The organism is Leifsonia poae (genome assembly GCF_020009625.1).
Taxonomy (GTDB): domain Bacteria; phylum Actinomycetota; class Actinomycetes; order Actinomycetales; family Microbacteriaceae; genus Leifsonia; species Leifsonia poae_A.
Map to the genome: position 1 here is coordinate 228014 of NZ_JAIHLP010000002.1, position 229165 is coordinate 457178.

Consider the following 229165-nt stretch of genomic DNA (forward strand, 5'->3'; position numbering starts at 1 on the left):
CTCCTATTGGATTATCGAATGGATGCCCCGATGTTCGATCCGGTCCTGCTCCGCACGTTCCTGGCCGTGGCCGAAACCCGGAGCTTCACCAAGGCCGCGTCACGCTTGGGGATCAGCCAACCGACGGTGAGCCAGCATGTCCGGCGGCTGGAGCAAGCGGCCAAACGCCAGCTCATCGCCCGCGACACCCGCGATGTGCGCCTCACCGACAACGGGGATGCGATGGCAGGGTTCGCCCGCAGCATCCTGGCCTCCCACGCGGAGGCCGAGCGCTACTTCAGCGGCTCCGCGATGCGGGGCCGCCTCCGGTTCGGCGCGGCGGACGATCTGGCCATCACGACGCTGCCGCGCATCCTGAGGCATTTCCGACAGCAACACCCGCAGATCAACCTGGAACTGACGGTGGATCAATCCGGTCCGCTGCACCGGCGACTGCAGGCGGGGAACCTCGACCTGATCTTCATCAAGGAGAACCCGGGCACCACCGACGGCACGGTGGTCGCGACGGATGCGCTGGTCTGGGTGGGTCAGGAGAAGACGATCGTCGATCCCGACGAGCCGATCCCGCTGATCGTCTACCAGGGCCCCAGTGTGAGCCGGCAGATCACCATCGACGCATTGGAGGCGGCCGGACGCACCTGGCGAATCACCTGCAACACCCGCGAGGTCAACGGGGTGCTTGCAGCCGTCCGTGCGGGGATCGGGGTCGCCGTGTTCCCACGTTCGCTGATCCCCTCTGACCTGGTGAAGGTCAGCAACCGGTTCGGGTTGCCCGAACTCGGCGGCGTCGACTTCACGCTGCTGTCGAACCCGGCCGCCCCGCGGGAGCCGGTGGAGGCGCTGACGGCGGCGATTCTCGGTCGCGCGCTCACCCGTATCCCGTAGGAACCGTCGGAGCCTCAGCCGACGGTCGGCACGCGGTCCGGGTCGGGCGGACGGATACCGCCGTCGGCCGACCGCTTCCGCAGGGTGAGGGCGATCACAGGGAACAGCAGCACCGACAGCATCCCGGCGCCGACGAGGGCCGTCGCCGTGCCCTTCTGGAGATCGCCGTCGTCGACGCCGATGGCGGTCACGGCGACGATGATCGGCAGACCGGTGGCGCTGAAGAGGGTGAGAGCGCTCCGGTCGCCGAAAGTCGAGCCGCGTGGCGCCGCGAACGAACCCGGGATCCCCCGCACGATCAGGAGCAGCACGACGAAGATCGGCAGAAGCAGCAGGGCGTGCGGGTCGCCCAGCAGAGCCGGGAGGTCGAAGCCGACGCCGGTGTTGATGAAGAAGATCGGAACCAGAACGCCGAACGCCACCGCCTCGAGCTTGCCCTCCACGAGTTCGGCGTCCGGCTTGCTCGCGCCCGAGAGCAGCACACGGCAGATCACTCCGGCGGCGAAGGCGCCGAGCAGCATGTCGAGACTGAGCGCGAGACTCAGGCCGACGAGTGCGGCGATGATGAGCACGACGAACCGGACCGCGAACTGCCCGCTGGTGTGAAGGGTGGCGCGCACCAGGCGGTGGAACCGTTCGTGGCCGCCGCGCGAGGCGAACCAAACCGCGGCGCCGGCGATCACAGCGAAGGCCACGAGCACGAGCGCCGCAGAGAGCGGGCGTCGTCCGCTGAGGAAGAGGGAGATCGCCAGCAGAGGGCCGAACTCGCCGACGGCCCCGACCGCCGTCACGGCGAGCCCGAACGGCGTGCGTAGTTCACCGGCATCCCGGAGCACCGGCATGAGCGTTCCGAGAGCGGTCGATGTCAGTGCGATGCCGATGTAGACACCCGAGATCGCGTCGGGCGCCAACAGGACGCCCACGAGCACACCCACGACGAGCGAGAGGAGCCAGCCGAGGGAGGCGCGCCGAACCGGGCGACCCTTGATCGACGCGAAGTCGATCTCGTTCCCGGCCATGAAGAACAAGAAGGCGAGGCCGAAGTTCGCGAGGAAGTCGAGGGCGTCCGATTTGGGGATCCAGCCGAGGATGCTCGGGCCGAGCAGCAGCCCGAGCAGGATCTCGAACACCACGAGCGGGATCTTCGCGACCCGGCCGATCGCATCCGCGAACAGCGAGGCGACGACGGCCAGCAGGGGGACGAGGACAATGCTGCCGATCGTGGGATCCATGCGGTGATCGTACTAGCGGAGAGCCCGGAGGAGACGTTCACACGTCCGAAACGCGGCGGCGCTAGTGTGTCTTCATGCGTGCTCTCCAGGCCAGAATCATCGACGAACTCCACGTCACCTCCCGCATCGATCCCGCCGCAGAGATCGAGAAGCGGGTCGACTTCCTCGTGCGCTACCTGAAGGAGACGGGGGCGGCGGGCTTTGTGCTCGGGATCAGCGGCGGGCAGGATTCCTCGCTGGCGGGCCGCCTCAGCCAGTTGGCGGTCGAACGTCTCGCCGAGCAGGGAGTCGACGCCGAGTTCATCGCCGTTCGGCTGCCGTACTCAGTGCAGCACGACGAAGACGACGCGCAGCTGGCGCTGTCGTTCATCCGTCCGCAGCGCACCGTGACATTCAACATCCAGCGGGGCGTGGACGGCTTCGAAGACGAGTATCGTGACGCGATCGGCGACGACATGACCGATTTCACGAAAGGCAATGTCAAGGCTCGTGCGAGGATGGTGGCGCAATACGCGATCGCGGGTCAGCGTCGCCTGCTCGTGGTCGGCACGGATCACGCCGCCGAGGCGATCACCGGCTTCTTCACCAAATACGGCGATGGCGGCACCGACGTGCTGCCGCTGACCGGCCTCACCAAACGGCAGGGCCGTGCGCTGCTCGAGCAGTTGGATGCGCCGTCGCGCCTGTACACGAAAGCCCCCACCGCGGATCTGCTCGACCACAATCCCGGTCAGACCGACGAAGACAATCTTGGCCTCAGCTACGCGAACATCGACGCCTACCTCGAAGGGGAGGATGTGGCCGCCGAGGTGGCTTCGGCTCTCGAATCCCGTTACCTCGCGACGGAGCACAAGCGGCGGGTGCCGGCCAGCATGTTCGATAGCTGGTGGCACGTGCGTGGCGACTATTCGGAGTGAGAACCCGTCGCCGGTGATCGCCGGTGGCAGCGGAAGAGCGCCGGCGGAAGATCCGCCGGCGCTCTTTCGTCGGATGAAGCGCCCTGCCTCAAACTAGACGGGCTGGGAGAGTTGCGGGGTGACCGCCGTGTCGGCGGCTGCATCGAGGTCAGACGCGGTCGCGCCCGTGACCGGGCCGGTGTTCGTGGCCGTGGCGCCTGCGAACGGTGTGCCAGTGAACGATGAGTCTGTGGTCGGCGCGGGAGAGAACTGGTCGTGGTGCTGCTGCGCGACCCACTGGTCCTGCTGGGCGAGCAGGACGCGATCGGTGTCGGTGTTCTCGAAACGCCACCGCTCCAGATCGCCCTGGAAGATCTTGCGGGCGCGACGTGGCTTGTTCTGCCACTCGATCAGCCGGTCGCGGAATTCCGCGATCGCCGGGTCGAGCTGGTATCCGAACGTCGCGGAGGCGCGCTTCATCTCGGCGAGCTGGTGTCCGGCCCAGTTCGCGGCGATACCGGATCCCTTGATCGGGAGCAGCCGCACCATGATGTCGGCCTGACCGACGGCACGGTCGGAGAGCACCTGTTCGCCGGGGGTCAGCGAGTTCCAGACGGAGGCCTCGGTCGCCGCATCGACGAGGGCGGCGATGGCCGACGCCTTCTGCTGGCGGTCGGTGCGAGAGAGCAGCCCCTTGATCGCGCCGCGCGCGATCAGAGCTGCGAGCAACCCGGCGACGATCACGGCAACCGCGAGCACCACCGCGTTCAGGATCATCGGACGCGCTGCCGACGATGTGAGCCAATCAACGAAGTCATTCCACCACTGCATGCTGGTGATGTTAACGCCGGGCCGCTCGCGCGGGCGGGAGCCTGGCCGCAGTGTCGCGGACTCGTGATCCGCCCGTTACCTCTCTTCGAGGTGCTCGGTGCCGTGTACGGCGTGCGGCTCGATCGCGGTGAGCTCGTCAGCAGTGAGCGCCGGCGCATCGAGGGCGGCCACGTTCTGCTCCAGCTGCGCGACGCTCGATGCCCCGATGAGGGCGCTCGTCACGGTCGGCTGGCGCAGAACCCAGCTGAGCGCCAATTGCGCCAGCGACTGACCACGGTTCTTGGCGATCTCGTTGAGAGCGCGGGCCCGCTCCAGGTAGATCGGGCTCAACTGCTGGGCGTTGAGGAAGTGGCTTGTCGCCGCACGGGAGCCGTCGGGAACCGAACCGTCGAGGTAGCGGTCGGTGAGCATCCCCTGCGCGAGCGGCGAGAAGACGATACTTCCCGCTCCGAGCTGGTCGAGCACGGGGAACAGACCGTCTTCGATGTGCCGGTCGAACATCGAATAGCGGGGCTGGTGGATGAGCAATGGCACTCTGTGCTCGGCGAGTGCGGCGGCCGCGGCGATCGTCTGCTGAGGGTCGTAGTTGGAGATGCCGACGTAGAGCGCTTTGCCCTGGTTCACGGCCGTGGCGAGGGCTCCCATGGTCTCTGCGATCGGCGTCTCGGGGTCGGGACGGTGGGAGTAGAAGATGTCGACGTAGTCAAGGCCCAGGCGGCCGAGGCTCTGATCGAGCGACGAGAGCATGGTCTTCCGCGAGCCCCACTCGCCGTACGGCCCGGGCCACATTCCATAGCCAGCCTTGCTCGAGACGACGATCTCGTCGCGGTACGGTGCGAGGTCCTCGCGCAGGATGCGGCCGAAATTGGTCTCCGCGGTGCCGGCGGGCGGTCCATAGTTGTTGGCGAGGTCGAAGTGCGTCACTCCGAGGTCGAAGGCGCGGCGCACGATCGCACGCTGGGTCTCGATACCGCGTTCGTCGCCGAAGTTGTGCCAGAGGCCGAGTGAGAGCGCCGGCAGCTTCAGTCCGTTGCGGCCGCTGCGGTTGTAGAGCATCGATTCGTAGCGGTTCTCCGCGGCAACATATGTCATGCCCTCATCGTAAGAGATCGCATTCCCCCGAACGGAGGCTCCTGCCTCCTCCACACCTCAGAAGCTGAGCGAGTTCTCCCCAATCTCAGCCGTTCGCCGCGTGTGAACGGCGGTGCGCCCGAGACTCGAAAGGTGTCGTTCGGTCGAGCGATGCGACAGACACGAGGAGAGAACCATGAACGATTCCCTGTCCACTCGAGGTTTTGTGGCGACGGCACCGAACCACATCGTCACAGCCGAAGGGCTGCCGATCACGACGTTCCGTCTTGCCTCCACCCGCCGCAAATACAACCGCGAAACGCAGACGTGGGAGAACGGGGAGACGAACTGGTTCACCGTCACGGCCTTCCGGCAGCTGGCCATCAACGTAGCCGGATGCATCGTCAAAGGCGATCCGGTGATGGTGTCGGGTCGGCTCAGCGTGCGCGAATGGCAGAACGATGACCGGTCCGGCATCGTGGTCGAGATCGACGCGGATGCGGTGGGTCACGACCTCGGTTGGGGCACCGCCGCATTCAGCCGCACGATCAAGCGGGTATCCGCCGACGGGGTTGCCGACTCGCCGAGGGATCAGCCGGAAGATGCCGGCGGCGAGCGCGGCGAGCGCACCGATGCTGCCAGCGGTGCGGATCAGCCCGAGAAGTGGTCCGCTCCGCCCGTCTCCGACGATTCCCCAGGCCTGGCCGCCTAAGATCGACGGTGTTGTCCACGCCACGTTCCGGAGACGCCATGCCGCAGCTGCCCCCCACATCGTCGGTCCGGCGTGCTCGCGCCCGCTTCGGCGTCACCTCCGCCACGATCGGTATCGCCGTCGCGCTCTCGCTGAGCGGCTGCGTCGGCGGGAGCGGACCGGCTCCGACGGTGACCACGACCGTGACGCCGAGCCCCACCGGAACGGCCCCCGCGATCGTCGAGCTGAAGCCCGACGGAACGGCGCAGGAGAACCTCGCGTTCTTCGACAAGACCAACCGTGCCACGCTCGCGGCGAAGCCGACGGCCCAGGGCCGCGACTTCATCGACGCCCTCGTCGCCGCCGGGTTCAAGAAGCCCGATATGCAGGTCACGGCCGACACGACGACGATCGGTCTGAAGGCCAACTCGATCCAGTTCTCGGTGCGCATGGGAAAGAGCTGTCTCATCGGCCAGAACGGCGCCGACGCCGGGGGTTACAACAGCCAGGTCACTCCCGTGCTCGGAACCGGCAGGTGCCTCATCGGCTCAACGCGCACCATCGATTGGTGACCGTCGGATCGTTCAGTCCCTGAGACCGGAGCGATCCTCGTCCCGCGGTCTATCGGTCTGGGGCTCGGGCCCGGGATCGGGCTTGGGAACCGTCGGCAGGGTCGCGGGCTCGGCGGGGGCTGGCAGGTTTGCCGGCTCGGGAGCGCTACTCGTGTCGTGCGGCGTGCGGCTCGGCCGTTCAGTGGCGAGACTCGCGATCGGTGCATCCGGAAGCTGGGAAAGCCCTACGGCGTCGAGGCTGTTCTTGGCGGCGAGTCTCTCCTGCGTCGCACGGGTCGCCGTGACCGTCGCCTTCCAGGCTCGGCCCCGGGCGTGATCGTGGGCGAGTCGGCGGGATGAGCCCGCCGCTGCCGCTGCCGCCAGGTAAGCGTTGATCACGGCGGCCTGTTGGCGCGAGTATTGTCGGCCAGCGACGGTCACTGGGAACGCTCGCGACCGGCGGTGACCGTCCCGCACTTCTGAGAACGACAGCTCTTGCAGGATCGTGGAGGAGTGGCCACGCGTGATCCAGCTCTGCCAGGGTTCGGTATCGCAGCGTCGCAACTCGTCGAGCGGATACGAGTAGGTGCGGAACCAACTGCGAACCAGCACACGATCGGCCCGGAAGTAGACGCCCACGACAACGGTTCGCGCCGCCAGGAGCGCGAGGCCAACGACGATCGCCCAGAAGACCGGATACAGAAGCTGGTCGCGGAAGGAGTGGCCGGGGCCATGGCGGAGCATCCCGAGCGAGATCACAATGATCAGGATGAGCTGACTCACCAGTCCGTACATCCGGGCTCCGGAACCGGAGCCCCGCACCTTCGAACCCACACCGCCTCCTCCACCCGGCGCCGCCGTCGCGACACGACACGACACGACGACCATGATGGCACGGGTGCAGGCTGTTCGACGGGTGCCGAGTCTGCGCCATGTCGCCGTCGCCGAGCGGTCGCGGTGCGTCATTTCGAGGCCGGAACGCTCGGCGAGAGCGACGATGTGCGACCGCGCGCCGCGCGCCTGTCCCAGGTGCCGGACCGGGGCAACGCGAGGGCGACGCCGCGGCAGGCGAGGTCGTCCCGACGCCCGGGTCGGCCCAATTAGACTGGACCGCATGGCCGAATACATTTACTCGATGGTGCGCGCCCGCAAAGCGGTTGGCGACAAGCTGATTCTCGACGACGTGACCATGTCGTTCCTTCCGGGGGCGAAGATCGGCGTCGTCGGTCCGAACGGTGCCGGAAAGTCGACCATCCTCAAAATCATGGCGGGGCTGGACACGCCCAGCAACGGTGAGGCGAAACTCACCCCGGGGTACACCGTCGGCATCCTGATGCAGGAGCCGGTACTCGACGAGAGCAAGACGGTGCTAGAGAACGTGCAGGAGGGCGTCGGCGAGATCAAGGGCATGGTCGACCGGTTCAACGAGATCTCGGCCGCGCTGGCGGACCCCGATGCCGACTTCGACACGCTGTTGGCCGAGATGGGCACCCTGCAGGAGCAGATCGACGCGGCCGACGCCTGGGATCTGGACTCCCAGCTCGAGCAGGCCATGGATGCGCTGCGCTGCCCGCCGGGGGACTGGCCGGTCGAGAGCCTCTCCGGCGGTGAGAAGCGGCGCGTCGCACTGTGCAAGCTGCTGCTCCAGAAGCCCGATCTGCTGCTGCTCGACGAGCCCACCAACCACTTGGACGCCGAGAGCGTGCTCTGGTTGGAACAGCACCTGGCGCAGTACCACGGTGCCGTTCTCGCCGTGACCCACGACCGGTACTTCCTCGACCACGTCGCCGAATGGATCGCAGAGGTGGACCGCGGCCACCTGTACCCCTACGAGGGCAACTACTCCACGTATCTGGAGAAGAAGCGTGCGCGGTTGGAGGTTCAGGGCAAGAAGGACGCGAAGCTGTCCAAGCGCCTCTCCGACGAGCTCGACTGGGTGCGCAGCAACGCGAAGGGCCGTCAGGCGAAGTCGAAGGCCCGTCTCGCGCGTTATGAGGAGATGGCCGCTGAGGCGGAGCGCACACGGAAGCTCGACTTCGAGGAGATCCAGATTCCGCCGGGACCGCGCCTCGGGCAGATCGTGATCGACGCGAAGAACCTGAAGAAGGGGTTCGGCGACCGCACACTGATCGACGGTCTGACGTTCACGCTTCCGCGCAACGGCATCGTCGGCGTGATCGGACCGAACGGCGTCGGAAAGACGACGCTCTTCAAGACGATCGTCGGGCTGGAGCCGCTCGACAGCGGTGAGCTCAAGATCGGCGAGACGGTCGAGATCTCTTATGTCGACCAGTCGCGCGGGGGCATCGACCCGAACAAGACCCTCTGGGAGGTCGTCTCCGACGGTCTCGACTACATCCAAGTCGGAAAGATGGAGGTTCCGAGTCGGGCCTACGTCTCGACCTTCGGGTTCAAAGGCCCCGACCAGCAGAAGCGCGCCGGGGTGCTCTCCGGCGGTGAGCGCAACCGTCTCAACCTCGCGCTCACGCTCAAGCAGGGCGGCAACCTGCTGCTGCTCGACGAGCCCACCAACGACCTGGACGTCGAGACGCTCTCCAGCTTGGAGAACGCCCTGCTCGAGTTCCCGGGCTGCGCTGTGGTGATCACCCACGACCGGTGGTTCCTCGACCGGATCGCCACGCACATCCTCGCGTACGAGGGCACCGAGGAGAATCCCTCGAATTGGTACTGGTTCGAGGGGAACTTCGAAGCCTACGAAGAGAACAAGATCGAGCGGCTGGGGCCGGATGCGGCGAAGCCGCACCGTTCTGCTTACCGCAAGCTGACGCGCGACTGATCGGTGGCGCGCGGGGTCGGATATCGGCCGCGCGCGCCGCGGCCGGGCTGCGGGAGGAGAGTGGAACGATGAGACTGCATGTGCCGATCCGGCTGCGGTGGAGTGATCTCGACGCCTACGGGCACGTCAACAACGCGGAGATGCTGCGCCTGCTCGAGGAGGCGCGCATCCAGGCATTCTGGGTCGAAGACGGCGCCGAGGAGGCGGTCGGTGCGAGCACGGCGGTGCTCGACGGTCGCCCGGGGGCTGACACCCTCACCCTGATCGCGCGTCAGGAGATCGAGTATCTGTCGGCGATTCCCTATCTGCGTCAGCCGCTCGACGTCCAGCTCTGGCTGGGACGTCTCGGCGGAGCGAGCCTCGAAGTATGTTACGAAGTGTGGTCGCCCTCCGGAGCCGAGCCGGCCGTGCTGTTCTCGCAGGCGGCGACAACGATCGTGCTGGTGGATGCGGCGACTCAGCGGCCGCGACGCATCAATGAGCGTGAGCGCTCCGCCTGGACACCGTACCTCGACGACCCCGTGCAGTTCACGAAACGGGGCTAGGGCGTCGTCGTCGGAAGCGGTGTCGGGCTGAACGAGTTCTGCCAGATCGCCCGCGACCCGGCCTCGCCGATCAGGACGACGTCGACGATCGAGCCGATGGCCAGACCGACGGAGACGACGATGAGGGCGATCAGCACGATTCGGCGCACCACGATGGACGGTCGCCGCGGCGATCCTGCTCTGTCGACGAAGAAGAACCATGCCCATTGGAGGGCGGCGAAGACGAACACCGCGATGGTCCACGGGTAGAGGGTGAGCCCGAGAGCGACATGCTGGGCGATGAGCGGGGTGGCCGGAACCCGCTGCTGCAGCCATTCGCCGGCATCCGTCACGATCGGCACCAAGACCATATTCGCCAGCGCGAGCAGGGGCGTCACGATGCCGAGGCGGCGCCGCGCGGCAGGCCACGCGGCTGTCGCGACCGCGCACAGGGCCGCGACCGGAACCAGCACCACGACGATGTGCACCAGCAGCACGTGGAGCGGAAGACCGTTGACCTCCACGACGCGACCTAGCTCGACACCGTGACGGTGTCACCCTTCACTGCGACGGTCAGCTCGGTGAGCGGCTTCGAGGCGGGCCCCTGGATCACATCCCCCGTGGTCCCGTCGAAGCGGGAGCCGTGGCACGGGCAGTCGAACTCCGCGCCGTTCGGCGCGACGGTGCAACCCTGGTGGGTGCAGACAGCGCTGAAGGCGACGACCTTGCCGGCGGTCGGCTGTGAGACGACGACGGGCGCGGAGCCGATCGTCGCCGACACGGCGCCGCCCACGGGGATGGAGGCGAGGGGCAGCTTCGTCGAGCCGTTTGAGGAGCCGGACCCGCCGCCGGACCCAGACCCCGACCCCGACCCGGCGCCTCCGGGCGTGCAGGCGGTCAGGAGGAGCGCTCCCGTGCCGAGCACGGTGGCGCTTCCGATCGTGACGAGGGTGCGGCGGCTGAGTGGGGTCGATTCGGTCATGCTTGGTCCTCACATGTCGGCGTAGCGTTCGTTGTCTTACCGGTATGCACGAGGCGGCTGTGCATTCGGTTCGGTCCGGAACCGATTCGGGTGAAGCTTCTCGCAGGCTACCTTGTGTGGGTGCTGGAGGGGGAGGCCGGCACGCGCACCATGGACTCCTGGGCGACACTCGCGACGAGGAGCCCGTCCCGGGTGTAGATGCGGCCGAGCGCGAGGCCCCGCCCGCCGCTCGCGCTGGGCGATTCCTGCGCGTAGAGCAGCCATTCGTCGACCCGGGCGAAACGATGCCACCACATGGCGTGGTCGAGGCTCGCCGCCTTGAGACCCGGGGTCGCCCAGGCGATACCGTGGCGACGCATCACCGGTTCCATGATCGTGTAGTCGCTCGCGTAGGCGAGGGCGGCACGGTGCAGCTCGGGGTCGTCGGGCAGTGCGCCCACCGAGCGGAACCAGACGGCCTGATGCGCCACATGAGCGCCCTCAACGGTGAGGTAGATCGGCGAGGGCACATGGCGCATGTCGAACGGGCGTTCGCTGGCCCAGTACTGGGCCACCGGATGCTCCACGTCCTCCAGAGTGGAGGCCGAGTTGGGAAGCGTCTCGGGTTCGGGGAGATCGTCGGGCATTGCGACCTGGTGGTCGAGACCCTCGTCGTCATCCTGGAACGAAGCGATCATCGAAAGGATCGGCAGCCCGCTCTGGTAGGCCTGAGTGCGGCGGGTGGAGAACGAACGGCCGTCATGGATGCGGTCGACCGAGAACGTGATCGGCAGATTCACATCCCCGGGCCGCAGGAAATAGCCGTGCATGGAGTGGACATGACGCTCGTCCGGAACGGTGCGTGTGGCCGCAACGATGGATTGCGCGAGCACCTGACCGCCGAAGACACGCCCGAGCGGCATCCACTGGGACGGCCCCGTGAAGATGTCCTCATTCGTGCGCGCACCGGTGTCTGTCAGATCGAGGGCGGTCAAGAGAGATGCCAGGGGCTCGGTCACAGTGCCTCCATCGTGGTGTCTGTTGGTAGTTTAGACAGCAGATGAGCCAGTCATTTTCTCTCGTGGATTCCCTTGCCGTTTCCGACCTGCAGACGTACCTCTCCAGGGCGGCCCGAGTCGAGGAAGGTTCGGTGCGCCTGATCGGCGGATCGGGTGTGCTCGCCGTGTACACGGCGATTCTGTATCCGCGCGGTCTGCTCGACCAGACGCCGACTGTTCTCGGCCTGCGCACCTTCGCGATCGAGCCGGGTGCCGGGTTCGACGCCGTGGTTCCCATCCGTTCGCTTCTCGACCGCCTGGCGCGCCTCGCCGATGCCGTCGCGGCCGGCGGTGACGCCTCCTCCGGTCCGGTCGAGGTGCGGATGCCGTTGGAGGTCTCCACCGTCACCTGGGCGGGGATCTCGCCTCCGCGCGGTGGTTGGACGACCGTCGGCGAGACGACCGACGGACTGCTCGCGGGTGTCTCTGCGGCCGGTATCGCCGAGGTGGCGGAGGCCGTGCCGAGCGGGACGGGCGAGCAGTTGGTGCAGCGGGTGCGGGCGGAGGTCTGGGGTCGGCCGATCGACGGCCTGGAGTACGTTCCTGCCGGTGCGGCCTTCGCAGCTGAGAGCCTGGGCTTCCTGGGAACGGAGGAACCGGTGACCATCCTGGAGACCGGGCCCTGGACCCGTCTGACGACGAAACGCGGGCACACGCTGGTGCGGCGCCAGGCCTGGTCGCTGCGGGCGTAGCCCGGGCAGCGCATTCGGTCAGACGTTCGCGATCGCGCGTCCGACCTGCCGGCCGGAGAACAGGCAGCCGCCGAGGAACGTCCCCTCCAGCGAGCGGTAGCCGTGCACGCCGCCGCCGCCGAAGCCGCTGGCTTCCCCCGCCGCGTACAGTCCGGGAATCGGGGCGCCGTCGACGCCCAGCACCCGACCGTCGAGGTCGGTCTCGATGCCGCCGAGGCTCTTCCGGGTGAGGATGTGCAGTTTGACCGCGATGAGCGGCCCGGCCTTGGGGTCGAGCAGTTTGTGCGGCGATGCCACCCGGATGAGTTTGTCTCCCCGGTACGCCCGCGCTCCGCGGATCGCGGTGATCTGCAGATCCTTGCCGAATTCGTTGTCGAGTTCGCGGTCCCGTTCGTGGATGTGCTTGGCGACGAGCTCGGTATCCAGTGGCACATCGGCGATGCGCTGCATTCCGCTCAGCAGCTCATCCAGGGTGTCGGCGACGACGAAATCGGCGCCCTTCTCCTTAAAGGCTTCGACCGGTCCGGGCGCACCCGGCCCGATTCGCTTGGACAGCAGGCGGAGGTCTTTGTTGGTGAGGTCAGGGTTCTGCTCACTGCCGGAGAGGGCGAACTCCTTCTCGATGATCTTCTGGGTGAGTACGAACCAGCTGTAGTCGGAGCCGGTCTTCCGCAGATGTTCGAGTGTGCCGAGAGTGTCGAAACCGGGGAACAGTGGAACGGGCAGACGGTCCCCTCCGGCGTCGAGCCACAGCGACGACGGGCCGGGCAGGATTCGGATGCCGTGTTGAGCCCACACCGGGTTCCAGTTCTGGATGCCCTCGGTGTAGTGCCACATCCGATCGCCGTTGATCAGGTGGGCGCCGGCCTGTTCGGAGATTCCGAGCATCCGCCCGTCGACGTGGGCCGGTACGCCGGAGAGCATATGGGCGGGAGGGGTTCCGAGGCGTTCCGGCCACGCGGCGCGCACCAGCTCGTGGTTGCCGCCGATCCCGCCGCTCGTCACGGCGACGGCGCCCGCACGCAACTCGAACTCGCCGACCCGGTCGCGATTGCTCGCCTCCCCGCGCAGGACGGTATCGTCGGCGAGGACGGCGCCGCGCACGCCGACGACCCGGCCGTTCTCGACGATCAGTTCGTCGACCCGGTGCCGGTGGAGCAGCGTCGTCTGGCCGGAGGCGACACCCGCCAGCACGCTCCGGAGGAACGGGGCGAGCACGCCCGGCCCAGTGCCCCAGGTGATGTGGAAGCGCGGAACAGAGTTGCCGTGACCGCCGGCCGTGTATCCGCCGCGTTCGGCCCACCCGACGATGGGAAAGAAGCGCACGCCCTTCTCGTGCAGCCAGGCGCGCTTCTCGCCGGCCGCGAACTGCAGATAGGCCTCCGCCCATTGCCGGGGCCAGCGGTCCTCGTCGCGGTCGAATCCCGCGCTGCCGAACCAATCCTGACGGGCGAGCGCGAGCGAGTCGGTCACACCCATCCGGCGTTGCTCGGGAGAGTCGATGAGGAAGAGTCCGCCGAACGACCACCAGGCCTGCCCGCCGAGCGAGGCGGCGGGCTCCTGTTCGACGATGGTCACCCGTTTGCCGGCCGCCAGAAGCTCGCTCGCGGCGACGAGGCCCGCGAGGCCCGCCCCGACGATGATGGCGTGGGATTCGGTGTGCACAACGGTTGGCGTCATCCGGGTGTCTCCTTCGGCACGGGTCTTCCTTGGCCACAGTAGTGCGTGAGGCTCGTCACAGTAATGCGTGAGGCTCGACACGGTAGTGCGTGAGCTTGTCACAGCTGTGCGTAGGGCACGGCAAGCGGATGCGCGCACCGGGACCGGTTCATGCCATGCTGTGAGGCGCGTCGTGGCGGTGGAGCCCGGCGCGGGAGAGGACAGGGAGACCGTGACGGACGCCCACGATGACGACGCAGGTACGGGCGCGCTGCTGGCGCCGATGCTGCCGGAGTCGGAGCGGGTGATTCGGGGCCTCGCGCTGGCGCTGCTGGTGATCCCGGTGGGGATGGTGCTCTGGGCGCTCCTCTGGAACATCGGCTTCATCGCGTCGATCGTCTCGTACGGTGTGGCTTTCGGCGCCGTCTGGCTCTACCGGATCGGCTCCAAGGCGAGGGTGACGCGGGCGGCTTTCTGGGCGCTGCTCGGCATCATCGTGGTCACCGTGGTGCTCAGTCTGCTCGCCGGTATCTTCACGGATGCGGCCAGGTTCGTCGACATCCCGTTGACCCAGGCGCTCACGGATCCGGAGTTCTGGGGACTGTACTGGCAGAACATCTTCACCAACGCCCAGCTGTGGAGCACCTACCTGCCGCAGATCCTGCTGGCGCTCGCGTTCGGCGCGCTGGGCTGTTACCGCACGATCCGCGCTCTGGCGGTCGAATCGCGCCGGTAGAGGCTCACTCCTCGAAGGTGTTCACCATCGCGAAGGCGGCGCGTTCCAGGTAGGCCCACAGCGTCTCGGCCTGCAGCGGGGGCAGTTCGAGCGCGTCGACCGCGCTGCGCATATGGGTGAGCCAGCGGTCGCGGGCATCGGGGTTGACCTTGAACGGCTGGTGACGCATCCGCAGCCGGGGGTGCCCGCGGTGTTCGCTGTATGTGCCCGGCCCGCCCCAGTACTGCTCCAGGAAGAGCGTGAGCCGTTCGGCGGCGGGGCCGAGGTCGTCTTCCGGATACATCGGCTTCAGCACCGGGTCGGCGGCGACACCGCGATAGAACGTGTCGACGAGGCGACGGAACGTGTCGTGCCCGCCGATCTGGTCGAAGAAGGTCTCCTCGACTCCGGCGCCGTTCTCGCCGTCGCGCAACACGACTCGGCTCGGCGGCACGATGTTCGGGGTCTGCGGGTCGGTGGGGATGCTCACATCACTCCTCGGGTGGCTTGGTGACCGGTGGCTTGGTGACCGGTGGCTTGAGGCTCATCGCCCGCGGATCGGCGGGGGTGGCGGCGCGTTTCGCGGCCGCCCGCGCCTTGCGACCTTTCGGCGGATCCTCGACCACCGGGGTCGGGCGCGTGCGCGGTGGCTTCGCCCCGGCCACACTGGCTGCGCCGTCGAAGCCGCTGAGCACGATGGCGGAGAGCGAGGGGAGCTTGACCCCCATCTCGTCGACAGCGGTCTTGAGACGGGCACGGAGCTCGCGGGAGACGTCGTCTTTCGCCGTCGTCCTGGTTTTGATCACGATTCGCAGCACGATGGCGTCGGCCGAGATCGACTCCAAGCCCCAGATCTCCGGCTTCTCCAGGATGCGTGAGCGCCATTTCGGGCTCGTCGCCAGGGTCGTCGCCGTCTCCAGCATCGTGGCCTCGACGGCCTCGACGTCGGCGTCGTAGGGCACGGCCAGGTCGATGATCACCCGGGACCAGCCTTGGGACATGTTCCCCACCCGCAGGATCTCGCCGTTGCGCACGAACCAGAGGGTGCCGTTCACGTCGCGCACCTGGGTCACGCGGATGCCGACGGCCTCGACGACGCCGGTTGCGGCACCGAGATCCACCACATCCCCGACGCCGAGCTGGTCCTCCATGACCATGAACAGGCCGTTCAGCACATCTTTGACGATGTTCTGTGCACCGAAACCGAGGCCGGCGCCGAGCGCGGCGGTGAGCAGGGCGAACGACGTGAGTGCGCCCGGGGCCATCGTGGTGATCACGAGGATGATCGCCACGATGCCGATCGTCACGTTGACGACGTTCGAGAGAACGGTTCCGAGCGTGCGCGTGCGCTGCACGACGCGCACGGCGGCGAGAGGGGATGCGACGAGTGCCTGCGTGTCCGTCACATTCTGGTTCTTCTTCACCCCGCTGACGATCTGATGCACGATCCGGCGGATCACGATGCGAAGCACCCAGCTGAGAAGCACCGCCCCGATCACGATCAGTGCCGAGGTCAGCAGTTTCCATCCCGCGTCGACAGCCCACAAGCCGAGGCCGCTCCAGAAATCAGTCTTTGCCATCAACATATGCACACGAGCCTAGCGAGCGTCACCTTGGCGGGGGCTGGGCCGGTCGACGAGTCCATGGTCGTAAGCGAAGATCACGGCATGAACGCGGTCTCGCAGCTGCAATTTGGCCAGCACCCGCCCGACGTGGGTCTTCACGGTCGACTCGGTGAGGAAGAACCGCTCGCTGAGCTCGCCGTTGGAGAGGCCTTCTGCGATGGCGAGGAGGATCTCGCGCTCGCGCGGCGTGAGCGCCGCTGTGGGGTCGACGGTGGGCGCGGTGGAGGACGCCATGGCCGGGAGACGGTCGGAGAACATCTCCAGCATCGTGCGGGTCACTCGGCCAGAGACGGCCGCATCCCCAGCGGCGACGGCGCGGATGGCCGAGGTGAGTTCGGCGGGTCGCGCATCCTTCAGTAGGAACCCGCTCGCACCGGCGCGGAGACCTCCGAACGCGTATTCGTCGAGATCGAATGTGGTGAGGATGATGATGCGCGCGCTGGGGTTCGCCGTCACGATGCGTCGGGTCGCCTCGATGCCATCGACCTGCGGCATCCGCACATCCATCAGGATGACGTCGGGGCGCGTCTCGACGGCGAGGCGCACGGCGGCCTCACCGTCGGCCGCTTCGCCGACGACGGTGAGGTCGTTCTCGGCCTCGAGCACCATGCGGAAACCGAGACGCACCAGCGCCTGGTCGTCCACGAGCAGAACACGGATGGGGGTGGGATCGGTCACGGTCGCTCCTGGATCGGCGGGGGAATGGTGCGGGATGCGATGGTTTCGAACACGGCGCGCAGTCGCCAGCCGCCGGTGCTCCGGGGCCCGGCGACGAGCGTGCCGCCGTAGAGGCCGACCCGTTCGCTCAAACCGAGAAGGCCCCGGCCGGAACCCTGGCCGGGTGCTCCGTGCAGGGCGGCGTCGTCGTCGACGGTAATGGTGATCGACTGGGCCGTGAACTGGATGGTCACCTCGACGACGGAGGCGAGTGCGGCGTAGCGGAGGGCGTTGGTGAGCGCTTCCTGCACCACCCGGAAGATCGTGAGCTGCTGGCCGGTGTCGGTGGGCGGCGTGCCGGCCACGGTGATGCGGACCGGCAGGCCGGCGGCCCGGAACCGTTCGACGAGTTCGCCGAGTTCGCCGACACCGGGTTGCGGCTCACGAACTGCGCCGTCCCCTTCGGTCGCCCGGAGGACACCGAGCAGGCGACGCATGTCGTCGAGGGCGGAGCGGCCGGTCTCGGCCACCAGGCGCATCGCATCCGAGGCCCGATCGGGCGAGGATGTCGCGAGGCCGGCAGAACCGTCGGCGAGCGTGATCATGACGGTGAGACTGTGGGAGACGATGTCGTGCATCTCGCGCGCGATGCGACTGCGTTCGGCCACCGCGGCGATCACCGCCTGCTGGTCGCGTTCGCGGGCCAGCTGCTGCGCGCGGTCGATCAGGGCGAGCAGATAGCGCCGCCGGCCTCCGACGTTGTTGCCGATCAGCACCCAGAACAGGGCGACGAGCACGAGGAAGATGATCGAGGGGGTTGGTGTGCTGTCGAGCGGGTCGAACCGTGTGGTCTGAACGAGGATGACGCTCAGGCTGATGACGCCCGCTGTCGCCAAGGAGAAGACGGCGAAGCCGATCCAGGCGGCCCGGGCCGAACGGTAGACGGCGAGCGCGTAGAGGGCGATGAGAGCCGGGATGAAGTCGATGTCGTGTGCGAGGAGCACATCGGCCACGAGGAAGACCATCGCGATGATGAAGACGGTTTGCGGGTGCTGGCGGCGCAGGAAGAGCGACGCGCCGGCGAGTGCCGCGAGCGCGAGGCGAACGCCGGTCGGCCAGCTGGGGTCGAAGACCATGCTGAGCACGCCGGCGATGAGCGTGGGAACCAGGTAGGCGCCGGCGACGAGCGAGTCGACGAACACGGGATGCGCGGTCAGGAACCGCCGGACGACCCCGGGGGTCGCGGCAACAAGAGATCACCCCCGGCCGGAGAAGTCGTCCGGCCGGGGGAGATCGGGTCAGTGCTCATCGGGTGACGCTACGCGTCCCGGCGCTTCAGGAAGATCGCGCCCACGATGAACGACACGGCTGTCCAGGCCACGACGATGAGGACGTTCTGCCAGGGCTCGAGGCCGGCGTTGTTCGATCCGGCGAGCCCCTGACCGGCGTTGCTGATCAGGTACTGCGGAACCTTGCCCATCCACTCGATGTTGGTGAGGCTGTGCACGAGGTTCACGATGATGGGCAGCAGGAACACCACGCCGAGTGCGGCGGCGATCCCACCGGCTGCGGCGCGGAGCACCGTGCCGAGGCCGAGCGCGAACACCGAGGCGAGCCCGAGGTAGAGGCCTGCGCCCAGGATCGACCAGACCGTTCCGGCGGTGATGTCCGAAGTGAAGCCTTTGCTCGAAAGCACGGGGGCGGCGATCGCGTATGCGGCGAGCGTGGTGACCACGCCCACGACGAAGGAGCTGAGGAACAGCACGATCGACTTTGCGACGAAGATCGGCGTGCGCCGCGGAACGGCGGCGAACGACGAGCGGATCATCCCGGTGGAGTACTCGCCGCTGATGGCGAGGACGCCGAGGACGGCCACCGCGAGCTGGCCGAAGTAGATTCCGAACGAGGCTGTGCTCGTCACGAAGGTCGATTTCACGGCGGCCGGCATCTGATCGGCGACGGTGGCAGGGATGCTGAAGGCGACCAGCGAGGTGATTCCGAGTCCGAGGACGAAGACGATCGCGTACGTCCAGAACGTCGAGCGGAGCGACCGGAGCTTGATCCATTCCGAGCGCACGACGCGCGGGAACGTCAGGTGCCCGAGGGAGGCATGGGCGGTGTGCGGGGCGACTGCGGTGCTCATCGGGAGACCTCCGTGCGGTATTCGACCTCGTCCTGCGTGAGGGCGAGATAAGCCTCCTCGAGGGAGGCATTGATGGGGGTGAGCTCGTGGAGCACGATGCCGAACTGGGCGGCGGCCTCGCCGATCTGGGCAGCGGAGAGACCGCTGACCTCGATGAGTTGGCTCTCGACACCGGTCACCGTCACATCGGAGCTGTGGATCGCGCGGACGAGTTCGTCGAGCTGCGGGCTTCGGACCCTCACCGCGTTGCGGGTGGCGCCGTCGAGGATGTCCTGCACGGGGGCGTCGGCGAGGATGCGTCCGCGGCCGAGCACGATGATGTGGTCGGCGGTCTGCGCCATCTCGCTCATCAGGTGCGACGAGAGGAACACCGTGCGTCCTTCGCCGGCCAGGTGACGGGCGAACTGCCGCACCCAGAGCACACCCTCGGGGTCGAGGCCGTTGACCGGCTCGTCGAGGATGAGGGTGGCCGGGTCGCCGAGCATGGCGGCCGCGATGCCGAGGCGCTGGCCCATGCCGAGCGAGAACCCGCCGACACGCTTGCCGGCGACCGCATCCAGGCCGGTCAGGCCGATGACCTCGTGCACCCGCTTCTTCGGGATGCCGTGGGTCGCCGCCATCGCGAGCAGGTGGTTGTATGCCGTGCGGCCGGTGTGAACGGCCTTCGCATCGAGCAACGCGCCGACCTCGGTGAGGGGCGACTTGTGCTCGACATACCGCTTGCCGTTGACGATCGCGGTGCCATGCGTGGGCCGGTCGAGACCCATGATCATGCGCATGGTCGTGGACTTCCCGGCGCCGTTCGGCCCGAGGAAGCCGGTGACCTTGCCCGGCTGGATCGTCGCCGAGATGTCGTTGACGGCGGTCTTGGCGCCGTACGTCTTGGTGAGACGGGTGAGTTGGATCATGGTGTCGACTCTATTGAGGATTCGGAGCGCTGCGCCATCGCCTACAGTGCGCTCTCGCGGCGGCGCGGGTCGTACCGAAGTACGACGTGCGCCTGCGCGGGGTTCTCGACCCGGCGGCGGTGTGGGGCCGGAGCCTGTTTAAGGGGTGTGCCTATCATGGGACGTGGACCATCCGATTGGGGAACCACCGTCTCATGAACACGAACACCCGCACACTCTCCGTGGCTGCGGCAGCCCTCGCTGTCGTGCTCGGCCTGTTCGGGGTGGAGTCGTCGGCATCGGCCGCGGCCATCCCGACCGATTCGCCTTCGGCCACGAGCGCGACCGGCGATGTCCAGCCCAACCCTTCGCTCAGCGAGCAGAACGCCGTCGGCGACCACGCCATGGGCTCCACCATCGCAGCGCAGACGCAGAGCGGGTCGGGAGTCAAGCGGTTCGCGGCGGCTGCCGCGGCGGTTGGCGCTCCATCGGGACTGCCAGGACTGGATGTCTCCGGCTGGCAGACCAACGTCAACTGGGCGCAGGTCGCGGCCAACGGCGCGAAGTTCGCCTATGTGAAGGCGACTGAGAGCACCGACTACACCAGTAGCCAGTTCAGTCAGCAATACGACGGCTCCTACAATGCCGGGCTGATCCGGGGCGCCTACCACTTCGCTCATCCGAACGACAGCTCCGGGGCGGCCCAAGCGACCTATTTCGTTCAGCACGGCGGCGGCTGGAGCAACGACGGACGCACACTCCCTCCGCTGCTGGACATCGAGTACGGCACCGACGGCACCGGCACGTGCTGGGGGATGTCGCAAGGAGCGATGGTGTCCTGGATCTCCAGTTTCACCAGCACGATGCTGAGTCTCACCGGGCGCTACCCGGCGATCTACACCACCACGGACTGGTGGACGACGTGCACGGGGAACAGCGCCGCGTTCACGAACGATCCGCTCTTCATCGCGCGCTACCCCAGCTCGACGACGAACAGTCCGGGAACACTTCCCGCAGGGTGGGCCAACTGGACGATGTGGCAGTGGGCCGATGCCGGAGTCTTCCCGGGCGACCAGGACGTCTTCAACGGAACCCAGGCCGGTCTGCAGGCACTCGCTTCGCCGGTCTCCACGATCTCCGACGCCCCGACGTCTCGCCTGGCCGGCGCCGACGCTTTCGGAACGAGTGCGGCGATCTCTGCCTCGACCTACAGCCCCGGTGTCTCGGCCGTCTACATCGCGACCCGAACCGCCTTCCCCGATGCGTTGTCGGCGGGTGCGGCTGCCGGAAAGGCCCGAGGCCCGGTGCTGCTTGTGACGCCCACCAGCATCCCGTCGCCGACGGCCGTCGAGCTCGCCCGGTTGAAACCGCAGAAGATCATCATCGTGGGCGGGACGACCGCGATCAGTCCAGCCGTGATGAGCGCGCTGGCACGCTACACCACGGGATCGGTCACCCGGCTCGCGGGCGCCGATCGGTTCGAGACCTCCGCGGCGATCTCGGCCAGCACCTTCGCGCCAGGAGTCCCGGTCGCGTACATCGCGACCGGCGGGAACTTCCCTGACGCGCTGAGCGGCGCTGCAGCCGCCGCGGGGTCGGCCAACGGCCCGATGCTCCTGGTGCAGCCCTGGACGATCAGCCCGCAAGTGGCTGCCGAGCTCGTCCGGTTGCGCCCGGCGAAGATCGTGGTGCTGGGTGGGACGACCGCGATCAACCCCGCCGTCGCCTCGCAGCTGACGAAGTACAGCAGTCAGGTCGTCCGTCTCGCGGGCGCCGACCGTTTCGACACGTCGGTGGCGATCGCTCAGGCCACCTATCCCTCGACCGTCTCGACGCTCTACATCGCGACCGGTTTGGACTACCCCGACGCGCTCTCAGGTGCGCCGGCCGCCGGGCTGAACCGGGTGCCGATCCTGCTCGTCACCCCGGCCAGCGTGCCCGCCTCGGTCGTCGCCGCGATCAAGCGGTTCAATCCGGCCAACATCGTGATCCTCGGCGGAACGACGGCCGTCACCGTCGCGGTTCAGGCAGCGCTCTAGCCTCGCTCGCTCTGCGAGAATGAGAACGGCCCACCGCATCCGGAAGGATGCGGTGGGCCGTTCTCACATTGCGCCGAAGATCAGGCGTCGCGTTCTTGGGCGGCGAGGGCGCGTTCGATTCCGGCGAGGTTCTCGATGACGAGGCGGCGCAGTGCGGCGGGCTCTTTGTTGGCATCGAGCCAGGCGCGGGTTGCGTCGCGCAGCTCGGTGTTCGCGAGCGGTGCGGGGTACATGCCCGCGACGAGGTACTCGGCGATCTTGTAGGAGCGGGACTCCCAGACGCCCTGCAAAGCCTCGAAGTACGGCTTGACGAAGGAGGCGAGGACCGTTTTGTCGGCGGCGCGTTGGAAGCCCAGCCCGGTGTAGCGGACGATCGTGTTCGCTGCGGTGTCGGTGGCGAACACCGAGTCCCAGGCGGCCTGCTTCTCGGCCTGTGAGGGCAGGGATGCGGCGGCCTGGGCGGCGAACTGGGCCCCGTTGGCGGTGTTGTCGGCCGACAGTGCAGTGTCGATTTCTGCACGGGTGGCCTTGCCGCCGGCAGCGACGGCGATCAGCAGCTCCCAGGCCAGGTCGGTGTCGACCTCGAGGCCGGGCAGCGTCGTCTCTCCGGAGCGGAGGGCGGCGACGGTGTCGAGTTGCGCATCCGTGGAGGCGAGCGAGGCGAACGCCTTGACGAACTGGAACTGGGCGTCGCTGCCGGCATCGGCCTCGTGGGCGAGGGCCCAGAGGGCGTCGGCGGCCGTCTCGACGGTCGCCTTCTGCTTTGCGGGCGCGACGTACGATCCCGCCGCGAGGCCGAGCTGGGCGAGTGTGGTGCGGATGGTGGTCGACTCCGTCTCAGACGCGATGTTGCCGAGCACCAGGCGCACGTAGTCGGTGGCCGGGGTCTCGGCGTCGCGGGTCGCATCCCAGGCTGCGCCCCAGACGAGGGAGCGGGCGAGGGGGCTCTCGATCTTCGCCAGGTGCTCGATCGCCACGGCGAGGGAGTCGTCGTCGAGGCGGATCTTCGCGTAGGCGAGGTCGTCGTCGTTGAGCAGCACGAGCGCAGGGCGGCGCAGGCCGATCAATTCGGCGACGTCGGTGCGCTCCCCGTCCACGTCGAGCTCGATGCGGTGGTCGCGCACGAGACGGCCGTCCACCAGGTTGTAGAAGCCGATGGCGAGGCGGTGCGGGCGGATGGTGGGGTAGTCCGCCGCCGCGGTCTGCAGCACGGCGAACGACGTGATCGTGCCGTCCGCATCCACCTCGATCTCCGGGCGGAGGGTGTTGACGCCCGCGGTCTCCAGCCACTTCTCCGACCAGTCGGTCAGGTCGCGGCCGCTGGTGGCCTCGAGCTCGACGAGGAGGTCGCGCAGCTCGGTGTTGGAGTGCGCGTGCTTCTTGAAGTACTGGCCGACGCCGGCGAGGAAGTCGTCCTGACCGACCCACGCCACAAGCTGCTTGAGCACGGAGGCGCCCTTGGCGTAGGTGATGCCGTCGAAGTTGACCTGCACGTCTTCGAGGTCGTTGATGGTCGCGACGATCGGGTGGGTCGAGGGCAGCTGATCCTGCTTGTACGCCCAGCTCTTCTCCATCGCGGCGAACGTCGTCCAGGCTTCGTGCCATTCGGTGGCTTCGGCGGTGGCGAGGGTGGAGGCGTACTCGGCGAACGATTCGTTCAGCCAGAGGTCGTTCCACCACTTCATGGTGACCAGGTCGCCGAACCACATGTGCGCGAGCTCGTGCAGGATCGTGACGACGCGACGCTCCTTGATGGCGTCGGTGACCTTCGAGCGGAACACGTAGGTCTCGGTGAAGGTGATCGCTCCGGCGTTCTCCATCGCGCCGGCGTTGAACTCGGGGACGAAGAGCTGGTCGTACTTCTCGAACGGGTACGCGTAGTCGAACTTCTCCTCGTAGAACGCGAAGCCCTGACGGGTCTTCTCGAAGATGTAGTCCGCATCCAGGTACTCGGCCAGCGACGTGCGGGCGTAGACGCCGAGGGGAATGGTGCGGCCGTCGCGGCTGGTGAGCTCGCTGTGCACCGAGGTGTACGGTCCGGCGATGAGCGCGGTGATGTACGAGGAGATGCGCGGGGTCGGGAAGAACGACCAGGTCTTCTTGCCATCGCCCGCATCCGTCGGCTGGGGGGTGGGGGAGTTGCTCACCACCGTCCAGTGCGCCGGAGCCGTGACGGTGAACGTGAACTGGGCCTTCAGATCGGGCTGCTCGAACACGGCGAACATGCGACGGGAGTCCGGCACCTCGAACTGGCTGTACAGGTACACCTCGCCGTCGACCGGGTCGACGAAGCGGTGCAGACCCTCCCCGGTGTTCGTGTAGATCGCTTCCGCGACCACCGTGAGTTCATTCTCAGCCGCGAGGCCATCGAGCTGGATGCGCACGCCGTCACTGACCACGGCCGGGTCGAGCTCGACGCCGTTCAGCTGCACGGAGTACACCTGACGGGTGATCGCGTCGATGAACGTCGACGCCCCCGCCGTGGCGCAGAACCGCACCGTCGTTTCACTCAGAAAGGTTTCCGGACCCGTTGTCAGGTCAAGCTTCACGTCATAGCTGGTGGTGCTGATGAGCGACGCGCGCTCCTGGGCTTCGACGCGGGTGAGGTTTTCTCCGGGCAACGCTGACTCCTTCGGATGTTCTGGCGGATCGTGTCCACTGATCAACCCTAGACGAGCGCACGGCTGAGGCTGCGGCAGAATGGAGATCATGCGCATCCACATCGCCACCGACCACGCCGGTCTGGACTTCAGCACGCACCTTCAACAGCACCTCGCGGCCGCCGGCCACGAGGTCGTCGACCACGGGCCGCAGAGCTACGATCCGATCGACGACTACCCAGCTTTCTGCATCAACGCGGCCAAGGCGGTCGTCGCCGATCAGCAGGCGGGTGTCGAAGCACTCGGTATCGTCTTCGGCGGCTCGGGCAATGGTGAGCAGATCGCGGCGAACAAGGTGCAAGGCGCCCGTGCCGCCCTGGTCTGGAACCTCAGCACCGCTCAGCTCGCGCGCCAGCACAACGACGCGAACCTCATCTCTATCGGTGCACGTCAGCACACCGTCGAAGAGGCGACAGGCTTCATCGACGCATTCATCGCCGAGCCGTTCTCGCTGGAGGAGCGGCATGTGCGACGGATCGCCCAGCTCGCCGAGTTCGAGGCCACCGGCGGCATCGCGGGTAAGAACGTCGACCGCTGATGCCCGAGGGCCACTCCGTCCATCGCATCGCGCGCCAGTTCGCGCAGAATTTCGTGGGGCACCGCGTCGCGGTCTCCTCCCCCAGGGTCGGTTCGCGGCGGATGCGCGGAGGATCGACGGCCGCACGATGATCGACGCGCGCGCCGTCGGCAAACAGATGTTCCTCGAGTTCGACAACGAGCTCTGGTTGCGCGTTCACCTGGGTATGTACGGCGCATGGGACTTCGCCGGTGAGATCACGGTTGACCCCACCATCGCCTCGGCGAATGGCCGTATGGGTCAGACCAACCAGCGCGGAACGGTGCTCGACGACGCGGGGGAGAACTCTCTACACAGCATCGGGGCTCCGCGGAGGAGTCGGCTTCGCATGGCGGAGTCCGAGAAGGTGGGCGAAGAGCTGACGCAGTTTCCACCGGAGCCCGTCGGCCAGGTGCGTGTGCGACTGCTGAGCGACACCGCCGTCGCCGACCTGCGCGGGCCGACCGCGTGCCAGGTGCTCGAGCCGGCCGAGGTCGCCGCCGTGATCGCAAAGCTCGGCCCCGACCCATTGCTGGAGAACGACTCGGCCGTCGAAGACCGGTTCGTTGCGACCGTGCGCAAGAAGCCGACACCGATCGGACTGTTGCTGATGGATCAGAGCGTCGTCAGCGGAATCGGCAACGTCTACCGCGCCGAACTCCTGTTCCGGGCGAAGCTCAACCCGCACACCCCGGGGAAGCTCGTGCCGGAAGATACTGTGCGTGCGCTCTGGCAGGACTGGGCGAAGCTGCTCCGTATCGGCGTGGAGACCGGTCAGATGATGACGATGGACGGGCTGGACGCCGACGGCCAGCGCAGAGCGCTCGCCTCCCGTGCCGACCGGCACTGGGTCTACAAACGGGAGGGTCTGCCCTGCCGGGTCTGCGGAACCCATATCCTGCTCGAAGAGATGGGCGCGCGCAAGCTCTACTGGTGCCCCAGCTGCCAGGCCTGATCGAGGAGCACAGCATGCGTCAGAACCCCAGTTTCACCCTCGCCGACGTCGAGGAGATCAAGCGGCTGATCCGCGAGAACCCGTGGGCGACGATCGTCAGCGCCACCGCGGACGGGCTCGTGGCCTCGCACTACCCGGTTCTCGTCGATGAGTCGCGCGAGGAACTCTCGCTCGTCACGCATGTCGGCCGTCCGGATGAACAGCTGCACGAGCTCGGGCAGCACGAGATCCTCGTCGTGATCCAGGGAGCGCACGGCTACATCTCGCCGGGGTGGTACGACGCCAAGCCGGCCGTGCCGACCTGGAACTTCACGGCGGCCCATCTGAGTGGCGTGCCCGAGATCCTGAGCGACGAGGAGAACTACCGCGTGCTCGGTGCTCTCGTCGACCATTTCGAGAGCAGGCTGCCGAACCCGCGCCAGATGGAGGGCACTCCGGAGAACGCCGAGTACGCGCAGCGCATCTCGGCCGGCACCGTCGGGCTGCGGCTGACTCCCTCGAAGATCGTCGCCAAGAGCAAGCTGAGCCAGAACACGTCGCGGGAGACCGTCGACCGGGTGATCGCCGAGCTGGAGGGCGATGGACCGTACGCGAGTGCGGCTCTCGCCGCCGAGATGCGGCGTGTGCATGAGCGGATGCGCGCCGCTCGATGACTCTGCTGCTCCGCGGTGGCCGCCTCCCGGGCATCGATGGCGCGGTCGATCTTCTCGTCGAGTGCGGGCGGATCGCCCGGATCGCGAGAGCGGGACGGTTGCGTGCCGAGGAGACGGTCGCGGTCGATGGGCGCTGGGTCGTCCCGGGGCTGTGGGACAACCACGTGCACTTCAGCCAGTGGGCGTCGACCTCGCGACGGCTCGACCTCTCCGGCGCGAGGTCGGCGGCGGAGGCCGCGGATCGGGTGCGACGTCGGGTGGAGGAGAGTCCGGGCGACGACCCGATCGTCGGCTTCGGTTTCCATGATGCGCTCTGGCCCGATTCGCCATCGAGGGGCCTTCTCGATCGGGCCGGTGGTGACCGTGTCGTCGTTCTCATCGCCGGCGATCTGCACAGCTGTTGGGTGAATACGGCGGCGGCCCGGCGGTTCGCACCGCTCACTGCCGACGACCCCGAAGCCTCCGTTCTCCGCGAGGAGGCCAGCTTCGCAGTGACGACCGAACTCGGTGCCGCTGATCCGACGACGCTCGACCGGTGGGCGGGCGACGCGGCGCGGGCAGCGGCGGCACGGGGAGTCGTCGGCATCGTCGACCTGGAGTTCGGCTCGAACCTGGAATCGTGGCAGCGCCGGATCTCCGCCGGCCTCGACGCCGTGCGGGTCGAGTACGGGGTCTACCGAGAACAGTTGGACGGCACGATCAGGCTGGGGCTGAGCACTGGCGACCCGATCGAAGGGACCGGCGGCCTTTTGACGGTCGGGCCCTACAAGGTCATCACCGATGGTTCGCTGAACACGCGCACGGCGCTCTGCTTCGAACCGTATCCGAGCGGGGCACCGGCCGGGCACCCGTCCGGGATCAGCAACCTGACGCAGGAGGAGCTCATCGCCTCGATGCGCCTGGCCGCGGAGCACGGGATCGAACCGGCGGTGCACGCGATCGGCGACCGGGCGAACCGCCTCGCGCTCGACGCGTTCGAGGCGGTGAGTTGCCGCGGCCGGATCGAGCATGCGCAACTCGTCGCGCCGGAGGATGTTCCACGTTTCGCGCGACTCGGCGTGACGGCGAGTGTGCAACCCGAGCACGCGATGGACGACCGGGACGTTGCGGATGCGCTGTGGCCCGGCCGCACCCAGCAGGCCTTCCCGCTCGCCTCCCTCCACCGTGCCGGAGCTGCCCTGGCGCTCGGCTCCGATGCCCCGGTCGCACCTCTCGACCCGTGGATCGCCGTCGCTGCCGCAGTCGGACGGTCGCGTGACGGTCGCGAGCCGTGGCATCCCGAACAGTCGATCTCCCGGGTCGTCGCGTTCGAGGCGTCGGCGCGGTCGCGGATCGCGGTCGGCGAACCGGCCGATCTCGTCGTGGTGGAGCGCGACCCGGTCGCCTGCTCGCTGGCGGAGCTGCGCACGATGTCGGTGGCCGCAACTCTCGTGGGCGGTCGTTTCACGCACGACCTGCTGCGCTGAACGGCGGAAGGGCCGCCCGACGGTGTCGGACGGCCCTTCCCGGCGCTGTGCGCCGCGTGCTACTCGCTGATGTGGGCGAAAAGGAACCAGCGGTCTTTGTCGAGCCCGCGCGCGATCTCGATCGCCACATCCTGGCTGGTCTGGTCGAGCTCGTCGAGCTCTTTGACCGCAGCATTCACGCTGGCGAGCGCGGCATCGATCTGGCCGATCACCTCGGCGATCGTCTCATTCGACGGCCGGAAGCCGGCGGTGAGCTCCTTGGTGGTGGTCTTCGAGGCGACGGTGGCGAGGCGCCCATCGACAGGGAGGCCGAGCGCGACGATCCGCTCGGCGGCGAGGTCGGCCCACTCCTGGGCGTGGTCGACGATCGTGTCGAGGAGCTCGTGCACTCCGATGAAGTTGGCGCCGCGCACATGCCAGTGCGCCTGCTTGCCGTTGACAACCAGGGCTGTCAGGTCGATCACGACCGGGCTGAGGAACTGGGCGACTCCGGCAGCGACGTCCGGGTTGGAAACACTCTGCGATACGGCGATGTCCGTCATGGGGCGTCCTTTCGTTTGCTTGATTCCAACGCTACGCGGCCCGGGAATTCCGCAACGAAGCTGAGCCTGTGCTAAGTAAGTCGGCCCTGTCCGGAATCCGGGGGATAACCCCCGACCGGTTCCGGAAGGTTCCCGGATGGGGCGGAGCGGGCGCGCTCGCGAAGCTGGTCTCATGACTTCCGCCGCACCTGTCTCCCCGCCCACCGAAACGTCTGCCACGCTGGGTACCGTGACCGCCACCGCACATGCTCCCTCCCGCGGGTATGGTGCGCTCTGGCGCGGTGTGCCCCGTGAGCTCGGTTTTCTGCTCCTCACGATGCCCATCGCGATAATCGGCCTCAGCGTGCTCCAACCCCTGTTCTGGGCGGGGGTGGGAACGCTGATCATCTACGTCGGCATCTTCCTGCTCATCGGCGCCTTCTATGCGGCGCGGGGTTTCGGAACACTCGAGCTCGTGCGGTTGGACTGGGCGGGCCGGGCACCGATCCAGCGTCCGCGGTGGACGACGGGAGACCGCGGGCAGGGCTTCTGGCGCGGGCTCTTCGGGCCGTTCGTGAACGGCCACTACTGGCTCTACCTGCTGCACACCATGATCATCAACCCGATCGTCAGCATCGTGTCGTGGTCGATCACCGTCGTCTGGACGGCCGGAGCGCTCGGCGGGCTCACCGACTGGTTCTGGGATCGGTTCATCCCGCACGACGGCCAGAGCGTCTTCCTCTCCCGGGTGATCGTCGACTGGATGTTCAATACCCAGTCGACTTTCGACCCCGTCGCGGGGACCGAGTCTTCTCACTCATCGCCGGGATCGTCTTCGCCCTCACTCTGCCGTTCGTCACCCGCGGCCTCACGGTGCTGCACCACGGGATCGCCCAGGGGGTGCTCGGCGCCTGGCGGTCCGATGCACTGGAGCGCGAGGTCGCTGACCTGTCGGCGTCGCGCGGTGCCGCTCTCGTCGCGGAGGACCAGGCTCTGCGCCGCCTCGAACGCGACCTCCACGACGGGCCGCAGCAGCGGCTCATCCGCCTGCAGATGGACATCGCCAGTGCGGAGCGCAAGCTGGAGAGCGACCCGGATGCTGCACGCGCCATTCTCGCTGAGGCCGGGGCGCAGGCCCGCGACACCCTCGAGGAGCTCCGTGCCCTCTCCCGCGGGTTCGCACCGCCGATCCTGCAAGACAGGGGACTGGTCACGGCCATCGAGTCGCTCGTGGCACGCAGCCCCATCCCGATTCAGCTGGAGACCGGTATCGCGCCCGGCACCCGCTTCTCGCCCGAGCTGGAACGCAGCGCGTACTACGTCGCCGCCGAACTCGCGACGAACCTCGCCAAGCATTCCGGCGCGACTTCCGCGCGGCTGTTCCTCGACACCCGTCTCGACGGGTCCGGCCGAAGCTGGCTCGATGTCTGGCTCACCGACAACGGGCACGGGGGCGCGTCGCTCGTCGACGGTCACGGCCTGAGCGGCCTCGGCGAGCGGGTGCGCGGGCTCCGCGGCGAGTTCACCGTGGACAGCCCGGTGGGAGGTCCGACACGAATCGGTGCGCACATCCCGGTGTCTGCCGCCGGATAACGCGTCCTAGGCTGGAGGGGTGCCCCCGAGTGATCCCTCCCGCCTCCGCATCGTCGTCGCCGACGACTCCGTGCTGCTTCGGGAAGGCCTCGTGCGGCTGTTCGACGAGGCCGGCTTCGAGACGGTCGGCGCCTTCGGCGACGCCGACAGTCTGCTCGTCCGCATCGCCGAGCTGCAGCCGGATGTTGCCGTTCTGGACGTTCGGATGCCGCCCACGTTCCGCGATGAGGGTGTTCGCGCCGCAATCCGCATCCGGGCCGACCACCCGTCGGTCGCCGTTCTGCTGCTCAGCCAATACGTCGAAGGCACCTACGCACAGGAGCTGCTCTCGGCAGGGAACGGTGGAACCGGCTATCTGCTCAAAGACCGCATCGCTTCGCTCGAGGAGCTGAAGGATGCGGTCACCCGCGTCGCAGAGGGCGGAACTGTGCTCGACCCGCAGGTGGTGCGGGAACTGCTGGTGCGGCGCACCGATCCACTCGCCGCGCTCACCCCGCGCGAGACCGAGGTGATGCAGCTGATGGCCGAAGGGCGCACGAACGCGGGCATCGCGCAACGGCTCACGATCGGTGTCGGCGCGGTCGAGAAGAACGTCACGGCGATCTTCCAGAAGCTCGGGCTGGAGGATTCGGGCGACGATCATCGTCGGGTCCTCGCCGTGCTCGCCTCGCTCCAGCGTTGACGTTCTGTACCCCCGCCGTTCACCCGCGGCCCTTGCCCGTTCGGCCGCCCGAGGCCAGAATGAGTGCAATCAACTCGCCGACGAGAAAGCAGGTGCTGCACATGGCTGGACTGGACGACATCACCAACAAGGCAAAAGAGTTCCTCGACAACAACGCGGTGAAGGATGCCCTCCACAGCGAACAGGCCGAGGGCATCAGCGACAAACTGCTCGACGGCGTCGCCGACGCGGCCAACAAGGTCACCGGGGGCAAGTTCGAAGAACAGATCGGCGGCGCCCGCGACGCGGTCGACGGCAAGATCGGCAACGAGTAGCCCCGCAGCCGTCGAAGACGCGCGAACGGCCGGTCCCGCACGCGGGGCCGGCCGTTCGTCGTCTCGGCTCACGCCGACCGATGTGGAGGGGATGACGGGAATCGAACCCGCGTAATCAGTTTGGAAGACTGAGGCTCTACCATTGAGCTACATCCCCGTTCCCGCTCGGGAGCAGGCACCAGAACATCGTAGTACAGGTTTTGCGGCGGGCTCGACCGGCGCAGCGGGTCTCGCGCGGGTGCAGTAGACTTGCGCGTGGTCTTTCGCCCTCGATGTGTTCGTTCGCGTCGCGGTTACGGACCGGGCGGGTTGAGGTCGCAAACCCGGGGCGTAGCTCAGCTTGGCTAGAGCGCCCGCTTTGGGAGCGGGAGGTCGCAGGTTCGAATCCTGTCGCCCCGACCAGACCTCATCCTGACGCAGAGACCACCGTTCAACTACAGGAGAACCCAACAACGTGAAGACCACGGTCGAAAAGCTGAGCCCCACTCGTGCCAAGCTCACCATCTCGGTGACGCCGGAGGAGCTGAAGCCGTCCATCGCCCACGCTTACGAGCACATCGCCGAGCAGGTGAACATCCCCGGTTTCCGCAAGGGCAAGGTTCCGCCGGCGATCATCGATCAGCGGGTCGGCAAGGCCGCCGTTCTCGAGCACGCCGTCAACGAGGGCCTCGACGGGTTCTACCGTCAGGCCGTCGAAGAGAACGAGGTGCGTGTTCTCGGCCGTCCGGAGGCCGACATCACCGAGTGGCCGAACGAGAAGGACTTCTCGGGCGACCTGCTGCTCACCATCGAGGTGGATGTGCGTCCCGAGGTGAAGCTCCCCAAGTACGACGCTGTGAAGATCACGGTCGACGCGGCCGAGGTCACCGACGCGGATGTCGACGAAGAGCTCGACACCCTGCGCAGCCGGTTCGGCACGCTGGTGACGGTCGACCGTCCGGCGAAGTCGGGCGACTTCGCCCAGATCGACCTGGTCGCCAAGATCGGCGGCAACGAGGTCGACACCGCCAGCAGCATCTCCTACGAGATCGGCTCCGGCGAGCTCATCGAGGGCATCGACGAGGCGCTCGACACACTGACCGCCGGCGAGACCACCACGTTCGAGGCCCCGCTCATGGGCGGCGACCACGAGGGGAGGCCGCTGAGATCACGGTCACCCTGCTGGCCGTCAAAGAGCGTGAACTTCCGGATGCCGACGACGACTTCGCCCAGATCGCGAGCGAGTTCGACACCATCGGCGAGCTGAAAGAGAGCCTCAAGGGCCAGGTCGAGCGGGCGAAGACGTTCGGTCAGGGCACCAGCGCCCGCGACCAGCTCGTCGACAAGCTGCTCGAGCTCGTCGAGATCCCGGTTCCGCCGAAGGTGGTCGAAGACGAGGTCCACCGTCACCTCGAGCAGGAGAACCGTCTCGAAGACGATGTGCACCGCGCCGAGGTCACCGAATCGAGCGAGAAGACGTTCCGCACGCAGATCCTGCTCGACGAGATCGCCCAGGCCGAGAAGGTCAAGGTCAGCCAGGACGAGCTCACCCAGTACCTCATCCAGGGTGCCGCCCAGTACGGCATGGAGCCGAACGAGTTCGTCAAGATCCTGAGCGAGAACGGTCAGATCCCGTCGATGGTCGGCGAGGTCGCCCGCAACAAGGCGCTCGCGATCGTGCTCGGCAAGGCCGCTGTGACCGACTCGAACGGCAAGAAGGTCGACCTCTCCGAGTTCACGGCGCTGCCAGAAGACGACGAAGACGCAGAGAACGTCTTCGACGAGGTCGTCGAGACGGCCGAGTCCGCCGACGTCGATGCCACCGCGGAGGAGCCGGCCGAGGAGAAGGCCGCGAAGCCGAAGAAGAAGGCCGCCGCCAAGAAGTAGCAAACCGTGTCGAAAGGCCGGGCGCCGCAAGGCTCCCGGCCTTTCGCATACCCGTTGGGCGGGCGAGAGAGAGTGGACGCGGTCCGGACGAGGTAACGTTGGTTCCGACAGTGCCTAGGGTTCCGTCCCCGCTCGGAGGATGCGGGGAGTCTGGTCCGAGCGGCACCACGGCGGAGCACCGCACCGCCGTCATCTGACAGGACAAAAGCCCGGAGGATCCCGTCGTCGTGCCGTCACGACGAACGAAAGGATCCCGTGCCTCCGCTCGCTCTCGGCCTCGTCATCGTCGCCGCTTTCGCCCACGCCGCCTGGAACCTCGCCTCGAAGCGGGCGAGTGCCACCGGGGCGCCGTTCATCCTGCTCGGGGCCGTCGCCTCGACCGTGCTCTGGGCACCCGTCGCGGGGGTCGAAGCCGCATTCGGTGAGGTGGACCTGCGCTGGCTGCTGCTGGGCTCGGGGGTCTCAGCGTTGATCCACGTCGGCTACATGTGGGTGCTGCAACGCGGGTACGCCGCCGGCGACATCTCTGTGGTGTACCCGATGGCGCGGGGGACGGGGCCGCTGCTCTCGGTCGTCTTCGCTATCCTGCTGTTCCATGAGCACCCGTCGGCTCTCGCCCTGGCGGGCGCGGCGGTCGTGATCGCGGGAATCGTCGGGATCGGGCTCTCCACCTCGCTCCCGGCTTCAGCCGGGCGACTGCTGGGCCCCGGGATCGCTTACGGTCTGCTCACCGGGGTGGCGATCGCGGTCTACACCCTGTGGGATGCGTTCACAGTGACCGACCTCGGCGTCTCGCCCGTGTTGTTCATGGTCGGTTGCAGTCTGGGCGAGGTCGTGGTGCTGGCCCCGGTCGCGGTGCAGAGGCGGCCCGAGGTCGCCGCGGTGTGGCGGCGGTACCGCTGGCAGGTGATCGTCGTCGGAGTGCTCTCGCCGCTGTCGTACGTGCTGGTGCTCAGCGCCATCCGGCTCGCGCCGGTGTCGGTCGTCGCGCCGACGAGGGAACTCAGCGTCGTGCTGGTGAGTCTGGCGGGCTGGCTCATCCTCAAAGAGCCGAAGCCAGCACAGCGCATGGCGGGGGCGATCGTGGTGCTGGGCGGCGTCGCGATGCTGGCCCTCTCGTGACGCGTCGCTCTGCCCAGGGCGAACAGGCCGGAATTGCCGGGTCGGCTCCGATAGATTCGATTCCGAAGCGACAAGGAAATGGAGCGACACATGGCCGACATGGGCATGCAACCCAGTGTTTTTGACCGACTGCTGAAAGACCGCATCATCTGGCTCGGTAGCGAGGTTCGGGACGAGAACGCGAACGAGATCGCCGCGAAGCTGCTCCTCCTCGCCGCCGAGGACGCCAAGCGCGACATCTACCTCTACATCAACTCGCCCGGCGGCTCGATCACCGCCGGCATGGCCATCTACGACACGATGCAGTTCGTCCCGAACGACATCGTCACCGTCGGCATCGGAATGGCGGCCTCGATGGGCCAGCTGCTGCTGACCGCGGGCACCAAGGGCAAGCGCTACATCACGCCGAATGCGCGAGTGCTGCTGCACCAGCCGCACGGCGGATTCGGCGGAACCTCCAGCGACATCCAGACGCAGGCCCAGCTCATCCTCGACATGAAGAAGCGCCTGGCCGAGATCACGGCGGCGCAGACCGGCAAGTCGGTCGAGCAGATCAACGCCGACGGCGACCGCGACCGCTGGTTCACCGCACAGCAAGCGCTCGAGTACGGCTTCGTCGACCACATCCGCGAGACGGCCACCGACGTGGTCGGCGGCGGCGGCACCGACGTGGACGCCAAGTAGAAGACCACGGAAGGAACAAGACGACAATGAACATCCCCAACTTCGGTGGTCACGCGTTCAACGGGGTTCAGGCCCCGGGTTCGCGCTACATCCTGCCGAGCTTCGAAGAGCGCACGGCCTACGGCTACAAGCGGCAGGATCCCTACGCGAAGCTCTTCGAAGACCGCATCATCTTCCTCGGTGTGCAGGTCGACGACGCGTCGGCCGACGACATCATGGCCCAGCTGCTCGTGCTCGAGAGCCAGGATCCGGACCGCGACATCGTCATGTACATCAACTCGCCCGGTGGCTCGTTCACCGCGATGACGGCCATCTACGACACGATGCAGTACATCCGCCCGCAGATCCAGACGGTCGTTCTCGGTCAGGCCGCGTCGGCCGCCGCCGTGCTCACCGCCGCCGGCAGCCCCGGCAAGCGGCTCGCCCTCCCGAACGCCCGCATCCTCATCCACCAGCCCGCCGTCGGGGAGGCCGGGCAGGGTCAGGCGTCGGACATCGAGATCCAGGCGAAAGAGATCCTGCGGATGCGCACCTGGCTGGAGGAGACGCTGGCGCGTCACTCCAATCGCTCGCAGGAGCAGGTGAACAAGGACATCGACCGCGACAAGATCCTGTCGGCGGACGACGCCCTCGAGTACGGTCTCATCGACCAGGTGCTCACCAGCCGCAAGACGCTGCCGGCCCTGGTCAAGTAGCGGGTTCCAGCATGGCCGAACGGGGCGATCGTCTTTTCGACGATCGCCCCGTTCGTCGTGTTCGGGCGTATGCGGACGCATCGTGGGATGCGACGGCGTGGCCGGCTTCCATTCCCGCGGTCGCGCAGCTGCTGCGTGACGGCCTGGAGCTCGCTCGCGGTGTCACGTTCCTCGTGGGGGAGAACGGCAGCGGGAAGTCGACGATCATCGAAGGCATCGCCACCGCTTACGGACTTCCTCCGGAAGGCGGGAGCAATCAGGGCTCGCATGCCACGCGGGCCACCGAGTCGCCGCTCGGCGAGTGGCTGCAGGTGGAACGTAGCGCTGGGGCGCCGAAGTGGGGGTTCTTCCTTCGCGCCGAGACCATGCACGGATACTTCAGCTATCTCGAGTCACTTCCGGGCAGCCCTGATACACACCTCCACGCGCTCAGCCACGGCGAATCGTTCAACGACCTGCTGGAGCGCAAGCTGAATCATCCCGACTTCGTCGCCGGGTTCGTGGTGCTCGACGAGCCGGAGGCCGCGCTCTCGTTCGAATCGAGTCTGAAGTGGCTGGCCAACCTCAACGACATGGTGGAGCGCGGCACACAGGTGCTCTGCGCCACGCACTCGCCCATTCTCGCCTCTCTGCCCGGCGCGCGACTGCTGGAGGCCGGAGAGTGGGGCATCCGCGAGAGCAGCTGGGAAGACCTCGAGATCGTGGCGCACTGGCGGTCCTATCTCGACGCGCCCGCTCGCTACCTGCGTCACCTCCTCTGAACGGCGGATCGCTGCGGGCGAACGCCGCGTGACGCAAAAGCGGGCGGCGTGCGCGTCATTGTCGCCCGCACAGGTTAGGCTCGTGAGAGATTCCCGACGAAGGAGGGTGACGGATGGCTCGCATTGGGGAAAGCGCCGATCTGCTCAAGTGTTCCTTCTGTGGCAAAAGCCAGAAGCAGGTGCAGCAGCTCATCGCCGGTCCCGGGGTGTACATCTGCGACGAGTGCGTCGAGCTGTGCAACGAGATCATCGAGGAGCGTCTCGCCGAAGCCGGCGAAGAAGCGACCGGCGAATTCGACCTCCCGAAGCCGAAGGAGATCTTCGGCTTCCTCGAGGAGTACGTGATCGGCCAAGAGGCCGCGAAGCGCGCTCTCGCCGTCGCCGTCTACAACCACTACAAGCGGGTGCGTGCCCGTGCGACCATCACTTCGGCCGACGTCATCGACGACGTCGAGATCGCCAAAAGCAACATCCTGCTGATCGGTCCGACCGGCTGCGGCAAGACGTATCTGGCGCAGACCCTGGCGAAGCGGCTGAATGTGCCGTTCGCGGTGGCAGATGCGACGGCGTTGACCGAGGCCGGCTACGTGGGCGAAGACGTGGAGAACATCCTCCTCAAGCTCATCCAGGCCGCCGACTACGACGTGAAGCGTGCCGAGACCGGCATCATCTACATCGACGAGGTCGACAAGATCGCCCGCAAGGCCGAGAACCCGTCGATCACCCGAGACGTCTCCGGCGAGGGTGTGCAGCAGGCACTGCTCAAGATCCTCGAAGGAACCGTCGCCTCCGTGCCGCCGCAGGGTGGCCGCAAGCATCCGCACCAGGAGTTCATCCAGATCGACACGACGAACGTGCTGTTCATCGTGGCCGGCGCCTTCGCCGGCCTCGAAGACATCATCTCGCAGCGCGCCGGCAAGAAGGGCATCGGCTTCGGAGCACCACTTCACAGCAAGGGCGACGACGTCAACCTGTTCAGTGAGGTCCTGCCGGAAGACCTGCACAAGTTCGGCCTGATTCCCGAGTTCATCGGGCGCCTCCCGGTGGTCACCACGGTGACCCAATTGGATCAGGAAGCGCTCATGCAGATCCTGACCGTTCCGAAGAACGCGCTCGTTCGTCAATATCAGCGCATGTTCGAGCTCGACGGTGTCGAGCTCGACTTCGAGCAGCCGGCACTCGAGGCCATCGCCGATCTGGCGGTGCTCCGCAAGACCGGCGCGCGAGGGCTCCGCGCGATCATGGAAGAAGTGCTCGGCCCGATCATGTTCGAGGTGCCGTCGAGCAGCGAGGTCGCTCGGGTGGTGGTGACCCGCGAGTCGGTGCTCGAGAACGCTGCGCCTACGATCGTGCCGCACCGCGCACCTCGCGAAGAGAAGTCCGCCTAGCCTCGCCCTCTGCGCGAGGCGACACGGGAGTGATCACCGATCACGGTATGAACGAACGCTGCGCCCATCAGCCGATGGCTGGTGCTGCTGCTGCGTTTGCCCGCCTGGGTCGCGGCACGGTTTCGTTCACCCCGATACCGGCCGACGAACCGATGCCGGCCGCCATCGGAAACGTTGCCCAGTTTCTTGGCGCCGATCGCGACCGGCCCGAGACGCTTCAACCAACGTCCCTGGGCGGTACACCTAGCGGCCGGATCAGCATCTCGGGTGCTTTCGTGACCAGGAGCCAGGTCGGCAAGATCACGAGGCACAGCAACGGGAGCACGACGATGCTGCCGGTGGCTGCGACCGCGATGAAGAGCGCGATCCAGCCGTCGCGCGAGACGGCGAGGGTCATGCCGAGGATGCCGGCGCCCACCGCGACGACAGGCGGGATGCCTGGCACCAGCGCCGTGGCGAGCACGCCGACCGCCGCTCCGACGAAGACCGACGGAAAGATTCGTCCACCCCGGAACCCGGAGCCTGCGGAGACCAGGAGCGCCACCAGCTTCACGGCGACGATCAGCAGTACCGCCCCGGCCGAGTAGTCGCCCCGGTGGCTGACGAGTTCGCCCATCTGTTCAAGACCCTTGAACAGCGTGATGCGTCCGCCGAGCGCTCCGAGCAGACCGAGCACCAGGCCGCCGGCGGCGGTGATCAGCAGCGGGTTCCGAAGGGAGTGGAAAGCACGGTGCACGTGGGGGAAGAGGAAGACGCCGGCAAGGCCGACCAGCGCCGCTACGACCCCGATCGCGGCGGCGCTCACCAGGTCGATCCAATGCACCGCTGTGTACGCCGGTAAGGGAAGAGCGAACTGTGGACGGGTCAGCAGCGTGGCGGTGAGGGAGCCGGCGGCCGCAGCGACCAGCGGGAGGAACAGCCTGTCCCAGAGCGCGCCGCCGGTCTTCAGCGCCGCGACGATGCCGGTGAACACGAGGGCGGCGGCGACCGGCGTGCCGAACATCGCGCCGATGGTGCCGGCCGCTGTGACGAGGACGACGAGTTCGGTCGGTACCGACCTCCAGACCCGGGCGACCAGCCAAACGAGGAGACCGGTGTTGATCGCGATGATCGGGTTCTCCGGCCCCAGACTGACGCCGCCGGCCAGGGCGAGCAGGGTGACCAGGGCGAGCGAGGGAAGGACGAGCGGTCGGGGCGGTGCAGCGACGAGCTCGGTCGTCGCGGAATCTTGCCCTCCGTGGCCTGGGACCAGCCAGATCACGAGGCCGACGGCGATGCCCGTGGCGGTAAGCACCGCGATGGTCCACCATCCGGAGTCCGGGTCGATGCCGAGCGCTCGGGGGAGTCGCTCCCAGAGTCCGGACTGCACGAGCGTGGCCGCGCCGTCGAGGGCAGTGAGGGTGAGCGCTGAGACGATCCCGATGATCAGGGAAGGGAGGCTGAGCGCGAGGAGTCGCTTGACCGTCTGAGCGCCCGTGTCAGTCGTGGTGGAACTCATCCGACCCTCCCCGCGTCGGGTTCAGAGTAGTGCGCGACGCGGGGAGAGGCTAGTGGCAATTCAGCCGGAGAGCCCCCGTCGCCTCAGCAGCGGTTCGATCACGGCATCGCGGCCGCGGAAGTCACGATAGGCCTCGAGCGGGTCCTTCGACCCGCCCACGCCGAGGAGACGCTCGCGGAAGCGGTCCCCGTTGGCGCGGTCGAGTCCGCCGTTCTCCCGGAACCAGTCGACCGTGTCGGCGTCGAGCACCTCGCTCCAGATGTACGAGTAGTACCCGGCGTCGTAACCTCCGGAGAAGGTGTGTGCGAAGTAGGTGCTGGCGTAGCGTGTGGGCACGGCCGGGTTGTCGAGACCGGCCGCCGCAAGTGCTTTCGCTTCGAAGTCCGCCACATCTGTGACGGTGTCATCGGCCGTGATGCTGTGCCAGGCCTGATCGAGCAGGGCCGCGGCAAGATACTCACTCGTCTTGAAACCCTCGTTGAAGGCCTCGGATGCATGCAGCCTGTCGACGAGTTCGCGCGGCATCGGCTCGCCGGTCTCATAGTGAACGCCATAGTTCTCCAGGATTTCTGGCCACAGCATCCACATCTCGTTCACCTGGCTCGGAAACTCGACGAAGTCGCGGAAGACGTTGGTGCCGGCGAACTTGGGGTAGGTGACGCGGGCGAAAAGGCCGTGCAGTGCATGCCCGAACTCATGGAACAGGGTGTTCGTCTCGTCGTAGCTCAGCAGGGTCGGCTCGCCGGAGCAGGTTTCGGAACATTGAGATTGTTGACCACGACGGTGGGGGTGTCCAGCAGGGTGGACTGCGAGACGAGGGGGTTCATCCATGCGCCGCCGCGCTTCGAATCCCGGGTGTACAGGTCGAGGATGTAGAGGCCGAGAGGCGTTCCGTCTTCGTTGCGCACCTCGAACACCCGCGCCTCCGGGTGGTAGGCGACGAGGTCGGTGCGTTCGGTGAAGGTGATGCCGTAGAGCTGGTTGGCGGCGAAGAAGACGCCGTCGCGCAGCACCCGCTCCGCTTCGAAGTATGGTCGCATGGTGGCGACGTCCACCTCGTACTTCGCCTGTCGGACCTTCTCTGTGAAGTAGGCCCAATCCCACGCGGCGATCTCGAACTCGCCCGCCGTCTGCTCGTGCAGATCGGCCTGCTTTTGCAGATCGGTCTGCTCCACTTGTGCGTTGCGGGCTGCTGCGGGCGCGAGACGGGTGAGCATCTCGGCGACGGCCCGGGGAGTCTTGGCGGTCTGTCCGGCGGTCACGGCGGCGGCGTGCGTGTCGAATCCCAGCAGCCGGGCCCGCTCCGCGCGGAGCCGGGCGATCTCGATCACCAGCTCGCGGTTGTCGTGTTCGCCTCCATTGATGCCGCGGGCGCGGGAGGCGGTCATGATCCTCTCTCGCACCGATCGATCGTTGATGCCGGCCAGATACGGGTGCCCGGTCGGGAGAACGAGGGAGACGACGTACTTGCCGTCGAGCCCGCGCTCTTTGGCGGCTTCGGCGGTGGCCGAGATCTCGCCGTCGCCGAGCCCGCCGAGCTGGGCGACGTCGTCGAACACGACGGCGAGATCGTTGGTGTCGGCGAGGAGGTTCTTCTCGAAGCGGGTGGTGAGGGTGGAGAGCTGCTTGTTGAGGTCGCGCAGCGCCTGTTTGTCGTCGTCGTCGAGGGCGGCGCCGGCGAGGGTGAACTCCGTGTAGTACCGTTCCACCAGATAGCGGGACTCGTCGTCGAGTTCCTGTTGGTCCAGTGCCTCGTGCACGGTCTTGATCCGCCAATAGAGCTGCGGGTCGAGACGGATGGCGTCTTCGTGCGCGGCGAGCAGCGGGGCGATCTCTTCTTCGAGCGCATTCGTGAAGTCGCTCGAATCCGACGAGCTCTTGTTGTAGAAGACCTCAGCCACTCGGAGGAGCGTCTGCCCGGATCTTTCGAGCGGAAGGAACGTGTTCTCGAAAGTCGGCATGTCGCGCTTCACTGTGATCGCGCGGATCTCGGCCAGCTGCTCCTGGAATCCGCGTTCGAACGCGGGCCGGTAGTGCTCGTCGCGGATTTCGGCGAACAGCGGGAGCTGGTAAGGGAGTGTGCTCGGTTCGAAGAAGGGGTTCACGGTTTCTGCCATCTTCCCAGCCTAGAACCGGCCGTGCACGGGAGGGAACGTTTCGCAAAGAATTGATTGCAAAGAGAACATTGCAAAGAGATCCTTGCAAAGAGCCCTTTGCATTGCTAGCCTTGCCTCATGACGACCGAAGACAAGCCGGAGACGCCGCTCCCGTACAGCGAGGCGCTGAGCCTCGAGGCGCTGCGTGCACTCGCGCATCCGCTGCGCGTGCGCATCATGAACGAGCTCTCGGACTTCGGTTCGATGACCGCGAGCGGGCTCGCCGAACGTCTGGGGGAATCGAGCGGCGCCACGAGCTACCATCTTCGCCAGCTCGCGAAGCACGGCATCATCGTCGAGCTCGAAGGCAAGGGGTCGGCTCGGGAACGCTGGTGGAACATGGCGCCCGGTGGAATCACGATCGGCTCGGTCGAGACGCTGAAGACGCCAGCCGGCCGTGAGGCGACAGAACTGATCTCGCGCGAGTGGCAGCAGAACAATGAGCGCAGGCTGACGGCCTTTCTGCGCTACGGCCTCGACGTCCTCGGCCCGGAATGGTCGGAGGCGTCGACCCTCTCCACCACTCATCTACAGCTGACCATGGAGCAACTCGCTGAGATCGGTCAGGAGTACTACTCGATGGTGACCCAGCTCAAGGCCAAATGGCAGGCGGCCGGCTACGTCGTCTCGTCTGACGACATCGTCGACGAGAACGACGATCGTCGCCGCGTCCAGGTGCAGTTCAACGCATTCCCGCTGGTCGAAGGGGCTGCCTGATGAGCACCACGGAGACGACGGTCGTTCGCCGCACCGCTCTGAGCGGCGGGTTCAACCGACTCTGGGTCGCAGCGATCACCAGCAATCTCGCTGACGGGATCGGCCGAACGGCGGTTCCGCTCATCGCGACGACGCTGACTCGCGATCCCGCTCTGATAGCCGGGCTGACCGCGGTGACGTTCCTGCCGTGGCTGCTCTTCGGAATTCCTTCGGGCATGCTGCTCGATCGCGTGGATCGCCGGGTGGCGATGGCGGCGGCGAACAGTCTTCGGTTCGCCGTGGCTGCCCTCCTTGCGGTGTTCATCACCACGGGCAGCCTCACGATCTGGTTGCTGTACGCCTGCGTGCTGCTCTTCGGGCTCGGAGAGACCATCTTCGACAACGCGACGACAACCGTCGTGCCGAGCCTGGTCACGCGCGATCAGCTCGATCGCGCCAACGGCCGCATGCAGTCGGCCGAGATCGTCGTTCAGAACTTCATCGCAACGCCCATCGCCGGCTTTCTGTTCGCGGCGGCCATCGTGCTTCCCATCTGGCTCACCGGCGCGGGGTTCCTTATCGCGGGGATGCTCGCGCTTACCATCCCGGCGGCCGCCGCACGTGGGTACCGCGCCGGCGAAGCGGCGGACGCAGCGACCCCACGACCGCGATTCCGTTCCGTGGTCACCTTCCTCTGGCAGCACCGCTTTCTGCGGGCGATGATCGTCCTCACGTCGCTCACCGCCTCGGCGCTGGCTTTCGCCCAGGGCAGTGTCGTGCTGCTGCTCATTCAGACGTTCTCCGTTCCGACGGCGCTCATCGGCGTCGTCACCGCCGGCATCGGCGTCGGCGCACTCATCGGTGCGCTCGTCGCCAGTCGGCTGGTCGAGCGGTTCGGACGTGGCCGGATCATGTTCTGGGCGATGTTCGTGAGCGGTATCGGCATCCTCGGTGTCGGTGTGACCGGAAATGTCGTCGTCGCGATCTCGGCCTACGCCGTCGGCGCACTGGGTGTCGCCGTGTGGAATGTGCCCTGGGGCGCGCTGCGTCAGGCGATCGTCCCATCGGACATGCTCGGGCGGGCGATGGGCATCGTGCGCACCATCGGCTGGGGACTCACACCGATCGCGACCGTCCTGGGCGGTTTCGTCGCCCGGATCGACCTGCGGCTCCCGTTCGTGATCGGCGGCGTGATCGTGCTGCTGCTGACCATCGCGGCCATTCGCCTCATCCACTCGGCAGGGTCTCAGACCCCGGGTGCGGAAATCACTTCGGAAGGTACCGGATCATGACTGCTCTGCCTCTCAGCACCCGCACCGGCTGGTTCGACCGTGCTGTTCTGCGCATCGGCCGCGCACTCACCGACTGGGCGACCGAACACTCCGCCCTGCACACCGCTCCGGATTATGCCGAGCAGGTGCGCCGAATCGAACACTCACGGGATGCGGCGGCCGGCGAGGCCCTGCGGCTGACCCGCTAGGACTCCTCGTCGAACTCGTCGGGTTCGTGCTCGATGGGCTGGGTGATGGTGGCGGAATCTTCGTCGGGGTTGTACCGGATGACGGTGCCGTCGTCGAGTTCGATCACCGGCTTTCCCTCCAGCCAGGTGAGGGTCCAGCGCCAGCCCGTGGTCTCGACGTCGGTCGCGATCAGTTCCTCTTCGACGGTGCTCACGGCGATGCCGACGACTTCCGGCAGCGATGCCGGCGCCGCGGAACCGACCGCCCAGCGCGTGCCCAGCTGCATCAGGACTCCGATCTCGGCAGGTCGATCTCGTACGTCACCCAGGAGGTGCGGTTCGCGAGCGAATCGTAGAGCTGCTGTGCCGTCTGGTTGTCGTGCGCTGTGATCCACTGGACGACACCGAGTCCGCGCTCGTCTGCGCGAGCGCGGACGGTATCGACGAGGCGCCGGCCGATGCCTTTGCCTCTGGCGTCTTCGATCACGTAGAGGTCGTCGAGGAAGAGGCCACGGTCGCCCTCGAGCGGCCGGGCGAACTCGCGGATGTGCGCGAGACCGACGAGGCGGTCGCCGTCCACCGCGACGAGTCCGTCTTCTTCGTGGTCGGGCGCAGTCAGCCACGACCAAAGCAGCAGCGCTTTCTGATCGGTCAACGTCGTCTCGTAGAAAGCCGCGTATTCCTCGTAAAGACCGAGCCAGGCGAAGAAATCGCCATCTGCGACCGGTCGAACCTCAATCGACATGGGTGCCTCCGTTCGCCATTCCCCGCAAGGCTGGATGTGGTGCTGGATCGACCTTATCGCGCGCATCCGCGACGGTCGATGCGTCGGGGGGATACCGATGCGCGCTTGGGGGTCACGGTACGAGGTCGTACGTGACCCATTTGGTCTTCTCGGCGACACGATCGTAGACGCGCCGAGCGGTCTCGTTGTCTTTGGCGGTGATCCACCGCACGACGGAGAAACCTTCTTCGCGGGCGCGATCGCGCAGCGCCTCGAGCAGAGCCGTGCCTGTGCCGGCGCCACGGGCATCGGGCGAGACGAAGAGGTCGTCGAGGTAGAGTCCGCGGCTGCCGTTGAGCGGTCGTGAGAACTCCCGCACGTGGGCGAGACCGATTGGCTTGTCGTCGCCGTTCACAGCGAAATAGGCTTCGAGTTCGTGGCCGGCATCGGTGATCCAGCTCCACACCAGAAGGGCCTTCTCGTCGGTGAGGGGTTGGTCGTAGAACTCCCGTAGCCGGCGTACAGATCGAGCCAGCTGAAGAATTCGTTGTCGTTCACCCGTCGGACCGTCGCGGTCATCGTTCCTCCTCGGTCGGGGCCTGGGCAAGCAGGATATCCGTCACCGAGAGCTCCTCGGCGGATTCGAACCGCAGTTCGCCGATTCTGCCGACCGACTTGAGGTCGCGTGCGGCGAGCTCGACGGCGGTCACGACCGCAGGTGGTCCGGCGATGACGGCGTATTCGACCGCGGCCTTCTGCGAGGCTTTCGCGGTGGTCTTCGCACCGCGGATACTGGTGAGGGCTTTGCCGACCAGACCGAGCACATCCGCATGCTCGGACCAGTCGCCGGCGACGGTCGCCGTCTCCGGCCACGCGGCGACGTGCACGGAGCCGGTGTTGAACCACGACCATGCCTCCTCGGTCGCGAACGGCACGACGGGCGCGAACAGGCGAAGCAGGGTGGAGAGTGCCACACGCAGCGCGACGACGGCGGAGGTCTGTTCGGTCGAGGCCTCGCCGTAGGCCCGCTCCTTGACGAGTTCGAGATAGTCGTCGCAGAAGGTCCAGAAGAAGGTCTCGCTCACCTCCAGGGCGCGGGCGTGGTCGTAGCCATCGAGCGCGGCGGTCGCCTCGGCGACCACGGTCGACAGATTGTGCAGCATGCTCCGGTCGAGTGCGTTCGTGACCAGGGCGAGCTCGTCGGTCGGGGGTGCCTCGAAGCCAAGGATGAACTTCGCGGCGTTCAGGATCTTGATCGCCAGGCGGCGACCGATCTTGATCTGTGTCGGGTTCTGCGGGTCGAACGCGGCATCGGTTCCGAGGCGCGAGGATGCGGCCCAGTAGCGCACCGCATCCGAGCCGTGCTTCTCGAGGATGTCGGCGGGAGTGACGACGTTGCCCTTGGACTTGGACATCTTCTTACGGTCGGGGTCGACGATGAAGCCCGACAGCGCTGCGTGCGCCCAGGGGGCGACGCCGTTCTCCAGCTGGGAGCGCAGCATCGTCGAGAACAGCCAGGTGCGGATGATGTCCTGCCCTTGGGGGCGCAGGTCGAACGGGTACACGGCGGCGAACAGGTCATCATCACGATTCCAGCCGCCGGCGAGCTGCGGGGTGAGGGAGGAGGTCATCCAGGTGTCCATCACATCGTGCTCGCCGATGAAGCCGTTCGGCTGGTTGCGTTGCGCCTCCTCAAAGCCGGGCGCCGCATCCGACGAGGGGTCGACGGGCAGGGCGTCTCGGGACGGCAGGATGGGCTTGTCGAACCGCGGGTTGCCGTCGCCGTCGAGCGGATACCAGATGGGGATGGGCACGCCGAAGAAGCGCTGACGCGAGATCAGCCAGTCGCCGGTGAGTCCGCCGACCCAGTTCTCGTATCGCACGCGCATGAAGTCGGGGTGCCAGTCGAGCTCCTGGCCGAGCTGGATGAGGCGGGCACGCAGTTCTTCGTCGCGCGCGCCGTTCTTGACGTACCACTGGCGGGTCGACACGATCTCGAGCGGCTTGTCGCCCTTCTCGAAGAACTTGACGGGGTGCTGGATGGGTTTGGGGTCGCCGATCAGATCGCCCGCGGCCCGGAGCAGCTCCACCACGGCCTGCTTGGCCGAGAAGACCGTCTTGCCGGCGAGCTCGGCGTAGGCCGCCTTGCCCTCGGCGGAGGTGATGGCTTCGGGGGCGTCGCTCACCAGCCGGCCGTCGAAGCCGAGGATCGCCCGGTTGGGCAGATCGAGCTCCCGCCACCAGGTGACGTCGGTGATGTCGCCGAAGGTGCAGATCATCGCGATTCCGCTGCCCTTGTCGGGCTGCGCGAGGTGGTGCGCGAGCACAGGGACCTCGACTCCGAAGACCGGCGTGGTGACCGTCGTGCCGAAGAGCGGTTTGTAGCGCTCGTCATCCGGATGCGCGACCAGCGCGACACAGGCCGGCAGCAGCTCCGGACGGGTCGTCTCGATGAAGATCGGTCCGCTCTCGCCGTGGAAGGCGACGCGGTGGTACGCGCCGGGCTGTTCGCGGTCTTCCAGCTCGGCCTGGGCGACAGCGGTACGGAAGGTGACATCCCACAGGGTGGGCGCCATGGCCTGATACGCCTCGCCGCGCTCGATGTTGTTGAGGAAAGCCAATTGCGAGGTGTGGAGCGACTCGGTGCCGATCGTGCGGTAGGTCTGGCTCCAGTCGACGGAGAGGCCGAGCGAGCGCCACAGCGCCTCGAACTGCTTCTCGTCTTCGACGGTGAGCCGCTCGCACAGTTCGATGAAGTTGCGGCGTGAGATCGGCTTCTGATCGGCCGCCTTGCTGCTCTTGTTGTCTCCGCCTTCGAAGGGCGGGGCGAAGTCGGGGTCGTACGGCAGAGTCGGGTCGCAGCGCACACCGTAGTAGTTCTGCACACGGCGCTCGGTGGGGAGGCCGTTGTCGTCCCAGCCCATCGGGTAGAAGACGTGCTGGCCGCGCATACGGTGGTAGCGGGCGACCACATCGGTGTGCGTGTAGCTGAACACGTGCCCGATGTGCAGGGAGCCGCTTGCGGTGGGGGGCGGCGTGTCGATGGAGAACACACATCGGCGCTCGGCGGTCAGGGCGGCGGCGCGATCGAAGAGATAGGTGCCATCGGCCTGCCAGCTGTCTCCCCACTTGGTCTCCAGCCCCTCGAGGGCGGGCTTGTCGGGCAGGGGGCTGACGGCGCTCATGATTCTCCGAATCGATATGTGCGGCACCGTGTCGATGAAGAGGTGCCTGAGTGTGCGATTCCTCCAGGGTACCCGAGCGCCGGGCCCGCGGCGTCAGGTGGCCGGCACCGCCTGAGCCGGGAGCGGGGCGAGCTCATCGATGATCGGCTTGCGTCGGGCGGCGATCACAGCTGTGGCGAGCGTGATGACGCTCATCAGGCCGAGGACGATGCCCGGGTACCACCAGGCATTGCCCGTCGCGTGGCCGAGCAGGGCGGTGAGGATCGGGACGAACGCGGTGAGCAGCGCGGCGATGCTGTAGGCAACCGAGAGCCCGCTGTAACGGACTTCGCTCGGGAACAGATCAGACATGAGACCGCCGAGTCCCGCCCAGGAGAGTGTGGGGAGGATCCCGCCGATGATCATGCTGGCGACCAGGATGGGGAAGGTGGCGAACTGCAGTAGGAAGTACATCGGAAAGGCGATGATGAGCGTTCCGACGGCACCGATGGCGACCACCCGGGCGGAGCCGATCCGGGTGGCCCAGACCCCGAAGAGGGGGATCGTGACGAGCTGAAGCAGGCCGCCGATGGTGGTCGCGATGAGCAGATCGTTGTAGCTGAATCCGAGCGTCGCGGTTCCGTACTGCACCATGTAGGTGTTCATCAGCGAGTACGACCCGATGCCGAGGATGGCAGCGCCGATGGCGATGAAGAACGCCGACGGCGCCTTGCGGAAGACATCGAGCACGGGGAAGCGGTCTCGCCTGCCTGTCGCCAGCAGTTCTTTGAACACCGGCGTCTCGTCGATCGACCAGCGCAGGTAGAGGGAGACGAGCAGGAGTGGGATCGCCGTGAGGAACGGGATGCGCCAGCCCCACGCGGCGATGTCGGCGGATGACATCCCGAACGAGAGGGCGATGAAGACCACGGCGCTCAGGATGCTGCCGACAGGCGAGCCGAGCTGGGGGAGCGCGGCGTAGAAGCCGCGACGTTTCGGGTTCACGTACTCCGTCGCCAGGAGGATCGAGCCACCCCATTCCCCGCCGAGCGAGAAGCCCTGCACGAGGCGCAGCAGCACGAGGAGGATGGCTCCGAACCAGCCGGCCTGCGCGAAGGTGGGGAGCACGCCGACCAGGCCGGTGCCGATCCCCATCATCAGGATGGTGATGAGCAGGGTCGGCCGCCGTCCGATCCGGTCGCCGAGGTGCCCGAACACGATCGCGCCGACGGGGCGGATGACGAATCCGGCGGCGATGGTGAGGAATGCGGCGAGCACGCCGCCGAAGACGCCGAGCGGCTCGAAGAAGAGCGGGCCGACGAAGAACGCGCTGAAGTAGGCGAACAGATAGAAGTCGTACGACTCCAGCGAGGTGCCGACGAAGGAGGCGATGGTCACCCGCCGAGCCGTTCCGGGGGTGATGCCGGGGCGATCGGTGGTGCTGAACGTGATGGTGTCTGGGGAACTCACGACGGTCCTTGTCAGGGTTTGCTCGGCGGAACAGGGATAATTGGATCGAGTCCAATAATAGGCAGAGAGGAGGAACGCATGAGCGGCGCCGCGCATTCCGCATCCGGTCGTCCCCGCGTGTCGTCGCGTGAGACGCTGGCCGAAGCCGCTGCCGAACTGTTCCTCGAGCAGACCTACGCCGGCACGACGATCGACGAGATCTCCCAGCGCGCAGGGGTGAGCCGAGCGACGTTCTTCAACTATTTCGGCTCGAAGAGCGACCTGCTCTGGCTGGAGGTCGATGAGAGTCTCAGCGAATTCGACGGAGTGCTCGAGAACATCTCGTCCGACCACCCGGTGATGACGGCGGTTTTGGAGGCCGTGCTCGCACTGGCCGGGAATTTCGGACCGGCACGGCTACCGCTGGCTGTGACGCAATATGAGCTCATGGGAACCAACGCTGAACTCGAGTCGTCGGCGTTGTCTCGCTTCCTGACCCTGGTCCGCGTTCTCAGCCGTTCGATCGCGCGGCGCATCGGGGAGCCGGCCGATGCCCTCGTGCCGCGCAGTATCGCGACCGCGGTGATCGGTGCCGCCGTGGCGGCCGCCTCGGTGTGGGCGCGATCGGGCGTGAGCCGGGGGCCGTTGGCACCGGTTGTCGCTCGCGCGATCGAGCCGGTGTGTCGTGGCTACCAGGCCGCCCTCGATGATCGTGCCGTGACCGGGTAGACTGGACGAACCGACATCGACCCGGCCATCACCGGTGAGTCTTCGGAAGAACGGTCGTCCTCGTGACGGCCCAGTAGAACCGAACGGGGCTGGCCCGTCACAGCCAAGGAAAGAGCGGTCGCCCTCACCGAGAGCGTGGAGGCGGCAAGCGGGGTGGTACCGCGGCAAGCGCTTCTGGCGCCTGGCGTCCTCGTGCAGATGACCGACCTGCCAGGAGTGAGATGCCGTATCCCCAGTCCCCGGACGATCAGACGCCCGCCGGCGTCACGCCGAGCCCCAGCTTCCCGCAGCTCGAGACGGAGATCCTCGCCTTCTGGAAAGAAGACGGCACCTTCCGCGCATCGATCGAGAACCGCGCGGATGCACCCGAGTGGGTCTTCTACGACGGCCCGCCCTTCGCCAACGGTCTGCCGCACTACGGTCACCTGCTCACCGGATACGCGAAGGATCTCTTCCCCCGTTTCCAGACGATGCGGGGCAAGAGGGTGGAGCGCCGATTCGGCTGGGACACTCACGGTCTTCCCGCCGAGCTGGAAGCCGAGCGGCAGTTGGGCATCACCGACAAGAGCCAGATCGAAGAGATGGGCATCGCGGCCTTCAACCAGGCCGCCCGCGACTCGGTGTTGCACTACACCCGCGAGTGGCAGGAGTACGTCACGCGCCAGGCCCGCTGGGTCGACTTCGACAACGACTACAAGACGCTCGACGTCACCTTCATGGAGTCCGTGATCTGGGCGTTCAAGCAGCTGCATGAGAAGGGTCTCGCCTACGAGGGTTACCGCGTTCTGCCGTATTGCTGGCGAGACCAGACCCCGCTGTCGAACCACGAACTGCGCATGGACGACGACGTCTACAAGATGCGACAGGACCAGACCGTCACGGTGACGTTCCCCCTCACCGGTGCCAAGGCGGAGGCGCTCGGCCTCACCGCGGTCCGCGCCCTCGCCTGGACGACGACTCCGTGGACGCTCCCGACGAACCTGGCTCTCGTCGTCGGACCGGAGATCGAATACGCGGTCGTCCCGGCTGGACCGAACGGGGCGGCCGACAGTGTCGGCGCTGGTGTGCATGATGATTTCGGTGCGGAGTACCTGCTGGCGAGCGAGCTCGTCGGAGGCTACGCGAAGGATCTCGGCTACGAGACGGCGGCCGATGCCCTCGCGGCGGTGTCGCGACACATCCGGGGTTCGGAGCTCGAGAACGTCACATACGACCGGTTGTGGGACTACTACGCGGACGCGGAGGAGTACGGCACCCAGAATGCGTGGCGCATCCTCGTCGACGGCTACGTCACCACCGAAGACGGCACGGGCATCGTGCATCAGGCGCCCGCTTACGGCGAGGACGACCAGCGCGTCTGCGAAGCCGCGGGTATCCCGGTGATCATCTCGGTCGACGACGGGGCCCGGTTCCTGCCGTCGGTCGAGGAGGTTGCGGGACTGCAGGTGTTCGAGGCGAACAAGCCGCTCACCAAACTGCTGCGGGAGAACGGACGTCTTCTGCGGCAGGCGAGCTACGAGCACTCGTACCCGCACTGCTGGCGTTGCCGCAATCCGCTGATCTACAAGGCCGTCTCGAGCTGGTTCGTGCGGGTCACCGAGTTTCGCGACCGCATGGTCGAGTTGAACCAGCGGATCGACTGGGTTCCCGAGAACGTCAAAGACGGCCAGTTCGGCAAATGGTTGAGCAACGCCCGCGATTGGTCGATCTCGCGCAACCGCTACTTCGGCTCCCCGATCCCGGTCTGGAAGAGCGATGACCCGGCCTACCCCCGCATCGATGTGTACGGCTCACTGGCCGAACTCGAAGCCGACTTCGGCCGGCTCCCGCTGAACGGCGACGGACAGCCCGACCTGCATCGGCCGTACATCGACGAGCTCACCCGACCGAATCCGGACGATCCCACCGGTCGCTCCACGATGCGGCGCATCACAGATGTGCTCGACGTGTGGTTCGATTCCGGCTCGATGCCGTTCGCCCAGGTGCACTACCCGTTCGAGAACCGCGATTGGTTCGAGGCGCACAACCCGGCTGACTTCATCGTCGAGTACATCGGGCAGACGCGCGGCTGGTTCTACATGATGCATGTGCTCGCCACGGCGCTGTTCGATCGGCCGGCATTCAAGAATGTCATCAGTCACGGCATCGTGCTGGGCAGCGACGGTCAGAAGATGTCGAAGTCTCTGCGCAACTATCCGGATGTCAACGAGGTCTTCGACCGCGACGGCTCGGATGCGATGCGCTGGTTCCTGATGTCGAGCCCGGTGCTGCGCGGCGGCAACCTGGTTGTGACCGAGGAAGGCATCCGCGAGGGGGTTCGCCAGGTGCTGCTCCCGCTCTGGAGCACCTGGTACTTCTTCTCCCTCTACGCCAACGCCGCCGGATACGAGGCACGTCGGCGCACCGATTCGAACGATGTGCTCGATCGCTATCTGCTCGCCAAGACCCGGGATCTGGTGAGCGAGGTGACCGCCGACCTCGAGGCGCTCGACAGCACGCTCGCCGCCTCGAAACTGCGCGACTTCGCGGATGTGCTCACCAATTGGTACGTGCGACGCTCCCGTGACCGGTTCTGGGAGGGCGTGGGGGACGACGGCCGCAACGCGGAGGCCTTCGACACATTGTTCACCGTGCTCGAGACGGTCACGCGGGTGGCAGCGCCCCTGCTTCCGCTCGTGAGCGAAAGCATCTGGCGCGGTCTGACCGGCGGTCGCAGTGTGCACCTGACCGACTGGCCGGAGGCGGGGGAGTTCCCGGCTGATGTTGCGCTCGTAGAGGCGATGGACCGCATCCGGGCGATCAGTTCGACCGTGCTCTCCCTGCGCAAGCAAGCGGGCCTGCGGGTGCGACTGCCGTTGGCCGGCCTCACGATCGTGGCCGAGAACTCGACCGCCCTTGCGGCGTTCGAGTCGATCCTGCGCGACGAACTGAACGTCAAGGCGGTCGAGTTCGTCGAGCTTCACGATGACAGCGCCGAGAGCTACGGCATCACGAGCAGACTGACCGTCAATGCGCGCGCCGCCGGACCACGGCTCGGCAAGGACGTGCAGCGCGTGATCATGGCCGCGCGGGAGGGCGACTGGTCGGAGCTGAACGGTGTGGTCACGGCCGGCGGGATCGACCTTGCTGACGGAGAGTACGAGCTCGTTCTCGAGACCGCGCAAGCCGATGGCGACTCGACAGTGGCGCTTGCGCTGTTGCCGGACGGCGGCTTCGTTCTGCTCGACACGGCCACCACGCCGGAGCTGGAAGCGGAAGGGCTCGCGCGCGACGTGATCCGAGCCGTGCAGGACACTCGCAAGGCGGCTGGACTCGATGTGAGCGACCGCATCCGGCTGAACCTGGCGTTTGCGAGCGCGGAGGACGCGCGGGCGATCGAGCTCGCGCGCGGCGTCGACATCGCCGCCGAGACGCTCGCCCTCGACGTCGAATTCGGGGCCGCGGAGGCGGCGTACGAGAAGACGTTCGAGGCCGGGTTGTTCGCGAATGCGGGCGCGTTCGCGGTCGGCGTGACACGTGTGGAGGAGGACGCCCGATGAGAGACGACATCCCGATGGATGAGGACGAGGCGCGCGAGGCGGCCGAAGCCGTCTACCAGGCGCTCCTGGCGAGGGTGGGCGAGGGGAGTCCGGAACACCGGCTCACCGCGACGCGACGGGCGGTGGAGCTTCTCGGCGACCCCCAGCGCGCGTACCCGATCATCCACATCACCGGCACGAATGGCAAGACGAGCACCAGCCGTATCGCCGAGAGCATCCTGCGGGCGTACGGGCTGCGCACCGGTCTGCTCACGAGTCCGCATCTTGTGCGCTTCAACGAACGCATCGTGATCGACGGTGTGCCGATCAGCGATGAGGACCTCGCCCGAAACTGGGAGGATGTTCGCCCGTACCTCGAGATCGTCGACGGCGAGCTCGTGGCCGAGGGAGAGGCCCCGCTCACCTTCTTCGAGGCTCTCACGGCGCTGGCGTTCGCGAGCTTCGCCGACGCTCCGGTGGATGTGGCCGTGATCGAGGTCGGCATGGGTGGGGAGTGGGATTCCACAAACGTGGGCGACGGTCAGGTCGCCGTGTTCACGCCGATCTCGCTCGACCACACGAAGGCCCTCGGCGACACAGTGGGCGCGATCGCCCGCACGAAGTCCGGAATCGTCAAGCCCTCGGCGGATGTGGTCAGCGCGATTCAGCCGCCGGAAGCGCTCGTCGAGCTGGTGCACGCCGCCGAACTCACCGAGTCGACGTTCGCCGCACAGCCGGCGGAGTTCGACGTGACCACGACATCGGTCGCGGTGGGCGGTCAGCTGGTGAGCATCCGTGGGCGCGCGGCCACCTACAACGAACTCTTCCTGCCGCTCTATGGCGACCACCAGGCGCAGAACGCCGCAGTGGCCGTCGCCGCGGTGGAGACCTTCCTCGGCCGGGGGAGCCAGCCCCTGAACGCCGATCTTCTCGAAGAGGGGTTCGCCACGGCGACCTCGCCCGGCCGGTTGCAGCTGGTCGGGATCGAACCGAGCGTCCTCGTCGACGCTGCGCACAATCCGGCAGGGGCGGAGACCCTCGCCGCCGCCCTGCGCACCTACTTCGACTTCGACGAGATCACGGTCGTCTTCGGGGTGCTGGCCGACAAGGATGCGCGGGGGATCGTGCGGGCGCTGGCGACGGTGGCCGAGCAGTTCTACCTCACACCCGTCCGGTCGGAGCGGTCTCTCGGCATCGACGAACTCGGCGAACTCGTGCTCGAACAGACGCACGAGGATGCCACCTACGTCTACGGCGATGTCGAGGAGGCGCTGGTCGCCGCCCGCGACTGGGCGGCAGAACGCCCGAAGCGGGCCGTCGTCGTGACCGGCTCGATCGTGCTCATCGGCGACGCCATGGCGATCGCCGAGGCCGGTGGCTGGAAGGAGACCTCATGAGCGACGGGCCCGCGACGGAGGTCGAGCCGGACGACCAGCACCCCGCTCGGCCGGGCCGACCCGCCCGCCCCCGACGCACTCGGAGCGTCCGCGAGAGCCTCGGCTCCATCGTCCTCGCCTTCGAGTTCGTCATCGTCTTCCTCGGTGCGCTGGTGCTCTTCGGACTGAAGACACTGTCCGCTCCGCTCGCCCTGGGCGGCGGCGCGCTGATCCTCGTGCTGATGATCGTCGCCATCGGACTACTCCGTGGCCCGGTCGGCATCGTGTTGGGCTGGCTGATCCAGCTCATCGTCGTCGCGACCGGTTTCCTGGTGCCGGCGTTCTTCGTCGTCGGGGCGATCTTCACCGCCCTATGGACGTATTGCATGATCGCCGGCGCCAGAATCGACCGCAACAATCAGGCCGCGAACGCGGCCGCCCGTCAGAAGGAGAATCCATGACCACCGTCGTCGAAGAAACCCTCGTGCTCGTGAAGCCGGACGGTGTGGCGCGCAGCCTCACCGGCGAGATCCTGCGCCGCATCGAGGCGAAGGGCTACTCGGTCGTCGACCTCAAGATGCTGCAGGCCGACCGCGACCTGCTGGCCCAGCACTACGCGGAGCACGAGGGCAAGCCCTTCTATGAGCCGCTCGTCGAGTTCATGGAGAGCGGCCCGATCGTCGCCATCCGCGTCGCCGGCAACCGGGTGATCGAGGGATTCCGTTCGCTCGCCGGTACGACGGATCCGACGACGGCGGCGCCGGGAACGATTCGAGGCGATCTCGCCCGCGATTGGGGTCTCAAGGTGCAGCAGAACCTCGTGCACGGCTCGGACTCTCCCGAGTCGGCTGCGCGCGAGCTCGCTCTCTGGTTCGACTGACGGCAAACGAACACGGGCGCCGACTGTACACCCAGTCGGCGCCCTTTTTGTCGTCCGCGGTCAGACGAAGACGTTGTGGATCCAGTCGAGCCGGATCTGCGCGAGAACGGCGACGATGACGTAGCTGACGATCGTGATCAGCGGTACCCAGCCGTACACCTTGCCGAAGAACCGGCGAGCGGATGCCGGAACAGGAATGTTCCCCTCTTTGAGGTTGTAGAGCGTCACGGCCCAGAATGTCGGGATGGTGACCGCCCACGTGACCATGCAGTAGGGGCAGAGAACGTTCAGCACCGTGATCGACTGCGTGATCAGGTAGATGACCAGCACGAGCGCGCCGATGACGCCGAGGTTGAAGAGCATCCAGTACCACTTGGCGAACCGCGCACCGGCCAGGATGCCGACACCGACGGCGATCACCGCCGTCCAACAGGCGAGGCCGATCAGGGGGTTCGGGAACCCGAAGATCGAGCCCTGCGGCGAGTTGAGGTTCTTCGAGCACCCGACCAGCAAGCTGAAGTTGCAACCGAGCTGCGCGTTGGGATGCGCCAGCACCGTGAGCTTGTCCAATGTGAGTTGGAAAGCGGCCCAGAAGCCGATGGCCCCGGCGACGATGAGGAAGATGGCAAGGGCTGTCGGACGTTTGTTCGGCGAAGTCAGTGACACCGTCGGATTATGGCATAGCGACTCGCGTGTCGGCAGGGAAGAACGTCGATCCCGGCGCGGGCATGCGATAATCATCGAGAAGTCTTTTCGGCCGTGTGCCGAGAGGGCGCCAAAGAAGGCTTGAGGGCGTGCAACGCCCAGTACGTGCCGGCCGAGGAGGCCGGTGAAGACATCGAGAAAGTGCGATCAGAGCCACGAGCCGGTCGTGCATATGGAGAATTGCTGAACGGGCGCGGAAGCGCCGGTTCCGCTTACGGAGAGTCCCGGTGTGCGGGGAACCGCGCTCCGGTCGAGGAGTGCACCAGCGATGGTGGAAAACGAAAATACTGAGAACAGCCAGAACAACGGAACGGATGCGGGCACGGAAGCGGGGGTGAAGAAGCGTTCGCGCCTCTTCGGCTCGCGGAAGAGCGCCAAGAAGGCACCGGCGAGTGCACCGGAGACGGTGGCGACCCCGGTCGAGCCCGTCGTGCCGAGCACCGTCGCCGCCGAGGCGCCGGCGGAGATCGCCGACCCCGTCGCCGACGATCCGGCGGGCACCGCGCCTGCGCCGAGCGAGGAGTCCGTCATCGACGAGCCGACGATCGGGGTCTCCACGACTCCGTCCACCCCGACCGGCCTGCCGGGCCTGCCGCCGACGACCCTGCTCTTCCAAGCGCCCGACATCCAGCCGTTGCCGCCCCTGCCGGGCGACGACCTGGATGACGACGGCCCGACCGTGCGCCGGCGATCCCGCCGCCGGGCAGGCGAAGAGAACCGGTCCGGCTCAAATGACCCGGCCAACACCGTCGTGAAGGTTCGTGCCCCGCGCGAACCGGAGCTGATCACCGAACCGCAGAAGGTCAAGGGCTCGACCCGCCTCGAGGCGAAGAAGCAGCGGCGACGCGACGGTCGCGACGCCGGGCGTCGACGGCCCGTGATCACCGAAGCGGAGTTCCTGGCCCGGCGTGAGTCGGTCGACCGGCAGATGATCGTCCGCGAGAAGAGCGGGCGTATCCAGATCGGCGTGCTGGAGGACAAGGTCCTCGTCGAGCACTATGTGGCGAAGTCCCAGGAGGCGTCGCTGATCGGCAATGTCTATCTGGGTCGCGTGCAGAACGTGCTTCCGAGCATGGAAGCGGCCTTCGTCGACATCGGTCGCGGCCGCAATGCCGTGCTGTACTCCGGTGAGGTCGACTGGGAAGCGGCCGAGACGGGCAACCAGCCACGTCGGATCGAGCTGGCGCTCAAGCCGGGCGACCGGGTGCTCGTGCAAGTCACGAAAGACCCGGTCGGCCACAAGGGCGCCCGTCTCACCAGCCAGGTCTCGCTGCCCGGCCGCTACCTCGTCTACGTGCCGAACGGCTCGATGAACGGGATCAGCCGCAAGCTTCCCGACACCGAGCGCGCCCGCCTGAAGAAGATCCTCAAGGAGGTCCTTCCGGAGAACGTCGGCGTGATCGTACGCACGGCGGCCGAGGGCGCCACCGAGGAGCAGCTGACGCTCGATGTCACCCGCCTGACGGCGCAGTGGGCCGACATCAGCAAGCAGGTGGAGAACGTCCAGGCCCCGGCACTGCTGCACAGCGAGCCGGATCTGCTGATCAAGATCGTGCGGGATGTCTTCAACGAAGACTTCCAGAAGCTGATCATCGCCGGTTCGGACCCCCAGGCGACCATCGAGATGTATCTGCGCCAGGTCGCGCCCGATCTGCTCGACCGTGTCGAGACGTACACCGGTGAGCGCGACGCCTTCGACGAGTTCAGAATCACGGAGCAGATCGAGAAGGCACTCGACCGCAAGGTCTGGCTGCCGTCGGGTGGATCGCTCGTGATCGACCGCACCGAGGCCATGACCGTCGTCGATGTCAACACCGGAAAGTTCGTCGGCTCCGGCGGAAACCTCGAGGAGACCGTCACCAAGAACAACCTGGAGGCGGCAGAGGAGATCGTCCGCCAGCTCCGTCTGCGCGACATCGGCGGCATCATCGTCGTCGACTTCATCGACATGGTGCTGGAGTCGAACCGCGACCTGGTGCTGCGTCGACTCATCGAGTGCCTCAGCCGCGACCGCACGAAGCACCAGGTGGCCGAGGTCACCTCGCTCGGCCTCGTGCAGATGACCCGGAAGAAGTTGGGTCTCGGGCTTCTCGAGACCTTCAGTGAGGCCTGCGAGGTCTGCGCCGGCCGAGGCGTGATCGTGCACCACGATCCGGTCGTGAAGCATCGCCAGACCCAGCAGCAGCAGCAGCCGAACGAGCGTCGGCGCGGTCGAGGCGGTCAGCAGTCGGGCGGCAACGGCAACGGCAACGGTTCCTCCAACGGGGGAAGCGGAACCGCATCGAACGGCAACGGGCACGCCCCTGTCGTGACGCACGCCATCACCGACGACGCCAAGAGCGCGCTGGCGCAGATCGCGGCGAGCACGCTCGCCACGCACAGCCACGACGGCGAAGCCGCCGAGGCGGCTGCCGACGGCGCGCACGGCAAGCATGTCGCCGCGGAGGAAGCACCGGCCGCGGCGCCGGCCGCCGAGTCGGTGCAGCAGGCCGAACCGGCCAAAAGGCAACGAAAGAAGAGCGGCGGATCGAAACGCGCCGCATCCGTGGAGCGCGAGTCGGATGCTCCGGCCGCCGAGGGCGCTACGACGCCCGAGGTCCAGGATGCTCCTGTCGCGTCAGAGGCGCCCGTCACGCTCCTCGACATTCCGGTCGTCAGCGCGGCTCCGCCCGCCCGTCGACCCACGTCGAAGGATGCGGAGCTCCTGCTCGACTCGGTGCTCGACGCCTTGCCTCAGCCCAAGCAGCCGGGCCAGGGTCGCAACCGGAGCCGACGCGTGAGCACGGCGGCGATCGCCGGCGGCTCGGTCGCACCCGAGATCACCCGGACCGAGACCGAGGAGTAGTTTTCGGGTCCGTCCATTCGAGGCGCGGGATCAGTGCTTGCGCACTCGATCCCGCGCCTTGATGCGTAGTCCGCTCGCACGCAGCCGCACGACGAGTTCCTTGCCGCCCACCGGCTCTGCGCCCGCGGCGACGAGATCGTCGTAGCTGCGGTCGGGCACGTCATAGTGGTCGAGGTCGAACGCACGACGCGCGATCCCATTGGCGGCGGCGAAGTCGTGCAGCTCGTCGAGGGAGGCATCGCTGACCAGATGCGACCACAACATGCCGTGAGCGGGCCATTCCGGGGGATCGATCAGGACCGTCATACAATGATTGTAGGAACCGGCGCCGATGTCGGTTCCGCACCCTCCCGAAACCCCCGGGGAGACTCGCCTCCAGTCGAGCTCGACGGGGGTCTGAGTTTGACCGGGGGACGGGGCATCGGGTAAAGTTGACCGTTGGTGTGTGTTGGGCGTCGCCCGCACGATCGCCAAGGTTTTCTGAGAATCGCACCGGCGCATGAAGCGCCGGTCGGAATCGCCAGTAACTTCCTGAAGATAAAGAGTAGGACCAGGTCCACGGCTCGGTACGAGCCGAGGGGAGCTGTTCCCCAGAGAAAAGGTACGTAAAAGTGGTTTACGCAGTTGTGCGCGCCGGTGGCCGCCAGGAAAAGGTCGAGGTCGGCACCATCGTGACGATGGACCGCATCAAGGCTGACAAAGACGGCAACGTCGAGCTCGCCGCTGTGCTGCTTGTTGACGGGGAGAAGATCACCTCCGACGCGAAGTCGCTCGCCAAGGTGAAGGTCACCGCCGAGGTCCTCAACGACCTCCGCGGCCCGAAGATCGTCATCCAGAAGTTCAAGAACAAGACCGGGTACAAGAAGCGCCAGGGGCACCGTCAGGAGCTCACGCGCGTCAAGGTCACCGGCATCAAGTAGCGTCGAGCACAGGCTTAGGAGAAGAAGCAGATGGCACACAAAAAGGGAGCGAGTTCCACTCGCAACGGTCGTGACTCGAACGCTCAGCGCCTCGGCGTGAAGCGCTTCGGTGGTCAGGTCGTCGGCGCCGGCGAGATCATCGTCCGCCAGCGCGGCACGCACTTCCACCCCGGCGTCAACGTCGGTCGTGGGGGCGACGACACGCTGTTCGCTCTGGCCGCCGGTGCGGTCGAGTTCGGCAGCAAGGGCGGCCGCAAGGTCGTCAACATCGTGGCGGCCGAGGTCTAACCCCTCGTTCCACACGCAACACTTCCGGATGGGCGGGCTTCGGCCCGCCCATCCTTTTTCCCCAGGCAGTACAAGGAGCACATCATGGCAACGTTCGTCGACAACGTGACGTTGCATTTGCGCGCCGGTCACGGCGGCAACGGATGTGTATCGGTCCGTCGCGAGAAGTTCAAGCCGCTCGCCGGGCCGGATGGCGGCAACGGCGGGAACGGCGGCGACATCGTTCTCGTCTCCGACCCCCAGGTCACCACACTGCTCGGTTTCCACCGGGCACCGCACCGCTCGTCGGACAACGGCGGATTCGGCATGGGCGACCACCGGAGCGGTTTCAGCAGCCCCGAGCTCGAATTGGCGATTCCGGTCGGCACGGTCGTGAAAGATGCCGACGGCGTCGAATTGATCGACATGGATGAGCCGGGCATCCGCTACGTGGTCGCTCCGGGCGGCATCGGGGGTCTAGGGAATGCGGCACTCTCGAACCCGAAGCGCAAGGCGCCCGGTTTCGCTCTGCTCGGAACACCCGGCTGGGAAGGCGACATCCTCCTCGAGCTGAAGACCGTGGCGGATGTGGCACTGGTCGGCTACCCGTCGGCCGGCAAATCGAGCCTCATCGCGGCGCTGTCGGCAGCGAAGCCGAAGATCGCCGACTACCCGTTCACGACCCTTCACCCCAACCTCGGCGTCGTTCAGGCGGGGGAGTCGCGCTACACCGTGGCCGATGTGCCGGGCCTGATCGAGGGAGCGAGCGAGGGCAAAGGTCTTGGTCTCGAGTTCCTGCGCCATGTGGAGCGCTGCAGCGCTCTTCTGCACGTTCTCGACTGCGCGACGCTCGACCCGGGCCGTGACCCGATCAGCGATCTCGATGTGATCCTCGGAGAGCTCGGCGCCTACCCGGTGCCGGAGGGCCAGACGCCCCTGCTGGAGCGACCGCAGCTCATCGCGCTCAACAAGATCGATGTGCCCGAGGCCAGGGAACTGGCGGAGTTCGTTCGCGCCGATCTCGAACAGCGCGGCTACCGCGTGTTCGAGATCTCGACGGTCAGCCATGAGGGGCTCCGGGCGCTGTCGTTCGCGCTGGCCGAGCTCGTCGAGGCCGCCCGAGCAGCCGCGGCCGCGGCCGAGGCGATCCGCCCGCGTATCGTGATCCGGCCCAAGGCCGTCGATGACTCCGACTACGTCGTGAAGGTCGAAGGCGGTTCGGACGGGCCGGTCTATCGCATCCTCGGGGCGAAGCCCGAACGCTGGGTGGCGCAGACCGACTTCGCCAACGACGAGGCCGTCGGGTTCTTGGCCGACCGTCTCGCCAAGCTGGGTGTGGAGGATCGGCTCTTCAAGGCGGGCGCCGTCGCCGGTTCCACGGTCGTGATCGGTCGAAACAACGGCGTGGTCTTCGATTGGGAGCCCACGCTCACCTCGACCGCCGAATTGATCAGTTCCCCGCGCGGAACGGATGTGCGGGTGGACGCCAACCTGCGGCCGACCCGCAATCAGCGCCGCGAAGACTACTTCGACCGCATGGATGCGAAGGCCGAGGCGCGAGCCGAATTGCTGCGGGAGCGCGAGGCCGGTCTGTGGCGGGACGACTACGAAGAGAATGACGAAGCCGCCGGCACCGGCAGCGGTGCCGAGACCAAGGAGACCGACTCGGAATGACGATCGACGAGCGCAGCCAGGTTCCCTCCGCGAGACGCGTCGTCGTCAAAGTGGGTTCGTCCTCCATCAGCGGAGACAACGCGGGGCAGATCGGGCCGCTCGTCGATGCGCTCTCGGATGCGCACGGTCGTGACACCCAGGTGATCCTCGTCTCTTCCGGTGCGATTGCGACCGGCATGCCCTACCTGGCGCTCGATGGACGACCCACCGATCTGGCGACTCAGCAGGCGGCTGCGGCGGTCGGGCAGAACGTGCTCATCTACCGCTATCAGGACAGCCTCGACCGCTACGGCATCGTGGCCGGTCAGGTTCTGTTGACGGCCGGCGACATGGAGACGCCGACGCACCGCAGCAATGCGAAACGGGCGATGGAGCGTCTGCTCGACCTGCGCATCCTGCCGATCGTGAACGAGAACGACACGGTCGCGACCCACGAGATCCGATTCGGGGACAATGATCGGCTGGCCGCTCTCGTTGCCTTGCTCGTCGAAGCCGACCTGCTGGTGCTCCTCTCGGATGTGGATGCGCTCTACACCCGCCCGCCGCAGGAGCCCGGCGCGGAGAGGATCGATGTCGTCGCCTACGACGACGAGCTCCGCGGGGTGGAGATCGGCGCGACCGGTCTCTCCGGTGTCGGAACCGGCGGTGCGCTGACGAAGGTCTCTGCCGCCCGCCAGGCCGCCGAACGGGGAACCGCGGTCATTCTGACCGCCACCTCGTTGGTCGCCGAGGCACTGCGGGGCGAGCGGGTGGGTACCTGGTTCGCGCCCGCGAAAGACCGGGCCTCCGAGGGCAGCACGCGCACGCCCTAAACTTGATCCATGTCTCAGACTCTGGATAGCGTCGCGCTGGTCGACCGGCTGGCCGCCGCCAAAGCTGCGTCCGTGCAGCTCGCCACGGCGACGACGGACAAGAAGAACGCCGCGTTGCTGGCCATCGCGACCCGGCTGACGTCGAATGGGACGCGCATCCTCGAAGCGAACGAACTCGACCTGGCCAACGGACGAGAGAACGGCCTCTCTACCGGGCTGATCGACCGCCTGACGCTCACCGACTCGCGCCTTGCCGGGCTCGCCGAAGCGGTGCGCGAAGTGGCCGCACTCACCGACCCGGTGGGTCAGGCGGTGCGTGGCAGCGCCCTGCCGAACGGCATCAAGATCACCCAGGTGCGCGTTCCGTTCGGTGTCGTCGGTGCGATCTACGAAGCCCGCCCCAATGTGACGGTCGATATCGCCGCCCTGGCGCTCAAGAGCGGCAATGCGGTCGTGCTCCGCGGGGGCAGCGCGGCCATCAACACCAACAGGGTGCTCGTCGACGTGATCCGCGAAGCCCTCGGCGACGCGGGTCTGCCGAGCGGTTCCGTGCAGACGATCGACGAGTTCGGACGCGACGGCGCGACCGAGCTGATGCGGGCCCGAGGTCTCGTCGACGTGCTCATCCCTCGGGGAAGCGCCGACCTCATCCGCACCGTCGTCACCGAGTCAACTGTGCCGGTGATCGAGACGGGCGCCGGCGTCGTGCACATCGTGCTCGACGAGAGCGCCCGCGAAGACTGGGCCGTCGACATCGTGCGCAACGCGAAGGTGCAACGCCCGAGCGTGTGCAACGCGGTCGAGACTCTGCTCGTTCATTCCGCAGCGGCGCAACGACTGCTGCCACCGGTGCTCGCAGCGCTCGTCGAGGCCGGGGTGACCGTGCACGCCGACGACAGGGCCATCCGCTTCGCGCCTGATGCAGTGCCCGCCACCGACGAAGACTGGGCCACCGAGCACATGAGCCTCGACATCTCGGTGAAGATCGTCGACTCGCTCGACGAGGCGATCTCGCATATCCGGCGCTACTCGACGCAGCACACCGAATCGATCATCACGAACGACGTGGGGAACGCCGAGCGCTTTCTGGCCGAGGTGGATTCCGCCGTCGTCATGGTCAACGCCTCCACCCGGTTCACTGACGGTGGGGAGTTCGGCTTCGGAGCCGAGGTGGGCATCTCGACTCAGAAGCTGCACGCCCGCGGCCCGATGGGCCTGCCCGAACTCACCAGCACGAAGTGGATCGTTCGCGGGTCAGGTCAGATCCGTCCGTGAGCCACCACTAGACTTGCCTCGGGCGTTCGCGCCGGGAAAGGAAAAACTCCATGTCACATCTGACGGCCGTGCTGGCTGCAACCGAGGCTCACGTCGAGCTGCCGATGCCCACGTGGGCGTTCGGCGCGATCGCGCTGGCCGTTTTCACCGTTCTCGGCTTCGTGATCTGGACCTACCGCGACGTGGCGAACCGCCACAGCCACAAGGCCGCCCCCGGCGCCACCGAGCACGCGACGGCCCCCGGTGCCACCCACCACGGCGCCGGCCACCCCTCGCAGGGGCACTGACCCTCCGGGCGTATGGAGCTGACGGAGAAACGTCGACCGCGGGTCGGCGTGATGGGCGGAACATTCGATCCGATCCATCACGGCCACTTGGTTGCCGCCAGCGAGGTCGCCCAGTCGTTCGATCTCGATGAGGTCGTGTTCGTCCCCACCGGCCATCCGTGGCAGAAGGGCGATGTGACCCCGGGGAGCACCGCTATCTGATGACGGTGATCGCCACGGCATCGAACCCGCGCTTCACGGTGAGCCGCGTCGACATCGATCGCGAGGGGCCCACCTACACGATCGACACACTGCGCGACCTGCATATCGCCCGTCCCGAGGCCGATCTGGTCTTCATCACGGGAGCCGATGCGATCGCGCAGATCATCAGTTGGCGCGATGTGAATGAGCTCTGGGACCTCGCCCACTTCGTGGCTGTGAGTCGTCCGGGACATGACTTGAGTATTTCTGGATTGCCGCAGCAAGACGTAAGCTTGTTGGAAGTTCCGGCCCTGGCGATCTCGTCAACCGACTGCCGGAGCCGGGTGAGCAGGGGATTCCCCGTCTGGTATCTCGTACCCGATGGCGTTGTTCAATACATCTCCAAACACCATCTGTATCGGAGTGTGGCATGACTTTGTGGCAAGACCCGCCGCCACAGACACGGCGACAAGCCCGCGAGAACGAGCGTTCTGCGGAGCAGAAAGCCGCTGGGCAGGCATCGCGTCGAGCAGGCACGGCCTCGCCGACGCCTGCCGGTGAGATCCCGACGGTGACAACGCCGTTCACCTTCTCCGCTGGCCGGCCGAGCGAGACGCCGGAACAGTCCGCGCTGCCGGATATCCCGGCCACGGCTTTCGAAGAGCCGGGTGTCTCGGCGCCGACCCGTCCGCACCTGCCGAGTTCCGGTTCTTCTTTCGACGCGCTTCTCGCTCCGAAAGACGACGATCCAGACGCGGGCCAGGCGACGTCGCCGTTGTATCGGCAGGCGCCGTCGGAGACGTCGGTCGAGCCCGTCACGCAGCCGGTTTCCCTTGTGCCGCCGGTTGTCGAGACTCCGCCGATCCCGTCTCAGGTGATCGCGCCTCCGATGCCCGCCGTCGTCCCGATCGCCACGCCCGAACGTGCGCTGACCCGCCGTGAGTTGCGCGCGATGCAGCAAGCGCAAGAAGCGAACCAGCAGGCCGGGCATCCCGAGTCTGTCATTCCGGTCACTTTCTCGCCCGCAACGCACGAGGTGAAGCCCGCAGAGCCGTCGGCATCCGCAGAAGACGCGTCTGAGCCCCGTTCTTGGCCCTTCGCTGCAGTGCCCGCGTCAGCGGACCCGATCGCCACGGCGGCCCCGGTCGAGCCGGTGTCGGCCGTGTCCGTGTCGGCCGAGTCGGCGCTGCCCACCGCGCAGGGTGAGGCCGACGCCGCTCCTCAGCCGTATCAGCCCCCGGTCGGCCACTGGTCGACGGCCGCCGAGCTCGACGACAAGAACCAGCCGTTCGACCAGATCATCTCCCGCAGTGTGGGAGTTTCGGGGTCGGCGACGACGACGAATGCGCTCATCCTTCCGACGCTTCCCACTGCCGATGCAACCGGTCCGTTGACGAGCACAGGCGAGATCCTCGTCACCGGCTCCATCGACCTGCCGCGCGGGCTCGGAGCCACGGGAGCGCATCCCGACCGCATCGACTCCTCCGATATCGACCGCTTGCTGGACGGCGAGGACAACGAGTTCAATACATCCGAGGTCGCGCCGATCCGCGCGTCCCGTGCTGTGAGCACGCACACCTCGACCCGCGGTGTCATCACGCCACCGAAGAAGCGGCACGGGCGGCTTCCCCTCGTGCTGTCGATCACGGCGGCCGTACTGCTCGTCGGTGTCGTCGGTCTGCTCGTTGCGGCCTATGTGCTGAAGGTGTTCTGATCAGCACCGACGTCCGTCTCATTCTTTCCAACCCTTTGAGGGAGTTCCCCCTGTGACCGCATCCGAACACTCGCGGGAGATCCTGCAGATCGCCGCCCGCGCGGCCGACTCGAAGGCGGGCGAAGACCTCGTCGCCCTCGACGTCTCCGGCCCGCTGCCTCTGACCGACATCTTCCTGCTCGTCACCGGCCGCGTCGAGCGCAACGTCGTGGCGATCGCCGGTGAGATCGAAGACCAGCTGAACGACGCTGGTGTGAAGACGCTGCGCCGCGAGGGCAAGGCGGAAGGGCGCTGGGTACTGCTCGACTTCGGCGACCTCGTCGTGCATGTCTTCCACGAGGAAGACCGGATGTATTACGCCCTCGAGCGGCTGTGGAAGGACTGCCCGGTGGTCCCCATCGAGTTGCCCGTTCACGAGCGCGCGGAGTAGCTCGCGATGACGGTATCGATGATTCCGAGGGTCGCTCGTTTTTTTCTGAGCGCCAACGTGTAGTACGCTAAACGAGTTGTCTTCGAGAGATCGAGAACAACTTCTGGGTCTGTGGCGCAGCTGGTAGCGCACCTGCATGGCATGCAGGGGGTCAGGGGTTCGAGTCCCCTCAGATCCACCAATGTGATGAGTCGGGACATCGTTGATAGATGTGTCGAGACATCGTTGATATTAGGAAGAGCCCGGCCATCGGCCGGGCTCTTTTGTTTGGTCGCGCCAGTATTTTCTGTCGGGTTCGATGTGGTGGATGCTGAGGATCTCGCCGGTGTCGAGGTGAGTGACTCTGGCGCTGGTTTCGTCGACGAGGATGAGCACGGCTGTGCCGGCGTGGTTGTGGCCGATGCCGAGGTGGTGGAGGTTCCCGGCTCGGCGGAGGGTGAGTTTGCCGAATCGGTCGACGGTGTCGAAGCGGACGCGGTAGTGGGCGCTGAGGGTGTTCGGGTTCGGGTGGGCTTTGATGGTGGCGGCGTAGGCCTGGGCTGGGGTTAGCCGGTCGAGAGCGCGGTGCGGGCGGCGCTCGTTATAGATGACCCGGAACTGGTCGAGCTGAGTTTGCAGTTCGGCGATCGTCGCTGCCGGAGGCTGGCTGGCGAGCCAGCGTTTGAGGGTTTGGTGGAAACGTTCGATCTTGCCTTGGGTTTGCGGGTGATAAGGGTGCCCGTTCTTCTGCTGGATGCCGAGGGCGGCGAGGAGGTATTCGAATGCGTTCTTTCCGCCGGTGAAGCGGGCAGTGTAGACGGTGCCGTTGTCGGTCAGTGTGGAGGCGGGCAGCCCGTGGGTGTTCGTCGTGGCGGTGAAGGTGCTGACGACGTCGGGACCGGTGACCCGGTCGTGGGCGGTGCAGGACAGCAGCATGCGGGAGTGGTCGTCCAGCCAGTTCAGGATCTCGACATCGGTGCCGTCGGCGAGAGGCCAGTGGGTGAAGTCGGACTGCCAGGTCTCGTTGGGTTGGTGCGCTTCGAACCGGAGGTAGGAGGACTTCGGGCGCTTCTTCGGTTCCGGGGTGATCAACCCTGCAGTGTGGAGGATGCGGCGGATCGTGGAGGTGGAGGGGACCGGGAGATGTTCCTGGTCGAGGTGCCAGGCGATCGTGACCGGTCCGGCATCCAGCCCGTCCGTGGTCAGCTGCTGGCGCAGCGCGATGATCCGCGTCCGGACGTGCTCGGGCGTGCTCGTCGAGGAGGCGTGCGGGCGGCGGCTGCGCGGTTCGAGTGCGTCGAGCCCACCGGTCTCGTAGCGGGTGACGAGGGTGTGCACCCATTGCCAGGAGACGTCGAACTTGCGGGCGGCCTCAGCCTTGGTGAGCCCCTGGTGGACCACGGACAGGACGATCACGCGCGCCTTCGACATGCCTCATCGTCGACCGCGGACCACTATCAACGATGTCGCGACTCATCTATCAACGATGTCCTGAACCCCAACACCCTCAGATCCACCAAATCGCCCCCGAGACACGCGTCTCGGGGGCTTTTCGTCGCCCGGGTTCCGTCGCGAGCCCGGCGCGTATGGGCTACGGGTGAGCTGCGCGTGTCCTAAGATTCCAGGCAGCCCAGCTTCCCGGAACTTGACGCATAAGGACCAGCGATGACCGACCTTCCCCGCCGCCATCAGCGCGCCTCGTCGGCGACGGCGGTGCGGCACGGCCGGCTTCCACGTCGTCGCGCGGTGGGGGCGATCGCCAGGCTGCTGGCGGCGGCCGTCGCCGTCGTCGCGGTGAGCGCCGGGTCGGTGGCGGCGTACGCCGTGTGGGATGTCACGCGCTCGTTCAAGCCGACGATCCACCTGCCAGGACTTCCTGGGCACACCGACCAGGCCATCCCGAATGTGGGTGCGATCGAAGGAGGCGTGAACTTCCTCATCGCGGGCACGGACAGCCGGTCCGGTCTGGGTGGTGTCTACCAATCGAGCGAGGAGCAAGACGCAAGCTCCGGTGCGGGCAACAACGATGTGACGATGCTGCTGCACATCGCTCAGGATCATCGGAGCGCGATGGTGATCAGTTTTCCGCGCGACCTGATGGTTCCGATCCCGGACTGCCCGGCAGCATCGGGAGACGGCACGGCCTACGGAACGGACAAAGGAATGTTCAACACGGCGCTCTCGCGCGGCGGCCTTCCGTGCGTCGCGCTCACCGTGGAGAAGATGACCGGCATCACGATCCCGTTTGCGGCCGAGATCAACTTCACTGGTGTCAGCGCGATGTCGACGGCTGTCGGCGGTGTCACCGTCTGCCTGGCGACGCCGGTCTCCGATGACTTCACGAACCCGCCGTTGGATCTTCCTGCCGGCCAGAACACGCTGGTCGGAGACGAGGCGCTCTCGTTCCTGCGGAGTAGGCATGGCGTCGGCGACGGCAGCGACCTGGGGCGGATCAGCAATCAGCAGGTGTTCCTGTCTGCCCTCGCACGCAAAGTGGTCGACGGCGGAGTTCTCGCGAATCCGCTGCAGCTGTACGGGCTCGCCAAGGCCGCCGCCACCAACATGACGCTCTCCGACTCGCTGAGCCCGACGACCCTGGTGCAGATCGGGCTCGCATTGAAAGACACCGGTCTCGACAACGTGGTGTTCATGCAGTATCCCGCGGTCACGGATCCGGACAACAAAGAACGCGTGGTGCCGAACGAGTACGCGGCCGAGTTGCTCGGAACGGCTCTGGTGAACGACCGGCCGGTGAAGCTGACCGGCTCGACCGGCGTCGCGGCCGAAGACCCGACGCCGACCGGAGGCGCCACGTCGCCTGCGACGCCGGCCACCCCGCCTGACACCTCGGCGACGCCGACCCCCGGAGGACCTGTTGCGCTTCCTCCCTCGGTGACCGGACAGACGGCTGCTCAGCAGACCTGCACGAAAGGCAACAACTGACGTTCAGGGCGACGGCGGCGTGATCAGGAAGTGCCAGCCCAACCACCACCAGAACAGCAGGATCGTCAGACGGGCCGCCCGGTCGGCCATCACCACGTCGAGGAGGCTGGCGAACGGCGCTAGATGTAGTGCCCAGGGACGTTGTTTGATTTGGCATCCGTGACATGGCGAGAACCTCCGGGCCAGAGTGGGAGTTGCTTAGACACTCACTCGAAACCTGGAGGTTCTCGTGTCTCACGGTAATGCGGCTTTGACGCCGCGGCAAAGGTTGCGTGTTGCGCGACTGATCATCGACGAGGGCTGGACCGTCGCTGCGGCGGCTGACTACTTCCGTGTTTCGTGGCCGACCGCCGCGAAATGGGCACGCCGCTACGTCGAACTCGGCCCGGAGGGGATGACAGATCGGTCCTCCCGCCCGCACGCGCATCCGAATCGGACCCCGCAGCTGCTGGTGAAGAAGATCGTGCATCTGCGGATCAAGAAACGCCTTGGTCCGGTGCAAATCGCTGGCCGGCTGGGGATGCCGGCGTCGACCGTTCACGCGGTTCTGGTGCGTTGCCGTCTCAACCGGCTCACCCATGTCGATGTGAAGACCGGGGAACCGGCCCGACGTTACGAACACGACTACCCCGGATCGCTGATCCATGTCGATGTGAAGAAGCTCGGCAACATCCCCGACGGCGGCGGGTGGCGGTTCGTCGGCCGAGCCCAGGGCGACAGGAATCGGGCGAAGACGCCGGGCAAAGACCGCAACCAGTACTACAACCCGAAGATGCGACACGCGTTCGTGCACACCGTGATCGATGACCATTCCCGCGTCGCCTACGCCGAGATCCACGACGACGAACGCGCTGAGACTGCGATCGGAGTCCTCCAACGGGCGACGTCCTGGTTCGCCGATCGTGGAGTCCGCGTCGAACGCGTCCTCTCCGACAACGGCTCCGCCTACCGCTCCCACGCCTGGCGACACGCCTGCACGGACCTCGGCATCCGCCCGAAGTTCACCCGCCCCTACCGGCCGCAAACGAACGGCAAAATCGAACGCTTCCACCGCACGATGAGCGACGGATGGGCATTCGCCCGCCACTACAACTCCGAGTCAGCCCGCCGCGCAGCCCTCCCCGCCTGGCTCCATCACTACAATCAACACCGACCCCACACCGCCACCGGAAAGCTCCCGCCCATCACCCGGCTATCGAGCAACCTACCTGGGCACTACAGCTAGACGTGCTGAGCCACGATGGGATTGCAGAACGAGGACAGCCATCACGACGCCGCACGCGATGAAGCCGGCCATGGTGACGACTCTCATGGCTGTCTGCCTCGCCGGAGAAGCACGTAGCCTCCCAGGAGCCAGAGCGCGATGAGCAATGCCCGGCTGGGTGGCCAGGCGATCAGAGGGTCGAGCAGGTCGGAGAGCGCTGGGAACGGCGTCGTGGCGGCGGGCGCCCCATGGCCGAGGAAGAAGGCGACAATCTCCCACGCGCATCCGATCACGATCACGGTCGACCAGGCGATGGCGGCGCGACGGATCGCTCGACGGGGAGGAATAGCGCGCTCGCGACCGCGCGGCCCCACCCAGATGATCGGCACAAGGAGGACCCCACCGCCGACGATGAGGACGGTGTCCACACCGCCGTAGAGGGGCGAGAGCGCGAGGACGAGGGTGAGGGCGACGATGAGCGTCCCGATCAGCAGCCCACGCGAACTGTTCTCACGCACGGTCGGGGACTCGAGCGGGATGCGCAGCCAGCCGAGAGCGTCGAGGGCCAGCACAACACCGGCGGCGAGGAAGATCCAGGCGTCGACGGGTGCGCCCCGGATGAAATGGAAGGTTGCGGTGAGAACCAGCACCAGGATCCAGCACGCGCGGGTGACGGCCGCGACCGTGATTCCGCCGGGGTGTTCCGGTCGCTCGGAGACCGCCTGTGGTTCCTCGGGCATGACGGGACTCAGGCTACGCGCAGATCCCCCCGGAGCGGAAGCCGGGTTGCCATTCGGGGTCGGCCCCCTTAGCGTCAGAAGATGATGACGGAGATGTGGTGACCGCGGAGCCGACGACGTCGGTGCAGCGCCGAGTGCTGATCGTGGCGATCCTCGCCAGCTTCGTGGCCTTCCTCGACGGCGCGGTGATCAACGTCGCGCTTCCCGCGATCGACCGAGAACTCGGAGGCGGGCTACCGCTTCAGCAGTGGGTTGTCGACGGATATCTCGTCACACTCGGTTCCCTCATCCTGATCGCCGGTTCCCTCTCCGACGTCTTCGGTCGCAAACGGGTGCTCTACGCAGGCCTGGTCGGCTTCGGCATCACGTCGCTGCTCTGCGCCTTCGCGCCGAGCGGCGTCTTCCTGGTGGTGGCGCGCGCCCTTCAGGGCGTGACAGGCGCTCTGCTCGTGCCGAGCTCCCTCGCGCTGATCATCTCGACGTTCTCTGGTGCGGCGCAGGCCAAGGCGATCGGGCGCTGGACGGCGTGGACCGGTGTCGCGATGATCGCCGGTCCCGTTCTCGGCGGCATCTTCGTGGACACCCTGTCCTGGCGGTGGGTGTTCGTGATCAATGTGGTGCCGATCGCGGTGACGCTCGCGTTGATGCTCACGCTGAAAGAGCCCGACAAGGGGATGGGCGGCCGCGTCGACGTGCTCGGTGCGGTTCTCGGCTCGCTCGGTCTCGCCGGCACGGTGTACGGGCTGATCGAGCAGGGACCGGATGGCTGGGGGAGCCCTCGGGTGCTCATTCCGCTGATCGCCGGTCTTGTGCTGCTCGCGGCCTTCTTCTTCTGGCAGACGAGGGCGAAACGGCCGATGCTGCCGCTCGGCCTGTTCCGTGTTCACAACTTCTGGGTGGGGAACATCGCGACGGCCCTCGTCTACGGCGCTCTCGCTTTCGGCCCGCTCATGGTGACGCTGTACCTGCAGCAGGTCGTCGGCTTCGCGGCGACCGCAGCGGGTCTGGTCTTCATCCCGTCCACGATCTGCATGCTGCTGTTGTCCGGCTTCTTCGGCAGTCTGGCGGGCCGTCACGGGCCTCGTCTGTTCATGGCGATCGGCCCGATGATCGCCGCGTGCGGGTTCCTTTGGCTGCTCATGCTCGGCCCGGACGTCAGCTATCTGTTCAATCTGTTGCCGGCCGTGCTCTTGTTCGGTGTCGGCCTCTCGATCACGGTCGCCCCGCTCACGGCGGCGATCCTCGGATCGATCCACCCCGCGCAAGCCGGGATCGGTTCGGCTGTGAACAATGCGGTCTCGCGGATCGCGGGTCTCATCACGGTGGCCCTCGCCGGGCTTATCATCGGCGAGCAGCTCGACCGGGCGGGGTTGGACCGGGCGATGCTGTGCACGGCGCTCCTTCTGCTCATCGGCGGCGTGGTGTCTGCAATCGGGATCCGCAATCGGGAGCCCGCCGCGGCCCCGGTTCAGACCGCGATCGACTGACCGGCGAGAGCCAGCATCACGACGTCAACGACAGCACACGTCATGATGAGCCGCATCAGCAGACGGGTCGGTGTTGCCCGAACGACCAGCACGACGCCGAGCACGGCGGCCGCCGTACCCAGCACGAGTCCACCGATGAACAGCGGACGTGGTGGCCAGCCCGGCCCGGTCGTGATCAGCACGGTGGCCACCGCGAGGCAGGCGAAGGCGATGAGTCCGCTGGATCGCGTGCCGAGTCGGTGCGGCATTCCGCGGATCCCGGTGTTCGCGTCGTCGGCGAGGTCGGGGAGCACATTCGTGATGTGGGCGGCCACCCCGAGGAGTGCAGCGGCGGCGAGCACCCAGCCGGTGGCGAGTCGGGGGGTCGTCTGACCCAGGGTGGCAATAGCCGGGAGAAGACCGAAACTGATGATGAACGGAACGAACGACACGACCGTGGCCTTGAGGCCGAGGTTGTACGCCCACCCGCCGGCAATGGCGACGGCATGGGCGACCAACGCTGCGGGGCCGAGGAAGAAGGTGAGCGCGAGGGCGACGGCCAGCGCGATGAAGGCGGCCACCCGGACCGTCGGCACGCCGATCGCGCCGCGAGCGGCCGGTTTGTCCGGGCGCTGTACCGCGGCATCCCGCGCGGCATCGAGCCAATCGTTCGACAGACCGATCGAGAGCTGCCCGAACAGGATTGCGGCCGACAGCAGCGCCACACGTGCCGGCGCGTAGCCGAGGCCGACGCCGAGGACGCCCGCGACGACCGTCACGATCAGGGTCGGCCCGGGGTGGCTGGCGAGCAGGAGCGCCGCCGCCTTGTTCGCCATGTTCGCCATCGTAGGCCGCCGCGGCGAACTGTAAAAGACTTGCGTTCGATTGCAAGGATTTGCGTAGGCTGGGCTCATGTCGAAACGTCTCGCCGAGGTGGCGCGCAAGGTCGGGGTGAGCGAGGCCACCGTCAGTCGCGTGCTGAACGAGAAGGCCGGGGTATCCGATGCCACGCGCGAGGCCGTGCTGACGGCGCTGGACGTTCTCGGCTATGAACGTCCGAGCAAGCTGCGCGGCGAACGCGCGCGGCTCGTGGGGCTCGTCCTCCCGGAGCTGCAGAACCCGATCTTCCCCGCGTTCGCCGAAGTGATCTGCGGTGCCCTCGCTCAGAACGGCTACACCCCGGTGTTGTGCACGCAGACGGCGGGTGGCATCTCGGAGGCCGACTACGTCGAGCTGCTCCTGCAGCAGCAGGTGTCCGGGGTGGTCTTCGTCGGCGGTGCGTACGCTCAGGAAGACGCCTCTCACGAACACTACGACCGGCTCACCCATCTGCACCTGCCAACGGTGCTGGTGAACGCGCCGGTCGACGAACTCGATTTCGCCACCGTCTCCTGCGACGACGCCGTCGCCACGGCTCAGGCGCTCACCCATCTGCGCTCCCTGGGGCACACCCGGATCGGGCTGCTGCTGGGACCGAGGGACCATGTGCCGTCGCAGCGCAAACTGGCGGCGGCACGACGGATCTTCGACGGGTGGGGTGTTCCGCTGGACGACGACCTGGTCGTGCACTCGCTCTATTCGCTCGAGGCGGGGCAGGCGGCGGCATCGCGACTGCTGCGCTCCGGGGTGACGGCGATCGTGTGCGCGAGCGATCCGATGGCGCTCGGTGCCGTGCGAGCCGTGCGGCGCGCCGGGCTGTCCGTGCCGCAGGATGTCTCGATCGTCGGCTATGATGACTCGGCGCTCATGAACTGCACGGAACCTCCGCTGACCACAGTCCGTCAGCCGATCGAGCCGATGGGGCGCACCATCATCGAGCTGCTCCTGCGCCAGATCTCGAGCGATTCGGCGACGACCGACGAGCTGTTCTTCGAACCGGAGCTCGTGGTGCGCGGGTCGACGGGGCCGGTTCCGGTGGGGCTGGTGGCGACAGGCGCCCGAACGTGACGGGACGACCGTCCCGGCGCCTTCTCGGGCGCGTCATCGCAGCCGCAGGGCTCGTCGCGCTGGTGGCCGGATGCGGCACCGGATGCGCGGAGCAGACCCCTCGCTCCACCTCTGCTTCGACAGCGGCGGCATCGGTGACCCCGACACCGACCGTGGATCCGCTCACCGCCTTCGTCGATGCCCGTCTGGAGTCGATGACGCTGCGCCAGAAGGTGGCGAGCCTCTTGATGCTGCACCAGCCGGGCACCGACGGCGCCGCGCTGCGATCATTCGTCGACCGGTACGGGGTTGGCGGCATGATTCTGATGGGGGACAACGTTCCACCGACACCGGCCGCCCTCGCGGCCGAGACAGCGGCCATGGTGTCAGATCCCGCGCTTCCGCCGCTGATCGCGATCGACGAAGAGGGCGGGGATGTCACACGTCTGCCGTGGGATGACCTTCCGGGGGCGGAGTCGCTGCGGGTCCAGCCGCCGGAAGCGACGGAGCAGGCCTTCTCCCGCCGGGCCGCCTTGCTCGCTCAGGTCGGTGTCACGGTGAACTTCGGGACCGTGGCCGATGTGACGGCGGATCCGGCATCGTTCATCTTCGATCGCGTGCTCGGGACGGACCCCGCTTCGGCGTCCGCGCATGTCGCGGCATCGGTGACGGGGGAGCGCGGCACCGTGTTCTCCACGCTCAAACATTTTCCGGGTCACGGCGAGACCGAGGCGGATTCCCACGACAGTGTTCCCACCACACCGGTCACGCTCGACCAGTGGCGGGCGAAGGATGCGCCGTCGTTCGTCTCGGGGATCAAGGCGGGCGCTGAGCTCGTGATGTTCGGACATCTCGTGTACAGCGCGGTCGATTCCGCGCCGGCCTCGCTCTCTCCCGCCTGGCACCGCATCCTGACGGAGCAGCTCGGATTTCAGGGTGTGACGATCACCGACGATATGCGCATGCTGCAGGACACCGGTCTGGCCGAGTATCAGAACCCGGCGGAGAACGCCGTGCGGGCCCTGGCGGCGGGCAATACGATGCTGCTCTTCGTGCTGCCGGCCGATCCGGCCGCTGCGGGTATGGATCCGGATGCATTGGTCGATGCTGTCGTCGCGGCCGTGCAGCAGGGACGCATCAGCCCGGCGCAGATCGACGCCGACGCCCGCAAGCTCCTCGCGTTGCGACACTCGCTCGCTGCAAAACAGTGACGCGTCAACTTTCTTTCCGGATTTCGGAATAGAGCGCTTGTCCATGCGCTTGCATACTCCTGAGCGGCGCGAGAGCCGACTCGCCCTTGACTCTTGAAGGAGAAACCGAATGAGCACGACCATCGAGATCCCGGGTACAAAGCCGGAACCTGGACCATCGACCCCTCCCACAGCGAGGTCGGATTCAGCATCCGTCACCTCATGATCAGCAAGGTGAAGGGCGTTTTCGAGAACTTCGACGCGACGTTCGTCACGGCAGAGAACCCGCTCGAGTCGACCGTGAGCGCCAAGGCGGAGGTCGCCTCGGTGAACACGAAGGACAAGAACCGGGATGCGCACCTCCGCACCGGAGACTTCTTCCTCGCCGACGAATTCCCGCACATCGAGTTCGTCTCCACCGGAGTGCGGTCCGAGGGCGGCGACTTCCTCGTCGACGGCGAGCTGACGATCAAGGGCGTGACCAGGCCGGTCACCTTCGACTTCGACTTCGGCGGCTTCGGGCAGGACCCCTACGGCAACTACAAGGCCGGCGCGACCGCCAAGACCAAGATCAACCGCGAAGAGTTCGGTCTGACCTACAACGCGGCCCTCGAGACCGGTGGGATGCTCCTCGGCGACGAGGTCACCATCACCCTCGAACTGCAGGCTGTGCTCGCCCAGAGCTGAGCCTCAGGCTTCGAATACGTCAGGGATCCCGCTTCGGCGGGGTCCCTGACAGCGTTGAGGGGGTCTCGCGCGCCTCAGACGGAATCCTCGCCGGTGATCTCGTCGTGGATCCGGCGAAGATCCTCCATGAGGGAGCCGAGCAGCACCCAGTGCCGGGGGTCGGGAGTACTGATCACCAGCGGAGCCGTGAGCACTGGGATGCCAGCCGTGCGGGTGTCCGGTTCGGGCTGCGGCGCATCCGGGTCGCGGGCGAGGAGCCGCAGGTCGTGCGCCGAGCGTTCGAGCTCATCGGCGATCGCGCGGATGGTCGGCTCGGCAGCCAGGCTGTCGTCGTAGTGGTCGTGGAATGCCCGTGTCATGCCGAGGGCCCTGGTGATCAGGGGGCGTAGGCGGGCGAAGAGTTCGTCGTCGTGCTCGAGCACGCGCCGATGCTTCGATTGTCGAGGATTGAGGGTGAGGCTTTCGCGGCCCTGCACGAGAGCCGCGTCGGCCTTCTTCTCCATCGGCCGCAGCAGGCGAGCCTCCAGCAGGAGCTCGTTGAGCCCGGCTGTCGTCTGATTCACCACGAGGGCAGTGGCGAGACGCTCCAGCGTCGCCGCGATCTCGTTGGCGAGACGGAGGACGGAGGTGTGGGCGGGAGCCAAGAGCACGGGCGGGACGATCACGATGTTGACGACGACGCCGATGATCGCGCCGATGATCGTCTCGATGATGCGCGCGGCGGCATAGTCGGGCGTGGACGCCCCCACCGAGAGCACCAGCATGGCCGTGATCGGCACCTGGTTCGCCGTTCCCGGTGTGAGCTTGAGAGCCCAGGCCAGGATGATGGAGATCACCACGGCCAGCAGCACGATCCAACTGTTGGTGCCGAAGGCCAGCCCGATCGCGTAAGCGATCAGAACCCGACGATCACGCCGAGACTGCGCTCTATCGCCCGGCCGACCGACTGGTTCACACTCGGCTGAACGACGAGCAGGGCCGCGATCGTGGCGAAGACGGGAAGATTGCCCGGAACGAAGACGCTCGCTGTCACCCAGGCGAGGATCATCGCGATCGCGGTCTTCGCCACCTGCAGGAACGGGACGCGTGTGGACGTCCGGATGTTCGCGGGGAGTCGAAGAGGCACCCCTCCAGGGTACCGGCGTCAGGCGACGGTTCCGGTGAGACCCAGGAAGCGACCGTAGGCCCGCGCACCACGGTCGAGCCGGGTGAGCTGACCTGCGGTGAGCGGGCGACTGAACGGCTGCGGAGCGAGGGTCACCCGTTTCGCGGTCGTCGTGCGCTTCCAGGTGCCGACGGCTCGACCCCGTGCGAGGACGACCGGGGCGAAGACGCCGTTCCCGCCCGGGACGACGAGGTCGGCATGGGCGGGGTCGAGCACCGGCCCGCGGATCTGGTAGCCGATGATGTACTCGTCGAAGCCAGGCAGGAGGACGACCGCGGCCCTCTCTGCGGCCGTCGTGGGTGCGAGCGCCCGGTCGGCGAGCTCGCTGGTGAGCCAGTACTCCACGCCGTCGACGGTCAGTGAACGGAGTCGGTCACCGGCCACCGCGAGCGCTGTCTTGGTGCCGACGACGGTGCCCTTGGTCCACCAGACGAAATCCTTGAGCGTCGCCGGTCCGTGCCCGGTGAGATACCTCACGAGGAACTCAGCGAGAGCCTCGTCGTGGTCGAGCCGTCGCGGGTGAGCGATCCACTCCTCGGCCAGCACGAGCGACTGCTGCGTCTTGTGCGCGGGGCCCCAGACGAGCACACCGATCTGGGCCAGATAGTAGATGAGGTGGTAGCCGCGCTGACCGGTGGTCGCGATGCCGTTCTCCTCCCAGAGCGACAGGAGCTCGGCCCGAGAGATGCTGCCGCCGCCGGCGATCGCGCCGGTCGCCACGTCGCGGGCCCGGATGAAGTCGGGCGACTCGAGTTCGAGCTGGCGGTGACGCAGGGTGAGACCGGCCAGCATCCGTTCGGTGGTGAGGGAGAGCATCCACCCGAGGTCGGCTGGTGGCACGAAGTGGAGGGTGCCGCGCATCGGCCAGGAGCGCACGATGCGTCCAGCGTCGAGTTCAGCGAGCACATCCTGTTGCGTGGTGCCGGGCGCGCGGATGCCGAGTGCCCAGCATGCGGCACCGAAATCCTGGGCCTGCACCGCGAGCATGCGCTCGACGACGGCCGAGGGGCTGCTCTCGGTCGGCCCCTCCAACCCGTGGGCGAGGAGACGGAAGCGGAGCAGATCGGCGGCGCTTGCTGTCATGGGGTCAGTATCCTGCATGCGGCCGACAGCGCGACGGCCCAGCTGTCGGGCTGGATGTCAGTGCAGGATGCCGAGCTCGGTCAGCTGGTCGCTCAGGCCGGCGCCGTCCGGCGCGTAGACCCAGGGCGCGCCGCTGAGACCGGTGTGCTTCTCCGCTTTGGAGCGGCCGCCGGCGAGAACGGCTTCGCCGGTCGACAACTGGCGGATGGCGACTGCGGCGACGCTGTCCGGGTGGGCGACCGTGAATTCGCCGTACAGCGTCTCGTCGTGCTGGCCGTCGTCGCCCACGAGCAGCCATTTGAGCCCGGGGAACTCCTCGGCGAGTCGGATCAGGTTGACGCGCTTATGCTCGCGTCCGCTCCGGAACAACCGATCGTGGGTGGGCCCCCAATCGGTGAGCAGTAGCGGGCCGGCCGGGAAAAGGTTGCGGGAGAGGAAACGCGTGAGGGTGGGAGCGACGTTCCAGGCGCCCGTCGACAGATAGATGACGGGTGTGCCCGGGTTGGTGGCGGCCAGACGCTCCAGCAGCACCGCCATTCCGGGCGTCGGCACCCGCGCGTGCTCGTCGAGGACGAAGGTGTTCCAGGCGGCGAGCAGTGGGCGGGGAGTGCGGTGACCATCACCGTGTCGTCCACATCGGAGATGATGCCGAATGTGGCCTTGGGGTCGACGATGAACACGGGGGACTCGAACACGCGGCTCGAATCCGAGGTGTAGAGCCGGACGGTGTGCCATCCGGGCGCGAGGTGCACGGGGATGACGGTGTCGATCACGCCGCCGCGATCGGGCATCACTGTGTGCGTGTTCCCCTCGATCTCGACGACGACCGGAACATCGGCGACGGGCACGCTCGTGAACGAGCGCCAGCCGCGGATGCTCTCTTCCCGCTTGCGGTGCTTCCGCTCGGCGCGGCTCCCCGGCTTGGGTCGCGCGCGAGCACCACACGGGCGAGGATGCGCGCCCAGCTGGGTGATCCGTATCCGGTGTACGGCACGACGGTCGCCAAAAAACCGCGTTTGCGGGCGCGCCGAGCGCGGAACTCATGGAACGCATCCTCGATGCGAGCCGCGCGATGCATGATGGGCTCGACGCTCGCGCCGCGCGTGTCGGGTGATCCGGACATATGTGCCTAGTTTCTCATGAACCCTCGGGCTGTTCGCGCGCAGCCCCCAGATGTGGGGGACAGAATAACGGCGAGTCGAACGGTTTTCCCGAGCGGAAATGAGGTTTCCCCGAATATGATCCGAGTAACGCACTGATCATTTCAGTGCGGGGCTGGGGACCCGTACCAACGTAGTGTTGACGTGCAGCAAAAGAAGGAGTTGCCCTCGTGCCCATCAATGATCTCGTGGCAGGCCAGAACCCGACAGGGGCGCCGTTGGTGCGCACCGAGCCGATTCAGGAGCGGAGTGCTGCGCGAATCGACGCGCTGCTCGACGCCGCGGCCGAGGTCGTCGACGAGATCGGATTCGACCGGCTGACGACCGCGATGGTGGCCGAGCGCGCCGGTGCGTCGATTGGAACTGTCTACCGCTACTTCCCGGACCGCATCGTGCTGCTGCAGGCATTGCGCGACCGGGCCGTGCAGCGTTACCGTTCCGCGGTGGTCGAGACGATCCGCGAGGCAGCACCGGAGCACTGGTGGAACGCCGTCGAGTGCGCCATCGACGCGTATGTGGCGATGTTCCGGGCGGAGCCGGGCTTCCGCATCATCCGGTTCACCGACGCCGAGCGTTCAGGGCTGAGCGACGAGGGGGCCGGTGAAGAGGAAGACTTCTTCGCCCACCGGTTCGCCGAGATCCTCTCGGACGAGTTCGGCCTTCCCGCCGGTGACGAACTCAAGTTCCGCCTCGAGATCGTCGTCGAGCTCTCGGATTCGCTCATCAACCGTGCCTTCCTTCTCGACGCCGACGGCGACGAGCGCTTCATCGAGGAGGCCCGAGTGGTGGCCCGCGAGTACCTCGCGAAGCGCTACGGCGACGGCGAGTAATCGGAACCTTCGTTTCGCAGCACGGGTCTTCCCGTGCGTGCCGGCGCTCCTGACCCTCCGAGAAAGCTGGGAATGTCGGAGGTCGATGGCAGATTCGTCTCCGAAGCGGGTTGCATACCCGTCGAGGGCGCCGCGCGCGCCGAGAGCGAAGGAAAGGGGCCCAGATGCGTCAGATGCGGGTTGCCATATTTCGACGCAATACTTTGCCAATCCTGCGGAATGGTGTTTGGGTTGAAGGACAGGCCTGTGCTGATCCGATGTGCCCTTCGAGGAATGAGCCGCAGTTATGATCGAGTTCCGCTCGGTGACGAAGCAGTTCCCCGACGGTACGCTCGCGGTTGATGACTTCTCCCTCGTCATCCCGTCGCGCGAGATCACCGTGCTCGTCGGTTCGTCCGGCAGCGGCAAGACGACCATCCTGCGCATGATCAACCGGATGGTCGATCCGACGAGTGGAACCGTGGAGATCGACGGCGAAGACGTCATGTCCCTCAAACCGGTTCAGCTGCGTCGCAGCATCGGCTACGTCATGCAGAACTCGGGCCTGCTCCCGCACCGCAAGATCGTCGACAACATCGCCACCGTGCCGCTGCTGCGCGGCGTGACGAAGAAGGATGCGCGTGCGCGCGCGCTGGAGCTGATGGACACGGTCGGCCTGGAACGCTCGCTGGCCGACAAGTATCCGAGCCAGCTCTCCGGCGGCCAGCAGCAGCGGGTGGGAGTGGCACGTGGGCTCGCGGTCGACCCGAACATCCTGCTGATGGATGAGCCGTTCGGCGCCGTCGATCCGATCGTGCGCGACGAATTGCAGAACGAGCTGCTGCACCTGCAGCGCGAGCTCGACAAGACAGTGGTTTTCGTGACGCACGATATCGACGAGGCCTTCCGGATCGGCACCCAGGTCGTCATCTTCCGCAAGGGCGGGATCGTCGCGCAGCGGGGCACGCCGGCCGAGATCCTCGCGAACCCGGCCGATGAGTTCGTCGCATCGTTCGTGGGCGTCGAACGGGGAAAGCGCGCCCTGCACATCCAGCGCACTCCGACGGGCGATGTGCTCGTCGACAGTGAGGGCCGGGCGGCGGGCGTACTCGCCGGTGCCGCCAGCGAGGCAAGGGCCACGACCGTTCCGGTCGTGGGTGCTCCGGCGCAGGGTGAGGAAGCGTCGTGAGTTGGCTGTGGTCGAATCTCGACCTGGTCTGGTCTCTCACGGTCGCTCATGTGACACTGAGCTTCTTCCCGATCGTGATCGGCTTCGTCGTCTCGTTGCCGATCGGCTGGGTGGCGAACCGGTACCACGCGAGCCGGGCGGTCATCCTGACGATCGGCGGCATTCTGTACGCCATCCCGTCCCTTCCGCTGTTCATCGCGATGCCGGCGCTGATCGGTACCAAGATCCTCGATCCGATCAACGTCGTCATCGCGCTCAGCCTCTATGCGCTCGCCCTGCTGGTGCGAACCAGTGCAGACGCCCTGGCCAGCGTTCCGGGTGATGTCCTGCAATCGGCGACCGCCGTCGGGTTCAGCACGTGGCGCCGGTTCTGGGCGGTCGACTTCCCGCTTTCCGGTCCGGTGCTGCTCGCGGGGCTCCGCGTCGTTTCGGTCAGCACGGTGAGCCTGGTGAGCGTCGGCTCGCTGGTCGGTGTGTCCAACCTCGGCACGATGTTCGTGCAGGGGCTCAACCAGTACAACAATGCGGAGGTCGTGACCGGCATCGTCGCCGTCGTCGTCGTCGCGCTGGTGTTCGATGTGCTGCTGGTGCTGCTCGGCCGTTTTCTGATGCCATGGACGCGGCTCGGAACCTCCAAGCGCGTGACCCGCCGCGCCGAGCTGAAGGCGGTGACGGGAGCATGACCGACATCATCGCGGCGTTCGCCTGGGTTCTCGACCCCGCCCACTGGGGCGGCCCCAGCGGGATCGGGGTGCGGCTGGGCGAGCACGTCTGGTATTCGTTCCTCACGTTGATCCTCGCTGCCGTGATCGCGCTGCCGATCGGCTTCGCGATCGGCCACACCGGGCGGTTCCGAGGGCTCGCGATCGGCGTCTCCGGCGCCCTCCGGGCCATACCGACCCTCGGTCTCGTCGTCTACCTCGCCCTGATCACCCTGAACCTGAGCATCGTTCCGCCGCTGATCGCGTTGACGATCCTGGCGATCCCCCCGGTGCTCGCCGGTGCGTACTCCGGGCTTGAATCGGTCGACCGGCGCACCATCGACGCGGCGCGGGCCATGGGCATGACCGAGATGCAGATCCTGGTCAAAGTCGAGCTTCCGCTCTCGCTACCGCTGATCATCGGCGGTCTGCGCTCGGCCGCCCTGCAGGTCATCGCCACCTGGACCGTCGCGGCGATCCTGCCGGTCGGCGGACTCGGCCGGTTCTTGTTCGACGGTCTATCCGTTCAGAACTACGGCGAGATGCTCGGCGGCTCGATCCTCGTGATCGTGCTCGCCCTCATCACCGACGGTCTCTTCGCCCTCATTCAGCGGCTCGTCGTCCCACGGGGCGTCGCCGCCGGAAAGGTCGAAGACGTCCGCACCAAAGACCCGTGGCGTCCCCTCGGGATCGTAGTTCCGGGACGAAGCCCCAACTGACCCATCGCAGCACTCCATCCATCGCACCAACGAAAGAGAGAACCCCATGTTCGGATCCAAGAGAGGCCGCATCGCGGCCGGCGCGATCGCGGCGGGAGCCCTCCTGGCTCTCAGCGCGTGCTCGTCCGGCGGCGGCGCGCTCAGCGGAAACACCAGCTCGTCGTCCAGCGACACCATCACCATCGGCTCCGCCGCGTTCGGCGAGTCCGAGATCCTGATGGAGATCTACGCACAGGCACTGGAGGCCAACGGTGTGAAGGTCACCACGAAGCCGAGCATCGGTCAGCGCGACGTCTACCTCGCAGCGCTGAAAGACGGCTCGATCGATCTGGTTCCGGAGTACAGCGGCAACCTGCTCCAGTTCTACGACAAGAGCAGCACCGCATCGTCGAGCGACGACGTCTACGCCGCGCTCAACGACGCGCTGCCGAAGGGCTTCGAGGTGCTCGACCAGTCAAGCGCGCAAGATGCCGACTCCTACAATGTCACCAAAGCCTTCTCCGACAAATGGGGTGTCACGAGCCTCTCTGACCTGTCGAAGGTCACCGAGCCGCTGACGGTGGGCGCCAACCCGGAGTTCGCGACGCGGCCCTACGGTATTCCGGGGCTGAAGAGCGCCTACGGTGTGACCGCGACCCTCAAGCCGATCAGCGACAGCGGCGGTCCGCTCACCGTGGCGGCGCTCAAGAACGGCGACGTGCAGCTGGCCGACATCTACACGACGACGCCCGCCATCAAGGACAACGACTTCGTGACCCTCAAAGACCCGAAGAACCTGATCGCAGCCCAGAACATCGTGCCGTTGATCAACACCGCGAAGGCATCGAGCACGGTCAAGGATGTGTTGAACAAGGTCTCGGCCGCGCTCACCACGGAAGACCTGATCGAGCTGAACGGAGAGAACCAAGGGGCGAATAAGACCCAGCCCGACGTGCTCGCCAAGGAATGGCTTTCGAAGCACGACATCAAGAAGTAGGTGGGGTCCTAGACCTCGTCGGGATGCGGCGGCTCGGGCAACCGGGCTGCCGCATCTGTGTGCGGGGCATCCATGTGGCGGGCTTCGCGCTTCTGCAGCACCTTCTTCACGACCAGGGCGAGAACCAGGAAGACCGCGATGATCGCGACGAACACGTAGCCGGCCCCGTGCAGCTCCTGCGAGAGTTCGCGGTAGCTTCCCGCGGCGAGCGAACCGACGGTGACGTAGGCGAGGGCCCAGAGTGTGCAGGCGGGGGCCGTCCACGCGATGAAGGTGCGATAGCGCATCGTGCTCATGCCGACCGTGAGGGGGATGAGCGAGTGCAGCACCGGGAGGAACCGGGAGAGGAAGACGGCGATACCGCCACGCTTCGCGAGGTAAGCCTCCGCACGCTCCCAATTGCTTGTGCCGATCCGTCGACCGAGCCCGCTGGCGCGGATCTTTGGTCCGAAGAGTCGCCCGAGACCGAAACCGATGCTCTCACCGATGAGCGCTCCGACGATCACCACGATGACGAGAGCGACGTACTCGACCGGATTGCCGACGGCCGTGCTGGCCACGAGCACCACGGTGTCGCCCGGCACGATCAACCCGATGAGGATCGACGTCTCCAGCATGATGCCGACACCGGCAAGGGCCGTGCGCAGGACGGGGTCGACGCTCTGGACGAGGTCGAGGATCCAGGTGAGCGCCTCGTTCACGAGGGGCTGCCCAATCGACGGATGAGTGACCAGAAATAGTCGAGAGTTGCTGCCATATCGGCGGTGCCGTCGAGCATCCACTGCACCTGCATGCCGTCGGCCACGGCGATTCCGAGCCGCGCGATCTGCTGCGGGTCGAGATCCGCGTCGAGCCTGCCGGATGCCTGCTCCGACCGGATGTGTTGCTCGAGTTGCGAGAGTATCGAGCGGTAGCGCTCGACGAAATAGTCGTGTCCGGGGTGGTCGTCGTCGGCGGCCTCGGCTGAGATCGTGGCGTAGAGCTGCACGAGCCCGGGCACCTGGGCATTGTGGTGGACGACACGGACGAGAGCGGCGAAGGCGTCGTCCGCCCCGGGTTCCGCCGCCGAGAAGTCGACCTCGTCGCGTTTGCGCAGCACTTCGGCGAAGAGGTCTTCCTTCGACGTGAAATGGTGCAGCAGACCGGCCTGGCTGAGCCCCACGGATTCGGCGATCTCGCGCAGGGAAGCCCGCCGATACCCCCGTTGGGCGAAGACGGTGAGCGCCGTGGCGAGAATCTCCTCCCGCTTGGCGATCCCTTTGGCGTACGACCCCTTCTTCGGCATGGGTGAAATGCTACTGTGCATCGCCTGAGCGGGTGCCGAACGTCAACTGGTCAGAACGAGCACCGGGGGCACGATCACGAGGGCTGCTGTGCCGGCGACGACGAGGATGCGGGGGATCACGCCGACGGTGCTTCGTGCGCCGGTGAGCCGCTCCACCCGGGCGGCGATCGCCGTGCGGCGCTGTTCGGGCGTGCGCGCGTCTTTCGGCGCGCCGAGTACGGTGCCGGCGGACCCGGTGGCGTCGACCAGCTCGATCGCCGCCGCGAGCACGCCGTCGCCGACGAGGCGGCGGGCGTGGTCGTCGGCCAGCATCTCGACGAGCAGGGCCACCGCATCCTGCGCCCTTGTGGCGATCGGGAACCACGGGAGCGCCCGTTTCCAGGAACGGAAAGCGTCGAGCAGCAGGTGGTGCTTCTGCTGCAGATGCGCGTGCTCATGCGCGATCACGGCTTCGAGCTGTTCGGGGGTGAGCAGGGCGATCATGCCCTCCGAGAGCACGGTGACGCTCTGCGCGCCGGGTAGGCAATATGCGGCGGGGGCCGGATGGTCGATCACGCGGGTGCTCGGTGCGTCCGGGAGGGGGGAGCTGAGCAGGCTGAGGAGTTCGCGGTGCCGGTGCCGTTGCCGTTGGCTGCGTACGGAGGTGAGTGCGAGGTTCGCCAGGAGGTGCGCCGTGAGCAGCACGGCCGCGCTGAGCGAGAAGGTGGTGACCAGCGATGCTCCCGGCGGCAACGGCCCCGCGAAGACGGTGTTCGCAGCCTCACTGACTCGGGCCCAGAGCTCGTCTCCGAAGGGTTGCAGGCCGTAGAGCAGCAGCGCGCCGATCATCGAGATGCCACCCGCGAGAGCGATGGACTGCCAGAGGGCGAGCGCGAGCGCCGGCGCCGCTGACGGCCACTTCGCCCGCGCCAGCAGGACGGGGACCGGCCAGGCGAGTGCCAGCGCGAGCGCGCCGAGCGCGATGGCGAGGCCGTTGACGGGCGTCACGGAGCGGCTACTGCGTGCGCGCCGCGAGAAGGAGGCGAAGCGTCTCCGCCTCGGTTTCGTCGACAGAGCCGACGAAGTGGGCGAGGGCGGCGTTGCGGTCGGAGGAACTCTCCAGCACTTCGTGCATGAGGTCGGCCACATGGTTCGCGCGCGAGAGCGAGGCGCTGTAGAGATGCGGTCGAGCCTCGCGGTCGCGCTCGACGAAGCCCTTCTGCTCGAGGCGCGAGAGCACGGTGAGCACCGTGGTGATGGCCGGGCCCTTGCCCTCGCCTCGGCTTGCGGCTAGCTTGTCGCGTAGTTCGTTGGCGGTGGTTGGGGCGCCAAAGTTCCACAGAGCGTCCATCACCGCTCGCTCCAGTTCTCCGAGATTCGCCACGTTCCTAGAGTAGCGCTGGTTTGCTGAGTATGTTCTACACTGTGTAGAAGTCAAATTCTACAGTCTGTAGAAATGACGGATTGGTGGAGGATGCTGTGAACGAATGGCTGGACCCGCTGCTGCTTTCCCGCTGGCAGTTCGGGCTTACGACGATCTACCACTTCCTGTTCGTGCCCATCACGATCGGTGTCGTGACCTCCGTCGCGATCTTCCAGACCGCCTGGTACCGCACCGGCAAAGTGCACTACCTGCAGCTCACCCACTTCTTCGGCAAGATCTTCCTGATCAACTTCGCCATGGGGGTCGTCACGGGCATCGTTCAGGAGTTCCAGTTCGGGATGAATTGGTCGAACTACTCGCGCTTCGTTGGTGATGTCTTCGGCGCACCGCTCGCGCTGGAAGGGCTGCTCGCCTTCTTCCTGGAGGCCACCTTCATCGGACTGTGGATCTTCGGCTGGGACCGATTGCCGAGAGGACTGCACCTCGCGACGATCTGGCTGGTGACCGTCGGCAGCATCCTCTCGGCCTACTTCATCATCGCCGCGAACGCCTTCATGCAGAACCCGGTCGGCTACAGGCTGAACGAAGCCAAAGGGCGGGCCGAACTGACCGATATCTGGGCGGTTCTCACCAACAAGGTGGCGCTAGCCGCCTTCCCGCACACGATCTTCGCCTGCTTCATGGTCTCGGCCGGTCTGATCATCTCGGTCTCGGCCTGGCACCTCTCGCGCCGGCAGAACCTCGACACGATGCGCCCCGCGCTCAAGTTCGGACTCTGGGCGATGGTGGGCGCCGGCGTGTGCACAGTTTTGAGCGGCGATCAGCTCGGTCTCGCGATGGTGCAGACGCAGCCGATGAAGATGGCGGCGGCGGAGGCGCTGTACAAGACGTCGACGGGAGCCGACGCCTCATTCTCGATCTTCACCCTCGGCACCCCTGACGGAGTTCACGAGCTGTTCTCCATCCGCATCCCCTATCTGCTCTCGTTCCTCTCCACACACACGCTGGACGGCACCGTGGAGGGCATCAACGATCTGCAGGCCCACTACGTTCAGATCTACGGCCCGGGCGACTACACGCCGATCATCTGGATCACCTATTGGGCATTCCGGTGGATGATCGGGCTCGGCATGCTGCACGTGCTCGTGGCCGTCGTCGGCCTGTGGCTCACCCGCAAGGGCCGGATGCCGAACAACAGGTGGGTGTGGAAGGCGGCGATCTGGGCCTTCCCGCTCTCGATGCTGGCAATGATCGTCGGTTGGATCTTCACGGAGATGGGCCGGCAACCCTGGATCGTCTTCGGGCTGATGAAGACGGCCGACGGTGTCTCGCCCGGCACCACGGGGGTGGAGGTGCTCATCTCGCTGATCGCCTTCACCGCGATTTACGGCATCCTCGCCGTCGTCGAATTCAAGCTCATCAAACGCGCGGCCCAGAAGGGTCCCGCCCCCGCCGAGGACCACCTCGACGACGAGGGCAAGCACGTTCCGGTCGCGACGGTCTACTAGGAGGCTCTGATGGATCTGGCAATTCTCTGGTTCGGCATCGTCGCCTTCTTCTTCGTGGGCTACTTCGTGCTCGACGGTTTCGACTTCGGCGTCGGGATGGCGCTGCCCTTCCTCGGCCGCGATGATGTCGATCGCCGTGTGATGATCAACACGATCGGCCCGGTCTGGGATCTCAACGAGACATGGGTGATCGTGGCCGGCGCGTGTCTCTTCGCCGCATTCCCCGAGTGGTACGCGACGTTGTTCAGCGGCTTCTACCTGGCCCTGCTTCTCATCCTTCTGGCCCTGATCGTGCGCGGCGTCTCGTTCGAATACCGCCACCAGCGCCCGGACTCGCGGTGGAAGAAGTGGTTCGACGGCATGATCATCGTCGGCTCGGTCGTCCCGTCGTTCCTGTGGGGTGTCGCGTTCGCGAACATGGTGCAAGGGGTCGCCCTGGATGCGCAGTTCAACTACACGGGCACGCTGTTCGACCTGCTCAACGGCTACGCGCTGCTCGGCGGGCTGACCACCCTGCTGCTGTTCTTCACGCACGGCGTTGTGTTCATCTCGCTCAAGACGGACGGGCCGATCCGGGAGCGGGCGCGCAGGCTCGCCATGAAGTCGGGTGGCCTCGCGATCGTGGTCGCCGCCTCGTTCCTGCTGTGGACGGCGATCGCCCACTTCTCGGTGGTGTTCGTCGTGCTGGCGGCACTGGCCGCGGTGGCGCTCATCGTCTCCTGGATCGCGAATCTGCGCGGCAAGGAAGGCTGGTCGTTCGCCTTCATGGCGACCACGATCGCCTTCGCGGTCGTGTCGCTGTTCGCCGCGCTGTTCCCGAACGTGATGCCGTCGTCGCCGAACCCCGAGAACAGCCTCACGATCGCCAACGCCTCGAGCAGCCAGATGACGCTCGAGGTGATGAGCTGGGTGGCGCTGATCTTCCTGCCGTTGATCGTGCTCTACCAGGGCTGGACATACTGGATCTTCCGTAAGCGCGTCACCCGTGCCCAGATCCCCGAGGAGGAGCCGGCGTCCGCCGCCGTCTGACCATGCGCCCGTTCGATCCGCGACTCCTTCGCTACGCCCGCGCGGCGCGCGGCACCCTCGTCACCGGAGGTGCGCTCGCGTTGCTGCAGACGGCATGCGTGATCGCATTCGCCTGGCTGGTGACACAGCTCATCGTGCGCGCGATCGCGGGGGACGACCTGCCCGCTCTGAGCGGGCTGTTCGCCGGGCTCGTGCTCGTGATCGCCGTGCGCGGAGTGGTGCTGTGGCTTACTGAGACGACGGCGGCGCGCGGAGGCTCGACGGTGATCGGTCAGCTTCGGGAGGCGCTGGTCGGGGCGCTCGGTCGGCTGGGGCCGGGCTGGTTGAGCACACGCAATTCGGCGGAGGTGACTTTGACGGTGGGGCGAGGGCTGGACGCGCTCGACGGGTACTTCACCAAATATCTGCCCCAGCTCATCCTGACCGCGCTGGCGACGCCCGTGCTCGTGGCCGTGATGTTCTGGCAGGACGCGACCAGCGGCATCATCGTGCTGATCACGTTGCCGCTGATCCCGCTGTTCATGGTGCTCGTGGGCTGGGCGACGCAGGCGGCACAGGCGCGGCAGTGGAGTGCCCTATCAGGGCTCTCGCGCGGGTTCCTCGATGTGGTCGATGGGCTCTCGACACTGAAGTTGTTCGGGCGGCAGCACCGCCAGTCGGCGCACATCCGCGATGTCAGCGAGGAGTACCGCGCCCGCACCATGAAGGTGCTGCGGATGTCGTTCCTGTCGGGTTTCGTGCTGGAACTCGCCGCCAGCCTGTCGGTGGCTGTCGTCGCGGTCGCGATCGGCCTGCGCCTGCTGAACGGTCAGCTCGATCTCTCGGTCGGTCTGTTCGTGCTGCTTCTCGCGCCCGAGGCGTTCCTGCCGCTGCGGAACGTCGGCGCCGCCTACCACGCGGCGACCGAGGGGATCGCGGCCGCCCACAGCGCATTCGAGACCCTGGAGGCGGAGCGTTCGGAGGCCGCTCCGACCTCGGCGGCGACCTCGGCGACGGCGGCGTCCTCGGTGTCCTCGGTGTCCTCGGTGCCGGCGTCGAACATCCTGCGCCGGGGCGAGGGTGTGCTCGTCTTCGACCGAGTGACGATCGACTACCGCGGGCGCACCGTGGTGCGGGAGTTCTCCGCGACCGTGGCGGCGGGCGTCCTCACCGTGCTGAGCGCGCCCAGCGGTGCGGGCAAGTCCAGTCTGGTGGGAGCTGCGCTCGGGTTCGTGCCGTTCGAGGGGCGGGTCTCGGTTGCCGACGCGGCCGGCGCGGAGGCGCGTCGGGCATCCATCGCGTGGGCCGGGCAGCACTCGGGCCTGCTAGCAGGCAGTGTCTCAGGCAATGTGGCGCTCGGATCGACCGAACCGGATGCGCTGCTGGTCGCTGAGTCCCTCCGCCTGGCGGCGGTCGACGACGTCCCGCCCTCGACCGTGCTGGGGGTTGGAGGAGCCGGGCTCTCGGGCGGGCAGGCTCAGCGTGTCGCGGTGGCCAGAGCGCTCTATCGGATGCGAGCCGAACACTGCCCGCTCCTCGTATTGGACGAGCCGACCTCTGCCCTCGATGACGCCTCCGAGGCTCGGCTCGTCGGTCATCTCCGGGAGATCGCGGCGGGTGGCGTAGCCGTGCTCGTGATCAGCCATCGGGATGCCGTCGTCGCGGCCGCCGACACCCTGCTGACCCTGGAGGTGGTGAGCCGTGTCCGCTGACCCTGTTGCGACCCGACGTATCCTTCGACTCGCCCTGCCGCCGGCCGGCCGTCTGTGGCGCGCCATCGCCCTCGGCGTTCTGAGCGCGGGAAGCGCCGTCGCGCTGCTCGCGGTGTCCGCCTGGCTGATCACGCGAGCCGCCGAGCAGCCGTCGATCATCTACGTGTCGATGGCGGTCGTCGGCGTTCGCGCCTTCGCGCTCGGGCGAGCGTTCTTCCGCTACCTCGAGCGACTCTCCGGTCATGACGCGGCATTCCGCCAGTTGGCGACGATCCGCTCGGAGCTGTTCGGCAGGCTTGTTCCGCTGGCGCCCGACGGCCTCGGCGACACCCGGCGCGGCGACCTGCTCTCGGGCGTGGCCAATGATGTGGACGAGTTGCAGAACCACTCCCTGCGGGTGGTGCAGCCGCTCGTCACGGCCGGTGTCATCGCCCTCATCTCCGTCGGAGGTGTGTTCGTGCTGTTGCCCGAGGCCGGAGTGTCGCTGCTGGTGGCCCTTGCGCTCGCGTTCGTCGCCGGAACCCTCGTGAACCGGTGGGTGTCGGGCCGCGCGGAACGGGAGATCGCGCCGCTGCGGGCCGAGGTGAACGACAGCATCCTCGACCTGGTCGGTCGGCTTGACGTGCTGACGGCTTTCGGGGCGTTGCCCCAGGCCGAACGCCGCGTCTCCGAAGCGGGGGACCGGCTCACCGCGGCACTCCGCTCGCGCGCTGCCGGGGTGGGCCTCACAACGGCCATCGTGTCTGTGTTGGCAGGCGCGGCGACGGCGTTCGCGCTGATGGCCGGCATCCCGGCCCTGGGAACCCATCGGCTGGATGCGCCGACGCTCGCCGTCGTGGCGTTGCTGCCGCTCGCTGTGTTCGAGATCTTCGGCATGGTGCCACTCGCGCTCGGCGCCTACCGGCAGCTGCACGCCAGCGCCGAACGCCTCGCCGCCGTCGCTCCGGCGTCGCTCCCCGCGGGCATCCCGGCGGATGCGGCGGTCACCGTTCCACTGACCGCCCGCAGCGTCCCCTCCGTTGAGCTGACAGGGCTGAGCGCGCATTGGCCGGGGCAGACCCAGTCCGTGCTGGAGGATGTGACCCTGCGACTTGCGCCGGGCGAACGAGTGCTTCTCACCGGTCCGACAGGTGCGGGCAAGACGGCCCTCGCGCACGTGCTCACCCGGTTCATCGACTACAGCGGCGGATTCACCGTCGACGGCGTCGAAGCGAAGGACGCCGCACAGGATGAGGTTCGTCGCGTGATCGGTCTCTGCGAACAGCACCCGTACCTCTTCGACTCGGATCTGCGACAGAATCTGCTGTTCGCCCGCGATACGGCGACCGACGAGGAGCTTCTGGCTGTTCTCGACCGGGTCGGGCTCACCGAGTGGGTTCAGGAACGGGGCGGTCTCACGGCGGATGTCGGGGAGCGGGGCGCCCTCGTCTCCGGCGGTCAGGCGCAGCGCATCGCGCTCGCTCGGGCCATCCTCGCCGACTTCGCCGTGCTGGTCGTCGACGAGCCGACCGCCAACGTCGATGCGGCCGTCGCTGCTCGGATCGTCGACGACATCCTGACGACCGCTGCCGAAGACGGGCGCACGGTTCTGCTCATCTCGCACACGCCGGTCGCCGACGGTCTGCTCACACGTCGGGTACACCTCGATGCGGGCCGGCTCGCCTGACGTCCATCGTGAGACGCGCGAGGAGCGCGAACGATCAGATCAGAGCGGCCTCGCGAGCGCGCTCAGACGGGCGCGCCACGCAGTGGTACGGGACGCGTCCAGAGCGAGACGCGGGCCGTTCACCCAGGCCGTTACGGCGCGGATGCCGTGCAGGGCATTGACGGCCCAGACCACGCATCCCTCGAGTTCGGCGGGAGAGACCGCCTCCTCGTCGACAGGAGCGCCGAGCGCCGCAGCGACGCCTCGGACGGTGCGGGCAGCGACGCTGTCGACGCGCGGAAGAGCGAGCGGGGGAGTGAAGAGCGTATTTCCGCGCCACCAGAGGAGCGCCGTGGTGGCCCCATCGGACACTTTTCCGTCGTCCAGCAGCACCGGCTCCTGAGCGCCGACGCGCTGCGCATCCTGGCGCAGCCGGCCGAGCGCGTCGATGTCCGGCCCTTTGAGATGGCGCGCCGTTCGCGGATCGGAGCGCGCGGTGCTCAGCACCACGCTGTCACTCAGTTCCGGCGCGGAGCGGAGACGGAAGCGCAGCCGGGGCGCCTCCCGGACGGTCACGAGTTCGAAACGTGGGAACCACCGGCCCGTGCGCGGGATCGCCTCGAGGGCCGTCGCCCAGAACGCGTCGAGGCCCGCGCGATCGGCGAAGCCCTGCTCGCGGGCGGTCTGGCCGAAACGGGAATGGTGCAGCCCGACGGCGAGGACCGCGCCGTCGTCAACGAGGAATGAGTCCGCGGCCAGGAGCGCTGTCTCGGCGACCTCGCGCCCGTCCACGGCGGCGAGCCCGCCCTCCTGCCAGTCGAAAAGGGTGATGCTCGCGTCCATTCGCCTAGGCTAGTGCAGGTGGTTCGCCATCTTCGCTGGTACCCGGTCGAGACACCGGTCGATCCGGCCGACGCCTTCGTCACCCTCTTCGGCGAGGCGCAGAATGCGGTCTGGCTGGATGCCGGGCCCGGCGCGTCCGCCGGTCGCAGCTACCTGGCGGCGAGCGACACCGTTGCCACCGAGGTCGTGGCGCCGCACGGTCGGGAGGTCGTCGTGTCCTCCCCGGGCGGGACCAGGACCGCGCCTGGAACGATGGTCGACTTCCTGCGGGACGATCTCGCAGCGAAGGAGCCTGTGACGAACGGGCAGAGCGTCGTGTCGTTCGCGCTCGGGTGGGTCGGATGGCTCGGCTACGAGAGCGGGGCGGCGGCCAGCGGTGTGCCCGTCGCCGATAGTGGGGAGCCGGCGGCGGCGATGCTCTTCGTCGACCGGGCCCTCGTCTTCGACCACGAGCGCGGCACCGTGGAACTGCTGACGCTTGAGGGGGACGGCGACGCCGCTGGGTGGGTGGCCGAGACGCGACGGAGACTGGCGACCGCCTCTGGTGCCGCCTCCGGGCACGTGGAGCGGCACGCCCCAGCGGAGACAGCCGACGCCGCGACCTGGCGTCACGACGACGAGGACTATCTGGCGCTCCTCCGCTCGTGCCAGGAGTCGATCCGCGCCGGCGATGCCTATCAGCTCTGCCTGACGAATCGGGCGAGCGCCCGGGTCGACCGCGATCCGCTCGCCGTGCACCTGAGGCTGCGCGAAGCGAGTCCTGCGCACCACGGCGGCCTCGTGCGCATCAACGGCGTCTCCCTCGTCAGTTCTTCGCCCGAACAGTTCCTCTCGTTGACCGCGAACGGGCGGATCCGCACGAAACCGATCAAGGGCACGCGCCCCCGGGGAGCGACGATCGCTCGCGACGTGGAACTGCGAGCCGAGCTGGAGGCGAGCGAAAAGGAACGGGCCGAGAACGTGATGATCGTCGACCTCATGCGCAACGACCTGGGGCGCGTCTGCGAGGTCGGCTCGGTGGGCGTGCGCCACCTGCTCGCGGTCGAGAGCTACCCCCAGGTGCATCAGCTGGTCAGCACGGTGGAGGGAACCCTGCTCCCGGGGCTTGTGGCGGCGGACGCCATCGCGGCCTGCTTTCCGGCGGGGTCGATGACCGGGGCTCCCAAACTGAGTGCGATGCGCATCCTGCACGCGCTGGAGGGGGGCCCGCGCGGAATCTACGCGGGATGCTTCGGGTACCTCGGGCTGGACGGTGCGATGGACCTCGCCATGGTGATCCGGAGCGTCGTCGTGAAGCCGGGACTCGTGTCGATCGGAGCGGGCGGCGGGATCACGGCACTGTCCGTTCCGGAGGAGGAGCTGGAGGAGGTCGCGATCAAAGCGCGGGCACTGCTGGCCGCCGCGGGTCTGCAGGTTCTCGGGAACGGACAGACGGTCCGCAACGTTTAGTACTGTGGGCGTAGGAAATGTGCTCGAAACGAGCGCGGCCTCCCCCTCTTTCTCCCGGCTTTTCGTCGGGGCGAACCACTACGAATGAGAGTCACGTGGCACACGAGCACGATTCAGCGACCGCGCCAGACGAAGGCGCGCACTACGACTTCGCCGCGATTCAGGAGAAATGGCTTCCGATCTGGGATGAGCTGAAGCCGTTCGCCACCGCCGACCCGGCTGACAAGCGCCCGCGCAAGTACGTGCTCGATATGTTCCCCTACCCCTCGGGCGATCTGCACATGGGCCACGCCGAGGCGTACGCCCTCGGCGACGTGATCGCGCGTTACTGGCGTCAGCAAGGGTTCAACGTGCTCCACCCGATCGGCTGGGACTCCTTCGGCCTGCCCGCCGAGAACGCGGCGATCAAACGCGGGCTCGACCCGAACGGCTGGACCAACGACAACATCGCGCAGCAGAAGGCGAGCATGCGCCGGTATGCACCCAGCTTCGATTGGGATCGCGTGCTGCAGACGAGCGACCCCGCCTACTACCGCTGGAATCAGTGGCTTTTCCTGAAGCTCTACGAAAAGGGCTTGGCCTACCGCAAGGCGAGCCAGGTCAACTGGTGCCCGTTCGACCAGACGGTGCTGGCCAACGAGCAAGTTGTCAACGGCCGATGCGAGCGCTGCGACAACCTCGTCACGAAGAAGAAGCTGACGCAGTGGTACTTCCGCATCACCGACTACGCGGACCGTCTGCTCGACGACCTGAACCAATTGGAGGGCGCCTGGCCGTCCAAGGTCATCAGCATGCAGCGCAACTGGATCGGTCGCTCAACAGGCGCGGACGTGACCTTCACCATCACAGGGCGTGAGGAGCCGGTCACGGTGTACACCACCCGCCCGGACACGCTCTACGGTGTCACCTTCATGGTCGTCGCCCCCGACTCCGACCTGGCCGCCGAGCTGGTTCAGGATGCGCGCCCCGAGGTGAAGGAACGCTTCGACGCCTATCTGGAGACGGTTCGCGGCACCACGGAGATGGACAGGCTGAGCACCGAGCGCGAGAAGACCGGAGTCTTCTTGGAGCGCCACGCGATCAACCCGCTCACCGGCGAGGAGCTGCCGATCTGGGCGGCCGACTACGTGCTGAGCGACTACGGGCACGGTGCGATCATGGCCGTTCCCGCCCACGATCAGCGTGACCTCGACTTCGCGCGCGCCTTCGACCTGCCCGTGCGTGTCGTGGTCGACACCAACCAGCCTGTGACCGGCGCCATTCCGGTCATCCACACCGATCCGGAGACCGGTGAACCGATCCTGCCCGACGACCTGCCGCCGCAGAACCCGGTGGAGACGGGCGTGGCGCTCACCGGAGAAGGCCGCCTGATCAACTCGGGACCGTTCGACGGTCTCAGCAAGTCGAACGCCATCCGGCGGGTCACCGAGGCACTGCAGGGCGGCTCGCTCGGCGCCCCCGCGAAGAACTTCCGGTTGCGCGACTGGCTGATCTCCCGCCAGCGCTACTGGGGAACGCCCATCCCGATCATCCACTGCGAACGGTGTGGCGAGGTGCCGGTTCCGGAAGCGGAGCTGCCGGTGCTGCTTCCGCCGGCGGAAGGCCTCGACCTGCAGCCGAAGGGGACGAGCCCGCTCGGTGCCGCATCCGATTGGGTGAACGTCGATTGCCCCAGCTGTGGCGGAGCGGCGAAGCGCGACACCGACACGATGGACACCTTCGTCGACAGCTCGTGGTACTTCCTGCGCTTCCTCTCCCCGAAAGACGAGACGCAAGCGTTCGACCCCGCCGAGGCGGAGAAGTGGGCGCCCGTCGACCAGTATGTCGGCGGCGTGACCCACGCGATCCTGCACCTGCTCTACTCGCGCTTCGTCACGAAGGTGCTGTTCGATCTCGGCCATCTCAGCTTCACCGAGCCGTTCACGGCGCTGCTCAACCAGGGCATGGTGCAGATGGAGGGCTCCGCGATGAGCAAGTCGCGCGGCAACATCGTGCGCTTGTCGGAGCAGCTCGACGAGCACGGCGTCGACGCGGTGCGCCTCACCATGGCCTTCGCCGGCCCTCCGGAAGACGACATCGACTGGGCCGACGTCTCCCCGTCGGGAAGTGCGAAGTTCCTCGCCCGTGCGTGGCGGGTCGCGCACGACGTCAGCAGCGCGCCCGACGTCGTCTGGAAGAACGGCGACCCCGCGCTGCGTCGCGTCACCCACCGCTTCCTCGCTGATGCGCCCGGCCTCGTCGAGGCGTTCAAGTTCAACGTGGTGGTCGCCCGCCTGATGGAGCTTGTGAACGCGAGCCGCAAGGCGATCGACAGCGGGGCCGGCCCCGCGGATCCCGCCGTTCGCGAGGCCGCCGAGGTCACCGCGATGGCGCTCAACCTGTTCGCGCCCTATGTGGCGGAAGACATGTGGTCGATCCTCGGCTACGAGCCGTCGGTCGCCCTCGCCCAGTGGCGCAAGCCCGACCCGACACTGCTCATCGAGGAGTCGGTGACCGCGGTCGTGCAGGTGGACGGCAAGGTGCGCGACCGGTTCGAGGTGTCGCCGAAGATCTCCGCCGAAGAGCTCGAGGCGCTGGGCCGGTCGTCGGATGCGGTGAAACGCTCGGTGGGTGACCGCGAGGTCGTGAATGTGATCGTGCGTGCTCCGCGGCTGGTGAACATCGCGACGAAGCCGCGCGGCTGACGCCTGCTGGTATCGCGATTCTGCGGCGGTCCTCCACAGGGAGGGCCGCCGCCGTCTTCTCCACCGGCGCGCACGTCCGGCTGCGGCATCGGCGTCGGTCTCCCTAGCGTGAGGGCATGCGACATCGGGCAGGGGGCGAGCCGCAGGCAGACGGCCTGGCGGTGCAGACCGGCGCGGTCTCAGCCCGCGTGCGGATGGGCGTTGGAGCCGGGGTGGTCCTGCTCATCGTGGCGTTGGTGGTGACGGTCGCCGTCACGGCTTTCGCGCAGCGGGGGAGCGAGCGCGAGATCACTGGGAGCGAACCCGGTGCAACCGCGACGATCGGGGCGCCGTCGATCTCTGCCGTGACGGGGGCCGAGGTGCTTGTGCATGTGCTCGGCGCCGTGAAACGGCCGGGTCTCGTGTCGTTGTCGGCCGGGGCCCGGGTGATGGACGCCGTCGCCGCCGCCGGCGGCCTCACCGACGATGCCGACGTCAGCCGAGTCAACTTGGCGCGGCCACTCGCCGATGGTGAGCAGCTCGTGGTCCCACGCGTCGGCGAAGCGGTGGTGACCCCACCGGCTGCGGGAGCGGACGGCGGCGCACCGACGTGGGCTTCGGTGAACCTGAACACGGCCGATCAGACCCAGCTGGAGACGCTTCCGCGCATCGGACCGGCGTTGGCGCAGCGCATCCTCGACTGGCGAACGGCCAACGGCCGATTCACATCGGCGGCCGATCTGCTGAAGGTCAGCGGGATCGGGCAGAAGCTGTTCGACGGGTTGAAAGACCGGGTCACCGTGTGAACGTCGATCTGCGTCTCGTGGCACCGGCCGTTGCCGGCTGGACTGTCTGTTGGCTCGGCGTCGCTGCGCCCGAGGTGGTGTCCGTCGCTGTCGTGCCCGCCTGGGCGATCGCCGTTCTGGCGGTTCTCGCACCCATTCTGCGCTCCGGTCTCCTCTCCGCTCCTCCGTCTGGTCCCCTTCGGCCTGTCGATCAACGGGGAAAGTCCGACCCGAACGGCGGCGGCGCTGGTCGCCGCCGACGTGCGGCGGCGGCGGTCTCCCTCTCGGCCGTGGCCGGCGCGCTCATGGTGAGTCTCATTGCCGCCGACGCACCGCGGCGCGCGCCAACCCTGCTCGTCGGGGTGGCGCAGGAGCGCGGCACGGTGATCGCGGAGGTACGCACCGACAGCTCGCCGAACAGCATCAGAGCAGGCTTCGACGGCGGTGCGCGCTGGATGTGGAAGGGAACGGCGATCGCGATCTCGGCGGGCTCGAAATGGCTGCGGAGCGAGGTGCCGGTTTCGGTGATCGCGACCCTGTCGGCATCCGAGGTGCGCGCGGTCGCATTCGGTGCAGTGATCCGCGTCGAGGGCACGGTGCGCAAGACCGACTCCGGTGAAGCGACGTCGTTCATTCTCACCTCGGTCGGCCGTCCATCCGAGAGTGCTCCGCCTCCGGTGTGGTTCGGGTGGACAGGTGGGCTGCGCAGCTCGCTCTCGTCGGCTGCCGCCCGCACGCCGGGCAACGGCGGAGACCTCCTCCCGGGGCTGTCGATCGGCGATGTCACGGCCGTCAGCGCGACGCTGGACGCGGCGATGAAGTCGAGTTCGTTGAGCCACCTCACCGCCGTTTCCGGAGCGAACTGCGCCCTGGTGACCGGCATCGTCTTCTTCTGCTGCGCGTTCGTGGGCCTCGGTCGTCGCAGCCGCATCGCCCTGTCGCTGTTCGCGCTGATCGCGTTCGTCGTGCTTGTGACCCCGGGCGCGAGTGTGGTGCGCGCGGCCGTGATGGCCGCGGTCGTGCTCCTGGCGCTCGCTCGCGGGCGGCCGGCGCACGGGCTGCCGGTGCTGGCCCTCGCCGTGATCCTGCTCCTGGGCCACGATCCGTGGCTTTCGCGCGATTTCGGATTCGCGCTTTCGGTGCTCGCCACAGGCGGGCTCCTGGTCTTGGCCGCTCCGCTCGCCCGGGCGCTCGGCCGCTGGATGCCCCGGCCGCTGGCGCTGATGATCGCGGTTCCGCTCGCGGCCCAGTTGGCGTGTCAGCCAGTACTCATCCTGCTCACGCCCACCCTGCCGCTGTACGGTGTCGCGGCGAACCTCCTGGCGGAGCCTGCGGCCCCGGCAGCGACCGTTCTCGGTCTGCTCGCGTGCATCGTGCTCCCTCTCGCACCGGCGCTGGGGCAGGCACTGGTCTGGATGGCCTGGGTGCCGTCCGCGTGGATAGCGGAGGTCGCCGAGACAACGAGCAGGCTCCCGGCGGAGAGCCTGCCCTGGGTCGGGGGGCCGATCGGCCTCCTGCTCTGCGCGGGCGCGGTGCTCGCCATCGGGGTGGTCGTGCTGGCGAAGCAGGGGCGCGGGCGGGGCGTCGTGGTCGCGTTGTCCGGTCTCAGCCTGGTCGCCGGGTTCGGCGTTTACGTGGGCGGTCTCGGCGGCAACGCGCTCGGGCGGAGTCTCGGGATTCCGCAGGACTGGCAGATCGCCGCCTGCGATGTCGGCCAGGGGGATGCGCTGCTGCTCCGTGACGACGGCCACGTGGCGATGATCGACGTCGGGAGAAGGCCGGAGCCCGCCGAGGCCTGCCTCCAGCAGCTCGGGATCGCCCGGCTCGACCTGCTCATCCTCACCCACTTCGACGCCGACCATGCCGGGGGAGTGGCGGCGGTCGCCGGTAGAGCGGACACCGTCATCGTCGGGCAGGTCGGCCGCCCCTCCGACGAGCGCACGATCGACGTGCTCCGCAACGGCGGCGCGCGTATCGTGCAGGGGTTCGCCGGGCAGGCCGGAATGCTCGGTGGGCTCGCGTGGCGCATCGTCTGGCCGCAGACGCCTCCCGGGGGAGTACCGGCGATCAGCGGCAACCCGGGGAGCGTCACCGTGATGGTGGAGGGGCGGGGGATGCGCTCGCTGTTCCTCGGCGATCTCGGGGAGAGTGCGCAAGACGACCTGCTCGCGACCGGCGCGGTGACCGGTGTCGACGTGGTGAAGGTGGCGCATCACGGCTCAGCCGATCAGAGCGAAGCCCTCTACCATCGCCTCCGGGCAGAGGTCGGTCTGGTCTCGGTCGGCGCGGACAATGGGTACGGGCATCCCACGCCCCGCGCGCTCGACATCCTCGCGCGGTCCGGCACCGCCGTAGAACGCACGGACGGCCAGGGTCTCATCCTCGTAGCCCCCGGAACCGCACCCGGGCGGCTGCGGGTGTGGAGCGAGCGGCCTCCGGAGTCGCCGGTGCGCGGTGACGGTGCCGTCTCGGAAACGAATGACACCCCTCCACCGTATGCTGGAAGCGACCGAGGAGGAACGTGGCGGCACGAGTCAGCAGCAAGGCGAATGCGAGCAAGGGGCGCACCGTCGCCGCGTCGATCCCGCAGCTCGCCTGGAACCAGATCCGGCCGGCGCCGGTGGTGCTGGTGTCGGGCACGGAAGTCTTTCTCGCCGAACGCGCGATCCGTTCGCTGCGTGACCGTCTCAAGAGCGAAGACCCGAGCCTGGAGATCAGCGACCTCGCCGCCAACGACTGCGCGCCCGGAGAACTGCTGACCCTGGCGAGTCCGTCGCTCTTCGGTGAACCCCGGTTGATCCGCGTCGCGAACGTGGAGAAATGCAACGACGTCTTCCTCAACGACATGCTCGACTACCTTGCGGCACCGGCCGATGGCACCGTGGTGGTGTTGCGCCACGGCGGCGGTGTCAGGGGCAAGAAGTTGCTCGACGCCATCCGTGCCGGCGGAGGTTCCGGCATCGAGGTCGTCTGTACCGAGCTGAAACGGGATTCCGACAAGTACGACTTCGCACAAGCCGAGTTCAGGGCGGCGGGCAAGAAGATCACGGCCGGCGCACTGCGCTCGGTCACCTCGGCCTTCTCGGACGACCTGGCCGAACTGGCCGGCGCCTGCCAGCAGCTCATCTCGGATTCCGCGGCCGAGATCACGGACGCCACCGTCGACAAGTATTACGGCGGCCGGGTCGAGACGAATGCGTTCCAGGTCGCGGATGCGGCGATCGCCGGCCGGCACGGCGAAGCCCTGGTGACCCTGCGCCACGCGCTCGCTTCCGGCGCCGACCCGGTGCCCTTGGTGGCGGCGTTCGCCAGCAAGGTGCGCACGATGGCGAAGCTCTCCGGGGCGCGCGGCGGATCAGGCCAGCTTGCGCAGCAATTCGGGCTGGCCCCCTGGCAAGTGGATAGGGCGCGTCGCGATCTGCAGGGTTGGACAGACGAGGGCCTCGGCCGCTGTATCGAGATCCTCGCCGAGACCGATGCCAATGTGAAGGGCGGCGGCCGCGATCCGGTGTTCGCCCTGGAGCGGATGATCCGCATCGTCAGCTCACACGGACGCGACTGACGCGGAAACGCGAAGAGCCCCCGTCGTGACGACGGGGGCTCTTCGCGATTCGGGCGAACCCGCGGTGCTCGGCCGCTGAGCGGCAGAGACTCAGAGGCTTGCGACCTGCTTGGCGATGGCCGACTTCTTGTTGGCGGCCTGGTTCTTGTGGATGACACCCTTGCTGGCAGCCTTGTCGAGCTTCTTGGTGGCAACCTTCAGAGCCGAGGTGGCCTTGTCTTTGTCGCCCGCGACGATCGCCTCGCGCGTGGCGCGAACGGCGGTCTTGACCTCGCTCTTGACGGCCTTGTTGCGCTCCTGGGCCTTCTTGTTGGTGCCGATGCGCTTGATCTGCGACTTGATATTTGCCACGTGTGGGTACTTTCGTTCGTAAGTGAGTTTCGGATGTGCCGCTCAGCGAGAGAGGGCGCCTTGCGGCAGTCGTGCGGACGGAACCCACACGCAAGCCAACAAACAACATTACCAGGGGGCGCCTCTACCACCAAACGCGCCGCCGCGCGTCATACGGCCGGACGGTACGACCCGGATGCGATGTCGTCGAGCAGGGACGGGCCGTTCGGCTCCCACCCCAGGTCGATCCGGGCACGGGAGCCTCTCGACACCTGATCCAGCAGCAAGGCATCGGCGAACGCTGCGCCGAGGCGCTCACGCGAAGCATCCGCGAGTTCTGCTTCGACGCGTCCGTCGAGTCCGGCCGCCGTAGCCGCCGCCGCCCCGAGTTCGCGCACCGTGGGGTTGGCGCCACTGGCCCCCACATAGACGGCTCCCGCATCCCCGTGTTCGAAAGCCAGCACATACAGGGCCGCGATGTCGTCGACGTGAACCGTTGTCCAGTGCTGCGAACCGTCGCCGACGAGGCGGAGGGCGGGCGCGGTGCCGTCGCCGCGAGGCGCGTCGACGATCACCCGGGGGATGCCGGCGCCGCGCCCGTACACGACGGCCGGCACCACGATCGAGGTACGGATGCCGGAGGCGGCGAGAACGCGTTCCTCGTTCGAGCCTCGCCATGCGGTGAGCTGCGGCGGGTTGCGTGGCGAATCTTCGCTGATGTCCGGGTTCGAACCGTAGCTCCAGATGCCGCCGGTGTGCACAAACGGCTTATCGCTGCCTTCCAGGCCGCGGAAGACGGCGTCGATGAACGCCGGGTCGACATCGTGGCCCGACGCGAGGTGGATGACACCGTCGCTCTCGAGCGCGAGGCGCTCGACGAGGTCGGCGTCGGTGGCGTCCCCGATGACGACGGCGGCGCCAGACGTCGCGGCAGTGGCGGCCTTCGCCGGGTCACGCACGAGGGCGGTGACACTGTGCCCCTCCTCGATCAGCAGCGGGAGGAGGGATGATCCGATATATCCGGTCGCGCCGGTGAGGAGAATGCTCATGATCGACTTCAACGCGCGGCCGGCCGGCGCATTCCCCGGTTCGCATGTCGCGGCCGGGCGTAGGCTCGAAAACATGATCAGCACTGCATCCATCGCCATCGTCAACGGATACATCGTTCCGGTCGCCGGCCCGCCGATCGAGAACGGCACCGTCCTCATCGAGAACGGCACGATCACCGCAGTCGGAGCCGAGGTCGTGATCCCGGTCGGCGTCGGATCGGTCGACGCGGGCGGGCGGTGGGTGCTACCGGGTTTCATCGAGTCGCACGGGCACGTGGGTATCCACGAGGAGGCCAACGGTCCGGCCGGCGACGACACGAACGAGATGACGACGCCCAACACGGCCGCTGTGCGCGCCATCGACGCGGTCAACATCGACGACGAAGGCTTCCGCGACGCACTCTCCGGGGGTGTCACCTCGATCGTCGTGAAGCCGGGCTCAGGCAATCCGATCGGTGGTCAGACCGCAGCGATCAAAGCGTGGGGAGGTCGCACCATCGACGAGCAGGTCATCCGCGAGGCGGTGAGCGTGAAGTCGGCGCTCGGCGAGAACCCGAAGCGCGTGTACGGGGCCAAGAATGTGACACCGAGCACGCGCCTCGGAGTGGCCCTGATCATTCGTGAGGCGTTCGTCGAGGCGCAGAACTATCGTGCGGCGCGGGACGACGCGGCGAAAGAGGGAAAGCCGTTCGCCCGCGACCTGGGCAAGGAGACGCTGGTGCGGGTGCTCGACGGCGAGCTCGCCTGGGACCAGCACACGCATCGCCACGACGACATCGCCACGGCCATCCGGCTCGCGGATGAGTTCGGCTACCGTCTCGTGGTGAACCACGGCACCGAAGCGCACAAGATCGCCGACGTGCTCGCCGAGCGGGACATCCCGGTCATCTTCGGTCCGATGTTCACATCGCGGTCGAAAGTGGAGCTGCGCGATCGAGCGATCGCCAACCTGGCGACGCTGGCAGCCGCGGGTGTGCGGATCGCCATCACGACCGACCACCCCGTCGTCCCGATCAACTTCCTGGTGCATCAGGCGTCGCTCGCGGTGAAGGAGGGCCTGCCGCGCCAGACGGCGTTGGAAGCGCTCACTGTCAACCCGGCCTCGTTCCTGCGGCTGGACGAGCGCATCGGATCGCTCACGCCCGGCCTGGACGGCGACGTCGTGATCTGGTCGGGTGACCCACTCGATGTCAATTCGCGCGCCGAACAGGTGTTCATCGAGGGCGCCGAGGTCTACCGGTGGGAGGGTGGCCACGGCCACGTGGTCGAACGGTCCGAGCGCTTCGCCTGAGAGCTCCGGGCGGCCTTCCGACGCGGGGCACGATCGCCGGAATAGGCCGGGCGGCCCCGCTCATGGGAGAATCATCACACAATGTCTCCACGAGCTCTGAAGGCCCTCGAGCCCGCCGCGACCGATCCGGCGTTCCTCCGCAACTTCTGCATCATCGCCCACATCGACCACGGCAAGTCGACGCTGGCCGACCGAATGCTCCAGATCACCGGTGTCGTCAGCGACCGCGATATGCGCGCCCAGTATCTGGACCGGATGGACATCGAGCGCGAGCGCGGCATCACGATCAAGAGCCAGGCGGTGCGGATGCCGTGGGCCGGTGAGGCGGGAACATACGCCCTCAACATGATCGACACCCCCGGCCACGTCGACTTCACCTACGAGGTGTCCCGCTCCCTGGCCGCGTGCGAGGGCGCCATCCTCCTCGTCGATGCGGCTCAGGGGATCGAGGCTCAGACACTCGCGAACCTCTACCTGGCGCTCGAGAACGACCTCACAATCATCCCGGTGCTCAACAAGATCGATCTGCCGGCGGCCGACCCGGAGAAGTACGCGGCTGAGCTCGCCTCCCTCATCGGCGGCAAACCGGAGGATGTGCTGCGGGTCTCGGGCAAGACCGGTCATGGTGTCGACGCCCTGCTCGACCGTGTCGTCGAGCTCATCCCGGCTCCGGTCGGCGTCAAGGACGCACCCGCCCGGGCGATGATCTTCGACTCCGTCTACGACAGCTACCGCGGTGTCGTCACCTATGTGCGCATGGTGGACGGTCAACTCTCGCCGCGCGAACGCATCCAGATGATGTCGACCAGGGCCACGCACGAGATCCTCGAGATCGGGGTGAGCTCGCCCGAGCCGACTCCGAGCAAGGGGCTCGGAGTCGGTGAGGTGGGCTACCTGATCACCGGCGTGAAAGATGTGCGTCAGTCGAAGGTCGGCGACACGGTCACGACCGCGAGCAAACCGGCGACCAAAGCTCTGGCGGGCTACACCGAGCCCAAGCCGATGGTGTTCTCGGGGCTGTACCCGATCGACGGCAGCGACTACCCCGAACTGCGGGAGGCGCTCGACAAGCTGAAGCTCTCGGATGCGGCACTCGTCTACGAGCCCGAGACCTCTGTCGCGCTCGGCTTCGGTTTCCGCTGCGGGTTCCTCGGTCTGCTGCACCTGGAAATCGTCACGGAGCGGCTGGAGCGCGAGTTCGGGCTCGACCTCATCACCACCGCGCCAAGCGTGATCTACGAGGTCACCACTGAAGACAAGAAACTCATCACGGTGACCAATCCGAGCGAGTTCCCGGGCGGCAAGATCGCCAAGGTCGAGGAGCCCATGGTCAAGGCGGCCATTCTGGCCCCGAAAGACTATGTGGGCGTCATCATGGAGCTCTGCCAGAGCCGCCGCGGAACCCTGCTCGGCATGGAGTACCTCGGCGAAGACCGCGTCGAGATCCGCTACACGATGCCCCTCGGCGAGATCGTCTTCGACTTCTTCGACCAGCTCAAGAGCCGCACCGCCGGTTACGCCTCGCTCGACTACGAGCCGACCGGCCAGCAGGAGGCCGATCTGGTGAAGGTCGACATCCTGCTCCAGGGCGAGCAGGTAGACGCCTTCAGTGCGATCGTGCACCGCGACAAGGCCTACGCCTACGGGGTGCTGATGACCGGCCGTCTGCGGGAGCTGATCCCGCGTCAGCAGTTCGAGGTGCCCATCCAGGCTGCGATCGGGGCTCGCATCATTGCGCGCGAGAGCATCCGGGCCATGCGTAAGGATGTGCTCGCCAAGTGCTACGGCGGCGACATCACCCGCAAACGCAAGCTGCTCGAGAAGCAGAAAGAGGGCAAGAAGCGCATGAAGATGGTCGGCCGCGTCGAGGTTCCGCAGGAGGCCTTCATCGCGGCGCTCTCCGGCGACACGGAGAAGAAAGACAAGAAGTAGGCCCACCATGAGACGCTCCACGTTCACCGACGAGCCGGTCACTTATGGCGCTGTCGGCGGCACGCAGGCGGCGGATCTGCTGTACTACCCGCCGAAGGGTTACCGTTCGTTCGAGCGCCAGGCTCGGCTGGGCAGCGGGGACGAGCGGTTCCGCTCCGCCGTCACCGCGCTCATGACGTGGGGTGTGCAGCGCGGCAGCGGCATCCGGGTGACGGAGGCACGCGAAGGCACGGGCGTGCAGTACGAGGGCGTGATCTTCAACCCCGATGGGACCCCGGCCAAATTGCAGGAGCACCGCCAGAGTGAGGCGGTCTTCGCAGACGATGGTTCGCCGTACATCGTCAACGGGATGACCGCCGTGCTCAAGATCCCGTTCTGGCCGCTCACCGTCAGTGCGCCGATCCGTGTCGTGTATGTGGTGGACGAGCCGAACCGGGCCGGTTTCGCCTATGGAACCTTGCACGGTCATCCGGAGAGCGGCGAGGAGGCCTTCCTCGTCGAACTCCGCGACGACGGCTCGGTCTGGTTCGTGCTGCGTGCCTTCGGGCGCCCGTCGACGGCGTTCTACCGCCTGTTCTCGCCTGTGCTGCGGCTTGCGCAGCGGCGGTTCACCGCGCGGTATCTGCGTTCCCTGCTGCCCGTGCGGGCGGCCTGAGGTGCCGAGCGCGCTTCCGCTCGGGGATCCGGCGCCTGCCGACGGTCTGCTTCCGGCCTCGACTCTGGTCGGGGCCGACCAGCGTCGTCTCGGTGTCTACCTGCATGTGCCGTTCTGCCGTGTGCGGTGCGGGTATTGCGACTTCAACACCTACACCGCCACCGAACTGCGCGGCGTCTCCCAGAGCGAGTACGCGGGGCACGCGGTCGCCGAGGTCGCGTTCGCCGCCGGCGTTCTCGCCGCGAGCTCTCTTCCGGCCCGGCGCGTGTCGACCGTCTTCTTCGGCGGGGGGACGCCGACGATGCTTCCCTCCGGTGATCTCGCCGCGATGCTGGCAGCGGTCCGCGAAGCGTGGGGTCTGACCGACGATGCCGAGATCACCACGGAGGCTAATCCGGACTCCGTCGACGCACCATATCTGGAGAGTCTCGCCGCGGCCGGCTTCACCCGCGTGTCGTTCGGGATGCAATCGGCCGTTCCCCACGTGCTCGCAACGCTCGAGCGCACCCACGACCCGGAACGGGTGCCCCTTGTCGTGGAGTGGGCGCGCGCCGCAGGCCTGCAGGTGAGCCTCGACCTCATCTACGGAACGCCGGGGGAGTCCGTCGACGACTGGCGTCGATCGCTCGACGCCGCGATCGCCTGCGAGCCCGACCATCTGTCGGCGTACTCGCTTATCGTCGAGACCGGCACCAAGCTGGCCCGCCAGATCAAGTCCGGTGCCGTCGCCGAACCCGATGAAGACCTGCAGGCCGATATGTATGAGACGGCGGATTCGCGGCTCGGCGCGGCCGGCTACGACTGGTATGAGGTCAGCAACTGGGCGAAGGATGTGCACCACCGTTCCCGCCACAATCTGGCTTATTGGCAGGGACACGATTGGTGGGGTGTCGGACCAGGCGCGCACAGCCACGTCGGTGGGGTTCGCTGGTGGAACGTGAAGCATCCGGCCGCGTACGCGGGGCGCATCGTGGCGAACGAGTCGCCCGCCGCCGGGCGGGAGACCCTCGATGCGGAGACGCAACGGGTGGAGCGCGTACTGCTGCTGACACGCATCCGTGAGGGCCTGTCGACCGCTGAATTGGAGCCCGCGGGTCGGACGGCGGTGGCCGGGCTCATCGCGGACGGACTGGTAGACGCGAAAGCCGCCCTGCGCGGATCAGTCGAGCTGACCCTGCGAGGGCGGCTTCTGGCCGACACGGTGGTGCGCCGACTGCTGTCGGATGACTAGCTGAGGAACTTGATGGCGAGGGGGTAGGTGTAGAACTCACCCTGGTTCGCCCTCACCGCAGCGATGATGCTGAACACGATGTTGAGCACGGCGGCCGCGATGATGATGAAGACGCCGACCACGACGATCGACAGGATGCCGCCCACGATGTAGGCGATGAAGATCGTGATCTGGAAGTTCAGGGCCGTGGCGGTGTGGGCGCGCACGAACGGGCCCTTGTCTTTGAGCACGAGGTAGCCGATGAGCGCGGGGATCCAGTTGAACAGGATGCCGCCGATGTGAACGAGCGTTGCCCACAGTTTCTCGTCGGCGGGGCTGAGCTGCTGCGGCGAGCCGCCGTACGGCGGCTGGGGCGGCGGCGGGGGCGTTGCGGACATTGTGTTTTCTCCTAGGCTGCGCCGGAAGCGGCGGTGGACGGGTGGATATCGTCCCCAACCCTAAGGCAAACGGGCCGAAACTGAGAAGAAGCCGAGAGGATCATGTCCACTCGGCTTCGTCTCGTTACGCGAGTCGGCGTCGTCTCGTCACTTGATGAAACGGAAATTGACGGGGTAGCGGTACGTGCCGCCGCCGTTGACCCGCACGAAACCGATGATCGAGAAGACGAGGTTGACGATGTAGAGCGCCCAGGGGATCAGCGTGGCGAAGAGCCACCAGATCGGGGTGAACAGCAGGATGATCCCGAGGATGTACGAGACGACCCAGACGATCAGCCACGTGATCTGCCAGTTCAGGGCCTCCTTCGATTCCTGCCGGGTGAGGGCCCCGCGATCCTTGAAGACCAGGAAGATGATGAGCGACGGCAGGATCCACAGGATGCCGCCGAGGTGGGCGAACGACGCCCACTGCTTATCCTGGGCCTGGTCGAGCGGGGCGGCGGGCGCGGCGGCGTATTGCTGCGGGGGCACCCCCGGTTGCTGCGGGGGGACTCCGCCGTAGGGTTGCTGCGGCGGCACGCCCGGCTGCTGTGGGGGGACGCCGCCGTAAGGCTGTTGCGGCGGAACGGCTCCCGCAGGAGGCTGCGGGGGGAGCGGCTGCTGCGGGGGCTGCGGCGGCTGGGGCGGAACGCCGCTACCGGCCGCGGGATCGATCGGGGGCTGGTTCTGGTCGGTCATGATCGGTGCCTTTCGTTCGAGATCCATCGAATCGAACCGTCGGCTGGACGGGCCTGCCGATCAGTGCGTGCCACGCTGTTGTGAGATCGCACCCATAAGGTACTGCGCACGCTGTGGGCGGTGCAATCAGTCGGCGGGTGTGTCAGCGCGATATGATTAGCACTCAGGATCAGCGAGTGCTAAGCAATCGGGGGCACGCACACAGTCGGGAGGCGAGTCGGATGGTGTCTGATCGGAGCCTCGAAGTGCTGCGGGTCATCGTGCAGGACTACGTCGCATCCCGCGAGCCGGTCGGCTCCAAAAGCATCGTCGAGCGACACGCTTTCGGTGTCTCGGCCGCCACGATCCGCAACGATATGGCCGCCCTCGAAGAAGAAGAGCTCATCGCCGCGCCCCACACCTCGTCCGGGCGCGTGCCCACCGACAAGGGGTACCGGCTGTTCGTCGACCACCTGGCGGAAGTGCGCCCGCTCAGCCCGGCGCAACGCCAGGCGATCGAGGTCTTCCTCGGGCAGTCCGCGGACCTCGACGATGTGCTCGCCCGCACAGTGAGGCTGCTCTCCCAGCTGACGAACCAGGTCGCGCTCGTGCAGTACCCGTCCGTGTCGCGGTCACGCATCCGGCACATCGAATTGGTGATGCTGGCCCCGCGGAGGCTGCTCAGCGTGCTGATCACCGACTCCGGCGCAGTGGAGCAGCGGGTGATCGAGCTCGGCAGCGATCTCACCGATGAAGACGTCGCGGAGATCCGGGGCGCCATCAACGGCGCCGTCGCGGGTCTCTCGCTCAACGATGCCGCGACTCGGCTCCGAGAACTCCCCGCCGCGCTCACGGACCGCACGCGCGCATTGGTAGAACCGGTCGCGAGTGCGCTGCTCGACCAGATCGCGGCGAATCGCCAAGAGAAGCTGGTGATGGCCGGTGCCGCGAATCTCGTGCGCACCGAGCACGATTTCACCGGGAGCATCTTCCCGGTGCTGGAGGCGATCGAGCAGCAGGTCGTCCTGCTCCGGCTCTTCGGCGAGATGGCGACCGATCAGCACGGCGTTGCCGTCAGCATCGGCCGCGAGAACGCCCCTTTCGGTCTGGCCGAGACGTCGGTGCTCTCGAGCGGGTATACGGCGTCGGGCTCCGACATCGCCCGCCTGGGAGTGCTGGGCCCGCTCCGCATGGACTACTCCAACAACATGGCCGCCGTCCGTGCGGTGGCCCGCTACCTCTCCCGCCTACTGGGCGAATAGAAATCCGAACGAGAAGGAAAAGCCGTACGTGGCCGACCATTACGAAGTCCTCGGCGTTGAGCGCAACGCCACCCCCGACGAGATCAAGAAGGCTTACCGCCGTCTGGCACGGGAGCTGCACCCCGACGTGAACCCGAGCCCGGATGCGGCGGAGCGGTTCAAGCTGGTCACCCACGCCTACGACGTGCTCAGCGACCCGCGCGAACGGGAGCAATACGATCTCGGCCCGCAGCCCGGATTCGGTGGGGGCGGCGCCAACTTCGGTGGATTCGGCGACATCTTCGAGACCTTCTTCGGTGGGGGCGGCGGCGCGACCCGCGGTCCCAAGTCTCGGCGCGAGCGAGGTCAGGACGCGCTGCTGCGGGTGGAAGTCGAACTCGATGAGGTCGTGTTCGGCACCCACCGCGATTTGGAGGTCGACACGGCGATCGTCTGCGAGACGTGCAACGGCTCCTGCTGCCAGCCGGGCACCGCGCCCGTCACCTGCGACATCTGCCACGGCACCGGCAGCATCCAGCGGTCGGTCCGCTCCCTGCTCGGCAACGTCATGACCTCGAGTCCGTGCGGAACCTGCCGCGGCTACGGCACCGTGATCGCGACGCCCTGCGTCACCTGTCAGGGTCAGGGACGGGTCCGAGCCCGGCGCACGGTTCCGGTCGACATCCCCGCCGGCGTCGACACCGGTCTGCGGCTGCAGATGCCGGGCAGTGGCGAGGCGGGGCCTGCCGGCGGCCCGAACGGCGACCTCTACCTCGAGATCAAGGTGAAGCACCACGATGTGTTCAGCCGCGACGGCGACGATCTGCTCTGCACGCTCGAGGTTTCGATGACGGATGCGATCCTGGGCACCACGGCGACGGTCAAGGCGCTCGACGGCGACATCAGCCTCGACCTGAAGGCGGGGGTGCAGAGCGCTGACATCCTGACGGTGAAGGATCGTGGCATCACCCACCTGCGGGGCAGCGGTCGCGGCGATCTGCGGGTGGGCATCCAGGTCGTCACACCGACCAAGCTCGACCACAAAGAGCGCGAGCTGATCAAACAGTTCGCCGCCACGCACAAAAACGCCGAGCCCAGTCTCGCGCGGTTCCAGCAGGGGCTGTTCGCCAAGCTGCGCGACCGTTTCCTCAACGTCTGACCGTCGCATGAGCTCGCTCTACCTCCGCGAAGACCTCGAGCACGTCGAGGTGGGGGATCGTCTATCGCTCACCGGTGCAGAGGCGAAGCATGCGTCGACGGTCACACGCACCCGGGTGGGACAATCGGTGATGATCGGCAACGGTCGCGGGCTGATCGCCTCGGGCCGGGTACTGGTGGCCACACCCTCCGAACTCGCGATCGAGGTCGAGTCGGCGCAGCGGGTCGAACGGTCCGCGCCCGCGGTCACGCTCGTGCAGGCCCTTGCGAAAGGCGATCGCGACGAGTTGGCGGTGCAGGCGTCGACAGAGCTCGGCGTCGACGCGGTCGTCCCGTGGGCTGCGGCGCGCTCTGTGTCGCGTTGGGAGGGGCAGAAGATCCAGAAGGGGCGCGACCGCTGGGCCACGATCGCCCGCGAAGCGGCCAAGCAGTCGATCCGCGCCTGGGTGCCCGCTGTCGAGGAGCTCACGAACACGAGGTCACTGGCGAAACGGGCGGCCGGTGCGCGCATCCTGCTGCTGGACCCGGATGCGCCGGTGCGGTTGACGTCGCTGACCTTCGACGATCGACCGCTCGTCCTCGTCGTCGGACCGGAAGGCGGCATCGCCCCAGAAGAACTCGCCGCGCTGGTCGAGGCGGGTGCGGAACTCGTTCGCCTCGGAGACACCGTGCTCCGCACCTCCACGGCTGGTCCGGCGGCGCTGGCGGTCGTGAACGGACTCCTCGGGCGCTGGTAGGGCGCTCAGTCACCGACCTCGAGTGCGCCGAGAGCGGACAGGCGCGAACCGTGGGCGTCGGGAAGGCGTTCCCGCGCACTGCACCCAGCCTCGAACTCTAAGATGGAATCATGGAAACGGACGAGCGCTCCCTCTTCTCGCGGATCATCGATCGCGAGATCCCCGCCGATATCGTCTACGAAGACGATGAGGTGATCGCCTTCCGCGATATCGCGCCGAAGGCGCCGGTGCACCTGCTCGTCGTGCCCAAGACGGGACAGTACCGCGACGTGGCCGAGCTCGCCGCGGGCGACCCGGCTCTGCTGGCCACGGTGGTCGCGACGGCCAAACGCCTCGCGGACGAGCACGCGAACGGCGATTTCCGGCTGATCTTCAACACTGGCGCCGGTGCGGGGCAGACCGTGTTCCACGTGCACGCCCACGTTCTGAGTGCCCCCGGAGAGGGAAACAGCCTCGAGGAAGGAAACCTTGCCGACTAGCGAAACAGACCCCCAGCGCAGCGACGGGCAGTCCGAGGCACGGTTCGACGTCGACGGCGTCGCAATGGTGCGACTGCTCGGCCCGCAGGACAGGCTGCTCAAGACGCTGGAACGGCAGTATCCGCTGGTCAGCGTGCACGTGCGGGGCAACGAGATCACTCTCGCCGGCGACCCGGTGCAGCTTGATGCGGCCCGTCGCCTGATCGAGGAGCTGCTCCAGATGGTGCGGAACGGTCAAGAGATCAGCCCGGCCGAGGTCACCAGCTCGGCCCGGATGCTTAACACCGACCTCAACCTCAGCCCGGCCGACGTGCTGAGCCAGGCCATTCTGACCGCGCGTGGCAAAGCGATCCGAGCCAAGACCCTCGGTCAGAAGAACTACGTGGACGCGATCGACCAGAACACCATCGTGTTCGGTATCGGCCCCGCCGGAACGGGCAAGACCTACCTGGCGATGGCGAAGGCGGTTCAGGCCCTCCAACGCAAGGAGGTGAACCGGATCATCCTGACGCGTCCGGCCGTGGAGGCAGGGGAGCGTCTCGGCTACCTGCCCGGCACCCTGACCGACAAGATCGACCCGTACCTGCGCCCGCTCTACGACGCCCTGAACGAGATGATGGATCCCGATCTGGTGCCCAAACTCCTGGCCGCCGGCACGATCGAGGTCGCACCGCTCGCCTACATGCGCGGTCGCACGCTGAACGACTCGTTCATCGTCCTGGACGAGGCGCAGAACACCACCCCGGAACAGATGAAGATGTTCCTGACCCGGCTCGGCTTCGGTTCGCGCATGGTCGTGACCGGCGATATCACGCAGGTCGACCTTCCGAACGCGGCGAGTGGCCTGCGTCTAGTGACGCGGGTGCTCAAAGACATCGACGACATCCATTTCGCCCGGCTCACCAGCGAAGACGTCGTGCGGCACACCCTGGTCGGCCGGATCGTCGACGCATACACCGAGTACGACGCGCAGAAACAGGCTTTGCACTACGAGCGCGAGCAGGCGGCCGAGTTCGCGAACCGGGCGGAGCGGCGCTCGTCGATTCCGCGCGACCGTCAGCCGAAACGGCGCTGAGCTCGAGACGATGACGGAAGAACAGCGAAGGCAGACCCCATGAGCATCGAAGTCAACAACGAGTCGGCGATTCCGGTGGATGAGGCGGCCCTGCAGCGTCTTGCCGGTTATGCGCTCGACATCATGCATGTGCACCCGGACGCGGAGCTCGCCATCGTGCTCGTTGACGAAGCGGCAATGGAGCAACTCCACGTGCAGTGGATGGACGAGCCCGGTCCGACCGATGTGCTCAGCTTCCCGATGGATGAGCTGCGCCCGGGAACCGAAGACGACCCGGCACCGGCGGGGCTGCTCGGCGATGTCGTGCTCTGCCCGCAGGTGGCACAGGCGCAGGCCGAGACCGCGGGCCACAGCCTGATGGAAGAACTGCTGCTCCTCACGACTCACGGGATGCTGCACCTGCTCGGCTTCGACCACGCGGAGCCGGCGGAAGAGCGTGAGATGTTCGGAATCCAGCGCGACATCCTCATCGGGTTCTCGCGCTACGACCGACAGCATTAGGGGCCGGGATGCTCGCAACGCTGTTCTTCATCGTCGCGTTCCTTCTCGTGGCGTTCGGCGGGTTGATGGCCGCCGTCGACGCCGCGATCTCGGTGCAGTCGCGCTCCGACATCGCCGAACTGGCCGAGACGTCGCGGGCCCAAAGCTCACTCCGGGCCATCGCAGCCGACCCGGGGGCGCACTTCAACGCCATCAACTTCATCCGCATCACTGCCGAGACGACGGCGGCGGTGCTCGTGACGCTCGGTTTCGAGACGATCTTCGAAGAGTGGTGGGTGTCGCTGATCCTCTCCGCGCTCATCATGACCGGTGTGTCGTTCGTGCTGGTCGGTGCGAGCCCTCGGAGCGTCGGCCGGGCCAACTCGACGTATCTGCTGCGCTTGACAGCCCCACTCATCCGGTTCATCCGTGTGCTCCTCGGCCCGATCGCCAACGGGCTCGTGGCGCTGGGGAACAAGGTGACGCCATCCCGCTCCCGCTCGGCCCCGGTTGCGAGCGAGGAGCAGCTGCTGAGCATCGTCGACGAGGCCGCCGAATTCGATGTTCTGGAGGAGGACGACCGCGAGCTGATCCACTCGATCTTCGAGTTCAGCGACACGGTGGTGCGCGAGGTGATGATCCCGCGCACCGATATGGTGACGGTCGATCGCGGCGCCGGGATCGGCACCGCGATGGGCCTCTTCCTCAGCAGGGGCGTCTCTCGTATGCCGGTGATCGACGGGGACCCGGATGAGGTGGTCGGCGTGCTCTACCTGCGCGATGTGGCCAAGCTCAGCTTCGAGAGCCCGCTGGGGGCCGACGAGATGACGATGGGCGACCTCGCCCGCCCTGCCCTGTTCGTTCCGGAGTCGAAAACGGCCGACACCCTGCTGCGCCAGATGCAGCTGGAGTCCAACCACCTCGCGATGGTCGTGGACGAGTATGGCGGCATCGCCGGTCTCGTCACCATGGAGGACCTCATCGAAGAGTTGGTGGGGGAGATCTCGGACGAGTACGACCACGAGGTCGAACTGGTCCAGCAGGTCTCCGAAGGGCGGTACCGCGTCAGCGCGCGACTCCCCATCGACGAGCTCGGGGAGCTTTTCGGCCTCGAACTCGACGACGACGACGTCGACACTGTCGGCGGCCTCGTCTCCAAAGCACTCGGACGGCTCCCCGGTGTGGGGTCGACCGCATCAAGTCACGGTCTGCGGTTCACCGTCGACCGAACCGAAGGCCGGCGCAAACACGTCAGCACCGTGCTCGTCGAACGTGACGCAGCCCTGATCGCGGCGCCGGACGCGTCGCAAGAGGAGAACAAACCGTGAACGACTTTCACGCCGGATTCGTTTCGTTCGTCGGCCGCCCGAATGTCGGGAAGTCCACGCTCACCAACGCGCTCGTCGGCGAAAAGGTTGCCATTACGAGCTCGAAACCCCAGACGACCCGTCGGGCGATCCGCGGCATCGTTCACCAGAAGAACGGGCAGCTCATCCTCGTCGACACGCCGGGGATCCACCGCCCGCGCACACTGCTCGGCGAGCGGCTGAACTCACTCGTGCAGGCCACGCTCGGCGATGTCGATGTGATCGGCTTCTGCGTTCCGGCCGACGAGAAGATCGGCCCCGGCGACCGCTTCATCAATGAGCAGCTCGACGAGTATCCGCGGGCGAAGAAGGTGGCCATCGTCACGAAGATCGACGCGGTGAGCCGGCCGGCGGTGGCCGAACAGCTGCTCGCCGTCTCCGCGCTGCGGGAATGGGAGGCTATCGTGCCGATCTCGGCGACGAGCAGCATCCAGCTCGACACGCTGACGGCCGAACTGATGCGACTGCTCCCGAGCTCGCCGTCCCCGCTCTACCCGGCCGACACGGTCACCGACGAGGGACTCGAAGACCGGATCGCCGAATACATCCGGGAGGCCGTGCTGGAGGGTGTCGAAGACGAGCTGCCCCACTCGCTGGCCGTGACGATCGACGACATCATCGAACGCGACGACAAAGAGCTGGTGGAGGTGTACGCCAACCTCTTCGTCGAGCGCGACAGCCAGAAGGCGATCGTGATCGGGAAGGCGGGCAGCCGCATCCGCGAGGTGGGGGCGACCGCCCGTGTTCCGATCGAGAAGCTGCTCGGCAAGCATGTGTTCTTGTCGATCCGGGTCAAGGTCGCCAAAGATTGGCAGCGCGACCCGAAACAGCTCGGGCGTCTCGGTTTCTGATCCGGTTGCATACATCCAGGGGATGAAATCCGCCACGACGGCGCCTGAGCGGTCGTCGCGGCCCGTACCGTAGAGGCATGCTGCGCCCCACTCGACTCCTGGATCGGCTCGTACCGTTCCGGTGGGTGCTCGAGCCCGCCCTCGGACTGGTGCTGTTGGGCGTCTGGCTGCTGTCGGGGCTGGCCGTCGACATCGAGGCGGCGCTGGCCCTGGTGTTCTATTGCGCCAGCGTGGCATTGTCGCGGGTGCTGCCCGCTGTCTCGCTGTGCCTGATCTGGGCCGCAGTCGTCGTCGACGTCGGCAATTCCGGAACGCAGGAGGCGCTGTTCCGCGTCATCGCGGCCCTGGCGGTGTTCCTGACGACGTTCGGCGTTGCGGCGCACGCCGGGCCGGTGGCGCGCTGGTTCGACTTCGCCTCCGCTTTTCTGCTCGGCCCGGCGGTCGCCTATCTGTTCACTGTCGGCGGCGAGCTGAAGTTTCCGCAGTTCGGCCCGGTGATCGCGGGCTACTACACGAGCCAGGGCGTCGGCCTCCTGCTGATGAGCCTGCTTCTCATCGTCGCCTTCGTCGCCGGGTGGTTCGTGGGCTACCTCGTCGCGCGCCAGCGGGCGACGCCGACCACGGACGGCCGCTCGGTGCTGGTCTGGTTGGCGTCGTCCGGCGGAACGCGTCTCGCCGATCCGCACACAGAGAGCGCCGGACTCGTGCGCCGGCTCACCCGCCCCGAGCTCACCTTCGACATCGCCGGCGCGGCTGCGTTCGCGTTCTTCTGCATCGTCTTGGATGCGGTGAACGTGGGCGGCTTCGACGGCAGCGGGGGACCGCGCTCGGGCTTCCTCGTGATGATCGGCTTCGCGGTGGCCGTCGCGGTGCGCCGAATGTCGCCGGCTGTCGCTCTCTCACTGGCGTGGATCTCGGCGATCCTGCAGATGACCACGGGCCACAACATCCAGTTCAGCGACGTCGGCGTGCTGATCGTGCTCTACGCGACGGCCGCGTACGGCGACACGATCGTGCGCTGGTCCGGGCTGATCTCGGCCGGCATCGGCGCCGTGGTCGCCTCGCTCTACCTCACGCTGACCTCGGCGGTCAGCCAGAACTATCTCGACCTGCTGTCAAGCTCGATCGGCCAGCTCACGCTGCAATTCGCCTTCCTGTTCGTCGTGAGCGTCACCGTGCTCGGACTCTCCTGGGTGCTCGGGCTCCTGATGCGCACCTGGCGCAATGCCCGCGTGTCGCGGCGAGCGCAGGTCGCCGCCGAGTTCGATCGCGCCCGCGCCGTCGAAGACGTCGTCGTGGAGCAGGAGCGAACACGCATCGCGCGCGATATGCACGACGTCGTCGCCCACTCGCTCGCGGTGGTGATCGCACAGGCCGACGGCGCACGCTACGCCCGACACTCCGATCCGGACACCGTGGACGAAGCCCTCAAGACCATCGCGTCGACCGCGCGCTCGGCGCTCGGCGACGTGCGGGTGCTGCTCGCCGAGCTGCGGCATGCCCAGCCGGAAGGCCCCCAACCATCGCTGGACGACCTGGAGCGCACCGTCGACCAGATTCGCGCCGCAGGGCTCGACGTCACCGTCGAACGGGTCGGCGACCTCGGCTGGCTGGGCTCGGCCCAGCAGATCGCCGCATATCGCATCGTGCAGGAGGCGCTCACCAACGCCCTCCGGCATGGGGACACCGCCGCCTCCGCCTCCGTCGTGCTCGCCGAAGTGGCGAGCGAGAACGGGGGACCGGGGGTCGTCATCACCGTGAGGAACACCATGAAACCCATCAGCATCGACACGCCATCGGCCGGGACGGCATCCGCCCGTGTGGGGCACGGCCTGCCCGGGATGCGGGAGAGGGCGACGCTCGCGGGCGGTTCCCTCGCGGCCGGACCGGCCGGCGACCTGTTTGTGGTGAGCGCGTTCCTTCCGGCGGGAGCGGCGGCGTGAGCGCGGCCGAGCGAATCCGGGTACTGCTCGTCGACGATCAGGCGCTGTTCCGCGCCGGGGTGCGGATGCTGGTGACGTCGCAGCCCGATCTCGAACTCGCGGGGGAGGCCGCGAACGGTGCCGAAGGCGTCCAGCTCGCCGCCGAGACCAGCCCGGATGTGGTGCTCATGGACATCCGCATGCCGGTGATGGACGGCATCGCCGCGACCACCCAGATCGTCGAGAACGCAACGAAGGAGGGGCGCACGCCCCCGCGCATCCTCGTATTGACCACGTTCGACCTCGACGAAGCGGCCGCCAGGGCGATCCGCGGCGGCGCGAGCGGCTTCGTGCTGAAAGACGCCGAGCCCGAGTTCCTCCTCGCGGCAATCCGTACAGTGCACGCTGGAAGCGCCGTCATCGCGGCGGGGGCCACGCGCGAGCTCTTCCAGTACTTCTCGTCGAGTGAGCCGGTCAAACCGCAGCCGCCCGAGTTCGGCAACCTCACCTCGCGGGAACGCGAGATCTTCGTGCTCGCCGCGCGAGGGCTCAGCAATTCCGAGATCGCGTCGACGGAATTCCTCAGCGAGGCGACAGTGAAGACGCACATCAGCCGCATCCTGAGCAAACTGGGGCTGCGCGACCGGGTGCAGATGGTGGTCTACGCCTTCGAACACGGACTCACCGGGGCGGATGAGGAATCATCCTCCCGACGGAGATCGGATGGGTCCAACGCCTGATTCGCCTGCGGCGCCGGGTCCGTAGCGTGGAGGCATGGACAACGCCACCAGCGAGACGATCCCCGCCCTCGAACCGGGCTCGACATCCACCGAAGGCCTCGTGGCCCGCGTGGTGGATGCCACGAAGTCCTACGGGACAGGCGCCGGACGGGTGAACGCGCTCGACGGCGTGACCCTCGGCATCCCGGCCGGTCGCTTCACGGCGATCATGGGACCGAGCGGTTCGGGCAAATCGACCCTCATGCACATCATGGCCGGGCTCGACACCGTCACCTCCGGCCAGGTCTGGCTGGGCGAGACAGAGATCACCGGTCTCGGCGACGCGGAGTTGACCATGCTCCGTCGTCGGCGCGTCGGGTTCGTGTTCCAGTCGTTCAACCTCGTGCCGACCCTGGATGTCGCGGCGAACATCCGTCTGCCGTTCGAGCTCGACGGGCGACGGCCCACGCGGACGCAGGGGGAGTGGATCGACCACCTCATCGAGTCGCTCGGCCTCACAAACCGGTTGCGCCACCGCCCCCACGAACTCTCCGGCGGTCAGCAGCAACGCGTCGCGATCGTGCGCGCGCTGGCCACCCGGCCCGACCTCATCTTCGCCGACGAGCCGACCGGCAACCTCGACTCCCGGACGGGGCGGGAAGTGCTCGGCTTGCTCGCGGAGGCGAGCCGGACGTACGGGCAGAGCATCGCCATGGTGACCCACGACCCGATCGCCGCCGGCTACGCCGATCGCATCGTGTTCCTCGCCGACGGAGCGGTGGTGGCGGAACGACCCCGCTCGACGCCGGAAGCGATCTCCAGCTACATGCTGGGGATGGAGCAGCACGCATGAACCGTCCGTTCTCCGCCTTCCGGGCGAATGCGCGGGACCACCGTGCCAGCATCCTCGTCGCGGCGCTCAGTTCGGCGTTCGGTGTCGCCCTGCTGTCGTCGACCGGGGTGCTGACCGCCTACATCTCGCACAGTGATGTGGCCGCACACGGCAGCGTGCTCGTCGCGTTGAGTGTCGTCGCCGTCATCTTCTTCATCATCGCCGTGTACGTCGGCGCCATCGTGACGACGAACACTTTCGCGACGATCATCGCCGGGCGCACCCGCACCATCGCCCTGTTGCGCCTCATCGGTTCCAGCGCGCGGGCCCAGCGGCGATCGGTCGCCTCCGAGGGGCTCGCCGTCGGCCTCCTCGGCGCCGTGCTCGGCGGCGCGGTGTCAGCGGCTCTCACGCTCGTCGCCGTGCGACTGTTCGTCGCGGCGGGTGTGTTGCCGGATGTGCTGTATCCCGTGATCACGCCCGTACTGCTCGCCCCGTTGGCGGTCGTCGTTTTCACGACCTGGTTGGCCTCCTGGGTGGGGAGCCGGCGGGTGCTCACCGTCACCCCGGTGCAGGCGCTGGGCGCTGCCGAGGAACGCCCGGCCGCGCAGGTCCGAGCGAGCCGGGGCCGCGTGGTCGTCGCCGTGCTACTGATGGTGGTGGGCGCCCTGCTACTGGTCTTCGGCCTGCTCCTCGGCCTGGGCGTCTTCGCCAGGCCGGCGGACTCGCTGCTGTCATCGTTGGGGCCGTACGGCGTGCTGATCGCGCTGCCGGGCGGCGTGCTGTCGTTCACCGGCGTCATCCTCGCCGCGCCGCTGTTCATGCCGGGCGTGCTCCGCGCCGTCGGGCTGTTGTTCGGCCGAGGCACCGCAGCTCGGCTCGCCGCAGCGAACGCGGTGCGCAATCCGGAGCGCAGTTCGCGCACCACGATCGGGCTCGTGATCGGTGTGACATTGATCACGATGTTCGTCGTCGCCTCGCAGTCGTACCTTCAGATGATCCAACGCGCGCAGGAGAGCGAACCGGGCCTCTACGGCGGAGTGGACGGCGTGCTCACGGTGACGATGGCGGTCTTCACCGTGCTGATCGGCTTCTCCGCCGTCATCGCCGCGGTCGGGGTGGTGAACAGCCTCTCGCTCAGCGTGCTGCAGCGGCGGCGGGAGCTCGGCCTGCTGCGAGCTCTGGGTTTCAGCGCCGGCCAGGTGCGTCGGATGATCCTCGCCGAGAGCGCGCAGCTCACCTTTGCCGCGATCGTCACCGGCCTCATGCTGGGAACGCTTTACGGGTGGATCGGTGCACAGTCTCTACTGGGAGCCATCCCGGGCGGAGGGCTTCTGGTTCCCGAACTGCCGTGGCCGTTCCTTGGACTGGTGATCCTCGCCGCGGCAATCCTCGCCGTGACGGCTTCGGTCGCCCCCACCCGAAGGGCGACCGCTGTGGCACCGGTCGCAGCCCTGGCGGTCGATTAGGCGATCCTTCCGACGAGCCGTTCGCTTCCTAGGAATTGCCTGAACGGCCCCGTCACCTCAGCTTGAGACCGGCTGAGTATCCAATAATGGTGCGTCGGCCATGCCGTCGCATTGAAAGGACCCGCCCTGAACTGGCTCATGACCCTGCGCATCGATCAGCGCCCGTTCCTCATCACGGTGGACGTGCTGGTCTCGCTTCTCGCGCTGTACCTCCTCATCCGCCCGACCGTCCGTCGGATGCTGGCGGGGATCTCGGCCGTGGTGATCGGTGCGCTGCTCGGCCTGTTCGTGATCTGGCTGTTCGGCGATGTCATGGACGTGTTCGGAGTCGAGCTGACACCGGTGACCCGGATGTGGACGGCCATCGGTTTCGCCGGACTCGCCCTCGCGCTCGTCAACCTCTTCCGCTCGCGGTGGTGGCGGAAGGTGATCGCCGTTCTGAGCATCCCCGTGTTCCTCATTGCAGCGGGTGCCGGAATCAATGTGGACTTCGGCGCTTACCGAAACCTCGATGACGCCCTCGGTGTCGTGCCGTACAAAGCGCTGACGATCCACAGCGAACGCGGCGAAGTGGCGAACATCGGCACCGATTACGAGAAGACCTGGACGCCCCCGGCGAGCGTTCCGGCACGCGGTGAGATCGGAACGGTGCGCATCCCGGCGACGACCTCGGGATTCCCCGCTCGCAAGGCCATCGTCTACCTTCCGCCGGCGGCGCTGACAGCCGCCCCTCCCGTTCTCCCGGTGCTGTACGCGTTCGCAGGCCAGCCCGGCGCGCCCGCCGATGTGTTCACGGCAGGGCACATCGCCACGACGATGGACCAGTATGCGGCGAAGCACGGCGGTATCGCGCCGATCGTGGTGGCGGCGGATCAGCTCGGCGGAGCCGGCCGCAACCCGATGTGCGTCGATTCGGCGGCGTTCGGCAAGTCGGCCACTTACCTCCTGAAAGACGTGCCGGCGTGGATCAAGGCGCATTTCCGGGTCAGCAGCGACCCGGCCGCCTGGAGTGTCTTCGGCTACTCGCAGGGGGCGACCTGCGCCGTGCAATTCGCTACAGGACACCCCGACCAGTTCGGGTCGGCGCTGGCTTCATCCAGCGAACTCGGCCCGACACTCGGCGCAGAATCGACCACCGTGACCAAGGGGTTCGGCGGCTCGAAGAAGGCCTACGAGGCCGCCCAGCCCGCAGCGCTGATGAAGGCCGGTGCTCCGTTCACGAACACGCTCATCGTGTTCGGCGTCGGACAGGACGATGCGAAATATCTCGCCTTCGCCAAAACACTCGACGCAGAGGCGCGGGCCGCCGGCATCACCTCCGACCTTCTGGTCTCTCCGGGTTCCGCCCATGACTGGAACACGGTGCGCTACACCCTCGTGCACGGCTTCCCGCTCATCGCGGCCCATCTAGGATTGCGCTCGTGAGCGACGAAACTCCTGCGGTCGAGCCCCGCCGGCCAGGACGCGTGGCCGCCGGGGCCAGACGCGCCCTCCGGCTCGTTGTCGCGCATCCCTTCACCGCCACGATCACGGTGGTCATCCTGGTTCTCGCCCTGGTCACCGGGCCGATCCATGGCCCGCACCGGCCGCTGCGCATCTGGCTGGGAACAGGGCCCGGACCGCTGCTCGACGGCCACTGGTGGACACCGATCACCTCGGTGATCTTCACCGACAGCCTGGGTGAACTGATCGTGGCACTCGCGCTCACGGTCCTTCTCGTCGGGGCCGCGGAGCACCTGATGGGGTGGTGGCGCACGGCCGTGTCGTTCTTCGTCACCTCCGTTCTCGGCATCGTCGTGGGTGTGGGGGTGCAGCTTCTCGCATCCCAGACCGGTGAGATGTGGGCGCGCAATGTTCACAACCTCGTCGTGCTCGACGTGTTCACCGCGATCGGCGGCACGATCATGGCTGCGAGCGCTTTCGCGAGCGCGCTGTGGCGACGGCGCATCCGGGTGCTCACCGTGCTCGTCGCACTGGTCTTCGTGCTCTACTCCGGATTGCCGTCCGATGTCTATCGGATGCTCGCCGTGCTCTTCGGATTGGCGCTGGGCGTGCTGTTGCGGCCCACCGCGAAACTCGGCGGATGGGTTCGCAGCTCCCACCACGAGATCCGGGTGCTGCTCGCCTCGGCTGTGTCAATCACAGCGATCGGGCCGGTGATCGGGCTGCTCACCAAATCGCGCTATGGTCTTCTCTCGCCGATCGGCCTGCTGTTCAGCAACGACGTTCCCGACCGCGGCTCGCTGCTGGAGCGCTGCCAGGCGTTCGCGGTGACCAGGCAGTGCCTCCACGATCTGACCATCGAGCGCATCAACGGCATCGGGCCGATCCTCGTCTCGGTGCTCCCGCTGTTGGTACTGCTCGTCGCGGCGTACGGATTGCTCCGCGGAAGCCGGTTCGCCGTGTGGCTCGCCGTGGCCGTCAACGTCATGCTCGCCGTTCTGTCGGCGCTGTACTTCGGACTGCTGCCGTTGGCGGGCGTCTCCACCCATCCGCATTTCGCCGCCCGCTACTGGGAAGTGACCGCGATGCTGGCGCTCTCGGCTCTGCTGCCGTTGGCGATCGCCATCGTGCTGATCGCGCTGCGGCAGCACTTCCCGGTGCGGCCTTCGACGCGAGCGGTCGTTCGGTACGTGGTCACCATCGTCGTTACCGGCGTCGTCTTGGCGCTCCTGTACATCGCGGTCGGATATCTGCAGCGCAACTCGGGCTACACGCGCCCGATCGACCTCGGGGACCTACTGGGCGACGTGCTCGAGCGGTTCATCCCGGTCAACTTCCTGCGCCGCGAGCCGGTCAGCTACCTGCCGACCTCCCCGCTCGGGGTCGCCCTTTACCGCAACATCGGCACGATCTTCTGGCTCGTGGTGATGATCGCGGCGATCCCCGTGATGCGCGGGCGCGGGTTCCGTCGTGATACCAGCGACGCGACACGCGTGCGCGACCTCCTCGAGCGAGGCGGGGGAGACGCCATCTCGTTCATGGCCACCTGGTCGGGGAACAGCTATTGGTTCGATCCGGCCGACGGTCGCGCGATCGCCTACCGCGTCGTGGGACGCATTGCGATCACAACCGGCGGTCCGTTCGGCGCACCGCCTCCGCACGACCGCACGATCGACCGGTTCGCCCGGTTCTGCGACGACAACGGATGGATCCCGGTCTACTACAGCGTCGACGCCGACCTGCAGCCGGTCTTCGACGAGATGGGCTGGTCGACGATGGTGGTAGCGGAGGAGACCGTGATCCGCCCGCAGCAGTGGGCGACCACCGGCAAGAAGTGGCAAGACGTGCGAACCTCCATCAATCGGGCGCAGCGGGCAGGCATCCGTGCGGAATGGACGACCTACCAGGCGCTCCCGCTGACCTCGGCCGTGCAGCTCTCCGACATCTCCGAGCAGTGGGTGGCCGAGAAGGACCTGCCCGAGATGGGCTTCACCCTCGGCGGTCTCGACGAACTGCGCGACCCGGCCGTCGGCCTCATGCTCGCGGTCGACGAGAACGGTCGCATCGAGGCCGTCACGAGCTGGCTCCCCACCTACCGCAACGGTCTGGTCGTGGGGTGGACGCTCGACTTCATGCGGCGCCGGCCGGGAAGCATCAACGGTGTGATGGAGTTCCTCATCGCCGAATCCGCCACCCGGATGCGCGACGAGGGCGTGGAGTTCATGAGCCTCTCGGCCGCTCCGCTCGCGCACACCGCCGAGGGCGGCCCCGAGACGGAACGCTCCGGAATGGACCGCACGCTCGGCTTCCTCAGCGCCTCGCTCGAACCGGTCTACGGCTTCCGGTCGCTGCTCAAGTTCAAACGCAAGTTCCAGCCCGAACTGCATCCGCTGATCATGGCCTACCCGGATCCGGTCGCCCTTCCGGCCATCGGGGTCGCGCTGGCCCGCGCTTACCTGCCTCAGCTCTCTGTGCGCCAGGCGGCGAATCTCGTGAGGGGCCGCGGATGAGGCTCGCGGCGGCCGGCACGGGCTTGCGTGGTAAGCTCAACCCTGTGTTCGGTCTGCTCCTTCTTAGCTGCCGCGACGAGTCCTAGTTCTGGGCCTCCCTCGTCGCGGAGTTCGTCGTCGGCTCTCCACCACACCTCGCGAGGAGATTTCAGACCATGAAGAACACACAGGCGCCGAGCGCCATGCCGATCCACAAGTACCGTCCGTTCCACGAGCAGATCCGGGTGGAACTGCCCGATCGCACATGGCCCGACAACCGCATTACGCAGGCGCCCCGCTGGTGCGCTGTCGACCTGCGTGACGGAAACCAGGCCCTCATCGATCCGATGAGCCCCGAGCGCAAACGCATCATGTTCGACCTGCTGGTGCGCATGGGCTACAAAGAGATCGAGGTCGGGTTCCCGAGCGCGAGCCAGACCGACTTCGACTTCGTCCGCAGCCTCATCGAAGAGAACGCGATTCCCGACGACGTCACCATCCAGGTTCTCACCCAGGCCCGCGAGCACCTGATCAAGCGCACCTACGAGTCGCTGGTGGGCGCCAGGCAGGCCATCGTGCACCTGTACAACTCCACGAGCATCCTGCAGCGCGACGTCGTGTTCCGCACCGACCGCCAAGGCATCATCGACATCGCACTGTCTGGCGCCCGCCTCTGCCGCCAGATGGAGGCGCTGGTTCCGGGAACCACGATCTATTACGAATACTCGCCCGAGAGCTACACCGGAACCGAGCTCGATTTCGCCGTCGACATCTGCAACCAGGTCATCGAGGTCTTCGAGCCGACCCCCGAGCGCAAGGTCATCGTCAACCTGCCGGCCACGGTCGAGATGGCGACCCCGAACGTCTACGCCGACTCGATCGAGTGGATGTCGCGCCATTTGGCCCACCGCGAGAACGTCATCCTGTCGTTGCACCCGCACAACGACCGCGGCACCGCCGTCGCGGCGGCCGAGCTGGGCTACATGGCCGGCGCCGACCGCATCGAGGGCTGCCTGTTCGGCAATGGCGAGCGCACCGGCAACGTCGACCTGGTGACCCTGGGCGTCAACCTGTTCACCCAGGGCATCGACCCGCAAATCGACTTCAGCGACATCGACGGGATCAAGCGCACGGTCGAGCACTGCAACCAGCTGCCGGTGCACGAGCGCAGCCCGTGGGGCGGCGACCTGGTGTTCACCGCCTTCAGCGGCTCGCACCAGGACGCGATCAAGAAGGGCTTCGAGGCGATGGCTGCCGAGGCCGCCGAAACCGGCAAGGAGGTCGACGACCTCGTGTGGGCGGTGCCGTACCTGCCGGTCGATCCGAAGGACCTGGGCCGCAGCTACGAGGCCGTCATCCGCGTCAACTCGCAGTCGGGCAAGGGCGGCGTCGCCTACCTGCTGAAGACCGACCACGCGCTCGACCTGCCGCGCAAGCTGCAGATCGAGTTCTCCGGCGTCGTGCAGGCCAAGACCGACGAAGAGGGCGGCGAAGTCTCCAGCGACGACATCTGGGCGATCTTCCAAGACGAGTACCTTCCGGCGCCGGTCGACGAGACCGAGAACAAGTGGGGCCGGTTCGAGCTGGGCAGCACGAGCACGTCGAACGAGTCGGGCGACGAGGTCGACCTCACCGTCACTCTTCGCGACGGTGACACCGTGGCGAAGGCGACGGGTCGCGGAAACGGACCGATCGCCGCGTTCCTCGACGTGCTGCACGGCCACGGCGTGAATGTGCACCTCTACGACTACTCCCAGCACACGCTGTCGGCCAGCGAATCCGCCTATGCGGCCGCCTACGTCGAACTGGATGTGGAAGGCCAGCGTCTGTGGGGCGTCGGGATCGATGCCGATACGACGACCGCTTCCTTCAAGGCTGTCGTGTCCGCCGTGAACCGTGCCGTGCGCGCGGTCGAGTCGGCCAACACGAGCGACCTCGTCTCCGCCTGAACCCGCTGAAGAGAAACGCCCCGGACCGCACGGTCCGGGGCGTTTCTGCATTGCTCAATCGGGTTTGTCGAGCTTGTACCGCGGGATCGAACCGGTCTCCGTGCGTTCGGTGGCCGTGCGGCGCGGGATGCGCGGCCAGCGCGGGCGAGGAATGCGGCTGAGTTCCCGCTGCTCCGGAAGGCTCCAGCCGAAGCGAACGGCGAGGAGCCGGATGATGAGGGTGACGGCCACACAGACGATCGCCGCGACGCCGATCGGAACCCGCAGATCGACGAGCAGGACGAGCACGATGGTTCCGCCGCCGGCGGCCACCGCATAGAGAGAGCCGACATGCATGAGAGCGATCGGCAGGTTGAGCAGCATATCGCGCAGAATGGAGCCGCCCACGGCGGAGACCACGCCGACGAACACGGCCGGCACCTCGGGAAGGCCGAGCGAGAGCGCCTTCGTGGCGCCGATGGCGCCGAACAGCCCGATCGTCAGAGCGTCGAGCAGCGTGATCAGAGGATCGAGCCGCCGGAACAGCCGAACCAGCAGCATCCCGAGCAGCGCGGCGACGACCGTCATCGGTAGATACCAATTGGATTGCAGCGCCACCGGGCGGGTCACGAGGAGCAGATCGCGCAGCAGTCCACCCCCCACGCCGGTGGCCACACCGATGATCGCGACACCCAGGAGGTCGAGACGACGGTCACGGAAACCGGAGGCGAACATGGCCCCCTGGAGGCTGCCGACACCCACGGCGACGAGGTCGATCCACAAGGGGATCGTGAAGGCCGAGGTGCTCATACGTCACTTGTACCATGCGCGGCTGATCCGCATTGTCGGCGTGACGCGGGATAATCGGGTGTGCCCGTTTACCGTGATGAAGCCGTCGTGCTGCGCACCCACAAATTGGGTGAAGCCGACCGCATCGTCACGCTGCTCACGCGGCAGCACGGCAAGGTGCGAGCGGTCGCGAAAGGGGTGCGGCGCACGGCGTCGAAGTTCGGTGCCCGGCTGGAGCCGTTCATGGTCGCCGATGTGCAGCTCTACGAGGGCCGCAGCCTCGACGTGGTGACGCAGGCCGAGTCGCTCGGCTCGTACGGTGCCGCGATCGCGGAAGACTACGCGAGCTACACCGCCGCCAACGCCATGGTCGAGACCGCCGATCGCGTAACGGAGTCCGAGTCATCGCTGCAGCAGTACCTGCTGCTGGTCGGCGCACTCCGGTCGCTGTCGAAGCTGGAGCACGGGGCGGCACTGACCCTCGACTCCTACCTCCTCCGGGCGCTCTCGCTGGCCGGATGGGCGCCCAGCTTCCTCGACTGCGCTCGTTGCGGCGCGCCCGGCCCGCACCTGTCGCTCGTCGTCCAGTTGGGCGGCGTCGTCTGCGCAGACTGTGCACCGCAGGGCGCGCCCCGGCTCGACACGGCCACCATCGATCTGCTCGGCGCCCTGCTGACCGGCGACTGGGCGGCGGCGGAGCGGACCGACGACTCCACGCAGTCCAAGGCCAGCGGCGTCGTCGCCGCGTACACCCAATGGCACCTGGAGCGCGGCCTGCGCTCGCTCCAGCACGTGCAGCACGAACGGAGAGCAGGCGCATGAGCCCCAAGCCGTACACGCACCGGGATGCGGTCGAGTTCCGCCCTGTCGACTGGACCGGGGTGTATCCGCCCGAGATCCCGCGCGCGGCCGTGCCCGAGCATGTCGCGATCGTGATGGACGGCAACGGACGCTGGGCGAACACGCGTGGACTCACCCGCATCGAAGGGCACCGGGCCGGAGAGGCGGCCCTGCTTGATGTGGTGGCCGGCGCCATCCAGATCGGGGTCAAGCATCTGAGCGTCTACGCCTTCTCCACAGAGAACTGGAAGCGCTCGCCCGACGAGGTGCGGTTTCTGATGGGGTTCAATCGCGACGTGCTGCATCGGCGGCGCGATCAGCTGAACGAGTGGGGCGTGCGAGTCCGCTGGGCTGGGCGCAAGCCGCGGTTGTGGTCATCGGTGATCAAAGAGCTGCAGTTCGCCGAACGCCTCACAGCCGGCAACGATGTGCTCACCCTGACCATGTGCGTGAACTATGGCGGACGAACCGAGATCGCGGATGCGGTGCGCGCAATCGCCGACGAGGTGGCCGCCGGCCGACTCAAACCGTCAGCGGTGACCGAGAAGACCATCCGGCGCCACCTCTACGCGCCCGAGATGCCCGATGTCGACCTGTTCGTGCGCAGCTCGGGGGAGCAGCGCACGAGCAACTTTCTGCTCTGGCAGAGTGCCTACGCCGAGATGGTGTTCCTCGATACTCTCTGGCCCGACTTCTCCCGTGCCGACCTCTGGCGCGCGGTCGAGCTGTTCGCCTCCCGCAACCGGCGATTCGGGGGAGCGGTGGATGCGCCGGGAATGCCCGCGTGATGCCGGATGTTGCCCCTCACGTGAGTGAACCCATCAAGATCGACATCTGGTCCGATATCGCCTGCCCGTGGTGCTATATCGGCAAACGCAAGTTCGAAGCGGGAAGCGGTGAGTTCGAGCAGAACGGCGAGGAACGCGCCGTCGAGATCGAATACCACTCCTTCGAGCTCTCTCCGGACACCCCCGTCGACTTCGACGGAAGCGAGATCGACTTCCTTGCCGGACACAAGGGGATGCAGGCCTCCCAGGTGACCCAGATGCTGGAGCGCGTCACCGGCATCGCGTCCTCTGTCGGACTCGACTACGACTTCGACAGCCTCAAGCACACGAACACCGTCAAAGCCCATGAGCTGCTGCACTTCGCGAAGACACAGGGCAAGCAGCTCGAACTGTCGGAGAGGCTGTTCAAGGCCTACTTCACCGAGGGCCGTCACATCGGTCGGATCGCCGACCTCGCCGACCTCGCGGCGGAGGTCGGGCTCGACCGCGCCGCCGCGGTCACCGCGCTCCAATCCGAACAGTTCCTCTCGGATGTGCGAGCCGACCAGTCCCTGGCGCAGGAGTATGGCATCCAGGGCGTCCCCTTCTTCGTCATCGACGGGCGCTACGGCGTCTCGGGTGCGCAGGATGCGTCGACTTTCGCCCAGGTGCTGGAGCAGGTCTGGACCGAGCGCGCCGACGCGGATGGTGTCGCCGGTTCGGAGCAGTCAGGGGTGCACGCATGACCGCCAAGCCCGGGTTGATCCCGCTCGGCGACGCGAACGCCGTGGTCTGCGATGGTGACGTCTGCGTCGTCCCGGGTGCGGACGCGACCCCCGGCTCCACAGCCACCCCGACCGTCTAGTTGGCACGAATCGCCGTGCCGTCGCCGAACGGCACGGCAATTCGTGACGACTCATACGGCGATGCCAAGGTGAGACGGATGCGCCGCGTCGCCTCGGCTGCGTTGTTGCGCATGTGGGTGCTGTTGAGGCGCAGAACACGCCACCCCAGCCGTTCGATGCGCCAGAGGCGGTCCACATCCTTCGTGTACTGGTCGGCGTCGGTTCGGTGATGGTCACCGTCGTACTCGACGACGACGCCATGCGTGCGGTAGACGAGGTCACCGAAGGCGACGAAGGAGCCGCTTTCGTCGAGGATCACGGCGTTCACCTCTGGCTCGGGCAGACCGGCACGGGCGATCGCGAGTCGCAGGAGAGACTCCATCGGCGAGTCGGTTCTCGGTCGGATGAGGCGGAGCGCCTCATCCAGCCGTCGTACTCCCGGACGATTCGTCGCTGACGCAATGGCAGCATGCACGTCTTCCTCCGTCGCAAGGGGGTTCTGGCGCCGGAGGAGCGCATCGCCGGCCTGCACCACGGCATCGACGGTGAGCATCGAGGCGAGTTCGCACCAGACCTCGACCGCGTCCGGCACGGGAAGCGTTGCGACATCGACGATCCGTGCCGGGTCGATGCGGAGCTGGTGGCCGGCAACGCCCCGCCTTCGCGGTGCGCGGTGCGGCGGAATGACGGAGACATGCATCGTCGGGTCTGCGGCGACAGCCGCCGGCAGTGGCAGACCGTGAATTCGTGCTGCCGTCGTGTGACTGAAGAAGTGATCGGCGCCCATCACCGTCTGCAGGGCGGCACATCGATCGAGGAATCCGCGGTCGCCGGCCGGAAGTCGGGTTCCATGGAACGGGCGGTCGAGGTCGGCGCGGCGGAGTCTGGAGTGTGGAATCCCTGCATCCAGCGCCTGCGCGGTTGCGAAGGGACGCGCTCGGAACTCGGCTGGAAGGGGGCGGGCGTTCGGCATCCGCACACCCTGCCACGAATCCGTTGACGTCTGTCGACGTTATCCACAGCCCCTGAAGGAGTTGTCACGAATTGCCGTGCCGTCGCCGAACGGCACGGCAATGAGTGACAACTCGTGTGAGGGTTACTCCGGGTCGGTGATGTCGGCGACGGTCGCGTCGAATGCCGAGATGAGGTCGTCGGCCTCGACGAAGAGGGAGTATCCGTGCTCGCCGGCGCCCATGGCGAGGCTGCGACCGGCGACCGACTGGTCGGCGACGACTGGCCAGGCGGTCGTGCTGCCGAAAGGTGTGATCGTCCCGCGCTCGTACCCCGTGGCCGAGAGCGCGACGGCGGCATCGGGAAGTTGGAGCTTGTTCACACTGAGGAGTCCGCGCAGTTTCGGCCAGGAGATCTTTCGGCCGCCGGGCACAAGCGCGAAGAGGAACGTTCCGTCGCTGCGTTTTACCACCAGTGTCTTGACGATCCCGGAGGGCTCGATCCCGAGCAGAGCGGCGGCCTCCTGCAGGTTGCCGGCCGCGGGGCGTTCGACGATCCGGACGCTCACTCCGCGACGCGCGGCGTCGGCTTCGGCCCGGGCACGACCGCCCTCCACAGGCGAGCCGTTGCTCGGAGTCTCCACAGCATCCGTGCTCTCGGTCATGGTTCACCGTGCTTTCTGGGAGAATCGAGTGAGATGTCTACTACTGCAACGATAAGCCACGCACCCCAGCTGACCATCGGTCCGCTGGCACTCGACGTGCCCGTCGTGCTGGCCCCAATGGCCGGCATCACGAACACCGCCTTCCGGCGACTCTGCCGGGAGTTCGGGGCGGGTCTCTATGTGAGTGAAATGATCACGTCGCGAGCCCTGGTCGAGCGCACGCCCGAGTCGCTCCGTCTGATCACGCATCATGCCTCGGAGACGCCGCGCTCCATCCAGCTCTACGGGGTCGACCCGAAAACGGTGTCCGAGGCGGTCACCATGCTGGTCGCCGAAGACCGGGCAGACCACATCGACCTCAACTTCGGCTGCCCAGTGCCGAAAGTCACGCGCAAGGGCGGAGGGGCGGCGCTCCCGTGGAAGCTCGGGCTGTTCCGCGAGATCGTCGAGGGGGCCGTCAAGGCAGCCGGCGACGTGCCGCTCACGATCAAGATGCGCAAGGGGATCGACGGCGACCATCTGACCTACCTCGAGGCCGCTCGTGCGGCTGAGGGGGCCGGTGTCGCATCGATCGCCCTGCACGCGCGCACAGCCGCCGAGTTCTACTCCGGCCACGCGGACTGGTCAGCCATCGCGAAGCTCAAAGAAACGATCACCGGAACGCCGGTGCTCGGCAACGGAGACATCTGGTCCGCGTCCGACGCTCTGCGCATGGTCGACGAGACGGGATGCGACGGTGTGGTCGTCGGTCGCGGCTGCCTCGGCCGTCCGTGGCTGTTCGGCGATCTCGCCGCGGCCTTCCGCGCCCGTTCGGGCGAGATCACCGCCGCTGAGGCGCAACGTGCGCAGGCACATCCCACACTCGGTCAGGTCGCGCGCACGTTCCGGCGCCACGCCGAACTGCTCGTCGAGTTCTTCGACAGCGAAGAGCGCGGCTGCCGCGACATCCGCAAGCATGTCGCCTGGTACTTCAAGGGCTACCCGGTCGGGGGCGATCTGCGGGCGAGCCTGGCGACGGTCGACACCCTCGCCCACCTGGACGATCTGCTCGCCACTCTCGACTGGGAGCAGGAATACCCGGGGGAGGCCGCCGAGGGCCAACGCGGTCGTGCGGGTTCGCCCAAACGCCCCGCCCTGCCGGAAGGCTGGCTCGCCAGCCGCGATCTCGACGGCTATCAGCGCGCCGAGATCGCCGAAGCGGAGGTGCACAACAGTGGTGGCTGAGCAGACGGTGGCAGTTGGAGCGGGCCTACCCGCGGGCGAGTACAGCGTGCACGACCGGGAACGGTGGCTCCCGGAACAGCACTCGAGCCGACGCAGCGATTTCGCTCGCGACCGCGCGCGGCTGCTGCATTCGAGCGCCCTTCGGCGTCTCGCGGCCAAGACCCAGGTGCTCTCGCCGACCGCCGGCATCGATTTTGCACGCAACCGCCTCACCCATTCGCTCGAGGTGGCGCAGGTCGGGCGTGAACTCGCCACGAGCCTCGGGCTCGACCCCGATATCGTCGACACCGCCTGCCTCGCACACGACATCGGGCATCCGCCCTTCGGGCACAACGGCGAGCGCGCGCTCAACACCTGGGCCGCTGACATCGGCGGATTCGAGGGCAACGCGCAGACGCTCCGGCTGCTCGCACGGCTGGAGCCGAAAGTCTTCGGCCCCGACGGTCGGGTCTACGGTCTCAACCTCACCCGGGCCAGCCTCGACGCCAGCTGTAAATATCCGTGGCCCTCCACGTCGTCGGTCGCCGATCCCAGCGGACGGGCGAAATACGGTTTCTACGCCGACGACACGCCGGTCTTCGAGTGGCTGCGGGCCGGAGCACCCGAGCGCGTGCGCTGCATCGAAGCGCAGGTCATGGATCTCTCCGACGACATCGCCTACTCCGTTCACGATTTTGAGGATGCGGTCGTCAACGGGTACATCGACGTTGCGGCACTGGGCAGCCGGGTCGATCACGACGACCTCGTTCGGTCGATGTACGAATGGATCGGAGGCGAGTTCACCCACGACGAGCTGATCGCGGCATTCGACCGTCTCGACAACCTCGACGTCTGGCTCGACGGCTGGGACGGCAGTCGCCGCTCGCAGGCACGGCTCAAGAACCTGACCAGCCAGCTGATCGGCCGATTCGCGGGTGCGGCCATCCATGCCACCCGGCAGGGGGCGACAGGGGCGACCCTCGTCCGATTCGGGGCCGACGTCGTCGTGCCCCCCGGCATCCAGGCGGAGATCGCTGTTCTCAAAGGCATCGTCGCCACGTTCGTGATGTCGCGCAACACCCGCCAACCGATCTACGCCCAACAGCGGCAGATCCTCACCACGCTGGCCGACGCGCTCTACGCGGATGCGCCGCAGCACCTCGATGCCGGCTTCGCCGAGGATTGGCACGACGCGGAGAACGATGTCGCCCGCAAACGGGTGATCGTGGATCAGGTCGCGAGCCTCACGGATCAGTCGGCTCTCAGCTGGTACGAACGTCTCGTACGACAATGAGTTCGCCGAACGGGGTTGAAAGCCCCGGCCCACTGCAGAATGCTGGAAGTCTCGGCGATCGGGAGGAAAAGATGAGCACCCCACAACCACCGGTGAACGGCGACGAGCCGACGCACGCGGACGAACCGGCCACGCCGGTCAAGCGCGCGCCGACCCGGACAGCCGGCAAGACGGCGGGTGGGGGAGCAGGGGGCGCCGCCTCATCGACCGGGAAGACGCGACCGAAATCCACCCCCGCCGGACCTGCCAAACCCGCCACGGCAGCGTCGAAAACGACGGCAGCCAAGGGCGCCCCCACGGCAGCGGGAGCGGCAGCGACCGAGGTTCCAGCGGCAAAGGTTCCAGCGGCAAAGGTTCCGGCGGCGAAGGTACCAGCGTCCAAGGCACCGGCCACCAAGCCGGCGAAGACCACGTCTGCAGCGACGAAGGCGGCGGCCGCCTCCGCGACGAATGCGGCTCCCGCGGTGAAGTCAGCAACACGTCGGGCGGCCAACAAGAGCACACCGCCGCCTGAGGAGTTCCTCGGCGACGAGCCAAGCATCCTCGAGAACGCTCTGGCAGCCCACAACACGTCGCTGCAGCGGTCCGCCGCGGCCGAGAGCGCGACTCCCGGCAAAGTCGCCGGCCCGGGCACCGCCGCTACGCCGACGGAGGAAGGTGCGGTCTCAGCGTCGGTTACAGAGCCCACAGAGCCCACGGAGCCCACAGGGCCCGCAGAGCCCACAGCATCCGAGACGCTTACCGCAAGCGCGACCGTCACGGCGACTGTGACTGCGGCGCCGACAGAGGAGTTCGCCGACGCCGATACCGACGCCGGCACCGTCGCCAGTTCGCCTCGCAGCGTGACCGACTTCGCCGAACGGCTCGACGACACCCGGTTCTTCTCGTCGCTGTTCGACTTCACGTTCACGAGCTACGTGACGCGCAAGCTCGCCGGGCCCGTGTACGTGGTCGGTCTGGTCCTCATCGGCCTGAGCACGCTGCTCTCGCTGGTGTACAGCCTGGTGATCGCCCTCGCCACGCATTCGTTCCTCGGCGCTTTCGTCTTCCTATTCGGCCTGATCATCACGCTCGTCGGCGCAATGCTCGCCGTTCTGCTGCTACGGGTGGGCATCGAAGTGTTCGTCGCCATCATCGAGATCGCACAGAACACCCGAGGGCGCAAACGGCCCCGCCCCTAGGCTGAAGCCCCGCGCCCCGTCCGGTGACGTCGGGAGTTCACTAGAATCGAAAGCATGGCCGGCCGGATTCGACAGAACGACATCGAAGAGGTCAAAGCTCGCACAAACATCGCCGACATCATCGGTGACTATGTGAGCCTCAAATCGGCCGGAGTGGGCGCGCTCAAAGGACTGTGCCCGTTCCACGACGAGAAGAGCCCCAGCTTCCAGGTGCGCCCCGGCGTCGGCCGCTACCACTGCTTCGGCTGCGGCGAAGGCGGCGACGTCTACGAGTTCCTGCAGAAACTCGACCATGTGTCGTTCACCGAGGCCGTCGAGCGACTCGCCGCACGGATCGGGTTCGGCCTCCACTACGAAGAGGGCGGGGGACCGACGGAGCACGGCAACCGCGCCCGCATCCTCGCCGCCAACGGCGCCGCCGAAGAGTTCTTCCGCTCCAAGCTGGGGGCGCCCGAAGCGGAGATCGGCCGGCGCTTCCTCGGCGAACGCGGATTCGACTCGATGGCCGCCACCATGTTCGGTGTCGGTTTCGCGCCCAAAAGCTGGGATGAGCTCACCAAGCACCTGCGAGGCAAAGGGTTCACGGTCGAAGAGCTGAGCACGGCCGGTCTCGTGTCCCAGGGCGATCGGGGCGTTTACGATCGTTTCCGCGGCCGGCTCATCTGGCCCATCCGCGACCTGACCGGCCAGACGATCGGGTTCGGCGCGCGCCGCCTGCTCGACGACGATAAGGGGCCCAAGTACCTCAATACGCCGGAGACCCCGGTCTACAAGAAGGCCCAAGTGCTCTACGGGCTCGACCTCGCGAAGCGTGAAGTTTCACGGCTCGATCAGGTCGTCGTCGTCGAGGGGTACACCGACGTGATGGCCTGTCATCTGGCCGGCATCACGACGGCGGTCGCCACCTGCGGAACCGCGTTCGGCGTCGACCACATCAAGGTGATCCGGCGGGTCATGGGCGACGACAATAGCAAAGGCTCGGTCATCTTCACCTTCGACCCGGATGCGGCAGGCCAGAAGGCGGCCGCTCGTGCGTTCGGCGAGGAGCAGCGCTTCTCGGCGCAGACGTATGTCGCGGTCGGACCGGACGGGCTCGACCCGTGCGATCTTCGGCTGATGAAGGGCGACGACGCCGTGCGGCGGATGATCGACGCCAAGAAGCCGATGTTCGAATTCATGATCCGCCAGGTCGTCGAACGGTACGACCTGAACACAGTTGAAGGCCGAACCTCTGCGATGCGCGGAGGCGCGCCGATCGTCGCGACCATCCGCGATCCCGCTTCGCAGAACGGTTACGCCCGTGAGCTCGCTCGGCTCTCGGGCGCCGATCTGCAGGACACCCTTCGTGCGGTGCAGTCCGCCCGCCGCGGGGAGCGGCCCGCGACCGCGGGTCGGGCGACGACGCTCACGGAGGAACGTCCCGTCGTCGGCATGGTCGAGATCCCGAACGATCCCGTCTCGCGCACGGAACGCGAGACGCTCATGGTGCTGCTTCAGCTGCCGTCGGAGGTGGGCACGGAACGGGCTGCCCGCGTGGTGCAGGTCCCCTTCAGTAATCCGTCGCTCGGCGTCGTGAAAGATGCGATCGGCAGCCAATTGGCTTCGCTCACCGAGCCGGGCTGGGTGGATCGCATCGCCGCCGAAGTGCCGCCGCCGTTCGCTCCGCTCGTCAACGAGTTGAGCGTCGCCTCGGTGCCTCAAGCTCAAACCGGGGACCTCACGGCGTACGCGCGTTCGGTGGCGGGTGCGCTGATCGAACGCGACCTGCTGCGGGAGAAGGCCGAACTGCAGCTGCGTCTGCGACGCACCGACGATCCGGCCGCTGCGCGCGCGCTCAGCCAGGCGATGATGCAGATCGAAGCCGAGCGTCGACGCTTGCGCGAGGAGTAGCGGTTTCGCGCACACCTCGGTGACCGTCGGGGCCGCTTGCCGTGCCTCCGCGATCGAACAGGCCGACCGGCGGGGGAAGCTCCGCGCTTTGCACTCGGAGAGCGCCTAGTGTCGTAGGTGTGAGTTCTGTCCCCGCCATCGCTGTCAACGACCTGTCCGTCGAGTATCCGTCGCGGGGCGCTAGCGCCTCCTGTGTCGCCTTGCGAGGCGTCAGTTTCCGCGTGGAAGCGGGGGAGGTGCTCGGGATCCTCGGGGAGACCGGATCGGGCAAGTCGACACTGGCGGCTGTGCTGGCGGGCCAGAGCCTTCCGTTGCGGGCCTCGGAACCGGGCCCGCGAATCAGCGGGGGAGACGCCACCGTGCTCGGGCATTCGCTGCGTAAAGCCCGTCGGCGCGACCTCGCGGAGGTGACCTTTCATGTCGGCTATCTGGCGCAGGATGCTGCGAACACCCTCGAGCCGTCGCTGACCATCTCCGAGAACGTGTCGCTCCCCATCATCGAACGTGACGAGCACTACAGTCGCCGCGCGGCGGGGGAGCGGGCGGCGACCATGCTCGACACCGTCCATCTGCCCCTGAGCGTGCTCAGCAAGTATCCCTACGAGCTCAGCGCCGGCCAGCGGCAGCGGGTGGCACTCGCCCGGGCGCTCGTGCTCGGTCCCTCGGTGCTGGTCGCCGACGAACCCACGGCCGGCATCGATGCCACCGTTCGGGATGCGGTCATCGATCTCCTGGGTCAGCTGAAGGACCATGTCGGCTTCTCGGCCGTTCTGGTGAGCCACGATCTGTCGGTGCTGAGGCGGGCGACGACGAACTCGCTCGTGCTCCACACCGGACGCGTCGTCGGCTACGGGCCGATCGAGGAGGTGCTCGCGGCTCCCGAGCATCCGTTCGTCGCCGGGCTCGCCCGTGCTCTGAAACCGCCGCAGCGCCGCACGGAACGCCGGCCGCAGCACACCTCCACCGATTAGGCGTCCGCGTCACCGCCGGCCGAACCGAGAAAGAGTCCTGCCATGACAACGAGAACCCCAAGTACGCCGCCTGCCTCTCGCGCGGGCGGCCAGCACCGCGCCGTGCTCGCCGCCGATGCCGACCCCATCCCGACGGCGCGGCGTCCCGAGCCGGGCCCGATCGCCATCCTCCCGCGGCCCAACCAGACGTTCGTCGACGCGGTGGTCGCCGGTGGCGGCACGGTCGCCGAACTCTCCGATGAGACCCGGGGCGTCGTCTGGCTGTCGTACAAAGACGCCGCCGCCTTCTCGCCGATCCTGGAAGCCCATCCGGGTATCGGCTGGGTGCAGCTGCCCTATGCGGGCGTCGACGCCTTCGCCGACATCCTCGACACGGAGTCCCGCCCCGGTCTTCTCTGGACGAGCGCCAAAGGGGCGTATGCCGAGCCGGTCGCCGAACACGCTCTCGCCCTCACGCTCGCGCTGTTGCGGGTGCTGCCCAAACGGGCGGTGGCCACCAGCTGGAGCACTGTTCAGGAGGGGCGCTCGCTCTACGGCCTGAATGTCGTCATCGTCGGCGCCGGCGGGATCGCGCTCGAACTCATCCGGCTCCTTCAGCCGTTCGACACGGAGATCACGATCGTGCGCCGCTCCAGCGAACCGGTGGACGGTGCGCATCGCACGGTCACGGCCGATGCCCTTCACACGGTGCTCCCGGACGCCGACGTCGTGGTGATCGCGGCCGCGCTCACGGGCGGAACGCGACACCTGTTCGGTGCTGAGGAGTTCGCCCTCATGAAACACACGGCCTCCCTCGTGAACATCGCCCGGGGCGGGCTCGTCGACACCGACGCACTGGTGGAGGCGCTCGCCTCGGGAATGATCGCCAGCGCCGGACTCGATGTGACCGATCCTGAGCCTCTGCCAGACGACCACCCGCTCTGGCGGGAACCGCGGTGCCTCATCACGCCTCACCAGGCGGACACTCCCGAGATGACGGCTCCGTTGCTGGCCGAGCGTATCCGGCTCAATGTGCAGGCGTTCCTCGGGGATGGGCGGTTCGTGGGCGTCGTCGACCCGGCGAAAGGCTACTGATCGGCTGCGACGCGCGCGGATGTCCGCCCCGATTTTCGCGGCCACGGATTCCTTGCTACAGTAGCTACGCTGATTCAAGCATTCCTCGATAGCTCAATTGGCAGAGCAGCCGGCTGTTAACCGGCAGGTTCTTGGTTCGAGTCCAAGTCGGGGAGCACTGAGAAACCCCCGAACTCCACACAGAGTTCGGGGGTTTTTCGCGTCCTCGGTCGTTCATGCCGATTCGGGCATATCTGAAAGACCCCACAGAATGGGGGTCCCTCGGCCACCCCGCGTTCCCCTTCCCGTCGCCGTTCGTACACCTACGTACCCGAGCGTTTGGCTGACGGAACGCCGTGAGCACACAACCCGAGTGCAGGCCCGTCCTCACCCTGAAGGCCCGCCATGCCCGCGATCCCCCGAATCGTGTTCTCGACATTCCGTTCCGAGGCCGACCCGATGTACCTCGCTTGGTCGCGATTCCTGCAGTCGATCCAGGCCTCGTCGAAACGGGCCTCACGCGTCGCCGAGGTCCGCCTGGAGTCCCCGAGCGTGCGCCGGCCCCTTGCGATGTCTTCTCGTGCCGCCCAGGGGCGGATCGTCTCGCCCGGCACATTCGGCATCTGGCGGATTCTCGCGTCGAACAACCGGGAACTCGGCCGGAGCGCCTTGGCTTACACGACCCTCGACTCCGCTCGGGCCCACGTGCAGGCTCTGCGGGGATCGACCGACGCACTCTCGATCACCGTCGTCAACGGAAACTCGACAGGCAAACACGGGTGGTACATGACAATGAAGGGGAGTCCCGTGCTCACCTGCGGTCGCTGGTACGGCGCCTCGGCCTCCAGTTCCGAGGCGGCTCTGGCAACGATCGAGGCGCTGCGCGACGGCGAGATCGAGGCGTTCGCCCGGTCGATCACGCCGCCGCGGCGGAACGCCCCGATCGTGGATGACTGCGTCTGGTGATGCGGAGGGTTCTCTGGGGCGTGGCCCTGGCGGTCGTGCTGATCGGCGGCGTGATGTATGCGTCGACACCGGCTGCGGAGGGACACGGCTGGTCGGTTCCGCTGGCGGAGGCCACAGAGGCCACGCCCGTTGGTCCGGCCGACGAACCCGCTTCCACGACGTCGGATGAGCGCGCCAAGCCTTCGAACAACGATCGTGTGTCGGCAGAGTGGAGTTCGGCCGTGTCCGCCCGCACCGGTATCCCCGTGCGAGCAGTGCGCGCCTACGCCGGGGCAGCGCGCGCGGCAGCGGCAACGACACCGGCGTGCCATCTCGGTTGGACCACGATCGCCGCGCTCGGCGAGATCGAGTCGCACCATGGAGCGTTCGGTGGTTCCCGCTTGGGGGCGGACGGTGTCGTGCGCCCAGGAATTCTGGGACCCCGGCTCAACGGTGACGGCTACGACGCGGTCACCGACACCGACGGCGGGGTGCTCGACGGCGATGTCCGTCACGACCGCGCGGTGGGCCCGCTTCAGTTCCTTCCCTCCTCGTGGGCGACCTGGGGCGCTGACGGGAACGGAGACCGTGTGGCCGACCCGCAGCAGCTCGACGATGCAGCCCTGGCCGCAGCCGGTTACCTCTGTCACAGTGGCGATCTGTCGATGGCGGAACGGTGGCGCGCTGCGATCTACTCCTACAACCACCTCGACAGCTATGTCGAGCGAGTCGCCGCGACGGCCAACGCCTACGCCCGCGAGGCGTCGTGAGCGAAGCGACACGGCCGGAGCTCGTCGGCGGTCGGTTCGCACTGGCCGGTCTGCTCGGCTCCGGCGCGACAGCCTCCGTGTTCGCAGCGACGGATACGGCCGGCGGTGACCGCCTCGTCGCGATCAAGATGCTGCACCCGCATCTGACGTCGACCGAAGCGGAACGTCGGGCCTTCTTCGGCGAGGCGGAGCGCGCATCCCTCGTGTCGCATCCCTCGGTGCCGAGGGTGCTGGCGACCGGCGTGGACGAGGTCGGGCGAGACCAGTACGCCTGGATCGCGACCGAGTTCGCCGCCGGCACGACGATGGCCGAACTCGTCGCACGCGGGCCGCTGGCTGCTGTCGACGCGCTGGCGGTCGTCACGGCCCTGCTCGACGGTGTCGCGGCCATCCACGCGACCGGACTCGCCCACCGCGATCTGGCACCCCAGAACATCGTGATCACTGAGGACGGCGCGGTGCGCATCCTCGACTTCGGGCTCTCCGAGACGCCCGGGTCGCCGGCGACCAGTTCGGATGTGCTGCGCTCACGGCCCGACGACGCCGGGCGTCTTGTGCTCGGCAGTGCGAACTACCTCTCGCCCGAGCACGCCCGCGGTGACGCCGTCGACGAGCGAAGCGACCTGTACCAGATCGCCGGGCTGCTCCATTTCCTGCTCACGGGTCGCCCGCCGTTCCCACGGGCGACGGTGGCGGCCGTTCTGGATGCGCATCGCAGCGCTCCTCCGCCGGTTCCCTCGGTGCTCGACTCGCGCATTCCGCGCAGCGTCGACCGCATCGTCGTGCGCGGGATGCTGAAGCAGCCACCGGCAAGGTACGGCTCGGCCGAAGAGATGGCGGCGGCCGTGGCTGAGGCCGCGGCCGGGCTGGCGGCGCGCGACGCGACGGCGAGCACACCGGTTTCGTTCACGATATCGATGCCGCCGGCCAGGTCGGAGGCGACGGCGCTCATCCCGTCGGTCGGCGGAACAGCACTGCCGGTGAGACGCCCCGGCGCGGGCCCGCTCGATCCGAGGCGGCCCCAGCCCACTCGCTCATCCGCGACGGCGGCGGATTCTCGGAGCGCCACCGCGCCGATGTCTGCGGCGAGCGCCCGGCCCGCCAAACGCTCGGCGGCGATCGTCGTGGCCACCTCGCTCGCCGTCGTCGCGACGATCTGGCTGATCGCGGCGAACGCCGTGACCGGCGGGGAAGCGCCGCTGGCACCGGCGAGCGCCGACCCGGTGACCGCAGTGGCTACGGGCACGCCCACGCCGAGCGCACAGCTTCCCGTGGCGCCCTCGGCGGCGCCACCGGCTGCCTCGCGGGTTCCGACGATCATCGGGCTGGGGCGCGGCGAGGCCCTCCGCCGGATCACCGCGGCGGGGCTGGCGGTTGGCGCGATCGCCGAGCAGGATGGGCCGGCGCCGCGGGGCCTCGTGCTCGCCTCGGCGCCCGAGGCCGGAACCGAGACGGTTGCGGGCGCACAGGTCGATCTGACGATCGCCTCCGGTTTCAGCGATGTTCCCGAGGTGCGTGGCCGCGCGGTCGCCTCCGCCGGCGGAGTGGTCGTGACGGCCGGTTTCAGTGTTGCCGAGCGAACGGTCGTCGACTCCACCGTCCCCGACGGCACCGTGATCGGCTCGGAGCCGGCGGTGGGCACCCGCCTGGCGCTCGGCGAGGTCGTCGTGATCGTCATCACCCGGCTGCTGCCCGCCCCACCGGCCACGTCCGGCCCGACGGGAACGCCGTCCCCTGCTCCGTCGAGGACGCCGTGACGCGGCCCGCCGTGACGCAGCCCGCCGTGACGCCACCCGCTATGACGTTTCTGGGATGCACCGCCTTCACTCCACGGACCCCTCGCGTTCACCTCCGCTCCAGAAGCTGTGGCGAGCGCTGGGGGGCACTGGAGAATGTCCCGCCCCGCACGACAGAGCCGAGGAACCCACATGTCCGATGACACGCGCCTTGTCGAACGCCCCGGGCCACGATCCATTGTGCGCGAAACCGAGCCGGCAGCCGAGCCCGGCCGTCGGCGCCGCTCGTTGGTCGCCCGTCGTTCGGGTTCTGATTCGATCTTCTCCGCGGTGAGCTACACGGCGGGGGCCACCACCGTCGGCATCATGCTGGCGGTCGGACTGTTCCTCGCCCTCCGGGCCTCCGATGCGCTAGCGGTCACCGGTTTCGGTTTTCTGACCGAACAGCAGTGGTCGCCCGAGACGCGCACCTTCGGAATCGCGGCGGTGCTCTCGGGGACGATAACGATCGCCCTTATCGCGATGGCCGTATCGGTGCCGCTCGCACTCGGCACTTCCTTGCTCATCTCCGAGGTGGCTCCGCCCAAGGTGAAGTCGTTCCTGGTGGCTCTCGTCGATCTGATGGCGGCCGTGCCGAGCGTCGTCTACGGGCTCTGGGGCGTGTTCTTCCTCCAGGCCACGGTCATCCCGGTGTCGAAGTGGATCGCGGCGCATTTCTCGTGGATCCCGATCTTCTCCGTCACCGACGCGAGCGGACACCCCCAGACAGAAGTCAGCATGTTCACCTCGTCGGCGTTCATCGCCGGGCTCGTCGTGGCCCTGATGGTGGTCCCCACGCAGACCTCTGTCATGCGGGAGGCGTTCTCGCAGGCTCCCGCCGGCGAGCGCGAGGGAGCGTACGCGCTCGGTTCGACACGGTGGGGGATGATCCGCTCGGTCGTGCTGCCGTTCGGCCGTGGCGGCATCATCGGAGGAACGATGCTGGGGCTCGGCCGCGCGCTCGGGGAGACCATTGCGGTGTACATGATCATCTCGCCGATCTTCACCATCAACTGGCAGATCCTGAAGACGGGCTCGAACTCGGTCTCCGCTCTCATCGCGCTCCGCTACGGCGAGGCCAGCGAGTTCGGGCTCTCTGCCCTGATGGCCGCCGGTCTCGTGCTCTTCCTCATGACCCTGGCCGTCAACTTCACAGCGTCGTCCATCGTGGCGCGCTCACGCTCCGGAGCACAGACCACCTGATGACCACCACACAGCCCTGGACAGCCCCCTACAACGACATCACCGTCGCCGTGCCCGTCAGCACGCTCGCCGAAGCCGAGCTCGCCGATCCCGAGTTCGCCGCACGTGGCGCGACGAGCGCGGGGGAGGGAGGCCCGCCACCGGGGCGCACCGTGCTTCCCTCGCCGACCCGGCCCGAGGTCGGACCGCGACGCGCTGTGCGCGCTGCGACCGCGGAGGACAGGTTCAACCTCTGGGGTGCACTGATCGCCGGTCTCGCTGTCGCTGTTCTCCTCTTCGGGTGGTTCACACCGTTGACCGGTGAGATCGGCTGGGCGATCGTCGGATTCCTCGCGTTCGTCGGGCTCTATGCGCTGCTCATCTCGCTGCGCTCCACCCGGCGGGATGTGACGGATCGGGTGATGACGGTTCTTCTCGTCAGCGCCGGCGTGCTGCTCTTCGCGTCGCTCGTCTTCGTTGTGGCGTTCGCGATCGTGCGCGGCTGGTCGGCGATCTGGCACCTCAACTTCTTCACCCAGACGATGCAATTCGCCGGTCCGCTCGACCCTCTGACGGTCGGCGGCATCCTGCACGCCATCGTCGGAACGCTCATCCAGATCGGCATCGCATTGGCGATCACCATCCCGCTCGGGGTCACGACGGCTGTCTTCCTCAACGAGATCGGTGGGCGATTCGCGCGCTTCGTCCGGACGATCGCGGATGCGATGACAGCTCTGCCCTCGATCGTCGCCGGTCTCTTCGTCTACTCCGCGATCATCACGCTCGTCACCCACCAGCGCTCGGGGTTCGCAGCCTCGCTCGCGATCACCGTGATGATGCTGCCCATCGTGATCCGTGCCTCCGACGTCGTGCTCCGCCTCGTCGCCGGCAATCTACGTGAAGCCTCGTACGCTCTCGGCTCCACGCGGTGGCGCACCGTGTGGCACGTGGTACTGCCGACGGCACGATCGGGCCTCGTCACGGCCATCATCCTGGGAACAGCGCGCGGGATCGGCGAGACCTCGCCCGTGCTGCTGACCAGCGGCGTGACCGCGGAGATGAACACGAACCCCTTCTCCGGTCCGATGATCTCGCTGCCACTGCAGGTGTTCGACTTCGTGAAGTCACCGGAGCCGACGATGATCGCACGCGGGTTCGGCACGGCCGCCGTGTTGATCCTGTTGGTGCTGGCCCTGTTCTTCGCCGCGCGCATCCTCGGCGGACGGGGGCCCGGCCAGCTGTCGGGACGCCAGCGGCGCGGAGCGACCGCCACCTCGCAGCGCGACCTCCTGAGGATCGCGTCCCGAACCGTTCTCGGCTCGGAGCCGCCACCGTCTGCGCAGTCCCTCCCTGCAACTGCCGCCCAGCCCGCAACACCCGACCCGAAGGAGACGTCGTCGTGACGCCCCGAATCCTCCGCGCGATGCGCTTGGCCCTCACCGGTCTGGCGGCCACGCTCGTGCTCGTCACCGGAACATTCGCCGAGGCCCCCGCGGCGATGGCCGCAGCCTGGACCCCGATCAGCGGAACCGGCTCCACCTGGTCGCAGAACGCACTCGACCAGTGGCGCCGCAACGTCGCCTCCAACTACGGCATGACCGTCAACTACTCGGGAACCGGCTCCTCCGCCGGTCGACGCGACTACATCGCGCAGACCGTCGACTTCGCCGTCAGCGAGATCCCGTTCCAGTCGAAGCCGGAAGACGGCTCGGCGCCCGAGAAGCCGACCTCGAAATTCGCGTATATGCCAATCGTGGCCGGCGGAACCGCCTTCATGTACAACCTGAAGATCGGCGGCAAAAGGGTCACCAACCTGCGGCTGAGCGGCGACACCATCACGAAGATCTTCACCGGGGTCATCACCAACTGGAAAGACCCGCAGATCCAGAAAGACAATCCGGGCCTGGCGATGCCGGACAAAGGAATCGTTCCCGTCACCCGTTCTGACGGCTCCGGCTCGACGGCGCAGTTCACGCTGTGGATGTCCAAGCAGCATCCATCGCTCTGGAACGCCTTTTGCGGCAAGGTCGGCCGGCCGAATCCCTGCGGTCTCACGTCGCAGTATCCGTCGTATGCGGGGTTCAAGGCGCAGAGCGGCTCTCTCGGGGTTGCCGGCTATGTGAGCCAGTCGTACGGAGAAGGAGCGATCACCTACGTCGAGTACTCGTACGCCCTCAAATCCGGCTTCCCGGTGGCGAAGGTGCTGAACTCGGCGGGGTACTACATCGAGCCGACCGCCCCCTCGGTCGCCGTCGCTCTGATGAAGGCCGCGATCAACAACAACGCCGCGTCGCCCGAGTATCTGACACAGATCCTCGACGGCGTCTACAACAATGCGGATGCGCGGACCTACCCGCTCTCGAGCTACTCGTACATGATCGTGCCCACCGAGACTTCGGGCATCTTCACGACAGACAAGGGCAAGACGCTCGGTGCGTTCACCAACTACATGCTCTGCGAAGGCCAGCAACAGGCGGCGACGCTCGGGTACTCGCCATTGCCGATGAACCTCGTGCTGGCGGGATTCGAGCAGATCAAACGCATCCCCGGCGCTGATGTCTCCGGGGTCAAGGCGGAGAACTGCCGCAACCCCACCTTCAAAGCCGGTGATTCGCCGTCGAACAACCAGCTCGCCGTGAGCGCACCGCAGCCGGCCGCCTGCGACAAGCAAGGCCCGAACCAGTGCACCACCGGCACAGCGGGTGCCAAGAACACCCCGACCGACACGACCGGCTCCGGGTCGGGCGGCTCATCGGCGGGCGCCGGCGGCGCGGGCGGGTCGGGGACGTCCGGCGCCGGCGCCGGCGCCGGGGGAACTGACGGCGGCGCGGTCGACGGAAGCACCGGCGAGGGCGGCGTGAACGTGTCCGTCAACGTCGGCCTCGCCCGTGCGACGCCCTATGCTCTCGCGGATGACGGCTGGGGCGGCCAGCAGACCGTGATGCTCATCGCAGGTGCGCTCGTCGTGCTCGCCATCGCACTGCCGCCGCTGTTCGTCGGCCGTCTTCGTCGGTCCCGCGGGCGCTCGGGCGACTGATCGCCTCGAACGGCGTCGCAGCGGTTCCCGGAACGTTGCGACGTCTTTCAGCGCGCAACCTCATCCGGCGGGCGTCGTCGGCTCGGATTCCGCTGCAACAACTTCCGGCGTCACCCTGTTCCGCCCCCGTTCACCGTTCCGTCACCGGCCGACCCGAGTCTGAGCCGAGAGACGCCGCACCGGCGTCGACCTTCCTGGAGAGTCCTGTGATCCTGCGCTTTTCTCCCACCCTGCGTGGCACCGTCGCCCGGGCGGCCGGCGTCGGCATCGTCGCCGGCATCGCGACGACGCTGGTGCTCGCAGCCGTCGGCGGCGTGGGGACGAACTCAGCCCGGGCTGACGAACCCCCTGCTGTGACGACCACTACCGTGGCGCAAGACCCGGATGCGGCGAACGCGCCCTTCCCCGACCTCGCAGTCACCGTGTCGCAGACGACGGGCCTCATCTCTCAGGGGGTGACCGTCAGCTGGACCGGCGGCAAGCGCTCCACTCCGCCGAGCAGCGCCAACGGCGGGGAGAACTTCCTGCAGATCGCCCAGTGCTGGGGCGAAGACAAGGCGAACCCGGGTCACGCGGATCGCACCACCTGTCAATACGGCGCGTTCAACACTCCGGGCGCCACCCGCGACGGCTATGTCGCCGATGGGACATCGATCTCCGAGAAGGACGACGACTACACCGCCCCGGCCATCGATGTCTTCACCCCCGCATACACCTCGGTTCCCTTCCGCTCTGTGACCGGGGAGGTGGTCGCTTCGGTGGAGAAGAAGAAGCAGCTCCCGGTCAACGTCAACGTGAACAACTTCTTCAACCCGAGCTCGTCGAACGAAGTGCCGTGGGCTGGATCGGCCACCAACGGCGCCGGCTCGGTGAAGTTCGAGATCCAGACCGCCCTTCAGGCGAACGGCCTGGGCTGCGGAACACCGACGGGCGCGGATGCGCAACCGCAGTCGTGCTGGCTCGTGGTCATCCCGCGAGGCACCGCCGACGCCGGTGAGCAGCACATCACCCAGTCCGGTCTGCGCTGGGACGCCTGGAAGCACGCACTGTCGTTCAAACTCAGCTTCAAACCGCTCGGGGTGACCTGCTCGATCGGCGCCGCCGAGCGTCAACTCCGGGGCAGCGAGCTCGTCGCCACGGCCGTCTCCTCGTGGCAACCCGTTCTCTGCACCTCGCAGGGCGGTGCGACGTACACGATGAGCAATGGTGCGGAGTCGGACGCCGCTGGCGCCGCGAACGGAACGGACCCGGCCCCCCTGGCCCTGACCTCGCGCGCCCTTTCCAGCGGCGACCAGGACGATCTCCGGTACGCGCCCGTCGCCGTCGGCGGCCTCGCAGTCGCGTTCGCTCTCGACCATTCGCCGGTCGCCACCGACGGGACCCCTGCCGAGCAGGCCGACAAGACCGGTCTCTCCTTCGACTCGATGAAGCTCACCCCGCGCCTCATCGCCAAACTCCTGACCGCTTCGTACACCGATGCGCTCCCGACGTACGCCGACAAGTCCGGCCTCGGCAAGAACGCCAGGAACCTGCTCCTCGACCCCGACTTCCTCGAGGTGAACGCGGACAACCCCGATTGGCAGTATCAGGCGATCGTAGCGCCCTCCGTCTCCGACCTCCTGGTTCCCCAGGGGCGGTCGGATGCGGCCTGGCAGCTCTGGCGCTACGTGCTGGCTGACCAGGATGCCGTGTCGTTCCTTCAGGGCAAGCCTGACAAGTGGGGCATGAGTGTCAACAAGCACAGCTCGATCAACCCGAAGGTGAACCCCGACGGCGGGCCACTGGAGCTCCCACGCGATGACTTCCCGAAGGCCGACCCGGTCGTCCAGCCGCCGAGTGCGGCGGGCGGCGAGGTCAACCTGGTCACCTGGCGCCCGTACACCAACGACCTCGATCAGGCCGCGTACTTCACCCTCCGCGGCGACGGCCAGACCCTCGGGCTCTGGGATCCGAGCTCTGCGCCTCCGAAGTACGGCAAGAGCGTGCGCAGTCTCCCGGGCTATCAGCGCGTGCTCGCGCTCACCGACACGAGCTCGGCGGCGAAGTACCAAGTCGTCACCGCGCAGCTCCGCAATGCGGCCGGACAATTCGTCGCACCGACCCAGGCGGGCCTCACCGCCGCGGCTGCCGTCATGACCCCGGTGGCCGGTCAGAAACAGGTCGTCGAGTACGATCCGGCGGGCGCCGCGGCGAAGACGGCCACGACCGCGTATCCGCTGACGATGCCCGTCTACGCCGCAACGAATCCCGCCCAGGGCGACAGTGCGACGCGCGCCGACTACGCCGCCTTCATTCGGTACGCGGCGACCACCGGGCAGACCCCCGGCGTCGATCCGGGCAATCTTCCTCCCGGCTACGCTCCCATCCCCGCCGATTGGAAAGCCCAGGCGATCGGTGCCGCCGCGGCCATCCAATCCGGCGCATCCATCACGCCGCCGCCGTCAGGCGGCGACGAATCCGTGCCGGGCGATTCCGGCGGCGGCGGTGGCTTCGGCGGCGACACCTCACTGGGTGACGGAGGCGGGGCGACCACGACCGACACGCATCCCGCCACCGGCGAGGCGGCCGGATCGTTGAGCGGCGGGCGGACCGCGAAAGACCCGGACACGGGCGGCATCGCCGCGATCGTTCCCGGCGGGGTCATCGGCGGGCTCGTCGCCGCCGCCTCCGTTCCCATCATCGGCCGGATGCGGAGATTCCCGTGACCGGCCCCCAGCTTCGGACTCGAGACGGTGCCGCCCGGCGCCGCGGAGCCGAGACAGCGCAACCGCTGCGGTTAGCGCTAACCCTCCCGAAAGGAACCACAGTGAAGACCAAGAAGGTCGCTGCGCTCTGCGCCGTCGTCGGTATCGCCGTCGCCGGTCTCGTCGTCGCCGGTCCGGCCAACGCCGACCCGGTGTCGGGCAGCTACGTGCTCGCCGGCTCGGACACGCTCCAGGATGCGGGCAACGCGCTCGCCAACGGAACGAACATCACCGGGCCCCTGGTGCGCGTCTCGAGCCCCACCGGTTCGATCGCCTCCTACGACGCCTTCGGTTCCGCCGCGATCCAGACCAAGCAGAGCGGGCCGTACTTCGCGCGCCCGGCCGGTTCCGGCGACGGCGTCAAGGCGCTCAGCCGCTCGATCGACGGCAACAAGTTCTCGGTCGTCGGAAACACGACCCCGGAGAGCGTCATCACGGGGCAGGTCGACATCGCACGCTCGTCGTCCGGTCCCGGTTCGGCGGCAAACGCCTCCGGCGCGCTCGCCTACGTGCCGTTCGGCCGCGACGCCGTGTCGTTCGCGATCGCTCCGGGAACGGCGGCCGGTCTCGGCCAGCTGACCACGGCACAGCTGACCCAGATCTACAACTGCACGCTCACCTCGGTCAACGGTGTCCCGGTCACCCCGGTGCTTCCTCAATCCGCCTCGGGCACACGCAAGTTCTTCCTCACCGCTCTCGGCATCTCCACGATCGCCGGCTGCGTGAACCAGACGAACCTCGCCGAGAACGACGGCACCGTGCTCACGACGCCCGGTCAGATCATCCCGTTCTCTGTCGCCAGCTGGGTCGCTCAGAAGAGCGGCGCCGCGCAAGACCGCACCGGCACCGCCACACTCGGCAGCGCCCTCGGAACCACCGCCCCCGTCACGGGTTCGGGCGCTGCCATCGTCCCGAACGCGGCGTACTACAACGACTCCACCTGGGGTCGTGACACCTACGTCGTCGTCGAGTACGCACGCATCAACAGCGCAAGCCCGACCTACGACGCCGGCCTCGCGGCGCTCGTCGACCCCACGAAGGCCAAGAGCCTGACCAACTTCGGCACCACGGCGGGCACCTCCGGCGCCGTGAAGACGAAGTTCGGCTTCCTCGCGCCGTCGACCACTGCGCCCATCCGCGCGAACCTCTCCTAGCCGTCAGACCCCAGAGAAAGAAGACATGACCATGCGCACCAATCGCATCGTGACGCTGGCCCTCGCCGGCGCTGCTGCCGTCGCGCTCAGCGTGGGCACCAGCAGTGCCGCGTTCGCCGTCGCCCAACCGAACGGCTCCGAGTCCGGACTCTACCTGTTCGACAACGACGCTCAGGAGTGGGTCGCCGATGGCGCGACCATCGCCTGGGACACCGACATCCTGATCAGCCCGTCGAAGACCGACCCGTTCGCCACCCTTCAGTGCCCGGCCGACGCCACCAATTGGCGCTCGTTCATCGCGCCGTCGGGATCCGAGCGGACCATCGCAGACTGGAAAGCGTTCTCGCACGCGCCGTTCGGCACGCCGGCCAAGCAGGTACTCGGCGTCGACACCACCCCGCAGCAGCAGATCAGTGGCTCCACCGCCAGCGTGAAGGCGAATGGCGGCGACTTCAGCTTCGGTGTCGCCTGTGTGAAGGACAATGGCGTGAACCTCGCGTCGTCTGGCCTCTGGTACTTCACGGGCCACGTGGCGAAGAACGGCTCGGGCAACTACACCTTCGATTCCGCCTCCACCGGCCCGTCGACCCCGACCGACCCGGCGGGGACGGGCTCGATCGGTATCGAGGCGACGACCATCACCGCCGCCGACGGTGCGCTCAGCCTCGTCGTTCCCACCGCCGCGAAGGCAACGCTCGGCGCGGCGACCCTGGTCGACAAGCTCTCCACGTCGACCGGTGAGCTGCCCGCCTTCCAGGTCGCGGACCGTCGTGTCGTCTCCACCCCGGGCTGGGATCTGACGGCCTCGACGGCGGCGTTCGTCAACTCCGCCGACTCGGCCAAGACCATCGACGCCCTCCAGCTCGGCGTGAAGCCGAAGGTCGTCTCGTCGACGGCCACCGGCGTGAGCCTCGGTGCAGAGCACAAGGCCGGGGACGCCACCCCGTTCAGTGCATTCGCCTCGGCACCGGCCGGTTCCGGCGCCGGCGACACCAATCTGAGCGCCGATCTGACGCTCGTCGCCCCGGCGAACACCCCCGCGGGAACCTACACCTCGACGATGACCCTCACGCTCGTCTCGAAGTAGTCCTGCGACCGGGGGAGGGGGTGCGTTCCGATGCGCCCCCTCCTCCGTCCGTTTCCACCCTGTTCAGCTGTTCGCCAGCGGCAGTCCACCCAGATTTGGACCAATGTAGCGTGCCCGTTTCCCCTCTCACCCGAATCGCCCGGCGACGCATCCCTCTGGCCGCCCTCGCCGCCGGTCTCGTCAGCCTGGTCGCCCTCGGTATCGGCGTCGCCCCCGCTTCCGCTGCCGATACTGATGCCATCTCCGGCGGCCCGAGCGACGACCGAACGCGACTGAGCTACCAGCTGCAGCCCGGTCAGCAAGTGGCCGACGACTACGTCGTTCGGAACACCGGCACGACCCCGCAACAGATCACTCTGTTCGCCACGGACGCGTTCACCACGCAGGACGGCGACTACGCCCTGCTCGACACGGCGAAGAAGCCGACCGGTGTCGGAACCTGGGTGACCTTCGAAGGCTCGCATCCAGCCGAAAAGCTCACGCTCGCGCCCGGCGAGCAGCGCACGGTGCCGTTCACGATCGTGGTTCCCGCGAACGCCGGACCGGGCGACCACCCCGGCGGGATCGTGGTGTCGAGCCAGAAGGGCGACGGCCAGATCCTCGTCGACCGCCGTGTCGCCACGCGTCTCTACGTGCGTGTGCCCGGCGACCTCCAGGCTCGGCTGACGATCGCCAGCCTCGGTGCGGACTACCACTCGGAGTGGAACCCGTTCACCGGCTCGACCACTGTGGCGTTCACCGTCACGAACTCCGGCAACGTCGCGCTCGGCGCCCACCTGCTCGTCGGCGCCAACACCTTTTTCGGAATCGGCGCCGGTGCCACGGTCCGCAAGGAACTCGCCGAGTTGCTGCCGGGAAGCACCCGCACCCTCTCGGTCGTCGTCCCCGGCGTTCCGCAGACCGGATATCTCGCTCCGTACGTGAAACTGCAGCCCACGGTCGAGAAGGAGGCGCTCAACCCAGGCCCGCTCGCCGCCGTCGAACGCGACACCGTCGTCGTGGCGGTTCCCTGGTGGCTACTCATCCTCCTACTGCTGGTCGCTGCCTTCTTCCTCGCCCGCAGGCTTCGCCGGCGCACCGACGGCAAGCGCGCGGCGGAGTGGGTTGCCTTCACTGAGGCCGAGGCCCTGCGCAAGGCACGGGAGGAGCGGGATGCGGAGACGGCAAGTTCTGTCAGCACCGGGCCGGGGGTGGACCGTGCGGGGCGGTAGGGCGCGCTCCAGCGGTCGCGCCGCCGCATTCGTGACCGTGTGGCTGCTTGCCACCTCGGCTTTCGCGCTCGCCGGTGGGGCAGCAGCCGTGGCTGACGACGGCTCCGACCCCGGCGGCATCGGCATCTCGGTCGACATCCCGGGCGGCGGACAGCCGTCGTCCGATCTTCCGCCTGTCGATGTCGGTGGCGCGACGCCGGATGGCGCGGCCCCGTCGACCCCACCTGCGGAGGTGTCGACGGGCACCCCGAAACCCTTGAGCGCATCCGAGGTGTCGAACGGGCCGGTCAACGTCAGTGGGCTCCAAGCCCGATATGAGCCGAGCATCGATCCGCTCGGCGGAAAGCTCGTCGTCTTCTTCACCGTGCACAACGGGTCGAAGACGGCGTTCGCCTCGACCGTGAAGATCTCCGCGGCTGGACCGGTGGGGAACGCGATCACGAGCACGCCGGCCGTGGCCGTTCCGACGATCCAGCCCGGCGCCACCGTCGCGATCGAGCGCACGCTCACGGGTATCGGCCAGTGGGCGTTCGTCACCGTGCATGCCACGTACACCCCGCCGGCCACGCTCGACGGCACTGCCGTGAATCCCGTGGAGCGCGACGTCACCGTGTTCGCCTTCCCGTGGCTCGGGATGTCGGTGCTCGTCCTGCTCGCCGCGGGTGCGGGCGTGGTTGCGCTCGTCGTCCACTCCGCGGCGGCGGCACCGGCACTGGTAGCGGTGACCACGTGATGACGGTGCAGGCCACAGCGGAGACGACAGCGCAGCCGACAATGGGGGCCGACGCGATCTCGAGCGGCGGAGAACCGCAGGCCCACGGCCGGTTCGGCCGCATGCCGAAGAAGGCGCCTGCGCCGAGGGCCCCGCGTCCACCACGCCGGCCGCCGGCGCCCCCACGCGAGCCCGTGGACATGACGCCGAACCAGCGACTGGTGCGCGGGTTCGCCACGCTCGGCGCCGCGCTTCTCATCGGGTTCGCGGCGAACGTGCTCGTGCTCAGCCACCTGCACCACCTCATCGGGCAGCAGGTGTCCACGAACACATTCCGGGAGCAGCTGGCCGACGCGACCGCACCGGTCAGCGAAGGCGATGTGCACAGCGTCCTGCTTCCCGACGGCGCGCCCGTCTCGCTCCTCTCGATCCCGTCGATCGATCTGAAGGAGGTCGTGCTCGAGGGTTCGTCCTCCGGTGTGACAGCGAACGGTCCCGGTCACCGCCGCGACACGGTGCTGCCCGGCCAGGCGGGCACGAGCATCCTGCTCGGACGTTCGGCCGCATACGGCGGCCCCTTCTCGCGCATCCAGCAGCTGACACCCGGCGCGACGATCGTGACGGTCACCGGACAGGGCACGAGCAACTATCGCGTCATCGGCGTGCGCTACGCGGGCGACCCCGACCTGCCGACCCTGAAGGCCGGCCAGGGTCGGCTCACCCTCGAGACGGCGCGCGGGCTCCCGTACGTTCCGTCCGGGGTCGTGAGGGTGGATGCGCAGCTCGTCTCGACCGTTCGCGATGCGGGATTCCGCCAGACCACCCCGCAGACCTTGCCGCTGGCGGATCGCGAGCTCGCCAGCGATCCCTCCACCGCGTGGATCCTCGTCTTCGCGCTCCAGGCGCTGCTCGCCGCCGAACTGCTCGCGGTGAGAGCCCTCGACAGATTCGGCGCCCAGCGGGTGTGGATCGTCTTCCTTCCTGTGCTGCTCGCGGTCGGCGTCATCGCCACGGACCAAGCGGCACGACTCCTGCCCAACCTCCTCTGAGCCTCCGACCAGGAATCCGCATCGCCATGACCGATCTCTTCTCCCCGCCCGACCGCACCGAACTGCTCGGGCTCCCGGGAGCCGCGCCCGCCTTCCGCGCGCAACTCGACCCGGGCGAGTTCGTGCCGTCCGCTCCGCTCGCCACCCTCGACGCCCAGAACATCTCTGCCTGGTTCGGCGACCACCAGGTGCTCGACCGCGTCTCGCTCACCATGCAAGCGGGCGCCGTGACCTCGTTGATCGGGCCATCCGGCTGCGGCAAGTCGACCTTCCTGCGCATCCTGAACCGGATGCACGAGCTGATCCCCGCGGCGAGTCTCGCCGGCGAGGTGTACCTCGACGGCGACGACATCTACGACCCCGCCAGGCGTCTGGTGGACGCCAGGAAGAGCATCGGGATGGTCTTCCAGAAGCCGAACCCCTTCCCGGCGATGTCGATCTACGACAATGTGGTCTCCGGCCTCAAACTGACCGGGACGAAGACCACTCGCGACGAGCGGGACGAGCTCGTCGAGAGCTGCCTCATCAAGGCGGGCCTCTGGAAGGAGGTCCGCGACCGGCTCCGGGCTCCAGGCGGCGGGCTCTCGGGAGGGCAGCAGCAACGTCTCTGCATCGCTCGATCGCTGGCGGTGAAACCGCGGGTCCTCCTCATGGATGAGCCGTGCTCCGCACTCGACCCCACCTCGACGCGCGTCATCGAGGAGACGATGCTCGAGTTGGTCGCGGATGTCACGATCGTCATCGTCACCCACAACATGCAGCAGGCGCAGCGCGTCTCCACCCAATGCGCCTTCTTCCTCGCCGCGAACGGGCAGCCTGGCGCGATCGTCGAATACGGCGACACCGACGCAATGTTCGGTGAGCCGCTCGACCCGCGCACCTTCGACTACGTCTCCGGCCGGTTCGGCTGAGCGACGAGGGTCCGCGCTGCCGTACTCCCGGGGGAGTACGGCAGCGAGCGACCCTGGGCGGATGGGATGCCCAGCCGCGCTCGTTACGATGAGCAGATGGCCTGGCACGCGAACGAGGAAGCGTGGCTCGCCCGCGCCGAAAGCGGCTGGCGGGGCCGCCCCAGGCCGCCCGGCGCCCGGTGGTTCCCGGTCGTGGTCGCCGCGCTGGTGCAGGTGCCCGGCGTGCTGCTCGCGCTGTTCCACCTGCGAGCAGATCTGGTCACGCTTCTTCTTGTTCTGCTCGCGTTCGCGTCGTCGTTCGTGCTGCTCGCCGCGCGTTCGCATCCCGGCCCCGTCGTCGTGATCGTCGGCGTGCTCTGCGCGGGCTCAATCGCGGTGACCACCGGGCCGCCGCTGAGCGCCGTGCCGCTCGCACTAGCAGTCGTCAGCGCCGTGGTGCGCGGGGCGCGGGTCTGGGCGTGGGGAACGCTCGCGGGCCTGGCGGTGGTCGGGCCGTTGACGGCGTTCCTGCTCATCGGGGAGCCGACTGCGATCATCCGGCCCCTGATGATCGCCCTGGTGCTCTGCTTGCTGATCGGGATCGGCGAAGCCATCCGCAACCGCCGCGAGCGCTTCCGGGCCGCCTCGCGACGGGTGGCCGAGCGGCGCGAGTCTGCTGCCGAGGCGGAGCGGCTCCGGATCGCCCGCGAACTGCACGATGTGCTCGCGCATTCACTGTCGCAGATCAGTGTTCAGGCCGGGGTGGGGCTTCACCTCTTCGACAGCCGGCCCGAGAAAGCGCGCGAAGCGTTGGCCGCGATCAAGACCACCAGCAGCCAGGCGCTGGAGGAGGTCCGCGGGGTTCTCGGCTTCCTCCGCTCGGAAGGGCACACGGCGTCCCGGGCGCCGGAGCCCGACCTGGAGCGCATCCCCGTTCTCGTCGAGACCTACGGGCGCGCCGGTCTCGACGTGACCTACGAGCAGGACGTCGTGAGCGTTCCGGCTCCGGCCATCCAGCTCGCGGTGTACCGCATCGTGCAGGAATCCCTGACCAACATCGGCCGGCACGCCCAGGCGACCACCGTGCGCATCTCACTGCGCGAAGAGGGCGGCGACTACGTCGTCACCGTCGCGGACGATGGGCGCGGGCTCCCCGACACGGTGCGCGACGGCGGCAAAGGGATGCTGGGGATGCGCGAGCGAGCCGAACTTCTCGGCGGCCGGTTCGAGACGCATCCTGGCGAGAACGGCGGTCTGACGGTCGTCGCCCGACTCCCGATCCGCACGATGGCCGCCACGGGCCCCGTCCGCACGACGGGCCTCACGTGATCAGGGTGCTGCTCGCCGACGACCAGCATCTGGTGCGGGCCGGGTTCCGCGCCCTGCTGGAGTCGGAGGACGGCATCGACATCGTCGGCGAGGCGGCGACCGGTCATGAGGCGCTGGAGCTCGCGCGGTCGACCACCCCCGACGTCGTGCTGATGGACATCCGGATGCCCGACGGCGATGGACTGTGGGCGACCGAGCAGATCGTCGCCGACCCGGCACTGTCGGCCACCCGCATCGTGATCGTCACGACCTTCGAGCTCGACGAATACGTGGCACAGGCGATCTCCGCCGGAGCGAGCGGCTTCCTGGTGAAAGACACCGAACCCGTCGACCTCATCCGCGCCGTGCGGGTCGCTGCGGCGGGGGAGGCCCTGCTGTCGCCCGGTGTGACCAAACGGCTGCTCGAACGGGTGGCCGGCGGGTTGAAGACTGCTCCGGCCGGGCACGACCTCGACACCCTGACCGATCGGGAGCGCGAAGTCCTGGCCCTCGTCGGGCTGGGGCTCACCAATGGCGAGATCGGCGAACGGCTGTTCCTCAGCCCCCTCACTGCGAAGACGCACGTCTCGCGCATCATGGCCAAGCTTGACGCCCGAGATCGGGTGCATCTCGTCGTCGTCGCCTACGAGACCGGCCTGGTTCAGCCCGGTTGGCAGTAGCCCGGCGAGTGTGCTCCGGCACCGTGCTCCCAGGGGAGTAGCCCAGGTGACTCCCGGCAGCGGATTCGCCGCAGCCGCTCAGCGACGAGTCTGAGGGGGACGGTTCGCGAACGGTGCGAGCCGCACCCGTCGATTGGATGACACCATGCTCAGCACACTGACCGCCACGACCGTCGCAGCCCATTGGGGCGGCCCCTGGGCAGGCGGATTCGGCTGGCTCTTCCTCCTGATCCCCCTGTTCTGGATCGCCGTCCTCGTCTTGATCTTCACCTTCGCCGGCCGGCGGTGGCGTCGCGCAGCCATCGCCCGCGGAGGCTACGGCGCGGGTTACGGATACGGGCACGGCGGAGGCTGGAGCGCCGGCTCGACCCGCTCCGCCGAGCAGACGCTGGCCGAGCGTTTCGCGCAGGGCGACATCGACGAAGTCGAGTACCGGGCCCGCCTCGAAGTTCTGCGTGCGAACCGCCCTGGCCAGGGCTGAACCGCACGGGGAGCGCACCGGGACCGTGCGGCGGGTAAACTCATGCGGGCCGTTTCCTCCTCGGCCCGAAGGGAACTCCCATGAACGGTCTGACGCCGGCTGACGCACGCACTCTGGTGCTGGTGCTCGCCATCGCAGGCGGTGCGCTCCTCATTCTCGTCGTGGTCCTGCTGCTGCTCTGGCTGCGCGCCCGCCGCGCCTTCCGCCGCCTCGATGCAACCCGCACCGAATCGGAGTGGAATCGCATCGACCGGGAGCTGGAGCTGGCCGAGCAGGAGGGCCGTTTCCGCATCATCCGAGAGCTGCAGGATGTGGCGGTGCAGGCCGTCACGCGGCTCGTCGCGCAGGCCGAAGGCATCCGCTACGCGGCCGCATCCGACCCCGACGCAGCCGCCCGCTCGGCCGGAGCGCTCGAAACGGGCGCGCGCGACGCCCTGGCCGATCTGAGGCGTGTTCAGACCGTCGTGCGCGAAGGCGAGTCGGCCGCTGTGCCGCAGCCGAGTCTCCACTCCGCCCGTGACCTTTTTCGGGTGATGCGGGATGCCGGGCTGGCGCTCGGCTTCACCGAGAGCGGCGACCGGTTCGATCTCCGGCCCGGTGCGGAACTCGCGGTGTTCCGCATCCTGCAGGGCACGCTGGAGAACGCGCTCAAACACGGTGGCACAGGAACGGCCGTCAGCGTGGGGTTCGCCTGGACCGACGAAGGTCTGCAGGTGAGCGTGGACGACGATGGAATCCGTGCGTCGGCCCGCCGCGCCGGCCTCAGCCCCCGCGAGGTCGACCAGGCGACGCAGTACACGATCGACGACGACCTGCGGGCGCTCACCGAGGCGTACGACGGCGCGGGACTCACCGAGATGCGCGAGCGAGCAGCCCTGTTCGGCGGCATCCTGAACGCCACGACGGTGCCCGGTGTCGGATTCTCCGTCTCCGTGGTCTTCCCGGCCCTCCGCTTCCACAACGGTGTGCACGGGGTGAACCTGGGGCGTTAGTCCTCCAGGTGGTCCCGACCGGGCAGCCAGCTCAGCCCGGGAACGCCCCAGCTGTTCTTGCGGGAGACTTTCGCCGCAGCCTTGGCGTGCGGATGCGTGAGCCTATCCACGTAGAGCACTCCGTTGAGGTGGTCGTATTCGTGCTGGAAGATGCGGGCGAGCCAGCCGCCGGTTTCCACCTCGAACGCTTCACCGTCGAGGTCGATCGCCTGCAGGATGACGCGCTCGGCGCGGCGGAGCGGAAAACGCTCACCCGGGAACGAGAGGCAGCCCTCCGACTCCTCATCCTCGTCGAGCTCGTCGGTCGTCGTGGGGGTGATCCACAGCACCGGGTTGATCGCGACCCCCCGGTGCAGCACGTCGTCGTCGTCCGTCCAGCTGTAGACGAAGAGCCGGAGCGGCCGGCCGGCCTGAGGGGCGGCGAGCCCGACGCCGGGTGCGGCATCCATCGTCTCGAACATGTCGGAGACGAGGGTGCGCAGCGTGTCGTCGAAATCGATGACGGGTGCGGCGGGGGTGTGCAGAACGGGATCTCCGGAGATCCGGATGGGGAGGACGGCCATTCATCAAGAATATCGGCACGAAACTGGATAGGGTCGTGGGGTGGGTACGGTGCTGATGGACGCGACGAACGACCTGGCGCTGCAACCCAGCGCCTTCGTCGGAATCCCGATCGCCCTCATCGGCGCCTGCTTCCTCTCCATCGGCGCGCAATTGCAGCACCACGGTGTCGCCAAGGTGGAGGCGAGCACGCACGACGCGGGCTCCGGTCTGAACCTCGCCCAGCTTGGACGCTTGCTCGCCCGCCCATCGTGGGTCATCGGCACGCTGATGTTGGGCTTGGCGATCGTCTTCCAGCTGGTGAGCCTGTCGCTGGCGCCGATCATGGTCGTGCAGCCGCTCGGTGCGGTCGCCCTCGTCGTGACGGCAATCCTTAACGCCCGCGTCAGCCACGTCAGCCTCAACCGCAGCTCGATCGTCGCCATCGGCCTCTGCGTGGGCGGAGTCGGAGCGTTCGCCTTCCTAGCGGCTTTCACGGCCCGGGATGTGCCGGTCACCAGTCAGGCACTCGTCGAGATACTCATCATCCTGGCTGTGGTGCTCGTGGCCTTCGGTGCACTGTTCTTCTACTTGCGGCACCGTTTCAAGGCGCTCATGTACATCGTCGGAGCCGGGGTGCTCTACGGGTTCGTCGCCACCATCGCGAAGGTCGTCATCGACCGGATCAGTAACGGTGAGTGGGACTGGCTCCTCGTGCTGTGCATCGTGGCGCTCATCGTGGCCGCCGTGGTGGGCGCCTACTTCGTGCAGAACGCGTACTCGTCGGGCCCGCCCGACCTCGTGATCGCCGGGCTCACCGTGATCGACCCGCTCGTCGCCGTCACCATCGGCATCCTCATCCTCAATGAGGCCGCACAGGCACCCTGGTGGGCGATGATCGGCTTCGTCCTCACCGGCGCGGTCGCGATCTACGGCGTCTTCATGCTCGCCCGGCACCACCCGCAGAGCCTCGAAGCGTCGGGATCCGCCGCGCCCGAGGCGGCCGGGCTTTCCAACGGTTCCCCCCGTTCCGGCTTAGACTAGGCGACTGAATCAGCCGGTCGGTCTCGACCGGCCGAGCGTAGACCACCGCCGGATTCATCATCCCGGCCCACAAACGTAGGGATTCACCACGTGCCCGATTCGAGCGGACCGCAAAGCTCCACGCCCGCCCAGCCGACCGGCGACGCCAAGAAACCCCTGACCGTTCTCATCGGTGCAGACACCTTCGCCCCCGATGTGAACGGCGCCGCCCGTTTCGCGGAACGTCTGGCCGCCGGCCTCGTGGCCCGCGGCCACGACGTGCACATCATCGCCCCGGCCGCCTCGCGCAAGCACGGCACCTGGATCGAGGAGCACGAGGGTCAGACGATGACGGCGCACCGCCTCTACAGCTGGCGCTGGTACCCGCACGACTGGCTGCGGTTCGCGATGCCGTGGCGGATCAAGCAGAACAGCGCCCGGGTGATCGACGAAGTGAAGCCGGATGTCGTGCACTTCCAGTCCCACATCGTCGTCGGCCGCGGCCTCTCCATCGAAGCGCAGAAGCGTGGCATCCGTATCATCGGCACGAACCACTTCATGCCCGAGAACATGCTCGAGTTCACCATGATCCCCAAAGGCATCCAGGAGTGGGCGATCGGGCTGGCGTGGAAGGCGGCGAAACGCACCTTCGGTCGCGCAGAAGCTGTGACCACTCCGACGCGCAAGGCCGCGGAGTTCCTGGAGAAGTTCACCGGTCTGCGCAATGTGCACGCTATCTCCTGTGGCATCGACGCGGCCAACTACACGCCCGACTTCGAGCCTCGCACTGCCAACCGCATCCTGTTCGTCGGCCGGGTGACAGGCGAGAAGCAGATCGACGTGCTGCTCAAAGCCGTGAAGCTCCTTCCCTCCGCGCTGGACGCACGCCTCGAGATCGTCGGTGGGGGAGACCAGCTCAAGAACCTCCAGCACCTGGCGGAGACCCTCGGGATCGCCGACCGGGTCACCTTCACCGGGTACGTCACCGACGAGGAGCTCCGCGAGGCCTACACCCGCGCCTCCGTCTTCGCGATGCCGTCGATCGCCGAATTGCAGTCGATCGCGACGATGGAGGCCATGGCCTCCGCCCTCCCGGTGGTCGCCGCGGACGCGATGGCGCTGCCTCATCTGGTGCACGACGGCGAGAACGGCTTCCTTTTCAAACCGGGAAACGCCGATGACCTGGCGAACCGTCTCGAACACGTGCTCACGCTTCCGCAGGACAAGCTCAACCTGCTGAAGAACGCGTCGCTTCGGATCGTGGCCGCACACGACATCCAGACCACCATCAGCACCTTCGAAAACCTGTATCGTGGTGAGCCGGTGGCCGACCCGGTGACGGAGTCGGCCCCACCGGTGCCGACTCCCGAGTAGCGGTACACGGGGCGGTAGCTCAGCTGGTTAGAGCATCGGACTCATAATCCGCCGGTCACGGGTTCAAGTCCCGTCCGCCCTACCATGTGAACTCTGGACCGCGGCCGCTACTTCCATTCGTCCTCCGGGATGCCGATGGAGAACCGGCCGATGACGGTTGTCCCGTCGGACTCGTAGACGGGGATGTAGCCGGTGCCTTCGAAGGTGCCGAATTGTTTGGTGAAGACGAATCCGTCCTCGCCGTTGGTGGCCCGAGCGCCGATCAATTGTGGGCACCCGTTGATGTTGCACGCCCCATAGGTCTGGCCGTGAGCATTCGTCGCCCATGGCGTCATCGATGAGGTTGCGTACTGTCCGGTGGCCGTCCATTCCGTGCCCTGGTCGGCCGTGATCGTGATCGACGTGCTGCCGTGCGCGGGAAGCAGTGCATCATTCATGCGCCACGGGTGAACCCGGCCCTGAGGATCAAGCCGGCCACCGCCCGTGCAATAGAACGTGGCGACCTCGAAGGGATCGCTCGCGACCTGCGGCACCGCCTTGATCGAGATCGTGCCCTGTGCGCTGAGGCATCGAAGCGTGACGATCACCCTGGTGGCGCCCTTCGGCGCGGGTCCGAGTTCGAGCGCGCCTGTACCTGTGTGAGTGGCCGAGCGGACTCCGCCGACGGGAGTGACGGTCGTGGTGCCCGGGAAGCTGTTCGCGGCGATGGCGGCGCCGGTCGAGATACCCGCGACCACGACTGCGGCGATGCTGATCGAGAGCAGACGAACCCGACGCTGGTGACGCTGAAGGCGGCTGCGTTTGGTTCCGATGGCGGCGAGTTCATCCCGCACAGCGCGGGCGACTTCCGGGTGCATCTCGGGCCCAGTCATGTCGGGCTCCCTTCAACGATCGGACGGATCTCGGGGTGGAGGTCGTGAAGCTCGACGCGAAGCCGCGCGCGTGCCCGGTGCAGACGCACCCGGGCGTTCGGTGCTGTGAGGCCGACGGACTCGGCCGCGGCCATGACAGGGAGGTCTTCGAGGGTGGTGAGGACGATCAGTGCGGCGTCGACCGGCGCCAGGCGGAGCAACGCTTCTGCGAGCCTCCGGCTCGTCTCCGACAGTTCGGCGTCGGGGCCGGCCACAGGCGCCGGGTGAGGGAGGTCGCGGAGCAATGCGCGATACCGCGCACTGCTCCGGCGAGTGTTGCGGGAGAGGTTGACGGTCGTGACGAGCAGCCAGGGGAGTACCGATCCCGAGACGAGGGGAACCGAGCGACGCTTGCGCCACAGCTCGAAGAACGCCGCCGCCGCGGTATCGTCGGCGTCGTGGACGTCGCCCAGGAGGGCGAGTGCACGGCGGTACACCCGGGCGTGGTGGCGGTCGAAGAGTGCGGCGAATGCGGTGCCGTCTTCCTGGCGCGCTCGTTGCCACAGCTCGGCCTCATCATCCATCACATACATGAATGTCCGCAGCCACTCTTTTCGTTACACATGAGGTCTCATTCTTGTCAGGCTGCGACTGCCGTGGCTTGCGGTTGAGGCATCGCGTCGTCAGTGGGCCTTCAGCTCCTCGGCGAACATCACGATGATGCCGCTCGGGCCGCGCACGTAGCTGAGCTTGTAGATGTCCTCGTAGGTGGCGACGCCGCGGAGCGGATAACAGCCGTGCCTCGCGGCGATCGCGAGGGCGTCGTCGATGTCGTCGACCGAGAAGGCGACACGGTGCATCCCGATCTCATTGGGCCGGGTGGGTTCGGTCTCAATGGCGTCCGGGTGGATGTACTCGAACAGTTCGAGGCGACCGTTGCCGTCCGGCGTCTGAAGCATCGCGATCTTCGCGTGGTTGCCGTCGAGGCCGACGGCAGTGTCGGTCCATTCGCCGCTGACGGTGTCACGGCCGAGCACCGTGAGACCGAGATCGGTGAAGAAGGCGATGGTCGCTTCGAGGTCGCGCACGGCGATCCCAACGTTCTCCAATGTGATGGCCATGCGTTGGATGCTACCGAGGCATCTCGGCCTCCGCCTCGCCCGATTGTCGCGAGCGCGGCTCGAAGGGGTGATTCCATGGGTGAATTCCGGATGGGTGTACCCCGGGGAAAGCCTGTGTATCCCAGTGTTTCACTGCTGAGGCACCCAGATGGGGGACACGTCGCGGCAATCGCTTCTTCGATAGCGTCCCGGTGTACCCCTCTGTCGACCCGTGCGGTTTCGCTATCTGACAGAGCCCCGCACCACTTTCCGGAAGAGAAGACGTCGAGATGTCTCTGTGGTCTGCCCGTCGTGGAACCCATCGATCGCCCACTCGCCGCGGTCTTGTACCGCGCCTCGCGATGGGGCTTGTCGCACTGCTCGTTCTTGCCGGGATCTCGATCTCAACGGTTCCCGCCAATGCGGCCGGAACCGCGACCCTCTCGGTGTCGATCAGTCCGGTCGACACAGCCAACGCACCGAAGTCTTCTGCAGCGGGCGGCGACACGGTCGGCTATGTGGTGAAGTACTCCTGCCTATCCTCGGACTGCGCGAACACGACGCTCACCCTTCCGGCGACGCAGACCGATCCAAACGGGTTCGGCTACCGACTTCTCGGCTATCAGAGCTGGACCGCTCCGTTCGCCGGCGCCACGATCGCCGCCGGCACGGGCGGCGCGTTGACGGTCACACTGGGAACCGTGACGGCCGGAACCTCTGCGAGCTTCACCGTCTACTACGGGATCAGCGCGACCGCCGGAAGCTACACCACGGACGTGGCGGGTGAGTTCTTCCCGGACGGGTTCGCGATCCAGAACAGCGTCACACTGGCGTCGACGACCGCTGTCGCCTCGACCACCGCGACCGCGTCCGCGGTGACGTGGCACAACACTGTGCCGAGCCCCAGCACTGTCATGACGCCCGGGTCGAGCTCCGTGCGCCCGGCACAGCAGGTGAGCTACCAGATCTATATGTCCAGCGGCGTGTGGGTCAACGGCGGGAGCGGCCGGATCGTCGGTTCGGCGGCCTACGTCGGCGCCGGCAGCTACGTCGTCGTCGATCAGCTTCCGCCCGAGGCCACCTTCGTGAGCACGAATGGCTCGGGCGTCTACGATCCGGTGGCGCGCACGGTCACCTGGAAGAGCGGTTCTGCCGCCGCTCCGGATGCCAGTACGGCGGGAGGCTGGGGAAGCACCTCCGCGAGCGGATGGACGACCCGCGGCGTATACACACCCCGGACGCTCGTGCTCTCGTACCCGGCCTCCGCTTTCCCTGATGCGGATGCGTCCGGCTGCAACTTCACCGCCGACGTCACCAACAACCTCACCGCCACGCTCACCTACCTGGACTCCGCCAAGACCCAGAAGTCCGCGACCACCTCCGCCACGACGACCGTCTCGTGCTACTCGCCGTTCGGCCGTGCCAGCACGGTGAAGGATTCCAGCGCAAACGCGTCCAGCGGCACCACCCGTCTCATCAACGTGCCGCCGGCGACCGCCGGCCTCACCTGCCCGGCGATCGGCTACGACGCCTGGGGTCGTGCCTGCACCGCGGGCGCCGCCCTCGCCGCGTTCGCCGACAACTCGCAGTACTGGGAGGTCGTCGTTCGCAACGCCGGCAACGTCCCCGGTGTCGCCGTCGTCAAAGACGACACCCTCGACCAGGCGGATGCGCCGGTCTACGAGATCAGCACCAGCTCGACGGCCACCATCGTCTACAGCCTGAAGTGCGGCACGGATGCTGCGACCTCGGCCACCGTGACCGGCACCATCATCACCTTGACGACAGCGCAGCGCCAGGCCGGCTGCCGCATCGTGTCGGCCACTGTCACCTCAGGCGCGATCGCGGCCGGCAACATCCGCCCGACCGACACCGGAGCCGGAACGGCGTTCACTGTCCACTACCGATACTCCGTCACGACGACCGCCCCGGTCGGTCAGACCCGTACGAACACCGCGACCGGCACCATGAGCTACCCGGGATACTCGCTGGCCGACATCGCCGGCTCGTCGGCGCACACCCTCCAGTTCCGCGCGCAGCCGCTGGTCGCACCGCCGACCGGTCCGAAGCCCTCGTTCTCGAGCTCCTTCGTCTCGGCGGCCGCCGTCAGCGGTGGCGGCAACGCGGTTCCCGGCCGTGACGTCACCTTCACCGTGCGTGGGGCGACCGCGAACATTCCGACCGGCGGAACGATCAGCCCGGAATACATCTTCATCGCGCCGGTCGGCTGGACGATCAACCCGAACGGCGCCTCCTTCGCGGCCGGCACCGTTCCAGACGGTGTCACCTTCCAGTACCGCACGGTGACGCTCGCCGGCGTCGACCGCCAGGCCGTCGTCGCCACGTGGCCAGACGCAGTCTCATTCGGTGTGAACGCCTCCTGGCCGACGATGTCGGTTGCCGCACAGCCGACCTACGCCGTCGCCCCGAACACCACGAGCGTCGCCGCTGCGTGGATGGGTGATGCGCAGGACCAGTACACGAACACCACGGCAACCTTCGGCGGCGCCACCCAAGACACCGGTGACATCGACGGCAACGGCTCCACCACCGATTGGTTCGCCACGACGACACAGAACATCGTCGTGTTCTCGTCGAGCGGGCTCAGTGTCGTCAAGGAGCTCTGCCAGGTCGACCCGGTCAGCGGCGCCTGCACCTGGGTGTCCGACCCGTCGAAGCTGATCCCTGTCGCTCCGAACGCGACGAACATCAAGTACCGTGTGACGTTGCGCAACACCGGCAACACCACCCTCACGAACACGGCGGCATACGATGTCCTCCCGTTCGTCGGTGACACCGGTCTGACCACCGGCACGCGCTCGACCTCGCGCGGATCGACGTTCCAGGAGACCCTGAGCGCGACCTCCGATGTGACCGGCCTCGTTCTCTCCTACTCGTCCTCGACGAACCCCGTCCGACCGGAGGTCGACCCGACCGCGCCGGGCACGGTCTCGGACTGGGGCGCCGGAGCCGCCGGCAAGAAGGCCATCCGGGCGGTCGCGGCCTCGCTCGCGCCCGGGGCGACCGCCTCGTTCGGCTACACGACCTCGGTCACGCCGGGCAGCGCACTCGACAGCAAGGCGTGCAACTCGATCGCCGTCGCCAGCGACCAGACGCTCGCCTCCGAACCGCTGCCGGTGTGCGCGACGACCGCCGAAGCCGATCTGCTCGCCCAGTCGCCCGCGACGCGGCAGGTGCAGCTGGAGCGCCCGAGCACGGTTCCCTTCACCTTCACGAACCTCGGCGGTTCCGCTGCTGCACCGGCCCAGATCAGCTTCGCCGTTCCCGCAAGTCTGACGGTCCGCCCGTTCACGGCTCCCGGATGGACGTGCACCAACCTCGCGGACGTGACCGGCCCGGCGATCATCACCTGCACGGCCGACACCGCGCTCGCGCTCAACACGCCGGTGACCTTCCAGGTGCCGGTTGTCCCGCACGCGAAGAATCTCACCATCGGCGCCGACATCGGCGGCGCATTCTCCGACCCGAACCTCGCCAACAACGCGACCTCCACGGTGTTGAATGTGCAGGATGCGGCCGGCCCGCTCACCATGACGAAGACGGACGGCGTCACCGCGGCCGTCACGGGACAGACGCTGGCATACACGATCACGGTCACCAATCCGCTGGCGTTCGAGGCCCTCGCCAACGTCGCCGTGAGCGACTCGCTTCCGGCGGGCGTCACCTTCGTCTCGGCCAATGGCGGGGGAGTGAACACGGCGGGCACGGTCTCCTGGACGATTCCGTCGATCGCTGCAGGCGGGAGTGCGCAGGTGCACGTGACCGTCACCGTCGATGACTCGGCCCTGACCTCTCTCACCAACACGGCGACCGCCAGCGTTTCCGACCCGGACTCCGCGGCGACGACGATGACGGCGACCGCAGCCGACACCGACACCGTCGACCGGCTCTCGCTGACGAAGACCGTGTCCATCGCCTCGACGGGGCGGCCACGGCCGGCGATATCGCGACATACACCCTCGTCGCATCGAACACCGGTGGTGGCACGCTCACGGGCGTCGCGATCGCCGATCCGCTCGCCGGGCTGTCGGCGCTCGCGTACGCCTGGCCCGGAGCCGCGGGAACCCTGACGAAGGGCCAGTCGGTCACGGCGACCGCCACCTACACGGTCACCCAGGCGGACATCGACAGCGGAAAGCTGACGAACGCCGCGACCGCGACCGGTGCCTCCGCCGGCGGTGGAAACGCCACCGCGTCGGCAACAGTCACCGCGCCCCTCAACGGGTCGCCGGGCATCCAGCTGACGAAGACGGCCTCCGCGCCGACCTCGACCGCGGGCGAGCTGATCACCTTCACCCTGAAGGCCGCGAACACCGGCAACACGACCCTGCACGATGTCGCCGTCGCCGACCCCCTGGCGGGCTTGACGGTCACCAACACGGCGTGGCCGGGTGCCGCTGGGGTCCTCGCCCCTGGTCAGACGGTCACGGTCACCGCGACCTACACGACCACCCAGGCAGACGTGGATGGTGGATCGATCACGAACACGGCGAACGCGACGGGTACCCCGCCGACCGGCGCCCCGGTCGCTGCCGCCGCTGCTGTCACCGTGTCGTTCGTCCAGCATCCGACGCTCACATTCGTGAAGACCGGATCGGTCCCCGACCAGGCCGACGTCGAGATCGGTGACACGGTCACCTTCCACTTCGCGGTCACAAACACCGGGAACACCACCGAGAAGAACGTCACCATCACCGATCCGATGACCGGGCTGTCTGCCGTGGGCTCGTTCGTGTGGCCCGGCGCCGCCGGAACCCTGCTTCCCGGCCAGACGATGACCGCTACCGCGACCTACCAGGCGACAGCGGCCGACATCGACAACGGCTCCGTGCGCAACACGGCGACCGTGACGGCCACCGCCCCCGGCGGGAACCCGACGGCGATCGGCGATGTGACGGTGCCGCTGGTGGCCGACCCGGTCATCCACCTGGAGAAGTCGGGAACACTCGCCTCGGGCGGCACGCCGAAGGCCGGTGACGTCGTGGACTACACGTTCACCGTGAGCAACGGCGCGAGCCTCACCCTCACCGGAGTGAAGATCGTCGACGGGATGAGCGGGCTCAGCGCCATCAGCTTCGGCACGTGGCCGGGCGCCTCCGGCCAGCTCGCCGCCGGTGAGTCGGTCACGGCGACGGCCTCGTACACGCTCACCCAGGCCGACATCGACCGCGGCACTGTCCTGAACAGCGCGACGGCGTCGGCCACGGGCGGCGGCAAGCCCGCCACCGGTGGCGCCTCCGCGACGGTCGACCTGACCCCGGCTCCGTCGGTGACCCTGACCAAGACGACGGCCTTCTCATCGAGCAGACCGACGGCGGGCACCACCGTGCCGTTCACCTTCACCGTCACCAACACCGGAAACGTGACGCTGAACGGGCTGGCGGTCGCCGACCATCTCGCCGGTGCCGGTGCCGGTGCCGTCACCTTCGGCTCCTGGCCGACGACGACCGGCACTCTCGCTCCGGGCGAGACGGTCGCGGCGACAGCCGACTACGCGCTCAGTCAGGCCGACATCGATGCCGGGTCGATCCTGAACACGGCGACCGTCAGTGGAACAGGCGCCCGCGGCGGCAGCGTGACGGCGGACGCCTCCAAGGGTGTGCCGCTCACGGCGGCACCGGCGATCTCGTTCGCGAAGACCGCCGTGCGGGGCGGAGGCGCCACACCGCAGGCCGGTGACGTCGTCACCTACACTTTGACGGCCGGCAATACCGGAAACGTGACGATCACCGGCGTCACCTTCAGCGACACGATGGCCGGGCTCAGCGCGATCACCCCGACCTGGCCGGGCACCGTGGGTACGCTCGCGCCCGGCGAGACCGCCACCGCAACGGCGACGTACACCCTTACTCAGGCCGACCTCGACAACGGCAGCGTCGTGAACGCGGCCTCCGTGTCCGGCAGCCCGGTGCGGGGGACGACCGTGGACGGCGACGACTCTGTGACCGTGCCGCTTGCGGCCGAGGGCGCGGTGACGCTGAAGAAGACGGGCGAGATCACCCAGCTGGTCGGGAAGCTCCCTGTGCCCGGCGACATCATCACCTACTCGTTCGAGGTGAAGAACACCGGGAACGTCACGGCCACCGCTGTGCAGATCGCCGACCCGCTTGCGGGTCTGAGCGCAGTCACCGTCGTCGGCTGGCCAGGCCTCCCGGGGGTGCTTGCGCCGGGGCAGTCGGTCACCGGGACGGCGACGTATGCGGTGACGCAGGCGGACATCGACACCGGCAAGGTCGACAACACGGCCACGGTCACGGCGCAACCCGTCCGCGGCAGCGCGCTGAGCGTCGACAGCTCCGCGACGGTGACGCTGCCCGGGGAGGATGGACTCGTCCTCGTCAAAAGGGCGCAGCTGGTCGACCCCAACAAGGACGGGGTCGCGCAGCCCGGCGAGACGATCAAGTACACATTCACGATCACGAACACCGGTACCCGGACGATCGCCAAGGTCGACGTGGCCGACAAGATGGTCGCGATCACGGATGGGGGCGTCAGCCTCGCACCCGGTGAGACCGTGACGCTTCATGCAGTCGACTACCGCACGACGGTCGCCGACGGGGCCCGCGGAAAGATCGTGAACACCGCGTCGGCGACCGGCGTCAATAGCGCCGGCGACCCGGTGACTTCGTCGGACTCGACGGCGACCGTGAAGGCCGACCCGCCGGCGTCCAAGGCCGACCCCTCGTCCGGCCTCGCGAGCACCGGCAGCAGCGTCCCCGTCGTTCCGATCGTCATCGGCGCGTCCCTGCTCGTGCTCGGGCTGCTGTCGGCTCTCGTCGCGTTCCTCCTCCGCAGGCGACGGGCCATCCGCTAGCCGCGCGGGTGACCTCGCCGAACCGACCCGCGACGGGCGGTGACCTCACAATGCGGTCACCGCCCGTGGTCCGTTCAGGTGGAGAAGGTATACTCGCGCTGTGTTCTCCTCATCCTCCGTCCCCGTTGCCCCTGCCGGGCGTTCGGAGGTCGTCGGCGTCGTCAACGCCGGCCTGAGATAGCGTCACCGCTCTCGACATCCGGCTCACCCCGCAGGGGAGAGCCGGGCGGCATCCGCCGCGACGATTCTTTGCGTCCGGGCAGCGCCCGTCGACGCCTGTGCGGCCTTCCGGCCGACCGAGAGGTGACCCATCCCATGATTTCCCTGACCGAACCCCTGATCCGTTCCTCCTTCGTCAACGCCTCCCGCAAGGAGGTCTCCGACATGTCGCTCCCGCTCGATTTCGCCGAGGTCGACTGGACTGCACACGACTACTTCGGGTGGCGCGACCGCAAGATCGCGCGACGCGGCTACGTCGTCGTCGAGCTCGACGACGCACCCGTCGGCATCCTGCTGCGCCAGGCGGAGGCGAAGTCACTGGCGCGCCCGCAGTGCTCCTGGTGTCAGGATGTGAACCTCAGCAACGAGGTGGTGTTCTACAGTGCACGGCGTGCCGGCCCGGCCGGCCGCAACGGCGACACCGTCGGTACGCTCGTCTGCGCGCAGTTCGGATGCTCCGCGAACGCACGGAAGCGTCCTCCGGTGGCCTACATCGGCTTCGATGTCGATGCGGCCCGTGCCGAGCGGATGGCCGTGCTGCGCGAGCGCGCCCGGAGTTTCGCTCGCTCGGTGCTGCACGGCACCGGGGCGTGACGCCCGGCCCGGACCGGCGTCCGGCCGCACCGGCACGCTAGGCTCTCTGACATCGAGAAGGGGCCCGAGTGAACGCTGCGGCCAGACGACCGGTCCGGGTCACATTCATCGCGGTCCTGACCTGGATCCAGGCGCTGTTCGACCTCATCGGCGGCATCGCGCTGCTGGTGCTCCAGAACGAGCCGGAGCTGCGCCTCCAGCTGGGCGGGCAGACCGGAGTGATCGTGACCGGGATCGTCCTCATCGCGCTGGGGCTCATCACGTTCGCGATCGCGCGCGGGCTGCTCCGCGGAAGTCGTACAGCCCGCGCGATCGTCACGATCGTGCAATTGCTGGCCATCGCTTCCTCGATGTACGCCGCCGCGCTGCTGCCGTCGCAGCTGCTCAGCGCTGTGATCAGCTCCGTGATCTCGCTGATCGTGATCGTCATGCTGTGGTCCGGCCGGGCGGGCGAGTTCTTCCGCGACTGATGCCGTCGGTCACTGGTCCGTTCGGCGCTGCTGCTCGGCCAGAGCGTCGAGCAGGGGACGCTGACCTTTCGTGAGCTTCGATCGCGCCTGATCGAGCGGGAACCACCGGGCGTCGTCGATCTCCGGGAAGTCCTGCACCGCGCCGGAATGCGGAGGCCATTCCAGCGAGAACGTGTTGCTCCGCACGTCCGGCGGGTCGAACGCCGCTTCAGCGGCGAACACCGTGAGGGATTTACCCGACGAGAGCCTGAACTCCCCGAGAAGACGGTAGTCGGCCTCCGGTGCGGGAGTGCCGACCTCCTCGCCGAACTCGCGTCGCGCGGCGGCGAACTCGTCTTCCGTGTCTTCTATGAGACCTTTCGGAATCGACCAGGCGCCATCATCCTTACGCTCCCAGAACGGGCCACCCATGTGGGCGATCCACACCTCCAGGGCCGGGGTGCGTCGGTACAGCAGAAGGCCAGCGCTTCTCACCGCGGGCATCGGACGCAACGCTCGTCCCAGATCATGGCTTCACCCTAGGCCGGCAGCGACTGCTGTGGCCGAAAGACGCCGTAACCGCGGTCGGACCGTGTCACCGACGCGACTAACGTGGGAAGGGTGAACTCCGGCGATGCGTGGGTCGAGGGCCCGAACGGCGAACGATTCTGGGGCAGGTTCGGCGCGGCCGGGCTCCTGGTGCACGACCGCCTACGCGGCATCCTGCTGCAGCATCGCGCGGATTGGAGCCATTTCGGGGGCACCTGGGGGCTTCCCGGTGGTGCACGGCACGAGGGCGAGTCCGCTGTGGACGGGGCTCTGCGCGAAGCCAATGAAGAAGCAGCCGTGCCCGCCGACGCGGTGGAGGTGCTTTTCACCAGTGTCCTCGACCTCGGATTCTGGTCGTACACGACGGTGGTCGTGGAGGCGGTTCGGCCGTTCGCAGAGCGGATGGCCGACGTCGAGAGCATCGAGTTGCGCTGGGTGCCCGTCGCCGATGTGACCGCGCTTCCCCTGCATCCTGGTTTCGCCGATTCCTGGCCCGAACTCCGGGCCCGGCTGGTCGCATTGGCCGAATAGGGACGGGCAGCGCGCGGGGATGTCGTCCGCTTGACCGAGAATGGAAGCGTGCACATCGTTCTCGACCGTTCCGGAGCGACGGTCGGCGCGATCCGCTTGGACGACGCGGGAGCGGTCATCGACGAGCGCACCATCCCGGCCGACGATCTGGTCGACTTCGTGCGCACCGCCGAGGCGGAGTCGCCCCGCTGGGTCTGGAACGACACGCGAGCCTGGTACCCGCGGCTACTCGCTGCCGGTGTGCGGGTGTCGCGGTGCGTCGACCTGCAGCTGAGCCATCGCATCGTGCGGATGTCGACGCTCACGGCCGAATCGGATCTGGCTCGGGCCCTCCCCGGCCCCTGGGACACCGCTCCCGAACTCGACGAGGAGCCCGAGCGCCGGCACACCGCACTATTCGAGTTCGAGGTCGACGGTGCGGAGGCGCACGCGTCCCCGCTCGACGAGTTCCGCGCCCAGAGCAACGCTGTCGCGGCGTGTGCGGAGCCCGGCCGCATCCGGTTGCTGCTCGCGGCGGAATCGGCCGGCGCGCTCATCGCGTCGGAGATGCGGTTCGCGGGACTCCCGTACAGCGTTGCACGTCATGACGCCCTCCTGACCGGTCTTCTCGGTCCCCGACCGCTCGCCGGTGCTCGACCAGCAGCGCTGGAGCAACTTCTCCTGGAGATCCGGGACGCCCTGGAGAGCCCGACCCTCAACCCGGACAGCCCTCCCGAGCTCCTCCGCGCCCTCCAACGAGTGGGACTGATGGCCACCTCCACCCGCTCGTGGGAGCTGCGTGAGCTCGAGCACACCGTGATCGAGCCGCTTCTGCAATACAAGAAGCTCTCCCGACTGCTCACGGCGAACGGCTGGGCCTGGCTCGACGCCTGGATCGTCGACGGACGATTCCGCCCCGACTACGTCCCCGGCGGCGTGGTCACCGGGCGCTGGGCGACCCGCGGCGGCGGCGCGCTGCAGCTTCCGCGGCACGTGCGGGGAGCGGTCGTCGCCGACCCGGGCTGGAAGCTGGTCGTGGCGGATGCGGCACAGTTGGAGCCGCGCATCCTCACCGGGCTGTCCGGCGACACCGCCATGGCCGAGGCCGGGCGCGGAAAGGACCTGTACGAGGGCATCGTGGCCTCGGGAGCGGTCGACGAGCGGGCACACGCCAAGGTGGCGATGCTGGGGGCCATGTACGGCGCGACCACGGGGGAGAGCGGCCGGCTGCTGCCCCGGCTGACGCGCGCCTTCCCGCGCGCCGTGCGTCTTGTCGAGGAGGCGGCCCGAGCCGGGGAGCGGGGTGAGATCGTCACCTCGCGTCTCGGCCGCAGTTCGCCGAAACCCGGGCCGTCGTGGCTGGCGGCCCAGTCGGTGGCGTCGGGCGCGGAATCGACCGATGCCGACGAGCGTCGTGCGCGCAGCCAGGCACGCGATTGGGGCCGGTTCACCCGCAACTTCGTCGTGCAGGCGAGTGCAGCGGAGTGGGCACTGTGCTGGATGGCGGGGCTGCGGAACAGACTCACCGAGCTCGCGCCTTCCGCCCGCATCGGGGAGGGGCCGCACCTGGTCTACTTCCTGCACGACGAGGTCATCGTGCACGCTCCGGCCTCGCTCGCCGAGCGCACCGCAGAAGCCGTCGTCGACTCGGCGGCCGAGGCCGGTCGGCTGCTCTTCGGCGGGTTCCCCGTGGAGTTTCCGGTGACGGCCGCCGTCGTCGACGACTACGCCCAGGCGAAATGACCCGGCACGGCATAAACCTGTGTCGGTGTTGGTTGTCTTGCACGAACTGACCGAGGATGGAGACCATGACCGACACCGCCCCCGCCCCCACCGATCCCCGCGAGATTCTGGCGAGATACCGCCAGCGCCGCGAACAGGCCGTCACCGCACCGAAAGGCAACTTGGCGCTTGTGAACACGCAGTGGATCACGGGCGACCCGGCAGCGCCGGCGCAGCAGATCTGGGGTGTTCCGGGCCTGTGGTCGCCGCTCCCGGCCGGTCAGTCCGGACTGAAGGTGACGGCTGCCGCGGCAGACGGGATCGTGGTCGACGGGCAGCCCGTCGACGGCGAGGCGATCGTGCGAGGCAAAGACGACCCGGAACCGAGCGAGATCCGGTTCGCCGATGGCGTGACCGGTTTCGTCATCGCGAGCGAAGAGGGCGAGTACGCGCTGCGGGTCTGGGATGCGAACTCCGAAGCGATCCAGGAGTTCGGCTCCATCGACGCGTTCGATTTCAACCCCGAGTGGATCATCCAGGCCGCCTTCACCCCCATCGATGGCGGCAAGACGGTCGGTTTCGAGCATCTGAAAGACGAGGGAAAGACCCGCGACATGGTCGTTCCGGGCGAGATCACCTTCACGAAAGACGGTCTCGAGTACAACCTCGCCGCGTTCAAGTCGGGCCGGGCGCTGCAATTGGTGTTCGCTGACGCCACCAACGGCGACTCCACCTACTCGGTGGGTCGCTTCCTCTTCGTGGCGCCGAACCCCGACGGCACGGTCACGCTCGACTTCAACCTCGCCGTGCTGCCGCCCTGCGCGTTCAGTTACAACTTCAACTGCCCGCTCCCGCCGAAGCAGAACCGTTTCAGCGTGCCGATCGAGGCGGGGGAGAAGAACGTCCTGAACAAGGCCGGCGAGCTGCTGCACTAGGTTTCGTCGCGCACGGCCGGACGGCGTCCCCGGCGGGGCCGCTCGAGCAGCCGATGCTGCAGCAGTGCGTCGGGATGCGCGATAAGGGCGGCCGTCACCTCGTCGATCCATTCCAGTGCGGCGCGGGCTCCGAGTTCGGCCGCACGGTTTGCCGCGAGTGCCGCCCGCGAGTCGGCGTCGTGGCTCAGTTCGCGGATCGCCTCCGTGAAAGAAGCCCGGTAGTCGGCGAGCACAGCGAGCACATCCGTGTCGGGGAGCGAGGCCGCGATCAGCACGCGGTCTTGCAACTCGTCCCAATCGGGGCGCGCATCCCTCGGACCGCGGGTCAGCCAGGCGCGGGCTCGGTCGGCGCCTGGCGAGGTGAGGGAGTAGAGCGGCAGGCCGTCCTCGGTCGCACCGGCCGATTCGACCAGTCCTTGGTCGACCATCCGGTCGAGCGTCGAATAGACCTGGCCCGCGTTCAGCGATCGGCGGTGCGCCGCCCGGGCGAGGAAGTCGCTCTGCAACTGCGAGCCGTAGGCGGGCCCGAGAGTGAGAAGCGCCAGAAAGCCGTTCTGAACCGACATACTCAGTATGCTATTCCTCCGCCGGCGCGACACGCCTCGTGAACCGCCGAATCACAATCTTGTAACTTCGCGGGGTTCTAGGGCATAATTCAAATCGTCGGCCGATGTGCCGATCCAATTTCATACCGTGCCCGTGGTTTTCATCTCGATTGGTCGTTGGGGAAGACGTACCGAATCGAATGGAGGAAACCATGGCAGCACACGCAGCTCGGGGAGTGCTCTACGTGCACTCCTCACCTGGCGCGCTCTGCCCCCACATCGAGTGGGCGGCGGGCCGCGCGATCGGTCGTGCCGTGAACTTCAGCTGGGAGGCACAGCCGGTGCTGAAGGGCGCCCAGCGCTCCGAATACTTCTGGGAGGGTCCGCAGGGGACCGGTGCCTCGATCGCCTCTGCCCTCCGCGGCTGGGAGCACCTGCGGTTCGAGGTGACGGAAGACGCCGGCCTCGGAACCGACGGGGGCCGATGGATGCACACGCCCGACCTCGGAATCTTCTTCGCCCAGACCGACACCGCCGGCAACATGGTCGTCCCCGAAGACCGGGTGCGCTACGCGATGGAGATCGCCGGAGCGAACGCTGTCGAGCTGCACCGCGAACTGCGTCTGGCGCTCGGCCAGGCGTGGGACGATGAGCTCGAGCCGTTCCGGCACGCGAGCGACGTCAACTCGGTGGTGTGGTTGCACAAGGTCGGCTGAGCCGCCCCGACACTCCCGCGGCGGGCAGGATCAGGCATCACGCGCTGCCGCCCGCACGCGGTGAAACGAGAAGACCCCGACCGGGGAACCGGTCGGGGTCTTCTCGTCGTTGTCGTCGAACGATCAGACCGAACGGATCGCCACGACGGCGTTGTGGCCGCCGAAGCCGAACGAGTTGCTGATCGCGAGTTGAGGTCCGCTGCCGAGCGGCTGCGCCTCGCCCGAGACGGAGAGCGAGATCGCAGGGTCGAGTTCGGAGATGTTGATCGTGGGCGGGGCGATCCGGTCGCGAAGGGCGAGGATCGTGAAGACAGCTTCGAGTGCGCCCGTTCCGCCGAGCAGGTGACCGGTGGAGGCTTTGGTGGCCGACACCGGGATGTCGCTGATCCGTTCGCCGAAGACCGCACGAAGCGCGGTGTACTCGGCCGGGTCGCCGACCGGGGTGCTTGTCGCGTGCGCGTTGATGTGCGTGACCTCGTCGGGAATGGCACCTGCCTGTCCGAGCGCGAGATTCACCGCCCGGATGGCCCCCCGGCCCTCGGGGTCGTTGGCCGTGATGTGGTACGAGTCGGCCGTGACGCCGCCTCCGACGATCTCGGCGTAGATCTTGGCGCCGCGCGCCAGGGCGTGCTCTTCGGTCTCGAGCACGAGGCTGGCCGCTCCCTCACCCATCACGAAACCGTCACGGTCGACGCTGTACGGCCGCGATGCGGTGGCCGGGTCATCGTTGCGGCGCGACAGAGCCTGCATCGACGAGAATGCCGCCATCGTGATCGGGTGGATGGCCGACTCGGTTCCACCGGCGATCACCACATCGGCCAGACCCGCCTGCAGGTGGGTGTATGCGTTCACGAGGGATTCGGTGCTCGACGCGCACGCCGATGCGACGGTGTGCGCGAACGCCCGGGCCTCGAAGTGCATCGACACGGCCGCGGACGCCGCGTTCGGCATCAGCATGGGCACGGTCAGCGGCATGACGCGACGCGGTCCGCGTTCACGGAGAGTGTCCCAGGCGTCGAGCAGCGTCCACAGGCCGCCGATGCCCGTCGCGTAGTCGACCCCGAGACGTTCGGGGGCGACATCGGGCGAGCCGGCGTCGGCCCAGGCCTCCATCGCCGAGATGAGGGCGAACTGGCTGGACGGGTCGAGGCGCTTCGCCACGGGACGTTCGAGAACGGCCTCCGGTCGAACCTTCGCCTCAGCGGCGAACGTCACGGGCAACTCGTACTCGGCAACCCAATCGTGCTCGAGGGTGCGAGCGCCGGAGACACCCGCGAGAAGAGCCTCCCAGCTCTCCGGGGCGGTACCACCGAGCGGCGACGAGGCGCCGATACCGGTGACGACGATCTTCTTGGTCATAACAACACTTCTCCGTTGGTGAGGAACGCGGGGGCGCGGAAGGCGCCCTCGATCGCGGGATGGGCCGGCCCGGAGATGCCGAGCCGGCCGCAACCGCGAAGGAAGATTCTTCTTGCGGGTGCTTAGGCCTGGGCCTTGACGATGAACTCGACGGCGTCGCCGACGGTCTTGAGGTTCTTGACCTCTTCGTCGGGGATCTTCACGTCGAACTTGTCCTCGGCGTTGACCACGATGGTCATCATCGAGATGGAGTCGATGTCGAGGTCGTCGGTGAACGACTTGCCCAGCTCAACCGTGTCGGTCGCGATGCCGGTCTCGTCGTTGATGAGCTCGGCCAGGCCGGCAAGAACTTCTTCGGTGGACAATGCCATGTGTTTTCTCCTTGAGGGGGTGTCGTTTGACCGTTGAACAGTTTAGGGCAGCACGACGACCTGCGCGCCGAACACCAGTCCGGCGCCGAAGCCGATCTGCAGTGCGAGGCCGCCGCTGAGCTCCGGATTCTCCTGCAGCAGGCGGTGTGTCGCGAGGGGGATCGAGGCCGCCGAGGTGTTACCCGTCGTCTCGATGTCCCGTGCGATCGCCACGGATTCGGGCAGTTTGAGCTGCTTGGCGAACTCGTCGACGATGCGCATATTGGCCTGATGCGGAATGAACGCGGCCAGCTGGTCGCCCGTCACGCCGGCCGCATCCAGCGCCTGCTTCGCGACCTTGGCCATCTCCCAGACGGCCCAGCGGAAGACGGTCTGGCCTTCCTGTCGAAGCGTTGGCCACGCCGCGACGCCGTCGCGGAAGTCGACGAGCGTTCCGTCCATGCCGACGGCGTCGGCCTTGGAGCCGTCGGAGCCCCAGATCGTCTTGGAGATGCCCGGGTACTCGCTCGGCCCGACCACGACGGCGCCGGCGCCGTCACCGAGAAGGAACGAGATCGTCCGGTCGGTGGGCTCGACGATGTCGGAGAGCTTCTCGGCTCCGACCACGAGAACGTAGTGGGCTACGCCGGTGCGGATGAGCGCATCCGCCTGCGCGATGCCGTAGGTGTAGCCGGCGCAGGCAGCGTTGATGTCGTAGGCGGCGGCAGGGTTGGCGCCGACCCGATCGGCCAGCACAGCGGCCAGCGACGGGGTCTGCCGGGAATTGCTGATCGTGGCGACGATCACCGCATCGATGAGCTCGGGGTCGACGCCGGACTTCTCGATCGCCTCGCGCGAGGCCTCGGTGGCGAGGTCGACGGCAAGCAGATCATGGCTGGCCCGAGTGCGGGTGATGATGCCGGTGCGCTGGCGGATCCATTCATCCGAGGAGTTGATCGGCCCGACGAGGTCGTCGTTCGGCACGATGAGGTCGCCGCGGGCGGCCCCGACGGACAGGATGCGGGTGTACTGCGGGCCATGGGCCTGCTGCAGCGTGGGGTGGGTCATCCGTGCTCCTTAGGCGGTCTGGTCGATGAGGTCGAACGCGGCGGGCAGATCGTCCGGTGTCTTGATGGCGACGCTGGGAACACCCTTGAGCCCGCGCTTGGCCAAACCGACGAGGGCGCCGGCGGGCGCCAATTCGATGATGCCGGTGACGCCCGCGGACTGGAACGCCTCCATGCTGAGATCCCAGCGGACGGGCGAGGAGACCTGGCCGACGAGGAGGTCGACGAACTCGACGCCGGAGGCGACTCGGGAGCCGTCTCTGTTGGTCCAGATCGGCAGTGTCGGGTCGGCCGCCGTGAGCGTACCCGCGAAATCGCGGAGGTGGGCGACGGCGGGCTGCATGAAGCGTGTGTGGAACGCGCCCGCTACCTGCAGGGGGATGACCCGCGCACGCGCGGGCGGGTTCTCGCCCAGCTGGGCAAGCGCGTCGAGGGCACCGGCGACGACGATCTGCCCGCCGCCGTTGAAGTTGGCGGGGGAGAGACCCAGCTGGTCGAGGAGGGCCAGCAGCTCCGCCTCGTCGGCGCCGATCACGGCGCTCATCCCGGTCGGGGTTTCGGCGGCAGCGCGGGCCATGGCGGCGCCGCGCTCACGCACGAAGGCGACGGCATCCGTCTCGCTGAGGATGCCCGCGCCGGCGGCCGCCGTCAGTTCGCCCACCGAGTGACCGGCGATTCCTCCGATGCGGTCACGTCGGCCGTCAGCGAGCAGAGCGGAGAGCGTGAGCAGCCCGGCTGCGACGATGAGCGGCTGAGCCACAGCCGTGTCGCGGATCGTTTCGGCGTCGCTGACCGTGCCGTGTGCGACGAGGTCGATGCCGACCGCATCCGAGATGCCGGTCAGCTGATCGCGGAAGGAGTCTTCGCTGAGCCAGGGTTCGAGGAATCCGGGGGTCTGGGAGCCCTGTCCCGGGCACACGATCACAATCACGGGTTCTAGTCTGCCAATCCTCCGCTGAGCGGATGTGTCGGTTGAGTACGAAGTAATCAGAGAAGCTTTGTCAGTTTGCTTCAAATTGGGGATCGGTGAGCAAACGGCCGACGGCGACGGCCTCGCGCTCGTAGTACTCAGCGTCGTCGCGAAGCGCCGGCTTGCCCAGCTCTTCCGCCTTGCGCACCGAATGCTCGGCGAGGTCGTGAAGCCGCGTGATCGCGAGCCGCACCACGTCGCCGCGACTCGACACCGAGCCGTAGGCGGCGAGGATGAGGTCGAGCCGTCGGCCGATCTCGTTCCAGCCGGGGGCGCCCGGGGGCGCCTCACCGGTCAGTGGCACGACGCGGGTCGCAAAATAGGCGATGTCCCAGAGCCGAGGACCGGGCGAGCACATGTCGAAGTCGATCGCGCCGAAGAACTCGCCGTCGCGGAAAGCGAGATTGTGCGGAGAGAAGTCGTTGTGGCAGATCACCTCGGCCGGAACCTTGGTGGGCGACTGCCAGATCGCGCCGTCGAGCCCGAACCCGATCGACGCATCGTGGAGCTGGCGGAGGCGCCTGGCTCCCTCCACCGCGATGCTGTCGGCCCAGACCCACTCCGGCAGCGGGTAGACCGGCACCGTTCCCTCGATGAACGACAGCACTTCGCGGTCGCCCTCGATGCCCTTCGGCCGGGGCGCCCAATCGACGCCGTTGCGAGCGATGTATGCCAGATAGCGGTGAACGGTCGGCGTCCAGGGCCCGGCGATACGGCGCACCGTGTCGCCGTCGCGGTGAATGACGTTCATGTTGCCGCCGGGCAGCGAATCGACCATGCGGGTCACCGCCGCGGGGCGTCCGGCTCGTTGATCGAGCCGACGATCAGCGCCGCTTGCAGGATCAACGCCTCCCGGGCACCGGTGGCGTCCCAGCCGATCACCTCAGAGACGCGCTTCAATCGGTAGCGAACGGTGTTCGGGTGCACGAAGAGCTCGCGAGCCGTCGCCTCGAGGGAGCGGCCGTTGTCGAGATAGCACCACAGCGTCGTGAGCAGTTCGGTGGAATGCGCCTGGAGCGGGCGGTAGATGCGATTGATCAGAGTGGCACGGGCGAGTCCGTCGCCGGCGAGCGCGCGCTCGGGAAGCAGATCGTCGGCGTGCACCGGTCGGGGGCAGTTGCGCCAGGCCTTCGCGACGGCGAATCCGGCGAGAGCCGCTTTCGCGCTCTTGGAGGCGTCAACGAGGCTTGTCACTTCGTGGCCGAGCACAAGATGCCCCGCGCCGAAGCCGGGCTCCAGCTGGGCGGCGATCTCCAGAAAGCTGACCACCGGGGTGGCTCCGATGCTCTCCTCGGGCGCGGCATTGCTCGGCCAGGCACGACCGATCACCAGAACGAGTCGGCTGCCTTGCACGCCGATGAGCACATCCGCCGACATGTGCCGAGCGGTGCGCCGCAACTGATCGACATCGAGCATCTTGGGCGCGGTGCCCACGAGCACGCTCACCTCGCCGTGACCGTGCCACCCGAGCGCGGCAATGCGGCTGGGCAGCTCATCGTCGTACTCGCCGGTGAGGATGCTGTCGACTACGAGGGCTTCGAGCCGCGCATCCCACAGCCCGCGGGCCTCGGCGGCGCGAGCGTAGACGTCGGCCGCACCGAAAGCGATCTCGCGCGAGTAGAGCAGGATGGCTTCCCGCAACGGCTCGCCGCCGTTCTTCACGCGATCCTCGACGACCTCGACCGTCACCTTGATGAGCTGCAACGTCTGCTGCAGACTCACCGAGCGCAGCAGCTCGCGCGGGGCCGCGCCGAAGACATCGGCCGCGATCCACGGTGTCGAGCGGGGGTCGTCGAACCAGGAGATGAACGAGGAGATGCCGGCCTGCGCGACAAGCCCGACCGCGGACCGCCGCCCGGGAGGCATGTCGCGATACCACGGCAGGGTGTCTTCAAGCCGTTTCAGAGTGGCGGTGGCGAGTTCCCCGGAGATCTTCCGGAGCCACACGAGGGTGTCGGCCTTCGTCTTCGCCGCCGCCGCTCTGTTCACGGTGTCCGCTTTCGTCACGGGCGTACTTGGCACGAGGAGCCTCGCCCGCGTGTCAGCTCTCGCCGCCGGCGGAACCGGTGGTGCCGGCATTCACGTCGTGCAGCAGGTACTTCTCGATCGCCCAGGCCGGAGCGTTCGGGTCGACCCTGCCCTGAGCTGCGAGCAGCTCGAGGGTGCGGACCACGAGGGACGGGCCGTCGATCTTGAAGAACCGGCGCGCAGCGGGCCGGGTGTCCGAGAAGCCGAAGCTGTCGGCACCGAGCGTCGCGAACTCGCCGGGGACGAACTGCCGGATCTGGTCGGGCACGGCGTGCATGTAGTCCGTCGTCGCAACGAACGGGCCTTCGGCACCCTGCAGCGTGCGGGTGACATACGGCACCTGCTTCTCCTGCTGCGGGTAGAGGAAGTTGTGCTCCTCCGCCGCCAGGCCATCGCGGCGGAGCTCGCCCCACGAGGTGACACTCCACACATCCGCCGACACGCCCCAGTCCTGAGCGAGCAGGTGCTGCGCTTCGAGTGCCCACGGCACTGACACGCCCGAGGCGAGCAACTGGGCCTTCGGCCCCGGAGCGTCGGAGGCGCGGAGCTTGTAGATGCCGCGGACGATGCCGTCCACATCCACACCCTCCGGCTCGGCCGGCTGCACGATCGGCTCGTTGTAGACCGTGAGGTAGTACATGACGTTCGGATCAGGGTGGTTCCCGCCGTACATGCGCTCAAGGCCGGCACGCACGATGTGGCCGATCTCGTAACCGTAGGCCGGGTCGTAGGCGACGACAGCCGGGTTGGTCGACGCCAGCAGAGGCGAGTGACCGTCGGCGTGCTGCAGACCCTCGCCCGTGAGCGTGGTCCGCCCTGCGGTCGCGCCGATCATGAACCCGCGCGCCATCTGATCGCCGGCCGCCCACAGGGCGTCGCCGGTGCGCTGGAACCCGAACATAGAGTAGAAGACGTAGACCGGGATGAGAGGCTCGCCCTGGGTGGCGTACGTCGTTCCGATGTTGGTGAACGCGGCTGCGGCGCCGGCCTCGTTGATGCCGACGTGGATGATCTGGCCTTGCGGGCTCTCCTTGTAGGCCAGGAGGAGCTCACGGTCGACCGAGGTGTAGTGCTGGCCGTTCGGGTTGTAGATCTTCGCGTTCGGGAAGAACGCGTCCATGCCGAAGGTGCGGGCCTCATCCGGGATGATCGGCACGATGCGGTGGCCGAAGTCCTTGGAACGGAGCAGATCTTTCAGCAACCGTACGAACGCCATGGTGGTGGCGATCTCCTGCGTGCCGGAGCCCTTCTTCGAGATCGCGTACGCCGAGTCGTCCGGCAGGTTCAGCTGCGTGTACTTGCTGCGCCGTTCGGGAACGTAGCCCCCGAGAGCGCGGCGGCGCTCGTGCAGGTACTGGATGGCCTCGTCCTGAGCGCCGGGGTTGTAGTACGGCGGCAGGTACGGGTTCTCTTCGAGTTGAGCGTCGCTGACCGGGATGCGCATGGCGTCACGGAACGTCTTCAGGTTGTCGAGCGTCATCTTCTTCATCTGGTGGGTCGCATTGCGCCCCTCGAAGCTCGGCCCCAGACCGTATCCCTTGATGGTCTTGGCGATGATGACGGTCGGCTGGCCTTTGTGCTCCACGGCCGCCTTGAACGCGGCGTAGACCTTGCGGTAGTCGTGGCCGCCGCGCTTCAGGTTCCAGACCTCGTCGTCGCTGTAATCCTTGACGAGCTCCAGCGTGCGCGGGTCGCGGCCGAAGAAGTTCTCGCGCACATAGGCGCCGTTCTCGGTCTTATACGTCTGGTAGTCGCCGTCCGGCGTCTGGTTCATCAGGTTCACCAGCGCACCGTCGGTGTCGCGGGCGAGCAGATCATCCCACTCGCGGCCCCAGATGACCTTGATGACGTTCCAGCCGGCGCCGCGGAAGTAGCTCTCCAGCTCCTGGATGATCTTGCCGTTTCCGCGCACCGGGCCGTCGAGACGCTGGAGGTTCGCGTTGATCACGAAAGTGAGGTTGTCGAGCTTCTCATTCGCGGCGACCTGCAGCTGTCCGCGGCTCTCCACCTCGTCCATTTCGCCGTCGCCGAGGAACGCCCAGACGTGCTGGTCGCTGGCATCCCTGATACCGCGGTTGGTGAGATACCGGTTGGCCTGCGCCTGGTAGATCGCGTTGATCGGGCCGAGACCCATCGACACGGTCGGGAACTGCCAGAACTCCGGCATCAGGCGCGGGTGCGGGTAGGAGGAGAGCCCGCCACCGGCGTGCGACTTCTCCTGGCGGAAACCGTCGAGCTGATCGGCGCTGAGCCGGCCCTCGAGGAAAGCGCGCGCGTACGTACCGGGGGAGGCGTGGCCCTGGATGAAGATCTGGTCTCCACCACCCGGGTGGTCCTGGCCGCGGAAGAAGTGGTTGAACCCGACCTCGTAGAGAGCGGCGCTCGACGCATACGTCGAGATGTGACCGCCGACCGCGATGCCCGGACGCTGCGCCCGGTGCACGAGGATCGCCGCGTTCCAGCGGATCCAGGCGCGGTAACGGCGCTCGATGTCCTCGTCGCCGGGGAACTCCGGCTCGTTGTCGGGAGAGATGGTGTTGATGTAGTCGGTGGTCGGAACCATCGGCACACCGAGGTGCAGTTCTTTGGAGCGCTTCAGCAGGCTCAGCATGATTTCACGAGCACGCTCGTGACCATGGGCCGCAACCAGTGCGTCGAGGGATTCCTGCCATTCGGCGGTTTCCTCCGGGTCCGAATCGATGTTATTCACCGAGTACGGGTCCTGGTCGTTTACAGTCACCCTCGACCTCTTTCTTGTGTGGGACAGATCGTGAGAGGTGCGATTCACTGTCGGGTCACGACAAGGGCGAAGGCACCATCCGCAAGCCTAGCCTCACTCCGGGCGGGGTGAAGACCGTCCGGCTGACGGCGCCCTTTGGTAGGCCAGGCAAGCGGGTCTATGCTGTGTGCTCGTGCGTCGGTGCGGAACTCGCATCCCGCGCGCTGAAAGGATCCGACCCCATGGCTCTGGAGAACGACACCCAGGCACCCGATTTCGAGTTGCTCTCCCAGTTCGGCGAAACCGTCCGGCTGAGTGACTTCCGCGGCAGACGCGCCGTCGCCCTCGTCTTCTTCCCGCTGGCGTTCTCGGGAACCTGCACGGGGGAGCTGTGCGCCCTGCGCGACAACCTCGCCCTCTTCAAAGACCACTCGGTCGAACTCATCGGCATCTCGGTGGACTCCAAGTTCACGCTGCGTGCCTGGGCGGAGCAGGAGGGCTACGACTTCACGCTGCTCGCCGACTTCTGGCCGCACGGCGAGATCGCCAAAGAGTACGGCGTGTTCCTTCCCGAGAAGGGGTTCGCGAACCGCGCGACATTCGTGATCGACGAATCCGGGATCATCCGAGCCTCCTTCATCACCGCGCCGGGCGAGGCACGATCGCTTGAGGCTTACCGCGCCGCACTGGAGCTGCTTCCGGCCCACGTCGGCTGATCGCCGTCGACATCATCACCGTGCTGTCACGGACGCGGAGGCCTACGCGCGTTCGCTAGCGTGACTGCCCATGGGAGACCCGAACAATCCATGGGCGGCCATCGTCGACGATGCCCGCCAGTATCCATCGCCGCACAACTCTCAGCCGATCAAGCTGCGACCGCTCGACGAGGCGACCGCGGAGATCTTTTACGACCTCGACCTCGGACTTCCGGCCGAGTCGTTCGGGATCCCCTTCGGCCACGTCTGCGCGGGCGTGTTCCTGGAGGGGCTGCACACGGTGGCCGCCGGCCACGGTTTCGACGTGTCGGAGGTGCTCGAACACAGTGAGATGGACTTCTCGAGCGCCGATCGACTGCATCCCCTCGGCACGGTCTCGCTGATCCGCCGGCCCGTGACCCCGGAGGATCGCTCGCGCCTCGCCGTGTTCCTCCGCCGGCAGACCTCCCGTCGCCCCTACGACGCCACGCTGGTGCCGGATGCGGTGATCGAGTCCGCCGCGACGGTGGCGTCGGCCGGCCACAACACCTTCAGGACGACCGCCGATGCCGCGACGGTGCGCGAACTGGTTCGTATCAACCAGTCGACCCTGTTCTCCGACCTGCAGAACGACGCCGTCTACGGCGAGATCATGACCTGGCTGCGGTTCAGCCGGCAGGAGGCACGCGTGCGAGGGGACGGGCTCAGCGCCGAGGCGATGCTCCTGCCGGGCGCGGTCCTCCGGTTCGCCATGAGCCATCGAGAGCTCTGGCGGGCGCCGGTCATCGGCGGCCTCATCCGGGCGACGTACCTCAACACCATGCGCGGCGTGCGACAACTCGGCTGGCTGGAGGGCCCCTTCTCCGGCCCAGCCGACTACATCGAGGCCGGCCGCACCTTCCTGCGGCTCTGGCTCCGGCTGACCCGGGACGGCGTCTCATTGCATCCGTTCGGAACGGTGATCACGAACCCCTCATCGCATAGCGCGTTCGTGTCAGCAGTCGACGCCGACGAGAGCGACGGTCGGATGGCCTGGATGCTCTTCCGCTTCGGTCACAGCAGCCGCCCTCCTGTCGCCCACCGTCGCCCCGCCGCCGCGATGCTGATGGGGGCAGCGTCATGAAGAAGGCATTGATCTTCGGGTTCGTCTGGGCGCAGGACGGCTTCGTGCGTCTCTTCACCCACAGCGTCCACACCCACAAGGTGCTGCTCGGGCCGGGCATCGAACCGTTCCGCTGGCTACTCGGACGGTGGCGTGCGTGGCGCACGTTCGAGTTGGCTGCACGCCGCGTACCGGCCTATCGAGCCTTCCTGGCCGAACGGGGCGCTCTCGCGAAACTCTCGTTCCGGGGCCGGCTCGCGGAAGCGTTCGCGACGATTCCGGAGATGGACAAAGACAGCTACATCAAACGGTGGTCCATCCCCGAGCGCAGCCTGGGAGGTACGCTGCCCCGGCACGGGGTCGTCGTCGACGAGTCGTCGGGCAGTTCCGGAACGCCGACCAGCTGGGTGCGGGGAAAGGACGAGCGGCTGGCCACGCGGCAGCTGCTGCAGGTGGGGTTCGCGCGCACCGCGAACTCGCTGCGCAAACAGCCCTTCGTGCTCAACGCCTTCTCGCTCGGCGCCTGGGCCACCGGCATGAACGTCAGCACCTCGCTCACCGAGGTGACGATGATGAAATCGATCGGACCGGATCGCAACAAGATCATCGCGACGATGAAGGAGTTCGGCACCGGCTTCACCTACATCATTCTGAGCTACCCGCCCTTCTTGAAAGCCCTGTTCGAAGACGACCGCATCGACTGGTCGGAGTACGACATCGTGGCGGCGTTCGGAGGCGAAGGCATCAGCGAGAACATGCGCGGACACATCCTCCGCTATGCGCACAGTGCATTCGGCTCCTACGGCGCGAGCGACCTGGAGATCAACGTGGCCATCGAGACCGATTACACGGTCGAGCTGCGCCGCGCGATCGCATCCGACCGCCGACTGGCGGCGAGGATCACCCGCCAGGAGGAGTACGGCGTGCTCCCGATGGTGTTCCAGTTCAACCCGTACGACTACCTCATCGAGACCAATAGCGCGGGTGAACTCGTGGTCACCATCGTGCGCAAGCAGAACATCAACCCGCGCATCCGCTACAACATCCACGACCGCGGTCATGTCATGCGGTTGCGCGAGGTCACCCCGATCCTGCGCGAGCTCGGGCACCAGAACGTGATCGGCCAACAGTTTCTCGACCTCCCGCTGCTGTTCCACTACGGGCGAAGCGATCTCTCGGTCGACTACAACGGCGCTGTGGTGGCACCGGACGCGCTCCGCGACGTCATCTACGGCGACCCCGACCTGCTCGAGGCCGTCGAGAACCACCGGCTGATCAGCTACGAGGATGACAATGGCCACCGTCAGCTGCATATCGCGCTGCAACTGACCGAGGCCGCCACCGCGCGGGAGGCACTCGACCACCAGAGGTACCGCGAGCATGTCGTCCGCGAACTGAGACGGATGAACGGCGACTTCCACAACGCGATCCTCACCGCACCGGACGGAACCCTGCCCACCATCGCCTTCTACGGGTTCCGGGCCGGCCCGTTCGAGGGCGACGGAGCAAAACTGAAGAACGAGTATGTCTGGCATCTGCCCGCCGGAGGACTCGCGAACTGGAATGTCGACCTCAGCCACGTCACAGCCCGATAAGCTGGAACACGTCGCTTTCGCGACGAAGGGCCTTTAGCTCAGCTGGTAGAGCGCCACGTTTACACCGTGGATGTCGTCGGTTCGATCCCGGCAGGGCCCACTGAGTTCAGCGATCCCCGACAAGACGGCGTCGAAGGAATCACCTGGTCAGGGTCAGTTTCGGCTTGGCGCGTCATGATGATCGTTGCGAACGGCTTGACCGACAGTGTCACGTCGGAGTGAGTCCCCCCGAAAAGAGATCCAGCCCGCACGAGAAGACCTGGGCGGGCTGAACGATTGTGTCTGTTCTAGCAGGAGCCGCGGCGAATCGATGCGGAGGCAGACATCACGGCTGCCGCCCCGTCAGGCTGCCGAGGCTTGCGTATGCGTCGGGATCCTTGGCGATCTGAAGTACAGCTATCTCACGCCACTGCTCGCGCGATACGGCGATAGGGTGAGCAGCATGTCTCCGGAGTACACCGCGCCCGCTCTGGACAAGTCGCTCGACATCCTCGAGCTGCTGGCGGAGCAGAGCGCACCCCTGTCGCAGACAACGATCGCCGGGCTGCTCGGGCGGTCGGTGGGGGAGATCTTCAGGCTGCTGCAGACCCTGGAGCGGCGCGGCTACGTGCTGCGCGACGAAGCCTCCGGTCTCTATTCGCTCACCATGAGGCTCTTCGATCTGGCGCACCGGCAACCGCCGCTCCGTGCGCTGCTCCAGGCGGCAGAGGATCCGATGAACCGGCTGGCCGACTCTGTGCGGCAGTCCTGCAACCTCGCCGTGCTGGATGGCGGGCGGCTACGGGTCGTGCTGCAAGTGGAGAGCCCAGCCGAATTCGGTTTCCATGTGCGCGTCGGAGCTGCCTTCCCGGTCGGATCGACGGCGACGGGCGCAGTACTCGCAGCGTTCGCGTCCGAGCGCATGCGGGACGATCTGCTCAGCGCGGAGACGATCCCTTCGTCGCGTGACGAGCTGGCGCAACGGATGAAGTTGGCCGTCGATCAGGGGCACCTCGAGATCGCCGACCAGCGGCAACCGGGAATCGTCGACCTGGCGCTTCCCGTGCGATCGGGCGAGGGGAGAGCCGTCGCTGCGCTCACGGTGCCCTACGTTGCGACGTCGTTCAGTGAACTCGATCCGCAGGCGGTGCTGGTGCAGGCGGAGGCGGCGGCCTCTCTCATCACCTCCCGTCTCGGCGCACTCTAGGTGTTGCTGGCCGGAACGTTGTTGACGACCGTGTGTCCTCGCGCCTGATGAGGCCTGCGATGGCGGTGCCGGCGCGGAGCAGTGCGACTGAGCGGGTTGCGATTGTTCGGAGTCGTTCCTGGAGGGCGTGACGGGGTCGACGGCGACGGCGAGCTGTTGATTTCTGCACGACGGATGTCTTTCGCCCGCACCCCTCTATGACGCGCACCTCGCTGACAAGCGTCGCGCCGAATGCCGAATGCCGAAGCGACGCAGATGCGGACGGCGTCCACAACCTCCCGGCTTCACACATCGGTGTCCCCTCTCACCCGAAAGGCGCATTCGTGTGTGAAACTAGGTTTTATACATGAAATGAGTTCCACCGAGGGAGAGTAATGAACGACGTCATGAAGGCACCGGGGGTACGGGCGGGCTTGGCGGAGGCCGGCGAGCAGAGACTCGGCTGGATCCGTTCGAGGATGCGCTCCCTCGCGGCCATCCGCACGGAGTTCGCCGAGAGCCGGCCGTTCGACGGTCTCACGATCGGTGTCGCCCTCCACTCCGAGCCGAAGACGGCGGTGCTATTGGAGACACTCGCTGCCGGGGGAGCGCATGTCGTCGGCACGGGCAACCACGGCTCCACTCAGGACGATATCGTCGCCGCCCTTGAACGCAACGGGATCGAGCTGTTCGGGCACCGCGATGAGACCCTGGACGAGCACCGCCGCAACCTGGAGCGGACGATCGATCGGAAGCCCGACATCCTGCTCGACAACGGCGCCGATCTGGCGGCGATCGTGGCAGACCGCGGCCTTGCCGACACGATCGTCGGCGGTACGGAGGAGACGACCTCCGGCGGCTTCCGCCTGCGCGAGGAGTACGCCGGACGCATCCCGTTCCCGGTGATCGTGATCAATGACAGCCCGTTGAAGGCTATCGCCGAGAACCGGCATGCCGTCGGGCAGAGCGCGGTCGAGAGCTTCATGCGCATCACCAACCTGCAGGTGCCGGGTCGCCGTTTCGCGGTGGCGGGCTATGGCTGGTGCGGACGCGGTGTCGCCCAGTACCTCCGCGCTCTCGGCGGCAAGGTCGCCGTCGTCGAGGTGGATGAACTCAAGGCTTTCGAGGCGGCCTTCGACGGTTATCGCGTCGGCTCCCTCGGCGAGCTCGCCGGGTGGGCGGATGTGGTGATCACGGCGACCGGGCGACCGGGCGTCGTGACCGAGAAGGTCTTCGATCTGTTCGAAGACGGCGTCGTGCTGGCCAATATCGGTCACTTCCCCTGGGAGATCGACGTTCCCGCCCTGCGGAGTCACGCTGTGCGCTCCACCACCGTGGCCACAGCTATCGAAGAGCTGGAGCTGCCCTCGGGCCGGAGGGTCGTCCTCCTCGCCGACGGCCGGATGTACAACCTTGCCGGGACAGCGCCGAAGGGGAACTCGATCGAGTCGATGGACCTCGGTTTCACCCTGCAAGCCCGTTCCCTCGAGCGTGTCGCGACGGGGACGGATTCTCTTGTCGCCGGACCGCAGCGCGTGCCCGACGACATCGAACGCGCCGTCGCCCGCCAGACACTGGCGCTGCTGAACAGCGCCGACTGAGAGCGGTGACGGTGGCTCCGGCTAGCCTGTGGCCGGTGCGGACGTCCTCGTGTCCGCGGACGGGAGCGTGTTCGTGCCGGAGAGCGTCGAGGCGTGGTGGGCGCGACGACGCTGGTCCAAAGACGTCGATGTGCCGTACCCGATCGGACGCTACCGCGACGACTGGCAGCGGTTCCCCGTACTGGTCAGGCAGTACCACCCCGACCTGAACCACGGACTCATGCTCAGCCAGGTGCCTCCGGCCGCCGACGTCTACCTGGTGTGGGAGTGCGCGACAGGCCATCGGTTCGTGGCGACACCGACCGAGCAGCGAGCCCGCCCCGGCGGCTCACGCCGACGCTCGACGTGGTGCCCGGAGTGCGCCGAGCTCGCCCGGCCGAGGCGCGCGCCGGTGCCGGCCCCGACTCCGGTCGAGCGGTTCGGCTGCGGCCATCCGCGGGACCCTCGTCGTCTCGACGACGATCCCGGTGACGACCGTTGCGCCCTCTGCCGCCGCCTGGACTCGTCCAGGATCACCCGTGACGAGCTGATCGCGCTGGCCACGCCGCAGTCGCGCGAGGCGGTCGCGGGGGAGAACGGCAGCGCACGACGTCACAGCTGGCAGTGCGCCGAGGCGCATCCCTCGTTTCAGGCAACCGTCGAGCGCATCCTCAGCGGCGTCCGCTGCCCCACCTGCCACCACGCGGCCGCGGGGGCCGCCGCCGTCGCGCCCGGAGATGCGTTCGTCAGCGGGTGGGCGCCGAAACCGTCGTCGGCCGCCGAATCCGAGTTGCGTCAGCGTCTGGGGAAGAGGCTTGAGGTGACTCTGAGCGATAACGCCGTGCGGGTGTCGCGACCGTTCTTCACCCACCTCGAGGTGTGGCCGGACGTCATCGTTCCCGAACTCCGCGTCGCCATCGAATACGACACGATGGGGCGGGATGGGCTGGAACACACCGGCAGGCGCGAGGCCGTCGATCGGCGCAAAGACAGGCTGCTCCGCGCTGTCGGATGGGAGGTCGTCCGCATCCGTTGCGGACGACTCGTCCCGATCGGCCCGTTCGACATCGTCGCCTCCGGTGTCACGGACAAGCTTCTCGCCGAGCTCGTGGAGCGGTTGGAAGAGATCCGGGGTGCGTTGATCGTCGGCGCGTACCGACGCTGAAATCTGCACTCGTGCATCCGGTAGCGCCCCGCTACTCTGAGATCGAATCCACCCTGAGGAGAAGATCATGGCGACGCTGCTCAACCCGTATCTCAACTTCCGTGCGCGCACCCGGGAAGTGATGACTTTCTACCAGACGGTCTTCGGCGGCACGCTCGACATCAGCACATTCGCCGATCTCGGCATGAACGACGACCCGGCGATCGCCGACAACGTGATGCATTCCGTGCTCACGACCGACACCGGCTTCACCATCATGGCCGCCGACGTGCCCGACCACATGGAGCTCGCCGCGGGCAGCTCGATCTCCCTCTCGCTGAGCGGAGACGACGAGCCTCGGCTCAGCGGATACTTCCACGCCCTGATGGAAGACGGCACGGTCGTCGAACCGCTGTCGAAGGCGCCGTGGGGCGACAGCTTCGGGATGGGCCTCGACCGTTTCGGCGTCTCCTGGCTGGTGAACATCTCGGGAGCGCAGCCCGCCTGAGCCGGGCTCTCTTGCCAGCAGTGAACCCGGCGACGGACAATGAGGAATGGATGTTCCGCTCCGCGCCGGACCTGTCCTCGTCGGCGTCTACCCCGGCCAAGACACGGCCGTCGTGCGCGAAGCGGCTCACCTCGCGGGGAGCCTCGGCACGCCCCTGCTCTGTGCCTTCGTAGCCCTCGACAGCTACCTCACGGAGTGGGAGCGGAGCGAATTGCGTGACGCCGCATCCCTGCACCCCACAGACATCGACGCCGACGACGATCGCGTTGCCCTCGATCTGGCGGGCGCGATCGTCCAAACACTGCAGGGAGCGACACTCGCCGAAGGCTGGTCGTTGCGACTCCTCGCCGGCGACCCGGCTCACGCGCTCGCCCGCGTGGCGGCCGAAGCGGATGCGCGGCTCATCGTCGTCGGAACGCACGGGAGGGGTGCTGGGCACGCTCTGGAGGCCTGGCTCTCCGGATCGGTGGCGATGTCATTGAGCCGCGACCAGCTCAGGCCGGTCGTCGTCGTGCCGGTCGGCCGTGCGGAGCGAAGCAGCGCCACGCTCGGCTGACGAACAGTCGAATGGGTGCGTCAGGCACGATGCCCGCCCACATCGGCACGAAAACTCTTTTCGCGCGATGTCGATCTGCGCTTCCGCCGCACGACCTGAAGATGAGAGGGTCGAACAGCACCCTCCAGATAAGGAGCACACCATGTCCAAGTACATGCTGATCATGCGGTCGACCGACGAGGCGTTCGCGAAGTTCGCGAGCCTCGACTTCGCCGAGATCATCAACGCGATGGGCCGGTTCAACGACGAACTCGTCCGCGCCGGCGTTCTGCTGGCGGCCGAAGGTCTCGAAGACCCCGGCGAGACGGTCGTCGTCGATTTCACCGGAGAGGCGCCCGTCGTCACCGACGGCCCCTACGGGGAGACGAAGGAGCTGTTCAACGGCTATTACATCCTCGATGTGGCCTCGAAGCAGGAGGCGGTCGAATGGGCGAAGCGGATGCCGTACTCCGAGGGCTCAAAGGTCGAGATCCGGCGGGTCCCGTCCATCGACGAGTTCCCGCAGGACAACGAGTGGATCCAGAAGGAGCGCGCCTGGCGCGAGGAGACCGGGCAGCTTTGAGCGAGGCGCGGCGCGTCGTCGATGCCCTCTGGCGGATCGAATCCGCCCGCATCGTCGGCGCGCTCGCCCGCTACACCCGTGACTTCGCACTCGCGGAGGATGTCGCGCAGGAGGCGCTGGCCGAAGCGCTCGTCAGCTGGGAGACCGCGGGCATCCCCGACGATCCGAGCGCTTGGTTGCTGGCGGTCGGTCGGCGGCGAGCGATCGACTCGTTCCGGCGCCGTGCAGGGCGTGACGAGCGCTATGCGCTTCTCGCGCGAGATCTGGACAGCTCGACACCCGGTGCCGACGCCTTGTTCGATCCGGACGCGATCGACGACGATGTGCTGCGCCTGATTTTCACCGCCTGCCATCCGCTGCTCTCGAGAGAGGCGCGCATCGCACTCACTCTGCGGGTGGTGGGCGGATTGACGAGCGAGGAGATCGCCCGGGCGTTCCTCGTGCCGGTCGCCACCGTGCAGGCGCGCATCACCCGCGCCAAGAAGGCCTTGGCCGCCGCGGCCGTGCCGTTCGTGGTGCCCGGGCCCGCTGAGCGTGCCGAGCGTCTCGGCTCCGTCCTGAGTGTTATCTACCTCATCTTCAGCGAGGGATCGTCGGCCTCCAGCGGTGACGAGTGGATGCGGAACGAGCTGGCGCAGGAGGCCCGCCGGCTGGCCCGCATCCTCGTGCAACTCGTGCCCGACCCTGAGGTGTTCGGCCTCCTCGCGTTGCTGGAGCTGACGGCCGCCCGATTCCCGGCCCGCGTGGATGCACGCGGACGGCCGGTGCTGCTCGACGATCAGGATCGGCAGCGCTGGGATCGCTCGGCGATCCAGCGGGGCCGCGCAGCACTGCGCCAGGCGAACGCCTCCGAGAGGGGTCTAGGTGCCTACGGCCTGCAGGCGTCGATCGCCGAGTGCCACGCGATGGCACCGTCAGTGGGGGAGACCGACTGGAATCGTATCGTGCTGCTGTACGACGGGTTGACGCGCATCGCGCCGTCGCCGGTGGTCGAGCTGAACCGAGCAGTCGCCGTCGCGATGGCGTCGGGGCCGGAGGCGGCGCTCCGACTGGTGGACGAACTCGTCACCCGTTCACCCCTCGGAAACGGTCACCTGCTCCCGGCCGTGCGGGCGGAACTGCTTGCGCGTCTGGACCGGCATGCAGAAGCCCGAGACGACTACCACCGCGCCGCACGTCTGTGCACGAACGCAGCGGAGCGTGGCGTTCTCGAAGAGAAGGCCGCCCGCCAAGAGGAGCTCCTGCGATCCTGATCTGCGATGCGGGAAACAACCACCCGCCCGCATTTCCACTGTACCTCGGGCATGGGGGCTTGCCACAAGACCCGGGTCGCGGCGGAGAATCGTGCATCGTGACTCCGACGACCAGCGCCTTCGCCCTTCCCGACCACCTCGCCGCCAAACTCGCACCGGCCCTGATCGCCGACGACGAGCGCCACTTCTCCGCCATCGAGACGAGCCTCGCCCGGTCGATCGCCGAGCTGACCGCACAGCGGGAGATCGAACGCGCGGCCCCGCCGATGAAGGCCAGGCGGCACTGGATCGCGACCTGGAGATTCACCGCCTGACCGCGCGGCTGCGAACCCTCCGGCGTTTCGGCCTCGATCTCTGTCTGGGTCGCATGGTGGGCGCCGACGGCGCCTCCCCCGTCTACATCGGACGTCTCGGCCTCACGGACGACGCGGGCGAGCGACTGCTGGTGGACTGGCGGTCTCCCGCAGCCGAGCCGTTCTTCGGTGCGACCCATGCGAACCCGATGGGTGTGGCGAGCCGCAGGCGTTACCGCTGGACGCGCGGCCGGATCAGCGACTACTGGGACGAAGTCTTCACGCCCGCCGGCCTGGCGAGCACGGCCGCACTCGACGACCAATCCGCGTTCATCGCCAGTCTCGGCGCGAGCCGGTCGACGCGGATGCGTGATGTCCTCACCACCATTCAGGCCGACCAGGATGCGATCATCAGAGCCGGCTCCCGCGGCGCCCTCGTCGTCGATGGTGGGCCCGGCACCGGCAAGACCGTCGTCGCGTTGCACCGCACGGCCTACCTCCTCTACTCCGACCCGCGCCTGGAGCATCGACGAGGCGGTGTGCTGTTCGTTGGACCGCATCCTGCCTATCTCGCGTATGTCGGCGACGTGCTTCCCAGCCTCGGCGAAGACAGCGTGCAGACCTGCACACTCCGCGATCTCGTGCCCGAGGGCGTCACCGCGATTGCGGAAGCCGATGCCGCTGTCGCCCGGATCAAAGCGACGATCGATGTCGTGAGGATCGTGGAGTCGGCCGTCGGATACTACGAACGCCCGCCGTCGGTCGCGATGACGGTCAGCACGCCCTGGGCGGAGATCCCCCTCAGGCCCACCGAATGGGCGGAGGCGTTCGCAGCGCCGGAGCCTGGAACGCCACACAATGATGCCCGCGACGTTGTCTGGGGGGCCTTGCTGGACATCCTCGCCGATGAGGCCGACACCGACGAGGTGCCGCCGCACCTCCTGCGTCGAACACTGGCGCAGAATGAAGAGCTGGCGGGCACCTTCGCCAGGGCGTGGCCGTTGCTCGACCCGACCGGCGTCATCGCCGACCTGTGGATGGTGCCGGCCTACCTGCGGCGCTGCGCATCCTGGCTCGCTCCGGAGCAGTTCAGCACGCTTCAGCGCGACGCCGGCGAACCGTGGACCGTTCCCGATCTGCCGTTCCTCGACGCTGCGCGCCTCCGGATCGGCGACCCCGAGGCCGCGCGACGGGCCCGCCGACGCGAGGTCGACCTCGCCTCGGCGAAAGAGCGCCGTGACAGCGTGATCGACGACCTCATCGCCTCGGATGACTCCGAGATGAGCATCATGTCGATGCTGCGGGGGCAGGACTTTCAGAACACACTCGTCGATGAAGCCGGCCTGCCGAGTGCCGACCCCGATCTGCTCGCCGGTCCGTTCGCGCACGTCGTCGTCGATGAGGCGCAGGAGCTGACCGACGCCGAATGGGGGATGCTGCTCCAGCGCTGCCCCTCGCACAGCCTCACCATTGTCGGCGATCGCGCGCAGGCTCGGCACGGGTTCACCGAGACCTGGCAGGAACGGTTGGCCAGAATCGGGCTTGAGCACATCGCGCTGGCGCCCCTGAGCATCAACTACCGCACGCCCGACGAGGTGATGGCGGAGGCTGAGCCGGTCATCCGGCGTGTGCTCCCCGATGCGAATGTGCCGATCTCCATTCGACACAGCGGCGTGCCCGTGACCTACGGCAGCACGGCAGAGCTCGACGCGATCCTGGCAGGGTGGCGTGCCGAGCACATCGACGGGATCGCCTGCGTCATCGCGATCTCGGACCCGCGCGGAACGAGCCCGCTCGACCCGCGCGTGCGCTGGGTGACCCCGGAGCTGTCGAAGGGACTCGAGTTCGACCTCGTCGTGCTCCTCGATCCCGAGACTTTCGGCGACGGAATCGAGGGGCGGTGGACCGCTACGTCGCGATGACCAGGGCGACCCAACGGCTCGTCGTTCTCACGACCTCAGGGGTCGTCTGAACACAGAACGGAGCGCGAGTTCGGCGCCGTGTCGAAAACGGCGTCTGCCGTTCGACGTCATGATGGGACCCAACAGACAAGAGGCTACCGAATGCGCACACTCATCGTGACCGAGTTCATCACCGTCGACGGAGTCATCGACTCGCCGGGCGGCGGACCGCATCCGCGGGCCGGCTGGTCGTTCAAAGAAGTGCCCTTCGTCGAGGCGGCGTACGAGCTGAAGGGACGCGAGCAGGCAGAGGCCGGAGCGATGCTCCTTGGCCGCGTCAGCTACGACGAGTTCGCACCCGTCTGGCCGAGCATGCCCGAGTTCGCGGCGTACAACGCCATGCCCAAATACATCGTCTCCAGCACGCTGACCGACCCGCAGTGGAACAACTCCTCCGTGCTGCGTTCGCTCGACGAGGTGGCGCGACTCAAAGAAGGCTACGGCGGGAACATCCTCGTGCACGGAAGCGCGCTTCTCGCCCAGGGTCTTGCAGCCGCCGGTCTCGTCGACCGATACCACCTTCTCGTGTTCCCGCTGCTGCTCGGCAGCGGAAGGAGGCTGTTCGCTGACGGCGAGACGACGAACCTCGAACTCGTCGAGCACGAGACATACTCGAACGGGGTCGTCAAGGCCGTCTACGACGTGGTCCGCTGACGACCCGAGCGGGAACGAGCGCGGGTCAGCTGCTCTCCCAGCGGAACCAGCGGATTCCGATGAAGGCGAACACGATGATGTAGCCGGCACAGGCCAGCAGCGCGTACGAGTCTTGTGCGCTCCATGCAGCCTGGTTCAGCACGTCTGAGAAGAGCGTCCTCAAGGCGCCGATCGGCGTCCATCCCGAGATCGATTTCACCAGATCGCCGAGCACGCCCGCGCTGCCAAGGATGCCGACCAGCACCAGCAGGATGAACAGGATGCGGCCGATCGCATTGATCGCGCTCACGGAGCGAACGAGGCCGACGAGCGCTTGGCCGATCGAGAGGAAGACGGCCGCCCCGAGCGCCGCGACGACGAGGGTCAGCGCGTACTGCCCGACGGTCGGCGCGAGGCCGTGCAGGATGACACCGACGATCACCACGATGAGGGAGGAGATCAGGTTTGCGGCGATCTGCACGACGAGCCGGCTCGTCATGACGGTCCAGGTCGGAGCCGGCGTCGCCCTGAGCCGCTGCAGCACGCCGACGGCCCGGTCGTGCGCGAGTGTGAGGCTGTAACCGAGAAGGCAGGAGGTGACCAGGCCGAGAGTGATGGCGAGTCCGATGAGCTCGGCAGGATCGCCGAGCCTGCCCTGGGACGTGCCCAGCGAGGTCGCCACCAGGATCACGACAGGAAGGAGCAGACTCAACACAACCGACACGCGGCTGCGGAGCAGAACAGTCAGGTCGGCGCGCAGCAGGGAAGTCAGCGCGAGGCCGACCGGGGGACGAACGGAGACCGGCTCAGTCACGGATCTCACTTCCAGTCAGACCGATGAAGACGTCTTCGAGGGTCACATCGCCGTGGGCGACCTCGACCACCCGAGGATCGGCGCGATGCTTCTCGATGAGGTCGGCCGGTGTGCCGAGGGTGAGCAGCGCGCCGTGATCGATGATCGCGACCCGGTCGCAGACGGCTTGCGCCTCCTCCATGGAGTGCGTGGTGAGCAGGATGCTGCTTCCCTCTTTCTGCAGCTGCTCGATGCGCCGCCACAGGCCACGGCGCGACTGCGGGTCAAGTCCGGCGGTGGGCTCGTCTAGCAGGAGGAGGAGCGGATCGTGGATGGTCGCGACGTAAAGGGCGACCCGCTGCTGCTGCCCCCCGGAGAGCTGCTTGAACCGCTTCCCGAGCTCCTTGTCGAGACCGATGGTGCGCATCCCGGCTCGTATCTCATCGCGCGACAGACGCACCCCGTACAACCCGCCGTAGAGCCGGGCGATCTGCTCGATGCTCAACTCGCCTTGGAAGCTGGACGACTGCAGCTGCACCCCGAGCCGAGCCTTGACCTCCAGGGGGCGCTGCCGGGCGTCGATGCCGTCCACGAGAAGTCGGCCGGACTGCGGGTGAACGAGACCTTCGACCGCGCTGAGCGTGCTCGTCTTTCCAGCTCCGTTGGGGCCGAGGAGACCGAAGATCTCCCCGCGGGCAATCTCGAAGCTCACCCCGTCGACCGCCGACTGCTGCCCGTAACTCACCCGAAGGCCTTCGACGCTCAGCGCCGACGGCCCGCTCGTTCCGGTGTCGTCGCTCATTCTTCCCAGTATGGAGCGTTTCGCGCCGGACATCCCTGCGAATCCTGCCAGCGAAGCGGTTCTCCGAAGCCTGGCACGCGGGCATGCCCGGCGAAGCCTCAGTTCAGGCGTCGACGAGCACGGGTGGCCAGGAAGATCGCGATCCCGAGATTCCCCGCCGCGGGCGCAGCGAAGGCCGCTGTACCGCCCGAAGGCACCAGGAAAGCCGAGGCGATCCGCGCTGCGCTCACCACGAGACGGGTATTGCGAATACGCGGGCGCGAGGCGCCGGAACTCGCCCCACCCTTCACCCGGATCTCCCCGAACAGGGGGCCTGTTGTGAAGCGGCTGTGAAGCTTGTGTTACGGCTCCGTTTCCGGAGGGCCTTCCGCAGCGACCGCCCACATAGTGTCGAATCTGTGGAAGTTCACAGCTTCCTGTTCCCGCACCTCAGCTCCACCCGCTAGCGCGCCCGCTCACCCCCCGGCCGCGCTGACGCATCCCCCTACCCTCTTCCAGCTAGGAGAACCGTGCCCAAGCGCATGTCCACGGCCCGGCGACTCGCAGTAGCGATCGCACTGTGTCTCACCCCAGCCATCGCGGTCGGTCTCGCCCCCGCCGCGTTCGCATCCCCCGTCCGGAGCGCACCGACGGAAGTCGCCACGGGCGACGACTGGTCGGTGACCTCTGCCCCCGGTGGCTACATCGTCACCCTTCGGCTCGATGAGCCGCTGCCGATGGTGAACGACGCCCCGACGCTGCTCGTCGACGGAAAGTCGATCGGCCTCGCCGCGGAATCAGATGATCTTCTCTCACTCTCCGTCGCCACCTCCGACCCGGCCGTCGCCAAGGCGACGAGTGTCACCAAGGGATGGTCGAGCGGCGACACCGAGAAGGCGCAAGAGACCGACAGCGCACCGGCCACACCGACCGTTCCCGAGAACAAGACACTGCTGAAGCAGCTGAAGTCACTCGCTGCACCGCTCGCTGCCGGCGTACCCGACCCCGCGGAGACCGGTGCGTACACCGTGACCGAAGCGGAGTACGACTTCGGCGACCAGGCCGTGCCGCTCGCCGCGATCGGCGGTCTCCGCGGTGAAGTCACCGGAAAGATGTACCTCAGCAGTGCGAGTGGGGCCCGTCCGACGATCATCCTGCTGCACGGTCGCCACACCTCCTGCTCCGGCGGCGGCGCGAACCCGCTGCGCTGGCCGTGCGGCCCGACGCAGATGAACATCCGAAGCTACCTCGGCTACGAGGGAACAGCGCGGTCTCTGGCCTCCGACGGCTACAACGTGCTCTCGATCGCGGCCAACTCGGTCAACTCCAACGACAACCAGCTCGCGCTCGACTACGGAGCACAGGCCCGCGGTCAGCTGATCCTCGACACGCTCACGATGCTTCAGAAGGCGAGCGCCGGCACGGCGGTCAGCTTCGACGACATCACGACGGCGGCATCCGGGGTTCCCAGCACGACGACCACACGCACACTCGACGAAGCGCTCGTTCGCGCCACGACCCGTGCCGACCAGCCGGCCGCCGCATCCGGAGTCACCGCCGCATCGCTGGTCGGCCGTTTCGATCTGAAGCATGTCGGCATCATGGGCCACTCACGCGGGGGAGAGGGCGTGGTCTCGGCAGCGACCCTGAACCAGGCGCTCGACACGCCTTTCGGGATCGAGGCTGTGCTGCCCCTGGCACCGGTCGACTTCGGCCGGATGACGCTGCCGGATGTGCCCACCGCTGTTTTCCTGCCCTATTGCGATGGGGATGTCTCCAACCAGCAGGGTCAGCACTTCATCGACGACTCCCGGAATGCGTTCGACGACAATGTGCTGCGTTCCGCGGTCTGGGTGATGGGGGCCGATCACAACTTCTTCAACACCGTATGGACACCCGGTCTCTACCCGGCCGCCACGGGCGACGATTGGAGCACCTCCGACCGCACCTCGACATGCGCGACGACGGACCCGACACGTCTCAGCGCCGCGCAACAATATCAGGTCGGCGTCTCGTACATGACCGGGTTCTTCCGGCTGACGATGGGCGGCGAAAAGCAGTTCCAGCCGCTGTTCGACGGCTCCGTGAAGCCCACGACACCCTTGACCTCCTTCGCGGACGTGCGGGTCATGGCCAAGCAGCCGCAGGACGCCACATCGTCGATCGCCGAGTTCACCAGCGAGAGCACGCTGATCCGCACCGTCGGCGCGGCCACGGCGACTGTCTGCACCAACCTCACGGGCCGCACCGTGCCGCAGTCGCTTCCGTTCTGCGCCGTCACCAAGGCGTCGGCGCAGGTACCGCACTGGACGCCGGGATCGTTCGCTCCCAATGTGCCGGAGTTTCCGGCCACGAAGTTCCTCTGGACGGGCGCCTCGGCGACCGACCCGGCTGTCGCGAGCACCGGCGAGCTGCGTGTGAGCGTGCCCGCTAAGCAGCGTGACGTATCAGCGTTCTCCCAACTCACCGTGAAGACGGCACCGGACGAGACCGTGAAGGCCGGAACGGATTTCACCATCACTGTCATCGACGGGAGCGGGGCATCCACGTCCGTCCTCGCCTCGACTGTGAACCCGCTCGCCGTCAACCGGATGCCCGGAGGCACGCACACGACTCTCAACAAGATCGTGCTGCAACAGCTCACGATCCCCACCTCGAGCCTGACCGGCATCGACCTTAAGGATGTCCGCGAGGTGCGCTTCAAGGCCGCGAACGGCGCCGACGGCACCGGGACCGGCGGTGTCTACCTCTCCGATCTCGCCTTCGACACCCCGAGCGTCGGCACGGCGGTGATCGCGACGCGTACAACGGTCAATGTCGGTGCGACCTCGGTCGAGGAAGGCGACGGCCCCGGCACGGCAGACGTCCCGGTGTATCTGAGTCGCGCCGACAAGAAGACGATCACGGCCTACGTCAGCGTGCTCGGGTCTGCGACCGCGACGGCAGGGATCGCCATGGAGAAGGTCGTCTTCGCCCCCGGTGAGACGTGCAAGGCAGTGACGGTCACAACGGCCGGCAACAAGACCCCCTCATCGACCCCGAGCACGGCATTCAAGGTGAGCGCGACGAATACGCAGAACGCCGTCATGGGCGCCAACGCCTTCGCGAACCTCACGGTGCGTGAAGACGACGGCATCACTGGTTCCGCCGTCGCGCTGCCGCCGGTCGGTGTGCAGGGCGATGTCTGCGCCGAGCTCGCCTCCGTGCACAGCCCGAGCGTGCTCGCGACGACGGCCGACGATGTCGCCCCGGACGACACCTTCACGGCGACCGCACGCGGCTACCGTGTGGGTGAGTCCGTCGCCTTCACCTTCGGAGCGGCAGACCTCGGGCGGGTGATCGCCGACAAGGATGGCGTCGCCTCGCTGGAGATCACGGTTGCACCGGATGCCACGCTCGGCGCCACTCCGGTGACGGCGATCGGGGCCGCCTTCGGCCACCGATCCGCCGCGGACATCTCCGTTCTCGCGCCGACCGAGACCACTCTGTCGTTCTCCCCGGCGAAGCCGGCCGCCGGCGACGTGGTCACCTTCGTCGCGACCGTGACCGGTGCCGATACGGCCGGGAAGGTCACCCTGCTCGACAGTGGGAGCGCACCAGCCAGAACGATCACACCGGCGCTCTCCCGGGCCGTCGCCGCGAGCGACCCCATCGTTCTCGGAAGTGCCGAGCTCGTGCACGGAGTGGCGACGGTGACGGTTGCTCTGCCGGCCGGCACCCACTCGGTGACGGCTCGGTTCGAGCGCACCGCCACCGCGAGTTCTTCGCTCTCGGACCCGCTGACCTTCAGCGTGCGTGCGAGTGGTTCGGTTGGAGGCGGCTCGGGCGCCGCACCGACCGATTCGGCCGGAGGCTCGGCAAGCGACCCGCTCGCCGCGACGGGCCTCGACATCGTCCAGTGGGTCGTCGGAGCGCTCATCGTTCTCGCGATCGGCGCCGGACTCGTGTGGGGCGGCCGTCGCCGGCGGATCGCGTAGCGACCACCGGTCAGCGGGGGTCGGCCCACACGGGCCGGCCCCCGTTCGCCTTCGCGAGACTATGCTGCGGATCAGCGCCCTCCGCGGTGTCGACGAGCATCGACCCCGATTCAGCGGCGGACACCGAGGAGGAGCCATGGATGAGCTGGTTGTCGACACTCTGATCATCGGGTGGGGCAAAGGCGGCAAGACTCTGGCGGGCACCCTCGGCCGTCTGGGGCGTTCGGTGGCGTTGGTGGAGCGGTCGACGCAGATGTATGGCGGCGGCTGCATCAACATCGCCTGCGTTCCGACGAAAGACCTGGTGCACAGCGCCGAGCAGCGGAGGCCGAGCGACGATCCGCAGGCGTGGTTCAGCGCGTCCGTGGTCGGGAGGGACACCCTCGTCGAGAAGTTGCGCGAACGCAATCATGAGATGCTCGCGGGTGTGCCGGCCGTCACGCTCATCGACGGGCGGGCACGCTTCACGGGCCCGCACGAGGTCGAGGTAAGCGCTGGTGCCGAGCGGCTCCTCGTGAGTGCCGACACGATCGTGATCAACACCGGGACCGCGCCGGCGCGCCCGGGGATCCCCGGCGCCGAGTCCAGCCCGCGGGTGCACGATTCCGAGTCCATTCAGCACATCGAGCCGTTCCCGAAGAGTCTCGTGGTGGTGGGCGGCGGCTATGTCGGCCTCGAGTTCGCCGGCATGTTCTCCCATTTCGGCGCGGCAGTGACCGTCGTCGATCGCAACGAGCAGCTGATGCCCCGGGAAGACCGCGATGTCGCAGACGCCGTGGCCGCACTTCTCGCGGAGTCCGGCGTCGAATTTCTGCAGGGTGCGACGGTGGTGCAGATCGACGAGGGAGATGCTGGCGCATCGGTCACCGTCGAGATCGACGACGGAGCCCGGACCATCGAAGGCGAGGCCGTGCTCTTCGCCACCGGCCGTCGCCCCGTCACGGCCGACCTCGGATTGGATGCCGCCGGTATCGTTGTCGACCACCGCGGATTCGTCGTCGTCGACGAAAGGCTCCGCACCTCGGTTCCCGGGGTGTTCGCGATCGGCGATGTGAATGGTGGTCCGCAGTTCACCTACATCTCACTGGACGACAATCGCATCGTCCTGTCCCAGCTGACCGGCACGGGTGAGCGCACAACGGCCGACCGCGTCGCCGTGCCGTCCGTCACCTTTCTCTCGCCGCCGGTCGCTCGGGTCGGTCTGAACGAGATCGAAGCGCGCGCGAGCGGGCGGCGGCTTTTGCGTGCCGGAAAGAAGATCGTCGACATCGCGGCCATGCCACGACCGAAGATCGTCGGCGAGACGCACGGGCTGATCAAGGTCATCGTCGATGCCGACACCGACCTGGTGGTCGGCGCGACCGTCTTCTCCGTTGACGCTCAGGAGGTGATCAATCTCATCGCCCTTGCCATGCGGGCCGGCGTGACGGCGAGTGAGCTGCGTGACGGGATCTGGACGCATCCGTCGAGCACCGAAGCCCTGAATGAAGTGCTCGGCGGGCTGGTGCCCCTGCGCTGATCCACGTCACCCCTCGCCGATCAGGCCGCCAGATGGAAGGTGTTCGCGAAACGGCCGAGAAGGTGGTCAGGACCGCGCAACACCTTGACTGCGCCGGCGGCCAACGCGAATTCTGGTTCAAGCTCGCCGGCGATGAGTCGGTGGATGCCCGGCCCTGCCGAGAACGCGAGGTCGACCTGGCCGCCCCCACGTTGCACGGCCAGATGGGGGCCGTCCACCCGGATGAGAAGCTCGCCGGTGCCGAAGTGCGCCCCATAGGCGGTCGACGGCAGGTTCGCTGCCACCTCAGGACGGAAGGCGGCCTGGAGGTCGATCGCCATCGAGTCCGGCGTGACGATCTGCTCGTCGCGGGGTTCGCGCATCGCTTTGAACCCCCATGCTCCGAGCGCGACCACGACGGGCTCGAGTTCGTGCCCATACGCGGTCAGCTCGTAGACGATCACCCGAGAGTGCGGAGCCCGGCGAAGGATCCCCGCCGCTTGCAGCTCCTTGAGCCGCGCCGCCAGGATGTTGCTCGGGATGCGGGGGAGCCCGGCGGCGAGCTCACCGTAGCGGCGCGGCCCGACGAGCAGGTCGCGAACGATGAGCAACGCCCAGCGTTCGCCCACGAGCTCCAGGGCTTGCGAGACCCCGCCGTACTGCCCGTAGTCGCGTGCGGCCATCGACCTCAGGCCTGCTGATTCAGGTAGGCCTCGGGGCCGTGCTCGACGGCCACCGGATCCATGTAGCCGAACTCGAGGATGTTGCCGTCGGGGTCGGTGAGCTGCCGCTGGTACATGAATCCGAAATCGGACGCGGGATGCGCTTCGGTGCCGCCCGCAGCCAGACCTGCGGCGAGGGCGGCGTCGACTTCCTCACGGCTGTCGACGAAGATCGCGGTGGCCGAGGAGACAGTGGCGGCCGGGTCGCCGATCGGTCGGTCGGTGAAGGTCTGGAAGAAGTCGCGCACCAGGATCATGAAATAGCTGTGGTCCTCCTCGACGACGACGCAGGCGGCGTTGTGGTCGGTGAAGAGTGGGTTGATCGTGAATCCGAGCGCCGTGTAGAACGCCTTCGCGCGTTCCAGGTCGGTCACCGGCAGGTTGACGAACATCGCGGTCATTTCGGTTCCTTTCGTGGCTACGGTTTCGTATCAGAGCTTACACTTGCAAAAAACAAGCGAAAGGTCAAGAGGTCAACCGGCGACCAGGAAGCTGTCGAGACCGGCGGCGATCTCCTCCGACTTGGTGTGGTGCAGGTAGTGCTCGGCATCCAGCTGAACGACCTCGCCACGCTCCACGCTCGCCGCCTGCTGTTCGTGCAGGCTGAGCCAGCCCTTCACATCCTTGTTGTCGGCCTGGACGAACAAGAGGACCGGCAGATCGCGCGGGAAGGCGAGCTTCTGCGCGTTGTGAAAGTTGGCACTGAAGTGCTCCATCTCGTTGGTGTAGGTCGAGTTGAGGGAGTTTTTGTTCGCCAGGAGTGCCATCTGCTCCTTCGTCGCCGCGCTATAGGGCAGCCCGGCATACGGATCCGGCGCGAGCGCCGTCAGAACCCGCATCAAGCCCAGCGACTTCGCCGCTTTCATGCCGGCGATGGGAAGTTCGTCGTCCATTCCGGGCTGCGTCGGCACGCTGCTGTCGATTCCGACGAAGGCTGTGACCTCATCCGGGTAGGTGTTGGCGTACTGGAGGCCGTAGATGCCGGCGATCGAGTGCCCCATCAGGATGTACTGTGCAATGCCGAGACCCCGCAGGGCCCCATGCACTTCGGAGACGATGTTCGCCGAAGTTCGCTCGCGGTCGGTGCCGTCGCTCAGGCCGTAGCCGAACGGCTCCACGACGACCACACGGTAGTGCGGGGCCAGTTCCTTCACAATCGGACCGAAATCGAGCACGGGAGAGGCGGTTCCGAAGCCGGGGAGCAGCACGACAGTGCGGTCGCCGCTGCCAGACAGGGACACGTTCATCCTCTTGCCGTCGACCTGGACCATCTGGCCGTATCGTTCGATCTTCTTCTCTTCGGATGCGGTGGCGACCGCGTTGACCGTCGTCGTGCCGATGAGCACGACGACGAGGGTGGCTAGTACTCCCGCGAGGGAGGTGAGAATGACCCGCAATGCCTTTCTGGGACGCTTCTTGCGGGGAGTTGCGGTGTGGGCGGCGGATGTCGGATTGGTGCTGTCGTCCATTCCTCCAGGCTAGGAAGGAAGGCCGTCCCGGCGAGTCGGGCGACGGTCCCATCCCTGTCAGACCGTAGCCTCATCCCGCAACCTGTTGACGTGGCCGCGAGTGTCTGAAACCTTGGACGACGTACGCATCACTTCCGGAGGAATCTCATGACTGTTCGCGTCGACCTCAACCTTTCACTCGACGGCGTCGCGGTGACGACCGATCAGACCGCCGAGAATCCGATGGGCGAGGATTGGGGTCGGCTCGTCGCCTCCTATATCGCCACGAGGACGTTCCGCGAGCGCGTGCTGCATGAGACGACGGGGGAGGGCACCACCGGCGTTGACGATCGCTATGCGGCGGCATACTTCGATAACATCGGCGCGGAGATCATGGGCGCCGGGATGTTCGGCCTCCACTCGTTCCCGGACGATCCGGATTGGCGCGGGTGGTGGGGCGATGAGCCGCCGTTCCGCGCGCCGGTGCTCGTACTCACCCACCGGGAGCGCCCGCCGCTGGAGTTCGCAAACGGCACTCGTTTCGACTTCCTTGCCGTGAGCCCTGAGGATGCGCTGAATCGCGCACGTGATCTCGCCGGCGGGGCTGACATTCGGATCGGTGGGGGAGTGAGCGTCGTCCGCGACTTCCTGGCAGCCGGTCTCGTGGACCGCCTGCACGTCGCGATCGCCCCGATCGTCATCGGACGCGGCGTGCACCTCTGGGACGATCTGTCCGGCCTCGAACGTGATTACACCGTCACGTCGGAGATCGCCGAGAGCGGTGTTGTCCACGTCACGTTCGTGCGCTGACCGCGCTCAGGGTATCGAGGCGGCCGAAGCGGAGCTCCGGCGCCCACCGGCAGACGATCGTGGGATATGGACGCTGAGGCATGCCGTCAGGCGTGGGCACGGTGCCAGCATGGTGTCGTGATCAATCGACTCTTCTCCTATGGAACACTTCGCCAGGCCGAGGTGCAGCATGCCCTGTTCGGCCGGGCCGTACCCACCACCCCGGATTCGCTGCCCGGGCACCGACTGGAATGGCTGCTGATCAGAGACCCCGATGTCATCGCCACGAGCGGCTCCGACCGCCACCCGATCCTTCGGACCGGATCATCCGAGGAGAGCGTGGACGGCGCGTGGCTCGAGGTCACAGATTTAGAACTCGCCGCCGCCGACGACTACGAGGTCGACGACTATGTGCGATCCCTCGTCACGCTGGCCTCCGGCATCCACGCCTGGGCGTACCTCGCAGCCTGACTCTGTCAGTCTGAGTTGGCCCCGGGATGTCGGTGATAAGTGGCCCCACCCTCTGACACGCCGGGCCGGTTGTGTCGGTGATATTTGGCCCCACCTGAGTGTGGTCTCGTCTGTGTTCTTGATGACGAGAAGGGCCTGGGATGAGGTCGGACAGAGTGGAGTTGTTCGCGCAGATTCGCCGTGATGCCCGAATCGAGAAGCTCTCGATCCGGGAACTGGCGAGAAAGCATGGGGTGCACCGTCGCACCGTACGGCAGGCGCTGGAATCGGCTGAACCGCCGGATAGGAAGCGGCGAGAGCAGCCTGCACCGAAACTCGATGCGGTGCGGGAGCTGATCGATGAGATGCTGCGGCAGGACATCGACGGGCCGAGGAAGCAGCGGCAGACCGCAACACGGATCTGGCACCGCCTCCTGGACGAGCACGGTGCGCAGGTTGGATACCCGACGGTGCGGGACTACGTCCGCGTTCGCCGACCGGAGATCCTGGGCAGGTCGGCGTTGTCGAGGGCGATGGTGCCGCAGCAGCACCTGCCCGGTGCGGAGGCGGAGGTCGACTTCGGTGAAGTGTGGGTGATCCTGGCCGGGTGAAGACGAAGTGTTACCTGTTCGCTTACCGGCTCTCCTTCTCCGGTCGTGCCGTGCATCGGGTGTATCCGACACAGGCGCAGGAAGCGTTCCTGGAAGGGCACATCGACGCGTTCGAGGAGACCGGCGGCATCCCGAGGTTGCAGATCAAGTACGACAACCTGACCCCGGCGGTGAAGCAGGTGATCCACGGCGGTCACCGGCAACGGATCGAGAACGACCGGTGGGTGCTGTTCCGCTCGCACTACGGCTTCGACGCGTTCTATTGCGAACCCGGGATCGAGGGTGCGCACGAGAAGGGCGGCATCGAAGGCGAGGTCGGCCGGTTCCGCAGCACCTGGCTCTCACCCATGCCGCAGGTGGACTCTCTCGCGGAGTTGAACGCGAAGATCCGCGACGGGGACGTTCAGGATGAGGATCGGCGGATCGGGCAGAAGATCACCACCGTCAAAGCCGATTACGCCTTTGATCGCGACCAACTGGCACCGTTGCCGCGTGACCGTTTCGACCCCGGCCTGGAGTTGTATCCGATGGTCGACCGTTCCGCGCTGGTCACGGTGCGGCAGGCGAAATACTCCGTCCCCGTCCGGTTCATCGGCCGCAAGCTGCGGGTGTCGTTGCGGGCCTCCGAACTCGTCGTCTTCGACGGCCGCACCGAAGTGGCCCGGCATGAGCGGGTGATCCAACGATACGGGCAGTCCGTTGTGCTGGATCACTACCTGGAGGTGCTGAAGATCAAGCCGGGCGCGCTCGGCGGTTCCACCGTCCTCGCTCGGGCCCGGGAGTCGGGTGTGTTCACCGTCGAGCACGAGGCCTTCTGGGCTGAGTCGCGGAAAGTCAACGGTGACGCCGCCGGCACCCGCGAGCTCATCGACGTCCTGCTCCTGCACCGCACGATGCCCGATGAATCGGTTCTCGCTGGGATCCGCGCGGCGCTCTCGGTGGGGCCCGTGCTCGCCGATGTCGTCGCCGTGGAAGCTCGACGAGCCGCGACCCTCCTGGCTTCTGCGGGCGCGGGTGGTCAGCCGCAGTCGGCGGGGCCCGGCCGGGAGCCGTTGCCGAAGGTGGTCTCACTCACTCAGCGGCGCCTGGCGGACCCGGCTGCAGTGATCGCCGGTCTTCCACCGGATTCCCGACCGGTGCCAACCGTGACCGGATACGACGAGTTGCTCACCAAACGAGCGGTGAAAGAGGTAACCGCGCCTCTGAACGAAGGGATCCAGGGAGCATGAGTCCAACCGTGACGAACGTAACCAGCACGCTGCGCCGCCGCACCAGCCTGACCGAAGAAGCCGCGTCCGCTGCGGTCGACTCCGTTTGCCGCAGGTTGCGGCTGCCCACGATCCGCGCAGTCGTGGAGGAGGCGACGAAGAACGCCCAGCGGGAGCAGCTGTCCTACCTCGGCTACCTCGCCGAGCTGTTGCTGGCCGAGGTCGACGACCGGGACCGCCGCTCCACCATCCGCCGCGTCGCCAACGCCGGGTTCCCCAGGCAGAAGTGGCTGGCCGACTTCGACTTCGACGCGAACCCGAACATCAACCCCGCCACCATCCACACCCTCGCCACCGGAGACTGGATCAGAAGGGGTGCACCCTTGTGCCTGATCGGAGACTCCGGCACCGGGAAGTCGCACCTGTTGATCGGGCTCGGAACCGCAGCAGCCGAGGCAGGTTACCGGGTCCGATACACCCTCGCCACGCGGCTTGTGAACGAGCTGGTGGAAGCCTCCGACGAGATGCAGCTTGGCCGGACCATCGCCCGCTACGGCCGCGTCGACCTGCTCATCATTGATGAGCTCGGGTACATGGAACTCGACCGCCGCGGCGCCGAGCTCCTCTTCCAAGTCCTCACCGAGAGGGAAGAGAAAGCCTCCGTCGCCATCGCCACCAACGAGGCATTCTCCGGGTGGACGAAAACCTTCACCGACCCGAGGCTCTGCGCGGCGATCGTCGACCGGCTCACCTTCCACGGCACCATCATCGAAACCGGCACCAACTCCTACCGACTCAACCACAGCAGGCAACCTCAGGCTGTCTGACCGGTTCGGATTCCTCGATGCAGCGCCTTCCGCCATCACCGGATTCTGGCACCAATCGACGATGTACGTTGCCGAGATCACTACGCTGAGGGATTGTAGTCTTGGAGGCATGCGCGCCATAGAGACTGTTCATGCTGAGCCGCGCGATTCGGTTGAGTCGCCCGCGTTTCGTGTGAACTATTGGCAGCGGACGTCACCGGACCGCGCATGGAACTTGGAAGCATACGTCTTGACGGACGTCGAGGACGTTATCGAGGTCCTGCGGTGGACGAAGGAACACGCGAACGGACGCCGATTCGAAGTCTTCGCTGAGGTAGACCCGGAACCGGAGTTCGAAGGCCGTCCGCGAACGACTCCGCTTATCCGGCTAGTCGGCGAAAACCCCAATGCTGGCCATTCGGTCGAGATTGGTCGCTTCGAAGCGATCTAGGCGGCTCCATTTCACTCCTGGAAACGCCTTAGAGCAATGACGAAGGAGGGTAGAGAACGCCTTCTCTACCCTCCTTCGTCGTGTCGTTACGCCCGTTATCCAGCTAGGTCGGAACGAACAAAGGTGACTGAAGCCGTTTCGCTAACTGGCGCCTGGTCGTTGGCAGCTGCGAAGTTGCCGCCACAGAGGACGGGCTTGATGTCACCGTACTTCGCGTATGTCGGTTGCCCGCTTAGTACATAGCCAGGAGGCGGGGTGATCTCGCCCTGCGCCCAGCCCCGGGAGTCCCCTGGGCCCTGATTGCAGGGAACGGCCCTGTTGTTCTGGATCGAGGACTTGCCGGTGTTCGAGACATCGCCTGCACCCCACTGTGTTGGGTTCGGGGACACCCGGATCAGTGAATAGTGCAACTTCAGGCTGCCAGCTGGTCCGGTGCACGTCACCACCGCAACGCCGTTGATCGTGCCCGTAACGTGTGTCGAGCCGTGAACCCACTGGACGTTCAAGTCGCAGCCGATAGACGGCGCCATGGTTGCCAACTGAGCATCTGAAGGCTTGGGTCCCACTGGCGGGAGGACGGTGAGCTGCGTCTCCTCCGTCGTGAACACCGTGCTGCCGTCACGCTGGGAGACGTCAGCACTCTGATACGAAGAAGCAGTGCCGCTATCGGTCGTGCCGGCATCAGCCGCGATGGGCGTAGACGCGTTGGCCGGAGCAACAGCGGCGACCGACCCGCACAGCGCGAACACCCCGGCGATCACAGCGGCCCTGATTGGCGATGATTTCAACAATCGGTTCCCCTCACCGCTCGCAGTCCATCCTGCGAGCTTTCACAGGACGCGTATGGCAAGCCGTCACTCCCGTAAAGCGTCGACTAGATTGCACAGCTCTACGGTCGACTCCGATCTCAGTTGCGACCCAGAGCGTTTCTGCCGGCCGCCGGGCGGGAAACAATGGCGGCCACTCACTACGGCACGTGCTCCTGGCCAAGCTCGCCACGGTGGTCCTGAAACCAGCGGACATTCCCGCCACCAAGCATCATCTTCGACGGCCGGCGCCGCGTTGCCCGAGCCCGAGCCCGAGCCCGAGCAGGCAACCAGAGAGGAGCCAAATAACTCCTACAGCCCGGGGCCAGAAAGGGTTGACAAAGCCACAGCCGATGCGGCGGCGACACCGGGTCCCGGCCTCGCCGGAGAAGGAGCATGAGCATGAATCCGGGAACTGGTGCCGAGGTTGTCGTCACCGAAGGCCCCGCGACACGACGCGCGCGCTCGTACCAGTGGTTGCTCGACCACTTGGCTGCGTTCCCCGGACGGGTCACCGTGGTGACCTTCGCCGCAGGGGTCGTCGTGACCGTCGCCGCCGGACTCTGGGACGGCGACTGGAACCCGACGAAACTCATTTCGCTGATCGCGACGTTGTGGGCGCTGTTCTTCGCGGTCATGATCTACCTGCTCACGGCGCGCGACACCGACAAGGTGCTCGACCAGATCGCCGACCTTCATGAACAGCTCGCGACCGCCCTGGATGCTCCCTCGGAAGACGCCGGCCCGTCCGATGGCGGTTCCGCCGACCACGCCGTCGACACAGCACCGGATACGGAATCCCTGGCCGGGGTACCCCGACCAGCCGTGCGGCCGCTTGCGCCGGCACAGACCGACCACCGGGAGCTGCAGCAGCACGGCGCACGCCCGGGGCCGCGACTCGTGAACGGTTCGCCCGCGATCATCGAAGAGGTGCCGGCTGAACTGATCACGGCCTGGACCTCGGCGACGGGCAAGAACCGCGAAGATCTCGCCCGGGCGTGGACGAGAGACCCTCGATCGGATAGGCAGTGGGTGTTCGAGACGTCGAGCCGCGAACGGTGGCTGGTCTTCTCTAAAGGGGACAGGGGAGTGGGTGTGATGTCGCTCGACGAAGTGGGCAGGGCCGGTCGACACCGCCCGAACCCGTTGCGTCGCTGACGGATCCATTCCGCACTGGTCAGAACTTCTTCACATGCGCTGAACGAGACGGACCGGACGTGGTCGCCTGCGGCCGAGTAGCCTGTGAGCCAGACGCCCGTCGCGGAGTAGCCCCTCCGAACCACCTGCGAGACCCGGAGATCCCCATGACCGTCAACACACAATCGCCCGACCGTTTCGTCTCCGTCGACCCGACTGATGCGCTGGCCCGCCCGCTGCTCGAAGAACTGGCCGCCGAATATGACACCCGGTACGGTGACTTCTTCGGAGAGCCCGCATCGGTTGAGCTGAACCGGTATCCCGCAGAGAATTTCAGCGCGCCGGACGGCACTTTTCTCCTGTTGCTGCGTGAAGGCACCCCAATCGCCGGGGGCGCCTTCCAGCGCTTCGACGACTCGACCGCCGAACTCAAACGGATCTGGACGAGTTCCACCCACCGGCGCGAAGGGCTCGCCCGGCGCGTCGTCACCGAGCTGGAGGCCGAGGCAATCCGCCGGGGGTACGCACGTGTCTATCTCACCACCGGCCCCCGCCAGCCCGAAGCGGTGGCGCTCTACATCGCGGCAGGTTACACACCGGAGTTCGACGTGACCCTTCCACCCGAGGAGGTCGGCATCCACGCCTTCACCAAACAGCTTCGCACCGACGACTGAATAGAATCGGCGGGCGACCCCGTCGTCCGCTGATATGCGCCAACGGTCATTGACAGTGAGCGTTTCCCTGCGCTTGACTTTCCGGTGTAGGGGGTGGGGGCGTTCGTGATCTCCGGAGATGCGGTGCGGAGTGACGTGAGATCGCGCGCGGGGGACTCCGACCACGTCTTCCGCAAAGGAGAACAGCCGTGATTATGAGTGCCCCGAGGCGCCGTCGGCCGCGATCAACAGCGTCGATAGCGGTTGCAGCTGCCGCGTTCGTTGTACTCCCGTTGAGCGCGACGGCACCCGCCGCGGCGGTCGAACGTTCGTCTGTGACCGCCGTAGAGATGACGCCTGCGCTCCAGGCGCAGATCCAGCAGATGGTGGAGTCATTCCAGACGACCCACAACCTCCCGGGGATGTCCGTCGCGGTGGTCACTCCCAACCCGACGGGGCCGAACCCGGTGATCACGACGTTCGCCGCAGGGCATCCGGCCTGGGGGTCGCCGACCCCGGTGGACGCTTCGACGCAGTTCGAGCTCGGGTCAGAGTCGAAGATCTTCACCGCAGACCTGCTGTCGTACCTGGTCGCATCCGGCCAGGTGGCGCTCGACGATGAAGTACAGCACTACGCACCGGCCGGGATCACTGTGCCTGAGTGGACCGACCCGACGAGCGGCAAGACCACGCCGATCACCCTGCGCGACCTCGCCACCCACCAGGCGGGGCTGCCTGACTTGCCTCCGAACTTCCTCGACGGCTGCGGACTCCCGATGAACTGTGCGAACCCGCGCCCGGGTTACACGCAGACGATGCTCTGGAACGCCTTCGATCACCAGCAGCTGCTGTGGCGGCCGGGCACCCGCTGGCTCTACTCAGACTGGGGGTTCGGCCTCCTCGGAACGATCCTGGCGAACGTCGTCGATCCCGTTCCAGCATCGCAGCCGCCCGCCTACCAGTCCGCCCTCGACGGCGCGTTCCTGAACGCGTTGGGATTGTTCTCCACGACACTGGAAGCTCCCAGCCCGCGCCTCGCCGTCCCGTACTCGACATCGGGGAGTCTGACGTTCTCTTGGGACAACACCAACGCTTTCAGCGGCGCCGGTGGCCTCATCTCCGACGCCGCAGACATGGGCGCCTGGGTCGCCGCGCACCTCGGCTACATCCCGTCAACCGCGCCGACCGGGGTGCAGTCGATGGCGACCACCCTCCACCCGGTCAGCACGATCACGACCATGTGTTCGACGCCTACTGACTGCGGAAACGCCCACTTCCAGATGGGACTCGGATGGCGTCTCTTCGCCGCCACGTCGTCGGGCGTCGGAGTGCCCTGGGCGTTCAAAAACGGCGACACAGCCGGCTCCAGCACCGACACGGCCCTCGCCCCCAGCCTGCGGACGGGGGTCACCACGATGTTCAACCGACAGCGGGTGGACAATGAAGAGTTGGCGATCCCGATCCTTGCGCTTCTCGTCGCCGACCAACCGGCTCCGACCGCGACCCCGACGGCTTCTCCCGGCGCAGGCACAGACCCACCACGCACGACCGCCCTCGCCGACTCCGGATACCCCGCATCCGACCTCCTCGTTCCCGGGTTGGGAGCGGCAGCGCTGCTGGCCGTAGGAGTCGTGCTGGCCGCCAAACGCCGTAAGCACAGCGCGAACGGCGCCCGCTAACGCGGCGAGCCGGCGCCCGGCGGCATGGGAGCAACCCGTGCCATACGGTCAGCGCACTGACGAGTCCCGTTCGGCGATCGCCTTCACGCCTTTCACGAGGCTGTCCCACATGCCTTTCGAGTGCGCGGCACCTTCGACAGTTGAGTTGTTGTCCTGCGACAAGGTGAACTCTGTCGTGTCACCCTCGCCGGTCAATGTCCACGTGAGTGTGTGGTAGTTCTCGGGAACGTCGTCCTGGCCACTCAATGGGCTGAAATGCGTGTTCACGAGTCGCCATTCAGGCTCAACCTCAAGAATCACGCCTTTGTCCTCATATTCCTTGCCCTGCCAAACGCCGCGCCAGAGGATCGGAGAGCCGACGGCCCAGTCGGTCACGACGTCTGTGCCGAACATGAACTCCTTGATCGCGACACTGTCAGTGAGCACGGACCACACCCGGCCCCGTGGCGCATCGATCGTGATCGTCGAGGTTGCGACATAGCTCTCGGTCATTGCATTTTCCTTCTTCCACATCAGCCGGCGTCCACACGCCTGCCGCCAACCTAGTCGGTCGCGCCCCACCCAAAGTGTGATAGGCGACCGTTCAGCGTGGGCCGCTTCAGGCCTGCGCGGTGGGCATCGCCCACAGCTCGGCGATCGAAGACCGTCGCGGCCGGGTGACCATGTAGCCGATGCTCTCGGCGATGTCCTCGGGTTCGAGCAGTTCGGGGATGTTCACCGCTTCGGACGCGGCCAGCAGCCGCTGCACCTGGTCGCTGTTGTGAGACTTCAATTCAGTTGCGACGGCGCCAGGCTCGAGCACGCCGACGCGCACGTGCTTCTGGGTGACCTCCTGACGGAGGGCTTCGGTGAAGCCGTTCACCCCGAACTTCGTCATGTTGTACGCGGCGAACGTGGGCCAAGCTTGGCGTCCCGCGATCGAGGAGATGTTCACGATGTCTGCCACGCCTCGAAGCGCATTAGCGGCCGCGTCGAGCAGATGGGGGAGCGAGGCCTTGGTCATGTAGAGCAGTCCGTTCTGGTTGATCGCGATCATTCGCTCCCAGTCCTCGACGTCCTGCTCGAGGACGGAGCCGAGCAGCATCAGGCCGGCGTTGTTGACCAGGATGTCCAGTCGCCCGAACCGCTCGATCGTAGCGGCGACAGCGTGCTCGGCTTGGGCGCAGTCGGTGATGTCTGCTTCGACAGCGAGGGCGATCCCTCCCGCGGCTTGGATGCTCGCGACGAGCGTCGCAAGTCGGTCTTTGCGCCGGGCGACGACGACGACGGATGCGCCCAGAGCGGCGAGCTCTTCGGCAGTGGCTTCGCCGATGCCGCTACTGGCGCCGGTGACGATCGCTACGGTTCCTGCGAGATTCGATGACATGGGGGAGTTCCTTTTGTGTTGGGTTTCGGGTTGCGGTCGGATCAGCCGTCGAACGATAGTGATGCGGACAGGTCCCGGTGCGCCTCGATCTGAGCCCGGATGGTGGCGAGGTTCTGCTCCTCACTGGCCATCACGTCGGCGCCGGCGAGGAATCGCAAGGGCAGGTCGCCCGAGTCAGAGAGCGCGACAAGCGCGTGTCCGAGCTTCTTGGGATCGCCGCCCTGCAAGCCGTTCATGCTCTTCCACGCCACGATGGTCTCTGCGGTCAGCTCGGCGTAATCTTCGATCTCCAGCTCGGGCCACATCGTCGATGAGCCCTCGACCAGCAGCTCGGTGCGAAAGAAGCCGGGCTCCACAGCCATCGTCTTGATGCCGAACCGCTCCACGTCGTACCGCAACGACTCCATCCACCCCTCCAGTGCGAACTTCGACGCTGCATACGCCGCAACGAACTCCTGGCCCATCAAGCCTGCAGCTGAGGTGATCGTGATGACCTGACCAGAACGCTGCTTTCGCATGATGGGGAGGATCGCGCGGGCGACGTTGGTCGGACCGAAGAAGTTCGTCTCCATTTGAGCGCGAAGCTGCGCTGGGCTGGTGTTCTCGAAGTAGCCGGCATAGAAGTTGCCGGCATTGTTCACCAGCACGTCTATCCGTCCGAAGCGGTCCGCGGCGGCCTGTGCCGCCGAAGCCGCAGCGGCCGGGTCGGTGATGTCCAGCGCGACGGTCAACAGGTTCTCGTGCGCACCAACCGCCTCGAGTACCTTCTTCGGATCGCGGCCGGTCGCGACGACCTGGTGTCCGGCGGTGAGGGCGGCCCGGGCGATGTCGATGCCGAGGCCGCGGCCGGCTCCGGTGATGAACCACACGTTGCTCATGAAGTGATGCCTTCCTTGACGTTCTTCGCCAGCCGTTCGGCCGGCTCTCCGAGTCAACCTCTCAGCAGGCGAGTTAGCGTGGCCCTACCTATGGGTGCACCAACAGGGACCCTCTAACGGTGACCGATCGGCGTAGCGTCGAGGCATGGACATCCACGATGACCTGAGCGAGTTCCTGACCTCGCGTCGGGCCAAACTCTCGCCGGAGACGGTTGGCCTTCCCGACTACGGCGGTCGGCGTCGCGTGCCGGGGCTCCGTCGTGAAGAGGTAGCTCTACTCGCCGGGATGAGCGCCGAGTATTACAAGCGCCTCGAGCGCGGCAACGCGACCGGCGTCTCGGAAGCCGTCATCGACGGCGTCAGCCGTGCTCTGCGGCTCAACGAGGCAGAGCACGCCCACCTTTATGAACTGGTGCGTTCCGCCAATGCCGGCGCGCATCCGCAGCGGCGCCGCCCAGTGCAGAAGTCGCAGCTGACCACGGGCATGCGGCAAACCATCGACGCGATGTCCACGGTGCCCGTCTTCGTGCAGAACGGCCGCCTCGACGCCATCGCCACCAACACGCTCGGACGCGCCCTGTTCTCCGCGATGCTCGACGGGGTCGAGCCGCCTGCGAATGCGGCTCGCTTCGTCTTCCTCGACCCGCGCGCCCAAACCTTCTACCTCGATTGGGAAGCCAACACGCGCCAGATCGTCGCCATCCTGCGCGCCGAAGCGGGCCGCTCACCCTTCGACCGGCAGCTTAGCGACCTGATCGGCGAGCTATCGACCCGCAGTGATCTGTTCCGGAAGCTCTGGGGAGCCCACGATGTGCGTGAACACCGCACCGGGACCAAGAGCGTCTGCCACCCGGTCGTGGGCGATCTCGACCTCACCTACCAAAGCATGGATCTCGAGTCCAACCGTGGCCTCCAGATGTTGGTCTTCTCGGCGGAGCCCGGTTCTGCCTCAGCCGAGCGCCTCCAACTTCTCGCCAACTGGGCCGAGTCGGTTGATTCTCTCGCGCCCACCGAGAACACCGTCGACCGCAACCGGAGCTGACCACAAGCCTCTGGTGCGAAGTCTCAGAGCGTCGGGGCGAAGCCATCTTCAGACGTACGTCTGGCCTCGTGCGGGCAACGCCACTACGGTTCTCCGAAATCTGGTTGTGGCGGACGATTTCGGCAGGGGCACGTTCGACGCCCGATATGTGGCGGTCGCTCGCGGTGGGAAAACGATGGTTCATGCCGTTGATCGACCGTCTAAAGGGCGTTCGTGTGCGCTTGGCGCGGTACAAGGAGCAACACCACCTCATCGTCGTCGTCGGTGAGGATGCGTGCGCGGACCGGCAGCTTGCCGGATCGGGTGCGGAAGAGGTCTGTCATCGGTTGGCCGTAATGGGGTAGTCCATTGTGGATCCAGTCGTCCAGGACTTCCGCTGACCAGTCGAAGACTGTCAGCACGGAGCGTGGTTTGAACGGGCTACCTGCCGATGACTTGCCCCATCGGACGTTCAGCACACCGTAGTCGCCGAAGTAGGGCGCCCGATAGTTGGGGGAGAGGTCAACGATCTGCAGGTGTCGCAGCTCGTTCACCCGCAGCCCGAAACTGTAGGCGACCTTCAGTGTTGCTGTGTCTCGCAGCACCGCTACAGCGCCGTTGCGACGAGGGGAGTCGAGTACCCGTTCGTATTCCAGATCAGCCAGGTCGAACAGAGCCTGAAGCTCGGGACGTGTGAATGCGCGCTTCTCGGAGCGTGACTCTGACTCGCCCTTGTGAGTGATCCGGTTGAACTCGGTGATGACCTGAGCGAACCCGGCACCGAACAGCAACAATGCGTCCGCGGACCAATCCTGCAAAAGATGCAAGAGAAAGCCAGGGAAATCCCGGCTAGAGGCAATTTTCGAACAGCCCGATCGTATCCCTGACGCGTTCGCGTCCGATCAACCGCAAGCAACCAATCGTCTAAAGCCCCTGATCAAGCCCGAAACCGAAGGGGAGCGCAATCGTCTCCGATTCACACAGCCTGCAAAATACGCGAGTTGTTGAACTTTTACTTGACATAATGTACATTATCAGTGCCGCGAATCCACAAGTTCTTACGCTGGTTTCGCGACCATGTCGGTATCGAGGACCGAGGGTTTGTGTCAAACCCAAGACGGGTAAATCACCATCGCCCCGGCCCCACCCGCCCATAGGCCACCCAACACGCGTGTTGGGTGTAGTCTGAGTGTATGACAAACACCGCAGAACGACCGGCCCAGGGACGGGCTCGAAGCGCGGATTCTCTGCGTCCCTCCGTCAGGCGTGGTGGTCTCAATCAGGCCCAGGAACGCACGGCCTTCTTGATTGATACGCTCGGTAGCGGTACGAGCCTCGCCGAGCTGTTGCACGTCAATCGGAGCCAACCTACTCAGTGGCGAAAGGGTGTCGAGTCGCCGAGCCCTGAAGTGGGTCGGGCGCTGGTGGATCTTGATCACGTCGTCGCCCGTGCTGCAATGTTGTGGGGTAGCGCGGGGGTGTTGCCTTGGTTGACGAGCGCGAACTCGTTCCTGGATGGGGCGACCCCGATGGACGTGCTCCGTCTTCGTGGCTCTCGCGACGTTGTTGACGCGCTCGACGCCGAACAGGCCGGTAGCTACGCCTGAGTATGCAGCTCTTTCGTGTATTCCCTTACCTGTCAGGTGCCCGCCGCGGGCAACCCGGACACCCCGAGTACATCCATCGCGGGCAAACAGTTGGCCGTTGGGACAACGCACACGCCTATGGGCTCTGGTATTTGTCATACTCGGCCGCCGGGGCTGCAGGGGAAACGTTCGGCAATCGGGGAACCTGGAGCGCGGACATATTTGCCGCGCCCTTCCTTGCGGGTTCTCGGCGTGCCCTCGCGACATATGAGATCCCCGACGACCTGCCAATCCTCGACCTCGATGACCCGCGCGAACTTGCTAGAAGGGATGTCCGGCCCAGCCAGATCGTGACCCGCAACCCCGCATTCACGCAACCATTCGCTTTGCGCGTCTTCCGTGAAGAGAACGCGGATGGCACCCGTCGATGGCAGGGGTTGCGGTGGTGGTCGTTTCATCGGCCTATCTGGTTCAACGCTGCCCTGTGGCAAGGTTTCAATGAAGACGTACCTGTTCAGCTGGCCCGAATCGAGGAGTTGAGCCTCGACCATCCGGCGATCCTCGACGCGGCGGCAGCGTTAGCACGCCCGCTCCCCTAGATTTACTGCCCAGGGAGGTTGGTCAAGTTGTGACGACTCGCTGTAGTCGTTGAGAGATCACGAGGACCTCCTGCGTTGGAGTGGAGCTACTTAGGTTCCGTTTCGAACGAGGAAGGATGATTTTGAACGGCTAGCGTTCGTCGTCGTCGCCGGCTGGGTCAAAGATCGGTCTGGGTTCGGCCCTCGCATCGAGCACTACCTCATTGACGATGGTCGCAACGCTCTCGAAAACGGTCACGGAGCGGCAGCCACTGGCTGGCCGAAACTGTTCGCCCCACTCAATGATTCGGAACGATCCGCCCTCCTCACGCTTCTCGAAAGATTGCTTCCTCAGGGCTGACGGAAGCGCGTTGCCCCGAGTTCCAGACTGCGAGCGCACAGAGGAAGGAGTCGCGTTGCGCTCGCGCCTCGCGCCCCGCGACGATCGGCCCCACACCGAGAACGGCGAACCTCGGGCTACTGTGCGGCGAAGGCGCCGAGTAGTCGATAGATCAGCCGATCTGACGCTACAGAGGCGTCTCCTTCGGCGGCCATGACGACGCCGGCATTGGCCTCCAGCAGGAGCGCGACATCGGTCCATTCAAGATCGACGGCCGCGCGGTTCTCAGCCTTTGCTCGCCGAATGAGCTCGCCGAAACCTTCTTCGACCGTTCTTCTCTCGGCTGCAAAACCGTCGCCATGCAGGAATGACGTGACGATCATGTCCGCACACGCCGGGTGCCGGGCCTGTTCAGCAGCGACATCCGCGATGAGGCGACAGAAGGCCGCCCAGCTATCACGCTCGGCGAGCCCCTCCCCCAGGCGCCCCAGCCACCCTTCGACGCTGGTTGCGAAAACGGCATCGACCAGCGACTCTTTTGTGGGAAAGCGTCGGAAGAGGGTCGCAACCCCCAGCCCGGCGCGCTTCGCCAGGTCGGTCATCGAGATGCCGGTGCCGAATTGCGCGAACGCTTCCCCGGCAACCGCGATGATGTGATCGCGGTTGCCGCGGGCATCCGCTCGAAGCTCGACCGTTGCCGTCGGAGCCATAAGACCTTCTCTCGAGCGCAATTGGAACGTACGTGCCACTTAATGATAGCGTCTCCATATGGAACGCTCATTCCATTTAGGCGAGGAGCCATCATGCGTGCCATTCAATTCTTCGAATATGGGGACCCGGAAGCGCTGCAGATCGTTGACGTCGCCGTGCCTCAGCCGACCGCAGCACAGGTATTGGTGCGCATCGCGGCCACAAGTGTCAACCACGTCGACGTTGAGACGCGGCTCGGGCGTCTGAAACTACTCTCGGGGCGCCGTTTTCCGCGGGGCACTGGTATCGACGTCGCTGGAACAGTCGAATTGGTGGGCGCTGATGTCAATGGATTCACACCAGGCGACCGTGTGTGGGGCGTCAAGGCCAGTCTCTTTCCCCGAACCACCGGTGCAGCGGCCGAGTTCATGGCCATCGACGCACATCTTCTCTCGGCCATCCCCACGAACATCGACATCCTTGACGCGGCAGCGCTTCCGGCAGTGGGAGTCACAGCGATTACGGCAGTGAGAGACAAGGGTCGGGCCAAGGCGGGGAATCGCATACTGATCAGAGGCGCTGCAGGCGGAGTCGGCAGCGCCGCAGTGCAGTACGCGCACTCGCTGGGCGCGCATGTCACCGCTCTTGTCAGCGAACGGAACATGCAGTTCGTGCTCGCTCTCGGGGCAGACGTCGTGCTCGACCGAAAGGCAACACATGTCGAAGATCTCGGAAGTTTCGACGTAATCATCGACACAGTCGGCTCGAACCTTCTGCAATACCGGCGGCATCTTTCGGAACATGGACGCATGGTTACGATCGCTTTCAGCTCCACCAGGAGCATTGCGGCAATCGCGTTTTCCGCGATTTATGGGCGGGAACGGATTCGAACATTTTTCGGCCAGCCGCCGCGAGGCCTGATCGCGCAGCTCACCGATGTCGTCGAGTCTGGCGGAATCATGCCCGTCATCGAGGAGATCTACCCGCTCGAGAAGATCGCCGACGCACATCGAGCAATTGAAGCCGGTGGCGGGCGGGGCAAGCATGTCATCCGCATCGGACCCTGACCGACACCCACTCTCGGTTGGTCGTTCAGGAAACCGATGTCGCGATCACAGATTTGTGCCATGACAGAGACGATCGCGAATAGCGTGATCTCGTCAATACTCCGTATTCTCAAGCGACCCCTACTTCAGCGCCGGGGGCGGCGCCGAAATCGACAGCTCCGACCTCAAGTCGGTGGCTTCCGCGACGCTCAACTCCCGCCTCCCAAACAGCCGCTCCTACCCGTTCGAATAGACAAGGCCGAATTCAGAATCGACTGAAAACTGATTTGTGAACGTGTTGCAGTTCGGTGACCGCCGCAGCGCGTTGAACGGATGGTGACTCAACCTTCGGGTTCCTCACGCGATCGCCGGCGCTTGACTCCCCAGACAACTCCCCCGGCGCCCAGCACCATCGAACCGTAGATCGCCGAGCTCGACGCCACCGTTCCGCCGAAGGCCGCGACCGTGCCGCCACCGTCTGCACGCTGCCAGTCGCATCGGCGACCCAGCGGCCACCAACTCAGGCCCTGCCGGGCACTGTCACCGCTCTCGGAGATCACCGCCGATGGTGACGATGGGCCCTCCTGATAACAGCTGTTCGTTTGAGCGCTGCCGATCGTGAAGAATGCCGCCATCAGCCCGGCCACCAACACAAGCGCACTCAGCACCACTGCTATTGCAGAGCCGACGGAACTGCTCCCCGGTTCTTCACCCACCCATGCACCCTCGTCACGAACCGACCTGGTCAGCCGGCTTTCGCGTCGATCTCCGCGCGTCGCGCCTCGAAGATTCTTCGAAGGATGGCATCCGGAAGCTGGTGTTCCGCGGAATAGTGGATGCTTCCGCTCGTCGTTTCGAAGGCGTCCAACATGTGGCGGGCATTCGCTACCACCGCTCCGCTGTACGGGTACAGGGAGAGAAAGTTCTTCGCGCGCACGGTGGCCACGAGGCCTTTGCCGCGGTAGAGAAGCGCCGCCATGGCGTAGCTCATTCCCTCTTCGGCCTCGGGAACGACCTCCCGTGCGATCGCGTAGACGCGTTCAAGGGCGGCGCGATCGGCACCGTCGAACGTGCTCAGATAGGTGCTTACCTCCGTGCCCATGAAGCGATCGTACGCCGGGGCCGAGCCGAAGCGAACTACCGCCCCAACACTGAGGCGGCCCGACAGGCCACCTCGAGCATGGCCAGCTGCACCGGCTCATAATCGTGCAGCCACTCGTCGGTCGCGCGATTGCCGTGGGTGGCCAGCACGGCACCGTACCGTCGACCGAGGGCGCGTGCGACGGCGAATACCGTTTCGCATTCCATGTCCATCGCGTCCGCCCCGATCTGCTCGACCTGCGCGATGCGTTCTGCGGCCGCAGACTCGAAACCGGCAAGCGGGCGCCCCTCCCCCAGGTAATACGAGTCACAGGACAGCACCGCGATCGGCGCCAGCACGCGGCCCACCTCCCGCGCCGCCTCAGCCAACGCCGAAACGACCTCCGGATGCGCGGACAACGGCTCGTCGCCGGGCGCATAGAACCTCGCAGCTCCGCCCTCGCGAAGCGCCGTCGCCACCGTGGTCAACGTGCCGGGCGGGATGCTGGCCGGAAGAGCACCCATCCCCCCGACCCGGATGAAGGTGTCCACTCCGAGACGAGACAGCTCGACGATCGCGATCTCCGTCGACGGTCCGCCGATACCGGTGGAGCAGACGGCGATCGGGGTCCCGTCGTAACTACCCGTCGCAAGCCGGAACTCCCGCCGGTAGCCGACCTCCTCGAAATCGTCGAGAACGGACTGCGCCATCGGAACCCGGGCCGGGTCTCCCGGCAGCAGGCAGACCCGCGGAAGCGGACCGCGCGCCGGAACGTGAGGCGGAAGCCCGTCCCGCCATGGATCCGACGCCGTCTGACCACTTCCATGTGGCGGAATTTCGATTCTCATTAGTGCAGCATAGGCCAGATTCACAGACGACGGACAGAGGCAACGTTCCCGCCGGAACGAGATCGTAAGCGACGGGAAACATGGCGGAAATCTGAGAACAGTAGACAGATGTGTACGAATTGACAGAAAGGAATCGATCATTCATACTCGCTTTACTCAGACGGAATTCTGTTCCGTCACACGGAAACAACGAGGTTCTTCATGACCACCTTTCTTGCCGCCAACGGCATCACCAAGGTCTACGACACCGCGCAAGGCGGCACCGTCACCGCGCTCGACGATGTGTCGTTCGAGATAGCAGACCGCGAGATCATCGCCCTCATCGGCCCGAGCGGTTGCGGCAAGTCGACGCTGCTGAGGATGATCGCCGGGCTCGACACGGCCTTCACCGGCGAGCTGAGTTGGGACGTGCCTCCGAAGCGCGGCCAAGACATCGGCTTCGTCTTCCAGGAGCCCGCCCTCCTCCCCTGGCGATCAGTGCTGAGGAACGTCGGCCTCGGGCTCGAAGGCAAAGGGAACTCGAAGAGCGAGATCAAGCGACGCTCGCTCGAACTGATCGAGCTCGTCGGCCTGAGCGACTTCGCCGAGTCCTACCCCTCCGAGCTCTCCGGCGGGATGCGCCAGCGTGTCGCGATCGCCCGGGCGCTCGCCTATGACCCGCGCATCCTGCTGATGGACGAGCCGTTCGGCGCCCTGGACGCGATCACACGCGACTCGCTGCAAGACGAACTGCTCAAGATCTGGGAGCGAACCTCCAAGACGATCGTGATCGTCACGCACAGCGTCGAAGAAGCCGCTTACCTTGCTGATCGCGTCGTCGTGCTGAGTGCCCGTCCGGGGCGAATCCGCGCGGTGCACACGGTGCCTCTCTCCCGCGAACGCGATTCGAGCATCCGCGAGACGCCCGAGTTCGCCCGCTTCACCGGCGTGCTCCGAGGTGAGCTCGAGTGACTTCCGCCACCGTCGCCGGCAAAGACCAAATCGAGTTCGAGTCGAGACTCCGCTTTCCCCGTGCCCGTCGGCAAGTTCTGACGACACTGATCTACCTCGTCGTGATCATCGGAACCTGGGCGCTCTACGTGCACCTGGCCAACGTGCCGTCGTACCTCCTTCCGTCGCCCGAATCGGTGGCGAAGTCACTCGGAGAGATGGCGACGAACGGACAGCTCTGGGGCAACCTCGGGTACACCATTCGCAACATCCTGCTCGGCTTCGTCAGCGGAATCCTGATCGGCGTCGCGCTCGGGTACCTCCTCTGGGCCTCCCGCTGGGCGAGCGAGATCGCTGCACCGTACATCGTCATCCTCCAATCGGCGCCGAAGATCGCCATCGCTCCATTGCTGGTCCTGTGGTTCGGTCTGGGGCTCGAATCCCAGCTGGCGCTCATCCTGATGCTGACCTTCTTCCCGATGATGGTCGCCATGCAGCTCGGGCTCTCCTCGATCTCGCCCGACGTTCGCACGCTCGCCCAGTTGCTGGCGATGGGCAAATGGCGCTATTTCAGAACGGTCCAGATCCCGGGTGCGATGCCCGATCTGCTCTCCGGCGCCAAGATCGCGATCGTCGACGCCATGACGGGAGCGTTCCTCGCCGAGTTCATCTCTGCACAGCAGGGCCTCGGCTTCCTCATGGTCCTCGGCAACAGCTCCTACAACACTCCGATGCTTTTCGCGGCCGTCATCCTGACCGTCGCCGTCGGACTCCTCGGTTTCGGCGCGGTGTCTCTCGCCGAACGTCGACTGCTCAAGTGGCGGTCGGCCAGATAGCAATCCCCCGTTGCACCACTACCTCAGGAAAGAGCCCATGACAATCAGCTCACGCACCAAACGCGTTCT

The 229165-nt window shown here is 67.1% G+C and carries 210 protein-coding genes, 6 tRNA genes and 9 pseudogenes (1 of these 225 only partly in view); 153 read left to right on the plus strand and 72 right to left on the minus strand.

The genetic code is table 11. The features are described from left to right. Positions 1–30: 30 nt before the first annotated feature. On the plus strand, positions 31–885 hold the full coding sequence (locus K5L49_RS01775; protein WP_223690320.1) for a LysR substrate-binding domain-containing protein: 855 nt from the start codon (positions 31–33) through the stop codon (positions 883–885). A 14-nt stretch (positions 886–899) separates the two neighbouring features. Here the strand turns inward: K5L49_RS01775 and K5L49_RS01780 are convergent, their stop codons facing one another. Next, positions 900–2117 carry a cation:proton antiporter gene (locus K5L49_RS01780; RefSeq protein ID WP_223690321.1) on the minus strand — a complete coding sequence of 406 codons (1218 nt, stop codon included), beginning with the start codon at positions 2115–2117 and terminating at the stop codon, positions 900–902. Positions 2118–2191: 74 nt separating this feature from the next. Here K5L49_RS01780 and nadE point away from each other — a divergent pair, with 74 nt between their 5' ends. Continuing rightward, the gene (gene nadE, locus K5L49_RS01785; protein WP_223690322.1) at positions 2192–3034 is read left to right on the plus strand and encodes an ammonia-dependent NAD(+) synthetase; all 843 of its coding nucleotides are present in this window, start codon (positions 2192–2194) and stop codon (positions 3032–3034) included. Between the two features lie 93 nt (positions 3035–3127). Here nadE and K5L49_RS01790 read toward each other — a convergent pair whose 3' ends face one another. Together K5L49_RS01790 and K5L49_RS01795 are read right to left on the minus strand one after the other, a co-directional pair. Continuing rightward, entirely contained in the window at positions 3128–3844 is a 717-nt protein-coding gene (locus tag K5L49_RS01790) for a hypothetical protein (RefSeq protein WP_223690323.1), read from the minus strand. Between the two features lie 75 nt (positions 3845–3919). Further along, a complete protein-coding gene (locus K5L49_RS01795) occupies positions 3920–4936 on the minus strand; it encodes an aldo/keto reductase (protein ID WP_223690324.1) in 1017 nt (338 codons plus the stop codon). A 175-nt stretch (positions 4937–5111) separates the two neighbouring features. On the opposite strand from K5L49_RS01795, the gene K5L49_RS01800 reads away from it, so the two are divergent. Beyond that, on the plus strand, positions 5112–5627 hold the full coding sequence (locus K5L49_RS01800; protein WP_223690325.1) for a single-stranded DNA-binding protein: 516 nt from the start codon (positions 5112–5114) through the stop codon (positions 5625–5627). 38 nt (positions 5628–5665) lie between these two features. Beyond that, on the plus strand, positions 5666–6178 hold the full coding sequence (locus K5L49_RS01805) for a DUF6993 domain-containing protein (protein ID WP_223690326.1): 513 nt from the start codon (positions 5666–5668) through the stop codon (positions 6176–6178). A 12-nt stretch (positions 6179–6190) separates the two neighbouring features. Here K5L49_RS01805 and K5L49_RS01810 read toward each other — a convergent pair whose 3' ends face one another. Continuing rightward, positions 6191–6991: a hypothetical protein gene (locus K5L49_RS01810; protein ID WP_223690327.1), complete on the minus strand. Its 801-nt coding sequence runs from the start codon at positions 6989–6991 to the stop codon at positions 6191–6193. 280 nt (positions 6992–7271) lie between these two features. On the opposite strand from K5L49_RS01810, the gene ettA reads away from it, so the two are divergent. After that, the gene (gene ettA / locus K5L49_RS01815) at positions 7272–8954 is read left to right on the plus strand and encodes an energy-dependent translational throttle protein EttA (RefSeq protein WP_223690328.1); all 1683 of its coding nucleotides are present in this window, start codon (positions 7272–7274) and stop codon (positions 8952–8954) included. A gap of 68 nt (positions 8955–9022) precedes the next feature. Continuing rightward, positions 9023–9499 carry an acyl-CoA thioesterase gene (locus K5L49_RS01820; RefSeq protein WP_223690329.1) on the plus strand — a complete coding sequence of 159 codons (477 nt, stop codon included), beginning with the start codon at positions 9023–9025 and terminating at the stop codon, positions 9497–9499. On the opposite strand, the gene K5L49_RS01825 is transcribed toward K5L49_RS01820, so the two are convergent. The 3 genes from K5L49_RS01825 to K5L49_RS01835 all read right to left on the minus strand — a co-directional run bounded on the left by K5L49_RS01825 (position 9496) and on the right by K5L49_RS01835 (position 11458). Then, a complete protein-coding gene (locus tag K5L49_RS01825; RefSeq protein ID WP_223690330.1) occupies positions 9496–10002 on the minus strand; it encodes a hypothetical protein in 507 nt (168 codons plus the stop codon). The genes K5L49_RS01820 and K5L49_RS01825 overlap by 4 nt on opposite strands. Positions 10003–10010: 8 nt before the next feature. Beyond that, entirely contained in the window at positions 10011–10460 is a 450-nt protein-coding gene (locus K5L49_RS01830; RefSeq protein ID WP_223690331.1) for a QcrA and Rieske domain-containing protein, read from the minus strand. A gap of 107 nt (positions 10461–10567) precedes the next feature. Next, entirely contained in the window at positions 10568–11458 is an 891-nt protein-coding gene (locus K5L49_RS01835; protein ID WP_223690332.1) for an acyl-CoA thioesterase, read from the minus strand. A gap of 41 nt (positions 11459–11499) precedes the next feature. Between K5L49_RS01835 and K5L49_RS01840 the strand changes: the two genes are divergently transcribed. Beyond that, the gene (locus K5L49_RS01840) at positions 11500–12189 is read left to right on the plus strand and encodes a hypothetical protein (protein ID WP_223690333.1); all 690 of its coding nucleotides are present in this window, start codon (positions 11500–11502) and stop codon (positions 12187–12189) included. Positions 12190–12207: 18 nt separating this feature from the next. Here K5L49_RS01840 and K5L49_RS01845 read toward each other — a convergent pair whose 3' ends face one another. Then, the gene (locus K5L49_RS01845; protein WP_223690334.1) at positions 12208–13869 is read right to left on the minus strand and encodes an FAD-binding dehydrogenase; all 1662 of its coding nucleotides are present in this window, start codon (positions 13867–13869) and stop codon (positions 12208–12210) included. Between the two features lie 211 nt (positions 13870–14080). On the opposite strand from K5L49_RS01845, the gene K5L49_RS01850 reads away from it, so the two are divergent. Continuing rightward, on the plus strand, positions 14081–14584 hold the full coding sequence (locus K5L49_RS01850; protein WP_223690335.1) for a hypothetical protein: 504 nt from the start codon (positions 14081–14083) through the stop codon (positions 14582–14584). Between the two features lie 4 nt (positions 14585–14588). On the opposite strand, the gene K5L49_RS01855 is transcribed toward K5L49_RS01850, so the two are convergent. The 6 genes from K5L49_RS01855 to K5L49_RS01880 all read right to left on the minus strand — a co-directional run bounded on the left by K5L49_RS01855 (position 14589) and on the right by K5L49_RS01880 (position 19896). After that, on the minus strand, positions 14589–14996 hold the full coding sequence (locus tag K5L49_RS01855; RefSeq protein WP_223695220.1) for a globin: 408 nt from the start codon (positions 14994–14996) through the stop codon (positions 14589–14591). Between the two features lie 58 nt (positions 14997–15054). Beyond that, the gene (locus K5L49_RS01860; RefSeq protein ID WP_374107668.1) at positions 15055–16143 is read right to left on the minus strand and encodes a mechanosensitive ion channel family protein; all 1089 of its coding nucleotides are present in this window, start codon (positions 16141–16143) and stop codon (positions 15055–15057) included. Between the two features lie 18 nt (positions 16144–16161). Continuing rightward, on the minus strand, positions 16162–16866 hold the full coding sequence (locus K5L49_RS01865) for a response regulator (protein WP_223690337.1): 705 nt from the start codon (positions 16864–16866) through the stop codon (positions 16162–16164). After that, complete coding sequence (locus tag K5L49_RS01870; RefSeq protein ID WP_223690338.1) at positions 16863–18047, minus strand: sensor histidine kinase; 1185 nt, start codon at positions 18045–18047, stop codon at positions 16863–16865. The genes K5L49_RS01865 and K5L49_RS01870 overlap by 4 nt, the downstream gene beginning before the upstream one ends. 116 nt (positions 18048–18163) lie before the next feature. Next, a complete protein-coding gene (locus K5L49_RS01875; protein ID WP_223690339.1) occupies positions 18164–18988 on the minus strand; it encodes an ABC transporter permease subunit in 825 nt (274 codons plus the stop codon). Further along, positions 18985–19896, minus strand: a complete 912-nt coding sequence (locus K5L49_RS01880) for an ATP-binding cassette domain-containing protein (protein WP_223690340.1) — start codon at positions 19894–19896, stop codon at positions 18985–18987. Before K5L49_RS01880 ends, K5L49_RS01875 begins: the two co-directional genes overlap by 4 nt. A 194-nt stretch (positions 19897–20090) precedes the next feature. On the opposite strand from K5L49_RS01880, the gene K5L49_RS01885 reads away from it, so the two are divergent. After that, a complete protein-coding gene (locus K5L49_RS01885; protein ID WP_223690341.1) occupies positions 20091–21914 on the plus strand; it encodes a cell wall-binding repeat-containing protein in 1824 nt (607 codons plus the stop codon). 80 nt (positions 21915–21994) lie between these two features. Here the strand turns inward: K5L49_RS01885 and pepN are convergent, their stop codons facing one another. Continuing rightward, positions 21995–24535, minus strand: a complete 2541-nt coding sequence (pepN, locus tag K5L49_RS01890) for an aminopeptidase N (RefSeq protein WP_223690342.1) — start codon at positions 24533–24535, stop codon at positions 21995–21997. Positions 24536–24623: 88 nt separating this feature from the next. On the opposite strand from pepN, the gene K5L49_RS01895 reads away from it, so the two are divergent. The 4 genes and pseudogenes from K5L49_RS01895 (at position 24624) to K5L49_RS01910 (ending at position 28204) form a co-directional block, all read left to right on the plus strand. Next, positions 24624–25112 carry a ribose-5-phosphate isomerase gene (locus K5L49_RS01895; protein ID WP_223690343.1) on the plus strand — a complete coding sequence of 163 codons (489 nt, stop codon included), beginning with the start codon at positions 24624–24626 and terminating at the stop codon, positions 25110–25112. Next, positions 25112–26085, plus strand: a pseudogene (locus K5L49_RS01900) (Fpg/Nei family DNA glycosylase). Before K5L49_RS01895 ends, K5L49_RS01900 begins: the two are co-directional and overlap by 1 nt. A 14-nt stretch (positions 26086–26099) precedes the next feature. Continuing rightward, the gene (locus tag K5L49_RS01905; RefSeq protein ID WP_223690344.1) at positions 26100–26738 is read left to right on the plus strand and encodes an FMN-binding negative transcriptional regulator; all 639 of its coding nucleotides are present in this window, start codon (positions 26100–26102) and stop codon (positions 26736–26738) included. Further along, positions 26735–28204: an amidohydrolase gene (locus K5L49_RS01910; RefSeq protein WP_223690345.1), complete on the plus strand. Its 1470-nt coding sequence runs from the start codon at positions 26735–26737 to the stop codon at positions 28202–28204. Before K5L49_RS01905 ends, K5L49_RS01910 begins: the two co-directional genes overlap by 4 nt. A gap of 59 nt (positions 28205–28263) precedes the next feature. Here the strand turns inward: K5L49_RS01910 and K5L49_RS01915 are convergent, their stop codons facing one another. Further along, positions 28264–28746 (minus strand): Dps family protein, encoded by a 483-nt coding sequence (locus K5L49_RS01915; RefSeq protein ID WP_223690346.1) that lies wholly within the window; start codon positions 28744–28746, stop codon positions 28264–28266. A 316-nt stretch (positions 28747–29062) separates the two neighbouring features. Between K5L49_RS01915 and K5L49_RS01920 the strand changes: the two are divergent. Beyond that, positions 29063–29404: pseudogene (locus K5L49_RS01920) on the plus strand (sensor domain-containing protein); the annotation flags it as partial. Here the strand turns inward: K5L49_RS01920 and K5L49_RS19945 are convergent. After that, on the minus strand, positions 29320–29496 hold the full coding sequence (locus tag K5L49_RS19945) for a hypothetical protein (RefSeq protein WP_263298794.1): 177 nt from the start codon (positions 29494–29496) through the stop codon (positions 29320–29322). The pseudogene K5L49_RS01920 and the gene K5L49_RS19945 sit on opposite strands and share 85 nt — an antisense overlap. 102 nt (positions 29497–29598) lie before the next feature. Between K5L49_RS19945 and K5L49_RS01925 the strand changes: the two genes are divergently transcribed. The 3 genes from K5L49_RS01925 (at position 29599) to K5L49_RS01935 (ending at position 31314) form a co-directional block, all read left to right on the plus strand. Beyond that, positions 29599–30318, plus strand: a complete 720-nt coding sequence (locus K5L49_RS01925; RefSeq protein ID WP_223690347.1) for a sensor histidine kinase — start codon at positions 29599–29601, stop codon at positions 30316–30318. A gap of 19 nt (positions 30319–30337) precedes the next feature. Continuing rightward, the gene (locus K5L49_RS01930) at positions 30338–31000 is read left to right on the plus strand and encodes a response regulator transcription factor (RefSeq protein WP_223690348.1); all 663 of its coding nucleotides are present in this window, start codon (positions 30338–30340) and stop codon (positions 30998–31000) included. Positions 31001–31101: 101 nt separating this feature from the next. Then, entirely contained in the window at positions 31102–31314 is a 213-nt protein-coding gene (locus tag K5L49_RS01935; RefSeq protein ID WP_223690349.1) for an Rv0909 family putative TA system antitoxin, read from the plus strand. Between the two features lie 83 nt (positions 31315–31397). Here the strand turns inward: K5L49_RS01935 and K5L49_RS01940 are convergent. After that, positions 31398–31471: transfer RNA gene (locus K5L49_RS01940), tRNA-Gly, on the minus strand. 167 nt (positions 31472–31638) lie between these two features. Between K5L49_RS01940 and K5L49_RS01945 the strand changes: the two genes are divergently transcribed. The 7 genes and pseudogenes from K5L49_RS01945 to clpX all read left to right on the plus strand — a co-directional run bounded on the left by K5L49_RS01945 (position 31639) and on the right by clpX (position 37830). After that, positions 31639–31716, plus strand: a tRNA-Pro gene (locus tag K5L49_RS01945). A gap of 52 nt (positions 31717–31768) precedes the next feature. Continuing rightward, positions 31769–33180, plus strand: a pseudogene (gene tig, locus K5L49_RS01950) (trigger factor). Between the two features lie 255 nt (positions 33181–33435). Beyond that, a complete protein-coding gene (locus tag K5L49_RS01955) occupies positions 33436–34302 on the plus strand; it encodes a DMT family transporter (protein WP_223690350.1) in 867 nt (288 codons plus the stop codon). 90 nt (positions 34303–34392) lie between these two features. Continuing rightward, entirely contained in the window at positions 34393–34986 is a 594-nt protein-coding gene (locus tag K5L49_RS01960; protein WP_223690351.1) for an ATP-dependent Clp protease proteolytic subunit, read from the plus strand. A gap of 26 nt (positions 34987–35012) precedes the next feature. Next, entirely contained in the window at positions 35013–35681 is a 669-nt protein-coding gene (locus K5L49_RS01965) for an ATP-dependent Clp protease proteolytic subunit (protein ID WP_223690352.1), read from the plus strand. Positions 35682–35692: 11 nt separating this feature from the next. After that, the gene (locus K5L49_RS01970; protein ID WP_223690353.1) at positions 35693–36442 is read left to right on the plus strand and encodes an AAA family ATPase; all 750 of its coding nucleotides are present in this window, start codon (positions 35693–35695) and stop codon (positions 36440–36442) included. A gap of 113 nt (positions 36443–36555) precedes the next feature. After that, positions 36556–37830 (plus strand): ATP-dependent Clp protease ATP-binding subunit ClpX, encoded by a 1275-nt coding sequence (gene clpX / locus K5L49_RS01975; RefSeq protein WP_223690354.1) that lies wholly within the window; start codon positions 36556–36558, stop codon positions 37828–37830. A 217-nt stretch (positions 37831–38047) separates the two neighbouring features. Here clpX and K5L49_RS01985 read toward each other — a convergent pair whose 3' ends face one another. Then, positions 38048–39328 carry an ion channel protein gene (locus K5L49_RS01985; RefSeq protein ID WP_223690355.1) on the minus strand — a complete coding sequence of 427 codons (1281 nt, stop codon included), beginning with the start codon at positions 39326–39328 and terminating at the stop codon, positions 38048–38050. 60 nt (positions 39329–39388) lie between these two features. After that, positions 39389–41445 (minus strand): annotated as a pseudogene (locus K5L49_RS01990) (M3 family metallopeptidase). A 117-nt stretch (positions 41446–41562) separates the two neighbouring features. Between K5L49_RS01990 and K5L49_RS01995 the strand changes: the two are divergent. From K5L49_RS01995 to K5L49_RS02005, 3 genes are read left to right on the plus strand one after another with little or no spacing between them, the layout of a single operon-like run. Then, on the plus strand, positions 41563–42201 hold the full coding sequence (locus tag K5L49_RS01995; protein ID WP_223690356.1) for an ArsR/SmtB family transcription factor: 639 nt from the start codon (positions 41563–41565) through the stop codon (positions 42199–42201). Beyond that, the gene (locus K5L49_RS02000; protein ID WP_223690357.1) at positions 42201–43472 is read left to right on the plus strand and encodes an MFS transporter; all 1272 of its coding nucleotides are present in this window, start codon (positions 42201–42203) and stop codon (positions 43470–43472) included. Before K5L49_RS01995 ends, K5L49_RS02000 begins: the two co-directional genes overlap by 1 nt. After that, positions 43469–43660: a hypothetical protein gene (locus K5L49_RS02005; RefSeq protein ID WP_223690358.1), complete on the plus strand. Its 192-nt coding sequence runs from the start codon at positions 43469–43471 to the stop codon at positions 43658–43660. Before K5L49_RS02000 ends, K5L49_RS02005 begins: the two co-directional genes overlap by 4 nt. Here K5L49_RS02005 and K5L49_RS02010 read toward each other — a convergent pair. From K5L49_RS02010 to K5L49_RS02030, 5 genes are all read right to left on the minus strand, one after another. After that, positions 43657–43926, minus strand: coding sequence for a hypothetical protein (locus tag K5L49_RS02010; protein WP_223690359.1), 270 nt, complete (start codon positions 43924–43926; stop codon positions 43657–43659). The two genes, K5L49_RS02005 and K5L49_RS02010, sit on opposite strands and share 4 nt — an antisense overlap. Next, positions 43926–44384, minus strand: coding sequence for a GNAT family N-acetyltransferase (locus K5L49_RS02015; RefSeq protein WP_223690360.1), 459 nt, complete (start codon positions 44382–44384; stop codon positions 43926–43928). The genes K5L49_RS02010 and K5L49_RS02015 overlap by 1 nt, the downstream gene beginning before the upstream one ends. 112 nt (positions 44385–44496) lie before the next feature. Beyond that, entirely contained in the window at positions 44497–44970 is a 474-nt protein-coding gene (locus K5L49_RS02020; RefSeq protein WP_223690361.1) for a GNAT family N-acetyltransferase, read from the minus strand. Beyond that, positions 44939–47548 carry a valine--tRNA ligase gene (gene valS / locus K5L49_RS02025; protein ID WP_223690362.1) on the minus strand — a complete coding sequence of 870 codons (2610 nt, stop codon included), beginning with the start codon at positions 47546–47548 and terminating at the stop codon, positions 44939–44941. The genes K5L49_RS02020 and valS overlap by 32 nt, the downstream gene beginning before the upstream one ends. A gap of 93 nt (positions 47549–47641) precedes the next feature. Beyond that, the gene (locus K5L49_RS02030; RefSeq protein ID WP_223690363.1) at positions 47642–48997 is read right to left on the minus strand and encodes an MFS transporter; all 1356 of its coding nucleotides are present in this window, start codon (positions 48995–48997) and stop codon (positions 47642–47644) included. Positions 48998–49075: 78 nt separating this feature from the next. On the opposite strand from K5L49_RS02030, the gene K5L49_RS02035 reads away from it, so the two are divergent. The 5 genes from K5L49_RS02035 (at position 49076) to ndk (ending at position 55479) form a co-directional block, all read left to right on the plus strand. Beyond that, positions 49076–49705, plus strand: coding sequence for a TetR/AcrR family transcriptional regulator (locus K5L49_RS02035; RefSeq protein ID WP_223690364.1), 630 nt, complete (start codon positions 49076–49078; stop codon positions 49703–49705). 221 nt (positions 49706–49926) lie between these two features. Then, positions 49927–53244 (plus strand): isoleucine--tRNA ligase, encoded by a 3318-nt coding sequence (gene ileS / locus K5L49_RS02040; protein ID WP_223690365.1) that lies wholly within the window; start codon positions 49927–49929, stop codon positions 53242–53244. Next, positions 53241–54620 carry a bifunctional folylpolyglutamate synthase/dihydrofolate synthase gene (locus tag K5L49_RS02045; protein ID WP_223690366.1) on the plus strand — a complete coding sequence of 460 codons (1380 nt, stop codon included), beginning with the start codon at positions 53241–53243 and terminating at the stop codon, positions 54618–54620. The genes ileS and K5L49_RS02045 overlap by 4 nt, the downstream gene beginning before the upstream one ends. Next, on the plus strand, positions 54617–55060 hold the full coding sequence (locus K5L49_RS02050) for a DUF4233 domain-containing protein (protein WP_223690367.1): 444 nt from the start codon (positions 54617–54619) through the stop codon (positions 55058–55060). Before K5L49_RS02045 ends, K5L49_RS02050 begins: the two co-directional genes overlap by 4 nt. Beyond that, positions 55057–55479, plus strand: coding sequence for a nucleoside-diphosphate kinase (gene ndk, locus K5L49_RS02055; protein ID WP_223690368.1), 423 nt, complete (start codon positions 55057–55059; stop codon positions 55477–55479). Before K5L49_RS02050 ends, ndk begins: the two co-directional genes overlap by 4 nt. Positions 55480–55539: 60 nt before the next feature. On the opposite strand, the gene K5L49_RS02060 is transcribed toward ndk, so the two are convergent. Next, the gene (locus tag K5L49_RS02060) at positions 55540–56145 is read right to left on the minus strand and encodes a vitamin K epoxide reductase family protein (RefSeq protein ID WP_223690369.1); all 606 of its coding nucleotides are present in this window, start codon (positions 56143–56145) and stop codon (positions 55540–55542) included. A 307-nt stretch (positions 56146–56452) separates the two neighbouring features. Here K5L49_RS02060 and K5L49_RS02065 point away from each other — a divergent pair, with 307 nt between their 5' ends. Further along, positions 56453–59029, plus strand: a complete 2577-nt coding sequence (locus K5L49_RS02065; protein WP_223690370.1) for an Rne/Rng family ribonuclease — start codon at positions 56453–56455, stop codon at positions 59027–59029. 30 nt (positions 59030–59059) lie between these two features. On the opposite strand, the gene K5L49_RS02070 is transcribed toward K5L49_RS02065, so the two are convergent. Beyond that, positions 59060–59335, minus strand: a complete 276-nt coding sequence (locus tag K5L49_RS02070; protein WP_223690371.1) for a DUF4031 domain-containing protein — start codon at positions 59333–59335, stop codon at positions 59060–59062. A 305-nt stretch (positions 59336–59640) separates the two neighbouring features. On the opposite strand from K5L49_RS02070, the gene rplU reads away from it, so the two are divergent. The 10 genes and pseudogenes from rplU to K5L49_RS02120 all read left to right on the plus strand — a co-directional run bounded on the left by rplU (position 59641) and on the right by K5L49_RS02120 (position 66769). After that, positions 59641–59949 (plus strand): 50S ribosomal protein L21, encoded by a 309-nt coding sequence (gene rplU / locus K5L49_RS02075; RefSeq protein WP_223690372.1) that lies wholly within the window; start codon positions 59641–59643, stop codon positions 59947–59949. Positions 59950–59979: 30 nt separating this feature from the next. Then, complete coding sequence (gene rpmA, locus K5L49_RS02080) at positions 59980–60237, plus strand: 50S ribosomal protein L27 (protein WP_223690373.1); 258 nt, start codon at positions 59980–59982, stop codon at positions 60235–60237. Positions 60238–60321: 84 nt separating this feature from the next. Further along, on the plus strand, positions 60322–61890 hold the full coding sequence (obgE, locus tag K5L49_RS02085; protein ID WP_223690374.1) for a GTPase ObgE: 1569 nt from the start codon (positions 60322–60324) through the stop codon (positions 61888–61890). After that, entirely contained in the window at positions 61887–62702 is an 816-nt protein-coding gene (proB, locus tag K5L49_RS02090) for a glutamate 5-kinase (RefSeq protein ID WP_223690375.1), read from the plus strand. Before obgE ends, proB begins: the two co-directional genes overlap by 4 nt. Positions 62703–62711: 9 nt before the next feature. Next, complete coding sequence (locus K5L49_RS02095; RefSeq protein WP_223690376.1) at positions 62712–63977, plus strand: glutamate-5-semialdehyde dehydrogenase; 1266 nt, start codon at positions 62712–62714, stop codon at positions 63975–63977. 50 nt (positions 63978–64027) lie between these two features. Then, positions 64028–64264: a hypothetical protein gene (locus K5L49_RS02100; RefSeq protein ID WP_223690377.1), complete on the plus strand. Its 237-nt coding sequence runs from the start codon at positions 64028–64030 to the stop codon at positions 64262–64264. A gap of 12 nt (positions 64265–64276) precedes the next feature. Beyond that, positions 64277–64878: pseudogene (nadD, locus tag K5L49_RS02105) on the plus strand (nicotinate-nucleotide adenylyltransferase). 137 nt (positions 64879–65015) lie between these two features. After that, positions 65016–66158, plus strand: a complete 1143-nt coding sequence (locus K5L49_RS02110; protein ID WP_223690378.1) for a hypothetical protein — start codon at positions 65016–65018, stop codon at positions 66156–66158. A gap of 52 nt (positions 66159–66210) precedes the next feature. Continuing rightward, complete coding sequence (rsfS, locus tag K5L49_RS02115; RefSeq protein WP_223690379.1) at positions 66211–66588, plus strand: ribosome silencing factor; 378 nt, start codon at positions 66211–66213, stop codon at positions 66586–66588. Between the two features lie 105 nt (positions 66589–66693). Further along, positions 66694–66769 (plus strand) — tRNA-Ala (locus K5L49_RS02120). 50 nt (positions 66770–66819) lie between these two features. Here the strand turns inward: K5L49_RS02120 and K5L49_RS02125 are convergent. After that, positions 66820–67998: an IS481 family transposase gene (locus tag K5L49_RS02125; RefSeq protein WP_223690380.1), complete on the minus strand. Its 1179-nt coding sequence runs from the start codon at positions 67996–67998 to the stop codon at positions 66820–66822. Between the two features lie 234 nt (positions 67999–68232). Here K5L49_RS02125 and K5L49_RS02130 point away from each other — a divergent pair, with 234 nt between their 5' ends. Beyond that, on the plus strand, positions 68233–69510 hold the full coding sequence (locus tag K5L49_RS02130) for an LCP family protein (protein ID WP_223690381.1): 1278 nt from the start codon (positions 68233–68235) through the stop codon (positions 69508–69510). 3 nt (positions 69511–69513) lie between these two features. On the opposite strand, the gene K5L49_RS02135 is transcribed toward K5L49_RS02130, so the two are convergent. Continuing rightward, a complete protein-coding gene (locus K5L49_RS02135; RefSeq protein ID WP_263298970.1) occupies positions 69514–69696 on the minus strand; it encodes a DUF6186 family protein in 183 nt (60 codons plus the stop codon). A 43-nt stretch (positions 69697–69739) separates the two neighbouring features. On the opposite strand from K5L49_RS02135, the gene K5L49_RS02140 reads away from it, so the two are divergent. Next, positions 69740–70735, plus strand: a complete 996-nt coding sequence (locus tag K5L49_RS02140; protein ID WP_223690382.1) for an IS481 family transposase — start codon at positions 69740–69742, stop codon at positions 70733–70735. A gap of 83 nt (positions 70736–70818) precedes the next feature. On the opposite strand, the gene K5L49_RS02145 is transcribed toward K5L49_RS02140, so the two are convergent. Continuing rightward, on the minus strand, positions 70819–71454 hold the full coding sequence (locus K5L49_RS02145) for a hypothetical protein (protein ID WP_223690383.1): 636 nt from the start codon (positions 71452–71454) through the stop codon (positions 70819–70821). Positions 71455–71552: 98 nt separating this feature from the next. On the opposite strand from K5L49_RS02145, the gene K5L49_RS02150 reads away from it, so the two are divergent. Next, the gene (locus K5L49_RS02150; protein ID WP_223690384.1) at positions 71553–72941 is read left to right on the plus strand and encodes a DHA2 family efflux MFS transporter permease subunit; all 1389 of its coding nucleotides are present in this window, start codon (positions 71553–71555) and stop codon (positions 72939–72941) included. On the opposite strand, the gene K5L49_RS02155 is transcribed toward K5L49_RS02150, so the two are convergent. Next, positions 72923–73756: a UbiA family prenyltransferase gene (locus K5L49_RS02155; RefSeq protein WP_223690385.1), complete on the minus strand. Its 834-nt coding sequence runs from the start codon at positions 73754–73756 to the stop codon at positions 72923–72925. The two genes, K5L49_RS02150 and K5L49_RS02155, sit on opposite strands and share 19 nt — an antisense overlap. Positions 73757–73832: 76 nt before the next feature. Between K5L49_RS02155 and K5L49_RS02160 the strand changes: the two genes are divergently transcribed. The 3 genes from K5L49_RS02160 to K5L49_RS02170 all read left to right on the plus strand — a co-directional run bounded on the left by K5L49_RS02160 (position 73833) and on the right by K5L49_RS02170 (position 76723). Further along, on the plus strand, positions 73833–74867 hold the full coding sequence (locus K5L49_RS02160) for a LacI family DNA-binding transcriptional regulator (protein ID WP_223690386.1): 1035 nt from the start codon (positions 73833–73835) through the stop codon (positions 74865–74867). Next, positions 74864–76057, plus strand: a complete 1194-nt coding sequence (locus K5L49_RS02165) for a glycoside hydrolase family 3 N-terminal domain-containing protein (RefSeq protein ID WP_223690387.1) — start codon at positions 74864–74866, stop codon at positions 76055–76057. Before K5L49_RS02160 ends, K5L49_RS02165 begins: the two co-directional genes overlap by 4 nt. A 93-nt stretch (positions 76058–76150) precedes the next feature. Next, the gene (locus tag K5L49_RS02170; RefSeq protein WP_223690388.1) at positions 76151–76723 is read left to right on the plus strand and encodes a YceI family protein; all 573 of its coding nucleotides are present in this window, start codon (positions 76151–76153) and stop codon (positions 76721–76723) included. Positions 76724–76797: 74 nt separating this feature from the next. Here K5L49_RS02170 and K5L49_RS02175 read toward each other — a convergent pair whose 3' ends face one another. The 4 genes and pseudogenes from K5L49_RS02175 to K5L49_RS20625 form a co-directional block, all read right to left on the minus strand. After that, positions 76798–77574: an FUSC family protein gene (locus K5L49_RS02175; protein ID WP_308116501.1), complete on the minus strand. Its 777-nt coding sequence runs from the start codon at positions 77572–77574 to the stop codon at positions 76798–76800. Between the two features lie 44 nt (positions 77575–77618). After that, positions 77619–77849 (minus strand): aromatic acid exporter family protein, encoded by a 231-nt coding sequence (locus tag K5L49_RS20350; RefSeq protein WP_308116502.1) that lies wholly within the window; start codon positions 77847–77849, stop codon positions 77619–77621. An 18-nt stretch (positions 77850–77867) separates the two neighbouring features. Further along, positions 77868–78971 (minus strand): winged helix DNA-binding domain-containing protein, encoded by a 1104-nt coding sequence (locus K5L49_RS02180; RefSeq protein ID WP_223690389.1) that lies wholly within the window; start codon positions 78969–78971, stop codon positions 77868–77870. A gap of 57 nt (positions 78972–79028) precedes the next feature. After that, positions 79029–80049: pseudogene (locus K5L49_RS20625) on the minus strand (App1 family protein). 252 nt (positions 80050–80301) lie between these two features. On the opposite strand from K5L49_RS20625, the gene K5L49_RS02190 reads away from it, so the two are divergent. The 5 genes from K5L49_RS02190 to K5L49_RS02210 all read left to right on the plus strand — a co-directional run bounded on the left by K5L49_RS02190 (position 80302) and on the right by K5L49_RS02210 (position 84525). Further along, positions 80302–80961 carry a TetR/AcrR family transcriptional regulator gene (locus tag K5L49_RS02190; protein ID WP_223690390.1) on the plus strand — a complete coding sequence of 220 codons (660 nt, stop codon included), beginning with the start codon at positions 80302–80304 and terminating at the stop codon, positions 80959–80961. 286 nt (positions 80962–81247) lie between these two features. Next, positions 81248–82129, plus strand: coding sequence for an ABC transporter ATP-binding protein (locus K5L49_RS02195; RefSeq protein ID WP_223690391.1), 882 nt, complete (start codon positions 81248–81250; stop codon positions 82127–82129). Next, positions 82126–82812: an ABC transporter permease gene (locus K5L49_RS02200; RefSeq protein ID WP_223690392.1), complete on the plus strand. Its 687-nt coding sequence runs from the start codon at positions 82126–82128 to the stop codon at positions 82810–82812. Before K5L49_RS02195 ends, K5L49_RS02200 begins: the two co-directional genes overlap by 4 nt. Continuing rightward, positions 82809–83549, plus strand: a complete 741-nt coding sequence (locus tag K5L49_RS02205; RefSeq protein ID WP_223690393.1) for an ABC transporter permease — start codon at positions 82809–82811, stop codon at positions 83547–83549. Before K5L49_RS02200 ends, K5L49_RS02205 begins: the two co-directional genes overlap by 4 nt. Positions 83550–83595: 46 nt before the next feature. Next, positions 83596–84525 (plus strand): ABC transporter substrate-binding protein, encoded by a 930-nt coding sequence (locus K5L49_RS02210; RefSeq protein ID WP_223690394.1) that lies wholly within the window; start codon positions 83596–83598, stop codon positions 84523–84525. 8 nt (positions 84526–84533) lie between these two features. On the opposite strand, the gene K5L49_RS02215 is transcribed toward K5L49_RS02210, so the two are convergent. The 4 genes from K5L49_RS02215 to K5L49_RS02230 are packed head-to-tail and all read right to left on the minus strand — an operon-like array spanning position 84534 to position 87173. Further along, complete coding sequence (locus tag K5L49_RS02215) at positions 84534–85226, minus strand: DedA family protein (protein ID WP_223690395.1); 693 nt, start codon at positions 85224–85226, stop codon at positions 84534–84536. Continuing rightward, complete coding sequence (locus K5L49_RS02220) at positions 85223–85810, minus strand: TetR/AcrR family transcriptional regulator (protein WP_223690396.1); 588 nt, start codon at positions 85808–85810, stop codon at positions 85223–85225. Before K5L49_RS02220 ends, K5L49_RS02215 begins: the two co-directional genes overlap by 4 nt. Positions 85811–85852: 42 nt before the next feature. Beyond that, positions 85853–86797, minus strand: coding sequence for a M56 family metallopeptidase (locus K5L49_RS02225; RefSeq protein ID WP_223690397.1), 945 nt, complete (start codon positions 86795–86797; stop codon positions 85853–85855). A gap of 7 nt (positions 86798–86804) precedes the next feature. Continuing rightward, on the minus strand, positions 86805–87173 hold the full coding sequence (locus tag K5L49_RS02230; RefSeq protein WP_223690398.1) for a BlaI/MecI/CopY family transcriptional regulator: 369 nt from the start codon (positions 87171–87173) through the stop codon (positions 86805–86807). 95 nt (positions 87174–87268) lie between these two features. Between K5L49_RS02230 and K5L49_RS02235 the strand changes: the two genes are divergently transcribed. Genes K5L49_RS02235 through cydC form a run of 4 tightly spaced genes read left to right on the plus strand, consistent with a single transcriptional unit; the run spans position 87269 to position 93067 of the window. Next, positions 87269–88681 carry a cytochrome ubiquinol oxidase subunit I gene (locus K5L49_RS02235; RefSeq protein WP_223690399.1) on the plus strand — a complete coding sequence of 471 codons (1413 nt, stop codon included), beginning with the start codon at positions 87269–87271 and terminating at the stop codon, positions 88679–88681. Between the two features lie 9 nt (positions 88682–88690). After that, positions 88691–89710: a cytochrome d ubiquinol oxidase subunit II gene (gene cydB, locus K5L49_RS02240; RefSeq protein WP_223690400.1), complete on the plus strand. Its 1020-nt coding sequence runs from the start codon at positions 88691–88693 to the stop codon at positions 89708–89710. Between the two features lie 2 nt (positions 89711–89712). After that, the gene (cydD, locus tag K5L49_RS02245) at positions 89713–91401 is read left to right on the plus strand and encodes a thiol reductant ABC exporter subunit CydD (RefSeq protein WP_223690401.1); all 1689 of its coding nucleotides are present in this window, start codon (positions 89713–89715) and stop codon (positions 91399–91401) included. Further along, on the plus strand, positions 91391–93067 hold the full coding sequence (gene cydC, locus K5L49_RS02250; RefSeq protein WP_223690402.1) for a thiol reductant ABC exporter subunit CydC: 1677 nt from the start codon (positions 91391–91393) through the stop codon (positions 93065–93067). The genes cydD and cydC overlap by 11 nt, the downstream gene beginning before the upstream one ends. Positions 93068–93106: 39 nt before the next feature. Here cydC and K5L49_RS02255 read toward each other — a convergent pair whose 3' ends face one another. Then, positions 93107–93889 (minus strand): aminotransferase class IV, encoded by a 783-nt coding sequence (locus tag K5L49_RS02255; RefSeq protein WP_223690403.1) that lies wholly within the window; start codon positions 93887–93889, stop codon positions 93107–93109. Between the two features lie 18 nt (positions 93890–93907). Between K5L49_RS02255 and pabB the strand changes: the two genes are divergently transcribed. From pabB to holA, 5 genes and pseudogenes are all read left to right on the plus strand, one after another. Beyond that, positions 93908–95338 carry an aminodeoxychorismate synthase component I gene (gene pabB, locus K5L49_RS02260; RefSeq protein WP_223690404.1) on the plus strand — a complete coding sequence of 477 codons (1431 nt, stop codon included), beginning with the start codon at positions 93908–93910 and terminating at the stop codon, positions 95336–95338. A gap of 95 nt (positions 95339–95433) precedes the next feature. Then, the gene (gene leuS / locus K5L49_RS02265; RefSeq protein ID WP_223690405.1) at positions 95434–98022 is read left to right on the plus strand and encodes a leucine--tRNA ligase; all 2589 of its coding nucleotides are present in this window, start codon (positions 95434–95436) and stop codon (positions 98020–98022) included. A gap of 116 nt (positions 98023–98138) precedes the next feature. Next, positions 98139–98807: a ComEA family DNA-binding protein gene (locus K5L49_RS02270; RefSeq protein WP_223690406.1), complete on the plus strand. Its 669-nt coding sequence runs from the start codon at positions 98139–98141 to the stop codon at positions 98805–98807. Between the two features lie 434 nt (positions 98808–99241). Beyond that, positions 99242–100684 (plus strand): annotated as a pseudogene (locus K5L49_RS02275) (ComEC/Rec2 family competence protein); the annotation flags it as partial. 623 nt (positions 100685–101307) lie between these two features. Further along, a complete protein-coding gene (gene holA, locus K5L49_RS02280) occupies positions 101308–102348 on the plus strand; it encodes a DNA polymerase III subunit delta (protein ID WP_223690407.1) in 1041 nt (346 codons plus the stop codon). A 90-nt stretch (positions 102349–102438) separates the two neighbouring features. Here holA and rpsT read toward each other — a convergent pair whose 3' ends face one another. Together rpsT and K5L49_RS02290 are read right to left on the minus strand one after the other, a co-directional pair. Beyond that, positions 102439–102699 carry a 30S ribosomal protein S20 gene (rpsT, locus tag K5L49_RS02285; RefSeq protein WP_223690408.1) on the minus strand — a complete coding sequence of 87 codons (261 nt, stop codon included), beginning with the start codon at positions 102697–102699 and terminating at the stop codon, positions 102439–102441. 149 nt (positions 102700–102848) lie between these two features. After that, complete coding sequence (locus K5L49_RS02290) at positions 102849–103727, minus strand: NAD-dependent epimerase/dehydratase family protein (RefSeq protein ID WP_223690409.1); 879 nt, start codon at positions 103725–103727, stop codon at positions 102849–102851. Between the two features lie 73 nt (positions 103728–103800). Here K5L49_RS02290 and K5L49_RS02295 point away from each other — a divergent pair, with 73 nt between their 5' ends. From K5L49_RS02295 to hemW, 4 genes are all read left to right on the plus strand, one after another. Then, positions 103801–105018, plus strand: a complete 1218-nt coding sequence (locus K5L49_RS02295; RefSeq protein WP_223695222.1) for an amidohydrolase — start codon at positions 103801–103803, stop codon at positions 105016–105018. Between the two features lie 81 nt (positions 105019–105099). Further along, complete coding sequence (lepA, locus tag K5L49_RS02300) at positions 105100–106950, plus strand: translation elongation factor 4 (RefSeq protein ID WP_223690410.1); 1851 nt, start codon at positions 105100–105102, stop codon at positions 106948–106950. A gap of 7 nt (positions 106951–106957) precedes the next feature. Further along, a complete protein-coding gene (locus tag K5L49_RS02305; RefSeq protein WP_223690411.1) occupies positions 106958–107605 on the plus strand; it encodes a DUF1990 family protein in 648 nt (215 codons plus the stop codon). A gap of 1 nt (position 107606) precedes the next feature. Next, a complete protein-coding gene (hemW, locus tag K5L49_RS02310; RefSeq protein ID WP_223690412.1) occupies positions 107607–108836 on the plus strand; it encodes a radical SAM family heme chaperone HemW in 1230 nt (409 codons plus the stop codon). On the opposite strand, the gene K5L49_RS02315 is transcribed toward hemW, so the two are convergent. Together K5L49_RS02315 and K5L49_RS02320 are read right to left on the minus strand one after the other, a co-directional pair. Then, positions 108833–109213 carry a DUF4870 domain-containing protein gene (locus K5L49_RS02315; RefSeq protein ID WP_223690413.1) on the minus strand — a complete coding sequence of 127 codons (381 nt, stop codon included), beginning with the start codon at positions 109211–109213 and terminating at the stop codon, positions 108833–108835. The two genes, hemW and K5L49_RS02315, sit on opposite strands and share 4 nt — an antisense overlap. A gap of 147 nt (positions 109214–109360) precedes the next feature. Continuing rightward, positions 109361–109951 (minus strand): DUF4870 domain-containing protein, encoded by a 591-nt coding sequence (locus tag K5L49_RS02320; RefSeq protein ID WP_223690414.1) that lies wholly within the window; start codon positions 109949–109951, stop codon positions 109361–109363. A 221-nt stretch (positions 109952–110172) separates the two neighbouring features. Here K5L49_RS02320 and hrcA point away from each other — a divergent pair, with 221 nt between their 5' ends. From hrcA to leuA, 15 genes are all read left to right on the plus strand, one after another. Beyond that, entirely contained in the window at positions 110173–111192 is a 1020-nt protein-coding gene (gene hrcA / locus K5L49_RS02325; RefSeq protein ID WP_223690415.1) for a heat-inducible transcriptional repressor HrcA, read from the plus strand. A gap of 28 nt (positions 111193–111220) precedes the next feature. Further along, a complete protein-coding gene (gene dnaJ / locus K5L49_RS02330; protein WP_223690416.1) occupies positions 111221–112330 on the plus strand; it encodes a molecular chaperone DnaJ in 1110 nt (369 codons plus the stop codon). 7 nt (positions 112331–112337) lie between these two features. Then, positions 112338–113066, plus strand: coding sequence for a 16S rRNA (uracil(1498)-N(3))-methyltransferase (locus K5L49_RS02335; RefSeq protein ID WP_223690417.1), 729 nt, complete (start codon positions 112338–112340; stop codon positions 113064–113066). Positions 113067–113176: 110 nt separating this feature from the next. Further along, positions 113177–113545 (plus strand): histidine triad nucleotide-binding protein, encoded by a 369-nt coding sequence (locus K5L49_RS02340; protein WP_223690418.1) that lies wholly within the window; start codon positions 113177–113179, stop codon positions 113543–113545. Beyond that, a complete protein-coding gene (locus K5L49_RS02345; protein WP_223690419.1) occupies positions 113535–114620 on the plus strand; it encodes a PhoH family protein in 1086 nt (361 codons plus the stop codon). Before K5L49_RS02340 ends, K5L49_RS02345 begins: the two co-directional genes overlap by 11 nt. A gap of 39 nt (positions 114621–114659) precedes the next feature. After that, complete coding sequence (ybeY, locus tag K5L49_RS02350; protein WP_223690420.1) at positions 114660–115121, plus strand: rRNA maturation RNase YbeY; 462 nt, start codon at positions 114660–114662, stop codon at positions 115119–115121. Between the two features lie 8 nt (positions 115122–115129). Continuing rightward, positions 115130–116428 carry a hemolysin family protein gene (locus K5L49_RS02355; protein ID WP_223690421.1) on the plus strand — a complete coding sequence of 433 codons (1299 nt, stop codon included), beginning with the start codon at positions 115130–115132 and terminating at the stop codon, positions 116426–116428. Beyond that, positions 116425–117318 carry a GTPase Era gene (gene era, locus K5L49_RS02360; protein ID WP_223690422.1) on the plus strand — a complete coding sequence of 298 codons (894 nt, stop codon included), beginning with the start codon at positions 116425–116427 and terminating at the stop codon, positions 117316–117318. Before K5L49_RS02355 ends, era begins: the two co-directional genes overlap by 4 nt. A 77-nt stretch (positions 117319–117395) precedes the next feature. After that, positions 117396–119261: a sensor histidine kinase gene (locus K5L49_RS02365; protein ID WP_223690423.1), complete on the plus strand. Its 1866-nt coding sequence runs from the start codon at positions 117396–117398 to the stop codon at positions 119259–119261. Then, complete coding sequence (locus K5L49_RS02370; RefSeq protein WP_223690424.1) at positions 119258–119980, plus strand: response regulator; 723 nt, start codon at positions 119258–119260, stop codon at positions 119978–119980. The genes K5L49_RS02365 and K5L49_RS02370 overlap by 4 nt, the downstream gene beginning before the upstream one ends. A gap of 34 nt (positions 119981–120014) precedes the next feature. After that, positions 120015–120812, plus strand: coding sequence for an ABC transporter ATP-binding protein (locus K5L49_RS02375; RefSeq protein WP_223690425.1), 798 nt, complete (start codon positions 120015–120017; stop codon positions 120810–120812). Then, the gene (locus K5L49_RS02380; protein ID WP_223690426.1) at positions 120809–122260 is read left to right on the plus strand and encodes an ABC transporter permease; all 1452 of its coding nucleotides are present in this window, start codon (positions 120809–120811) and stop codon (positions 122258–122260) included. Before K5L49_RS02375 ends, K5L49_RS02380 begins: the two co-directional genes overlap by 4 nt. Positions 122261–122398: 138 nt before the next feature. Beyond that, positions 122399–123685, plus strand: a complete 1287-nt coding sequence (locus K5L49_RS02385; RefSeq protein ID WP_223690427.1) for an alpha/beta hydrolase — start codon at positions 122399–122401, stop codon at positions 123683–123685. Continuing rightward, the gene (locus K5L49_RS02390) at positions 123682–126213 is read left to right on the plus strand and encodes a bifunctional lysylphosphatidylglycerol flippase/synthetase MprF (RefSeq protein WP_223690428.1); all 2532 of its coding nucleotides are present in this window, start codon (positions 123682–123684) and stop codon (positions 126211–126213) included. The genes K5L49_RS02385 and K5L49_RS02390 overlap by 4 nt, the downstream gene beginning before the upstream one ends. 155 nt (positions 126214–126368) lie before the next feature. Beyond that, positions 126369–128141 carry a 2-isopropylmalate synthase gene (leuA, locus tag K5L49_RS02395; protein WP_223690429.1) on the plus strand — a complete coding sequence of 591 codons (1773 nt, stop codon included), beginning with the start codon at positions 126369–126371 and terminating at the stop codon, positions 128139–128141. Between the two features lie 54 nt (positions 128142–128195). On the opposite strand, the gene K5L49_RS02400 is transcribed toward leuA, so the two are convergent. After that, positions 128196–128930: a trimeric intracellular cation channel family protein gene (locus K5L49_RS02400; RefSeq protein WP_223690430.1), complete on the minus strand. Its 735-nt coding sequence runs from the start codon at positions 128928–128930 to the stop codon at positions 128196–128198. 60 nt (positions 128931–128990) lie between these two features. Here K5L49_RS02400 and recO point away from each other — a divergent pair, with 60 nt between their 5' ends. The 4 genes from recO to K5L49_RS19950 are packed head-to-tail and all read left to right on the plus strand — an operon-like array spanning position 128991 to position 131381. Next, positions 128991–129731, plus strand: coding sequence for a DNA repair protein RecO (gene recO / locus K5L49_RS02405; protein ID WP_223690431.1), 741 nt, complete (start codon positions 128991–128993; stop codon positions 129729–129731). After that, a complete protein-coding gene (locus tag K5L49_RS02410) occupies positions 129728–130537 on the plus strand; it encodes an isoprenyl transferase (RefSeq protein WP_223690432.1) in 810 nt (269 codons plus the stop codon). Before recO ends, K5L49_RS02410 begins: the two co-directional genes overlap by 4 nt. A gap of 20 nt (positions 130538–130557) precedes the next feature. Continuing rightward, positions 130558–131262, plus strand: coding sequence for a DsbA family oxidoreductase (locus K5L49_RS02415; protein WP_223690433.1), 705 nt, complete (start codon positions 130558–130560; stop codon positions 131260–131262). Next, on the plus strand, positions 131259–131381 hold the full coding sequence (locus K5L49_RS19950) for a hypothetical protein (protein ID WP_263298797.1): 123 nt from the start codon (positions 131259–131261) through the stop codon (positions 131379–131381). The genes K5L49_RS02415 and K5L49_RS19950 overlap by 4 nt, the downstream gene beginning before the upstream one ends. Here K5L49_RS19950 and K5L49_RS02420 read toward each other — a convergent pair. Further along, the gene (locus K5L49_RS02420) at positions 131378–131743 is read right to left on the minus strand and encodes a DUF559 domain-containing protein (RefSeq protein ID WP_223690434.1); all 366 of its coding nucleotides are present in this window, start codon (positions 131741–131743) and stop codon (positions 131378–131380) included. The genes K5L49_RS19950 and K5L49_RS02420 overlap by 4 nt on opposite strands. Positions 131744–131830: 87 nt before the next feature. Between K5L49_RS02420 and K5L49_RS02425 the strand changes: the two genes are divergently transcribed. Continuing rightward, entirely contained in the window at positions 131831–132361 is a 531-nt protein-coding gene (locus K5L49_RS02425; RefSeq protein WP_223690435.1) for a hypothetical protein, read from the plus strand. Between the two features lie 96 nt (positions 132362–132457). Here the strand turns inward: K5L49_RS02425 and K5L49_RS02430 are convergent, their stop codons facing one another. After that, the gene (locus tag K5L49_RS02430; protein WP_223690436.1) at positions 132458–132976 is read right to left on the minus strand and encodes an aminoacyl-tRNA deacylase; all 519 of its coding nucleotides are present in this window, start codon (positions 132974–132976) and stop codon (positions 132458–132460) included. A gap of 33 nt (positions 132977–133009) precedes the next feature. Between K5L49_RS02430 and dusB the strand changes: the two genes are divergently transcribed. The 24 genes from dusB to K5L49_RS02550 all read left to right on the plus strand — a co-directional run bounded on the left by dusB (position 133010) and on the right by K5L49_RS02550 (position 160585). Next, on the plus strand, positions 133010–134200 hold the full coding sequence (gene dusB, locus K5L49_RS02435) for a tRNA dihydrouridine synthase DusB (protein WP_223690437.1): 1191 nt from the start codon (positions 133010–133012) through the stop codon (positions 134198–134200). Continuing rightward, on the plus strand, positions 134193–135473 hold the full coding sequence (locus K5L49_RS02440; RefSeq protein ID WP_374107669.1) for a deoxyguanosinetriphosphate triphosphohydrolase: 1281 nt from the start codon (positions 134193–134195) through the stop codon (positions 135471–135473). Before dusB ends, K5L49_RS02440 begins: the two co-directional genes overlap by 8 nt. Before the next feature lie 71 nt (positions 135474–135544). Beyond that, on the plus strand, positions 135545–136654 hold the full coding sequence (locus tag K5L49_RS02445; RefSeq protein WP_223690438.1) for a DUF4282 domain-containing protein: 1110 nt from the start codon (positions 135545–135547) through the stop codon (positions 136652–136654). 54 nt (positions 136655–136708) lie between these two features. Next, on the plus strand, positions 136709–138544 hold the full coding sequence (gene dnaG / locus K5L49_RS02450) for a DNA primase (protein WP_223690439.1): 1836 nt from the start codon (positions 136709–136711) through the stop codon (positions 138542–138544). 119 nt (positions 138545–138663) lie between these two features. Then, complete coding sequence (locus K5L49_RS02455) at positions 138664–139515, plus strand: ATP-binding cassette domain-containing protein (RefSeq protein WP_223690440.1); 852 nt, start codon at positions 138664–138666, stop codon at positions 139513–139515. A 42-nt stretch (positions 139516–139557) separates the two neighbouring features. Further along, positions 139558–140589, plus strand: a complete 1032-nt coding sequence (locus K5L49_RS02460; protein ID WP_223690441.1) for a D-isomer specific 2-hydroxyacid dehydrogenase family protein — start codon at positions 139558–139560, stop codon at positions 140587–140589. Between the two features lie 82 nt (positions 140590–140671). After that, positions 140672–140744, plus strand: a tRNA-Asn gene (locus tag K5L49_RS02465). Positions 140745–140973: 229 nt separating this feature from the next. Continuing rightward, positions 140974–141534, plus strand: coding sequence for a hypothetical protein (locus K5L49_RS02470; protein ID WP_223690442.1), 561 nt, complete (start codon positions 140974–140976; stop codon positions 141532–141534). Then, positions 141534–142283: a lytic murein transglycosylase gene (locus tag K5L49_RS02475; RefSeq protein WP_223690443.1), complete on the plus strand. Its 750-nt coding sequence runs from the start codon at positions 141534–141536 to the stop codon at positions 142281–142283. Before K5L49_RS02470 ends, K5L49_RS02475 begins: the two co-directional genes overlap by 1 nt. After that, entirely contained in the window at positions 142280–144040 is a 1761-nt protein-coding gene (locus K5L49_RS02480; RefSeq protein ID WP_223690444.1) for a serine/threonine-protein kinase, read from the plus strand. The genes K5L49_RS02475 and K5L49_RS02480 overlap by 4 nt, the downstream gene beginning before the upstream one ends. Positions 144041–144211: 171 nt before the next feature. Continuing rightward, positions 144212–145261 carry a phosphate ABC transporter permease subunit PstC gene (gene pstC, locus K5L49_RS02485; protein ID WP_223690445.1) on the plus strand — a complete coding sequence of 350 codons (1050 nt, stop codon included), beginning with the start codon at positions 144212–144214 and terminating at the stop codon, positions 145259–145261. After that, a complete protein-coding gene (pstA, locus tag K5L49_RS02490; RefSeq protein WP_223690446.1) occupies positions 145261–146643 on the plus strand; it encodes a phosphate ABC transporter permease PstA in 1383 nt (460 codons plus the stop codon). The genes pstC and pstA overlap by 1 nt, the downstream gene beginning before the upstream one ends. Continuing rightward, the gene (gene pstS, locus K5L49_RS02495; RefSeq protein WP_223690447.1) at positions 146640–148277 is read left to right on the plus strand and encodes a phosphate ABC transporter substrate-binding protein PstS; all 1638 of its coding nucleotides are present in this window, start codon (positions 146640–146642) and stop codon (positions 148275–148277) included. The genes pstA and pstS overlap by 4 nt, the downstream gene beginning before the upstream one ends. Positions 148278–148483: 206 nt before the next feature. Continuing rightward, positions 148484–150982: a hypothetical protein gene (locus tag K5L49_RS02500; RefSeq protein WP_223690448.1), complete on the plus strand. Its 2499-nt coding sequence runs from the start codon at positions 148484–148486 to the stop codon at positions 150980–150982. 101 nt (positions 150983–151083) lie between these two features. Next, positions 151084–152175: a substrate-binding domain-containing protein gene (locus tag K5L49_RS02505; protein WP_223690449.1), complete on the plus strand. Its 1092-nt coding sequence runs from the start codon at positions 151084–151086 to the stop codon at positions 152173–152175. Positions 152176–152200: 25 nt separating this feature from the next. Next, a complete protein-coding gene (locus K5L49_RS02510; RefSeq protein ID WP_223690450.1) occupies positions 152201–153262 on the plus strand; it encodes a WxL domain-containing protein in 1062 nt (353 codons plus the stop codon). A gap of 110 nt (positions 153263–153372) precedes the next feature. Further along, a complete protein-coding gene (locus K5L49_RS02515) occupies positions 153373–154473 on the plus strand; it encodes a WxL protein peptidoglycan domain-containing protein (RefSeq protein WP_223690451.1) in 1101 nt (366 codons plus the stop codon). Continuing rightward, a complete protein-coding gene (locus K5L49_RS02520) occupies positions 154460–155206 on the plus strand; it encodes a hypothetical protein (protein ID WP_223690452.1) in 747 nt (248 codons plus the stop codon). Before K5L49_RS02515 ends, K5L49_RS02520 begins: the two co-directional genes overlap by 14 nt. Positions 155207–155385: 179 nt before the next feature. Next, complete coding sequence (locus tag K5L49_RS02525) at positions 155386–156234, plus strand: sortase (protein ID WP_223690453.1); 849 nt, start codon at positions 155386–155388, stop codon at positions 156232–156234. Positions 156235–156260: 26 nt separating this feature from the next. Then, positions 156261–157145: a phosphate ABC transporter ATP-binding protein gene (locus K5L49_RS02530; RefSeq protein WP_223690454.1), complete on the plus strand. Its 885-nt coding sequence runs from the start codon at positions 156261–156263 to the stop codon at positions 157143–157145. A 96-nt stretch (positions 157146–157241) separates the two neighbouring features. After that, positions 157242–158453, plus strand: a complete 1212-nt coding sequence (locus K5L49_RS02535) for a sensor histidine kinase (protein ID WP_223690455.1) — start codon at positions 157242–157244, stop codon at positions 158451–158453. Then, positions 158450–159112 carry a response regulator gene (locus tag K5L49_RS02540; protein WP_223690456.1) on the plus strand — a complete coding sequence of 221 codons (663 nt, stop codon included), beginning with the start codon at positions 158450–158452 and terminating at the stop codon, positions 159110–159112. The genes K5L49_RS02535 and K5L49_RS02540 overlap by 4 nt, the downstream gene beginning before the upstream one ends. Before the next feature lie 145 nt (positions 159113–159257). Then, positions 159258–159593, plus strand: coding sequence for an SHOCT domain-containing protein (locus K5L49_RS02545; RefSeq protein WP_223690457.1), 336 nt, complete (start codon positions 159258–159260; stop codon positions 159591–159593). 80 nt (positions 159594–159673) lie between these two features. Beyond that, on the plus strand, positions 159674–160585 hold the full coding sequence (locus K5L49_RS02550) for a sensor histidine kinase (protein WP_223690458.1): 912 nt from the start codon (positions 159674–159676) through the stop codon (positions 160583–160585). Here the strand turns inward: K5L49_RS02550 and def are convergent. Continuing rightward, complete coding sequence (def, locus tag K5L49_RS02555; RefSeq protein ID WP_223690459.1) at positions 160582–161148, minus strand: peptide deformylase; 567 nt, start codon at positions 161146–161148, stop codon at positions 160582–160584. The two genes, K5L49_RS02550 and def, sit on opposite strands and share 4 nt — an antisense overlap. 40 nt (positions 161149–161188) lie before the next feature. Between def and K5L49_RS02560 the strand changes: the two genes are divergently transcribed. From K5L49_RS02560 to K5L49_RS02570, 3 genes are all read left to right on the plus strand, one after another. After that, positions 161189–162169, plus strand: a complete 981-nt coding sequence (locus K5L49_RS02560) for a DMT family transporter (protein WP_223690460.1) — start codon at positions 161189–161191, stop codon at positions 162167–162169. A 90-nt stretch (positions 162170–162259) separates the two neighbouring features. Then, positions 162260–163522, plus strand: coding sequence for a glycosyltransferase (locus tag K5L49_RS02565; protein ID WP_223690461.1), 1263 nt, complete (start codon positions 162260–162262; stop codon positions 163520–163522). Positions 163523–163530: 8 nt separating this feature from the next. Beyond that, positions 163531–163607: transfer RNA gene (locus tag K5L49_RS02570), tRNA-Ile, on the plus strand. Between the two features lie 22 nt (positions 163608–163629). On the opposite strand, the gene K5L49_RS02575 is transcribed toward K5L49_RS02570, so the two are convergent. From K5L49_RS02575 to K5L49_RS02585, 3 genes are all read right to left on the minus strand, one after another. Beyond that, positions 163630–164394 carry a hypothetical protein gene (locus K5L49_RS02575; protein WP_223690462.1) on the minus strand — a complete coding sequence of 255 codons (765 nt, stop codon included), beginning with the start codon at positions 164392–164394 and terminating at the stop codon, positions 163630–163632. Continuing rightward, positions 164391–164966 carry an RNA polymerase sigma factor gene (locus K5L49_RS02580; RefSeq protein ID WP_223690463.1) on the minus strand — a complete coding sequence of 192 codons (576 nt, stop codon included), beginning with the start codon at positions 164964–164966 and terminating at the stop codon, positions 164391–164393. The genes K5L49_RS02575 and K5L49_RS02580 overlap by 4 nt, the downstream gene beginning before the upstream one ends. Before the next feature lie 90 nt (positions 164967–165056). After that, positions 165057–165494, minus strand: coding sequence for a VOC family protein (locus K5L49_RS02585; RefSeq protein ID WP_223690464.1), 438 nt, complete (start codon positions 165492–165494; stop codon positions 165057–165059). Between the two features lie 3530 nt (positions 165495–169024). Here K5L49_RS02585 and K5L49_RS20775 point away from each other — a divergent pair. From K5L49_RS20775 to K5L49_RS02615, 5 genes and pseudogenes are all read left to right on the plus strand, one after another. Further along, positions 169025–169564 (plus strand): DUF11 domain-containing protein, encoded by a 540-nt coding sequence (locus tag K5L49_RS20775; protein ID WP_445158946.1) that lies wholly within the window; start codon positions 169025–169027, stop codon positions 169562–169564. Further along, positions 169465–170361 (plus strand): annotated as a pseudogene (locus tag K5L49_RS20780) (DUF7507 domain-containing protein); the annotation flags it as partial. The gene K5L49_RS20775 and the pseudogene K5L49_RS20780, both read left to right, overlap by 100 nt. Continuing rightward, a complete protein-coding gene (locus K5L49_RS02605) occupies positions 170341–172308 on the plus strand; it encodes a DUF7507 domain-containing protein (protein ID WP_445158947.1) in 1968 nt (655 codons plus the stop codon). The pseudogene K5L49_RS20780 and the gene K5L49_RS02605, both read left to right, overlap by 21 nt. Positions 172309–172623: 315 nt before the next feature. After that, positions 172624–173121 carry an FBP domain-containing protein gene (locus K5L49_RS02610; RefSeq protein ID WP_223690466.1) on the plus strand — a complete coding sequence of 166 codons (498 nt, stop codon included), beginning with the start codon at positions 172624–172626 and terminating at the stop codon, positions 173119–173121. 68 nt (positions 173122–173189) lie between these two features. Then, a complete protein-coding gene (locus K5L49_RS02615; protein WP_223690467.1) occupies positions 173190–173591 on the plus strand; it encodes a DUF7144 family membrane protein in 402 nt (133 codons plus the stop codon). 9 nt (positions 173592–173600) lie between these two features. On the opposite strand, the gene K5L49_RS02620 is transcribed toward K5L49_RS02615, so the two are convergent. Next, complete coding sequence (locus tag K5L49_RS02620) at positions 173601–174074, minus strand: NUDIX domain-containing protein (protein WP_223690468.1); 474 nt, start codon at positions 174072–174074, stop codon at positions 173601–173603. A 117-nt stretch (positions 174075–174191) separates the two neighbouring features. On the opposite strand from K5L49_RS02620, the gene K5L49_RS02625 reads away from it, so the two are divergent. The 3 genes from K5L49_RS02625 (at position 174192) to K5L49_RS02635 (ending at position 177286) form a co-directional block, all read left to right on the plus strand. Further along, positions 174192–174650 carry an NUDIX domain-containing protein gene (locus K5L49_RS02625; protein WP_223690469.1) on the plus strand — a complete coding sequence of 153 codons (459 nt, stop codon included), beginning with the start codon at positions 174192–174194 and terminating at the stop codon, positions 174648–174650. 48 nt (positions 174651–174698) lie between these two features. After that, positions 174699–176372, plus strand: coding sequence for a bifunctional 3'-5' exonuclease/DNA polymerase (locus tag K5L49_RS02630; RefSeq protein WP_223690470.1), 1674 nt, complete (start codon positions 174699–174701; stop codon positions 176370–176372). Positions 176373–176437: 65 nt separating this feature from the next. Next, complete coding sequence (locus K5L49_RS02635) at positions 176438–177286, plus strand: DUF1684 domain-containing protein (RefSeq protein WP_223690471.1); 849 nt, start codon at positions 176438–176440, stop codon at positions 177284–177286. Here the strand turns inward: K5L49_RS02635 and K5L49_RS02640 are convergent. Then, complete coding sequence (locus K5L49_RS02640) at positions 177283–177852, minus strand: PadR family transcriptional regulator (protein ID WP_223690472.1); 570 nt, start codon at positions 177850–177852, stop codon at positions 177283–177285. The two genes, K5L49_RS02635 and K5L49_RS02640, sit on opposite strands and share 4 nt — an antisense overlap. A gap of 191 nt (positions 177853–178043) precedes the next feature. Here K5L49_RS02640 and K5L49_RS02645 point away from each other — a divergent pair, with 191 nt between their 5' ends. Next, positions 178044–178547 carry a DUF3145 domain-containing protein gene (locus K5L49_RS02645; protein ID WP_223690473.1) on the plus strand — a complete coding sequence of 168 codons (504 nt, stop codon included), beginning with the start codon at positions 178044–178046 and terminating at the stop codon, positions 178545–178547. Positions 178548–178670: 123 nt separating this feature from the next. Here the strand turns inward: K5L49_RS02645 and K5L49_RS02650 are convergent, their stop codons facing one another. The 7 genes from K5L49_RS02650 to aceE form a co-directional block, all read right to left on the minus strand. Next, on the minus strand, positions 178671–179906 hold the full coding sequence (locus tag K5L49_RS02650) for a beta-ketoacyl-[acyl-carrier-protein] synthase family protein (protein WP_223690474.1): 1236 nt from the start codon (positions 179904–179906) through the stop codon (positions 178671–178673). Between the two features lie 122 nt (positions 179907–180028). Beyond that, complete coding sequence (locus K5L49_RS02655; RefSeq protein ID WP_055893767.1) at positions 180029–180277, minus strand: acyl carrier protein; 249 nt, start codon at positions 180275–180277, stop codon at positions 180029–180031. Positions 180278–180319: 42 nt separating this feature from the next. Next, a complete protein-coding gene (locus tag K5L49_RS02660) occupies positions 180320–181324 on the minus strand; it encodes a beta-ketoacyl-ACP synthase III (protein ID WP_223690475.1) in 1005 nt (334 codons plus the stop codon). A 9-nt stretch (positions 181325–181333) separates the two neighbouring features. After that, on the minus strand, positions 181334–182254 hold the full coding sequence (locus tag K5L49_RS02665) for an ACP S-malonyltransferase (RefSeq protein ID WP_223690476.1): 921 nt from the start codon (positions 182252–182254) through the stop codon (positions 181334–181336). Positions 182255–182324: 70 nt separating this feature from the next. Next, complete coding sequence (locus K5L49_RS02670; protein WP_223690477.1) at positions 182325–183071, minus strand: phosphotransferase; 747 nt, start codon at positions 183069–183071, stop codon at positions 182325–182327. 5 nt (positions 183072–183076) lie between these two features. Continuing rightward, on the minus strand, positions 183077–184372 hold the full coding sequence (locus tag K5L49_RS02675; RefSeq protein ID WP_263298801.1) for a PucR family transcriptional regulator: 1296 nt from the start codon (positions 184370–184372) through the stop codon (positions 183077–183079). Next, positions 184335–187061, minus strand: coding sequence for a pyruvate dehydrogenase (acetyl-transferring), homodimeric type (gene aceE / locus K5L49_RS02680; protein WP_223690479.1), 2727 nt, complete (start codon positions 187059–187061; stop codon positions 184335–184337). Before aceE ends, K5L49_RS02675 begins: the two co-directional genes overlap by 38 nt. A gap of 221 nt (positions 187062–187282) precedes the next feature. Between aceE and K5L49_RS02685 the strand changes: the two genes are divergently transcribed. The 14 genes from K5L49_RS02685 to K5L49_RS02745 all read left to right on the plus strand — a co-directional run bounded on the left by K5L49_RS02685 (position 187283) and on the right by K5L49_RS02745 (position 200108). Beyond that, a complete protein-coding gene (locus tag K5L49_RS02685; protein ID WP_223690480.1) occupies positions 187283–187756 on the plus strand; it encodes a peroxiredoxin in 474 nt (157 codons plus the stop codon). A 70-nt stretch (positions 187757–187826) separates the two neighbouring features. After that, positions 187827–188858, plus strand: a complete 1032-nt coding sequence (locus tag K5L49_RS02690) for a hypothetical protein (protein ID WP_223690481.1) — start codon at positions 187827–187829, stop codon at positions 188856–188858. Further along, positions 188855–190432 carry a CoF synthetase gene (locus tag K5L49_RS02695; RefSeq protein ID WP_223690482.1) on the plus strand — a complete coding sequence of 526 codons (1578 nt, stop codon included), beginning with the start codon at positions 188855–188857 and terminating at the stop codon, positions 190430–190432. Before K5L49_RS02690 ends, K5L49_RS02695 begins: the two co-directional genes overlap by 4 nt. A gap of 27 nt (positions 190433–190459) precedes the next feature. Further along, a tRNA-Val gene (locus K5L49_RS02700) sits at positions 190460–190532 on the plus strand. A gap of 342 nt (positions 190533–190874) precedes the next feature. Continuing rightward, complete coding sequence (locus K5L49_RS02705) at positions 190875–191618, plus strand: IclR family transcriptional regulator (RefSeq protein ID WP_223690483.1); 744 nt, start codon at positions 190875–190877, stop codon at positions 191616–191618. A gap of 374 nt (positions 191619–191992) precedes the next feature. Beyond that, positions 191993–193198: an adenosylhomocysteinase gene (locus tag K5L49_RS02710; protein WP_223690484.1), complete on the plus strand. Its 1206-nt coding sequence runs from the start codon at positions 191993–191995 to the stop codon at positions 193196–193198. 49 nt (positions 193199–193247) lie between these two features. Further along, positions 193248–194342 carry a zinc-ribbon domain-containing protein gene (locus K5L49_RS02715; RefSeq protein WP_223690485.1) on the plus strand — a complete coding sequence of 365 codons (1095 nt, stop codon included), beginning with the start codon at positions 193248–193250 and terminating at the stop codon, positions 194340–194342. 67 nt (positions 194343–194409) lie between these two features. After that, positions 194410–194829 carry a VOC family protein gene (locus tag K5L49_RS02720; protein ID WP_223690486.1) on the plus strand — a complete coding sequence of 140 codons (420 nt, stop codon included), beginning with the start codon at positions 194410–194412 and terminating at the stop codon, positions 194827–194829. 46 nt (positions 194830–194875) lie between these two features. Beyond that, positions 194876–195385 carry a universal stress protein gene (locus tag K5L49_RS02725; RefSeq protein ID WP_223690487.1) on the plus strand — a complete coding sequence of 170 codons (510 nt, stop codon included), beginning with the start codon at positions 194876–194878 and terminating at the stop codon, positions 195383–195385. A gap of 142 nt (positions 195386–195527) precedes the next feature. Then, positions 195528–195947: a YciI family protein gene (locus K5L49_RS02730; RefSeq protein WP_223690488.1), complete on the plus strand. Its 420-nt coding sequence runs from the start codon at positions 195528–195530 to the stop codon at positions 195945–195947. After that, on the plus strand, positions 195944–197200 hold the full coding sequence (locus tag K5L49_RS02735) for an RNA polymerase sigma factor (RefSeq protein ID WP_223690489.1): 1257 nt from the start codon (positions 195944–195946) through the stop codon (positions 197198–197200). Before K5L49_RS02730 ends, K5L49_RS02735 begins: the two co-directional genes overlap by 4 nt. Before the next feature lie 98 nt (positions 197201–197298). Beyond that, complete coding sequence (locus K5L49_RS20365; protein WP_308116581.1) at positions 197299–197514, plus strand: hypothetical protein; 216 nt, start codon at positions 197299–197301, stop codon at positions 197512–197514. Beyond that, positions 197502–199415 carry an RNA polymerase recycling motor ATPase HelR gene (gene helR, locus K5L49_RS02740; RefSeq protein WP_308116573.1) on the plus strand — a complete coding sequence of 638 codons (1914 nt, stop codon included), beginning with the start codon at positions 197502–197504 and terminating at the stop codon, positions 199413–199415. The genes K5L49_RS20365 and helR overlap by 13 nt, the downstream gene beginning before the upstream one ends. Before the next feature lie 141 nt (positions 199416–199556). Further along, the gene (locus K5L49_RS02745; RefSeq protein ID WP_223690490.1) at positions 199557–200108 is read left to right on the plus strand and encodes a dihydrofolate reductase family protein; all 552 of its coding nucleotides are present in this window, start codon (positions 199557–199559) and stop codon (positions 200106–200108) included. A gap of 25 nt (positions 200109–200133) precedes the next feature. On the opposite strand, the gene K5L49_RS02750 is transcribed toward K5L49_RS02745, so the two are convergent. Both K5L49_RS02750 and K5L49_RS02755 read right to left on the minus strand, forming a co-directional pair. After that, positions 200134–200901 (minus strand): ABC transporter permease, encoded by a 768-nt coding sequence (locus K5L49_RS02750; RefSeq protein WP_223690491.1) that lies wholly within the window; start codon positions 200899–200901, stop codon positions 200134–200136. Continuing rightward, positions 200894–201682 carry an ABC transporter ATP-binding protein gene (locus K5L49_RS02755; protein WP_223690492.1) on the minus strand — a complete coding sequence of 263 codons (789 nt, stop codon included), beginning with the start codon at positions 201680–201682 and terminating at the stop codon, positions 200894–200896. The genes K5L49_RS02750 and K5L49_RS02755 overlap by 8 nt, the downstream gene beginning before the upstream one ends. 509 nt (positions 201683–202191) lie before the next feature. On the opposite strand from K5L49_RS02755, the gene K5L49_RS02760 reads away from it, so the two are divergent. Together K5L49_RS02760 and K5L49_RS02765 are read left to right on the plus strand one after the other, a co-directional pair. Continuing rightward, the gene (locus K5L49_RS02760) at positions 202192–205638 is read left to right on the plus strand and encodes an Ig-like domain-containing protein (RefSeq protein ID WP_223690493.1); all 3447 of its coding nucleotides are present in this window, start codon (positions 202192–202194) and stop codon (positions 205636–205638) included. 136 nt (positions 205639–205774) lie between these two features. Further along, positions 205775–207157, plus strand: coding sequence for an FAD-dependent oxidoreductase (locus K5L49_RS02765; protein WP_223690494.1), 1383 nt, complete (start codon positions 205775–205777; stop codon positions 207155–207157). A gap of 20 nt (positions 207158–207177) precedes the next feature. On the opposite strand, the gene K5L49_RS02770 is transcribed toward K5L49_RS02765, so the two are convergent. The 3 genes from K5L49_RS02770 to K5L49_RS02780 all read right to left on the minus strand — a co-directional run bounded on the left by K5L49_RS02770 (position 207178) and on the right by K5L49_RS02780 (position 209327). Continuing rightward, positions 207178–207819: a winged helix-turn-helix transcriptional regulator gene (locus K5L49_RS02770; protein WP_223690495.1), complete on the minus strand. Its 642-nt coding sequence runs from the start codon at positions 207817–207819 to the stop codon at positions 207178–207180. A gap of 5 nt (positions 207820–207824) precedes the next feature. After that, positions 207825–208259 carry a VOC family protein gene (locus K5L49_RS02775; protein ID WP_223690496.1) on the minus strand — a complete coding sequence of 145 codons (435 nt, stop codon included), beginning with the start codon at positions 208257–208259 and terminating at the stop codon, positions 207825–207827. Positions 208260–208331: 72 nt separating this feature from the next. Further along, positions 208332–209327: an alpha/beta fold hydrolase gene (locus K5L49_RS02780; protein WP_223690497.1), complete on the minus strand. Its 996-nt coding sequence runs from the start codon at positions 209325–209327 to the stop codon at positions 208332–208334. A 147-nt stretch (positions 209328–209474) separates the two neighbouring features. On the opposite strand from K5L49_RS02780, the gene K5L49_RS02785 reads away from it, so the two are divergent. The 7 genes and pseudogenes from K5L49_RS02785 (at position 209475) to K5L49_RS02815 (ending at position 217896) form a co-directional block, all read left to right on the plus strand. After that, a complete protein-coding gene (locus K5L49_RS02785) occupies positions 209475–210116 on the plus strand; it encodes a dihydrofolate reductase family protein (RefSeq protein WP_223690498.1) in 642 nt (213 codons plus the stop codon). A 117-nt stretch (positions 210117–210233) separates the two neighbouring features. Beyond that, positions 210234–210566 carry a gamma-glutamylcyclotransferase family protein gene (locus K5L49_RS02790; RefSeq protein WP_223690499.1) on the plus strand — a complete coding sequence of 111 codons (333 nt, stop codon included), beginning with the start codon at positions 210234–210236 and terminating at the stop codon, positions 210564–210566. Positions 210567–210706: 140 nt separating this feature from the next. Further along, a pseudogene (gene istA / locus K5L49_RS02795) lies at positions 210707–212385 on the plus strand (IS21 family transposase). Further along, the gene (gene istB / locus K5L49_RS02800) at positions 212382–213191 is read left to right on the plus strand and encodes an IS21-like element helper ATPase IstB (protein ID WP_223690500.1); all 810 of its coding nucleotides are present in this window, start codon (positions 212382–212384) and stop codon (positions 213189–213191) included. The pseudogene istA and the gene istB overlap by 4 nt, the downstream one beginning before the upstream one ends. Before the next feature lie 1638 nt (positions 213192–214829). Continuing rightward, positions 214830–215585, plus strand: a complete 756-nt coding sequence (locus K5L49_RS02805) for a hypothetical protein (RefSeq protein WP_223690501.1) — start codon at positions 214830–214832, stop codon at positions 215583–215585. Positions 215586–215731: 146 nt separating this feature from the next. Further along, positions 215732–216238: a GNAT family N-acetyltransferase gene (locus tag K5L49_RS02810; protein ID WP_223690502.1), complete on the plus strand. Its 507-nt coding sequence runs from the start codon at positions 215732–215734 to the stop codon at positions 216236–216238. 314 nt (positions 216239–216552) lie between these two features. Beyond that, positions 216553–217896 carry a serine hydrolase domain-containing protein gene (locus K5L49_RS02815; protein ID WP_223690503.1) on the plus strand — a complete coding sequence of 448 codons (1344 nt, stop codon included), beginning with the start codon at positions 216553–216555 and terminating at the stop codon, positions 217894–217896. 48 nt (positions 217897–217944) lie between these two features. Here K5L49_RS02815 and K5L49_RS02820 read toward each other — a convergent pair whose 3' ends face one another. From K5L49_RS02820 to K5L49_RS02830, 3 genes are all read right to left on the minus strand, one after another. Next, on the minus strand, positions 217945–218388 hold the full coding sequence (locus K5L49_RS02820) for an SRPBCC family protein (protein ID WP_223690504.1): 444 nt from the start codon (positions 218386–218388) through the stop codon (positions 217945–217947). A 106-nt stretch (positions 218389–218494) separates the two neighbouring features. Continuing rightward, on the minus strand, positions 218495–219262 hold the full coding sequence (locus K5L49_RS02825; RefSeq protein ID WP_223690505.1) for an SDR family NAD(P)-dependent oxidoreductase: 768 nt from the start codon (positions 219260–219262) through the stop codon (positions 218495–218497). A gap of 41 nt (positions 219263–219303) precedes the next feature. Then, positions 219304–220140 (minus strand): SDR family oxidoreductase, encoded by an 837-nt coding sequence (locus tag K5L49_RS02830; RefSeq protein WP_223690506.1) that lies wholly within the window; start codon positions 220138–220140, stop codon positions 219304–219306. A 145-nt stretch (positions 220141–220285) separates the two neighbouring features. Here K5L49_RS02830 and K5L49_RS02835 point away from each other — a divergent pair, with 145 nt between their 5' ends. Continuing rightward, on the plus strand, positions 220286–221182 hold the full coding sequence (locus K5L49_RS02835) for a helix-turn-helix transcriptional regulator (protein ID WP_223690507.1): 897 nt from the start codon (positions 220286–220288) through the stop codon (positions 221180–221182). Between the two features lie 200 nt (positions 221183–221382). On the opposite strand, the gene K5L49_RS02840 is transcribed toward K5L49_RS02835, so the two are convergent. Continuing rightward, positions 221383–221952, minus strand: a complete 570-nt coding sequence (locus tag K5L49_RS02840) for a hypothetical protein (protein WP_223690508.1) — start codon at positions 221950–221952, stop codon at positions 221383–221385. Positions 221953–222618: 666 nt separating this feature from the next. Between K5L49_RS02840 and K5L49_RS20635 the strand changes: the two genes are divergently transcribed. Next, on the plus strand, positions 222619–222768 hold the full coding sequence (locus tag K5L49_RS20635; RefSeq protein ID WP_223695225.1) for an antitoxin Xre/MbcA/ParS toxin-binding domain-containing protein: 150 nt from the start codon (positions 222619–222621) through the stop codon (positions 222766–222768). A gap of 2 nt (positions 222769–222770) precedes the next feature. Continuing rightward, positions 222771–223346 (plus strand): RES domain-containing protein, encoded by a 576-nt coding sequence (locus K5L49_RS20640; protein ID WP_223690509.1) that lies wholly within the window; start codon positions 222771–222773, stop codon positions 223344–223346. Between the two features lie 456 nt (positions 223347–223802). Here K5L49_RS20640 and K5L49_RS02855 read toward each other — a convergent pair whose 3' ends face one another. Continuing rightward, the gene (locus K5L49_RS02855; protein WP_223690510.1) at positions 223803–224375 is read right to left on the minus strand and encodes a TetR/AcrR family transcriptional regulator; all 573 of its coding nucleotides are present in this window, start codon (positions 224373–224375) and stop codon (positions 223803–223805) included. Positions 224376–224468: 93 nt separating this feature from the next. On the opposite strand from K5L49_RS02855, the gene K5L49_RS02860 reads away from it, so the two are divergent. Next, on the plus strand, positions 224469–225422 hold the full coding sequence (locus K5L49_RS02860; protein WP_223690511.1) for an NAD(P)-dependent alcohol dehydrogenase: 954 nt from the start codon (positions 224469–224471) through the stop codon (positions 225420–225422). Positions 225423–226146: 724 nt separating this feature from the next. On the opposite strand, the gene K5L49_RS02865 is transcribed toward K5L49_RS02860, so the two are convergent. Next, positions 226147–226503: an iron chaperone gene (locus tag K5L49_RS02865; protein WP_223690512.1), complete on the minus strand. Its 357-nt coding sequence runs from the start codon at positions 226501–226503 to the stop codon at positions 226147–226149. Positions 226504–226538: 35 nt separating this feature from the next. Beyond that, positions 226539–227471 carry a nucleoside phosphorylase gene (locus K5L49_RS02870; RefSeq protein WP_308116505.1) on the minus strand — a complete coding sequence of 311 codons (933 nt, stop codon included), beginning with the start codon at positions 227469–227471 and terminating at the stop codon, positions 226539–226541. Between the two features lie 60 nt (positions 227472–227531). Here K5L49_RS02870 and K5L49_RS02875 point away from each other — a divergent pair, with 60 nt between their 5' ends. The 3 genes in view from K5L49_RS02875 to K5L49_RS02885 are tightly spaced (at most 37 nt apart) and all read left to right on the plus strand, a layout consistent with a single transcriptional unit that may run on beyond the window. Beyond that, on the plus strand, positions 227532–228281 hold the full coding sequence (locus K5L49_RS02875) for an ABC transporter ATP-binding protein (RefSeq protein ID WP_223690514.1): 750 nt from the start codon (positions 227532–227534) through the stop codon (positions 228279–228281). Next, a complete protein-coding gene (locus tag K5L49_RS02880; RefSeq protein ID WP_223690515.1) occupies positions 228278–229096 on the plus strand; it encodes an ABC transporter permease in 819 nt (272 codons plus the stop codon). The genes K5L49_RS02875 and K5L49_RS02880 overlap by 4 nt, the downstream gene beginning before the upstream one ends. A 37-nt stretch (positions 229097–229133) precedes the next feature. Then, a protein-coding gene (locus tag K5L49_RS02885; protein WP_223690516.1) for an ABC transporter substrate-binding protein crosses the window boundary here: on the plus strand, positions 229134–229165 show its 5' end (the start). 1021 nt of this gene lie beyond the right edge of the window; 32 of the gene's 1053 nt are visible here — the first part of the coding sequence; it begins with the start codon at positions 229134–229136; its stop codon lies beyond the right edge, outside the window.

Excerpts from the sequence above, each read along its gene's own strand:
- K5L49_RS01775 (WP_223690320.1), top strand. The coding sequence starts at position 31 with ATGTTCGATCCGGTCCTGCTCCGCACGTTCCTGGCCGTGGCCGAAACC.
- K5L49_RS01780 (WP_223690321.1), bottom strand. The coding sequence starts at position 2,117 with ATGGATCCCACGATCGGCAGCATTGTCCTCGTCCCCCTGCTGGCCGTC.
- nadE (WP_223690322.1), top strand. The coding sequence starts at position 2,192 with ATGCGTGCTCTCCAGGCCAGAATCATCGACGAACTCCACGTCACCTCC.
- K5L49_RS01790 (WP_223690323.1), bottom strand. The coding sequence starts at position 3,844 with ATGCAGTGGTGGAATGACTTCGTTGATTGGCTCACATCGTCGGCAGCG.
- K5L49_RS01795 (WP_223690324.1), bottom strand. The coding sequence starts at position 4,936 with ATGACATATGTTGCCGCGGAGAACCGCTACGAATCGATGCTCTACAAC.
- K5L49_RS01800 (WP_223690325.1), top strand. The coding sequence starts at position 5,112 with ATGAACGATTCCCTGTCCACTCGAGGTTTTGTGGCGACGGCACCGAAC.
- K5L49_RS01805 (WP_223690326.1), top strand. The coding sequence starts at position 5,666 with ATGCCGCAGCTGCCCCCCACATCGTCGGTCCGGCGTGCTCGCGCCCGC.
- ettA (WP_223690328.1), top strand. The coding sequence starts at position 7,272 with ATGGCCGAATACATTTACTCGATGGTGCGCGCCCGCAAAGCGGTTGGC.
- K5L49_RS01820 (WP_223690329.1), top strand. The coding sequence starts at position 9,023 with ATGAGACTGCATGTGCCGATCCGGCTGCGGTGGAGTGATCTCGACGCC.
- K5L49_RS01830 (WP_223690331.1), bottom strand. The coding sequence starts at position 10,460 with ATGACCGAATCGACCCCACTCAGCCGCCGCACCCTCGTCACGATCGGA.
- K5L49_RS01840 (WP_223690333.1), top strand. The coding sequence starts at position 11,500 with ATGAGCCAGTCATTTTCTCTCGTGGATTCCCTTGCCGTTTCCGACCTG.
- K5L49_RS01845 (WP_223690334.1), bottom strand. The coding sequence starts at position 13,869 with ATGACGCCAACCGTTGTGCACACCGAATCCCACGCCATCATCGTCGGG.
- K5L49_RS01860 (WP_374107668.1), bottom strand. The coding sequence starts at position 16,143 with ATGGCAAAGACTGATTTCTGGAGCGGCCTCGGCTTGTGGGCTGTCGAC.
- K5L49_RS01875 (WP_223690339.1), bottom strand. The coding sequence starts at position 18,988 with ATGAGCACCGCAGTCGCCCCGCACACCGCCCATGCCTCCCTCGGGCAC.
- K5L49_RS01880 (WP_223690340.1), bottom strand. The coding sequence starts at position 19,896 with ATGATCCAACTCACCCGTCTCACCAAGACGTACGGCGCCAAGACCGCC.
- K5L49_RS01885 (WP_223690341.1), top strand. The coding sequence starts at position 20,091 with ATGAACACGAACACCCGCACACTCTCCGTGGCTGCGGCAGCCCTCGCT.
- K5L49_RS01895 (WP_223690343.1), top strand. The coding sequence starts at position 24,624 with ATGCGCATCCACATCGCCACCGACCACGCCGGTCTGGACTTCAGCACG.
- K5L49_RS01905 (WP_223690344.1), top strand. The coding sequence starts at position 26,100 with ATGCGTCAGAACCCCAGTTTCACCCTCGCCGACGTCGAGGAGATCAAG.
- K5L49_RS01910 (WP_223690345.1), top strand. The coding sequence starts at position 26,735 with ATGACTCTGCTGCTCCGCGGTGGCCGCCTCCCGGGCATCGATGGCGCG.
- K5L49_RS01915 (WP_223690346.1), bottom strand. The coding sequence starts at position 28,746 with ATGACGGACATCGCCGTATCGCAGAGTGTTTCCAACCCGGACGTCGCT.
- K5L49_RS01935 (WP_223690349.1), top strand. The coding sequence starts at position 31,102 with ATGGCTGGACTGGACGACATCACCAACAAGGCAAAAGAGTTCCTCGAC.
- K5L49_RS01960 (WP_223690351.1), top strand. The coding sequence starts at position 34,393 with ATGGCCGACATGGGCATGCAACCCAGTGTTTTTGACCGACTGCTGAAA.
- K5L49_RS01965 (WP_223690352.1), top strand. The coding sequence starts at position 35,013 with ATGAACATCCCCAACTTCGGTGGTCACGCGTTCAACGGGGTTCAGGCC.
- K5L49_RS01970 (WP_223690353.1), top strand. The coding sequence starts at position 35,693 with ATGGCCGAACGGGGCGATCGTCTTTTCGACGATCGCCCCGTTCGTCGT.
- clpX (WP_223690354.1), top strand. The coding sequence starts at position 36,556 with ATGGCTCGCATTGGGGAAAGCGCCGATCTGCTCAAGTGTTCCTTCTGT.
- K5L49_RS01985 (WP_223690355.1), bottom strand. The coding sequence starts at position 39,328 with ATGAGTTCCACCACGACTGACACGGGCGCTCAGACGGTCAAGCGACTC.
- K5L49_RS01995 (WP_223690356.1), top strand. The coding sequence starts at position 41,563 with ATGACGACCGAAGACAAGCCGGAGACGCCGCTCCCGTACAGCGAGGCG.
- K5L49_RS02000 (WP_223690357.1), top strand. The coding sequence starts at position 42,201 with ATGAGCACCACGGAGACGACGGTCGTTCGCCGCACCGCTCTGAGCGGC.
- K5L49_RS02005 (WP_223690358.1), top strand. The coding sequence starts at position 43,469 with ATGACTGCTCTGCCTCTCAGCACCCGCACCGGCTGGTTCGACCGTGCT.
- K5L49_RS02010 (WP_223690359.1), bottom strand. The coding sequence starts at position 43,926 with ATGCAGCTGGGCACGCGCTGGGCGGTCGGTTCCGCGGCGCCGGCATCG.
- K5L49_RS02015 (WP_223690360.1), bottom strand. The coding sequence starts at position 44,384 with ATGTCGATTGAGGTTCGACCGGTCGCAGATGGCGATTTCTTCGCCTGG.
- valS (WP_223690362.1), bottom strand. The coding sequence starts at position 47,548 with ATGAGCGCCGTCAGCCCCCTGCCCGACAAGCCCGCCCTCGAGGGGCTG.
- K5L49_RS02035 (WP_223690364.1), top strand. The coding sequence starts at position 49,076 with ATGAGCGGCGCCGCGCATTCCGCATCCGGTCGTCCCCGCGTGTCGTCG.
- ileS (WP_223690365.1), top strand. The coding sequence starts at position 49,927 with ATGCCGTATCCCCAGTCCCCGGACGATCAGACGCCCGCCGGCGTCACG.
- K5L49_RS02045 (WP_223690366.1), top strand. The coding sequence starts at position 53,241 with ATGAGAGACGACATCCCGATGGATGAGGACGAGGCGCGCGAGGCGGCC.
- K5L49_RS02050 (WP_223690367.1), top strand. The coding sequence starts at position 54,617 with ATGAGCGACGGGCCCGCGACGGAGGTCGAGCCGGACGACCAGCACCCC.
- ndk (WP_223690368.1), top strand. The coding sequence starts at position 55,057 with ATGACCACCGTCGTCGAAGAAACCCTCGTGCTCGTGAAGCCGGACGGT.
- K5L49_RS02065 (WP_223690370.1), top strand. The coding sequence starts at position 56,453 with ATGGTGGAAAACGAAAATACTGAGAACAGCCAGAACAACGGAACGGAT.
- K5L49_RS02070 (WP_223690371.1), bottom strand. The coding sequence starts at position 59,335 with ATGACGGTCCTGATCGATCCCCCGGAATGGCCCGCTCACGGCATGTTG.
- rpmA (WP_223690373.1), top strand. The coding sequence starts at position 59,980 with ATGGCACACAAAAAGGGAGCGAGTTCCACTCGCAACGGTCGTGACTCG.
- obgE (WP_223690374.1), top strand. The coding sequence starts at position 60,322 with ATGGCAACGTTCGTCGACAACGTGACGTTGCATTTGCGCGCCGGTCAC.
- proB (WP_223690375.1), top strand. The coding sequence starts at position 61,887 with ATGACGATCGACGAGCGCAGCCAGGTTCCCTCCGCGAGACGCGTCGTC.
- K5L49_RS02095 (WP_223690376.1), top strand. The coding sequence starts at position 62,712 with ATGTCTCAGACTCTGGATAGCGTCGCGCTGGTCGACCGGCTGGCCGCC.
- K5L49_RS02100 (WP_223690377.1), top strand. The coding sequence starts at position 64,028 with ATGTCACATCTGACGGCCGTGCTGGCTGCAACCGAGGCTCACGTCGAG.
- K5L49_RS02125 (WP_223690380.1), bottom strand. The coding sequence starts at position 67,998 with ATGTCGAAGGCGCGCGTGATCGTCCTGTCCGTGGTCCACCAGGGGCTC.
- K5L49_RS02130 (WP_223690381.1), top strand. The coding sequence starts at position 68,233 with ATGACCGACCTTCCCCGCCGCCATCAGCGCGCCTCGTCGGCGACGGCG.
- K5L49_RS02145 (WP_223690383.1), bottom strand. The coding sequence starts at position 71,454 with ATGCCCGAGGAACCACAGGCGGTCTCCGAGCGACCGGAACACCCCGGC.
- K5L49_RS02155 (WP_223690385.1), bottom strand. The coding sequence starts at position 73,756 with ATGGCGAACAAGGCGGCGGCGCTCCTGCTCGCCAGCCACCCCGGGCCG.
- K5L49_RS02160 (WP_223690386.1), top strand. The coding sequence starts at position 73,833 with ATGTCGAAACGTCTCGCCGAGGTGGCGCGCAAGGTCGGGGTGAGCGAG.
- K5L49_RS02180 (WP_223690389.1), bottom strand. The coding sequence starts at position 78,971 with ATGACAGCAAGCGCCGCCGATCTGCTCCGCTTCCGTCTCCTCGCCCAC.
- K5L49_RS02195 (WP_223690391.1), top strand. The coding sequence starts at position 81,248 with ATGATCGAGTTCCGCTCGGTGACGAAGCAGTTCCCCGACGGTACGCTC.
- K5L49_RS02205 (WP_223690393.1), top strand. The coding sequence starts at position 82,809 with ATGACCGACATCATCGCGGCGTTCGCCTGGGTTCTCGACCCCGCCCAC.
- K5L49_RS02210 (WP_223690394.1), top strand. The coding sequence starts at position 83,596 with ATGTTCGGATCCAAGAGAGGCCGCATCGCGGCCGGCGCGATCGCGGCG.
- K5L49_RS02220 (WP_223690396.1), bottom strand. The coding sequence starts at position 85,810 with ATGCCGAAGAAGGGGTCGTACGCCAAAGGGATCGCCAAGCGGGAGGAG.
- cydB (WP_223690400.1), top strand. The coding sequence starts at position 88,691 with ATGGATCTGGCAATTCTCTGGTTCGGCATCGTCGCCTTCTTCTTCGTG.
- cydD (WP_223690401.1), top strand. The coding sequence starts at position 89,713 with ATGCGCCCGTTCGATCCGCGACTCCTTCGCTACGCCCGCGCGGCGCGC.
- K5L49_RS02255 (WP_223690403.1), bottom strand. The coding sequence starts at position 93,889 with ATGGACGCGAGCATCACCCTTTTCGACTGGCAGGAGGGCGGGCTCGCC.
- K5L49_RS02270 (WP_223690406.1), top strand. The coding sequence starts at position 98,139 with ATGCGACATCGGGCAGGGGGCGAGCCGCAGGCAGACGGCCTGGCGGTG.
- K5L49_RS02290 (WP_223690409.1), bottom strand. The coding sequence starts at position 103,727 with ATGAGCATTCTCCTCACCGGCGCGACCGGATATATCGGATCATCCCTC.
- K5L49_RS02295 (WP_223695222.1), top strand. The coding sequence starts at position 103,801 with ATGATCAGCACTGCATCCATCGCCATCGTCAACGGATACATCGTTCCG.
- lepA (WP_223690410.1), top strand. The coding sequence starts at position 105,100 with ATGTCTCCACGAGCTCTGAAGGCCCTCGAGCCCGCCGCGACCGATCCG.
- K5L49_RS02305 (WP_223690411.1), top strand. The coding sequence starts at position 106,958 with ATGAGACGCTCCACGTTCACCGACGAGCCGGTCACTTATGGCGCTGTC.
- K5L49_RS02315 (WP_223690413.1), bottom strand. The coding sequence starts at position 109,213 with ATGTCCGCAACGCCCCCGCCGCCGCCCCAGCCGCCGTACGGCGGCTCG.
- K5L49_RS02320 (WP_223690414.1), bottom strand. The coding sequence starts at position 109,951 with ATGACCGACCAGAACCAGCCCCCGATCGATCCCGCGGCCGGTAGCGGC.
- hrcA (WP_223690415.1), top strand. The coding sequence starts at position 110,173 with ATGGTGTCTGATCGGAGCCTCGAAGTGCTGCGGGTCATCGTGCAGGAC.
- K5L49_RS02335 (WP_223690417.1), top strand. The coding sequence starts at position 112,338 with ATGAGCTCGCTCTACCTCCGCGAAGACCTCGAGCACGTCGAGGTGGGG.
- K5L49_RS02340 (WP_223690418.1), top strand. The coding sequence starts at position 113,177 with ATGGAAACGGACGAGCGCTCCCTCTTCTCGCGGATCATCGATCGCGAG.
- ybeY (WP_223690420.1), top strand. The coding sequence starts at position 114,660 with ATGAGCATCGAAGTCAACAACGAGTCGGCGATTCCGGTGGATGAGGCG.
- K5L49_RS02355 (WP_223690421.1), top strand. The coding sequence starts at position 115,130 with ATGCTCGCAACGCTGTTCTTCATCGTCGCGTTCCTTCTCGTGGCGTTC.
- K5L49_RS02365 (WP_223690423.1), top strand. The coding sequence starts at position 117,396 with ATGCTGCGCCCCACTCGACTCCTGGATCGGCTCGTACCGTTCCGGTGG.
- K5L49_RS02375 (WP_223690425.1), top strand. The coding sequence starts at position 120,015 with ATGGACAACGCCACCAGCGAGACGATCCCCGCCCTCGAACCGGGCTCG.
- K5L49_RS02380 (WP_223690426.1), top strand. The coding sequence starts at position 120,809 with ATGAACCGTCCGTTCTCCGCCTTCCGGGCGAATGCGCGGGACCACCGT.
- K5L49_RS02385 (WP_223690427.1), top strand. The coding sequence starts at position 122,399 with ATGACCCTGCGCATCGATCAGCGCCCGTTCCTCATCACGGTGGACGTG.
- leuA (WP_223690429.1), top strand. The coding sequence starts at position 126,369 with ATGAAGAACACACAGGCGCCGAGCGCCATGCCGATCCACAAGTACCGT.
- K5L49_RS02400 (WP_223690430.1), bottom strand. The coding sequence starts at position 128,930 with ATGAGCACCTCGGCCTTCACGATCCCCTTGTGGATCGACCTCGTCGCC.
- K5L49_RS02410 (WP_223690432.1), top strand. The coding sequence starts at position 129,728 with ATGAGCCCCAAGCCGTACACGCACCGGGATGCGGTCGAGTTCCGCCCT.
- K5L49_RS19950 (WP_263298797.1), top strand. The coding sequence starts at position 131,259 with ATGACCGCCAAGCCCGGGTTGATCCCGCTCGGCGACGCGAACGCCGTG.
- K5L49_RS02420 (WP_223690434.1), bottom strand. The coding sequence starts at position 131,743 with ATGGAGTCTCTCCTGCGACTCGCGATCGCCCGTGCCGGTCTGCCCGAG.
- K5L49_RS02425 (WP_223690435.1), top strand. The coding sequence starts at position 131,831 with ATGCACGTCTTCCTCCGTCGCAAGGGGGTTCTGGCGCCGGAGGAGCGC.
- K5L49_RS02430 (WP_223690436.1), bottom strand. The coding sequence starts at position 132,976 with ATGACCGAGAGCACGGATGCTGTGGAGACTCCGAGCAACGGCTCGCCT.
- dusB (WP_223690437.1), top strand. The coding sequence starts at position 133,010 with ATGTCTACTACTGCAACGATAAGCCACGCACCCCAGCTGACCATCGGT.
- K5L49_RS02445 (WP_223690438.1), top strand. The coding sequence starts at position 135,545 with ATGAGCACCCCACAACCACCGGTGAACGGCGACGAGCCGACGCACGCG.
- dnaG (WP_223690439.1), top strand. The coding sequence starts at position 136,709 with ATGGCCGGCCGGATTCGACAGAACGACATCGAAGAGGTCAAAGCTCGC.
- K5L49_RS02460 (WP_223690441.1), top strand. The coding sequence starts at position 139,558 with ATGACAACGAGAACCCCAAGTACGCCGCCTGCCTCTCGCGCGGGCGGC.
- K5L49_RS02470 (WP_223690442.1), top strand. The coding sequence starts at position 140,974 with ATGCCCGCGATCCCCCGAATCGTGTTCTCGACATTCCGTTCCGAGGCC.
- K5L49_RS02475 (WP_223690443.1), top strand. The coding sequence starts at position 141,534 with ATGCGGAGGGTTCTCTGGGGCGTGGCCCTGGCGGTCGTGCTGATCGGC.
- pstC (WP_223690445.1), top strand. The coding sequence starts at position 144,212 with ATGTCCGATGACACGCGCCTTGTCGAACGCCCCGGGCCACGATCCATT.
- pstA (WP_223690446.1), top strand. The coding sequence starts at position 145,261 with ATGACCACCACACAGCCCTGGACAGCCCCCTACAACGACATCACCGTC.
- K5L49_RS02510 (WP_223690450.1), top strand. The coding sequence starts at position 152,201 with ATGACCATGCGCACCAATCGCATCGTGACGCTGGCCCTCGCCGGCGCT.
- K5L49_RS02525 (WP_223690453.1), top strand. The coding sequence starts at position 155,386 with ATGACGCCGAACCAGCGACTGGTGCGCGGGTTCGCCACGCTCGGCGCC.
- K5L49_RS02530 (WP_223690454.1), top strand. The coding sequence starts at position 156,261 with ATGACCGATCTCTTCTCCCCGCCCGACCGCACCGAACTGCTCGGGCTC.
- K5L49_RS02535 (WP_223690455.1), top strand. The coding sequence starts at position 157,242 with ATGGCCTGGCACGCGAACGAGGAAGCGTGGCTCGCCCGCGCCGAAAGC.
- K5L49_RS02545 (WP_223690457.1), top strand. The coding sequence starts at position 159,258 with ATGCTCAGCACACTGACCGCCACGACCGTCGCAGCCCATTGGGGCGGC.
- K5L49_RS02550 (WP_223690458.1), top strand. The coding sequence starts at position 159,674 with ATGAACGGTCTGACGCCGGCTGACGCACGCACTCTGGTGCTGGTGCTC.
- def (WP_223690459.1), bottom strand. The coding sequence starts at position 161,148 with ATGGCCGTCCTCCCCATCCGGATCTCCGGAGATCCCGTTCTGCACACC.
- K5L49_RS02575 (WP_223690462.1), bottom strand. The coding sequence starts at position 164,394 with ATGACTGGGCCCGAGATGCACCCGGAAGTCGCCCGCGCTGTGCGGGAT.
- K5L49_RS02580 (WP_223690463.1), bottom strand. The coding sequence starts at position 164,966 with ATGTATGTGATGGATGATGAGGCCGAGCTGTGGCAACGAGCGCGCCAG.
- K5L49_RS02585 (WP_223690464.1), bottom strand. The coding sequence starts at position 165,494 with ATGGCCATCACATTGGAGAACGTTGGGATCGCCGTGCGCGACCTCGAA.
- K5L49_RS20775 (WP_445158946.1), top strand. The coding sequence starts at position 169,025 with ATGACGAAGACGGACGGCGTCACCGCGGCCGTCACGGGACAGACGCTG.
- K5L49_RS02610 (WP_223690466.1), top strand. The coding sequence starts at position 172,624 with ATGATTTCCCTGACCGAACCCCTGATCCGTTCCTCCTTCGTCAACGCC.
- K5L49_RS02620 (WP_223690468.1), bottom strand. The coding sequence starts at position 174,074 with ATGCCCGCGGTGAGAAGCGCTGGCCTTCTGCTGTACCGACGCACCCCG.
- K5L49_RS02635 (WP_223690471.1), top strand. The coding sequence starts at position 176,438 with ATGACCGACACCGCCCCCGCCCCCACCGATCCCCGCGAGATTCTGGCG.
- K5L49_RS02640 (WP_223690472.1), bottom strand. The coding sequence starts at position 177,852 with ATGTCGGTTCAGAACGGCTTTCTGGCGCTTCTCACTCTCGGGCCCGCC.
- K5L49_RS02645 (WP_223690473.1), top strand. The coding sequence starts at position 178,044 with ATGGCAGCACACGCAGCTCGGGGAGTGCTCTACGTGCACTCCTCACCT.
- K5L49_RS02650 (WP_223690474.1), bottom strand. The coding sequence starts at position 179,906 with ATGACCAAGAAGATCGTCGTCACCGGTATCGGCGCCTCGTCGCCGCTC.
- K5L49_RS02655 (WP_055893767.1), bottom strand. The coding sequence starts at position 180,277 with ATGGCATTGTCCACCGAAGAAGTTCTTGCCGGCCTGGCCGAGCTCATC.
- K5L49_RS02660 (WP_223690475.1), bottom strand. The coding sequence starts at position 181,324 with ATGACCCACCCCACGCTGCAGCAGGCCCATGGCCCGCAGTACACCCGC.
- K5L49_RS02670 (WP_223690477.1), bottom strand. The coding sequence starts at position 183,071 with ATGGTCGATTCGCTGCCCGGCGGCAACATGAACGTCATTCACCGCGAC.
- K5L49_RS02675 (WP_263298801.1), bottom strand. The coding sequence starts at position 184,372 with ATGCCGGCACCACCGGTTCCGCCGGCGGCGAGAGCTGACACGCGGGCG.
- K5L49_RS02685 (WP_223690480.1), top strand. The coding sequence starts at position 187,283 with ATGGCTCTGGAGAACGACACCCAGGCACCCGATTTCGAGTTGCTCTCC.
- K5L49_RS02690 (WP_223690481.1), top strand. The coding sequence starts at position 187,827 with ATGGGAGACCCGAACAATCCATGGGCGGCCATCGTCGACGATGCCCGC.
- K5L49_RS02695 (WP_223690482.1), top strand. The coding sequence starts at position 188,855 with ATGAAGAAGGCATTGATCTTCGGGTTCGTCTGGGCGCAGGACGGCTTC.
- K5L49_RS02705 (WP_223690483.1), top strand. The coding sequence starts at position 190,875 with ATGTCTCCGGAGTACACCGCGCCCGCTCTGGACAAGTCGCTCGACATC.
- K5L49_RS02710 (WP_223690484.1), top strand. The coding sequence starts at position 191,993 with ATGAACGACGTCATGAAGGCACCGGGGGTACGGGCGGGCTTGGCGGAG.
- K5L49_RS02720 (WP_223690486.1), top strand. The coding sequence starts at position 194,410 with ATGGCGACGCTGCTCAACCCGTATCTCAACTTCCGTGCGCGCACCCGG.
- K5L49_RS02725 (WP_223690487.1), top strand. The coding sequence starts at position 194,876 with ATGGATGTTCCGCTCCGCGCCGGACCTGTCCTCGTCGGCGTCTACCCC.
- K5L49_RS02730 (WP_223690488.1), top strand. The coding sequence starts at position 195,528 with ATGTCCAAGTACATGCTGATCATGCGGTCGACCGACGAGGCGTTCGCG.
- K5L49_RS02745 (WP_223690490.1), top strand. The coding sequence starts at position 199,557 with ATGCGCACACTCATCGTGACCGAGTTCATCACCGTCGACGGAGTCATC.
- K5L49_RS02755 (WP_223690492.1), bottom strand. The coding sequence starts at position 201,682 with ATGAGCGACGACACCGGAACGAGCGGGCCGTCGGCGCTGAGCGTCGAA.
- K5L49_RS02765 (WP_223690494.1), top strand. The coding sequence starts at position 205,775 with ATGGATGAGCTGGTTGTCGACACTCTGATCATCGGGTGGGGCAAAGGC.
- K5L49_RS02770 (WP_223690495.1), bottom strand. The coding sequence starts at position 207,819 with ATGGCCGCACGCGACTACGGGCAGTACGGCGGGGTCTCGCAAGCCCTG.
- K5L49_RS02775 (WP_223690496.1), bottom strand. The coding sequence starts at position 208,259 with ATGACCGCGATGTTCGTCAACCTGCCGGTGACCGACCTGGAACGCGCG.
- K5L49_RS02780 (WP_223690497.1), bottom strand. The coding sequence starts at position 209,327 with ATGGACGACAGCACCAATCCGACATCCGCCGCCCACACCGCAACTCCC.
- K5L49_RS02785 (WP_223690498.1), top strand. The coding sequence starts at position 209,475 with ATGACTGTTCGCGTCGACCTCAACCTTTCACTCGACGGCGTCGCGGTG.
- istB (WP_223690500.1), top strand. The coding sequence starts at position 212,382 with ATGAGTCCAACCGTGACGAACGTAACCAGCACGCTGCGCCGCCGCACC.
- K5L49_RS02805 (WP_223690501.1), top strand. The coding sequence starts at position 214,830 with ATGAATCCGGGAACTGGTGCCGAGGTTGTCGTCACCGAAGGCCCCGCG.
- K5L49_RS02810 (WP_223690502.1), top strand. The coding sequence starts at position 215,732 with ATGACCGTCAACACACAATCGCCCGACCGTTTCGTCTCCGTCGACCCG.
- K5L49_RS02820 (WP_223690504.1), bottom strand. The coding sequence starts at position 218,388 with ATGACCGAGAGCTATGTCGCAACCTCGACGATCACGATCGATGCGCCA.
- K5L49_RS02825 (WP_223690505.1), bottom strand. The coding sequence starts at position 219,262 with ATGTCATCGAATCTCGCAGGAACCGTAGCGATCGTCACCGGCGCCAGT.
- K5L49_RS02830 (WP_223690506.1), bottom strand. The coding sequence starts at position 220,140 with ATGAGCAACGTGTGGTTCATCACCGGAGCCGGCCGCGGCCTCGGCATC.
- K5L49_RS02835 (WP_223690507.1), top strand. The coding sequence starts at position 220,286 with ATGGACATCCACGATGACCTGAGCGAGTTCCTGACCTCGCGTCGGGCC.
- K5L49_RS20635 (WP_223695225.1), top strand. The coding sequence starts at position 222,619 with ATGTTGTGGGGTAGCGCGGGGGTGTTGCCTTGGTTGACGAGCGCGAAC.
- K5L49_RS20640 (WP_223690509.1), top strand. The coding sequence starts at position 222,771 with ATGCAGCTCTTTCGTGTATTCCCTTACCTGTCAGGTGCCCGCCGCGGG.
- K5L49_RS02855 (WP_223690510.1), bottom strand. The coding sequence starts at position 224,375 with ATGGCTCCGACGGCAACGGTCGAGCTTCGAGCGGATGCCCGCGGCAAC.
- K5L49_RS02860 (WP_223690511.1), top strand. The coding sequence starts at position 224,469 with ATGCGTGCCATTCAATTCTTCGAATATGGGGACCCGGAAGCGCTGCAG.
- K5L49_RS02865 (WP_223690512.1), bottom strand. The coding sequence starts at position 226,503 with ATGGGCACGGAGGTAAGCACCTATCTGAGCACGTTCGACGGTGCCGAT.
- K5L49_RS02870 (WP_308116505.1), bottom strand. The coding sequence starts at position 227,471 with ATGATCGATTCCTTTCTGTCAATTCGTACACATCTGTCTACTGTTCTC.
- K5L49_RS02875 (WP_223690514.1), top strand. The coding sequence starts at position 227,532 with ATGACCACCTTTCTTGCCGCCAACGGCATCACCAAGGTCTACGACACC.